Raw genomic sequence first — 230,686 nt, 5'->3', positions numbered from 1 at the left:
TCGATTTATTCATCAATTGAACATAGACAGGGTTAATTTCCTCCCCATCGGCCACCTGGCCATCCATTTTTATAACATTCGCCAACTCGATTGTTACCGATGTTTCCTTTAAGGCTTTACCATTCAACTCTAATTTCATGTTCGCAATATCTAATGCGTCTTTATCGGCCTTTAAACCTTCTTCATAAATTAACTTCGTCGTTTTTGTATATTCATTTATCCATTCTGTTGCAAACTCTTGCGCAACCTGAATGGCGATGTCTTTAGCCGTTTGCTTGTTTGAGCCATTCACATTAATTTCTACATTATTTTCTGTTGCATCTGATTGTATTGTAATTACCTGCATCAACTTCTCAGGAGAATATAATTTTTGATCCAACTCTAGATCCTTAATAATCTTGTTTAAGCTCTTATTCTTGTTCAATACTTTTCTATTAACAAGATTAAATCTCGTTTGAAATTGATTTGCTTCTGTTACCGGAGTCAGTTGTATACTTAAGTTCATATTATAATTTGTTTTCACCAATAATAGGTTTAATGCTGTACTTGTTATTATTGATACCAACATAATTATTAACAGCAATTTCTTATTCTGATGTACATATTTCAATACTTTTTTCAAACTTAATTCTGATTTCAATTTTATCTTCTCCTAGACTTTAATCGCCTTAAGTTTTATTGATATATAACATTATAATTATACTCTCGATAACTAACCGAAACAATTATTATTTAACTATGTAAAGGCATTGGCAACTGCCAAGGCTCTCTTCATCAAAAAGCGAGCGGTTTAGCACCGCTCGCTTCCGAATTACTTAGACTCTGGCTCAAGTGTTCTATTTACCATCCACGGTATCGTCTGTGTAGCAACCAATTTCTTGTATCCAGGTTGCACTTGGTGATAAACATTAAATGTGAAGTCTTTAAGCAATTGAATTTTGAGAACGAACCTTTCATCGGTCCATGAAGTCTCAAAAGAATTCTTTCCGATAAGAAGCATACTGTTTTCATCCTTACCCGTACTTTCGTCTGAAGGCAACGGCACTTCTTTAGTAAAGGTAGTTTTTCCATCTGCGTCGACAATTTCAAAGATCAGCTTTTGATCCTTGGCATTAGTTTTGGCTAATAAATTTTGCTCTAATGTGTAATCCATGTTCAATTTCATTAAACCTGGGACGAAACTAATATAAGTCGCTATAAAATTAATAGATAGCTCATAAGGGTCAAGATCAATCTTTTGAAGATTTTTCTTTTCAATTCTTTCCGCAGGTAGAGCAATTGATACTGGATCTACATACCCTACCAGTTCGCTTTGCTCTTGGCCCGTCTGACCAGTCGAGCTTTGCTTGGTTTCTGTTATGGCTCTACCTATGATCAACTTCATGTTTGATGTGTCCGAGCCCTTTGGCACAGATCCTACCGCATATATCAGTGCTTTACCACCTTGTGGAATCTTATCACTCACGTTAAGAAACTTAGCAGGATAAGTCGTACCATCCGCTTTTTCAAAATAACCTGCAAATTGCTGAATTTCAGCCATTCGTTTTTCTAAACTTGTTAAAGAAACAAGCGCAACAGCTAGATCTGCATTAGTTCCCTTATAGGTCATCATATGCTTTACATTTACATTAGCTCTGTACCCAATATCGTTAATCTCATAACCTTTGTTCCAATCTGCAGTCCGAATCTGTGCGAATTTACCTTGATTAGTAAATTCAATCAGGTCAACCAATTCTCCCTCGGATCCACTTGTGGACTCTTTTTGTTGTAAGGTAAATTTCATTTTAGCTATATCAAAGGTGTATGGAACTTTAGCAATAGCTTGCAGCTTGATCGAGGTTCCAGGTTGAATTGAGATTTGTTTTGTATTGTTACTAACTGTTATTGGCTTTTCAACCGAATCATTAAATAAAATTTTCCCCGTCATGCTAGGGATCACTAAAGACTCAGTACCTTTATTGAACAATGTCAAATTACTAATCACTAAATCATTATCTTCAAGAGGTAATCGATTCATTGAATCTAGACTGATGTAGTAAACTCCGTCTGTGTTTGCAAAGTTGTACACCTTTCCAATTTCATCTACGGATTCCACTGTTGCTTTTGGTAGATTAAACAGGGCTAACGGAATTTTATCTTTCCCTTCATTTACGGGAAGAATAACAACCATTTTCCATCCCGTTTGTTTTGCCTCTAAAGGAATGGACGTTGAAAGTTGAAACTCTTTTTCACTTAATGGACTTAGTGCAGTGCCTTTTAGATTTTTGGCTGTTAATGGATACAATAGTCCATCTGAAGTTTGAATCGCTATTTCATATTCCGGTAAAGTGAATAATCTTTTTCCTTCATTCTTAATCGCTATCTTAATATCCGGTCTATAATACTTCTCGCTCTTACCGATATTGGATTGTTTAACTAAAAACGAAATCTTCGTATCGTCTGCACTAACAACCTTACTATAGTTAGCTGGAGTTACATGTATATATTTCTGAGGAACTGTAAAATTCCCTAATACTCGGGTATATGAAGCAACTGAGAAGTCCCATTTAATGACTTTGATCAGTAAATCAGTCAGTTTAATATTCGAGCCGACTTGACCGAAGAACACGATATCTTTCGACGATTTGGCCGCGATCTTACCTATATCTTTAGATGATGTTGTTAGCGAATATTTAGTTCCTGATTTTGTATATAACTCTAGCCAGTAATCAATGAAATTCAACTCAGAGTTACTGTTATTTTTGACTGTCAAAGTCATACTTAACAATTGCCCATTATTTGAAGGTATCATAACTAGATTATTCACTTCTGCGGTTACGTTCGCCTTCAATGTTACTGTCCCAAGCTTTTGGGGCTGAAGTGTCTTCGTTTTCTGTACTGTTCCTGCACCGTATACAGGATTAACTATTGAGAATAACATTAATACACAGATCAAACTTAAAAAAACTTTTCTGGCTCGTAGGTTATTCATTGCGATATCCTCATCCTCCATTTTTAACCTTATATATAATAGACGTTTGAAGATACCAATAAGTTTCGATCATTCTACTCTTTATTACAATACACTATTGTAGTGTGTTCATCTTTAAATAAAAAAAAGAGAGACCATTTCTGGTCTCCCTTTTCTATACCTCTTGATTACTTAACAGTTACATAGCTGCTTGCGGAACCATCAGCAGTGTAAGCAGTCAATTCGAAGTATTTAGCGTTGCCACCAACAGTGATGACACCGTTTTGATCCACGGTTACAGTTCCACCTTCAGCACCACTTGCAAGTTTAACATTCGAAACAGAGAATGTTACACCGAACAGGTAGTTGTAAGATGCTGCAGTAGCTTTTTCGTAAGCAACGCCATAGTTATCAGTTACTTTGATTTCCATTGCTTCGAATGCATTGTCCAAGTTATCAATGGACGGAGCGGATTTACCAGCAGAGATTTTAGCTGCAGTAATCAGATCATCTTTAGTGTTAACAGTGATCGTTTTACGCTCTTGAAGACCTTTGCTAGTTGTGTAAGATACAGCGATAGTTGTCGTACCTTTGTTGTTACCAAGTACTTTAGCTTTACCACCAGTAACCGCTGTTGCAACTGCAACTACAGGGTTGTTAGAAGAAGCTTGAGTAATCGTGTTTGGAATTGCTACAGTGTTACCAGCTGCATCAGTTGCGGAAAGAGAAATCTCTCTAGCAAATGCGCTTGTAGTAACTTCTTTTTGAACTGAAGCAGGCAAAGCAGCATCTTTTACATTCTTAGAATCTTGTGCATTGAACAGATCGGATACAGCGGACACAGTGTAGTTCAACGTGTCGTTTGTAGCTTCGATTTTTCTGGTGACTTTAGCGATTTCAGTTGTATTAACTACGGAATCACCTTTGATTTTAATGATTTGAGCAGTGAATGCCGCAGAATCGTTAGCACTCAAAGCAGCAGAAGCATCGAATTTAAAGCCTTTGTTGTAGCTTTCTAATTGAGCACTGTTAGCGTAGTCCGCAGTAGCACCTACAGGGAATCCTGCATCGCGATCTTTAATTGCAATCGCAGTGCTATAAGTAGAAGTTGTAACAGATACTTTGTAAGTTGTAATTCCATTGCCTGCAGCTGGAGCAGTAGTTACAACATTACCTTGTTGATCAAGGTTGAAGATTTTATCAAGTTGTTTACCGTATTGGTCGTAAACAGCAAACTTGAATTCACTAACACCAAGAGCAACCGTTTTTTGTTTAGCTTCATCGATCACTTTAAGTGTTGTAGGAACACGAGCGTCGCCAATTTGAATTTGTTTCGAAGCTACGCTGCTAGCGTTAGAAGTTGCAATGATAGCAGTTGCTACGATTGTCGTTCTAGGTTTGCTTGGGATGTAGTCGATTTTCAGTTTACCTTTGTTTTCACCGTAGGTAACGAAAGAATATCCATCTACACCAGTAGGAACATTCTCAAGTCCAGACACTTGGAACTTGATTCTGCCAGCATTTTGCGCGTTAACAAGATCATCAACGGAGAGTTGATTTCCAGCAGCGTCATATGCAGTTACAGGCACGTATGCACTTGTATCACCAGCTGCCACTTGGTTGGAAACATCGCCGAACTCAATCTTGTTAGCTGTTTTAGCGGATTGCAGAGAGAGTTCTCCAGTCGCAGTACCCGCTTGGTTAAAGATGTTGAAAGTGTACTTTTGGGTCTTGTCAACGTTTTGCGCCAGAGCAATCTTAACGTCTGCAATGTCGTCGTTGTTGGAATCGCCAACAGTAGCTTTCAGATCTGGTTCGTATCCGTTAAGTTGGAAACGAATGTCAGTGTCATCTTTGGAAGAGTAAGCGATAATGTTACCGTATTGGTCGAATTGGTTAACGGAGATAACCGCATTCTCGCCTTTGCCGCCAAGGAAGTCTTTACCATTGCTGTACTTAACAGGGCTGATGTCCATTTTGCTTACGAATGGATCAGTACCCATTTTGTAGTTTTTCGAAGCAGTAATGTGCGTATCGTTGTTAAAGATGTTAACAGCGATAATGCTGTTACCTTGATATACGTCTTGTCCGCCAGATGTAAGAAGTTTTGTGTTCAAAGTCAACAACAATTCGCCTGTGATAGCGTCTTTACCCAACTTCACGTATACATCGTTGTTGTTGCCAGCGTATACCGTGTAAGAACCAGGGTTAGCTGCAGCATTTTCATCGTATTGGTTAGATGCTTTGATTTTAACGATGTTGTTGGTAGAACGAGCCAAGTATTCGTTTGTGTTAACAAACTCGATTTTTGTAACTCTTTCTTTCTCTGCAGTGAATTTAGCAGATGCTGTACCGATTTCAGTTGCTTCCAAACCGCTAAGCGTTACAGTGTACTCACCTTCGCCAACTACAACGTCAGTAAGTTCCAATGTAGCGGATTTCTTGTCATCGGACCACTTAGTTGTAGTCGCAACGTCAATTGTTCCTTTTTTCAGGGACAATTTTGCTTTAGCAGTATCAACAGCTTTATCCAAAGTTACGGATACTTTTTTAACGCCAGTTGCTTTAGCGGAAGCTACGGAAGCTTTCTCAGGAGCAACAGGGTTAGCTGTGATGTACGCTTGGTATCCAACTTCAATCGCTTGGCCACGAGTAGCAGCAGCTTTGTAGTCAGTACGAGCGGAGATCAGACCGGAATCGATAGCAGCTTGGATGTAACCAGCAGCCCAAGTAGAAGCGCCTTCTACTTTAGCGTCTTTAACTTCTTCAAGCTTAAGGATTCTCGAAGCGATTACGATAACTTGCTCAACAGTAACGTCGCCTTTAGGGTCGAATTTACCGTTGCTGCCTTCAACCAAACCTGCTTTAGCAGCAGCTTCGATTGCACCGTACCACCATTGTTTTGCAGTTACGTCAGTGAAAGTTTTGCCTGTTTTCTCTTCGGAAAGACCTGCAAGAGCGATAGCGATTGTAGCGAATTGAGCGCGGTTCAGTTTGTCACTCAAACCGTCGTCGCCAGTTGTAGTACCTTTAAGAATGCCTTTGTCTTTCAGAGCTTGATATTTCTGTGCAGTTGTAAGTGCATCAGCTGCGGATGCCAGGGATCCGAAAGAACCGAATACCAAGGCAGCAGATAATAAAAGGGATAAACTTTTCTTCATAACCTTTTTTTCTCCTCCTCGAGAATGTATCTGTTTTGTTTGTGTGTGAAAATTATAGCTCGAATCTCTCATCGGTGTTTCACCCCCTTCCTTGAGTAGAGCATTGTCTATAATTGATGTCTGTCGGCATGTCTATTAGTAGATACATGTCGCAGAAACTTGTAAACGGTAGAAATAGAACGAGAAAAAGACAGAAATCAGGCAGGGTAAAATATGCCACTTTCCTCATTATACATGAGACAAACACCTAGCGTAAAGAAGATTTTCATAGAGAGAGTAGATGTGTAGTTCTTGAGTCCCTCTCAAAAGACTCATCATGTTAAACGCATACCGCGGATAAAAGTTGCGGTTTAAATCAAATTGTTCTAACTTTTTTTTGTCCCTACGTCTTCAAACCGACACTCCGGCATTATGTAAGGGCTTATTGCTTCTCTAGTATAGCTTGACCTAAAGAGTACGTCATTGGTAAATCATTTCCTATAGAACCAAGAATGAGAAATACAGAAGGGAGACCCATTGGCCTCCCGTTCTGCGTACTAGGCAAGCTTAGCTTAAGTTTTTAGGGAATAAGCTATTATACTTCTTCAACAACTCCACGGCGATTTTACCCGCCTCGGCACGAGTCATATTTCCTCTCGGATTAAAGGCGTAAAGTTTTTTCTTCTGGCCTTCAACAGTAACAGGTGTTCCGGACATAATCTTCGCCTTGGTCACCGCTTCGATTGCCGGTCTGGAGTAATAATGAATAAGTCCAGAATCCGTGAACGATTTAGCGAGACTCGATTCCAACTTAGTATCGTTTACAGGCGTTTTCAGTTTCATGGCCCTTGCGATCATGACAGCCGCTTCCTGACGCGTAATCCGGATTTCCGGACCGAAGAAGCCTTCATCTAAACCTGTTACGATACCCGCTCTTGCTGCTGTCTCAATATATTCGTAACTCCATGTGTCAGTCTTCGTTCCCGGAGAAATATCGAAAAACGTCTGACTGCCAGCTGAGTTCAACGGAAGGTTGAGACCTTTGACAAGCAACGTAGCAAACTCGCCGCGCGTTGTAAGATCATTCGCGCCGAACTCGTCCGTACGCATATTCTTCATGATGCCCTTGGAATACAATGCATTCAGAATATTGCGAGCCCACGTATGATTCGTAATATCCGTAAAGCCTTTTCTCAACTTAACGACATTGTAATAGCCGAAATCGTCGAATGGAACCGTAATCGTATGTTTCTTAGCATCTACTTTTCCGCCCATGTTCTCCCAGCTGCCGTTATCCGTATAACGGAATACCGATAAGGTATACCCTGCTTCGTCTACTACATTCGTATCGTATTTAAGGGTTAACTGGCCTCGTTTGGAAGGAATAACTTTACGTTCCAAAGGATATTGAGTGAACAATCCTTCTGTTGAATATGGCGCGAGTCCATTTGTAGCAGGTTTATAATCAAGATCGCCCTTGTTGCCATATTCCCCTTCTCCACCGCTTATCCAATAAATCGGTGATATCGGAGTGAAGTTTAATGTGTTGCTGTTATTCTTAAATCGGATGGCCAGAAGTTCAGGGATCTGGATCTGGCTTTTGTCCGAGAAACGCTCATCAAAATCGATATTGATAATGTTCCCATAATCGTTTCTTCTCTCAACGACACCGTCAAGTGGATCGGCAATCCCGAATAATATCATCGTATTATTATAAAGCTTGGTAACATTGGATGCATTAGGTTTAGCGGATTGCAATACCGTACCTTTAGGGAATGTAAGCAACACGTTCTTATCGAATACTTCGAATTTCTTATCCAGCTTCTGCATGAATTGACTATCGATTTGCACCGAACTTGAATAATACACTTGAACGGTATTATTAAGCGTCGTATCGGCACGCTTAATTTGAATTTTAATGGCAGTCAGCTTGTCAGGTTTAAGACCGACATAATCATAGATAAAGCGATTGTCGCGATCCGACCGTTTCGTTGCTTTCTGACCGCCGATAAGCACTTCGGTTGCACCCTCGGCTTCAATATCGAAATGCACGAAATTTTTATTCACGAGAATCTGGTTACCCACAGTCGGTTGCGGTGCTAGAACCCTATACGGCGAAAGCTCCCGGGTAACATTCAATAATTGGCTAGTGCGCGCACCCGTATCGTTGATTAGCTCAAGGTTATAAATGTGCGAACCTGGATTTATGAATGGAATGTCGCGAATCCTGAGAATAAAATCGTTCTCGTCTCCAGCCAAATCATAATAGAATTGCTGATTATTACCTGTGTAGTATGCATTCTGCTTAAGACCGAGATTACCGTCACCCTTCACAGGAATCGCTGTGTTAAATATGAGCTCGGTTCCGAGCTTCAAATTCAATATCCTAGCACCTGTACCGCGAATGACAATATCATATTTCGTTTCACTGGTTGTATATTTTCCATTAATCAATAAGAATTCCGGTGTGACTGCGAAAATCTTATTCATCTTGTCATCTGTATATGGCGGATCCGTTAATTCGCCTTGGGTAAACTCTTCACGGCCAGCTACACTTAACGTAGGCATTAGCTTAGTAATCGTAGATACATTAGTATCGATTAAATAGATACGAACTTCCTTAACGATTTCTTGAGATATACCAGCGCCATTCTTATTTACAGCTTTGAACACAATCCGGTTCTCACCGAATACTAGCGGACCTGCTCCCCCGATGTTAAGAGTTACATTAATGTCCGGTACCGTTAGTTCGGTTAAAGGATCCGTAGGGGTCACATTATCATCCACGCTGTCAATCAATACGCCGTTTACAAAATATTGGGCAGCTTCAATATTCTCGAAGCCCATGAACTTACCCGTTATCTTTAACGTATTCGTACCATCACGAGAATCGAATTTATACGTTTGTCCATCGTACAGGTTTTCGATATAAATATAGCTCTTATTAACGTAAGAAATATTTGCGTTAAACGATGAGGTTGAGTTAGCGTACTTAAATTGTACCTTTTGTTGACCATTCGTAAAATTCTGAATCAGATATACCTTCTGAGTCGCACCCAAATCTGAAGGATCCGCAGCTGGAGTTATCGTTAACGGTGTCGTGCTAAGAGGTAAATAATAAGCTTCTAAGTCAGCCGTTGGTACAACATTAGCGTCAACCAAGATGTAGAAATTCTGACTTTGGACTTGTGCCCCATCCAATGGTTCTTTATCTGCGGTAGCAAGATCCGATCCCGCAGTGTAATTAGGCAAATATTGCATTTTTGTAATTACGGTATCTCCCGGTACGAACTTGAATGTTCCTTGGAAAGAAGTCGTAAACGTAGTAGTAGTAGATGAACTAGTTGTTGTATCGTAAGTTACAGTCAACTTTACATCTTGCGTTTTAGAATACGCTCCAGCAGTAACTTTAAAAGGGAACGTAGTGTGGGTCTTAAAGGTTACGAGCCTATACTGCGGAGTAATGCCATCTGCCCCAGGAATAATAATGTCCGGAGTGACTATGTCAGCAGTAGTAACCGTCTCGACAGGGGCGCCATTCATGACATACGTTGCAGCCCCTCCAAAATCAGCAGAGCCATAGGGTACAAGCATGGTCACTTTCAAACCCGCTTCCTCACCAGGCACAGCTGGAGGCAACGACGCTGCGGTTGTAACATTAGGAATATTATTCAATATTGGATATTCAGCCGAATGGTGCACGAGTTGTACGTCCGTGTATGGCTTCGTCGCATCGAAAAAGTATAATTCGCGCGTCGTATTGATCGTATTACTACCGTTGGTAATCGTCATTTTCAGCTTATTCAACCCCGGTTTCAACGTCATCGCCGGAGTAAATAACGTACCATCGTCATAGATATAAGCCAGAATCGGCGTGCTGCCGTTCATGCTAACCGTTGCCGATGTTGCATTCTTTACAATACCTTGCAGTGTAATCAACTGAGCAGGAACGACTGCTTGGGTTCCTTCATTCAGATTTACAGTAGTTGAACCACTGATTACTTTAAGGCTTTCGATAAAGGGAACTTGATCAAAGAGAACATAGAACACATCGGAACGTTGGATCGTTCCTTGCATGCCCGAGAACGTAATTCTGTTCATCCCGCTAAACAAGGTCAGATTATTTGCTGTAAATCGATTCGTTTGCCCCGCAACTTCTTGAATGGAGCCTGTTGTGAAATGGTTACTATCAGGCAACCAGGTTCCGCCTGTTTGCAGATTCAGTTGTTCGACCTTAACTCCCATGGATGTTGAGGAAACATACGAGAATGTACCGTTTACCGTTAACTTTCCATTACTCGTGATATACGCGTTATCTCTTGTCAATTTATTAGATATATCGTCGATAGAGCGTAATGCAGTATCACGTAGGACAGTATTATCCGGAATAAAATAAGTTGCAGCCGAACCAGCCGCGTTAGCCTGCTGAATTAAATTAGCAGGAATTAGTGTGATAACAAGTGCAAATGCCAGAAACGCCGATAATAGTTTTCTCACGAAAAATCCTCCTTATGTATGGCTAGAGCCCTACGACTCTCAACTCTCACTTAGTAAACAATAATCTAGACCCACCCTTTGATTAAGATGATTTTGTCCGATTGCTTCCCTCCTCTTAGCGATATTCGCCTAATTCGGCATGTTCTACCATTAGACGACATGATGCCGCAAAAGTTCCGTACATTAGTTATCGGGCATTGACCGCTAATTCTTTAGATGAATTGACGAAAAAAAGACCCGATTGCCTGTCCTTAATCTCTTAAGGAGGTACAATCGAGTCTTTTTTGAGTTCGGACCGCTTATTTACTTGCCCCGAGATTCCGTGTGCGGCTTCATTCGGAGTCTAGCCAGAAGATCAAGCACCGGCCGCCGGGTCTGATCGACGATTCCGATTAACTCGGCACCGATTTGCAACAAGAATACGAGAGCACAGATGACGATGAACGTGATCCAGTTCCCTAATCCTGTATTGGATACGGACGATTGGATAACCGCGCACGTGCCAAAGAAGGTAGCGATTCCGTAAATAATCAGCACCGTCTTGCGATGGCTGAATCCAAGCTGTTGAAGGCAGTGATGCAAATGTCCTTTGTCCGGCGCGAAGATAGGCTTCTTATGAATCCATCGGCGGACGATCGCAAAGAAAGTGTCGGACAGCGGAACACCGATGATAAGTAGCGGCGTTACGAAAGATACGATCGTAATTTGCTTGAACCCGAGCATGGACAACGTCGCCAAGGCAAAGCCAAGGAACAGTGAACCCGAGTCTCCCATGAATATTTTCGCGGGATGGAAGTTAAAGAACAGGAATCCTCCAATTGCGCCAAGCAATATCGCCGACAGCAAAATAACGGTAGAGTTGCCCATAATAATACCCATGACTAAAATGGTGGCAACTGCGATACCCGACACCCCTGCGGCAAGCCCGTCCAATCCGTCGATTAAGTTAATCGCGTTCGTTACGCCGACGATCCAGAAGATCGTAAGCGGAATACTAAGCCATTCCCCTAACGGCTGCATGGCCGATCCGAATGGAATGTTCAACAAATCAATCTTAACGTCAAATCCGAATACGACGATACAAGCCGCACCGATTTGCACGAGCAGTTTAAGCTTTGCGGACAAGTCGAACTTGTCATCAAGCGCGCCAAGTAGAACGATCAACGTGCCCCCTACTAAGAGTGCACCAATGAGATTACGGTCGTACGCGCTTAGCATGCCTTCCGGCAGCCACGGCAATATAAGTAATATGCCCACGGTAAACGCAGCATAGATCGCAACGCCGCCCAGACGAGGCATGATTCTTGTATGAACTTTACGATGATTAGGCACGTCGATCGCACCGATGCGAACGGCCAACTTCTTAACGAGCGGTGTTAATACAAGGGCTAACCCCATCGCTGCAATAAATGAAATGAGTCCAATACCTAGCATCCAACCAGACACCATCTACAACTCCCCTTTTTCTGTACCGGAATGAATTATACTCCCGTCACAAGGAATCCAACAAGGTGAACATTCAGTCGTTTTCAGCCGTTTTTCATGATTTTCATCATTTTCATGAAAGTTTTCATCACGGATTGCTATGTTTAAGGACTTTATCTCCATCTTTAATCACTTTGAGCGCAAATTTAGGGAGAACAAGCATCCTTTTAAACCGGGTAGGCTGTCGTAATAGCCTATAGAACCATTCCATACCTAACTTGCGAAATATTGCCGGAGCTCGTTTAAGCTTGCCGGATACCACGTCGAAACTTCCCCCAACGCCCATCACGACCGGAACCCCGAGAACAGACTGATATTTCTCGATCCACGGCTCTTGATTCATCGTAGCGCGGGCCACGAACAGCAAATCGGGATTCGCTTCCCTGATGGCTGCTACGACTTCTCCGTCTTCTTTATCCGTAAAATAACCGTCCCGACGACCGACGAAACGAATTCCCGGAAATTGTTTTTTTAATTTTTCATGGGCAGCCTCAATAATGTCCGCGGAAGCCCCGAGCAGATACGCACTCCACTGATGGCGTTCACCCTCCCGAAGCAACTCGTGCATGAGATCGAAGCCAGCTACGCGCTCTTGCACCGGCTCTTTTAAGCGACGAGCGGCCCATACGACACCCGATCCATCCGGCACGACCAAGTCGGCGGTAGCCAGAGTGCGATGAAAGGAAGGATTGTCCAGCCCGACCATAAGCATGATCGGATTCCCAGTGATGACGCGATGAGGGCGTCGGGTTTCAACGGCATGCGCCAAGTAATTTACGGTTTCCTTCATATTCATTTTCGAAAATGGGACGCCGTACAGGGAAACCGTCGGAAACGGTTTCGTTTTGGAGTTCAAATGAGGTCACTCTCCAGCTAGTGTGTTTTTCTCTCTTTGCCGCTATCCCCTTCGCTCAGGAATTTTATTTGTGCACTTGGCACAAACCGTTATCCCTTTCGCCCAGAGCACTCATAGCATAGGCTTTTTCATTAAACGACTGAATTATCTGCCATTATAACGCCAACTGCGATAGGTTAACACTTAAAAAATTCTTTTTTTCGACCTTAAGGTGTCGAAGGCTGAATTTAAATCGCCTACATTAAGTACGTATGTAACTCACGATTTGTTGCGCAGGCTTAGCTGCCTCCAGCTTAAGACGTTGTATCGCAGCGTCGCTTTCTTGGTGCCATTGGCCAGGATCCCGCAAAATATCGGCCGCCTGCAAAGCCATAATATCCGGATCAAGTGAGTCTGTCGTGCCAATGGCACGCTGCCCGATTCGCTGCAAAAACTGATCGATCTTAGGGTCGTATGACAAACCCATAAGCGGAACGTTCTGATTCGCCGCATAGATGAGCGAATGCAGGCGCATCCCGATGAGCAGCGCGCATCTGCCGACCTCCCGCAGCATCTGCTGCGGGTCATCGTGCGCCGGGGCCAGCTCCGCTGAAGCCCCGGCTCCCGCCAGCCGTTCCATCACGTAGCGCGACGCATCTTCGTCCGCACCGCGATAGAACGGCAGGAAGCGCAGCCGGACGCGATGCCGTCCTGCCAGCGCTTCAAGCGCGGCAGCCACGCGGTCTAAGTCCGTGCGGTCGCTGCGCCAGAACCTGACGGACACGCCCACCACCGGTGGCGATTCCACCTCTTGCGAGCCGACGATCGCGTGGCTCGCTGTTTCGCCGGCGCCGTCTCCGGCCGGCAACCCCATTACCGGATCCGGCACCACGTCAATGCTGGCCGGCGGCACTCCAAACCTACGCAGCAACGTTGCCGATTCTTCATCCCTCACGGAAACGTACCCCGCTCGCTTGAATGCCCGCGCGATAAAAGGTTGCATTATTTTCCGGTTTACCGGCCCGATTCCTTGCGCATATACGAAGGTTGGCTTACCGCACCAACGCGCGATTGCCATAATTCCTAGATAATATGGAATGGACCCCAGTCCCGTCGCATCCTGCAGCAAACTGCCACCGCCGCTAATTAAGCCATCGCTATTCTTAAGCGCCCGTCTGATCTCGCCTAATTTCATCCGATGGACGGATTCCACTCCGTATTGTTTCGCAGTCCACTCGGGATCACTCGATAAAACGATAGGCACAACTTCAACTCCGGCATTGTTAGCCTCCGCTTTTAGCGCCGTTAGAATGCTTTTAAGCACTGCCTCGTCCCCGCTATTGCGAAATCCGTAATACCCCGACAAAACCAAACGGAACGATGTACGACTATTCTTGTTCTTCATTTCTGCGCGCTGTCCGATTTTTCCTCGCCCCTATCGCACCATTTTCCATTATAGGATGCTCCATTTTTCCCGCTCCTACAATCGACTTCATTAGCTCACTATCAACACTTTCATGCTCGACTCGTTCCTACAATAAAAAAATTTCATAAATGAATGACGATTTTCTCGTCATCCCAGACATTCCTGAACGAACGGGATAACGAAAAAAGAGTATTCATCTACACCTCGAAGCCTACTTCCTGAGCCAAAGGGATAACGTCAAATTAGAACTACATCCCCCACGCTAACAAGAGCGAAGGGGATGCCTATTAATCATCATAACTAACAAACTGAGCGGACGGGATAACTTAAGCCGCAGGAGTCGTGTGCTTCATCCATTTCGCCCAAAGTTTCTCGCCAATCTGCCAAACGCCGATAACAACAAGGCCAATCAAGACGCCAATTCCTAAGCCAAGGAAAATCCTGATTACGGACAGCAGCAACGGCGTATGAATATGCGCAAAAGTATCTACTAGAGAAAGTTGCGCGATCGTACCCGCAACAAGCAGCACCATTGCCCAGCGATATCTAAGCGCTAGGAATATACCCGCGAAAAATATCGGATGGCCAAACATGAACTCTTTAATACGAGGACGAACGCCGAACGTGTTTTCCATTAGTGAACGGAACTGCATTTCGATCCCCGTAACTTGTCCGCCATTACCCGTTCTGGACAGATAGTAATAACCTACAGCGCCGAGAGCGCCAACGCCGACAATCCACAGCACGGTTAGCGGCATTGCCAATATTTTCTTGGCATTCCCCACAACAGTATCCTCATTGCCATATAAGAACACATATAGCGCGACCAATCCAATCGGCACCAAGTGCAACAAGCTAACGCCGCGGAATTGCTGTAGTACCAAGCTGTACGAGATGTGATTAAGAAGCGCTACGACAAAAGGAATCGCCGCAAGCGACAAAATCGTCGTCCGAGCCAAGAGCAGTACTGCCCCGCCCAATCGCCGTATGCCGGAGATTGGCTGCGTCTCCGCGCTTTCCCTAAGCACTCTAATACGTTTAACGAGTAGCACGACTGAAGCGGTAGGTGCGGCAATAGCTGCGAATAGCGCTAAAGCTTGCACCATTAAAGTAGAGCTCAGAACGTATAATCCCGCTCCGCCAATCGAACCAATTACGAGAGCAGGCAATAGCAGCGAAGGGATAAACAATCCGAAAACTAACGCGATCAGCGCTATCGCTCCAAGAGCGGCAATTCCGCGTAAAATCGTTTCGGAAGGAGCCTTCTCCACGACGAAAGCTTTAGGTTGTCCGACTTCGAATCCGAAATCGTGCAACTGCTTAACGACGCCTACTGAATCCTCATCGCCCTGCAACACGTCGACGATATTGCCAAGCGGATGCGATACTTGACCTTTGATCGAGTCTCTAACCGCTATCGCGTTCAAATAGAGCAAGCGAATATTGCGGTCTTTCACCGCCAGGACGAGTCGATCTTCCAATACCGGATTTTTGATCACGGTCATCTCGCCTTCCGAGACGGAGTGCGCTCGGATTGCATTATAGCCCAGAAGATTGGCCAGCTTGGACATCCCTTTTTGCGGCACTTTCAAGTTCTCGAAGATCCCTACTCCGATGTTATGCTTTTTAAGTTCGCTCGCGAATCGTTGAACCCCGCCGAACTTGATTCCTTTCCCGAATCCGGTTACGGCTTCCCCATCGAATATAACTCTTGTAACTCCGAGCTCTTGGAACGATTGTAGCCACTTGTCCACTTCAACCGGATCGAACGGCACAAACCGATCCGACAGACGGGGCACAATCATAAAACCTTCATCCTTAAGCATCTTCATAGCAATCGGATTCGGTTGCATCGCATGGATATATGCGTCGTCATACCCCATGTTCAACCGCAAACCCGAATGGTCTTTGATCGTCCAATTCGTTACATCAGCCCCATGATGGCGGAATGCCCATTCAATGATTGGACGCAACACTTGCTCGTGCTCCGGTTTATTGAAGATCACGTATGTGCCGTTATCTTCAGGAGGAGAAACACGGTCCTCAAGCAAAGCCGCCTGAGTGGCATTATATACGTTGATCTCGCCCGCCCAAGCGAGCTCCTCCAACGTACTTTCGAATACGGCCATTCCATTAACGCCAGCATCCTTCAAGAGCTTTAGTTGCTCCTGTACGAAAGCCTGCGGATTCGCTTGCGTATTCCCCACTTGTAACAAATCGCGATAATCCATCACGATAGCGACTTCGTTCGCTGAGGTTTCTGTCTGTACCCTAGCGTACATGACCGGCAATGCTGCCAACACTCCTAGCAATACAACCCACCATAGCCATTTCGCCAATCTTGAATTCCATGTATTCAACCACTGAGGCACAACGGTCACTCCTTTATTTCATCTATGCCAGAGAATCAACCCGGACCATGACTGCTTCAGCGAGCTGCTTTAAGGAAGCAGTCGCTCCATCTAACCCTGTACCACATACCGCAAAATAAACTTTAATCTTCGGTTCCGTGCCTGAAGGACGAAGGCAGAACCATGAGCCGTCCGCGAGCAGGAACTTAAGTACGTTTTCCACAGGCAGACCATCTAGCCCTTTACCATAATCCAACACCTTAGTCACGGCAACGCCTGCGATCTCCTCGGGCGGGTTCACGCGCCAATCGTTCATGATCGCGCCGATCTGCTCGACGCCGTTCTTTCCTTTAAGAGTACGAGACTCCAGCCTTTCCAAATAAGTGCCGTGTTTATCGTACAATTCAAGCAATGCTTCATATAAGGTTTTTCCTTGAGCCTTATAATACGCCGCCGCTTCACAGATCAACATCGAGGCGACGACCGCATCTTTATCGCGCGCATATGTACCGGTTAAGTAGCCGTAGCTTTCTTCGTATCCGAATAGGAACGTATGAGAGCCTGAAGCTTCGAATTGCGACATTAGTTCTCCGATATATTTGAAGCCCGTGAGCGTACTGAATACCTCGCAACCATAAGATGTGGCGATATCCGCTCCCATCTCGCTTGTTACGATCGTCTTGATGACTGCCCCATTCTTTGGTAGCTTGCCCTGAGTTTGTAGATTCGATAGTACGTAGTTGATCATCAAAGCGCCGGATTGGTTACCGGTCAAGACAACATACTCGCCATTGTCATTTTTCACGACAGCACCCATACGATCGCAATCGGGATCCGTGCCTACAATGATATCCGCTCCGACTTCGTTCGCTAGCTTGATCGCCAGCGTGAAAGCTTCCTGCTCTTCCGGATTAGGAGATTTGACGGTCGGGAACTGTCCGTTTGGCAATTCCTGCTCACGAACCACGCTTACGTTCGAGAAACCTGCCTGCTTAAGAACCTGCTGAATAGGCACATTGCCCGCCCCGTGGAGCGGAGTGAATACGACCTTCAAAGCGTCGCCCGCGCCATTCTTGATGAACTCTGGCTGAACGATCTGAGACGCGACGACATCGACGAAACGCTGATCATCCTCGTCCCCTAACCAGATAAGAAGACCCTTCTTTTCCGCTTCCGCCTGCGTCAGTCTTTTCACTTGATCGAAGGAATCGATAAGACGAATATGATTGATGACTTGTTCAGCCTGATGGGGAACCAATTGTCCGCCGTCAGCCCCATACACTTTATACCCATTATACTCCGGAGGGTTGTGACTAGCGGTCACGACGATTCCTCCCGTCGCTTTCTGATCGCGAACCGCGAACGAAAGCTGCGGCGTCGGCCGCAAGGAACGGAATAAGTATGTGCGTATGCCATTCGCCGCAAGTACGCATGCGGCCTCTAGCGAAAAGACATCCGAGTTGTTGCGCGAATCATGCGCGATGACAACGGACGGGGTAGAAGATTGCCCCAACAAGAAGTTAGCAAAGCCCTGAGTGGCTTTGCCGATGACATAACGGTTCATTCGATTGGTACCTGCGCCCATCACTCCGCGGAGCCCTCCGGTACCGAACTCAAGATCGCGATAGAAGCGATCCTCGATCTCTCCGGCTTGCCCTTCGATTGCACGCAATTCCTCTTTCGTCTGGGCATCTATGTTGGGATCCTTCAGCCAAGCCTCGTAAATATGCTGTGGGTTTGCGGACATGGTTTTTCTCTCCCTTTTCTTTCTTTCTTTATTTATTTGGATCCGACAGAGCAAACATGAGCTCGCCTTCCGCTACGATCACATCGCCCACGCGAGCCGTTCCCCGACCTTTGCCGATTGGACCTTTTAGACGGGTCACTTCCAACTCCAAAATGAGAGTATCTCCCGGCTTCACTTGACCGCGGAATCTGAATTCATCAATACCCGCGAAGAAACCGAGTTTACCTTTGTTTTCTTCTAGCGCCAACATGGCTACTGTTCCAACTTGAGCAAGCGCCTCAACGATCAGTACCCCGGGCATGACCGGGTATCCAGGAAAATGCCCAACAAAATAGGGCTCGTTCATTGTAACGTTCTTAAGGCCTACCGCCCGTTTACCCGGTTCCAGCTCTAAAATACGGTCGACCAGCAAAAATGGGGGGCGGTGCGGGATCAATTCCTGAATTTGTACGATATCCAACATAATTAATTCCTCCTGATCTTGTTCTCCGGTCGCGAATAAGCGACTCCGGAGCGGTAAATAATACAACCATCCCTGAGGCGAGCTGCAGTCGCGAAGGTTGATATAAGAGAGCTTGCCGCCGCCCGCCGTTCTCCAGCCGGCGGCGGGCTCTTTTGTGGAGCTTACCCGTTAGGATACCCTATTCAAACTCTTGAATTTCATGAAATAAATAATCGATGTCACAAAAGATAAAGCAATTCCACACCATAATACGGGCACTCCGCCTGGCAGTTCCAAGAACATTAACACAATTGCAGCATAATAGATGACAGTTGTCGCTTTCCCGAACATGTTGGCAGGTACCGTTTTTAAACCACGGAAATGATAAATCGCTGATCCTATTATCATAACCAGCTCTCGGAAAGCCATGACGACAAATGCAGCCAATGGGATTACGTTTTTAATTAGAAGCGCTAGAATGACGGATAACATCATGAGCTTATCCGCAAGCGGATCTAACATACTCCCCGTGACGGTGACTTGTCCGCTTCGACGAGCAATGTATCCGTCTAGAAAATCGGTGCATCCTGCCACCAATAAGATACAGAGCGCTGCAATAGATTGATCGTTAAAATATAAAATCAAAAATAAGGGGATCAGCACAAACCGGGACATCGTAAGCATATTGGGTATATTCATTCCCGCACTTCCCCCATCTCTCTAAAGTTCCCAATTATTATAACGCTCGCCTCTACAAATGAAAACTCCCCGAGCAGAAGCCGGGGAGTTGCCGTCCCGGTTGCAAGGCGCAGGCCAGGCTTCAGCCGCCCTCCGCGAACACGAGATCATACATATGCTTCCACGTGCTGGAATCGAACACGTCCGACAGGGGCTTGTCCCCTAATACGGTGTATCCCACCACCAGCCCAACGATTAAAGCCATAATGCATAGAATAGGAATAATCAACAATTTAATACTCATCCAAATTATCCGGGCAATAACCCTTCCTGAGGATCTTTTGCCTTGTTCATTTGAACGGGTTGGTGCAGCCATGAAGATTTCGTCTCCTTCAGCGCACAACGTCGCGGACTTGTTTTCGCCTTAGTCCGTTTAAGATTATCCACGCAAGTTATTCGCCATCCCCATCATTTGCTCACTGGAGGAAAGAGCTCTTGCGCTCAATTGATAAGCTCGTTGCACGATCATCAAATCGGTCATTTCATCCGCTATATTCACATTGGATTGCTCTACGAAGCCTTGGCGAACGGCAACGCTGGACTCACCGTTAGCAAGTAACGTAACATCACGAACAACCTCATCAGGGTTAATGTTCTCCGGAATTCCAAACAGATTATCCGCAACGGCTCGCAGCAGTTCTGGATTGGTCACTTGCACCAATTTCAGTCTCCCCAGATTTAGCGGAGGATTATCCCCGCTTCCTACTGCAGTCAATGTTCCATCCGCTCCGATGGAAAGCTCGTAACCCGCCGGCACATGAATGAAATCATCCCCGTTACCCGTATCCCCAATGACTTGTTGCCCCGAGTTCGTTACGAGAATTCGATCACCGTTTAATGTCGGAGTCAGTTGAAAGGGGCCTTGTCGAGTAAACGTGCGGGGCCCGTTCAGATTGCCATCCGTACGAACCTCGAACAATCCGTTTCCTTCGATCGCTACGTCAGTCATATTCCCGGTCTCTTGCAGCACGCCTTGCGACATATCCGTCTGAATGGAAGTTAGTCTCGTTCCCCAACCTTGAGTAAATCCTAGTGGAGTCCGTCTCCCCGGTTGGTTGAAGTCTTCCACATGGGGATTAAGGCTTGTCAATATATCTTCGAATACGGCAGATTTACGTTTATAACCAACCGTATTAGAGTTGGCAAAGTTATCAGCAAGGATATCCAACTTCTGCTGAAGGGCGCCCATGGAGACAGACGCGGTGATCATCGAGTTATTCACTTAGGAGTTCCTCCTTATGGCGTGTATTATACCCGTCCAATCTCGTTAACGGCCTTATCCAAGCTGCGATCATACGTTTGAATGACTTTTTGGTTGGCTTCATACGCACGAAGCGCCGCCATCAGGTCAATAGACGACTGGGCAGCATCGACATTGGAACGCTCAAGGTAACCTTGACGGACTTCTACGCGATCTCCCACTGCGACTTGGCGAATGCCTGCGGCATCTCCTTGATAACGAAACCTTCCATCCCCTTGGCGTAAGAGGAAGTTAGGATTGTCCACTCGCATAATCCGCAATTGCGGATCTCCGTTCAGCGGCAAGTGCGTTATGGCGTCTATAAGTCTGCCATCTGCACTTACAGTGATTTGCTCCCATGGCACATCCACAACGATCGGTTGCCCGTTCGCGCCAGTTACTTCTAACCCGTCAGAAGTTATTAACTTGCCGTCAGGCGCGGTTTTGAAACTTCCATCTCTCGTATAAAGCTCTTCGCCTTGAGCGGAAGTTACCGCGAAGTAGGCTTGAGGCTTATATGTCACATTACCGTTCTGGTCCACGTTTTTACCGGATTCATCGAAGGCGACGCCGTTTACGAGAATATCGGAGACTAACGCTAAGTCCTGAAAGCGATAGGTTTCTTTCAAATCTCCTTGGCCCATACTGAGAAGATTTTCTTCAGCGAATACACCTGTGCTGAGCTTACCTACGTTTCCTGAAGGCGGATTAGCCCCGCCCATGACTGAGATCAGCATGTCCGGAAACGAGCGGCTAACGGCATTACTCCCTTTGAAACCGGGCGTATTCAGATTCGCAATATTGTTCGTAATCGTATCGTGACGCCGCTGTTGGGCCAACATCCCCGATGCAGCTGTGTATAAACCTCTTAACATGGAGCCATCCTCCTAGTTTGCACTGGTTAACCCAGCTTACGGGTCATCTTGTCAAGATGGTCGAGCATGATTCCGGTCCCTTTAACAACGCAATGCATCGGATCCTCGGCGATCAACACCGGCACTTTGATCTCGTCGGCCAACAGCGCATCGAGCCCATCGAGCAGCGCCCCGCCTCCGGTCAGGATGACTCCGCGATCAATAATATCCGCGGACAATTCCGGAGGGGTGCGCTCTAACACGGACTTAGCGGAAGCGACGATAGACATTACCGGTTCCCACAACGCCTCGCGAACTTCGTCGGAGTGAATCGTTACCGTGAGAGGAAGACCGGTCACCATATCTCGGCCCCGAATATCCATTTCCTCTCTCCGCCCGCTTAGGTAAACGGTTCCGATTTTGATCTTGATGTCCTCGCTCGTACGCTCACCGATTAGAAGCTTATATTTGTTCTTTATGTATCTCATGATCGCGGCGTCGAACTTGTCCCCTGCGACTTTAAGAGAAGAGGCGGTTACGACGTCGCCCATGGAAAGAACGGCAACATCCGTCGTACCTCCGCCTATATCGACAACCATGTTTCCGCTCGGCTGGAAAATATCCATCCCTGCCCCGATTGCTGCCGCCTTCGCTTCTTCCTCTAGGAAGACTTCCTTGGCGCCGCTTCTCTCGGCTGCTTCGCGGATCGCTTTCTGTTCTACAGACGTAATGTTCGTTGGAGCGCAAATCAGAATACGTGGGCGGCTGTACCAATTCCGGCCTCCGACGCGTTGGATAAATGCCTTAAGCATCATATCCGTCACTTCAAAGTCGGCAATAACGCCGTCCCTTAACGGACGAATCGCAATAATATTGCCCGGTGTACGCCCGACCATCCGATGGGCTTCTTCCCCTACGGCTAGCACCTTGCGAGTGTCGCTTTCAATGGCGACAACGGAGGGTTCGTCAAGTACGACTCCCTTGCCTTTTACGTGAATAGATACGTTAGCCGTACCCAGATCGATTCCGATGTCTTTGCTAAACATGCGTCTATTATCCCTCACCAATATGAAGTGTCTGATATTGTAATAGTATAATATTCGCCGCTTAAGCGTAAAATCCTTCTTTTCCTTTCGACATCGCCAGTAAAAATTATGACTTTCCCGCTGTCATAACTTCCCGTTTTTTGATTGTCGTCTTCTTGTATTTGATTTTGGTCGCTTCTCCTCCCCTTAGGTGCCGGATCGACTTGTGATACTCAAGTATGTGCTTTACCTGATCAGCCAAGTCCGGATTAATCTCCGGCAGCCGCTCAGTTAAGTCTTTATGCACCGTGCTTTTGGAGACGCCGAATTCTTTGGCTATCGTACGCACCGTATTGCGCGTCTCCACTATGCTTCGGCCAATCTTAATCGTACGTTCCTTGATGTAATCGTGCACGCTCCCGCCTCCCTGCTGAAATAGATTGGTACAGTATATGAGGGGCGCGGTCACTTATTCTATGTAGCCAAGCCTGACAGGCTAGGAAAGTCCCTTTTTTGACTCCAAAAGTAGGTCCAACAGGCGCGGGAGTGCTTCTTAAGCCCTAAGAAAAAAGACGGAAGGGGGCTCCCCTTCCGTCTTCCGTCCGTTCAAGTTCCGTTCAATTGTCGGTCTTGCCAACGATTACGACGTTCGTATGACTCTGCAATTCAAGCGTATAAGGAATTTTTACCGGCGTTCCGTCATGTTCGGTTAAAACCTGTACAAGCGGGCGCTGAATCGGACGCCGTTCCGTCTCCATTACCGTTGCTGTCTGCCCGTTGCTTAGCCATACAATCGTATCTACCGGATAAATGATGACGTGATTCAGAAATGCTTTAATCAAATTCCACTCAAAATCATAATTGCCTGATGCCAGTAAGTACTCAATCGCCTCTGCCGGGCGGTATGCGTTCCGATGATGGCGAGGCGACCCTATAGCACTGTACACATCCGACAGCCCTACGATTTGCGCGAACTCCGGAATATTGTCTTTCGCCATGCCGAGCGGATATCCCGATCCCCGATATCTCTCATGGTGGAGCAAGGCACATTGGGCGGACAGCAGCGGAATTTCTTTGATCCCTTTCAGCACGCGATAGCCTTCGCTTGTATGCTGACGGAGTATGGCAAGCTCAGACTCTTTCAATTCGCGATTGACTTTAACCAATTCCAACGGCAACCGGGTCATGCCAATATCGCTGAATAATGCCCCTAGCGATAAGTCGTATATTTTGGAGCTGTCGAATTTCTGCGCGCTTCCGATTACGGTGGAGCACAGGGTCACATTTAATGCGTGCTCTAACAACATCCGATCGGTCTGAATCATGACGCCAAGTTCTTCCGCCAATGCAGGCTGGAGGGTTATCTCCATCAACATATCGCGAAATTGCTGGCGGAAGTTGCCTTCCGGAAAAGGCAGCACGATCTGCTCAAGCATCAAGTTTCTGTCTACGAACTCCGTCACTAGCTTGAGCGCTTCCTTACGCGCGTTCTCGTTGTTTTTCATCTCGTCGATGTCCGGCCGAACCCAAGAATCCGTCAAGGAAGATCGCGTTTCCATAACGCTTGGACCCTTATCCCGATCGGATGAATCGCTTATATGAATAAACTTTATTCTAAGCGATTTGAGCCTATCAATATACTTCTCCGTTAGCACTGTACCTGCCTCTAGCATAACCAAGCCGTTGGTGCCTTGTACCGATTTCTCTAGTACATCCCCGACCTCTAATTCCGATACCCCAACAATCCTCATGGTAATCTACCTTTCCATCGGAATCTGATGAGTATTCACTAGTTGTTGGTAAGAATTATGACACATGGATCGTTCCGTTGTCGAGATTTGTCTGGTAAAAAACAGAAATAGAGCGACCCTATCGCTGTAATTGCGATAAGGTCGCCCCATATTCTCTGAATCCCTTACTTCGCAGCTTTGATCAGGTTGTTCGGATTAACCGAAAGACCGTTATTGCGAACCTCGAAGTGCACGTGCGCGCCTTCAGTTGGCTCCAATTCGCTTTGGCCAGCAGATGCGATGACATCGCCTTGCTCAACTTGGTCGCCAACTTGAACTTTAACATCTGTCAAGCTTTGGTAAACAGTGACCAAACCGTCTGGGTGCTCGATTTGCACTTCGTAGCCGTTGGTCGGAGTTTGGCTAGCAATGGTTACCTTGCCACTTAATGCAGCCAAAACTTCAAACGGTTCGGCATCCTTACGCGCTAAGTCTGTAGCCATGTGGGGCGAGAACGTATTCTTGTACTCCACCGTAGCTGCTTCGCGCTCTTCCACGGACGCCGTCGCATCATAGAACGGAACGATCGTGTCCATGTCTTCAATCTTGTTTACCGGCCAACGGAGAGTTTCCCCGTTAGAGATTACCGCGGATGCCTCTGGACTAGATTGTCCATTGGCAGTCGCTTCGTTCTCGACACCTGTCAGACTGGGAACGGATTTGTGCGAATCTTTCGCACCCGTTCCCGAGTTCAGCCAGAGAATCGTAACGATGATTGCTGCCGCGGCCATGTAAGCTGCAGGGAATACCCAGCGCTTGGAAAGGAACTTTTTCCATCCGGTAGGCCTGACAGCGGGAGACGAACCCGCAACTGACTTGTGTGACTCTTCGATTTTTCTTGGTGTTTTGTTGTTTCCTTCATTCATTATTATCATCACCTCAGTAAGCCATTCTTACCAGGTGACGGGGTTTTATACCTGTTTGTATTGAAAGATTACAATTTTTATAGTGACAACCTATTTATGCTCCATAATTCCAACCATTCGCAAGCTTCGAAACTTCCTTCACGCCCGCTCCCGAATAGTAGTATTCGACAATCTCGCGCGCAGTCTTACCCGCTTTAGCCATGCCTTCCGCCCCCCACTGGCTCATGCCTACGCCATGGCCGCTCCCGTAAGTGGTTAGGATGATCTTGTTATGATCAAAGGTCCAATCGAAAGCCGCCGAACGCAACCCTAGCTTGTGGCGCACCTCCTCACCGGTTAATTTCTTAGCCCCGGCCAGCATTTCTTTAACTCTCTTCCCTGTCGTCCATTCAAGTATACGTAGAGACCGCTGCACCTTGTCGCTTGTACTGGCGGGGATCGCGCTCAGCCCTAATTTACTATAAAAGTCCGTCAGTTCCATCTCCACGCTTTCACTCGCTCTAGGTGACTCCTCTTTATCCCAAGGGCTGGCGACAGAGCGTAGATATGGAAGCTTGGTAGCGAATACCTCTTCCGAGTTTTCTGTATATCCATTACTCGTAGAGAAAAATAGCGCCTCGATCGGTTCACCATGATAGACAATAATTTCTCCCTCGGTTCTCTTTACCGCATTCACAACCTTTTGCCAGCCGACTGAATCCCTTTTTTCTAGTTGATTCATTTCCGCCAACGAACGATATACTTGATGAGTCTGCGTGTCCGTCACATCTGCTTCCGACGTCGTCATACCTGTGCGATCTTTGGTTATTAGCCTACGAACAATATAGGTGCGTGCCGCAAGCGCTTGCGCTTCGAGAGCAGCCTCTTGAAAATCGATCGGCATCTCCGCCGCCACTATGCCCCTGACATAAGTCTCCAGCGGAACGGTTTCTACTTTATGAGACTCAGACAAGAGCACCCGAACTAGGGGCTGATCTTGTCCGGCTTCCCTCTCCTCTGTTATCTGCGTTTCGGCAATGTCGTCAGGCGTACTCACTGCTTTTGTTTGCGTTTGAGGCGAAGGGTGTTCTCCCTCTAGTTGACTTGGATAAGAGGCTCCCTTATGCAGAGCTAGCCATATCAACAAGGATGCGATTATCCCACTAGCGAATGCAATCCATAGAGGAAGGCCCGTTGCTTGCTGTTCTTTTCCAACTCTCAATTTCACGGCTCTACCTCGTCTATCCGATTTCGGTGGCAGCATATTCTCTTTGCGGACTATGCGGGTCAGCCGATGCTTTCAAAATATGCGAGATTCAGATCAGGTAGAACCTTCTTCGCTAGGCTTTCTCCTTCTCTTACTCTCTATCCCCCTCGCTCAGGGATTCGCTCTGTCATTCTCTTGACGTTTAGAGCCTCTCAAATTTCTTTTCTCTTTCACGCTATCCCCTTTGCTCAGAAAAAGTTACTTTGTCAAAATCACACTATCCCTACCACTCAGGAAAAAAATAGAAAAATTCACTTTAAATAAGAACGTATGTTTGATAAAATAATAACAGGAACAAATGTTCTCTCCAGGTGGAAAGGGGGAATTTCGAGATATGAGCCTAAGACATGACACCGAAGCATTCGACGCTTTCTGTAAACGTTATGAATCGGAAGAAGACTGTATAGTTGCCTTATACAATGCCAAATGGCCGAATGGATTTCGCTGCCCGAATTGTCAGTGCCATCACGCTTATCTTATTTCTACCCGCAGGCTCCCCCTGTATGAGTGCTATTCCTGCAAGAAGCAAACCTCTTTAATAAAAGGAACTATCATGGAAGGCAGTCGCACTTCATTGCGTTTGTGGCTCAGAGCCATTCATCTCCATGCAAGATCTAATAGCATCAACGCACTCCAACTATCGAACCTACTCGAAGTCACATATAAAACCGCCTGGTTGATCTGCCATAAGATTCGCTATGCTATGCGACAAGCGGATTCTATGATTTTACTCGCCGGAATCGTCAGGGTCACTGACGCTATATGTTATAAGAGGTTAACTAGCACGTTTGAATTACACAAGCAAGAACAACCATTACTCATAGGAGCATCCGGCTCTGAAGACGGGAACATCGGTTACTTAAAAATAGAGCATCAATCTAAGATGTCGCTTCGAGACAAATATGATTGCCCGAATCCAAAACCTTTTATTTTGAAACATGTTGATCCTAGATTTTCAGAAAATGTTATCATCACGCGCCGATTCGGTAAAACGATGAACAAAGCTTTAGTTTGGGAAAGCCACTATCTATCTTCATGGATGGGACGAATGTTTCGAGGTATTGGCCCCAAGCATTTGCAGGCCTACATAAACCAATACTGCTATCACTCTAATCACCCTAGTGTCGGAAGGTTCGGCATTCTACTAATCGACAGTGCAATTGCACATACGATTACTTACCCAGCACTAACTGGACGCCCTATCACTCACCGTTCATTAAACCGTTCGCGGGTTGCTTGGAGATCGCAAAAAGCGATCTGATCGGTGTCGTACTTTTCCTGAGCTAGGGGGATAGCGTGAAAGAGGAAAATAAGGGAGGGAGCAAGCCAAGCCATGATAACGAAGTGCGTATAAAATAAAAAAATCCCCCAGCCGTTGATGGCCAGGGGATCGGTAATAGACAGTATTAGCTAAGTATAAGAACGAGCCAATCAACAAGATCAGTAGCTACGTATGTGTCGGATCCATAAAATTAAACAGATTGCTACTCCTTGCGGAGACTAAGCAAGCGTCGGTTGAATGTTGCGGATAACGACTTCGGACGTTGCCGCAGCGCGTTGTTCTAGCTGCTGCATAAGTTTCTCCGGTTGTAGCGATGCTTGCTCGGATTCCTGCAGTACATCTTCCGGGGATGGAGCACGATAAATGTCTGCTCCTAAAGCAGCTAACTTATTTACGATGTTCATGTAGCCGCGTTCAATGTGGTGAATACCGCTAACTTCCGTACTTCCATCCGCGACAAGCGCAGCGCAAATCAATGCCGCACCTGCTCTAAGATCGGTTGCACATACACTTGCTCCGGACAATTTGGTACCGCCCGTAACAATAGCCGTACGCCCATCCACCTTGATCTCGGCACCCATCTTGATCAGTTCATCAACATGCATGAACCGATTTTCAAACACGGTCTCGGTTACAATACTCGTACCGTCAGCGACTAACAGCAGCGTCATCATTTGAGCTTGCATGTCGGTCGGAAAGCCCGGATAAGGCAACGTCTTGACATCGACAGCACGAAGCGGATTCAAAGCTTGCACCCGAATGCCGTTCTCGTCGCATTCGACGGTAGCGCCCATCTCCTCTAGCTTAGCAACAATCGGTCCGAGATGATCGCGAATGGCTCCTTCAACATACACATCTCCGCCTGTAATCGCAGCTGCGATCATGTAGGTACCGGCTTCGACGCGATCGGGAATAACATAGTGCTCCGCTGCATGAAGCTTATCTACGCCTTCAATTCGTATGACTCCCGTGCCAGCACCACGTACCTTGGCGCCCATCGCATTAAGGAAATTAGCAAGGTCAACGATTTCCGGCTCTTTAGCCGCATTTTCAATAATTGTCGTTCCGATTGCGGTCGTGGCTGCCATCATAATGTTTTCCGTAGCGCCAACGCTCGCAATGTCCAAATAAATTCTCGCCCCGCGCAATTTACCATCGACGCTAGCTTCAATGGAGCCTTGACCGAATCCGATCTCCGCACCCATTGCTTCAAACCCTTTCAAATGCTGGTCAATAGGACGCGTTCCAATCGCGCAGCCGCCCGGAAGAGAAATTCTTACTTTTCCAAGACGAGCCAGCAATGGTCCCATCACCAAGAACGAAGCTCGCATTTTTCTAACCAATTCATAAGGTGCTTCATAAGAAGTTAACGATTCAGCATGTAGTCGGACAGTTCCGTCTTCTTGCTGCGCGTAAACCCCCAAAGCCGCGAGCACTTGAATAATGTTCTTAACATCGTCCAGGGCGGGAACGTCATGAATGACGCTGGATCCTTCTTCCGCCAGTAAAGCAGCGGCAAGGATCGGAAGGACGGAATTTTTAGCGCCGTGCACGCGGACTGTTCCAGATAAGGTACGTCCGCCGCGGACGATGATTTTGCTCATGGGTGGTTCCCTCCGCGCATTATAGATTCATTCCGAAGTCTATTGGCAAAAGCTGCCCGACCCCGAAAAACCCAAATTTTATCATACCACTACCTCCGCCAATGACACAAGCGGCATTTTTTGGGGTAAAACTGCTTTTTCCGACTCTATTCGACCATTAATTGATCAAATCCAGTGGTTTAAATATTATTACCCAATCTTAACTTTACGTCACATCGTTTTTTAAAATAGATCAGCCCGAACGGAAAAGCCATTTCAACGTGCCAACCCAAGACCAATAATCAAGAACGAAGCGAGCAACTAAATGGCCAAGTCCTACCGCAATAAGCAACTGCAGCACTCTTGCCCGGGGACTTCGTGGCTGGCGCAAAATTTTATCAAAGTTAATTTCTTGCAATAACATCCAAGCGACTAACACGCATCCTAAAGTAACGAAGATCGAGAAAAGACCATCCCATCCCGCTAAAGCAAATGCGCTCGCTTCGTCATCCATTTAACGAACCCCCTTCCATCGTTTTCTCCGCTACGATCTTGGCACGACATCATCTAATTATTCACAAGTTGCAACCGAAGCCCATAGTACTGATTGCGATTATAACCGTCAGCGGTGATTTTCACGTAGTAAGTGCCGGGCTCTAGCTCCCTTTCACCTAGCAATGATTTCTGACCTTTGTCACTTTTCCATTTTTCTAGCGTTTGCAGCTTCTTGTTGCGCAATTCAACGTGAATAGCCATTGCATTCGGAATATTACTGATCGTAAGCTTCACTTTCTGTTTCTTAGTTAGTGTAAATCGATACCAATCCTGATCTTTTGCCGTATGGATTAATGCGTTGTACACTTTATTGATGGAAAGCGGAGTGGACGTTAACGGGCTCTCATTCGGCTCGTAAGAATCCTCTTTCTCGGTAATATATTCCAAAGTGGCAGTATATGTCCCGATTACTGGCATTGGGTTAGAAGAAACCGCATTGGAAATGCGGATGAAGTATCTTCCCGCCTTCGCATCGCTCATAGTCCATTGTTCGACGCCTCCGTCTCCTCGATCATCAATGACGATCTCCGTACCGCCGGCAGGCTGAAACCCGATTTGCGGATCAATTCGCGTCGTATCGGGTGTAACCGTTAACCTGATCATTCCCGGCTTCGGTAGCTTCACGACAAACCAATCCACATCACCGCGCGTATGAAAAGTTCCCGTCCATGTCTGGCTACGTGGAGGAAGCGTGCTTGCGGCTGCTGCGCTATTGTTCGGCTCCTTGGCGTCCGGATTCATTGTAAATACGGATTCAAGCCGATAAAAGTTCGTTATCTGTTTCGCCGTCGATGAACTTTGTACTTGAAGCCAATATCGGCCTTTGGCCACAGGCCATTGCTTGACCGCTACTCCACCTTGAACTTCTGTAGCCGAACGAAGAGGTGCAATAGTGCCCTTCCCATCATATAGCGACAGGCGAACTTCATTTCCAGCAACTTCATATATGCCACTGTAAGGTGCTTCAAACGTATACCAATCGGTATCCGATGCATTTTTCCACCTTCCAGTCACTTCTTTCCCCAAGGGAAATACGCTTGCTGCAGCTTTTGTATGATTTGGCTCCCGCCAGTCGATGATTTCGTCTGCTTGAATAGCTCTACTAGCCGAAATCAGCCCATACCCCATACTCGGGTTCCATGATTCCTTACCGCTATGTTGCGCTGATCTGCGTAATGCCTCCCGTATATGAACAGGTTCCCAATCCGGGTGGATCGCCATCAGCATAGCTGCCGTTGCGGCAACCTGCGGCGCTGCCATCGATGTTCCTTCCATCTCGATGCTGCCGCCATTAATCGTTAAGGTCTGAACCTTCCACATGGCGCTGATGTCATTCTCCGAGCCGGATGTCGATTGTGCGATTGGCTCTAATCCATCGGACCCGGCAACTGCGACAACGGTTGGATATGCCGCAGGGTACTGAACGGCAGCCTTGGCACCAAATACGGCTGCATCGTTGCCGCTTGCCGCAATGAGTAATACCCCGGCTTCTTCCGCATAAGCTACAGCTTCCCGCAAACTAGGCGCGTCTCTTCTTAAGCCGAGTGAAAGAACGATTATATCCGCGCCTTGATCGACGGCATATCGAATTCCCTGGGTCAGCTTCTCCTCGTCACCCGAGCCGAATTGATCCAGTGCTTTTACCGGCAGTATGTACCCTTTCCACCTGCCATCGTTAGGAGACATTTCCCCCACAGTTGCAATGGCAGTAATGATTCCTGTTACGGCTGTACCGTGGCCGTTATCGTCCTGGGCGGTTTTCCGCTCGTCGACTAAATTTTTCCCCTCAAGGAGATAGGGCTTCAATTCCGGATTATTAAAATCAACCCCGGTGTCCACGATAGCAATGGTAGACGTAACATTCCTGCTTAAAGTCGCCCAAGCTTCCGGAATCCCGATCGCCTTCAAATAAGCGGGAACTGGAGGGGCTATGGGGACGACAAGCTTAGGCGAAGCTGGTTGTATCGCTTGAACCTTAACAATCCCCTTCTTCTCGTTAGAGATCGAGGATTGCGTCGTCGGCTTGCTATCGGCCGATACAAAAAGCATTGAACAACAAACGAGCGTAGAAGCAAGCGCAATAGAACACCTCAATGTGAACTTGCGTGAGATTTGAATGAATCCCTTCCTATTAGGCAGCTTAACCACACCTTTGTTCCATTCGTGTAAAACGGTTTCGTCGTTGTATATAATAAAGTTTCTATTTTCGACAGCGATTCCCTTCTTTCCCGTCGAAAATCGGGTCTTAGGTCACAATTTGTCGCCCACAGAAGCCTTACAAAAGGAAAAAAGGGCAATCCTCAAGCCATACGACTTGAGGATTACCCTTCTGTTGAGCTTTTAATTAACCTTGAATGACGAGTAGATCCGCTGGAATAGAGAAGATGTGGTCGATTCCTTCCAACAACGGTACGGGCATAAATCCTAAAACCAAAGTCACAATCGTGCAGACCCATATCGTAATCGTAGCTGGAACCGACATTTTAAGCTTGGCATCCACCGTTCCGCTTCTCATGAACATTTGACGAATGAAGGAAAAATATACGGCATATGAGATAACCGTAGTCACAAGTATAACGGCACCTAGCCAATACGTATGTGTCTGGAACGTTCCGAACAAAATCAACAACTTACCCATGAACCCTCCGGTAACTGGAAGGCCAGCCAACGAACAGAGGAGAATCGTCATAGCAACGGCTGTCCACGGCGCGCGGTGGTACAGGCCGGCGAATCCCGATATCGACTCATTGCCGGAATCTCTAGTCAAGATCGTCAGCACAGAGAATGCACCTATGTTCATGAATGAGTAAGCGATCAGAAAATAGATAAATTCGGAAAACAGCGAAGCATGCATCTCCGTCAAATTAATCGCTAGCGGAGTTAACAATATACCTGCATTCGCGACACCCGAAAGCGCGAGCAACCTTTTCACGTTTTTCTGCCTCAACGCCCCGACCGTTCCAACGATCATTGCGGCGGCCGCCAAAACGGATAAAGCTATGAACACGTCTTTCTGCAAGAAGCTGCCGTCTGCCGGTGTAAGAAAAGCCGAATTCATGAAGATTCGATATAGCATTGCGAATGCTGCACCCTTCGCGACGACCGCCAAAAATGCCGTTACCGGAGTCGGCGCACCTTGGTAGACATCCGCAGCCCAAACATGGAATGGAGCCAGCGCTAATTTGACGGCGAAACCGGCAATCATCAAGAAAAAGCAAATATACAATAAAGCCTCGAAGTTCTCGATAGCGGAACCAAGCCCTTGCGCGATGAACGCGAAGTTCGTTCCACCCGTTAAGCCGTACAGGAATGACATCCCATATAGTATGAAAGCGGACGCCACGCCTCCCATTACGACATACTTAAACGCAGCCTCGCTGGACAGCCTGTTTCTCTTGCGGGTAGCCACCAGAATGTAAGTCGTAATACTCAGTAGCTCCAAGCCTACGAACAATGTGATAAGGTCCCCGGATGAGGACATCACCATTGCCCCCAATGCTGCAGGGAGAACAAGATAGTAGAGTTCAGCTTTGACTGGCACGTCTGTATCCCGAACCGTCCCGAGCGACGAGAATACGATGAAGAACGAAGCACCTAAAAATACCAATTTCAATAAGTTTCCAAAATCGTCTATACGATAGCTTCCCCCTAGAAGGGAGTAAAACTCCGGAGTACTATCCGCCGGATCGGTACCGTCACCCAACGAGAGCATAAGCAATACGACGAATGTAGCGGACACGAGAAGTCCGACAAGCGTCAACCAACCTATTACATTCCGATTGATTCGCTTAGGAAGCAAGAGATCGAGGATGACTAAAAGGATAGCGAAACCCGATAACACAAGCTCGGGGGCTAAGTACCACGTATCGCTCCACGACAAAGTCTGTAAAGCCTCCATGTTATCCCCCCATCCTCGTCTGAATTTGTTCCAGTAAGCCATTAAATCCGTTCTGCATCAGGTCCGTTAATATGGATGGATATACCCCTAACAATACGATAAGCGCCGCTAACGTAATCATAGGCAACGCTTCGATGAAGCGTGCATCCTTCATCTCTGCGAATCGCTCAGGCAACGGACCGTACGTGATGCTTAGAATGCTGCGAAGCACGTAGACAGCCGCGAACAGAATACCGAGCACCCCGATAGCCGTTAATATTTTCATCGATCCGAACAAACCGAGGAAGGAGAGAAACTCGCCCACGAAACCGGATAACCCCGGCAGCCCTAATGAAGCTAGACCAGCGATTAGCAATATCCCCGACATGAACGGAACGGCTTTCGCCAATCCGCCCAAATCGCTCAAATTCGTTGAGTTCGTGCGCTCATAAATACTGCCTACAATTAGGAACAGAAGCGCTGAGATCAGTCCATGGGAGACGGATTGGTAGATCGCTCCCTGCAAGCCGACTTCCTCAAGCGACGCTATGCCGAGCAGCACGATCCCCATATGGCTTATGCTCGAATAAGCAAGCACCAGCTTGAACTCGCGCTGCACGCAAGCGAGGATCGCACCGTACAAAATATTAATGACTCCGAGCACCGCCAATACCGTCGTCCATGACTGCAATTGCTCTGGAAATAAGAACGCCGCAAAACGAATCAATCCATATACGCCCATCTTAAGCAGGATGCCGGAGTGAATCATGACGATCGCCGGCGGCGCCTCCGTATGTACCCGTAACATCCAGGTATGGAACGGGAAAATCGGCACCTTGATCCCGAAGGCGATGAGCAAGAGCACGAATGCTCCCCACCTCGCGTTGTCCGACAAGAAAAATCCGAAGTATCTCGAGTTTCCCGTATCGATGTTCGCCAGAGCATTAGGATCGGACAAGTTGCCGAGCAAGACATCATAATTCGCGCTATATAAGAAATTCGACCCTTCCGATACGCTGAACCCTAGCGTTACGATCAGAATAAGGAAGGATATCAGCATTGCTGCCGAACCCAAACCGTTATATAACAGAAAACGGGTTGCTGCTTTTTCCCGTCCGTAGTAACCCCAGATGCCAATAAGGAAGAACATTGGGATAAGCGTCACTTCGAAGAAGATGAAAAATAGAATCAAATCCCGCGCTAGGAATACGCCATAAATCCCCGTCAACAGCAGCAGAAACAAAACATAATACGTTTTCCACCGTTTACGGATATGGACCGAAGCTAACACGGACATCGTGGACACGATTCCCGTTAGTAGCAGCAGCGGCATCGATATTCCGTCGACAGCCAAATGATAGTCGAAAGCAAGGTTAAACGATGCAACTCCGCCTTGCAATTTCATATCCAACACTTCTTTATTGAGCGGAATCGTCAACCATGTCGAGTGTTCGGTATAAACCCCGCCCCCAGTGGCCGGTTCATATACGGCAAACAACAACAAGACCAATACGAGTGGGATTAATGTAAAAATAATAGCTGTAGCACGAAGCCAATTGCTACGGGCACCTGGCAGCAATAAGACGATTAAAGCGCCGATTAGTGGCGTAAAAGCAATGAGAGAAAGCACCGGCAAGTTATCCAACATTACCAGAACCTCCTTCCGGCGATCGCGACAATCAGAATTACGATTCCGATGATTGCCGTAAGGGCATACGTTTGAACCTGACCGTTCTGTAACCTTGAATTAAGCCGCCCTAAAGCGGATACGGAGTAGCCGGACAAGCGTACGATGCCATCGACCACATATTCGTCGAACAACTCAAGCGCTTTACCGAAGCCTTGCAGCGGTTTGACGAACAACCACTGATATAGCTCGTCAATGTAATACTTGCGTTCTAGAACAGTCACAAGTCCTGGCATACGCGAGGATACCGCGTCGCGACGGATCGTCCCTTTGACATACATCAACCAGCCGATATAGAGACCTAACAAACCGACGGCGGCGGATACGACCATGACTAAGCCGCTTGCATGATGCTCTGCGTCGCCTCCCGTCAGCCAATGGCCGAACCAACCGTTAAACGGTGTCTCGACGAATCCGGCTACAGTGGCGAGAATAGCCAGTACGATAAGAGGAATCGTCATAACGGACGGGGATTCCTTCGCATGCTGACCTTCCCGCTGCTTGCCGACGAAAACTAAGAAAAACAATCTAGCCATATACAAGGCAGTAAAGAACGCTGCGATGATTCCCACGACGAACAAAATTGGCTGTTTATCCAACGCTGCGGTCAGTATCGCGTCCTTGGACCAGAAGCCCGAAAACGGAGGTATACCGGACAGCGCCAAAGCACCGATTCCGAAAGTCCATGCGGTTATTTTCATCTTGCCGCCCAATCCGCCCATTTCGCGGATATCTTGCGTATGTACGCTATGGATAACGCTACCCGCCCCAAGGAACAGTAAAGCTTTGAAGAAAGCGTGCGTTAACAAATGAAACATAGCGCCCGTAACGGATCCTACCCCTAGGGCAAGCATCATGTAGCCCAGTTGACTAACGGTCGAATACGCCAGAATACGCTTGATATCGTTCTGCGCCAACCCGATCGTAGCCGCGAAGATCGCCGTGAACGCACCAACAATCGCGACCGTTGTCATCGCCACCTGCGAGGCGTCGAAAATATCGAACGTCCGGGCGACGAGGAACACGCCAGCCGCCACCATGGTCGCCGCATGGATCAAGGCACTGATAGGCGTAGGGCCTTCCATTGCGTCAGGCAACCAAACGTGCAACGGGAATTGACCGGATTTTCCGACGGCTCCGAGGAATATCAGCAAAGCGATCAATGTCGTGATTCCTGTCGAGATCGCTCCGCCGCCTTGGGAATCGAACACGTTATGGATGGTTGTGAAGTCAAGCGCGTGACCTGGCATATACCAGAACAGCAGCAGCAAAGCAATCAACAACCCCAAATCCCCGATCCGCGTTACGATAAAAGCTTTTTTAGCGGCAGCTCTCGCTTCCGGCTTCTGATACCAGAATCCAACGAGCAGGAACGAACAAACGCCGACCAATTCCCAGAAAATATAGAAAGTCAGCAAATTATCGGACAATACTAACGCAAGCATGGAGCTCGTAAACAGCGCCACATAAGCGAAGAAGGTCGATATCCTCTCGTCTTTCTTCATGTACCCTTGCGAGTACAGGTTCACGAGAAAACCAACCAAAGTGACGACGACTAACATCATCGTGGAAAGGTTCGTCACCTCGAAACCGGCATGAAGCTTCAAGTTGCCGATTTCTATCCAAGTAAATTGGTTGCTGTAATCCTCCGCATTCCCGGACAATCGTTCAGTCGCGATACACAGCGACAGAACTAAGGAAGCGAATGTGGCGATCGTCCCGATCCATGCTCCGGTTTTACTCATTCCTTTGCCCATTGCCGTCAAAATCGCGAAAGCGGCGAACGGAAACACCGGGACGAGCCAGGCGTATTGCGCAAAGAAGGTGCTCATGGAAGTTACCTCCTCAACTCGTCGAATTCGTCCACGTTCACCGTTGCTCGGCTACGGTAGAGTACGATTAATACCGCGATACCAACCGCGGCTTCGGCAGCTGCGACCGTAATAGTGAACAAGGAGAAAATATGACCCGCTATAGATGGGTTTACCCCGTACTTGGAGAAAGCGATCAGGTTAAGGTTAACCGCATTGAGCATAAGTTCGATCGACAACAGTACGATGATGGCATTTCGTTTGGTTAACACTCCGAATAATCCGATACAGAACAGAACGGCCGCAAGCGTTAAATAGGAGGATAGCATGCTCATTGCGAGCTCTCCTCCTCTCTCTTGGCGAGCGCGATAGCGCCGATAAAGGCGACCGTCAGCAGCACGGATACCAGTTCAAACGGAATCGCATATTGCGTAAATAGCGCTTTACCGATTTCACGCGTATTGTCTTCTACGAACGGGGCAGATTCCGTAGGGAAATTCGCATTGCGAATACCATAGAACAAAATCCCGAACAGGCAAATACAACCGATTGCGGCTAATGTATCATGTAGCGGACGCCCCGGCTCCTTGCCCTCCCCGTCGTGTTTGGTCATCATGATCCCGAATATCATCAGAATCGTAATGGCTCCCACATACAGCAACACTTGCACGAATGCGATAAATTCAGCCTCCAGAAGCACATACAAGCCTGCGATAGATACGAACGTAAAGGCTATCGAAAGCGCCGTATGTACGACCTTCGTAAAGTTGATCGCCAATACGGCTCCGACGATCGCGCAAACCGATAATACGAAAAAAGCGACAAACTCGCCCGTAATCTCGATATCGAAATTTAACACCGTTTATTTGGCGCCTCCCTTCGGAGACCCGATATTATTGTTATCTTCGCGGATGTTCTCATTGTTCTCGTACAGCCATTGTTTGTCCTTGTACAAATCATCGCGGCTGTACGTAGCCAGCTCGAAGTTGTTCGTCATAACGATCGCTTCCGTCGGACAAACCTCCGTGCATAGGTCGCATAGAATGCAAATTTCGAAGTTAACGTCGAACGTGTCGATCACTTTGCCCTTTTTCTCCGGATCCGGATTGGCTTTGCCCGTCAGCGTGATGCAATCCGTCGGGCAGATGCGCGCGCACTGATTACATACGATACATTTGTCCGGCTCAAAATACTGAATTCCGCGAAATCGGTCCGGCATCTCGATCGGAACGTCAGGATACGCTAACGTCACCTTCTTGGTACCCATCGTTTTTAATGTAACTCCGAGACCTTTGAGCATTCCCTTCATGACTTCAGCCTCCTTATCCCATCAATTCTATGCCTAGAGCCGTTAAGAAAATATTGAGTATTGCGAGCGGGAGCAGCACCTTCCACGCCATTCCCATCAACTGATCGACCCGTAGTCTCGGGAAGGTTGCTCGAATCCAGAACAGGGAGAAGACGATAACCGCGAACTTGAGGAAAAACCAGAGAATTCCCGGAATGAAATCTAGCTGCGGGATCGGCGGATTCCATCCTCCAAGAAACAGGATCGTCGTTAAGCTAGCAATTGCGTACACGTAGATGTACTCCGTTAACATGAAGAAGGCGAACCGGAATCCGCTATATTCCACATGATAACCCGCGACGAGCTCTGACTCCGCCTCCGGCAAATCGAACGGGGTACGGTTTAGCTCGGATACGGCCGCGATCAAGAATATCCCGAAGCCGAGAATTTGCGGCAAGAAGTTCCAATGCCAGAAGTATCCGCTCTGGGCAATGACGATTTCCCTTAGATTCAAGCTTCCGGACATCATGACAACGCCGACAACCGACATAACTAGCGGAACTTCGTAACTAATCATCTGTGCCGCGGAACGCATGCCACCTAGCAAAGAGTACTTATTGTTCGAAGCCCAGCCCGCCACGACGATCGCGATGGTCGTAATCCCGGAGAGCGCAATGTAGTATAGAAATCCAACATTCAGATCCGCGAACTGCAGTTCCATCGTATAAGGAATGAAGGCCAATACGACGAAGGAAGGTACAAATGCTAATACGGGCGCGAGTATGAACAACCCTCTGTCCGCTTTCTTAGGAATCGTGTCTTCCTTCAGCAGCAGCTTGGTTACGTCCGCTACCGTTTGCAATAAACCTAACGGTCCCGTACGGTTGGGGCCTTTGCGATATTGCATCCATCCGATGAATTTGCGTTCGAAATAAATCGCATAAGTAACGAAAAAGATAACAACGGCCAACACGCCAATTGCAGCGGCGACGAAAATCCCGGCATTGCCCCAGCTTAACGGCTTATCCCAGAAGTGCTGCATTAGCAGTCAACCTCCCCGAGAACGATATCGATACCTCCGAGAATCGTGACCAAATTCGTCATGCTTTCCCCGACGAGCAGCTTGGGCAAAATTTGAAGGTTAACAAACGACGGACGACGGAATTTCAAGCGGTATGGCTCGGCTTTCCCATTCGATACAATATGGCAGCCGATTTCGCCTCGAGGAGATTCTATTCGCACATAAATTTCGCCAGCAGGCGGTCTTATGACGCGTGGAACCTTACCCATTGTTTCGCCTTCGCCCGGGAATTGTTCTAACGCCTGCTCCAGAATGCGCAAGCTTTGGGTGATCTCCGCCATGCGGACTTCATATCGGTCGAAGCAGTCCCCGTTCTTGCCGACCGGCACGTCGAACTCGAAACGATCGTACAAGCTGTAGGGCTCAGCCTTGCGAAGATCCCATTGGACACCCGTGCAGCGAAGATTCGCTCCGGACAATCCATAATCGATCGCCGTTTGCGCATCGTATTTCCCAATACCTTTAATCCGGGATAAAAATATCTCATTGCCGCTGACCAGGTTATGATATTCATCTAAGCGATTGTACATATCCTTGACCAATGTTTTAACCTTGGCGATCCAGCCTTCCGGCGCATCCCACTTTACTCCGCCGACGCGCATATAATTGTACGTCAGCCTCGCGCCGCACAGTTCGTTGAACAAACCGAGAATGCGTTCACGGTCGCTGAAAGCGTACAAGAAAGGACTAAGCGCCCCAATATCGAGCAGATAAGTTCCCCACCATACGAGATGGCTCGCAACCCGTTGCATTTCCATAACAATAAGGCGCATGAATTCCGCTCGTTCCGGAATTTCCAGCCCCATCATTTTCTCCACCGCATGGCAGAGTACGTAGTTATTCGTCATCGCGGACACGTAGTCCATGCGATCGGTATAAGGAATGATCTGCGTGAAATTCAAGTTTTCCGCGAGCTTCTCCGTGCCTCTGTGCAAATACCCCATCACAGGCGTCGCTTCCGTTATCACTTCTCCGTCTAATTTGACGACAATCCGAAACACGCCATGCGTGCTTGGATGCTGTGGACCAACGTTGAGCAGCAGTTCTTCTGTACGAATCACGCGTGCTTACACCTCCGGGTCAAGCGGAACGTAGTCTTTGCGTAGCGGATGGCCGACCCAATCATCGGGCATCATAATGCGCCGCAGGTCTGGATGGCCAGGAAATTCGACGCCTAACAAGTCGTAGATTTCCCTTTCGTTCCAGTTCGCGGTTTCCCAAATAGGAGTTACGGATGGAACCGCTGGCTGCTCCCGGTCCGTGCGAATCTTAATGCAATAGCCTTCGCGATTATTCAGGTTAAGCGGATAGTAGACGACTTCCATGTGGGTCTCGTAATCTACTCCCGAGACATTACGTAGATAATTGCAATTCAATTGTTCGTGATTACGAAATAATGGCGCTGCTTTCAGCCAATGCTCGTTCTTCAACACTAGCGTAGGAAGATGATCATTGGCTTCGTTAATATAAGCTTCATCAACGGCATCTTCCGCGACCATCTCTCTTATTAAAGCGACTACGCGATCCAACCTCGGTTGGTTCGGAGACGGCGGCTTCGGCGGCGCTTCTTCCTCCGTCCCAGCCTTCTCCCCCTCATCGGAAGATTTTGCCGCGGCGCGCCCCTCAGTACCTGCTTGAGCGGCTTTGGCGGCCGCTTGGGCCGCAACTGCCTTCGCTGCTTCGCGAGCTTCTAACGCAGCTTTACGACGGGCAGCTTTCTCTTCGTCCGTCTCTACGCGACGCGCCGGAGGAGGTGGTGTCGCTTCTTCCGTTGTCGCTGGCGCAGGAGTTTCCTCCGAAGCCGGTTTGGCGTCCGCTACCGGCTCAGAAGAAGCTGAATCAGAGGTAGCAACAGTGGCCTCCTCCGGTTCGCGCTTGTTATCCTCGCTCATCGGCTAGTCACCTGCTTCCCGGTTTTCGCCTCGTATCTAATTTTCTCTTGCAGCTTATTGATGCCATAGATAAGCGCTGCAGGATTGGGCGGGCAGCCCGGTATGTACACGTCTACCGGAACAATCTGATCGACGCCCTTAATAACTGAATAAGATTTGACGTAGGGACCTCCCGCTGTCGCGCAAGACCCCATTGCAATGACCCACTTCGGTTCCGGCATTTGGTCGTATAAGCGCTTCAGCAACGGCCCCATTTTCTTGGTCACCGTTCCTGAGACGATCATGACATCCGCTTGACGCGGCGACGTACGGAATAGGACGCCGAAACGGTCAAGATCGTAGTGCGCTCCTCCTGCCGCCATCATTTCGATTGCGCAGCAAGCCAAGCCGAAGGTAAGCGGCCACAAGGAATTGCTCCGGGCCCAACCTTTGAGTTGTTCGACGGTGCCAAAGAATACGTTGCGTTCTACTTCTTTCCGGTCTTCCGGCGATACGTTCGCTAAATCGAATTCCATTTCAGCACCTTCTTCCTCCAAGCGTACACAAGCCCCACTAGCAACAATCCTGCAAAGATGAACATCTCGACCAAAGCAAAGAGACCAAGCTGTTTGTAAGCTACGGCCCAAGGGTAAAGAAATACGGTTTCCACATCAAAAATGACGAACATCAGCGCGTACAGGTAGTACCTTACGTTAAAGCGGATCTGGCTGTCTCCTACCGGTTCATTTCCGCTCTCGTAGGTGGTTTGTTTCTCTTCCGTCGGTTTTTTGGGCCGCAGTACGGAACCAAGCCACAACACGAAAATAGGGAATATGATACCCAGGATGAGGAAGACTGTAACAATGACGTATGAATTGATGTATTTCTCCACTTCAACGCCTCCGCAAACAGGTAAATTTACCCCATAATTATAACAAATGCTCCCATTCAAGTCCACGAAAATAGCGTTTTCATTGGAAGCTCATTAGTTTTGCTTATAAGTACTAATAAACGCGAACATGCATAAGAACCGCCACGCCATTCATTCGCGCGGCGGTTCTTATGCAAAACGGATTCGAAGCCTCTTTTATCCTAATGTCGATTTCAGCATCCACACTTGCTTCTGCAGCTCTTCCACCTGCCCGATAACTACGTCCGCAGTCGCCGTATCTTTAGCTGCCTCGGCTGTTGCCGCCGCCTTTTCCAACCCTTGAATAAGCTCCTGCAGATCGGCAATCGTCGCGGTCAACATATCGTTCTCTGTCTTCGTCTTATCCGCTTCTTTGATCGTAGCAAAGGACAGAAACTCCTTCATCGTGGACACGGGTTTACCTTCGATAGCGAGAATTCTTTCCGCCAACTCGTCCAGTTTGAGCGCCGCTAGTTCGTACAACTCCTCGAACTTGGCATGCAGCACCGGAAAATGCGGACCTTTCACGTACCAGTGGAAGTGATGAAGCTTAATATAAAGTACGGACCAGTTCGACACTTGGGCGTTCAACTCTTCATGTAATTTACTCATGTTAATCCCTCCTGTGCGATTCGTCTGATCCCTTATTCTTTACCCTTTCCATGGACGTAAGAAACAAAAAATCACCCACTTTCGGATCCTAAGATCCAATAGTGGGTGATCGTTCCGCGAATTATTTCTCGCCAGCCGTTTCTAGACGGCTAATGGCACGTTGTAATGCCATTTCCGCACGCTGCGCGCTAATATCCGCTTGTTTCTGCGCTAGACGGCGCTCTGCGCGTTCTTTTGCCAAGCGGGCACGGGACACATCGATGTCCTCTCCCAGCTCAGCTGCTTCCGCGAGAATAACCACTTTGTCTTTGCGCACTTCCATGAATCCGCCGTGAACGGCAATAAATTCATTGGAATTGCCGATCTTGGCTTTAACCGGAGCAACCTTCAATGGAGTTACCAATGGAATGTGATGAGGCAGGATACCCAGCTCACCGCCCACTCCTTTGACGACGACCATGTTCACGTCTTTCTCGTAAACCTTTCGCTCCGGAGTTACGATCTCCAACCGTAAGGTACTCATATCGTTCCCTCCAAACCGGCGGCTGATTAAACCGCAGCAGCGAGTTTCTTCGCTTTCTCGATCGCTTCCTCGATAATGCCGACATTATGGAAAGCCGGTTCCGGAAGATCGTCATGTTTGCCTTCGAGGATCTCCTTAAAGCTACGAATCGTTTCTTTAATCGGAGCGTAAACGCCCGGAATCCCGTTGAACGCCTCAGCTACGTGCAGCGGCTGAGATAGGAACAATTGCAGGCGACGCGCGCGGTGAACGACTTGTTTGTCTTCTTCCGACAGCTCATCCATACCTAGAATTGCGATGATATCTTGAAGTTCTTTATATTTCTGAAGAACTTTCTTAACGCCTTGAGCGACAGCGTAATGCTCTTCGCCGACAACTTCCGGAGCCAAAATCCGGGAAGAAGAAGCAAGAGGATCAACCGCTGGGAAAATCCCCATTGCCGCGATATTCCGGTCCAAGTTCGTCGTCGCGTCAAGATGCGCGAACGCCGTAGCAGGAGCTGGATCCGTGTAATCATCCGCTGGAACGTAGATCGCTTGGATCGACGTTACAGAACCTTTTTTCGTGGAAGTAATACGCTCTTGAAGTTGACCCATCTCGGTAGCCAGCGTAGGCTGGTAACCTACCGCGGATGGCATACGTCCGAGCAATGCGGAAACCTCGGAGCCCGCTTGCGTGAAGCGGAAGATGTTGTCGACGAACAAGAGAACGTCTTTACCTTCTTGATCGCGGAAATATTCCGCCATCGTCAGACCCGTCAAGGCAACGCGCATACGCGCGCCTGGTGGCTCGTTCATTTGACCGAATACCATCGCCAGCTTAGCGATAACGCCGGATTCCGTCATCTCATGATACAAGTCATTACCTTCACGAGTACGCTCGCCTACGCCGGCGAATACGGAAATACCGCCATGCTCGGATGCGATGTTGTGGATAAGCTCTTGCATAAGAACCGTCTTACCTACGCCCGCACCGCCGAACAGACCGATCTTACCGCCCTTGGTGTAAGGCGCTAGCAAGTCAACGACTTTAATTCCCGTCTCCAGCATTTCCGTCTGGGTCGTAAGTTCATCGAAAGTCGGAGCCGCGCGGTGAATCGGGTTCACGTACGTACGATCTACTTCGCCTTTACCATCGATCGAATCGCCCAATACGTTAAATACGCGGCCTAACGTTGCAGGTCCAACCGGAATCGTGATGGGAATACCAAGGTCGACCGCTACCGTGCCTCTTACAAGACCGTCAGTGGAGGACATCGCTACCGCGCGTACCAGGTTGTCGCCAAGATGCTGCGCGACTTCTACCGTAAGGCTGATATCGCGTGCTCCAGCGGTTTCCGCTTTTGCTTCAATTTTAATCGCATTGAGTATGTCAGGCAGATGGCCGTGGTCGAATTCGATATCGACAACCGGTCCCAGTACCTGAACAACGCGCCCTTTGCTCATGGTTTTACCTCCTGAAGTGCAATTAAACTCTCTCCCCGTCGGGGCTTGAGATCAACCGTCACAAATTTTATTGCTGTGCATTCGCTCCGCCGACGATTTCCGCGATTTCTTGGGTGATTGCCGCTTGCCGCGCACGGTTGTACGTGAGCGTCAAATCTGCGATCATCTTCGTCGCGTTTTTCGTTGCGTTGCCCATTGCCGTCATCCGTGCTCCGAATTCGCTGGCTTTGCCCTCGAGTAACGCGCTGAACACAAGTGTCTCCGCGTATTTCGGCAATAACACGTTAAGCACTTCTTCGGCAGAAGGCTCGTATTCGTAATCCGCTTTGTCGCTTCCCGCTTGCATTTCGCCTAACGGAAGTATCCGCTTAAGCGTTGGCTCTTGCGAGATCGCGTTATGGAATTTGTTGTACGCCAGGTAAAGCTCATCGTACTTGCCGGCTTCGAAGCCTTGTACCGCTTGAGCCGCGATTTCTTTAATATCCGAGAACTTAGGAGAATCGGATAATCCCGTCACTTCACCCGCAAGCGGAATGTCGCGGCGTGAGAAGAAGTCGCGTCCTTTACGTCCAATTACGAATACGGCGTACTCATCCGGCGATTGATGATTCTCTTTAATCGTCAGCAGCACTTTACGGAGGATATTAGCATTGTAACCACCGGCTAGCCCGCGATCAGAAGTAATGACCAAGTACGCCGTTCTTTTGATTGGGCGGGTAAGCAACATCGGATGCTTGCTGCTTCCGGCCGATGAAGCGATGCTGGATACGACTTCTTTCAACTTATCCGTATAAGGGCGAGCGGCGACAGCAGCTTCTTGTGCCCTTCTAAGCTTCGAAGCCGCGACCATTTCCATCGCTTTGGTGATTTGTTTCGTGCTTTGCTTGCTTCGAATCGAGCGCTTAATTTCGCGCATCCCTTTAGCCAATCGTTTCACCACCTTATTGCCAGGCTTGCCTTGGGCAAACCCGGCTCAAGCTTAATGTTACGTTTAACGCTGCTATCTGGCTTAAACCGTTACGGCAAAGCCTTTCTTGAACGCCGCGATCGCATCTACCAAAGCTTTATCCGTTTCCGGAGTCAGATCTTTCGTTTCGCGGATCGAGCTGAAAATTTCCGGACGGTTTGCATCAACGTAAGCCAAGAACTCCCCTTCGAAACGACGAACGTCCTGAACAGGAATCGTATCGACATGTCCTTTGGTTACGATGTACAAGGAAACGACTTGACGTTCAACCGAAAGCGGTTGGTTAACGCCTTGTTTAAGAATTTCAAGCGTACGGATACCGCGATCCAGACGCGATTTCGTTACTTTATCCAGATCCGAGCCGAATTGCGCGAACGCAGCGAGCTCACGATATTGAGCAAGGTCGGTTTTAAGAGTTCCCGCAACCTTCTTCATCGCTTTAATCTGAGCGGAGCTACCTACACGGGATACGGAAATACCGACGTTAACCGCCGGACGTTGTCCAGAGTAGAATAGGTCTGATTCAAGGAAGATTTGACCGTCCGTAATCGAGATAACGTTGGTCGGAATATAAGCAGAGACGTCACCGGCTTGCGTCTCGATGAACGGCAACGCGGTCATGGAACCTGCGCCCTTCTCATCACTCAGCTTAGCGGAACGCTCAAGCAGACGGGAGTGTAGATAGAATACATCGCCCGGATAAGCTTCGCGGCCCGGAGGACGACGGAGCAACAAGGAAAGCTCACGGTATGCAGCGGCTTGCTTTGTCAAATCATCATAGATGATTAGAACGTGCTTGCCGTTGTACATGAAGTGCTCACCCATCGAGCAGCCTGTATAAGGTGCAAGATACAAGAGTGGAGCTGGTTCAGATGCGCTCGCGGTTACAACGATCGTGTAATCGAGGGCACCGTGTTTGCGAAGGGTTTCGACAACGCCGCGAACGGTCGATTGTTTTTGTCCGATTGCAACGTAGATACAAATAACTCCGTTGCCTTTTTGGTTAACGATCGTATCGATAGCGATAGTCGTTTTACCTGTTTGGCGGTCACCGATGATCAATTCCCGTTGGCCGCGGCCTACCGGAATCATAGCATCGATTGCTTTAATGCCGGTTTGCATTGGCTCATGAACCGATTTACGATCCATAACGCCCGGAGCCGGAGATTCGACAGGACGAGTTTCCGTCGTGTTGATCGGGCCATTGCCGTCAACCGGTTGTCCGAGCGCGTTCACTACGCGTCCGAGCAACTGTTCGCCGACTGGAACTTCCATGATGCGGCCGGTTCTTTTCACTTGGTCGCCTTCGCGGATTCCTTTGAAAGGTCCCATGATGACGACACCGACATTGTCTTCCTCGAGGTTGAGGGCCATGCCCACTACTCCGTTGGAGAACTCGAGCAATTCCCCTGCCATACATTTTTCCAAGCCATGTACGAGTGCAATTCCGTCACCAACCTGGATGACGGTGCCTACGTCAACGACTTGAATATCGGATTGATATTGCTCAATCTGTTGCTTAATCAGCGTGCTGATTTCTTCGGGCTTAATACTCAATTCGTTCACCCCTGTCTCCATTGCTTACTAATGGTATTGTTAAAATTAAATCGCTACCGATTGCAGCGCCTTATCCAAACGTTCTAACTTGCCTTTGAGGCTACCGTCATACAGCGTATCGCCGATACGAACAGTCAGTCCTCCAAGCAATTCCGGGTCTACTGTGTTCGTAACCCGAATGGTTTTGCCTACTAAAGTTCCGAATTTCTGAGCCAGTTTCGTTTTCTCTTCTTCGTTAAGCGGTTGAGAAGAGATCACATGTGCATCCGTGCGTCCAAGAGCATCGCCCGCTACTTGCAAGTAAGCAGCGAATACGGAGGACAACTCGCCTTCGCGTCCGCGCTCGATCAGCAAACTGACGAGATTAAGGACAATCGGCGAAGCTTCCGCTCCGAAAGCTTGAAGGAGCGTTTTTCTCTTCGTATCAAGAGTAATGTTAGGTGCCGAGAGAAACGCGCGCACTTCCGCATTGCTCTCTACGACATTAACGATCAAGCTGAGCTGAGCTTCCGTCTCTGCTACTAACCCTTTTTGTTGGGCCAGTTGAAACAGAGCCTTAGCGTAACGTTTGGCAACTACCGTACCGCGGCTCATGATTTATTCCCTACGTTTTGCAGGTATTGATCAACGAGTTGCTTCTGGGATTGCTCATCAACTTGTTTCTCAATGATTTTGGAAGCGATCAGGACGGACAGGCCGCTAACCTGAGCTTTCAATGCTGCAACCGCTTTGTTCTTCTCGGCTTCGATCTCACGAACCGCTTCGTCTTTGATGCGATTCGATTCATTACGTGCAGCCTGAACGATTTCGTCCGCTTGTCTGGACCCCGTCGTTCTAGCTTGTTCGATAATATCATGAGCTTCTTTGCGAGCTTGTTGTAGCGCTTGTTTCTGCTCTTCGATCAATCGCTCCGCATCGGCGCGGTTAGTCTGAGCGTTATCCATTTGTTCTTGTACGAGCTGACGGCGCTTCTCCATAACCCCGAACAATGGTTTGAACGCGAAGCGTGACAAGAGCCAGAACAAGATGGCAAAAGATACTAATTGGATAAAAAAGTTGGACCAAGTAATTGACACCGATCTACACTCCTTTCACACGGCTTAATTCAAGCTTCGTGCATTAACTGCAAAAGGAAGGCGTGGAGGCAAATCCGACTCCGCGCCTTACATTACGATAAAGTTGATTATTTCGCCCACATGAACGCAAGAACGAGGGAGATGATCGGCATAGCCTCAACGAGACCTACCCCGATAAATGCAGTTGCCGTAAGCGTACCGCGAAGTTCCGGTTGACGGGAAATTCCTTCTACCGTTTTGCTGAAGATCAGACCGTTACCAATACCTGCGCCAAGCGCACCTAGACCAAACACGATACCTGCTGCTACATATCCGTAAGTATTCAAATCCATTTGTAAATCCTCCTCGAATAATTGGGTTTTGTTTATTAGTGATCTTCTTCATGAACGATGGACTGCGAAATATAAACCATAGTCAACATCGTGAATACAAACGCTTGAATCGAACCTACGAAAATACTGAAACCTTGCCACACGAGCATCGCCGGAATTCCGATCCAGCCCATCCCAAGAATTACGCCGATCATGACCTCGCCGGCAAAGATATTACCGAAGAGCCGCAAACCGAGCGTCAAAGGCTTGGACACGATCTCGATCAAGTGAATCGGTAGAAACACTAGATTCGGATTGTGCGTGTAGTGCTTCAAATAATGTTTCGTGTTCTGCCGCAAACCTTGAACATGGGACAGTACGATAACGATTAACGCCAACGCCATTGTCATAGCGGCATCGGCTGTTGGTGATTTCCACCAAGACCAAGCCAGATGTTCATGCTCGCCCTTCACGATCAACTCATGACCGAATACAGTCGGGATATGGTTGCCGTGAGCTTCCGTGATAATGCTGAATGGAAGACCTAGCATGTTGGAAACGAAAATATACAGAATGAGCGTCAAGCCAAGCGCGAGATACGGCTTGCCTTTCTTCCACTCCATGTTCTGTCCGATAATTCCTTGAACGAATTCAACGACCCATTCCATGAAGTTCTGCAGCTTACCGGGGTTCTCGACCGACAAGTTACGTACGGCTAATCGGGCTAGAATGAACACGACAAGACTCGAAATTACGACCATCATAATAGCGGCTAAGTCGAACTCTATTCCGCCAACTTCGATCTTCGGTACTAAATGTTCCATGTTATCATTTTTCACCCCTTTCGTCAGTGGACTGTCCGTTCTGAAGACGGCGAATGGCGAACAAACCCAGTAACAGTGTCACCAACGGCAAAGCTAATATTCCTGCCGCCGTAGCCGGGAGATTAAAATCCATCACCCTAACGGAAACGATGGCAGCAGCTACCCCAATGGCTGCGCGGGATATGAAACCGAATCCCCTGCTTTTGATACCGGCGGCAGCTTGATTGCCGATGCGCGTCGCTTTCCAAGCCAAGTGGTAAGAGCTTAGCAATCCGCCGATCACACCGATCATGAATCCGCCGAAGATTGGCTTGTAATCCGGCCAAACGGCCAAACCAATGCAGCCAATGGACAAAAAAAAGAAAGTAATGCGCGTAGTACGTCTAAGCAAAGCAGGCAAATCGTCCATCACGGTCTTCCAGCCCCCGTATATTTCCGGATCAGCGCCACGGCCGACCCAATACCGGCTACCAGTCCGATCACTACTCCGGTTAAATACCCATAGCTAGTGCCATTCCGGTCATCATACACCGTTCCCAGCCACCAGCCGAGTCCGATGCATACCGCAAGCTCCACTCCCAAACCCGCAACAAGGCCAGCAGCCTTCCAAGGATTCTCGTCTTGAGGCAAATCAGGTTTACGTGGAGTTTCCGTCATGGATTTGTCGCTCCTTTGACGCTGCATGGGCAGTGAAAATCAGGCATAAGTAAGCCCTTTCTTCCCATGTTCCCGTTATATTGTATCGTTCGGCGATAACCTTTGTCAATTGATCGAAATTCAAACTTTATGTGAACAACACATTGACGAATCCTTATTTATCAAGTGTTCTCGGGCTTTCAAACCATACAGTTCCGCTGTACGCTGTACGTTCAAGCATCCACATCGGAATCCGTTGTTCGACAGCCTGCAAACCGTCCCATTTCTTCCATTACTTTCACCGAATAATTTACCGAGCAAAAGGTTCCGGACGAGCCGTTTTCTTAAAACTATGAAGGATTGCTTCAACGATCCGTCTCGATGCTTGTCCATCGCCATATGGATTCGCAGCTTGGCTCATCTGAGCATACAATTCTTGATCGCCCAACAATGCTCTAGTACGGTTATAGACATCGTCCTCTTCCGTACCGACAAGCTCTAACGTCCCCGCTTCGATACCTTCCGGCCGTTCTGTCGTATCGCGTAGCACAAGAACCGGTACTCCGTAGGAAGGCGCCTCCTCCTGCAACCCGCCCGAATCGGTTAGAATCAGATGCGTGTGCGGATAGAAATTGTGCAATTCAACAACATCCAGCGGATCGATAAGCTTAATGCGCGGGTGGTTGCCCAATATCTCCTGAGCCGGTTCTCTTACGGCCGGGCTAGGATGTACCGGATAGACGATCGCGATATCCTCGAACTCGTCGGCGATTCGTTTCACCGCTCGGAAAATCTGACGATGCGGCTCTCCTTGAGACTCGCGGCGATGAGCCGTCATGAGCACCAATCGCTTGCCTGATGCCCAGTCCAGTACAGGATGGGTAAAGTCGGGCTTCACCGTGTATTGGAACACGTCCGTAACGGTGTTTCCCGTAATGTAGATCTGTTCCTCGCTCTTGTTCTCCTTGCGTAGATTCCCCGCCGACCAATCGGTCGGAGCGAAATGCAAATCCGCGAGAACTCCCGTCAGTTGGCGGTTCATCTCCTCAGGATAAGGCGAAAGCTTATTCCAAGTCCGTAAGCCAGCTTCCACGTGGCCGACTTTGATCTGTTGCATGAAGGAAGCATAGCTCGCGAGGAAAGTCGTCAGCGTATCCCCATGCACCAGCACAAGATCGGGCTTAGCTTCTTTTAATACCGGCTCAAGTCCTTGTAGGACGCGAATGGTAATGTCGTTGAGAGTTTGGCTCGCTTGCATCACGTCCAGATCGTAATCGGGCTTAATGTCGAACACCTCTAGCACCTGATCCAGCATCTGGCGATGCTGGGCGGTTACGCAGACGATCGGATCGATCTGATCGGGATACTTCTGCAACTCCAAAATTAACGGGGCCATCTTGATCGCTTCAGGACGAACCCCGAATATGGTCATGACTTTGATTTTATCGCTCACGTCGGTTTTCTCTCCTTAAAAAGGTAGTTCAAAAAGTCATAGTTTAGCTTCTGACTTTTTGAACCGTATCTTACTTCGTTCCGTACAGACGGTCTCCGGCGTCGCCGAGACCCGGAACGATATAACCATGCTCATTCAACTTCTCATCTAAAGCCGCTAGATAGATATCGATATCAGGGTGTTGTTCCTGTACCGCTTTAACGCCTTCCGGAGCCGCGATCAAACACATCAGCTTCGTCGGACGGCATCCTTTGTTCTTAAGCATCGTGATCGCCGCGTTCGCCGAACCGCCCGTTGCGAGCATCGGATCGATGACGATCAATTCCCGTTCGGCAACGTCCGAAGGCAAGCTGCAATAATATTCGACCGGTTGCAGCGTTTCGTGGTCGCGGTATAAACCGATATGTCCGACTTTAGCCGACGGAATGATTTTCAATACACCGTCCACCATACCAAGCCCTGCGCGAAGAATCGGGATCAGGCCCATCATTCTGCCCGCGATAACTTTCCCCTCCGCCACTTGAACAGGCGTCTCTACTCTCACCGTAGAAAGCGGAACATCCCTCGTTATTTCGTAAGCCATTAGCATAGCCACTTCATCGACTAGCTCGCGGAATTGCTTTGTATTGGTCATTTTGTCGCGAATGAACGTGACTTTGTGTTGGATCAACGGATGATCGCATATGACGAGACGTCCCATTAGTTTCTACCCTTTCTTCTACGAACCGACAAGGCGCTTGTAAGCGGGCTTTCGGCCGTTATCCTATGTAGCTTGCCCGTACATTATATCATTGTCTCCGAATGGGTGCATAACATCCGTTAACGATCCTCGATTTTCGTCGAATGTTTCCCACTCGATCTGGAAAGACACCCATTGCTAGGCATTCGCATAACATATAAGAGATCTCTTTAGGAGGAATGTCCATGCAGGCCCGAACTACCGAAAGCCCTGCCCCAATCTATAAAGCGGATAGCCATTGGGCGGAACAAATTCGCAAAACCCGCCAGAAGCTCGCCGGCGTTTGCGGACAATGCATGAACCGTTCCGTCCGCGTACAAACGATTGATGGCCGTACGTACGAAGGCGTCGTCGTCGGCTCCGACCAGACTTATTTGCACCTCATGACCGGAGATGCCCGTTTTTTCGGCCCTTATGCCTCTAACGCCATCCTCACTTTGGTTCTGTTTGAATTGCTTGTCATCACATTATTAATCTAAGTCAACTAAGTCGTCACAAAATAAACCGGAACCCCCACACGGGTTCCGGTTTATTCGTTTATTCTATTTTAGTACGCCAAGTTCGGGTATAGCGGATATTGCGCAGTCAATTCTGCTACCAGTCCACGTGCTTTCTCAAGCGTTGCTTCGTCTTTCGGGTTTTTCAACGTCAAGGCGATGACTTTAGCGATCGTCTTCATCGCTTCAGGTCCCATGCCGCGAGTCGTGATTGCAGGAGTACCTATGCGAATTCCGCTTGTGATGAACGGGCTTGTCGGGTCGAAAGGAATCGCGTTTTTGTTAACGGTGATCGCAACGGAATCCAGAACATGCTCCGCTTCTTTACCCGTGATGTTCAGGTTGCGCGTATCGATCAGCATCAGGTGGTTATCCGTGCCTCCGGAAACAAGGTTCAGACCTTCAGCAACAAGCGCTTCCGCCAACGCTTTGGCATTCACTACGACATTGCGTGCATATTCCTTGAACGATGGCTGAAGAGCTTCGCCAAGAGCTACCGCTTTTGCGGCGATAATGTGCATGAGCGGACCGCCTTGCGTTCCCGGGAAGACGGCTTTATCGATCGCCGCAGCCCATGGTTGACGGCAAAGGATCATACCGCCGCGAGGACCGCGAAGGGTTTTGTGCGTTGTTGTCGTTACGAAATGCGCGTGCGGTACAGGGCTCGGATGCTCTCCACCGGCAACAAGGCCGGCGATGTGCGCCATGTCGACCATGAAGAGCGCGCCAACGTCGTTCGCGATTTTACCCATTTTTTCGAAATCGATCGTGCGCGGGTAAGCCGAAGCACCTGCAACAATCAGGCGAGGACGATGTTTGAATGCCGCTTTGCGAACTTCATCGTAATCGATCGTGAAGGTTTGATCGTCTACGCCGTAAGCAACGAAGTTATATAACAAACCAGATGCGTTCGCAGGGTTACCGTGAGTCAGATGTCCGCCATGCGCGAGGTTCATGCCTAGCACGGTATCGCCCGGCTTTAGCACAGCCAAATATACGGCCAAGTTGGCTTGAGCTCCGGAGTGAGGCTGAACGTTCGCATGCTCGGCTCCGAACAATTCCTTGGCGCGGTCGCGTGCGATTTGCTCGGGGATATCCACGTACTCGCATCCACCGTAGTAGCGTTTGCCCGGATAACCTTCCGCATATTTATTGGTTAATACGGTTCCCATCGTTTCTAGAACCGCTTCGCTTACGATATTTTCCGAAGCAATCAACTCGATGTTGTCTTGTTGGCGTTTCAATTCCAAATTAAGGGATTTGACGATTTCCGGATCTTGTTTGCGCAAATTTTCTAACATAGTAGTAAATCCTCCTAAATGTATATGATGGATATTTCATTAATCACAGGACGTCGGCGGAGCTTTGACTCCGGCAGTTCCACTGTCTTCCGTCGCTGTATAGACGGCACGCGCGCCACCGATCAATCTCGGACGAGTCATCGCCATATTCACTCTGGCTTGCCCGATCGAACGAATCGTCGGCCTTAAGGGTACGGCAACGGGGCGAAGGTGCATCCCGATCATCGTCTCTCCGATGTCGATGCCGGCATGAACTTGCACGGCCTCAACTAGGCAAGGCTCATTTAATTGACGATAGGCGTAGGCGGCCATTGATCCCCCTGCTTTCGGAACGGGAACGGCCGACACTTCGGTCCAGCCTTGCGCTTCCGCAATCTCTCGCTCGACGACAAGGGCGCGATTCAGGTGCTCGCAACATTGCCAAACGGCATGAAACCCAAGACGGGCCTGAGCCTTGCGGACGCCTTCGTAAATCTGCTCAGCTACTTTCTCGGTTCCTGAAGTGCCGATGCGATGACCTTGCACTTCGCTCGTGCTTACGCCCATGACGATAATATTTCCGGCGCGAACACCGCCCGTTACCGCCAGTTCTTCCAGCAACAGCTCGACTTGATCGGCTATGGATTGAGCATCCTGAGCCATGACAAAACCTCCTTGCAGCAAGCTCGAATGTCCCTCTAAAAGAAGTTCATAACCTCTCTAAGACAATACAGGTATTATACCTGAATCGGCCAAGCTCAAACAGTTCAGCTTCCCCGTGTGGGTAAAGACTCCCGGATTATCGCCTCCCATGACGAAAAAAGACAAAAAAGAGCAGACGTGCTTCCGCACGTTGCTCTTTGCCCAGGCGACCGGCCGTCATTCCGATGCTCCACCGTGGTATGCTCCACTTGTCGTCGCCAGTTACATCGGAACCTTGAAGTTGTAAGTTAATCATACCTAACGAAGCGCCAAAAATCAATCCTGTTCTTTTACGCTCGAAGCCCCGATATTAGCTATCCCTATCGAGCTTCTCAACGAGCGTCATCAGAATGTCTTCCATCTCGTCGGCGCACTGCTCATATACGGATAATGGGCCTCCGAACGGATCGGCGATATCGAAGTCAGGAATTCTGCGTTGAAGTTCGAACAAGCGCGCGCGCTCTTCCGGAGTCAGGTTCTGGCCTAACGTCTGTCTGACTTGCCATTCCGAATACAGCCTCTCCGCTTCCGCCACATCATCCATGACGGGATCTCCGCGTAAAGCGTATTCTTTAAGCGTGTATGTTTTGGACAGCGCTTCTGGAAACCGTTCCAGGATCGCCCTCTTATGGCCGGAAGTCATCGTGAGAATTAGATTCGCCCAGACTACCTGGTCCGCGGACAACATGCTGGATCGGTCAGGTAACGCCAAGTTCCGTTTTCTAAGCGCGGCTGCTGCATTCGGGGAAATCGGAAGTCCTTCAGCGGTAGCAACTCCGGCCGAACGAATTTCTAGCGGTTTCCCGTTTCGAGCGGCTAAATCCCTAAGCATCGCTTCGGCCATCGGACTTCGGCAAGTATTTCCTGTGCATACGATCAGAACCCTGTTCATTTGCTCCCCCCGCATTTCTGGATGTAACCTTTATATTAGAAATAATAGACCAAACGCGAACAAAATAACACCGCCAAGCGCTTCTCCAAATTCTCCTAGGGATCTACTTGCATGCCGCCCTATCAGCAACCCCATTACGCTCATCAGACCCCCGAAAAACCCGAACATCAGAACGGTCAAAAGAACATTGGTAGAGAACATCCCTAAAGACACCCCTACGGAAAACGAATCGATACTCACGCTGAAAGAAAATACGAGCATTCCCAACGAGGTACGATGATCAATCGAGTCTACCGTTCCCCCGCGAAGAGAGCTATACACCATATGCCCTCCGAGCAGAAGAAGTAACGCTCCCGCAACGGATGTCGCGATTCCCCCCAGCAATCCGCTCACATATTGTCCCGTCATCATCCCGCCAAGCGGCATCAGCACGTGAAAGAGGGCAATAATCATGCTCAACTTCAAAATATCGTAAAGCCGGACCCCTTTCAAGCCAATCCCGACTCCCAAAGAAAAGGCGTCCATGCCCAAAGCGATCGCCATCACGAGTATGGTTAACAATTGTCCGTATGACGCGGACACATCGAACATTGCTTGTCCCCCCTAGTGCAACTTTCGAGGCCAATTTGCGCGCTCGAATAGCTGTTAACCTGCTCTCATCCTTGTCCTCTTCCAACATATGCGGACAAGTGGGGGAACATGCAAGTGGGGGAGGGTGACCCTTCGTTAGTCGACCGTTATTTCGTGGCCACCGGCTGCTTTGCGCAATCGATTCATTAGCGCCGCTCCAATTCCCTCTTCAGGGTATCCCTCGGCCACGATGTAATCTATGCCACGTTCGTCGCATTCGCGCAAGAGAGCATATAGGGAATGCGCAGCCGTCTCAGGAGCGTGATAAGGCCCGCTTACTAATATGGCTTCGGCATGATAGCTTGCAGAATGCTCCTCACAACAGATGATCGCTACGTGCCGACCGCTCGCGGCCGCTTGATCGCCTTTCCTCTGTACGGCGGCTGCCAGCTTCTCCATCGGGCCCGTAATGAGTATCATTTCTCCTTTAGGCGCGTAATGAGCATACTTAACCCCGGGAGAACGAGGAGCCAGCTCTACCGAAGCAGTTGACTCAGAACCGGACGATTCCCGATCGTTCGGCGGCGAGATCTCCACGGTCGAGCCGATGATAGACTGTATTTGTTCTCTCGTTACTCCTCCCGGCCGCAGAATGTGAACCTTTCTTCCAACGACTCGGATAACCGTCGATTCTAATCCGACGCCGGTTGCTCCGCCATCTAGCACTCCGTCAATTCTACCATTCAGGTCTTCCAGTACATGGCTCGCCTGCGTAGGACTAGGACGACCGGAGCGATTAGCGCTTGGCGCCGCGATCGGACACCCCGACTGCTCGATCAACAGCCTTGCAAGCTCATGCTCGGGTACTCTGACGGCTACCGTATCTAAACCAGCCGTAACCAGAGGCGAAACGGCACCCTCGCGTACCGGCAGCACCAAAGTCAGCGGTCCAGGCCAGAAAGCTTCCATTAGAGCTTCTTCGACTTCATTCACATGCTCCGCTAGGCTGTAGACTTCCTTTTTATTCGCGAGATGCACGATAAGAGGATTGTCCGATGGCCGCCCTTTGGCCGTGAAAATCCGTTCAACCGCAGCAGTACTTCGCGCATTCCCGCCAAGCCCATATACCGTCTCCGTCGGGAATGCAATAACGCCGCCAGCGGCAATTGCCGCGGCGGCCTCCATAACTCCGAGCTGCGCTTGCTGCGCAGGCCAATATTTCGTCAATACGTTCATGTTGTGTGCCATCCTCGCGATCCTTAACTTGCAGACAGCTGATCTGCCTCATTTCCGTTATTATACCACACCCTCAAGAGAACAAAGCCGCGATGAACGCAAACAGCTTCTGAAGCAGCTCCCAGAGGAAGAACTTCGCTTTCGGCTCCGCTCCTTCCGAGGAATCATTCGCCGCCTTGCCTGTTGCGGATAGCGATTTAATATCGCCTGCCGGAGTTAGATCCTCCTTGGCCGTAGCTGCCGTTAAGCATAATGGCGGGAATAACACGCACCACCAATTTTTACCGCTTCCTTGCCCGAGCGTAATGCGAAGTGCCTCGTAATCACCCGCAGCGTACTTCTCCCCGTCGAACACTTTCTCGGGAAAAGGTACTTTAGCGAGCTCAACCTTAGCTCCGTAGGGCACGCCTGCTTCAAGCAACAAGGCGTCTACCCGTTTCTGGATTTTCGGCAAACGCTTCTGAATCAAACGATACGCTTCATCATAGGTGTCAGGCATGCCGCCCCAAGTTTGAATGTATGCTGCGACATCGTCGCGCACATTATTTTTAAGGGATTGATCCGATTTTCCGTCAGAGTTGGCGATAATGCGAATACGAATAGCGTCTTCAGGAATCAGCTTGTCGGTGCTAGCGGAAGCATTCCGTCCGATAAGCGTGGAAATTCCGATCAGGAATATGAATCCGATAATAATCCATTTACTCGCTTGATAGAATAGGGATGACAGGGAATGATGGCTAATACGCATAGATTCTCGCTCCTTGATGCACCCGTCGGTGCAGCGCTATGCGTTCCGGAACGTCTTAGCCATCATTATGTCCGGATTTTGATTCTATAAACCTATCAAATCAAACTCTTCACGGATTCAAGAGAAAGTTGGGAGGATAGGATTCGATTATTAATGCCAGTGCGGCGTAACACATCGGTATCTTTCAATAAATTACCTGTAAGAATACATACGGCCGATTCCTCTGTTCCGATAATTCGCTCTGCCAGAAGCTTACGAAGTCCCGCAACCGTCGCGGCCGATGCCGGTTCGCAGCCGATGCCGCTCCGGTCGATTAACGATTTGGCTTCGAGGATCTCCTCGTCCGTTACGGAACAAGTAACGCCTGAGCTGCTTGCTAGAAATTGTCTCGCTTTTTTCCAACTGGGGGGATTCCCGATATTCATAGCCGATGCAATCGTCGATGGCCGTTTAACCGGCACAAGCTCTTGCTCTCCCTGCGATATCAGCTTGTGAAAAGGACTTGCGCCTTCCGCTTGAACGAGCGCTATCCGAGGCAGTCTCTTAATAAACCCTAGCTCCCGAAGATCATGCAATCCTTTGCCTAATGCAGTAACATTGCTGAGCGCTCCTCCGGGGATAACGATCCAATCGGGCATTTCCCAGCGCAAGCTCTGAGCGATCTCGAACACGATGCTCTTCTGTCCTTCGATCCGGAAGGGATTAATCGAATTGCAGATATACCATCCTAATTCCTCGCCATACCGCTCATAGAAGCGGATCCCGTCATCGTATGTTCCGTCGAACTCGATGACCTTTGCCCCGTATGCCAACGTTTGAAGTACCTTGTTCATCGAGATTTGATCGCTCGGAACCAGAGCGACAGATTCAGAGCCTGCCAATGCCGCATACATCGCCAACGAAGAGGAAGTATTCCCAGTCGACGTGCAAGTAAAGCGGCTAAACCCGAGCGAACGCCCATGGGAAACCGCGACGGTCATCCCGTTATCCTTGAACGAGCCGCTCGGATTCTCGCTTTGCGCTTTAAGCCATATCTCGCGAATGCCTAACGATTGCCGAATCTGCTCGGAGCGATATAATCCGGTATTCCCCTCGTATTTAGTTACGATATATTCATCCGGCAGCTCTGGATGGATCAGTTCCTTATAGCGCCACACCCCGCTCGCGTAGGGGCCGGTGCGTTCCGAAAGCCTTTGTTGGAATTCGCACTTAAGCTTATCCGCGTCTACATTCGCGAAATCATGAACAACCTCTAACAACCCCCCGCACGAACATTGATATTCTACGGTCGATTGCGACATTTCCTTACCGCAGCCATAACATACGATTCTCATGAGAAATCCCCGCCTATTCTAGAAATGAGTTGCCTGTATTTTTGTTGTAAGTTTAGAATAGGAGAGAGTCATTAATAGATCAAATATATTAAAATTTGATTATCATAAATTTATGTTATGAATTGGATCGGAGAGAGGAATATGTTGAACCTTCACGCCATGCGTCTATTCCATCATGTGGCGAAGCTGGGAAGCGTCACGAAGGCAGCAGATCAGCTAAGAATTAGTCAGCCCGCCGTCACTTCGCAGATCAAGAAATTAGAGCGCGAGCTGGGACTGAAGCTGCTATCTTCTCAAGGCAGGGGAATCCTTCTGACGGACGTCGGCTCCAAGCTCGCCGAGGAAACGGCGAGGCTGTTTGCTCTAGAGCGAAATATCGAGGAGACTCTCGAGGAATATAAGCTTGGAAACACGGGGCGGCTTCAAATCGCAGCCACTTATCTGCCGGCCAATTTCCTATTACCCCATTGGATCGCTAGCTACAAGCGCCAATACCCCGGCATCGACGTGCAATTCACGACCACCAGCTCGGTTAATGCCGTCCAATTACTTCTTCATTACGAAGCCGACATTGCCTTCATCGGGGGAGTTCAACAATCGCATCCCCATCTGGAAAAAACGTTATGGCGCGAAGACGAAATGTGGTTTGTGGCCCATAAGGATCATAGATTGGCAGCCCAGAAAACCGTTCTTGCGGAAGTGGTCAAAGAAGCGTTCGTTTATCGCGAGAAAGGTAGTTTCTCGCGAGAACAGCTGCTTTCCTTATGTCGAATCCATCAACTGGATGCGCCCGAAGTAGGACTGCAAATGAATGGCTTTAGCGAGTTAATTCGTGTCGTGTCGGATGGGTACGGCATCGCTTTTCTCTCCGCGGCCGAAGCCCGGGATGAAGTAGACAGGGGAACATTGCGTAGAATTTACGTCACCGACGTTAAACAGACTAATCCTGTCTGCCTCTATCACCGCAGGGAGCCCCTGCAGCCTTCCGCTCGTCGCTTTCTTGAGTTGCGGGAGGGGGATGGACGTTTAATTCCGCCCTATGCTACCATACAGTTAGATCCGGAAGCACCGGTCAATCCTGACTTTTGATACGGGCGAGGAGGCCAGAACGTGGAAGAACCGATTTTGCACAAGATTCTGGATGTTGTGACTGGGCTTCAGACAGACATGAGCGAGATGAAACAAGACATACGGGCATTGAAAGAAGATGTAAGCGAGCTGAAAGAAGATGTCAGTCAGATTAATGCCCGGACCGAGCGATTAGAACAACGCATGGACATGACGTTCGATACCGTTGGCAAGATCAAAGAAGATGTCACTGACCTCAAAACAGATGTTGCCGAGATCAAGGTAGAAGTTACCGATTCTAAGCATAAACAAGAAAGACACGAGCTTCTTTTAGGTGAAATTGCCAAATCTCTTCTGGAACAAACCGCAAGGAATCGGCTTCCCAAGCCGATTTAGCTCTCAAAATAAGAAGACCGCATTATCCGATAACGGATGCTGCGGTCTTCTATTTATTTTACGGCTATGACATGCCTGTCGATCCCCGCATAGTCTTTCACGTAACGGATCTCGTCCCAATCCGCTGCTAGGCGAAGAAACTCTGCCACATCCGCTGCTTGTCCGGCTCCGACTTCCCACGCCACGATCCGCGGGAGCTTCTTCAACCGCGCTAACTGAGTAGCCATGATTCGATAAGGATTCAAGCCATCCTCCCCGCCATCCAACGCGAGTCGAGGCTCATGGTCGCGAACCTCCCGCTGCAGCCCGGAAATATCCGAAGATGGGATATACGGGGGATTAGAAACGAAAATATCGATGCCGGGATGCCCGTTATCGTCCAAGAAAGGCGTTAGCAAGTCTCCTTGAACGAAGGTAATACGAGATGCGACTTCATGTTTGCCCGCATTACGCTTCGCCATTCTAAGCGCATCTTCCGAAAGATCGGATGCGAGCACCTGCCACTGCGGACGCTCCTTCGCCAACGTCACCGCGAGAATGCCACTCCCCGTCCCAACGTCCAGCACCACGGGAGCTATCGCGGATGGCGAAGCCCATAATCGATCGGCGATCTCAAGCACCGCTTCAGCTAGCAATTCCGTCTCCGGGCGCGGTATGAGCACCGCCTCAGACACCTTGAACGCTCTACCGTAAAAGTGTTGCTCCCCGATTAAATACTGAACGGGCACTCCCAGAGCCCTGCGCCCTAGAAGTTCGTTCCATGCCCCCATCTTCCCATCCGGAAAAGGGTCGCGCCAATCCCGCAACAACGCCGCCTTGCTTAGTCCGAGCAAATAAAGAAGAAGAAGCTCCGCATCAGCGTCCGCTTCTTCGACTCCGGCTTGCCGTAATTGTTCCGCTCCCTGGCGCCAAGCATCGCTTAACGTCAAAGGCTTCGGCTTGCTTTCCAAGCTCACGCCAAGCGCCCCCTTGCTTACTTCATCTGTTCGCGTTCCAGTATTTCCGCCTGCTCCGCAAGCGTCAATGCTTGAACGATCTCTTCCATATCGCCGTTAAGCACATACTCAAGACGGTGAATGGTTAAACCGATCCGATGATCCGTTACCCGGCTTTGAGGGAAGTTATACGTACGAATCCGCTCACTGCGGTCGCCCGTACCAATCTTCTCGCGACGCTCGCCGGAATATTTTTCTTCTTCCTCTTGGCGTCTAACATCCATGATCCGAGTGCGCAATACTTGCAACGCCTTATCCTTGTTATCGTTCTGCGATTTACCGTCTTGGCAAGTCGCTACGATCCCCGTCGGCACATGAGTTACGCGAACCGCCGATTTCGTCGTATTAACGGACTGTCCGCCCGCTCCGCTGGAACAGAACGTATCTACGCGGATGTCTTTGTCATGAATGACGATGTCTACTTCTTCCGCTTCGGGCATTACGACGACCGTAGAGGTGGAAGTATGAATACGTCCGCCGGATTCTGTCTCCGGAACCCGTTGAACGCGGTGCGCTCCGCTTTCATACTTCATTTTGCGATAAGCATCCGAACCGCTAACCGTGAAGATAACCTCTTTGAACCCGCCAAGATCGCTCACGCTGGATTCCAGCATCTCCGTGCGCCAGCCTTGGCTGTCCGCGAACTTGGCATACATGCGATAGAGTTCCGCCGCGAATAAGTTGGCTTCTTCTCCGCCGGCCGCTCCGCGGATTTCCACGATAATATCCTTGCCATCGTTCGGATCTTTAGGCAATAGGAGAAAACGAACCAGCTCTTCGAGCTCGGTACGTCGACCATCGAGTTCTTCGATCTCCAACTTCACCATCTCGCGCATCTCGTCGTCCAGTTTATCTTCTTGCATCGCTTTGGCATCCTGCAATTGCGTTAACACTTGCTTGTATTCTTCATAAGCGCGGTATGCTTCCTCAAGTCCGGACTGCTCCTTGGCATAAGTCCGTAACCGCGTCGAATCGCTTACCACGTCAGGATCGCTTAATAACTCGTTAAGCTTCTCATATCGATCCGCAAGGATTTGCAGACGGTCTAACACTGTTCCTCATCCTCCGTTGCCTGTATTGTGAATTATTATACCACAATCAAGCCGATCCGTGCGGGACAGGAATAATCAATGACCATCGCCTATTTCCGAATGAAAAACCCGACCAAAGCTTTCGATTCCGGATCGAATACGAGCTTCAATGGTCCTATTAACGTATCTTGATCGGTGTTGTACATCACTTCAACAAGCTTGCCGTTAGCGGCTTTGATCTCTTCCAGTTTGTTCTTCTGTTCATCCGGCGTATTCAACAGTCGAATGTCCTTGGAATCAATGACCGTCACTTGCGCCTCGTCCTTCTTGGTCGTCAAGTGAATCTTCTCGCCGTCGGGAACGCTCTTCCACGCTAACTCCCGGTATTCTTGGATTTCCACAGGAGCGAGTTGCCCGTTGTCCGACAACACGACAAGATAATGCAGCGGGCTTTGAGGAGGAATGCTCTTCGTCGTGAACGGTCCATAGTAAGCACGAACCTTGTCCCCTGTTTTGAGGCTTTCGAACGCTACCGATTCCCCTTGAGCCGTCATTACGCTTGTTTCTTTGCCCGCAGTCAACTTAAGCGTCGGAACGGCAACTCCACTTTTCGTCTCTCCGAAAATAATCTGCCAGCCATCTTTCGTCTTCTCGACCGATTGAATGACATCTTCCTTCACTAGTGATTCGCCGCTAACAACAATGCGATGAGCGTGCGATTGCCCGGGATAACTCATGGCAACAATCGGTCCGAATTCGGCAGTCAAGCGCATACCTGCCTTAAGGTCCCCTGCCGCCACGGGTTTGCCATCCTTATCCGTCAATTCCGTATCCTTGTCCGCGAACAGAATCATCCACCGGTCGTCGCCTTTTCCGAGCAATTCGATCCGATAGCTCCCATCTTGCGCCTTGCTTACGTCCACAATGACGCCCATCATTCTCATATACTGCACGGCTTGTTCATCCTTCGCCTTAAGCTCGATTTCTTTGCCTTTCGAGTTCCAGTTCAAGCTGTAACCGAGCGCTCCCGCGACATCGCGGGCCGGCAAATAAGCTTTACCGTCAATGTAGACCGGATGAAGATCTGTATCTTTTCCGTCTACGGAGACGGACACCTCTTTATTCAACACGCCAGCAACCTTGCTGACTAATCCGCTAGCGCCGACAGCCGCGCTCGTTCCAAGCAGACCCACTGCTGTAGCCAGGATAAATAGCTTTTTCTTATACATGTAAGTTACCCCTTTCCGAATTTTTGCCTGATCATGGCTGGAAATTATTACTTCTTGCTTATTCAGTGTCTCAGACGACTTGTGCCTCAGAAAGGTTACAGCAACGACAAAAAAAGCAACCCGGCAGGATCCTCTCTGCTAAGTTGCTTCCTTGGATCATTTTTATACGTTGAAAAGGAAATGCATCACGTCGCCGTCCGCAACCACGTACTCTTTGCCTTCCAGACGCGTAAGCCCTTTTTCTTTGGCTGCTTTCATCGAACCGCTGGTCGTCAGGTCCTCATAAGATACGACTTCAGCACGGATGAATCCCCGTTCGAAGTCGGTATGAATAACTGCCGCCGCTTGCGGCGCTTTCGTTCCTTTGCGGATGGTCCAAGCGCGAACCTCTTGCACGCCCGCCGTAAAATAGGTGTATAAGCCAAGCAGCTTATACGAAGCGCGGATCAAGCGATCCAGACCTGACTCGGTCAAGCCAAGCTCTTCGAAGAAAAGCTCCTTGTCCTCGCCTTCAAGCTCGGCGATCTCCGATTCCACTTTAGCGCTAATGAATACGACTTCGGAGCCTTCCGCTGCCGCGAACTCGCGAACCTTCTGTACGTAAGGGTTGCCGTCGGCATTCGCCGCTTCGCTCTCGCTTACGTTCGCCGCGTATAGCACCGGTTTAATCGTGAGCAAATGCAGATCGCGAATAAGCAGCTTCTCTTCATTGGATAGCTCCACGCTTCTAGCCGGCTTCTCGGCGGTTAACGCCTCATGCATGCGTTGGAGAACCTCAAGCTCTTCGGCTACTTTCTTGTCGCCGCCCTTAAGGCCTTTGCGCGTCCGTTCCATCCGCTTCTCTACCGAATCGATATCGGTAAGGATAAGTTCCAGATTAATGACTTCGATATCGTTGATCGGATCGATTTTACCGGAGACGTGCGTAATGTTCTCATCCTGAAAACAGCGAACGACATGAACGATCGCATCGACTTCGCGAATGTTAGCCAAAAATTTATTGCCAAGCCCTTCTCCGCGGCTTGCACCCTTAACTAATCCGGCAATGTCCACGAATTCGAACGCGGTAGGAACGATCCGGTTCGGATTCACGATATCTGCGAGCTTCTGTAGACGCGCATCCGGTACTTCAACGACTCCAACGTTCGGATCGATGGTGCAGAACGGATAGTTGGCCATCTCCGCTCCCGCTTGGGTAATTGCATTAAACAAGGTCGACTTGCCTACGTTGGGAAGTCCGACAATTCCGCACGATAATGCCATGATCTAACACTCCTGATTTCTTGCGATCGCCGCCTCAAGTTCATCTCCGGCCCGATCGTCAAGCTGTTCAATTCTCACGCCATTATAACGGATGTATAGGGGAACGTCCACCGCTAGTCGCCATAAGTCGCATATCCCTTCTTTTTTTGACGTTATCCCCTTCGCTCAGAAAAGCCTAAGGCTCTGCATCCTCTTTTACGTTATCCCCTTCGTTCAGGAACCCATCGAAATTTCCGCTCACCAATATGCCCAGTGATCAAAGACCCATTCCTGAGTGAAAGGGATAGCGTCAAAGCTGCTCCCAGCATCACTCCAACCCAAGCTCCTTGCCGAGCTCATCCGGATCCAAAGCCGCTTGCGCCTCTTTAGGTACCGTTATCGCGGCGGTAACATTGTGTTTGCTATAGGTGCCTGCTAACGTTTGGTTAACTGTCGATTTCACTCCCGGCTCCAGCTCGATGTTCATATCCGACTCGATCCGGTAAGACAAAGGCCAGTATTGCTCGGCATCCAGAGTTACGATTACTTTAAGCTTCAGAACCTCGATACTCTTAACGATTTCCGTCTGCTCGACGGAGATGCCCAGAGTACTCTTGGAAAGTTCGGTCAGGAAAGCCGATGCTTCCGGACCGACTCCTTCGTAACGCACGGTTACTACTTTGCCATCCCGTTCAGCCTTTAAGGACTCCCCTAATTTTTGGACGCTGGCCAATGCCTGTTCAGGGTTTACCTGATAATCGGATAGCGTCGCAACATTCTCCGCCGCTACGTCCTTGGACAGCTTGCTCCACTCCTCGTATTCCGGGAGATACATATAATAGGCATCCGGCACGACGACGGCGCGTAAGGTCGACTTTTCCCCGTCAATCACGCTTTTGATCGTTTGATCGAGCTTGAGCGGATTCCGTTCAGCTCGGCCCTGCATGTCGATCTCTACGCGAGTGCTCCCTCCTTTCTCTCCCCCGTCCAGTTCCTGTTTCATTTGTAGCTGAAAGCCGTACTTATTCATTTTCAACGCAGCTGCCCTTCCTTTAATTAACCATTCCTCCGCGGAATCCGGCGTGCCTTCAGATACGGATGGCGGGCTTGCCGATGGCGAAGGCACCGATTCGCTTCGCGAACATGCTACTAGGCTGAGCAGGCTGAGCAAGATCGTGAGCATCCATACGAATGCACGTTGATTGCGGTTTACCATAATGAAAGAACCTCCTTGCGGATAACGTTAAAGGCGATTGCGCACAATGACGACGTAGAGAGGAGGGAGACCCCATGGAAAACAAATCGCACAAAGGCAACTACAAAGGAACTACGAACATGAAAGCAAAAAACCAAGACATGGCGTTCGTCAACGACACGCTGGAGCCAACCAAATCCGTCGCTCCCGTGCCTTCCATAAGGAAGGAAACGGATTAATCGCCCCTACCCAAGCAGCCTCTCCCAAAAGCAGCCCGGATTCGCAGGCAACCACCCCATGAGGGCGGCCTGCAAATCCGGGCTGCTTTTTCTTATGAACCGTCCTCTTCCTTATGCTACCCATTCTTGGGCGAGTGAACCCGTTAACGCTAACCTTTCACCCACGCATCCGAATCGTTGGCCTGCTCCAATGTCAGGGTGTCCGTGTACCGCTTCCGACTCTACTTCATTGAACCTTAAGAATAAAAGTCAAATCTCATCATTTTCCACCGGAACATCTTCGCGACTTCTGCGTCTAACTAATTACATCACTGCAAGGAGGAATTTACGTGCGTAGAATGACCCCGCTATTGAGTGCGGCTATTCTCGCTCTCCTGTTGTCTGGCTGCGGATCCGCTTCCAATAAAAACGGAGCAACCGATGCTCCTAAAGCTTTTCCATCCGCCGGTTCATCCCTCGGGATTGAAACTACAGTCAATACGGGAAGCGAGTCACCTGCTCCAACTGAGCTCGTTCCATCCAATACTCAAACACCCGATTCATCCAACGTCCCGGATGCCAAGCTAGAAACGGTCGCCCGAGAGGTTGTAGAATATTTGCGGGAAAGAGACTTAACTTCTCTAACCCCACTAATCGATTCGGAGCTTGGCTTGCGATTTTCACCGTACCCCCATATCAATACCCAAACAGACCTCGTCTTCCAAGCCGATGCTCTCCCTGATTTTAAAGACACGACGAAACAACTCTGGGGGACTTATGATGGCAGAGGAGACCCGATCGAGCTCTCGTTCCGGGACTACTTCGAGCAATTCGTATATAACAAGGATTTCGGAAATGCCCCTAACGTAAGCTTCAATAAAATCATCAGCAAAGGGAATATCGTGTTTAATGGAACAGAGGCATATCCGGGAGCGTCTTTCGTGGAGTTCCATTATCCAGGCTTCGATAAAAGCTTAGAAGGAACGGATTGGCAGAGCTTGATTCTCGTCTTCGTATCCAAGAACGACGAATGGAAGCTTGCCGCGATCGCGCACGGGCAGTGGGCGGTCTAACAGCTGATTATAAAAAGGTTGAGCCGGAGGAATGATCCTCGGCTCAACCTTTTTTACTCTGTCTAGCGTTATGCGGTTAACGCATGATCTTGGTCACGCGATCCCGTATATTCTTTGCGATAGGCCATGACGAAATAAGTCAGAGTCATCGCCATGAACAAGCCCGCGAAGCCGAGCAAGACCCATACATTATCCCACACGTAGGAATACTCTCCGCTGGATACGACAGCCTTAAGACCGGATACCGAGTAAGTCATCGGGAACCATAGGCTCGCTTTCTGCAGCCAATTCGGAATTAATTCCAGCGGGAATGTTCCTGCCGAGCTCGTCAGTTGGAAAATGAGGATCACGATCGCGATAAATCTACCTGGATGCTGAAGCACAGTAACCAAGAACTGAATAAGCGCCATGAACGTAATACTCGTTACTATCGTAAATAAGAAGAATAGTGGTAAGCTCTGCACTTCTAATCCTAACCCGTATAGCAGGACCAGATCGGCGATTATTGCCTGCACCGCGCCTATGAACACCATAGTAAGAAGTTTCCCTACGAACCAGCTCCAACCGCTCGTCGGCTTAATCGCAGGTTCCTTTACCGTATAGACGATCGTCAAGAGCAAAGCTCCAACGAACAAGCCTAACGAGAGGAAGTAAGGGGCGAACCCCGTTCCGTAATTCGGTACTTCAGTGGATTTGACGACGTCAAGATCTACCGGACTGGCGAACATATCGACGAAGGAGTCCCCTGCATTGAGGCCTGCGGTTTTCTCGGCAGCCTCGCTCAACTTGCTGGACAATTCGCCCGTTCCGTCCGTCAGCTTCAATAACCCTGCCGTCATTTCCTGGGCACCTACATCCAACTTACCCGAACCATCGACTAATACGTTAACGCCTTGAGACAAACTGCCAAGCCCTTGATTCAACTCCGTCGTACCCTTGTGCAGTTGTCCGGCCCCCGCAGCCACTTTCACGCTTGCCGCGCTAGCCTTATCTAATTGATTGCCGAACTGTACCAATCCGTCAGCAAGCTGCTCCGCTCCACCGTTTAGTTTAGTCGCACCCGCCAACAGTTGCTCCTGACCGACCTTAGCCTCTCCGATTCCGCCGGCAACCTGCTTGCTTGCCATAATCAACTGTTGGAATGCGGCATCTTCTTTCAATTCGGGATGGGCATTCACATATTGCTCAAGTCCATCGGCAACGCTTTTCGCGCCGGCTTCCAGCTTCACCGCGCCCTCTGCCGACTGCGACAGCCCGGCTTTCAGTTGGGACGCTCCCTGCTTCGCTTGCAAGGCACCTTGCTCCAATTTGCCGCCGGCATCCGACAATTGCGACAATCCGTCCGCGAGCGACCCGCTGCCTTGCGCTAACTCGGAGGCGCCTTTGTCCAGCTTCGCGCTTCCGGCAATCAGCTTATCCACGCCGCCTTGCATCGTTAGAGAACCGGATGCCAGATTGCTCAGGTTTTCCGCGATTAACGTTGCTCCGTCCTTGGCTTTATCCGTACCCGACGCAATTTCGCTAGCGCCATTGCTCGCTTGATTCAATCCATCGGCAAGCGTTTGTACCTGATCCATTACCGTGTGAGTATAAGCTTTGGTTACTTCTTTATTAAGCTCCGATTTCATTTTCTCGATAGCCGTGTTTCCGATTTGAGCAGCAAGGAAATTGTAGCTCTCGTTCGGCATGAATACGATCTGCGCAGGCGTTGGTTGCTCCGATGTGAGCGTCGTCGTCTTCTCCGAGAAATCTTCAGGAATCTCGATGGCCATATAATACGTATTGTCTTTCAATCCCGCTTGCGCCGCCGCCTTATCTACGAAGCTGTAGTGAAAGTTATTACCTTCCTTAAGCTTCTCGACGAAATCGTCCCCAATATGCAGCGTTTCGCCTTCGAAAACCATCCCTTGATCCGAATTAACGACCGCAACCGGTAAATCATCCATTTTCCCATACGGGTCCCAGAAAGCTCCTAGGAACATTGCTGCGTACAATACCGGAACCGTCAATACCGCAATTACCGGAATTAACACCTTCTTATTGCGGCCAATGCCCGCCATTTCTTTCACGAATTGCTTAATTCCTTTCATCTCCTACACCCCTATACGTTATGACTACTTTGTTCATTTGGTCATTTTAGAGCAAAAAAAGCGGACTACCCTTAGACCTTAGCCAACTACCCCTCGGCCAATCCGCGCATTAAGTACAGTTGGAATAGCTCCGTAATTTTCTCCTTCTCCAGCGGAGAATGGGAATGCTGCCACTCCGACGCCAAAGCCAAGTAAAGCTTGAACATGACGAATGCCGTCACCTCAGGATCGCAAATCTTCAGTTCCCGCTTATCGATCGCCGTCTGAATCTTGACTTGAATGTAACTGAGAATCGCGCCTTCCAGCTTGTTCAAGCCTTCGAGAGCTTTAGGCGTTCCCATGTCCCTTACTTCGTGAGCCATCTTCATCGCGAGCTGGTGCTTCTCCCGAAAATCGAGAATTTTGTACAAAATCCGGTTAAGATTATCGAAGAAGGAACGATTCGCGTCATATTCCCCGTCAGCCACCAGTTTCATCTCTTGAATCAATCGATTCATGATCTCGTCGAACAGCTCTTCCTTGTTAGAGAAAAAAGTATAGATCGTCCCTTTGCCCACATTAGCAAGCTTAGCTACCTGATCCATCGTTGTTGCTTTATATCCGAACAAGGCGAACGATTTAGATGCCGCATCTACGATAAGTTTTCTCCGATCCACGGACAACTTCACCACTCCTTCCCTCTAAAACTGACTATATGACTATATTTCATTTTTGGTCACTCGGTCAATAAGAAGATTATCATGATTTCATTCCATTTGCAACAGGTTACCAACAGAAAACATAAAAAAAGCACCGCGAACGTCTCGAAAGACGGTTTACGGCGCTCTTCTCTTATGCTTACATGTGGTTCTGGATTTTCGCTTTCAGGGACTCTTTGCTTTGCAAGCCGACAAGCTTGTCAACCGGTTGGCCGTCCTTGAACAGGATCAGCGTCGGAATGCTCATAACGCCGAATTGGCTAGCGAGCTCAGGCTCTTCGTCAACGTTGACTTTCGCGATCGTCGCCGTGCCTTTCAATTCTTCGGAAAGCTCTTCCACGATCGGAAGCTGCATTTTGCAAGGTCCGCACCAAGGGGCCCAGAAATCAAGCAAGGATACGCCTTGCGCTACGTTCTCAGTGAAATTGTCTTTCGTAATTGCAACTGCCATAGAACATCTCTCCTATCGTAAGTGGAATAATGGATTAAACCTATGATGATCGGGCACATCAATACCCGCTCCACCCCATGCCATACTTGTCCTCTAAGCTCGAGCCTTAGCCGTAAGCCTAGATAACATCGATCCGATCGTAATCGATTCGAAATAAGACTCCAACTGCTGATCCGCTCCGCAGAACACGGCATTCATGACGTCCGCCATATTCGAACCCACCAAGCAATCCGACTCAGGATCCCCGCTGCACCAGCTTGGCGCTAATGAGCCTGAAGCCATAGCCCTATAGACATCGGCCAGAGTCACTTCGCTCGGTTCCTGGGATAAACGGTAACCGCCCCCGGAGCCTTCCCGCGTATCCACGAATCCGTTCTTACGCAGGCAACTCATTACCTTGCGGACGCGAACGGGGTTAGTACAAACGTTGGATGCGATCTCCTCGCTCGAAGCCATCCCATCGGGTCGATGTGCCAGAAGCACAAGGCTGTGTACAGCTATGACGAATTCACTGTTCATGCACTTAGCCTCCCTGATGATTACTGTAATAATATCAATTACAGTTGTTGTTGTCAAGGGGCAACACGTTATGTAGTATTTCAATTCCGGCGTGCTTTTATGCTAGAAATTGAAGTGGTCCGGATCCGCGCCGAAGCGATGATTCTCATTCAACGCATCGATACGCACCATATCTTCCGGCTCCAGCGCGAAATCGTACAACTGGGAGTTCTCGACGATCCGGCTTTCCCGTACCGACTTCGGAATCGTTACTACGCCTAGCTGCAAATGCCATCTGAGAACAATCTGCGCCGGGGTTTTACCATACTTTGTTGCTAATTCATCGATCAATGGCAGCTCTAGCCGCCCCTGCATAAGCGGACGCCACGATTCCAACTGGATGCCCTCCTTGCGGCAGAAGGCGAACAGCTTCTTCTGCGTGAGAAGCGGATGCATCTCCACTTGATTAACCATCGGTTTGATCCGGCAGCTTCCCATCAAGTCGTCGAGATGATGGATATGGAAATTGCTAACGCCGATCGCGCGGACGAGCCCTTGGTCGTACAACTCCTCCAGTGCGCGGTAAGTTTCTTTATATTTACCCGCAACCGGCCAATGAATCAAATATAAATCCGCATAATCCGTATCTAGCCGCTCAAGGCTGCTTCGGAATGCTTTAAGCGTAGTATCGTAGCCTTGCTCGGCGTTCCAAACCTTGGTCGTAACGAAAATTTGCTCTCGCGGAAGGCCGGAAGCTCGAATGGCGCGGCCTACCCCCTGCTCATTCTCATACATCGAAGCCGTATCAATGCTTCGGTAGCCCGACTTCAAAGCGGCAAGCACGGCACTCTCCGTTTCTTGCCCATCTTTGGCGCGCCACACGCCGAGTCCAAGGCGCGGCATTTCTATGCCGTTCAACAATTCCACCGTCGAGTCTATATTTAATGGCACTTTAGAACCTCCTCTATACGCCCGTTTATCTTTTTCACATTTTACCATGATCGCTAAGGTTCAAAAAGCCAGGCTTCCGTTCCTCTACAAACATTGAATGCCGCCACTCAGTCTGCCATACTAAGAACACAGATGATTGACAACGAAGGAGAGGGAACGACGAATGAAAATCGATGTCTATTCCGATATGGTGTGCCCTTGGTGCCGGATCGGCAAAAAAAATATGAGCGACGCGATCGAGACGTGGCTAGAACAAACCGGTCAAACGGTTGAAGTAAGTTATCACGCCTATCAACTGGATCCTACTTTGCCGCCGGATGGCCTGCCTTTCAACAGCGTAATGGAGAAAAAAATGGGAGGAGCCGAACGCTTCCGGCCGATGCTGCAGCGGGTTACCGAAGCGGGAGCCGCCGTAGACGTAACCTTCAACTTCGACAAAGTCGAACGCATGCCGAATACCGTGCTGGCGCATCGGATTACGGCAATGCTTCCCGAAGAGGACGAGGTTTACTGGATCGATGCGGTTATGAAAGCTTATTTCGAGGATGGAAAAGATATCGCGAAGCTTGACGTCCTTCTAGAGATTGCCGCGGAATTGGGCCTCGATGCCGAAGAAGCGAAACGACTGCTGGATGAAGGTCAAGGCCTCGATACCGTCGAGCAAGACATGGAATCGGCCAAAGCCATCGGCATTACCGGAGTTCCGTTCTTCATAATCAACAACAAATACGCGCTTTCCGGCGCTTACCCGTCCGCCCAATTTATCGAGGCGTTCAAGAAAATCTCTCAAGAAAGCTAATCCGACCAATGAAAATGATAAGGGCCTTTAAGCGAGCTTCTTCCTTCGCTTAAAGGCCCTTTTTCGTTAAACCACTTTTCTCACGCCAGGTATTCGCCTGATCGACCAAGCAATCGCGAAACAAAGCGGCACGACTATACAGGAGGCGAGAACGAACTTAAGCAGTGGATGCCAAACTAGATGCCGAAGACCATAGCTAACGAAGGTCAATACGATCGCGTGGATAATGTAGACAAGAAGAGCGTTGTTGGACAACCACAAGAACGACCCTGTAGGAGACTGATTCCAGCGTTTGTGAAACCATGCCAGCAACACGTACGACAACCCAATCCCCAATATCGGATCAACCGCCGAATAGAACGCCGATTGCCATGTGAGACCTCCCTCGAATGATGAGGTGCCTTCACTTAATGCCCCTCCTACAATAAAGCCGATCGGTAGGCTAATAATCAGAAGGATCGAAACGACTCTCCACCTCCGAAACAGGCTCTCGGATAAGCTCTCAAGCCATTTCCCGCGATAAGCGGCAATGCCTCCCATGAATAAACCAATGTAAGCAGGAAAATAGGCTAATTGTAAGGATAAAACCGTTTCCCCCACAGGGATAACCATACGAACGAGATAGTTGGCAATAATAACGGCCGCGAGATAACCCACGATGATTCTGGATGTCAGCGGAAACGGATGCCCTAGGCTTCTTCCTCTCGTTAACCCTCTGAAGCAGGCATAACCAGCGGAAAACAAAAGAAGCGTGACAAGATACCACAATGGCCCTGCATGGAATTCCGTCAGTCCAAGAAACGGATGAGCCATTACCTTTGTCGCGAAGTAGTCCCCTATCGATCCGTTATAACCCGTGGCAACATACCTCAGTAAAGGATCCGCAACTATCATAAATACAAGAATAGGAATACCTAACCGGATCAGCCTATCTCTCATAAACCGAATTCCCTTCTTGCGGTCATAAGAAGCTGGCGTCATATACCCGGAAATAAAGAAGAACAAGCCCATAAAAAAAGATTGGTTCACTATCGTAAAAAGGGACAGCAGCACATCGATCAGATCATTGTCGTGTTGTTCGTAATAATACCAGCTCCCAGCTCCCCCATATGTAATGGCCGCATGATGAAGGATAACCAATACGGTCATAAACAGCTTCAGCCGATCCAAGTAATAAATTCGCATGTCCGATCCCCGTCTCTCTAGCTTTTCTTTAACGGTAGCATGGCTCTATCTTCCCTTTCACCGAAAAGATCGGATGCGGTCGCGCAAAAATATTTCGGTTTCCACGCTCCCCTCTTTCGGTTCTATCCATGGAAAATTGCGGTGTTAGAAATCGGCGAATGTGATAGAGTTAATCTTAAAACCGCAACCGCTTCTGATAGGAGGCATCGGTCATGAAGCATATTTTATTAGTGGACGACCACAAGACTTTCCTGGCGGGAACCGCCATCATTCTAGAGAAACACGGCTTTCTAGCGACAACCGCAACGAGCGGAAAAGAAGCACTCGACCGCATGGAGAGCGCTTCTTTCGATTTGTTCGTTTTCGATTTGAAGCTGCCCGAGATGAACGGGTTCGAATTAACGGAAGAGACGATGCGCAGAAAACCGGAAGCCATCGTCGTTATCTTAACCGGAGAAGACATTACCGATCATTTCGATCGACTGATCGCCATCGGAGTCACGGGAATTCTGGAGAAGTCGCTAGGCGAGCAAGAGTTTATCGCCAGCCTTCGCTTGTCCATGCAGCAATTAACCGTGCTCCCCTTGCCCCTTGTCAGGCAATTAAGAACTAAGGAATCCAATTCCATCAAAGATTCGTCGCAGTCCGGAGAAAACAAAGTCTTATCGGACAAAGAAATGACAATCCTCAAGCTGATTGCCGGAGGATACAAAAATAAAGACATTGCGGATAGACTGTTCATGAGCCAGCGCAATGTCGAATACTTAATCTCGCATATGTTCGAGAAATTAAACGTTAGTTCACGCCAAGAAGCCGTCGTTAAAGGCCTCGAGCTGAAATGGCTGACCCTCGATCCCTCATCGCTTACCTAACGTTAGATGGGCAAAGCGCATACGGCCTTCATTCCGTGGCTTGGCCGGGAATCCAACGAAAGCGATCCATCGACCAGCCGCACCCTCTCCGCAATCCCTTTTAGTCCGAACCGGTCGGAGGTAGCAAAATCAAGCGCCGTGTCCATCCCTTTGCCATCGTCCGCATATCGAATATAGAAAACGCTATCGACCTGTTCCATTTCCAGCTTAACGACGCGGGCATTCGAATGCTTCAACGCATTGTTGATAAGCTCTTGGACGATTCGATAGATCGTCGTGTTCTGTTCATCGCTTAACGGCTTAGAGGGCGGCGCGCCATGAAACTCCAGTTGGAAGTCCGCTCTGAGCCTCATCTTCTCTACCAGCTTGGATATGGCATGAACCGCTCCATGCTCCGATATAAAAGAAGGCATAAGCTCCTGGCAGGTTTCCCGGATCATAAACTCGGCATTATCCAGACCGGTGCGTATTTTTTCCTTTTCCCCATCGCTTACGGTCCCGCCTATCGTCCGGTCCAGCGATCTGCGGATATTTAATATTTCTTGCAGCACATCATCGTGCAAATCCGACGCAAGCCTTCTCCTCTCCTTCTCCGCCATTTGCATGAATAGCTTGGATAACCAAGGTTGACGCCGAGTGCGGTTTTGTTCTATTTCGATTAGCCGCCCATCTATCATGCGGAGGTAGTCATGGAAAATCGCGACATACTTCGCCATCAACACCAAGGCGAAACGCTCTCGTTCCTCGAGAGAGGCAAGCGCGGCATTGTCCGTGGAAACCAATAGAAAGAGCTTAGCGCCATCGACTCCTCCGGCCGCACTTAAGTGAACGGACGAAGAAAACCTCGTGTCGCCAGGGACGAAATTTCCGCCGGCTTGAAGAAGAGAAAGGATTTCTCTTTCTTGAGAAGGCCTTATCCCTCCTCCTTCAACCCGAATCTCATCCTTAGCCTCATTGAACTTCACCAAATGAAAGGAATGCGGTTGAAAGTAATCATTTCCTTCGCGAAGCGCGCTCTGCTCTAAATCAGCGATACGGTATGCGCGTGTAAATACGGTCAGCATTTGATCCAAGCGTTGCCTGGCGCGCACCTCCTGCTCCAAGTGCACATTTTTCGCCGTCAACTGCTCGTTAATGCTCTTATTCTCTATTAACGTTCGAATAAACCGCCGGAGAAACAATATTCCGAACACCGCGACCAGCTCCAGGAAAGCCCAAGAAAACGTATCTTCCAAACACTGCTCCCAGTATTGCGGTTGATAGCCGATAGAGTGCCCGATTAGATACTCTAGCAAGTCTTTGCCAAGATCGGGCAGCAAAACGATCATAAACAAAACGACGCCTTTGCCGACCCATTGTAGTTCGTCTTGATGCGTTCGTTGCCTTAATAGGGTAAAGATTCGCGCTCCGTAGAAGGCCATTCCGCAGAAGGCTATCGCAAGGAACATAAAATTCAAGAGGATAAAGATAGCTTCCCTACCCTCCAAGACGACAGTCGCTATTATTACCCCGGCAAGCCCTCCGCTTGACCTCACGAATAAGCGGCTCCATTTATTGTCGGTCATGCCCAGCATATATGCCATAAAGGCAAATGCCAACCAAACGATTCCACTCTTGATCGCAAGCGAGGCATAGGAAATGTCCGGAAAATCCCCGAACAACAGGCTTTTCTCTTCCCAAGCGACGAAAAGTTGCAAGGAAACCAAGAATGAAAAAATGCCTAAGTAAAGATAGCCCTTCTCCTTCGGAAGGACGGCTAACATTCCCAAGAACACGATCCCGATAAAAAGAAACAAGATCGAAAATATCGGCTCTTCAAGATGAGAACGTAACGAATTGATCTCTCCGGGAACTTCGTTCAGAGAATGCATCAAACCATAGTTCACCCATCCGTTAAGAGCGAAAATAAGAGCGGCTGCGGCCAACACGATAACGGTTGATTTGAAAATCTTCATTCGATCCCTCTCCGTCCACTTATTCCTATAACCGCGAAGACAGCATCGTCCCCGTAACGGAACGTAACGTTTGTAGAAACACGTCCATCGTGCGGGTTCTTAGATCGCCGTTACGCATGAGAATATGGAAGCTGCGTTTGAAGGGGAGCCCTTTCACTTCCAATAGCTTCAGGGTGCCGAGTCCGAGCTCCTTACGAAGCGCCCAGCGAGATTGCAAGGTTACGCCTAGACCGGCTTCTACCGTTTCCTTAATCGATTGCGTGCTGCTCATTTCCATTAACCGCGCCGGACGCAAGCCAAGCTCAGCGAACATTTTATCGGCCGCCGCCCTTGTCCCTGAGCCCTGCTCCCTGACTAGCCATGTCTGTTCCTCCAGAGCCTCTATGGAAATCGGCGAGCGATCGACAAGAGAATGCTGCGCTCCGGACGCCACGTACATTTCATCCTCGGCCAGCTTCTCCACCACGAGCCCGTTACCGATTTCCTCCCCTTCCACGATTCCTACGTCCAACTCCCGGTTGCGAACCTTCTCCGCGACATCGGACGTATTCCCGATCATTACGGCAGGACGAATATCCGGAAACTCCGTATTCAATCGCGCCAACGTTAGAGGAAGCATATACTCGCCGAACGTATAGCTGGCACCTATGGAAAGCGGACCGCCCGTATAGTGCATCAGCTCGTCGACCATTTCCTCCATCCTGCGATACAACCCTCCGATTTCCTTCGCGTGATGAAGGACGATCTCTCCCGCTTTCGTCAGCGCCACGGATTTATTGTTGCGTTCCAGCAGCCTGACTTTAAGACGCTCCTCCAACACCTTGATATGTTGGCTAACCGCAGGTTGCGTCATATGCAGTCGCTCCGCGGCGCGAGAGAAGTTGCGCGTATCCGCGACCTCCGAGAACACGATAAGCGATTGATCCATTTAGGCTATTTCATCCATTCATTAGTTATTACTTACTATAGATATAATTATAATTAATTTTTCTTATTATACAATCCAAAGTAATCTATAAATAACAGACCTACTCACTCCCGTTACATCATTGGAGGATTCAGACATCATGTTAACCAAACTCACTACCGCATCTACCGCCGAGCTGCCGCTTGCGCCCGCTCGCTTATACGGTATCCTGTTCACAATCGCATTAGCCGCGGCCGGCTGGGGACTGTCCCTGCTACCCGGCCTCGACCGTCTAGGACCGCTCGCCTGCACCTTGCTGCTCGCGGCGGCTTATCGCCACCGATTCGGCTATCCCATGACGCTCGGGGTAGGCATTCGTTTTTCTTCCGGAACATTGCTTCGCCTAGCCATCGTTCTATTCGGACTGAAGCTTAACGTCGCCGAGCTATTGCAACAGGGATTGCCTTTGTTAGCGCGAAGCGGCGGCACGGTCGCCTTCTCCTTAGTCACGGTATTGGCCCTCGGCCATTGGCTTCGCGCCGACCGTAAGCTAACGCTGCTGCTCGCGATTGGAACCGCGATCTGCGGTGCCGCGGCCATTGCCGCCGTATCTCCTTTGCTTAAATCTAAGGAGGAGGATACAGCGATCAGCGCAGGTTTGATCGCCTTAATCGGAACGGTGTTCGCCGCGGCGTACACCCTAATTCAGCCTTGGTTACCGATGGATGCCGCCGCTTACGGGGTATGGTCAGGCCTCACCTTGCACGAGATTGCCCATGTCGCCATGGCTGCAGCGCCCGCCGGACAGGATGCCCTTGCCGATGGATTGCTTGCGAAGCTATGCAGAGTCGCACTCCTCGTGCCGTTGTGCCTTGGAATCGTCGGCTTCTCGAAGCTAAACGCTCGCCGGAAGACGAACGCTTCCCAGGGATCAGACGAGGCTGATGGAAACGCCCCTTTTCCTTTCCCCTGGTTCTTATTGGGTTTTGTCGCTATGAGCTTATTCGGAAGCTACGTCCTTCCCGATGTTCTGTCGGACTCTTCCGCTTTATTGGATGATGTCTCTCTGTTCACAACGCTACTCCTCGGTATGGCCATGGCCGGTCTCGGCCTTAACGTGAACCTGCGCGACTTCCGTACTCGCGCCTTGCGTCCGTTCATCGCCATGCTCATCGCATCGTTACTGCTAGCGGGATTGACCTACGCTTCGTTATAAACAAGAACAGCCCAGAACCTTGTTCCAGTTCTGGGTTGCCTTCACTTGTTACCGGTATTTACTTGCTCTTCCGTTCCGTTATGGCACGGGCAATCCAGACGCCGGCAGCGCCGGCTTGGGCCAAGCCGCGAGTGACTCCGGCTCCATCCCCGCCGCAGTAGAGGCCGGAAATTTCCGTTTCCAACGTCTCGCTTAGCTTAGGGCGGGCAGAGTAGAACTTCGCTTCAACGCCATAAAACAACGTATGCTCCGAAGCTATGCCCGGCGTCACTTTATCGAGCGCTTCGACCATCTCGATCAAGCTCTTCATCGTGTTGTACGGTAGCACTAAGCCGAGATCGCCCGGCACCGCCTCATGCAAGGTCGGCTCGATGAACCCTTCCTTGATCCTGCCTGCCGTAGAACGCCGACCTCTCAGAATATCTCCATACTTCTGCACGATCACGCCGCCGCTGGACAGATCGTTCGCCCGTTTGCAGATTTCGCGGGCATACTCGTTCGGCTTGTCGAACGGATCCGTGAATTTGTGGGAGACAAGCAATGCGAAGTTCGTATTGCTGGAGCCCAGCGCCGGATCTTTGAAAGCATGCCCGTTCGCCGCCATGACTCCGCTATGATTTTCCACGACAACGTGTCCCGACGGGTTGCTGCAGAAAGTTCTAACCCTTGTCCCTACCGACGTATTGTATATAAATTTCCCCTCGTACAGATGCTCGTTGATTTCCCGCATGACCACATCCGAGGTTTCCACTCTTACGCCCACGTCAACTTGGTTATTAACCATCGCTAACCGACGCTTCTTCAGAATGGCGGTCAACCAGCCTGAACCATCCCGTCCTGGCGACACCACGACCGTATCCGCCATGATCTCCTCGCCGTTCTTGAACGTGATTCCGCATACCCGATGGGTTCCGTTTTCCTTCACCGTCAACAGATCGGTGACCTCCGCCTTATACCTCATATCGATGCGGCTTTCTAAGTAAGAATGAATCGATTTCAGAATCTCTAAATTTTGCTCCGTACCGAGATGCCGAACTTGTGCCCGCAGCAGCTTCAATCCCGCCGCGTAACCTCTATGCTCGATCGATTTCACGAACTCGGTCGTCGGGTCGGTCAAATTCAAAGTCGCTCCATGTTCTAGGTTGATCTCATCTACGTAACGGATCAAACCAAGCACTTGCGATGGCGCCAAGTAATCCGTCAGCCAGCCGCCGAACTCCGTCGTAATGTTGAACTTTCCGTCGCTGTACGCTCCGGCTCCGCCAAACCCTGCCGTAATCGAACAGGCCGGCAAGCAGCCCGCGAAATCTTTTTTACCCGCGGGAGGAGGACATAACTCGATCTTATTATCCAGTATCGGACAATGGCGATGCTTGATATCATGCCCCTTGTCGACTAACAGCACCTTCAGGTGGGGAGAGGTTCTCGTTAATTCGTAACATGTGAAAATACCGGCAGGACCGGCGCCAACCACGATAACATCATAAACACTGCTCATCCGTAATTCTCCTCCTGTTATGCCCCCGTAGCCGGACAACAAAAAAAACTCCAGACTGCCGAAGGTGTGGGTGTCCCACATCCTTCGTAGTCAGGAATTTAAGGTTCCCGGTAGAGACCCCCAGCCCATATTGCCGAGGATATACGAATGGATGAATCGATTAAATCATGATTGTTTCCATTACGTAGAGTAACTGATTTATACGTACGAGTCAAGAGGGTATTGCCCATAATATTCGTATATATTCGACTAAAGTGATAAGTTAGTTATAAAAGATGATATTTTTTATCTGTAAAACCGAACATTATTCTTCTTACCCCGTCTCCGCCAACCGAACATCGACCGTCACCTGAAGCGTCTGTCCCGCTGTCCCTCGGTATATGCCTTTGACCGGAACGATATCCGTATAATCTCGTCCATGGCCTAACTTCACGTAACGCCAATCGATCAGATTATTGTTCGTCGGGTCTATTCCTTGCCAACCTACACCAGGGATATAGACTTCCACCCAAGCATGCGAGGCTTGCTCGAAATCCGCATCCCGGCCTTGAAGATCGCCCACGAAGTGATATCCGCTCACATATCGGGCCGGAACCCCGCGAAGCCTGCATATCGCGATCAGCAAATGCGCGAAATCTTGGCAAACGCCGCTGCCTATTCCGATCAATTCGTCTGCCGTCGTCTGCACCCCGGTAGACAGAGGCTTATATTCGAAATCTCCGTAGATCGCGCTAGCCGCATTACGAACAAAACCGAAAACTCCCTCTTCCTCCCCGCGAATGCCCGAAGCATACGACTCTACTCTCGGGAGTAAAGAGACGTAGTAGGAAGGGAGCAAATATTCCGCGTTCCCGTCTATGAAGTCCTCGCTGCTCAGTCGATTCCATGATTCCTCGGGCCCCCATGCCGCGTTCCACAATACATCCCTATCCCTTGTAACCACTGTCGAATGCGAGGTGATGACCAATTCCCGATGCGGGGCATGAGCCGTGAAGGAATGCACCCGGTTACCGAAATAATCCTCATAAGACAACAGTTGAACGTTCGGTTCGACCACGAGCCGATTGTGGTAGCAAGCCTGTCTTTCGTCCGTCCGGGGCGTTAACCGGATTTCATTGACACTGTCCGTCACCGACGAATCGTAACGGTATTTCGTGACGTGGCAAATATCTAACTTCAAGCGATGACCTCCCGCCCTGGGGAAAAAAAATACTTGGCAACCGCTTCGCCAAGCTGCTTATTCGTGTTAAGCAACTGCTGAAGCACCGTTGTCAAAGTATCCACCGTGATGTCGTTTCGATCCAACCACCCCAGCTCCGAGCGCGCTTTGCCCGCTAAGCGGATCATGCGCTCAAGCGTGGAGCTGATGTTATCCGATTGGTCGCGCACCGCCTTCAAATGCTGATCGAAGGTAGCCAAGGAAAAGTGAATCGAACGCGGAAACGTTTCTTGCAGCACTAGAAAACGCGCCACTTCCTCCAATGTAATATCCTCCAAGTCCAACCTCCGGAACGCCTCGTATCCGCCTACCGACTTCAGCACCGCCATCGTATACGAATAAGATCCCTTGCGTTGATCCGGTGCGATATTTCCTACCGATTGCAACAGCCTGACGACGTTCTCCGATCGTTCCAAATATCTGCCGCTCTCCAGCATATGCCAAGACGCGTCCCGGATGGCTAGAGACATCGCGGTCCCTTGGAAAGCCGCTAGCCCTTCTTTCACCCGCTGGAAGAATCGATGCGGAGATTGCCGAACAACCTCCTCCGGTTGCACTTCTTTTAACCATAAATAAAACCCGTTCAGCAAATTCCATAGCTCAGAGGGGAGCTGCTCGCGGATCTTCTTGAGATTATCCCGGGCTTGCGCCACGCAAGAGACAATCGAGTTGGCCTGCGACGCATCCAAGGTAAGGAAGAATAGCACTTCGCGCTCCCGATAGGCCTCGTATCTCTCCTCGTATAAGGAACAATCTCCTATCGCTTCTGCGATCCTTTTCCAGATTGCTTCCGTCTCCTCGCCGCCTTCTTCGCGAAGATGATAATACACGTCAAGCAGCCGGGCATGATTTTCCGCACGTTCGGTGTACCGCCCGATCCAGAACAACGATTCCGCTATCCGATCCAACATAGGGCCCACACTCCTTATAGGCACATTGCCATTTATTAAACCTTATCTTTGCAATACCCATGTGTCTTTGACACCGCCGCCTTGGGAGGAATTGACGACCAACGAGCCTTCCTTCATGGCCACCCTCGTCAACCCGCCCGGAATCACGTGTACGTTCCTTCCGTCAGCCATGGCGAATACCCGCAGATCGATATGCCGATGAGCCATATGACCATCTAGATTAATCGGAGACGTCGATAGTTTGATTGTCGGCTGGGCAATATAATTATCGGGATTTTCTCGGATTTTGGCCGCGAACCTTTCCCGTTCCCATTCGGTAGACGAAGGTCCGACGAGCATGCCGTAACCGCCGGACAGCGACGTCTCCTTAACAACCATTTCTTCAAGCCTTTCCAGAACGTGTTCCCGTTCGTCGGGTCGGCTCATTAAGTAAGTCGGCACATTGTTCAAGATCGGCCGTTCGTTCAAATAATAACGGATCATCTCCGGAACGAACGTATAGATCGCTTTGTCGTCCGCGACGCCAGTCCCCGGAGCGTTGGCGATTGTAATATTGCCGAAGCGATAAGCGTTCATTAGACCCGCAACGCCCAGCATGGAGTCCGGACGAAACGCCAGCGGGTCAAGATAATCATCGTCGATTCTACGGTATAGAACGTCGACTTTCTTTAAGCCCGACAGCTTGCGAATATAGATCTTGTTATCCCTGCAGACGAGGTCTCTGCCCTCGACGAGCTCCATCCCCATCTGCTGGGCGAGAAAGGTATGCTCGAAGTACGCCGAGTTGAAGCTTCCAGGAGTCAGTAGCGCGATGACCGGCTCCGCAATATCGGTTGGAGCCAGATTCCGTAACGAAGACCGGAAATCGTGCAACGACCGATCGATGCCCCGGACCGAGTAAGAGAAATATAGCTCAGGAAAATCATGGGTCATGATAGAGCGGCTCTTGTATACGTAAGAAAATCCTGAGGGCGACCGCAAATTATCTTCGAGAACGTAATAGTCCCCCTTCTCGTCGCGGATCAGATCGATACCGGACGCCGTCACGTAAGTGCCGCCAGGTACGGGAAGCCTCATCATCTCCGTGCGGAAGTACCGGTTCGCCATAATCATTCGTCGCGGAACAAGCCCGTCTTTCAGTATGCACTGTTCATGATAAATATCCGTCAAGAATGCATTTAGCGCACGCACGCGTTGACGCGTACCTTGTTCTATCATCTCCCACTCTTCCGCGGGAATGACCCGGGGAATCAAATCGAAGGGAATCGTCCGTTCCAGCGCATCCGGTTGATCCCCGCCGGACAGGGTGAATGTGATCCCTTCTTCCAATAAGCGCCCGTTCATCCTAGCCTGTCTCGCTACCCGATCCTCCACCGACATACGCGCAAGCACTTGATGCACTTTGCCGTAATGCTCACGAACCTTAGCCCCGCTATACATTTCATTGTAAAAACGGGAGGAAGGCGAAGTAACCGATACTTCGTTCATCATTTCCATGGAGAACGGCTCCTTCTCCCCCACTGGGTTTTATTGTAATCATATTCCCAGCCTATATTAATGTCAATAATTCTTACATTAAATCGCATTAGTTTTTGTATAAATAACACATATCTAACATTAACGGTTATATGGTGGTTATGTACAATACACCAATAGCAATAGCCTGAATCGAGGGAATATGATAAAATAAACAAGTTACGTGAGAACGCATCACTAGAGAGGGTGGTTGTCACCCATGAAACCGCATTGCAAATTAACCCACATACGGACGAATACAGGCTTTCAACCTCATGGTTGAAAGCCTGATTTATTTTTTGCGCGGGGCAAACTTTCTTAGAAGGGGTAATCATTGTGGCGGATAGGCATCATTCGGGAATATTAGCGATATGGATCAGCTTGATTAGCAACATCGTTCTTACTCTTATTAAAATAGGGGCCGGCCTAATACTGGCAAGCCCCGTGCTTCTCGCGGACGGAGTTCATAACGCAGGTGATATCATCGCAACAGTGGCCGCGTTAACCTCCTCCATGGTATCCAAGAAGCCGGCGGACGACGATCATCCCTATGGACACGGCAAAGCAGAGGTCGTGGCTTCCGCATTCGTAGCCGTCATCCTTGTTCTCGCCGCTTTCTGGATCGGCTTTCAATCGATAAGCGCTCTGTTCGAGCCCCCTGGGGAAGAAAGCTGGTTAGCGCTAAGCGCCGCCGCGCTCTCGCTCATCTGGAAACAGGCCCTCTACCTTTATACGATCAAAATCGGTAAAGCAACCAATAGCAAAAGCGTATTAGCTACCGCTTACGATCACCTAGCCGATGTGTATGCCTCGTTGGCCGCCGTCATCGGGATCGGAATCGGCCTGCTAGGCGACCATATGAACTGGGAATGGGCAGCCTATGGAGACCCGATAGCCGGAATTATCGTTTCATTGCTCGTCCTCAAGCTTGCTTACGGGATTGGAAGAGAGTCCGTCGATATTTTGATGGAGCACAATGTCGCCTCGGAGAAGCTCGCACACTACGAAGATTTGCTTCGCACCGATAAGAACGTAAAGAGAATCGATCGGGTACGAGCCCGCGAACACGGTCATTACATTATCGTAGATATCCGCGTGGGCGTCCGCAACGACTACACCATTCAGCAGGGACACGACATAAGCAAACATCTCAAAAAACTGATCATGGACTTCGACCCCGACGTTATAGAGGTCATGATCCATCTGAATCCGTGGGAAGCCGGGGAACCGGAACTCGCTTCGAGATAAAATGAAAGCACGCCAAAAAAAAGAAGAGCAGAAGGTCGCTTTAACCGACCTTCTGCTCTTTCTTCATCCATTCGTAACTTAAAGCATACGTTATGCCACCTGATTGTTCGCCATGATCCAGATCGATCCCCCGACGATAGTCAGCACGATAATCAATCCGAGTATGAGAACCATCAAATTGTAGCGCGGTTTGCCCTCTTCCTTCAGATGCATGAAGAAGAATAGCTGTACGACGAACTGAAGAATCGCCGAACCGAGCAATACGACCGTAGCCGCCGTCCCTTCGAGCATATCGTTCAGAACGACGATGAGCGGGATCGCGGTCAATACGAGCGAGAATACGAATCCGATGACATAAGACTTTAGCGAACCATGCGCTTCGTGAGAATCATGAGCCTCATGCGCGCCGTGCTCCGGATGCTGCGCCATCTTACATCACCTCCATCAAGTATACGATCGTAAAGACGAAGATCCATACGACATCGAGAAAGTGCCAGTAAAGGCTAATGATGTTCACTTTCCGACGCGTTACGGAATTAATACCGTGACGCTTTAACTGAAGCATGATCGAAATCATCCACACAAGGCCGATCGATACGTGCAAACCATGCGTACCTACCAACGTGTAGAAGGCAGACCAGAATGCGCTCGTGGAAATCGCCGCGCCTTCATGGACTAAGTTCACGAACTCCGTTATTTCTAAAGTGATAAAGGACGCCCCGAGCAGAACGGTTACCGCCAACCATCCGATGAGCCCTTTGCGGTCGCCGCGGTTCATCGAGAGAACGGCTAATCCGCTCGTAAAGCTACTCGTTAATAGGATGAACGTCTCGGCGATTACGCCAGGCATCTCGAACAAATCCGCCCCCGTAAGCCCGCCAGCCGTACTATCGCTTAACACGACGAAAGTCGCGAACAAGGTACCGAACAGGATACAGTCCGTGATCAAGAAGATCCAGAATCCCATCATCCGAAGCCCTTCTAGATCGTGATGCTCCTCATGCCCCTGCTCGACGCCATGGGACGGAGCGGAAATAATAGGTTTTCCCGAACTCGCCATTAGATAACCCTCCTTGCCGCTGCTTCCGTGCGTTTGATTTCATCCACCGGAATGTAATAGTCGGTTTTATAATTGAACGAATGGGCAAGCATGCACGCCACGACTCCGATAAGTCCCGGAATCGCCATCCACAGCCAATCGAACACGAACCCGAATCCCGCTACGAAGAAGCACGCCGACATAATGAATGGAATACCCGAGTTTTTCGGCATGTGGATCGGTTCTATCTTAGGCTGCGGTTTAGGAGCATGGCCCTGCGCAATGCGTTGCTTCTCTTCCCACCACGCGTCTTTATCGTCAGCTCTTGGCAATGTCGCAAAGTTATACATCGGTGCCGGCGAAGGAATGGACCATTCAAGCGTCCTTCCATCCCAAGGATCTCCCGTTGTATCGCGTTCCATGAATTTAATGCTGTGCAGAATTTGCCACACTTGGAACAGGAAGCCGATCCCCATCAGGAAACCGCCGATCGTCGAAGTTAAGTTAAGCTCGTACCAGCCTTTATCCCAGCCGTAGCTGCTTACGCGACGAGTCATCCCCATCAACCCTAGGACGTACTGCGGCATGAAGCAAACATAGAACCCGATATTCCAGAACCAGAATGCCCATTTGCCGATTTTCTCATTTAGCTTAAATCCGAACACTTTAGGCCACCAATAGTAAAGACCCGCAAAATATCCGAACGCAACCCCGCCGATCAACACCTGATGGAAATGGGCGATCAGGAAGTAGCTATTGTGGAACTGGAAGTCCGCAGGAGCGACGGACAACAGAACCCCCGTCATCCCCCCTACGACGAAACATGGAATGAACCCGATCATCCATAGCATCGGCGTCGGGAAGCTAAGCTTACCGCGGTACATCGTGAACAGCCAGTTGAAAACTTTTACTCCCGTCGGTATCGCGATAATCATCGTCGATATCGCGAAGAACGCATTTACGTTCGCTCCCGATCCCATCGTGAAGAAGTGATGGGCCCACGTAAAGAACGAGGTAACGCTAATGGCCATAAGAGCGAACACCATCGATTTATAACCAAACAATCTTTTCTTCGAGAATGTTGCCACGACTTCCGAGAAAATCCCGAAGGCCGGCAGGATGACGATATAAACCTCCGGATGTCCCCACATCCAGATCAAGTTGATATACATCATCGGATTTCCGCCCATATCCAGCGTGAAGAAATGCGCGCCAAGATAACGGTCTATAAACAGCAGAGCCAATGTAATAGTCAGAATCGGGAAAGCTAAGATGATCGTCAAGCAACTGGATAGTACCGACCAAGTAAACATCGGCATCTTCATCAGTTTCATGCCCGGAGCGCGCATTTTCAGGATCGTCACGATAAAGTTGATCCCCGTCATCAAGCTCCCGATCCCGGAAATTTGAATACCCCAAATATAGAAATCTTGACCTACGCCCGGACTATGAGAAAGCTCGGAGAGCGGCGGATAAGCCAACCACCCCGCATCTGGAGAACCTCCGATAACGAACGATACGTTAAACAGCATCGCTCCGAAGAAGAAGAGCCAGAAGCTAAGCGAGTTCAGGAACGGGAACGCAACGTCCCTTGCTCCGATTTGCAGCGGTATGACCAGATTGAACAATCCGAACATAAGCGGCATCGCCATGAACAGGATCATGATAACGCCATGCGTCGTGAAAATTTGGTTATAGTGTTCCGGCGCAAGGAATTCCATATTCGGAACCGCCAGCTGCGTCCGCATGAGGAGCGCATCGACCCCACCGCGGAAAAGCATAAGTAATGATGCGATTACATACATGATACCGATTTTTTTATGATCGACGGTCGTTAGCCAGTCTTTCCACAGCCACGTCCATTTTTTGAAATACGTTAACGCGGCAACGACCGCTATAAGAGTAAGCCCGATGGATACGTCGGCTCCATAGATGAGCGGATCGCCCGTTACGAAAAATTCCGAAGCGAAGTCCTTAATTTTGTCCCACATACCGGCACCATCCTTTCCTTTTATTCATGGCCCACATGGCCTTCATGATTCATTGTCGCTTCGGCATTCCCATGTTCATGCTCAGTCGCGCCTTCGTTAGTCGTCTCGCCAGAGTTATCGGTATGTTCGGCAGAACCCGATCCATGATTATGAGCGCCGTATTTATTTACAATCTTATTGAACAGCCCTTCCGGTATCGAAGAGAAGGTTTCCACTTCCGACACGCCCGGAATCGCAAGCTGCTCATACCCTTCCGTCGTTAAGGCAGGAGACGAGTCTTTAACTTGTTGTACCCAAGCATCGAATTCCGCTTGCGAGGTCGCCTTCGCGGTGAATTCCATTTTCCCGAAGTCGCGTCCGCTGAAGTTGGCTCCCATGCCCATATAGTCCCCCGGCTCTTCGGCGATAAGATGAAGCTTCATCGCCATCCCAGACATCGTATAAATCTGCCCGCCGAGCTGCGGAATCCAGAAGGAGTTCATCGGAGCATCCGAAGTAAGCTGGAATTCCACCGGCACGTTATCCGGGAATTGAATGTAATTCACCGTTGCGATGCCTTGGTCGGGATATTGGAACAGCCATTTCCAGTCTAGCGAGGTGACTTGGATCACAATCGGCTTAGCTTCGTGTTCCAGCGGTTTGGACGGCTCCAGCATATGCGTATATTTAATCGTTACGGCAGCAAGTATCGCGATAATGACGATAGGAATGCTCCACCAGATCGTCTCCAGCTTCGTGCTATGTTCCCATTCCGGCTCGTATTTTGTCGCCTTTTTCGAATTGTGGCGATATTTCCATACGATGTAGAAGGTAAGGATCAATACCGGCACGATGATAACTAAACAAAGAACCGTAGATATAATAATCAGATCCAATTGATGCTTGCCGATCTCACCTTTCGGATTCAGCACGACCACCTTATCGGAACAACCGGCCATGAGAATCGTCATTGCGAACAGTGATAGGACGGCCGTTAGGCGCCGCAGCCCTTTCATCATTTCCATCTCCCCCATCTTCTTGCTACTTACCATTACCCGCAAATCCCGGCCAATTACCTGCCGCCTGCGGTTAACGAACTACAGTATTCCTTCTTGATGCATTCAACATATCAGAAATCAAAGTGATGTTCCGCACAGTTAACAAAGGCGACAAATAAACGTTGAAATTTCGCAATACATTGTTCACCGTTTCGCCGCATTGTGAATTTTATTACATACTTGCCTATATAAACGCATGGAAAAAGAGAATCACCGAAGCGATCCTCTCCTTTTAACTACACTATATATTCCCATTCATCTGGGCGATTCCAGCTCACCCTGCTCTCCAGTCCGGTTTTACCGGACTACAGAGTGAGTTTGCTCGCTTCGGGGCTCTCCAGTCCGGTTTTACCGGACTACAGGCCAAAATTTTGTCCAACAACGAGAAAAAACCGCCCAACGGAACAAAACGTTCCGAGGGCGGTTTTCAACTTACATCCTTTAGGCCAGCTCTTCCGTAGTTGCCGGAGCCACCGGGGAGGAATCTTGATTCCTCTGCATAAGAGGTGCGATTACGCCGAATAGCATAATCTGGCTTCCCCCGATCAGAAAACCGATTCCAACCATCAATCCGAGGTTACGGTCATTAAATTGCGCGAGGTTCATAAGGCAGCATAGAACGCCGACACCAAGAACGATCATCGCAACCCACTTCAGCATCCGTGACATTTCTTTATTTTTCATGAGGCATTACCCCTTCCGTGAAAGCGCTATATGTGAACATTTTAGCACAGACCTGTGACAAATTAAAGTCACAATTCACATGTTCGACAAAAATAGGCGAATACATCACATCCGGTTCCGCCTCACGACAGAGAAATCACTGTTCCGCAGAGCTTTCGGATACTGACGCCCCATCGCTCGACGCGGATGACTCCGCAGACGGAGACGGAGAAGCTTCCCCAGAGCTTGCTTTGGCCTTAGCTTCTTTTTCGCTTTCTTCCGTGAGCATCTTTTGGCCTTTGGCTTGCAGATTATCGAGCGCTTCCGATATCGTCGCTTTTCCGTCCGTCACATTCTGGAACTCTTGCTGGGTCAATCCATCGAATTGCATATAGAATTGCTGCGGTAACTTATCGTAATCCTTGTACATATTGTTCTGGGCTGGCTTCAAACTGTAGAAGGCTTCCATATGAATCCCGTCGCCCTTATCGATATGCTGAGTCCTCGTCGAGAAACTGCCGTTCTGCAGCTTCGAAGTCACCCTTGCGAAATCATCGCCGTTAATATAGCTCACGAACTTCCAAGCCGCTTCGGCGTTTGCAGAATTCGCATCGATTGCGAAGATTTGATTGACCGACATGCTGGTACTCTCATCCGGGCTCTGAGGATTAACCGGCACCGTAACAACGTCCCAGTTTTGAATGCCTTTTCCTTTATCTTTCAGAATATTCTTAGCTTCCTTAAGCTGCGTCATAAGGTAAGTACCATCTATGACCATCGCGGTCCTACCGCCGATGAACGGATCTCTCAGAAGATAATCTTCGTAGGAGCTCGCTCCTCCGTTCATCTGATTTGGATCCTCACTGTATAAAGACCCGGATTTAAGCGCCATATTCGCCGTCTCGAAAGCCGCTTTCCAAGAATCCGAATTGATCATTAATGTCTTCGCCGTCGGGTTAACATACGTTAAACCCTGAGAAGAGCCTATCATCATTCCGAGCTGATAGAGATTGGATTGATAACCCGCTTTCAAACCGTATACGCGCTCGTCCTTCGAGCCCGTCGTCGGGAATCTGGCCGCGAGCTGCAGCACCTTCTCCCAGCTCATCCGATCTTCCGGAAACGTAACGCCATACTTGGTGAACAAATCCTTGTTGTAATAGATCGCTTGACTGTAAAAATCCGGCGACAATCCGTATAGGATTCCATCGCTTTGTTGCTTAATATAATCGATAATTCCCGGAGCGAAGCCCTCAAGATCATATTTGTCTTTCTTGATGAAGGATTCCAGGTTGTACAATTTACCTTCGCTCGCCATTGTCGCGTATTCGGTCGCGCTGAGCATGAGAACGTCCGGTTTCTCTTGGGCGATGAAATCCTTCATCGCTTTCTGCATGTCTTTGCCCTCTTCGTAGGTAACGCTCTGCGTGGAAACGACTTGAATTTCGATATTAGGATACAGCGCGGAGAATAGCATCCCATACTGCTGATAGAAACTTCTCTCGTCGTAGTGCATGACTTTAATAGAGGTTTTGGTATTTTCCTTCGTTTCATTACCCCCGCCGCTGCACCCGGCAAGCACGCCTGCAATCAGGATCACCGTTATGATAACGATAACGAACTTATTAGTAGTACGCATTTACACACATCCTCATACTCATAGAATTGTAATCATTGTTTTATGCCCTATGTACTCTCTTCAACCCCCTTTTTTCACGAGAGGCATTCCAAGGTTTTACATATTGTACCATATGAAGGGATTGCCGTTTCTTAAGATAACCTTAAACCGTTTAACAAGTTTGATAAAACAGGGCATTTGTCCTGCTTTTGCGATTGTTCGATTCGGTACCTTGCATTAATCAGTACTGCGTGTTAATGTATAGCCACACAGCTATTGTTCATTATTCAGTACTGAGTATAGATACGGAACAATCAGAGAACGGAGGAACGGATCGTGGACATTAACACCCAATTCAAAAAAGGCGTACTGGAGCTCTGCGTACTCGTGCTTATCGAGAAGAACGACCGTTACGGCTATGAGCTTGCCGAAGCGGTATCGCAACATATCGAAGTTGCCGAAGGAGCCCTCTACCCCCTTCTTCGCAGATTAGTTAAAGACGGGTATTGCACCACCTACCTGCAGGAATCTAGTGAAGGCCCTCCGAGGAAGTACTACAAGCTAACCGAGCAAGGAGCGTTATACTCCAAAGAATTAATCGTCGCCTGGAACGCCTTCGTGCAAAATGTATCCAACTTGATCGAGCAAGGCGAGTTTCAAAGCCACTCCTAGCCTCGTTCACACGAGCTTCCCCGTCTAAAGTCGGGGATAGAGGTTAACTCCCGTCGGTTACGGGGCAAACGGAAGCAAGGTTAAAATGAACGAAAGGAAAGGGAGAATATTCCATGAATAAACAAGAGTTTATCGCAACATTACATCATTACCTCGCTGCGTTGCCCGAGGAAGAGCGGAACGAATTGTTGCGAGATTATGAAGCGCATTTTATTTACGGCCAGCAACATGGCAAAACGGAGGTCGAAATCGCTAGAGAGCTCGGCGATCCGCTGGTGTTAGCCAGGGAAATCGTCGGACCTGATTTTCTGCCGCCCCCTCCTTGGGTTGCACCCCAGCATGATACTGCACGGACTATCGGTGTTTCGATTGTGCTTTTCTTCCTAAACCTGTTCGCACTTCCTGTTTTCCTTACATTGTGGGCTGCATTTGTCGCGGTATGCGCTAGTGCGATCGCAGGCGTGTTATCGCCGGTCATGCTGGTCTTGGAAGGAGTTCTGTACGGAGGCTACACGAACTTTAAGCTCTTTATTTCGATCGGTATGGTCGGAGCAGGCATGCTTCTAGCCGCATTGGCACAGTTGCTCTTCAAGGGACTCCTCCTAATGACAGTAAAATACTTCAAATGGAATAACAAAACATGGAAAGGAAGATCGTAAGCATGAGAAAATTGTGGTACTTAGCCGCGATCTGCTTAATCATAATCGGAGGCGTGGGCGCGCTTAGCAGCGACTGGAGCACGCAAGACAAGAACATGCTGGCGTTGCAGAAAAAATGGGATTTCTCCGCAACCGAACTACGCCAACTGCATATCGTAAGCGACTACGATGTGAAAGTTAAGTTCGCGAAAAGCAGTGATGGCCGGAATTCAATACAGCTTAATGGCCAGGGAACGGAAAAGATGATCGCCCACTTGGAATCATCCGAGATCGATAATCAGAGCCTCAACATCGATTTAAGACGCAAACCCCAAAAATACATTAGTTTTTTAGATTTCAGCTTCGATAACGTCAAGGAAGAGCTGACGATTTCCCTAACGGATGATGCCCTTCTCGAATCGTTGAAGATCGAGCTGGATTCCGGAAATATCGACGTTACGGACGCGGCATTGATCCGAATTTCCGAAGCGGATTTATCTGCGGACTCCGGTAATATTACCCTCAGCAACTTCAAGAGCGACAAGCTTGTTCTGGATATCGATTCGGGAAATATCAAAGGGAACGGCGTAACCGCCAATGTTACGGCTTCCGCCGACTCCGGCAACATCCGGCTGGAGAACATGACCGGGCCAAGCAACTTATCCGTAGATTCAGGCAGCATTAAATTGTATAAACTAGATTCGGCGAACACGGATATTTCCGCGGACTCGGGCAACGTCTATGTTCAGGTTCCTTCCAGCTTCGCAGGATACTATGACCTGAAAGTAGATTCCGGGAACATCAAAGCCCCTGAACCGAAGCGGCAAACGACCGATTACGTAAGGGTCAAAGCCGATAGCGGAAATATCAAAATCGAGCAACAACAATAAAGGATAGACTAGCCTTCACACCGTAAATCTCGTTCACTACGAGACTTGCGGTGTATTTCGTAGCGAATGGATCAAGCTTCGACCCGCTCGCCAAGCGAGGGTCTTCTCCAACTTTAGTCGGGGTTTATTTCCAAACCTGAGGCGGTTACCGGAATATGGTGAGGGAGGTAGGATAATAGGAGAACAAGATAAGTGGGTTACGGACATAACCAAGGAGGTTATCCCTTTGTTTGCAATCGTTACCGGCATCATCTACGCAAGCGTATTATTCTTGATTATTGTTTCCTGGATAGCAGGTAGTAAAGCTTCTCGGCTACTATACGGAGGTTCTGCGGAAAGACTGAACCGCAAAACCCGTAAGCTGATCGTTTGGGGATGTTACGTCACTCTCCCGGCTACGGCTATGATTGTCGCTTCGCTCAGTATGACGGTATCGATGGACCCCGTATTTTGGGAGGATCGCATTCTGCTTCATATTCCCTTAGCAGCCGTACCTTTACTAGCCATATGGCTTTTAACGATACCAAGGCTTCTGAAGCTATGGAAAAAAACGCGAGGGACGACTGGCGCACCTCTTCCTCCGGACATTCGCAAGCAAGCGGCGCACCCGATGATCATCGTTCCTTATCAGGCTTCGGCACTCGGGGCTGCGACGATTTTCTACTATTTGCTCGTAACGCCCGTTCCTCTCGAATTGACGAATGCGATCGTCCCTATTCTGATTTGGCTTGCCGCATCTGCAGGCGTCTGGTTCGTACATAACCGCCGTTATGTCCAAATAAACCTCGCGGATGCAACTTTCCCCCTCAATCCCCGAAGAAGATTCCTTAGAGGTTTGGGCATTTTCTTCGTCGCGGCAGGGGTAACATCGCTTTATCTCGTCGTCGAGTACCAGAGCAGCAAGCTTCCTAAACAAATCAGCATGACGGAGGGGCCGATGGATTTCGGCGGGGGAACGGAATTTATACACGACGACGCAAGGGCAAGCTTATCCGTCGCCGCGCTTACCGGACCGCGGGATAGAATGCCGGACCGTCAGTTCACGTTGTCCGCAGCGAAGATGACCGTTACGTTAAGTTCCGGCGAGAAAGTCGACGCCTGGACCTTCAACGAGCAAATTCCCGGACCCGAGCTGAGAATGAAAAAAGGGGAATTGGTCGAAGTAACGTTGATCAACAAAGATATCGATGATGGCGTTACAATCCATTGGCATGGTCTCGTCGTCCCCAATGCCGAGGACGGGGTCGCCGGAGCGACACAGGATGCAATCTTCCCGGGTGAACAGCACGTCTATCGGTTCGTTGCCGAGCAGACGGGAACGTTCTGGTATCATTCTCACCAAGTATCGCAAGAAGCGGTGGATAAGGGGTTATTCGGTACGTTGATTGTAGAGCCTGATTCGATAGCGGAGCAGTCTTCCGAGGAAGATATTACGGTCATTACGCACGTCTGGGATGGAGCAGGAATGTCCATCGGGGACCATAGCGGAGTCCAGCGTAAGCAAGTGATTCCCGGCACGCCCGTTCGCCTCCGGCTCATTAATACTCAAGATTGGGTGCGGCAAAAATATGTATTGGTCGATACGCCATTCCAAGTGACGGCCATTGACGGGACGGACTTACATGAATCTGATGAGCTACAGACCACCTCGATTACCTTAACGACCGGAGGCAGAGCCGATCTCACGTTCCTCATGCCCGATCATCCCGTCTTCCTTAGCGTAGGCGGCAGCAAGAAGCTTGGTATCCTCTTAAGCCGTGACGGATCGGGAAATATTCCCGACATCCCCGACAATGAAGATTTCGACCCTCTCGCGTACGGGACGCCAACCGCCACTCCCTTCGATATACACAGCGACTTCGACCGGGAATTCGAATTAATCCTAGATAACAAACTAAGCTTCTATAACGGCCAATTTGGATTCCTCTATACGATAAACGGCGAGGTGTTCCCCGAAACACCCATGTTCATGGTCCAAGAGGGCGATCTTGTAAAAACGACCATCTACAACCGCGGTACAGTCGATCATCCGATGCACCTCCATGGTCACCACATGCTCGTATTGTCCCGCAACGGCGAGCCTTCCACCGGCACCCCCTGGTACTCCGATACGCTCGACGTCCAGCCAGGAGAAACTTATGAAGTCGGCTTCATAGCCGATAACCCCGGAATATGGATGGACCATTGCCACAATCTGACGCATGCAGCCGTAGGAATGTCCATGCATCTGATGTATGAAGGGATCTTGACCCCTTACTCGGTTGGAGAGGAAACGCGCAACCACCCGGAATAAGCGATGTTCATCCCGTTATTACAAGCCCTGCTCGGCGGCATAGCGCCCCCAATGAGGACGACTGCCGTCCACATCGACGATTCCGTATTCGTCCGAGAGCCCCCAAGAAGTGAACGCTTTCCCGGATTTGCCCATCAGATCTGGATCCGAAGCCAGCGCAGCCAAGCCCCGTCCGAGATAGAACGGCGTCTCCGATTGCAGGAAGTGCGGCTCCTGCTTCGCGGCATCACGCCAATTACTCTCCGCAACTCCGAAGTAGTCCAGCATTTCCTCCGACCGCAGGAAACCCGGAGTTACGGATATTGCCGCAATACCGTGCGGTCGAAGCTCTGCCGCAAGCGCCTCCGCCAGATGAATGGCCGACACCTTCGTTAGGCTATACGGCAAGTTGCCACGGTAACGGTAGTCGTAGCCGTCCGTCACCTCTACAACTAGACCCTGCCCCCTCCCCAAGAGAAGCGGTATCGCGTAGTAACTCGTAATCATATGGGAGTGTACCGCCCGACGCTGCATGAGGAGCGCATTATCCAATGAGCCCCCCCAGAAGGGAGTCCCCCATTCCGTCAGCTTCTCCCCGCCCCAGATATCGTTAACGAGTATATCCAATCCCCCCTCCGGAGATTGCCGCACCGTCTCGAACAGCGCCTTAACCTGGGATACCTCGGTATGGTCGACTTGTACGGGAATTCCTCTTCCGCCTTGCTCCGTCACTAATTCCGCCGTGTCCTCGATCGTCTCCTTGCGGCCGATATCCGAGGGAGCGCCTCTTACGCTGCGCCCGGTCACGTACACCGTTGCGCCAGCTGCCCCAAGCATCATCGCGATCGCTCTTCCCGCGCCTCTAGTCGCCCCGGCAACAAGCGCTACTTTACCCTCTAATGGCTTCATTTCATCCCTCACTCCTTTTTGTCTATGAAACAGTAATCTTGTTATCCATTACTTCTCTATCTTAATCCCGATAGATGACAACTCCTGTCATATATAGATGATATACTGGATGAGAAGATTATTTCTAAGGGGTGGTGAGGAACATGAGAGCGGACCGTTTGCTTATGATCCTTTCCTTACTGCAAACTTACGGCCGATTATCTTCAAGAGAGCTCGCCAACCACCTTGAAGTATCGGAACGTACCATTCACCGCGATATGGAAGCATTAGGTACGGCCGGCATTCCCGTGTACGCAGAGCGCGGATCGAAAGGCGGATGGACGTTGTCCGAAGGCTACCGCAATCAAATTACGGGAATGACAATCGAAGAGATCCGCTCCCTTATGCTGCTGCATTCATCCAGCATCGTGCGGGATTTGGGGCTGAATGACCAAGCTCGGACGGCATTTCGCAAGCTCTTATCAGCGCTCCCAGCAACGGCCCGAATGGATGCGGAATATGTCCGCGAACGCATCCATATCGATGGCGCAGGCTGGCACCCTTCGGCACCTTCCGGCCTTTCGCAATTGCATACGGTCCAGGAATCCCTATGGGCGCAGCGGAAAATACGGATAACCTATCTCAGCTGGGATTCCGCAACGGCTACAGAGAGAGTTGTCTGCCCGCTTGGCCTTGTCGCCAAACAAAGCATTTGGTATATGATCGCCCAAACGGACGAGGAAATTCGCACCTACCGGATTTCCCGCTTACAACGCGTCGATAGGCTCGAGGAAGCGTTCGACCGCCCGGACAACTTCGATCTTGCCGACTTCTGGGAGCAATCGACCGCCCGATTCAGATCCGGCCTCCCCCGATATCCCGCACAAGTACGGATCGCATCTGTGAGCTGGAGCAAATTCGTTCAAACCAAATACGTAAAAATCGTAAACCAATCCGAGGAACAAGGCGCTTGGGTGAAAGCCGAGGTAGAATTCCAGACATTGGAGTCTGCGCGCGATATTATGCTAGGATTCGGCAGATTCGCTCAGGCCATTGCCCCCGACCAACTGCGGACGGCCATTTACGCGGAAAGCAAAGCGATAGCCTCACTATACGAGAGTGAACAAGACTGAAGTGTAAGCATTCGGAATCCCTCAGATGTTGAAGCATAGAAAAAGAGAAGTCTAATCGACTTCTCTTCAAGTGAAATACGCCTATTTCCCATTCAATCATCCATCCAACTCGAGATTTCCAAGAAGTAGGCAATGAATTGATCCGACGTCATCGGGCGACCCGTGAAGAAACCTTGAATCCGGTCGCACCGTAGCTGTTGCAGACGCTGAAGTTGCTCCTCCGTCTCTACCCCTTCCGCCGTAACGGATAGGCCTAGGCTATGAGACATTTCAATGACGGCCTTGGCAATCGCATCGTCATCGGAGTCTTCGATCATATTCAAGATGAAAGAGGGGTCGATCTTGACGATATGGACGGGCAGTTTCTTTAGCCATAGCAGCGAGGATTGACCGATGCCGAAATCGTCTATCGCGATTTTGACGCCGATATCCACAAGCTCTCCTAGCATACGGATGCTATGCTCCATATTCTGCACTGCCGTATGCTCCGTAATTTCCAAGCACAAGTTGTACGGCTCGATTCCCGTTTCATTAAGAACCCTGCGTACCAGCTCGGGGAAGTTATCCTGTTGGAATTGCAAAGCGGAAATATTCACCGAGATAACCAATGAGGGCATCCCAGCATGAATCCATCTCCTGCATTCCAAACAAGCCTGCTCTAGAACCCACTGTCCGATCGGGATAATGAGACCGGTTTCCTCCGCCAGCGGTATGAACTCATCCGGCTGAATCGTCTGGCCATCCGGAGTATTCCATCTGAGCAACGTCTCCGCTCCGTACACTTTCCCTGTAGAGAGAGAGACTTGCGGCTGAAAATTAAGCGTGAGCTCGTTCCGTTCCAATGCGTATCTCAATCCATTTTCCATATTAAATCGTTCCACCTGCTTCGAGCTTAGCGCCGGAGTATAAATTTCTAGGCGGTTGCCGCCGTTTTCCTTCGTGTGGTACATTGCGATATCCGCAAATCTAATCAAAGAATCAACGTCCGTTCCGTCACACGGATAGATGCACGCTCCGATGCTTGCGGACAAGTAAAATTCCCGATCTTCCAGGAGAAAAGGCTTCATCAGCAACCGAAGCATCCGATCGGCCACTCGCTTAACTTCTTCTACTCCTTCGATCGGAGATAACAAGACAATGAACTCATCTCCGCCTAGACGCGCAATGACCCCCTGCTCCCCAACGCATTCTTGCATCGCATGCGCCGCGTGCTGCAGCAGTAAATCTCCCGTCTGGTGGCCTAACGTATCGTTGACGATCTTGAAGCGATCCAGATCGATCATCATAACGGCAAGCTTCTTCCCGTCTCGTAAGCGTTCTTCCATCGCAGCCTGCAATCGCTCTTTGAATAAGAGACGGTTAGGCAGTCCGGTTAACGCATCCTGATACGCAAGCTGAGTAATTCTAGCCTCGTTCGCTTTCTTCTCCGTAATATCGGTCAACGACCCGATAATCCGAGTCGCCTCTCCTTCGCCATCCCATACGATATCCCCCGCCAGGAAAACCCAGATGAATTGGCCTTCGCGATCGCAGATCCGAAATTCCAATTGTATCGGTTGATCTTTCCGATAAGGAAGAGAGAACGCGGAGATGACTAGTCTCCGATCCTCCGGATGGACAAGGCGCAGGAATGATCTGGAATCTTTCGTTAATTCCGCGGTAGATCTGCTCAGTATTTTGTGGGCGCGAATATTCCATTCAATTTTATTCGTCTCTAGCTCCCAATCCCATATGCCGTCATTCGTAGTTCTGGAGACGATCTCCAGCTTCTCGGCAATCGAGCGCACCTGCTGGAACAGCAGTTGCCTCTCCAGCGCAACGGCCAGAATCGTAAAGCTATGGCGGGACAGGTCGTTCGCCACGAAATTATTCAAAGGATCAAGCGGCCCGGCAAGCGCAATGTATCCCCAATTTTGCAGCTCCGACTTAACGGGGTGCAGAATGACGATATCCTCTCCGCCAGGCCGGGTTCCAGGCGGGAGATATTCGATCGGCGGAAAGTTCTGAAGTTGATATTTTGCCCCTTCGGGGGGCACGGCGTCCCCGTTCTTACTGAACACTTGGCGTACGACAAGATGCCTCTGGCCGTCCGAAGTTTCTTCCCACAAAGCCAAGCAGCCCCAATGCAGCAGGTTCCAGAACAGATTGGAAATATGAATCTTCTCTTCTTTGGTAGCGATAATTAAGCCACGGGTCATTTTGTAATTATTTACGGTAACGTTATGTAAAGAAGCCCGCAATTCGGAAAGGCTTCGCAAATAATGATCGAAATCGTCGGCTGTCTTGAATTGCAATCTCTCGCTGCAGCCGCAGGAAGATCTGACGACAAACTCCGCGGTCACGAAAGGCTCGTCTTCCTCTAGCGTCTGCTTTTCCAACATATCGAACACCCTGCGAACGGCATCTCGGGCCATACCCTCGAAAGGCTGTCGAACCGTTGTCAACGATGGATAACTTACCGCAGCTTGATGAATATCGTCGTAGCCAACTACGGCATAATCCCGCGGGATAGAATATCCTTTGATTTGCAGATGGTCAATCGCCCCGAGAGCGTTCAAATCCGTTCCCGCAACTATGGCCGAGAAGATGATCTCGTTTTGCAGCAACTTCTTCGCAGCTTGAATGCCCCCATTTACCAAGTTATCATTCGTCTTGATAACTCTCCGCTCGTCGAAGGGCAATCCCCTTTGTTCTAGAGCATCGCGATAACCCAAATAACGTTCGTGCAAATCGTATTGATCCAAGTTACCGATGAAAGCAATTTCCTTATGGCCGTGATCGGCAAGATGCTCGACTGCGGACTTCATGCTTTCGCGATTGTTAACGAGAACTGATTGCCCGTGCGCATGAGGAGACTGAAACCCTACGCATACGAAGGGTTTCTCGCTTCTACCTAGCAGTTCCAGAAAAGAAGCGCTTGCAGAAGGCAATATTAATATCCACGCATCGACGAGTTCGAAAGCTATCGGTTCTTCCAAGGATGTAATCCCTAGGTATTCATCCGCTACCTGTATGGCGACTAACTCCGCCTGCCTCTCCCTAACCGCGTCGAAAATATGAGGCAAAATCCGTCCGTAATACTCCCCGTCCAAGTGAGGTGCGATCACGCCTATACGCTTACCTTGAACCATGATGCCCCCCCGCCTTCTGTAAGAAGGTATAAGAAATTATGCGTATTGACAAGTTTCAACATTTTTCCTCGAATTCCTCTTTTCCATATGGATTTGTAGAACGAAAGCTGGCTCGAAGGCGAGGCTGATGGCGCGAGTGGCATGTGTCGTATTCCACATATTTGTTGGTCTCGATTCCCTCAAACGTACAGAACAAAAAAAACATGAAACCCTCGACGGAAGGCTTCATGTATCGATATGAAAGAGGGTCCTGTTATGGGCTCTTATTTCGAGGTAAGATTCATTCCACCCGATCCGCTTAAATATAACTTGCGAAACTTAAGATAAGATACGACTCTCCACGGAACGACATAACCGACTAATAACGTCATGAACAATGCAGCCATTGTTTCTTGATCCAGTCCGCTCAAATAATCTCGAAGCAGAAAGCGGATAACAAGCACTGCTAGGAATGAAACAAAGAACCCCATATTTTTCACTGCGTATATTTGCTGGTCGTCGCGACGCTCAAAATTGGTCGTGATAATAAGAGGCAAGGATAGGAGGCATCCGATCGCAAGCGCCGAACCCCACTCCCACGCAGGAGCATGCGCCTTCGCTCCGAAGATTAAGAGCAGGCTGGGAGCCAGGAACAGCATCGGCAGGATCAGGCGGGTTCCGTTCCCGCGAATAGGCCGGTACATTCCGCGAGCTCTACGCCATATAACCAATGCCGCCACCAATATTGCTATCGAATATACTGAATAATCCATTATGGTTCACCTCGTGTTTGGGATATATTTAGCATAAGGGAAATAGTGAACTTCCGTTAGTGACTATCGTCATATTCCGGCATGGCCAAAAGTAATGATCGTGCGATACGTCCGCTCTTATCCTAAAAACCGGATTTGCTTGACCTGAGTCACCCAACGGTCAACTGCCTTCCTCGCCTTGCCTCTATTATCCGGCAGCAGCTCGATACCGCATAAAGATGCGATAAGCTCAACATTATCCGAAACCGTTTTGTTTTCCGTATCGACATGATGCTTGAACGCTTCTGCCGACAACCCTTCGTTGCATCTGTCTACTTGCCGGAAAGCCCACGAACCGCGCCCTTCCCCCCGGCTTCTCAAGCGTTTTCTTATCGTTTCCTTGGATGCGCATAAAGCAAAATGATGAATCGTCACTCCTTCTGCGCGAAGCCTCCCTACAATCTCTTCGAAGTAGAGAGGATTGACCACCGTCATAGGTACAATAGTCACCCCTTCATACTCGCGATCAAGACGTCTAATCATCGAATAGTTAAACTCGCGCCATAAGGGATCATCTTGAAAATCATCATGGCGGATGGGCGAAGGGATGTTTTTCCGAATAAAAAAACCCGCGTTCTCCGGATCATAGACGAAAGAGTTAACCACCCTTCTATGTAGCTCAGCCGCCGTCTGGGTTTTGCCAGAGCCGAATGCGCCGTTAATCCAAATGATCACCTAATCCGCCTCATTTCCCGTTTTTCTCTTCTACCTGATTATACGATCGTTCCATAAGAAAGGTTGTCGCTGAAGAGACAATCGGACGGCTACTAATTGCGCCTCCTAATGTTATGATGGAGGATAACCACATAGTCGAGAGAACAGGAGCGAATGGGTCATGAAAGTAGTTATCGTTGGGGCGGGAGCAATCGGTGGATTCATAGCCGCACGAATGTTAGAGGCGGGGATCGATGTCACTTTAATGGTACGCGAGGGGAGAAAACGTTGGTTAGAAGAAAACGGACTCTGCGTGAAGAGCCCCATCGGCGATTATCGGGGTCATCCTCCGTTGCTAACGAGCGGACAATCCGGAGGACCGTTTGATCTCGCCATACTAGCCTCCAAAGCCTACGGGCTAACCGAAGCGCTCGCTCAGCTTCGGCCTTATTTGCACCCGCGTTCCGTCATCTTGCCTTACTTGAACGGAATAAAGCACATGGAACAAATACTGGACTCTTACCCCGGACAACCTCTTCTTGGCGGCGTCGCACGGATCGAAGCCACATTAGGAGATGACGGCGCCATTCGCCATCTGGCTCCTTATCATTCTTTTACATACGGGAATTATCGCAATTTCACATACAATGAATACGAGAACGTGCGAGCCGTCTTGTCCACCGCTCCGCTGTTTACCGAGAAATCGGATATCGAGCGCGATTTGTGGGAAAAATACGCGTTTATTAACGTGTTATCGGGCTTAACGACGTTGTTCCAAGCCCCCGTCGGGGACATCCGCGAGGCTCCCGGGGGAATGGACACCTTCCGTCGCGTTTTCAACGAAACGGCAGAAGTCATCAGACAGGCCGGCGGATCGCTGAATGACGATTATGTCGAGAAACAGCTGTTAATGGTTAGCAAAATGTCCGCCGGGAGCACATCGTCCATGTTAAGGGATCTTACGCAGGGTCTCCCAACGGAATCCGCGCACATCCAAGGGTATCTCGTGGAATTAGCCCGTCGTTACCAATGCTCCGTTCCTTTGCTCGAAGCGATTTACCAACGGTTGGCTATTTATGAGAAGTCTCGTTCATTAGCCTCGCATTAAGGAGCGGTAGCCCGCTCCTTCTTTTTATTTCATGCCGTGTTCCGAGCTGTCTACCGTAAATCCGATGCGCTCGGACGCTTCTATTGTAAGCTTGGCAGCATTCGGCTCATAGGAGATAACCGGGCAATCCAAGTCGCTTATCCACCATTTCCGGTGATACTGCTCCTCTTCGTTATCCTCGTAATAGAAGAAGTGAACTTCTTGGGCCAAGCTTACTATTTGTTCGGCCAACCGCGCGTCGACATTCCCGATATCCATTTTCCAACCGCGCTCCGACGGATCTAACGTGAATTCGCATCCCAGCTTAGCCGTATCCAGCAAAGCTCTTCCGACCCCGCCTTTAACGACTAGCTTTTTCGTCAACGCCATGATCGATCCTCCCCTTCTTCGTAGCCGGGAACCCCGACTTGAAGTCCCCCGTATTTCAACAACTAAATCTTAACACATCCAACAGCAGCTAACGAAACGTTCCCCATCACCACTCGTTACCCCGCCATCAAACCCAAATCGTCTAGCATCACCTTGCCCGGCCCATCGTTGAAGTAGAACGTAATTTGCGTCCATTCGTCAGGATCGAAATCCGGATTCTCTTTAAGGAAAGCTTCGACCGGAAGCTCGTAGGTTTGGTATACCGGCTCCCCGGCATCTTTAAACTTCCCATCGCTTATAACGGATTCCATTCCCGGCAGCCACGTAAACGCCGTAGCGACTTGGGGCTCCGTCTCCATAAAATCGTCCAGCGGCAATCTCGCTGCTTCACCTGCACGATCCGCCAGCTCTATGTCGATCGATAGATTGGATTCTACCGCTTCCGCCAACGCCTCCAATTGCTCTGGCCCCTCATACTTCTCGTCCTTTTCCAAATCTAACCCCATATTAGCCAGAGAGAACATTAGAATATCCTCTTCTCTCATTCCGCTAGCGGCAGTTGGACTCAAATGGATCGTGTATGAACCCTCATCCTCCCAGGCAAGCTCGACCCCGCGATCCCCTTTGCCCTGCCCTTGACGATTCAAAGCATCGGTTTGCTTCCAATCGGCCAGATCCGTCGCTTCCGCGCTTAAGCCGGGAGAAAGATTCGAACGGTTATCGCCCTTGAAATCGGCAATCCGTCGGAAGCTGCCGCTCTCGAATTGATTGAAATACCGCGTATCGGGAAGGAAGCTCAATCCGTTACGATAATCGCGGAACAAGGCTAGATAACGATCATCATCGTGTAATGCCGCCTCCAAAAACGCCGATACGTATACCTTGGCAATTTGACGTTGGTCATCCGGCTCGAGCAGTTCCTTCGGACGGATGAACAGGCCTGCCGGCCATGCGTTATCCGATTCGCCCCACTCCGTATTAAATTGGCTGTGGTTAGCATCTTCTATATAGAGGGATGCTTTGAACACTTCCGAATCCGCATCCTCCGAATAAGCAATTCGTCCATACTGCCTATCGCCGTAGAAATTAACCAAATCGGAATCTTTTGCGCCTTGAAGGGTCAAATAAGAAATATCTTCAAGCTCCGTCCATCTGTCCTCTACAACCGTATCCGTCGGCGCAAGCGCAACGATCGCCTGAACCGAGTAGCTGCTTGCTTCCGGTAAGCTAAGATCGTCCGCGAACCATGTGTTTCTCGCTGCCGCCATAGCCGCCGCTTGGCCTCCGCGGGAGTGCCCGAGTAAAGCAATCCGTCCAAAATCGACCTTACCGTAAAATTGCGATTCCGCCTGCTCGCTAAACTGCTGGATTTGCCCAATATGCTTCAACAGCATCCATGCGCGCAGCTTCATATCTTGCTCGGGAATGCCCGACCATACGGAATAATTCAAGAAATTTTCGTCGACCGATACGGCAATGATCCCTCTGCTCGCAAGTAATTTGCCCAAATATTCGTAACCGCCATCGGAAAACTTCTCCATGAGATGATTACCATGAACCATGAGCACGAGAGGAAATGGCCCTTCCCCGTCCGGCATCCACACTCTTCCGTTTAACGGTAGCTGCGCCTCGTCGAAGCCCCAGAATTTATCGCGCAACCACGGCCAGTCTTCAATATACGCCGATGCATCCACGGACGCGGATAACTCTCCGGCTTGTTCTCCATATTCGGCACGATGCCGATCATTCCCGCTGGCATAAGTGAAGTCACGAATAGCATAATCTCCGGTCGCAGAAGGATCCGGAACGATCGCAGCCAATGAGTGTACTTCGCTGCCTTTGGCATAGCCTACTCTATCGGCGCTATCCGCATCCGCTTTAGCGTCCGACATCGTCGGAAGCAGGCGAGGAAAGCCCGCCAGGGCGTACACGCCCCCAATGACAATCGCTGCAGTCACGCCTAGCGCGATTCTTCTGCGTTTTGGCCGAAGACGTACGATCGCTCCCGTTAGAAGCCCTAAACCCGCAGAGATCAGAGTGCTGGTAGCCGAGAAGAAAACAGCGGCTTTCCATCCAAATTCGGAAAAGTACAAGACGAAATAGACGACTACCCCGACATAGAGTATGCTCCCGGCCGTAAATCCGGGTATTCTTATTCCGGCAAGAGCTAGGATTGCCCCGATTCCGGCAGCCGCTAGGACGATTGCGATCGTATTCAAAGCAATGCCCGATACGACGTCGAAGATCACTCCAAAGCCGGTAGGCATACCCACTGCGGATACCCCAACGGCCAAACAGCTCAGCAACCACACGCAAACGATAGCATATTTGCTTATTCCCGTATCCCTAGCGTATGCACCCGACAAACGCCTTCTAAGCTCTATTGCAATCTTTTTACTCTTTTTGATTTCGATATATTCAACGTTCATAGATTCCGCCTCGATTAGATTTAGACCCTTTTCTCTAAATTAATTATAAACCTAATCGTCGGCGTTCACGTACTCCAAAGTCTAACAATCACTTATCAACAGAATTTTTAGACGCGGCATCAAGCTTAAACAGCAGTTTATTCATTTCATGGCGGCTCAAAGTTGCGGGGTCCGCGCCCGTCCCTACGCTTCCGCCAAGCTTCTCGAACAATTTCAGTTGCGTCTTGGTCGGGCGCTGCGCGTCTATGATTCGCTGGAAGTTGCCGCTTGCGACTTTCTTTCTCGTCTCCGGCTTTAATAGCTCGATAGTCTCGTACATAGCCGGAATCGCTTCATCGTAGGTCATATCGTAGGCACCGTCGGTGCTTAAGAAGAAGCGATCCGGGTACTGCTCGATAAGGTCGATATAAGATTCCGTCTTATAGGGGCTGGCCGGATTATAGGACGTAAAGCCAGCGAAAAAATCGATATAAAGGTTAGAATAACTTTCTAGCAACTTACCGATGGAATCCGCATCTTGATAAACGTTGGCATGCGCGAAAATAAAGAGGGTATCCGGGTATTGTTTCAACGCCTCCTCCAGCTTCTCGATTTGCATGCCGCTCGGCGGGTCGATATGGAGCAGGATCGGCGCGTCGTACTCGGCGCAAAGCTCATAAACCTTCGGAAGATTACCGTCCATCGAGTCCGAAGCTTTCCAGATAACATTAGCGAGTACGGGCGAGTTACTTGAAGCGGCGACTGTTTCCCCTACTCCGAGAAATCCTTTCTCCAATTGGTTACGTACCGTTTGCAACCCTTCCTCCTCGAACATATTAAAGCCGGAAAAGAACGGGTAAATCCGATCCGGATATTGATTATACGCTCCCCAGGCTAGCGCATCCGTAATCATCGCCGAAGGCTCCGATATGTTACCGAACAGTACGATTTTCCCGACATGGTATCGATTCCACGTCGGAAAGGATAATAAATATTTATAGGCGTCATGATTATGTACGTCGATGAGTCCAAGATCGGCATATTTGTCCGCCAATGATTCTGGACGAGATGCGGTCGGCCGCTCGTTCTCCGCGATAACCTGCGTGACGGCGGGGTCTAGCTTCTCCTCCCGATCGTATAAACGAATACCGAATACCAATAAACCCGCAGCAATAACTAGGATTACGAGGGCAAGCACTTTTCCCCGCCAATTCATATGCTCCGACATCTCATGACTCCCCAATCCATTCTTCATATCCACACTAGCTCAATTATAACTTTTAATGGAAAATTAAACGACCGCAAAAAAAAATGAAAAGACTATCCCCTTAGCCTTCGCGGCCTCGCGAGATAGTCCCTTCCGAGTTTAATCCAATGCCGGCGCTTCGCCGCTCGCACGCCTGCGAACGCCGCTGCCGAGACGCCGCAATACCTCCTGCATCTCTTCCGGATGCAGCAGCTCGATCGGCGATACTCCCTTATCGAATTGAAAGTTATCCCCTTCGATCAGGACGATATATCGCCCATTCATACGCGCAATATGAATATTGTTGCCGTAATCGTCCATATGTCCTTTAATCGAGACGTCATCCAGCTTGAACTTAAGCTCGAGATCGGGCTGCAGCTCGACAATCTGCTTTGTCGCTTCCACGACGCGATCATGGGTCCATTTTTCTTGCAGCTCTCGCTTTTCCCCTGCCGCCCACACGTCGAATTGCTGCTTCTCTTGCCTCATCGCGACGACTTCTTCCGTCTCCGCGACTTCCGCCGCGTCTTCGGCATTATAATACGGAATATCCGCGCCTTGCCATTTGGTCTCCATGTATTGGTTAACCATCTCCATCACCTGATCGGCGACGATCTCCGGCTTAGACTTCTCATAGCTGACGTATTTCAGAAAATCCTCGAAGTACCTCGCATGGGAGGCTTGGTGAATTTTCAGTTCCCACTCTTCGAGCATTCCCTCTTCCGGCATGTGCGGATACTGGATCGACTTGATATTCTTGGCGTTAATCGCCATCTCCACTTGAGAGATCAAGCTCTTCTCGTCGGACACCCGCGCGATCTTCGTCTCGAAATCGCACTTAAACAGGAAGAGAAACGGATCATCGTACAGATCGTTTAGCTTGGCCGTCGCCAAGACGAATGCCCCTCCCCTAACCGAGTTCGTATCCATATAGATGCGAAGCAGGTCGTCTCCGCAGTTGTGGAATTCCGCCTTGTCCGCAGCCGTTCTCAGACGTTGGAACAGGTTGTAGTTGGGGTTACTCGTCAAGTCGTGTCCCGGCTCCACTATGAACCGCCCGATCTTCGTCGGCACTTGTTCGGAGACGGCGTTGATCTCGGCTTTTCTTTTGGCGATCCGCTTGAACTCTCCGTCCAAGAAAGCTTTCAGCTCGCTATCCTGGTATTCCTCGTGCGTGAGCGTCTGATAATGCTTGTATTTCTTAGGGCCATCCGGGTCGGAGCCCTCATTCTGAATAACGAAGAACGATAAATATTGAACGGCAAATTTCATAATAAGCTCCCATTCGACGAGTCGGTTATCGTAAATCTATCGTAAATCCTAACCGAATATTATCAGGTTAGCTCATGCGCGACAACCCTTGAAACCGTCATCCCTATCCTCCGGCTGCTACGAATAGAAGATGTGATATACTCTTTTTGAAAATAGTTATTGGAGTTGAGCCCGTGCCGGATTGGTCTTACCAGACGTTGTTCCGCCCCCTATTGTTTCGATTACCTTCGAGAGTAGCGAGAAGCCTGACTCTTCACGCCATGCGTAGGGTCAGTCGACTTCCCGGCGGAACTTTGCTTATTAAAACTTTAGGACATATGGAACCCTCTCCGATATTGGAGGGCCATATTGCCGGAATTCCCGTTCCTACGCCCGTCGGATTGTCCGGAGATGTCGACCCGCAAGCAATCGCCCACAAAGCCGTTTCCCAATTCGGATTCGGGTTTATTGAAATCGGACCGGTTACCGTTCAACCGATACAGAGTACCGATCCCATTAGCAACGAGTGGCGGCAAGAAACGATTTGTTACCCCAGCGAGTACGAAAACGACGAATTAGAGAAAATGCAATCGTTAATCGATAACCCCGCCCATGCTCTGCCCCAATTTGTCAGGATCGCGCCGATGCCCGGATGTTCGGTCGAACAAGCCATCACCCAGCTCGGACAGCTCTTACATACTTTGTCTTCGGCGCAAGTCGCGGGTTTCTATATCGACGTCCTATCGAATTCAAGAACTCTCGAACACAATATCTACCTGCTGCAACAAATTACGAATAGGGCAAGAGCCTATTACGAACTCCATCGGAAGCCCTTATTTCTTCACATTCCTTTGGACTATCCAGAGACATGGCTGGAACAAGCGCTGATCGCGAGCGATCCATCGATTTGGTCCGGTTATATCATCGGAAAGGCTTTGCATGACAGCAACGGCGTAAAGGTAGGTCGAACAGGGACCATCTCCGCCTTAGCCGTATCCAAAGTCAGGTTACTGAGAGCTTCAATCTCTAAAAGCAGCGTTATTAAAGTATCCGCCGGTATCCATGAACCGCAAGACGCATTGCATATGATTCATGCCGGAGCCGACAACGTCCTCTTGAACAGCGGTCTCATCTTCTCCGGCCCCGGATTACCCAAGCGAATCAATGAAGCCATTATTTACGACAAGATTAAACAAGAGCCGTTACCGAAAGAGCCGAGTTTCTGGAAGCATTGGGGATGGATGGCCTTGCTCGGGATAGGCATGATGATCGGCGGAGCCATCGCTTGGTTAATCGCGGAATCTTCGGTTGTATTGCCTTACGACGAAGCTTACCTTGGCATGTCGCGACTGGAGCTCCAACAGATTAACGAGCATCTTCTGCACTTCATGTCCCATGACAGAATCACGTTAGCGGGAACGATGCTTTCCATCGGCATCCTCTACTATCAATTAGCTAAGAACGGATTAAAAAACGGACTGCACTGGACGAGAACCGCATTAATGGCATCGGGAATCGTTGGGTTTCCCAGCTTCTTCCTCTATTTGGGATACGGCTTCTTCGATCCGATTCATGCAACGGCGGTCGCCATCCTGTTTCCGATGTTTCTTCTCGCGATGCGCAGGAATCCTGATCAACCTTCTCGTTCCCCCGTTAACCTGCGCAATAGCCGCGAGTGGAGACTCGCGATGTGGGGGCAGCTTTGCTTCGTAGCCCTGGGTATTTCGCTTAGCATAGGCGGGATCGTCATCGCCTGCGTCGGGGTGACCAACGTGTTCGTCCCTCAGGATTTGGCTTTCATGGGGGTAACCCCGCAACAATTGGACATTGCCAATCCTAGGCTGATCTCGCTAATCGCTCACGATCGCGCCGGATTTGGCGGGGCCTTGTTCTCCAACGCCGTCATGCTCCTTATTGTTGCGCTGTGGGGCCTTCAACAATATCAGCGCTGGCTTTGGTGGACATTGCTGGCAGGCGGATCCCCTGCCTTTATCGCGGGACTCAGCGTGCATTATCATATCCGCTATACGGACTTCCTGCATTTGTTACCGGCCTATTTTGCCTTCGCCCTCTTCATTGCGGGGTTAATCTTACTGTTCCCGTATTTAATGAAGAAGGACATTCAATCCTCCGACGTCAAGCGCAATTATAATTCATCCGTTTGGGAATAGTATGAAGGTGAACTCAACTTTAGGAGGGACCTTCTTTCAGATGGACGATACCCATGAATTCGTAGAAAAATTGCACGACACTCAACAAAAGGATAAGCAAAACCGACGCCGCCAAGGCCGAGGCAAAGATAGCGAGAAATCCGGACAGAAGCTTCCGGGCAAGCAGCACAGCACCAATAAGTAGGCCGGCGAGAATGGGGGAGGATCGAGCCTCGATAAGCCCTCTTGTCCCGAAAGCGGTAATTTCACATTAGGAACTTAAACGAAAAAATGTTGGTACAGGGATTAGTTCTGTACCAACATTTTCGTTTTTGGTCAACTGCAGCTTTCTTGAGCAGGTTGTGTGCAAGTGAAAGCCACTTGGCAGCTTTAGTTTTACACAGTCAGTAGGCTTCTCCTCCGGTACGCCCAATGGTTCGTAGGGCCCCGCCCATTGCCGATGCCGATTCCGTCCTCGATCGCCGCTTGGATGAACGCTTTGGCTTGATTCATAGCTGCCTCTATATCCATTCCCTGTGCCAGTCCAGCGGTCAAAGCGGCGGAAAAGGTGCAGCCGGTGCCATGCGTATGTTCCGTCTCCACTCTCCTGCCGGCAATCTCGGTAAAACCCGTTCCATCGAACAACAAATCCACGGCTTCCGTTCCCGAATCGTGACCGCCTTTAATAATGACGTATTTGGCACCGAATCCCGCAAGCCGCTTGGCCGCTTCCCTCTTATCCGATACATTGGCGATCGGGATACCGGTCAGCTTCTCCGCCTCGGGTATATTCGGCGTAACGACTTCGGTTAACGGCAACAGCGATCTTGTCAGCGCTTGAATGGCTTCTTCCAACAGAAGCACGGAGCCGCCCTTGGCGATCATCACCGGATCAACGACTACTTTCGTCCATCCGAACTCCCGTATCGCTTCCGCCACCGCCGTAATAATTTCTCCGCTAAACAACATCCCCGTCTTGAGCGCATCGACCCTGATATCGCTACCTACAGAACGGATTTGCTGGATAACCGCTTCCGGGCTTAACGGATAGACGGCTTGTACGCCATTCGTATTCTGCGCCGTCACCGCAGTAAGGGCGGACATTCCGTAAACGCCAAGCTCTTGAAAAGTTTTTAAATCCGCTTGGATGCCCGCCCCCCCGCTGCTATCGGAACCCGCAATCGTTAATGCCCGGCTCACTTTACGCTCAAGTTCTTTGTCCATGTCTGCCTTCAACTCCTCTCCCTTATCCTCTATCCGAACCTTTCTGGATCAAAAGCCCGATTATAGTCCGGAACCCGCTTTTCCTCGACGTAGTCGGCGACAAGCTTAGCCGTTGCCGGACTTAGCAGAATGCCATTGCGATAATGCCCGACCGCCAGCACGACGCGATTCGAACCGCTTAACGGGCCAATCAACGGTAACCCGTCTTGAGTGGAGGGGCGCAATCCCGCCCAGCGATGAAAAGGGGGTCTATGCTCAAGGAAAGGAAAAGCTTGTTTATTCCATCTCCTCAACCTGTCGATACCTTTGTCCGTTACGGATGTATCGAAGCCGGCAACGTCTTCGGAAGCCCCGCACACCAACGTAGAGTTTTCTTTCCCCACCAAATAGCCCTGATTGCTAAACACCATATGCCGAACGGGTTTATCTTCCGTTTCGTAAGCGCATATTTGTCCGCGAATCGGATATACGGGGATTTGAATGCCGAACGTATCTCCATGCTCGCGAGCCCATGCCCCGGAACAAACGATCAATCGATCTCCGCCGAACGCGCGTTGGTCCGCCGATTGGACGACAATTTCGCGCTGCCACTCGACAATCGCCAGACTCTCCAGTTGGTCGAAAATGCGTACGCCGATGAATCGGCAGGCTTGTTCAAGAGCACGCACGTATTCCGGAGCGTAGAGATGGCATTCCTCCGGAGTATGCAATGCCGCCCTTACGTTACGCGACAGCATCGGTTCGATCCGAAATAAAGCGTCTCCCTCTAGGAGGGTACCGGTAGAACCGAATTCCTTCTGCCAGAGAAGCCTTCCTTCGAGTGCCAACCGATCTGCTTCATGATAAGCGATATAGAGGCTGCCCGAAGGGGTATATTCGAAAGCCATGCCCGAAACCCGTTTGACCTGAGACTGCCACTCGGGATACAGGCGAAGACTTTCGACGCCTAATCGAAAAAACTCGTCCGGCCCCTCCAGATTTTCCGAGTAAGGCGCCAGCATTCCGGCTGCCGCTCCCGATGCCTGTCCCCCGCAGCGGTTAATTTCCAGAACGGTGACCTCATGCCCCCGACTCCGTAATTCGAACGCGCAGGACAAGCCGATTACCCCTCCGCCCATGATTACAATTGTTTCCGTCATCCCAGGACCATCTCTATCTCTCCTATTGGTAGCCTTATTTCGTTACTACTTAGGACATCACCACTTACAAGCCCCATTCACTTACAGAAAAACAGTGCCTTCATTGCGCCGCAACAGCCTCGCTTGAAGCACGAAGGCCAAAAATGTGCCTTCATTGCGCCAAAACAGCCTCGCCTGAAGCACGAAGGCCAAAAATGTGCCTTCATTGCGGCAAAACAGCCTCGCTTGGAGCACGAAGGCCAAAAATGTGCCTTCATTGCGCCAAAACAGCCTCCCTTGAAGCACTAAGGCCATAAAAGTGCCTTCATTGCGCCTCAACAGCCTCGCTTGTAGCACGAAGGCCATAAATGTGCCTTCATTGCGGCAAAACAGCCTCGCCTGAAGCACGAAGGCCATAAAAGTGCCTTCATTTCGGCAAAACAGCCTCGCTTGTAGCACTAAGGCCATAAAAGTGCCTTCATTGCGCCTCAACAGCCTCGCTTGGAGCACGAAGGCCAAAAAAGTGCCTTCATTGCGCCAAAACAGCCTCGCCTGAAGCACGAAGGCCATAAAAGTGCCTTCATTACGCCAAAACAGCCTCACTTGAAGCACTAAGGCCATAAAAGTGCCTTCATTGCGCCTCAACAGCCTCGCTTGAAGCACGAAGGCCAAAAATGTGCCTTCATTTCGCTTACACTAGGGAAACCTAAGTAATAACCCTTATTTCAGCTTAAACTCATCGAAACCGCTGCTCGCCGATGCATATCGTTTCTTCGAGATTCGTCCTGACAAATACGCGAGCCTGCCCGCCTCGATTCCCAGTCGCATCGCTTGCGCCATTCCGACGGGGTCCCTCGCCTTGGCTACCGGAGTGTTCATCAGCACGCCCGATACGCCAAGCTCCATCGCTTGAGTCACGTCGCTCACGGAACCAAGGCCGGCATCTATGATTACGGGAACTTTCGCCTCTTCGACGATCAAGCCAATATTGTAGGGATTCAGAATCCCCAGCCCGGTGCCGATAGGCGCTCCTCCCGGCATGACCGCCGCAGCGCCCGCCTCTTCGAGACGTTTGCACATGACAGGATCATCCGGCAAATAAGGCAGAACCGTAAAGCCTTCCTTAACGAGAATTTCCGTCGCTTTTAACGTCTCGATCGGATCCGGCAGCAATGTACGCTCATTCGCGCTGATCTCCACCTTAATCCAATCGCTCAAGCCGGAGGCGCGCGCCAGCCTGGCAATCCGTACGGCTTCGTCTGCCGTACTCGCGCCGGAAGTATTCGGAAGATACCGATAGGACTCCCCCTGAAGATGCTGCAGGATAGAGTCGTCCTCGGTCGCTTCCAAGTTGATTCGTCGGATGGCAAAGGTCAGCACCTCTGCTCCCGACGCTTTGATCGCTTCCATTTGAACATAGGGATTGGGGAAAAGTCCTGTCCCGATAAAAAACCGGGAAGACAGCTCATGGTTACCAATACGCCAAACATCCTTCTTCATCTGCTCATCCCCCTCCCACGAAATGCACCAGCTCGATTTGCATTTGGGTCCGCACCTCCGCGGTCGCCCATTGCTCCTTAGTCAGCACCGCTCCGTCCGCCTCCACGACGACCGGCTTGCCCTCCAATCCGAAATGCGCGATAACATCTTGGATCGTACGAACGTCCAACTCTTGCCTAAATCCATTGATGACAAGCTCCATACTCTCACCCCTGCCTATTCAACTTGCTTAAGAAAGCTTCACAGGTCCCTTTCACATCCGTACTGCCTACAATTTCGCTCACCGCGCATATTCGCGTCGCCCCGGCTTGAAGGACTTCGTCCACATTGTGCAGCTTAATGCCCCCAATGGCCACAAAAGGAATCTTGATCGTTCGAGCGACCTCCCGCACGTACGATACGGTCACCGGAGCGACGACATCCGCTTTGGTTGCGGTTGGAAAGACGGGACCTACTCCGATGTAATCCGCGCCTTGCTGCTCCGCGAGCAATGCCTCTTGAAGAGCGTGCGTGGAAATTCCGATGATTTTGTTGCCGACGATCTTCCTAGCTTCGAGCAACGATAGATCTTCTTGACCCAGATGAATACCGTCCGCGTCGACCTCCAGCGCGACATCGATATGATCGTTGACGATAAACGTTACATCATGCTTAAGCGTCAGTTCCCTTAACGCTTTCGCTTTCCGCAGCAGTTCCCGCTTCTCGCTTGTTTTATCCCGAAGCTGAATGATATCTACGCCTCCGAGAATCGCCTCCTCCATGACCTCGATCAAATCCCGACCGGGATGAAATTGTTCACCCGTTATCGCATATAAGCGGAAATTCCTCATCCTTTCCTTCCTCCTCCCATTCAATTCCCGATATAACGGGCATATAAGATTTTGGCCCTGACCAAATCATCCGTACCTTGCACTAGCACGCGTCCATCGGGAAACAACACAAGCCGTTCTCCCTCGGGAAGCTGTGCCCTTAGCAAGTAGGCATTCAAGATAACCTTCTCCGCTGCGGGCTCCAGTCTTTCGCGCCACTGCTCTAAATCCAGCTGACCTTTACCCGCAATCTGAACCGTCCCCCGCCCGCACAAGGAGACCATCTCCTCCTGCTCGGCATAATCAAGCGCGGGATATTGCTTCAGCTGACAGCAAGGACAATCCCTCAAGGGCTCTCCCAACTTCATTTCGTAATAGCGGTTTTCCCACAAATCAAACGTGAGCAGGCTGTCCCTTCTTTTTCCCCCGGCATCCACCAAAAATTTCAACGCTTCGACTGCCTGATAAGAAGCGACGATATCGACAACCGGAGCGATTACGCCGATCGTATCGCAGGTTTGGCCGCCGGCATCCGCCGATTGAATGAAACAGCGCAAGCACGGCGTTACACCAGGCACAAGAATTGCGCTCATTCCCCTAGAGCTGACGGCTCCGCCATAAGTAAAGGGGAGCCCCTTGCGGAAGCAAGCGTCATTAAGCAGAAATCTCGTTTGAAAATTGTCCGTGCCATCTAGAACAAGATCTATGCCCTCCAGCAGCGATTCGATATTATGAACGGTGACATCGGCAACGACCGGCTCCAGCCGAACGTCCGAATTGATGATGCTAAGCTTCTTCTCGGCGGCAATCGCCTTCGGATATCCATTCCGTACATCCTCTTCGTCATACAGCATTTGCCGCTGCAAATTGCTTTTCTCTACGTAATCCCGATCGACCAAACGCACCAAACCGACTCCGGCCCGCACCATATGATTAGCCAGTACGGTTCCCAGAGCTCCCATGCCCACAATGCACACCGCGCTATCCTTCAGCTTCCGCTGACCCGCTTCGCCGATCGGCGCGAACAGCATCTGCCTGGAATATCGTTCATCCATATAGAGGTCCCCCTTCCGCTACAAATTCACGAATGCTTGCTCCGCTTTGACCTCTTTCGTCAGTTGGCCGTGCTCCGCCAGCCACTCGATGACCGAGTTCCACGACTGTACGGACTGGCTGCCGAAGGGCTCCGATCCTGCATCCATCAGGGGAAGCAAAATGTCTAAGCTCATCTTCTCGATATCCGCATCCAACGGAAATTCCTCGCTTTGCTTGTCCAGCAGGAGCTGCAAAGACTGCTCCGGGTGACTTACGGTATATTCCTGTCCTTTGGCGGCGGCAGCCATGAATTTCTTGAACGCTTCTCTATTGTTCTTAAGGCCCTCTTCGCTAGCCGTCAGCACAAGCTCATAATAATCCGGAACCCCGTAATTCGAAGGGTCGAACGTAATCAGCTTCTCGCCTTCCTTCTCCAGCAGCAGTTTCTCGTGATTTACGTAGCCTCCGATAATGGCGTCTACTTTCTTGGTCGTCATCGCAGGAATCAGATCCCATCCGACATCTATGTAATTTAGCTTGGAAGGATCGCCGCCGTCCGATTTCACCATCGTATTCACCATGGACTCGTCGAGAGGCACGGAAGGATACCCGATCTTCTTGCCGACCAAATCTTTCGGACTACGAATCCCCGCCGATTCCAGCGCGAACAATTGATTAAGCGGATGCCTGACAATCGCGGCCACGGATACGATCGGAATGTCTTCTGAGCGAGATACCGCTACTTGCATTTGATAACTAAGCGCCAGATCCGCCTTCCCCGTCGCTACCAGCTTGAGAGCATCATTTGTATCTGCGGGCGTCTGAAGCTTGACCTTCAACCCCGCCTCCTTAAAATATCCCTGCTCCTCAGCGGCATATAGAAAGGTATGCACCGCGTTCGGATACCAGTCCATCAGCACGGTAAGCTCCGTCAGCCCGGGCTCCTTCTGCTTATTCGAGGCACATCCCGTAACCCCGACCCATGCTAGAATAAGTGCTATAGCTAACCAACCGCTCTTCTTCCCATTACGAAAAATCACAGTAACTTTCCCCTCTCGCATTGCGAATCTTTATTTTTAAGCGACCGGCGCGGGGCAAGTATCGCTCGTTCCGCCCATTGAACGGACAAGAACAAGACGATCCCCATGAGCGACAGCAACAGAACCCCCGAGAATACCGCCTCTCCGCGCAACAAATTCGATGATCGCTTCGTATACATGCCCAAGCCCGATTCCCCGCCCAACCATTCCCCTAGCGTTGCCCCTCCGACGCTGATCGCGGCGGCCATCTTCAATCCGGTAAAAAAACCAGGGAGTGCGGACGGAATCTTCCATTTGAGAAAAAGCTGGCGTTTGCCTGCCCCCATCGTTCGCATCAGTTCTCCGATATCCGGATCGGCAGCGCGGAACCCGTCCGCCGTATTCACGGCTATGGGAAAGAAGGTGAACAGAATCACGACGGCCACCTTGCTCCCTATTTCATACCCGAACCACATGACCATAATCGGAGACAAGGCGATAATCGGAATGGTCTGGGACGCGACGATCAACGGATAAATCGTCTTCTTGGCTAGTCCCGAACTTTCAATCCATACCGCGGCTAACGTACCGAATACGGCGGAAATCCCCAGTCCGAGCAACGCTTCCCCCAGAGTTACGGCAAAATGCTTGCCGAGCAGCCGTCCGTTATCCCAGATCGAGAGCAATACGTCGGAAAGCTTAGGGATGATGTAATGCGGGATATCGAAGAATGTCGTTCCGGCTTCCCAAATAGCCGCCAAAAGCAGTACAAATACGAGCACAGGTGTACTTTTCGCAAGGCTACTTTTCATAGGCTTCTTCCTTTCGAGTTGCCGCCGTCCCATTCGAAATGTCCGAGTAACTCGCGTTTCAGCCCTATGAAATTCTCGTTCATCACCGTTTCATAGGTACGAGGTCGGGGCAAAGTTACCTCTATCTCCTTAAGAATGGAAACGGGGGACTTCGCAGCCACAAGCACCCGGTCGGATAGGAGCAATGCTTCATCCGCGTCATGGGTAATGAACAGAATGGTTTTGCGGTGTTGCTCCCAAACCTGAAGCAGCCATTCCTGCATGCTCACGCGCGTCATAGCATCCAAGGCACTAAAGGGCTCGTCGAGGAGAAGCAGTTCGCCTCCCCCCAGAAGAGAGCGCAGGAACGATACTCTCTGACGCATTCCGCCGGACAGTTCGTCGGGGTACTTATATTCCGTCCCCGCCAACCCCATCTCCGGAAGGAGTTCCAGCACCCGGCGGCGCGCTTCCCGCCTCGTCGTCCCTCCAATCTCCAGGCCGAGCGCGGCGTTATCCAGCACGGTTCTCCATGGCATGAGCGCATCTCTCTGGGGCATATAGCCGACCTTACCCAGCTTAGAAGCCGCGGCGGCGGAGTCTTGCGACTCGCCGACCGCGATCGTTCCTGACTGGGGAAACAGAAGACCCGCCACTAGGCGGAACAAAGTCGTTTTCCCCATGCCGCTTGCCGCAAGAACGCTAACAAACTCTCCTTGCTTAATATCGAAATCCAGCGCCTCGAACAAGGTCGGTTCTCCGGGGAAGGAATAGGTTAGCCCGCGAACCGACAGCGCATTGTGCCGCTCATTCTCATTCGCTTCGCTCAAATCGGCCACTCCTCTTGCCTGTAAGCCATATCCCAGAACATATATTCCAGCTTCGAGGCCTTGACGAAGTGTTCCTCTAACCGGGCTAGCTCTCGCTCCGGCAACCCTTCCGCCAAGCGGTCCATCAAGCCGATACTCCAATTGGTTAATGCCCCGAACTCCTCGGAGCTGTACATCAGAATCCACTCTCGGAACAGCGGATGGTCCAACGCTCCCGGAAATTTTGCGAATGCGATGCCGATCTCGCGGTAACTCCACATGCAAGGGAGCAAGGCGGCCACCACCTCGGCCAGCGAGCCTTGCATCGCGGCGTCCAGCATATACTTCGTATACGCAACGGTTGTTGGCGAAGGCTGGGTTTGTTCCAGTTGTTCCCGCGTCACGCCGAAACGCTCGGCATACTGTCTGTGAAGCTCCATCTCCACGGTCAGCGTGGAATGGAACAACTCCGCGAATCGGGACATCGTCTCTAGGTCAGGGGACTTTAGGCTGCCGATAGCGAACATCTTGGCATAATCGATCAGATACACATAGTCCTGCTTGAGATAATAGATGAACCGCCCAGTATCCAGCGTCCCTTCTTTCATCTCGACCAAGAACGGGTGACGATGGCTCATTTCCCATACTCCATGGGCTGAACGGTACAATCTTTTGCTAAACCGACTCATGGATACAGCCACCCCCTATCCACTTGATCTTGGTTAATGAATGATTCAATCATCTCTTTCGCTTCCTCCTTCGATCAGGAAACAGGCGAGGACAATACAAAAAAACCATTCGAGAATACACGAATGGTTACAATTCGACATGTTCTCTACGCCAGCATTACCTGGATCAGATTAACGGTCAGGGAAATAAGTTCCCTATCTCAGCCAGACTTCATCCAGCACCCGTGCATCACTATTTAATTAACCCCACTATAGCTTACATGGATATTTTAGGCAAGAACAACTTCACCGGCTTTGTTACCTACGCTCATCATGGCTTTTCGCGTTCGTGCAATTACTTACTTAAATAGAATCCGTCAAAGTAAGGAGCCATATCTTCCCGATCGCATCCCGACAGCACATATTTCGCGCCCTTTTTCTCGATACCTTGACAGAAAGCTGTCGTTTTCCGAATGGAATTACCTCCATATGAATCCCATGCACGATCATAAGTAAACTCAATCGCCTGTCCATCATAGACGAAATCCCGAAATAACGGGGCTCCCTCAAGCGTATAGAAAGTCAGATGCACTTCATCCGGAGTTCCCTTGTTCACATGATCAACGAACTTAACCCACTTGTCCTCATTCCTATATTTCCCGTACATTTCAACGATTTCGCCATTTTTAGCCGCCTGCTCCGGAGTGTAAGGTAATGCATAGATACGATCTCGGAGTTCGTTCGCAGCTTCCTCAGACAAAGTATAGCCTGTTCCGGTATCCGAGGCGAGGGTGTACATGGCCTTGCTCTCCGGGTTGGGCTGTAACCACAAATGAAAAGCTTGCCGCTCTCCCTCGCCTAAGAAGACCAGGTCCAAATCAGCCTTCCCGATATCTAGTTTGCCTTCCATTTTAGTAGCGGAACGAAAGCCTTCGGCTAATAGCGCCACTTCATCCGGCTGATCCACCACGCCAAATAAAGCAGGATTAATACTCCCCAACCGATGGGAACGACTGATCTCGACTTTCGTCACCGCAAACTCTTCCCAGTTCACCTCGGCACTGACGACGGAGTTCGTACTCCCCGATTCGCAACCAGCAGTAAATACGACCAGCGCAACTAGCCCTATTAATTTTATCAACGCAATCCACTCCTCTGTGGAAATAGACGCATTTAATGGAAAATCGTTGCAGATATCACCCCTATTAATTAATGCCCGTAGAACAAAGAAAAGAAGCCCCTTCATCATCGAAGGTGGCTTCTCTCAAAAACGGCTTAATGCTTAATCTGCGACTGCGCAAGCCGTACTAACAGATGCGCAAGATTGTGTTGTTCCTCTTTCGAGCCGACTTTCCACAGTTCCTGAAGCAGATGCTCCTCGCTATTGCGCGGCTCTTCATGGCTCGCCAAATAGTCGGCGACTTTCTGAGCGACAGTAGCCATCTGTTCTTCTCCCATGCCAAGGCTCTCTGCCATTTTGATTCGCTTGCCTAAGTAACCTTTGAACTCGTCGAAGTTCTTGAGAATACGGTCCCTCTCCGAAGGATCGATCCTCGAGATCGCATTGTCCACCTTGCTTGGATTAATATCGCCGTCTTTGCCGACGACATGGTTATGCTCGGTCATCTGATTGCCTCCCAGCGTGGAATGATTGTGCACTAACCAGTTTGCCCAATCGAACGCCGGTTGACTCTCTATAACCCCTGATTCGTTAGATTCACAACCTCGAACAGGCTTATTCTCTGCTGCGTCTTATCCTCGTATAACCACGGACCTTCTACGCGATCCACGAATAACACTCCGTTAAGATGATCGATTTCATGCTGGATGCAGCGAGCCAAAAATCCTTCGCCCTCCAACTCGATGCGCTCCCCTTGCCGGGTTAATGTCGTAATCTTCACATAGTTGGCGCGCTTAACGAATCCATGATAATTAGGAAAGGACAAACAGGCTTCAGCCCCGTCTTGCTCTCCGCTTAATTCCACGATTTCCGGATTTATGAGTTCGATCAAGCCCTCGCCGCAATCCATTACGATGATCCGCCTAATAATTCCGACTTGAGGAGCGGCAAGACCTGCGCGTCCTTCGGACGCGTAGAGCGTCTCCGCCATATCGTCCAGCAGCTTGATGATTTTCGGCGTCATTTCTTCAACGGGTTTAGCCTTCTTGCGTAAGATGGATTCCCCAAAAGGTACGATATTCAATACGGACATTTGCGTAGATGCCCCTTTCGTTTGTAGCATGCCCTAAATCGCAATTCCGCGCCTACTATACCATATATTCGAATTCCCTCTCAACGGCTAAATTCTTTTTATTCCATGCCCCTGGAGTCGACTATGGACAGCCTCTAATAGATCATGTCTCTCGACCATTCCCCTGACAAGGGCGAATCGGGAAGGATAGGAAGCTTCAGCGCTTGAACCGCGGCTTGCAAATAATGTGTACCGTAAGGAAATTCCTCTCCGTTCCGTCCCGGCTTAACCGCCAGAGGCAACTGCCCGGCTTGGTCTTCACCCAAGCGTTGCAGCGTCTCCAAGTCCCGTTCATACAAGGAAGCATCCCATCGAATCTGCGACAAGACCCCAGCCACGATAGCTGCCGGAAAACCGCTCGCTTCGGAGATGATGGCGGCAGCCCGGGCAGGTTCGCCGCGAATAAAATCATGCGCTCGAAGATGGGCTTTCAAGTAGGCGATCACGACCTCTTCGTTTCCTTGCACCCAATTTCCATCAGCCATCAAGCCGGTCAAATAATCTCCGCCCACCCCTTCGGAGAAAACGGGAACACCCGCCCCGATCGACTGTACCCAACTCAAATAAGGCTCCCACAGAACGCTCGCGGCAACATTTCCTTGCATAATGCCTTGCAAGCAATCTCCCATCGTACGATGAACGACCGGCGCCGACTCCAGTCCATAGGCGCTCGACCATTCCTGCAGCCGGTAAGACGCGCTAGAATTGCCCACTGTGGCAATCGATGCTCCGCTTAGCTCCTCCGTCCGTTGAATCGCGCTCCCGGCAGGAACGACTAGCGAGATGCCTCCCCCATTCCGCGTCTTACCGTCGAAAGCCAAGAACAACGGCTTGAATCGCGGCAAAATTCGGCTTAATGCCCGGCTCGCGATCATGGGGTAATCTCCAATGGAAGCGAAATGAATATTTCCGCCGATCAGTTCCTCCACCAGCTCCATTCCGTTCGGAGCGTCGACCCAATTCACCTTAAAGTTTACCGACGGCGCCATTCGACCTAGCTCGTCTTCGAATAAACCCAGCTTCTTAATGACAAGGGTGCTCCATACTAATGCCGCGCCGCTTTGATAGCCGACCGTAATGATTCGTACGGATGGGGCTTTCTTAGGAACCCTCTCTTGTTCTTGCGCATGGGAATGAAGATGAACCCAGGCTTGCAGCTTATGCTTGTCGACCCATATTTCCTTGCCGATCTTAATGTGCGGAAGCTTCTTATCTTTGCGCCAACGGTCGATGGTCGCCCGGCTAACGCCCAGAATATCCATAGCCTCTTGGAGGCTCAATAAATCGAAACGTTCGTTAAGCACCTTTACACCTCCGTGGCTTATTTTAATTCTTACTATTTTTATGGGAATTATAAGTAATTCTTATCTTATACGAATCCTTAGCAAACATCAATAAACATGGGAAAATATGGTCAAACTCCTCATTGTTCCTCATACTTCCTCATCTCTCCTCCATGTATTGACAGGGACAATTCAGGGTGATAATTTCTTGTTAATAAATTCAAAGTAAGTTTATTGGAATTGTTAGTTTTAATAAAAATAAGCTAGGTGAGGGGTAGTGAGGAAAATGAAGAGCAACAATCGGAAACGCAACAAAGCGATAAACGGGGTAATCGCCCTAGGACTGGTATTTGCACTGACGCTGCTGTCGGCATGCGGCTCCAACAATTCGAATAACAAAGCAAGCTCGGCTAGCCCAAGCAAGGAAGCAAGTCCAAGCGCAGTGGCGGCTAGTCCGTCCGCGGCAGTTAGCCCATCCGTGGCCGTGAACAAAACCATTCGCATCGGTTATCAGAAGTACGCCTCCATCAATATTTTGAAAGAAAAAGGGGGGCTGGAAGAGAAGCTGAAGGAAGTCGGCTACAAGGTAGAGTGGACGCAGTTCCCGGGAGGCCCTCAACTGTTGGAAGCCGTCAATGTCGGCAGCATCGATATCGGCAACGTTGGCGAAGCGCCCCCGATCTTCGCGCAAGCAGCAGGCACGCCGCTCGTCTATGTAGGGCACTCTCCCGCAAGTCCGAAAGCCGAAGCCATTCTTGTTCCCGAGAACTCCCCGATCAAGACGGGAGCCGATCTGAAAGGCAAGAAAGTCGCGCTAAACAAAGGCTCTAACGTTCATTACTTGCTCGTGAAATATTTGGAGAAAGTAGGCTTAAAATATTCCGACATCAATGTCGTGTTCCTTCCTCCCGCAGACGCTAGAGCCGCATTCGAGAGCGGCAACGTAGATGCCTGGGTCATATGGGAGCCGTTCTACTCCGCAGCTCAGTTGGCAACGAAAGCGCGCGTATTGGCGGATGGCGAAGGGCTTGTCGACAACTACGAATTTTACCTCACGACCCGCAAGTTCGCGGAAAACGATAAAGCGGCCATCGACGTTCTATTCGAGCAATTGAAGGAATCCGATCAATGGGCCAAAGATAATCTAAACGACGTAGCCAAACTGCTCGCCCCCGCGCTCAATTTGGATGTCCCGTCCTTGGAGCAAGCTCTCTCCCACCGTAATTTCGGCATTGAACCGATTACCGACGACATCATTGCCGCGCAACAGAAAATCGCCGATGCGTTCTTCGAGCTCAAGCTGATCCCAACGGCAATCGATATTAACGACGCCATCCTGAAATAACGATTTTACCCTACCCCACCCGGGATTGAGGAGACACGCATATGGAACTTTTTTGGTTCATTCCTTTGCACGGCGATGGTAGATATTTAGCAACCGCTAAAGGAGCTAGAGCCGTCGATTACGACTACATCCGGCAAATCGCGCAAGCCGCGGATCGGCTAGGCTATCATGGCGTACTGTTACCGACAGGCAAAGCCTGCGAGGATGCTTGGATCGCAGCCTCCTCCCTTATCCCGGCGACTAGCAAGCTGAAATTTCTAGTCGCCGTGCGTCCGGGGTTAATGTCCCCTTCCACCGCGGCGCGAATGGCTTCTTCGCTCGACCGGTTCTCTAACGGCCGGTTGCTCGTTAACATCGTCACGGGCGGAGATCCCCATGAGCTCGCCGGGGACGGAATGTTCCTCTCGCACAAGGAAAGGTACGAACAGACCGACGAGTTCATGACGATCTGGCGTCGCCTCATGCAGGGGGAGCAAGTGACCTATAACGGTAAATACTTGCGGTCGGAGGAGGGACAATTGTTATTTCCTCCTCTGCAAAAGCCATATCCTCCGGTCTATTTCGGCGGTTCATCTCCCGCGGCGCAACAGATCGCGGCAAACCATGTGGATTTCTATCTCACTTGGGGCGAGCCTCCGGAAGAAGTCGCCAAGAAGATCGCCGAGGTTAGGCGGTTGGCGGAAGCCAGCGGAAGAACAGTTCGCTTCGGCATCCGGCTTCACGTGATCGTCCGGGAGACGGACGAAGAAGCTTGGGCGGCGGCCGACCAACTCATTCGTTACGTGGATGAGCAGACGATCGCCGAAGCGCAGGGCATTCTGGCCCGGTACGATTCCGTAGGTCAGAAACGGATGGCAGACCTGCACAAGGGCGACAGATCCTCGCTCGTCATCGGGCCTAACCTGTGGGCGGGAATCGGACTCGTAAGAGGCGGTGCCGGAACCGCGCTTGTCGGCGATCCGCAGTCGGTTGCGGCTCGGATCAAGGAGTATTACGAGCTTGGCATCGAGACGTTCATCTTCTCCGGATATCCCCATCTGGAGGAATCCTATCGGGCGGCAGAGCTGTTGTTCCCTCTGCTTCCCTTGAAGGTTCGAGAATCACAATCGCAAACCTCGGCTATCGAAGCTTTCGGCGAACTTGTGGCTTACAACAGACGCCCGGGTAAAGTTACGGGCCCGCAGGGTGGAGGATCAACGCATGAACTTGTTCAGCAAACTCATCCATAACCGATTCGCGCCTGCTTACGTGCCCGTTCTCGTCATTGTCGTCTGGCAGTTGTTAGGCCAGCTCGGATATATTTCCACGCGCACGTTGCCGACTCCGCTCAAAGTAGCGGAAGCCGGCGTTGCTCTGGTAAAATCGGGCGAAATCTTCCATTACATCTGGGATAGCACGCGCAGGGCGCTTATCGGTCTAGGCATCGGCGGCGGGATCGGGTTTCTGCTGGGGCTGCTTAACGGGATGTCCTCCACGGCTAACCGACTATTGGACAGTACGCTTCAGATGGTGCGCAACGTCCCCCACCTCGCCCTTATTCCCTTAGTCATTATTTGGTTCGGAATAGACGAGAAGGCTAAAATTTTCTTGGTCGTTCTCGGCGTATTCTTCCCGATCTACATGAACACGTTGCACGGGATACGTTCGATCGACCCCGGCCTGATCGAGATGGCTAAAGTATACGGTCTTAGAGGCTTCGCGCTGTATCGCGAAGTCGTATTGCCCGGGGCCTTGTCGTCCATTCTAGTCGGGCTGAGGTATGCTTTGGGTTTCATGTGGTTGACGCTTATCGTCGCCGAGACGATCTCCGCCAATTCCGGCATCGGCTACATGGCTATGAACGCCCGGGAATTCATGCGAATAGATATCGTCGTCTTCGCCATCATCATCTATGCCATTCTGGGAAAATTGTCGGACTCCGCGGCCAAATGGCTGGAGCATACGTTGCTGCAATGGAATCCGAACTACGCCAAGCGTTAACGGAAGGAGAGGAGCCTATCCATGAGTAGAACATTTTCTAAGGGCGCCCGACTTCTCGTTCGCGGTGCATCTAAGAGATTCGGAGAGAAACCGGTGCTGCAAGGCATTGATCTGGATATCCCCGCCGGCCAATTCGTCGCTATCGTCGGGCGAAGCGGCTGCGGCAAAAGCACGTTGCTGCGATTGATTGCCGGATTGGACAGTCCGAGCGAGGGTGAGCTCTCCGTTGACGGAGAGGGCATCAAGGGCATTCATCCCGATACGAGAATGCTGTTTCAAGACGCGAGGTTGTTGCCTTGGAAAAAAGCGGTAGCGAACGTGCAAGTGGGCGTTAAATCGAGGAACAAGGAGCTAGCCTTGGAGGCGCTCGCGCAAGTCGGGCTAGCCGATCGCGCCAATGAATGGCCCGGCGTACTATCCGGCGGACAGAGGCAACGCGTCGCCTTGGCCCGGGCGCTCGCCGGTTCGCCGAGGCTTCTGTTGCTCGATGAGCCGCTAGGCGCGCTCGATGCCCTTACCCGTATCGACATGCAAGAGTTAATCGAAAGCTTGTGGGAGGAGCAGCAATTCACTGCCGTGCTCGTCACCCACGACGTCAGCGAAGCGGTAGCCTTGGCCGATCGGGTAATTCTGATCGAGAGAGGGCGCATCGCGCTGGACGTGAAGGTCACGCTTGATCGGCCGCGCGAGCGGGACAGCGGCTTCGCCCACTTCGAGAAGCTGATCCTCGACCGGATTCTTGAGCGCAGCGAGAACGACTACACTCGGAATAAGAAGCTGTCCTATTCGATATAGTCGCTTTTTGCGACGATGGGAGCAAGTCCGGCGGGTCGGCGCTCGGTATAGTCGCTTTTTGCGACGATGGGAGCGAGTCCGGCGGGACCGCGCTCGGTATAGTCGCTTTTTGCGACGATGGGAGCTAGTCCGGCGGGTCGGCGCTCGGTATAGTCGCTTTTTGCGACGATGGGAGCTAGTCCGGCGGGTCGGCGCTCGGTATAGTCGCTTTTTGCGACGATGGGAGCGAGTCCGGCGGGTCGACGCTCGGTATAGTCGCTTTTTGCGACGATGGGAGCGAGTCCGGCGGGTCGACGCTCGGCTATAAAATCAGCCCCGCCACTCCTCCGGCAGCAAGCGGGCATAATGCGGTTGCAGGTAGCGGTCGTCTATGAGCATGAGCGCTCCCCTGTCCTTTTCCGAACGGATTAAGCGGCCTCCGGCTTGCAGCACTTTGTTAATGCCGGGGTAGACGTAAGCGTAATCGAAGCCGTTGAGCCCCTCGTCATCGAAATATTTTTTGATCAGATTTCGTTCCAAGCCGATCTGCGGCATGCCCACTCCAACAACCGCGACTCCGCGCAGGCGGTCGCCCACCAGGTCGATGCCCTCTGAGAAAATGCCGCCCATGACCGCAAACCCTACGAGTGTCTGACGATTGCCCGCATCGAATGCCGCCAGAAAGCTTTCCCGTTCCGCTTCCGGCATATCGGATGTTTGCAGTAAGGCACGTATATCTCCTCCGACCGCAGCAAACTCCTCATAGACTCCGTTCATGTATTCGTAGGACGGGAAAAAGATCAGATAGTTACCCGTACGCACCCGCACCAGTTCCAGAAGCGCGCTTACGAGCCGAGTCTTCGTCCGTTCCCGGTCCGCATATCGGGTAGAGAGAGGAACGATAGCAACCTCCCATTGCTCCTTCGCAAAAGGGGAACCCAACGTAACCGAATAATCCTCAGCATCCGCCCCTAGCATCTCCATGAAATAGTTAAGCGGAGATAACGTGGCTGAGAAGAATACATGCGCCCGGTACCCTTTCCCCATCTGCCGAAGCAAATGCGAAGGATTCAAGCAGAACATTTTCAACCGCACGTCGTTCCTAACGACTTCCGAATAGGTGACGTATCTCTCGTCATATAGCTTACCGATTCTCATGAAGCTAAGCGCGCCGAAGTAAACCTCCAACAGCTTCGTGCTTTCCGCGCCGGAGCCGCCTCCGGCAAGCTCCCGTTCCGCTAGGGCAACGAAAACTTCTACTAATTCCATAAGCTCAGCAGGCGCTTCCTTCGACACCGTTACTTGGCCATCCGATCTCTTCTTGTGCTCGATAAACCACTTATTGATTGTTTTGGCTGCGGAATGGATATCCGCGCGAACCCCTTTGAATGCCCGCTCCAACTCGAGAAAATCCCTTTTCTCCAACGCCGCCGAATACATCTCCCGAGCACGGTCGATCAAGTTATGGGCCTCGTCCATCAACAAGACGGTTTGATGTCTATGCTCCCCGGACAACCGCTTCAAGGAAACCCGCGGATCGAAAATATAATTATAGTCGCACACAACCGCATCCGCCCCGTACGCCGCATCTAGGGAAAGCTCGAAGGGGCAAACCGTGTGCTTGCGGGCATATCTCTCGATGACCTCGCGGTTCATCAAGGTTTCGTTGCCGAGCATGTCGAGAATCGCGCCATTAATCCGATCGTAGTATCCATCCGCATAGGGGCATTTGTCTACCCGGCAATCGACTTCGTCCTGGAAACAAATTTTCTCTTTAGCCGTTACCGTGACTGAACGCAGGCTAAGTCCCTTGGTCTTCATCAGCGACAAGGCATCCTCCGCCGCAGTTCTCGTAATCGTTCGGGCCGTCAGGTAGAACAGGTGCTGAACCTTCCCTAAGCCAATCGCCTTAATGGCCGGGAATAACGTCGATATCGTCTTCCCGATGCCCGTAGGGGCTTTGGCGAACAGCTTCCGGCCTTCGTCGATCGACTTATAGACGGAACCGACCAGCTTCCTCTGCCCTTCGCGGTATTCCGCGAAGGGAAAAGCCAATCCCGATATGCTCTCGTCCCGGGCGCGCTTGTTCCGCTGGAGCAGACGCGCGTAAGGAGCATAACGCTCTACGATCTCATTCACGTAAAGCTCCAATTCCTCTAAGGTGGCTTCCTGCTCGAACCGCTTCTGCTCCTCCGTGTCCACTTGAACATAAGTTAAGCGAACGCGCATGTTCCGCAGGCCGCTTTCCACGGCGTACATATAGGCATAGAACTTAGCCTGCGCCCAATGAACGGGTCGCGAATCCTCAGCCGTCATCGCACCGATGTCCTTCGACGTCGATTTGATCTCGTCCACGGTTACGCAGCCATCCTCACCGATCAGTAGCCCGTCGCATCGCCCGTCCACGACGAAAAGGAGATCTCCGCAAGGAATCTCCGCCTTCACATACACTTCCTTGCGATCCAGTTCGCCGTATTGCTTCTGTATTTTCTGATGGGCTTTCGTACCCTCCGCAAGCGAACTCGCCGCTTGGAATCCGGAGTCGAGGCTGCCGCTCCGAAAAACGTACTCGACCAACCCCCTGACGGAAAGCGCCACCCAATTGGATAAATCAGACATCCGCACGATCCCCCAACGAATAGAACATTTGTTCTACCATTGTATCACAACTCCCCGGGAACGTCGTAAAGCCAGTCGTTACTACTTAGATCATCTACTGTAGGGGAACAAAGGTACTTTTTTGGCCTCAAGCGAGCCACACGAAAAAAGAGCCACGCTAGGCTCTTTTTCCAAGCTATCAATTATTTGAAAAAGGCAGGCAAGTAAGGCTTGTTTTGCTCCAGCATCTCGTCCAGCATCGCTTTGGCGACTTTCACCGAAGGCACTAGAGGATGCGAAGCCATCGCTTGGAGAGCAATCCCTCTGTCGCCCGTAATCGCCGCTTCGATGGTCAGTCTCTCGTACGTTTTGACGGCGTGAATTAACCCTTTCGCTTGCTCGGGCACTTTCGATACCGGGAGCGCAATCGGCCCCTTGCCGGTGACCACGCAATTCACTTCGATAGCGGCGTCCTCAGGCAGAAAATCGAGAATGTTGCCGTTCGTCACGTTTAAAGTCTGAATATCGCGCCTGTCGTTGTACAACGACACCATCAGGTTAACCGCTGCCTCGGAATAGTAAGCCCCGCCCCGCTGCTCCAACTGCTTCGGCTTCTCCTGCAGATCCGGATTCTTGTACAACTCGAACAATTCTTCTTCCACGCGCTTCACGACTTCCGCACGCGTCCCGTTCGCCTTCAGCGACTCCAACTGCTCTTCCAGCATTACGTCGGTCAGGTAGAAGTATTTCAAGTAGTAGGAAGGGAACCCTCCCAAGCCACGCAGGAAATCGAGATCCCACTCCGTCGCGGGTACGTTCTTGCCGGAATACTCTTCCCTTTTATCGAGCAGCTCGGTCAATTTGTCCTCGCCCTCTACTTCGATGCGCGTTACCCAGTGCAAGTGGTTCAATCCGACAAACTCTGTATAGATCTGGTCAACTGTCGTGTCGTATTTCTTAATTAGCCATTTGTGCAGACCGATCGGAGCGTTGCACAGACCAATGCTCTTCACCTTGGAATGGCGCGCGATCGCTTCCGTTACCATCCCCGCCGGATTCGTGAAGTTAAGCAACCACGCGTCGGGCGCCAGCTCCTCGATATCCTTGCAGATGTCCAGAAGCACCGGAATCGTCCGCAGCGCTTTCATCATGCCTCCCGGTCCCGTCGTTTCCTGTCCGATAACGCCGTATTTGTTCGGGATGTGCTCATCGTATTTGCGCGCTTCCAGCAATCCGACCCGCATTTGAGTCGAGATGAAATCCGCGCCTTCGATAGCTTGCCGACGATCAAAAGTCAGATGTACTTCGATCGGAATCCCCGACTTCGCCACCATTCTCTTGGCAAGCTCTCCGACAATCTCAAGCTTATGTCTACCCGCTTCTATATCAACAAGCCATAGCTCCCTAATCGGCAATTGCTCATAATGATTAATAAAACCTTCCACGATTTCCGGCGTATAAGACGAACCCCCGCCAATGACCGCGATTTTCAAGCCTCGTGCTTTTGCCATCTTACCCAGCTCCTTGTAGGTGTTGCTATATTTGTTCAATCTGATAAGGATCCAATAAAGAGTTAAGCCAAGCTGTATTCGGATATCATCCGCAGCCGATTATAGATGGGTTCCGGCAATGCGATGCCGCTCGCCTCCACCGCTAGCCATAAAGCCCCGATCACCGGCTCCATTTTCAGCTTCGCGATACTCGCGCCCGGTGCGACTTTCTTCACGGCTTGCTCGATGTAACGAGTGATGAAGTCCCCTTCCCCACGGGTTACGATGCTCCCCGCAAGAACGACGTCGAACGCCTCGCCCTCCATGCCCAGACGCTTGATAACCGCTTGCGCGGAAGTACCAAGCTCTTCGCCTTGATGGCGCAAAATACTCTTGGCAACCTCGTCGCCTTGGCTGGCCGCTTGAAACAAAAGCTTGGCCACGCGGATCGGAGGCACCTTGTTATGATCCAAATAATCGTCGAACATCGCTTTCACGTTGTCGTATCCGAGATCGTCAAGCAACAATTGCGTTAAGAGCGTCGGTTGCTCTCGGCCATCCCATGCGCGAATAACGGAACGGAAAACCTCTACGCACAACGAGCCCCCGCCGCCGAAGTCTCCGAATTGATAAGTGAACCCGCCGCATTGATAGAACTTCCCTTCCGGGTTAACTCCCGCGCTGTTCGTCCCGGTCCCGCAGATCAGCACGACCCCGTAAGGCCGATTCGTCCCCGCTCTTAGCGCAATCATCGTGTCGCAATTAATCTCGTATCTAGGAAATGCTAGCTCCGCGATCATGGGCCGCAAAATCTCGTAATCGATTTCCCGGTCCGCCCCGGCTAAGCCGAAGTATGCGAATTCGATATCCGTTCGGGATAATTCAGCTTGCGCTAAAGCCATTTCCACCGATTCTCGAATATTCCTTCTGGCGATCTCATAGCCGACTTGATGGTTCCCTTGGCCGCTATTCCCTTTACCCACAATCGTACCCTGTTCATCAACGATGAGCGTATACGTTTTGCTTCCGCCTGCATCGACGCCCAAATAGTACTTCAATTCGCTCACTCCTGCCGTCTAGAGGCCGGTTCCGGAGGGTTGCCGCAGTTGCTCTTCGGAACCTCCTCTGATGCCTAGCCTTATGTTTTACGTGCTGTCGTTTCTCTAATGATGAGTTCCGGTTCAATCTGTATCGTTACATTTCGTTTAGTCGAGTCGTTAATCGCCGCTAATAGCAATTCCACGCCTGCAGCTCCGATTTTGTCCGCGGGTTGCCTGACCGTCGTAAGCATCGGACGGAATTCCGAAGCGAAGATTTGATCGTCGAAGCCGACGAGAGAGAGATCTCGGGGAATTCTGACCCCTTTGTTCAAACAAGCATTAATGACGCCTAGAGCGATATAATCATCCGCGGCGAACACCGCAGGAGGCAGATTGCCGGACTCGATCCACTTCATCGCAATGTCATAGCCCGAGGACATAGCGAACGTTCCCCGTTCGATGCGGAACGGTTCTAATCCGGCATCCTTCAAAGCGGTCAAATAGCCTCGTTCTCTCTCCCTGCTGCTTAGATACGGATCGGGTCCGGCAATGTGCGCGATTTCCGTATGGCCTAGATCGATCAGATGTTTCGTCGCCTCGTATCCGCCCTTGTAATTGTCCACGATAATGGAAGTGACGGAAGGATTTTTACGCGAGTTGTCGATCATAATAAACGGAATTTTCTTTTTCTTAAGCTCCATAACATATTCGTCTTCATCTACCGGAGACAATAAAATGACGCCGTCGACGCGATCCTCCTGAAACAAAGAGCGATGAAACGCATCCTCGTAGCTCTTCGAAATTGACAACGCCAGAAAATAACCGTGCTCCGCGAGCTTATCGTTAACCTCTTTCACGACCGCATCGAAGAAGGAGTCGTGCAGGGTCGTCAAGGTGAGCCCGATGATCCCCGTTTTCCCGCGCGCTAAGCTCCGTGCCGAAGCATTCGGGTGATAATCGAGCTCCTTCATCGCCTGCAGTACTTTTTCCCTATTTTTAGGCCGTACCGAATCTGATTGATTGAGCACGCGCGATACCGTAACCACGGATAATCCTGATTTCTTTGCCACATCGAAGATACTGACTTTCATCGCCTTACGCTCCTGTACGAAATAATAATTTGTAATTAACGTACCATAGTTGGAGCAAATTTTACATGAGCCTGGCGTCGGTAATGTCGCTTGTTAAGCTTCTACTTATTCACGCGGGCAAGCAAGTCCTTGAGCTTCCCTTCGATAACGGGGAGCGCATCCTCTACTTTCTTGTCGCCGTTCTCGACGCTGGCCAATTCGTTAATGAACAACTCGTTGATCTGCGAGTAATTCGAAATGAGATGGTTGTAAGACTCGAAACCGTATTTGTAAGCTCCTTCGAATACTTGCTTGATTTGCTCGGGATCGATGCCCTCGAAGTTATTGTAATATTTCTCCGCGGCCTTCTGGTTAACCGGCGGATTGCCTCCGCTCAGTTCGATCGATTTCTCTTGCACCTCTGCCGTGATCAAATATTTAATCCATTCGAGCGCTTCCTTCGGATGCTTGGAGTCTTTCAGCACGAAGAGCGGATCGACGTATAGGACGCTTCTGACCTTCTCGTTCGGGCCTTGCGGAACCGCGGCTACGCCTACGTTAAAGCTGAAATCGCTCGATGCCGCCAAGCTCCAAGAACCGACGACGGACATCGCGATCTTGCCGGATAGGAACGGATCTCCGAACTGTCCCGATACGGACTTGGAGAAAGCCGGCGTCGGTGATACCTTCTGATCGTAGATTAAGCCATAGATCTTCTTGTACGCTTCGACGACTTCCGGCTTAGTTAACCTAATTTCGGATGGTTTGCCGCCGTTCGTCCATGTATCGTCGGAATAGACGTTCGCGCCGAAATATTGCGGCCTTTGGTCCCTCTCGCCGAAGCCGAAGTCGACGCCGTACTGCGCATCAGCCAAATTTTTGGAGTCCACCGTCATCTTCTTCGCGTAATCGACCATTTTATCGAACGTCCAGCTCTTGTCTTCGTAATCCGTCGGCGGATACTTCAACCCGGCTTTATCGAACAAGTCTTTGTTGTACAGCATGACCGTAACATAGCTGTTAAGCGGAATTCCGTACGTTTTGCCGTCTACCTTGTAGATGTTCATGACATCTTCCGGAATGTCGTAATCGGCTCCGCTAAACCCAGTGAGATAAGGAGTTAGATCCATCAGCATGCCTTTGTTGTAATATTCCATAAAACCGCCATAACCCCAGTGGGAAGTCACGTCCGGAGAGTTCTTCGCGGCGATGGAAGACTGGAGCTTGGAATCGAACTGCTCGTAAGGAGCCTTGGTTACTTTGATCTTGATATTCGGATGTTTGGCTTCGAAATCGGGAATGAGCTTCTCGACGAAAGTCCGGTCCGGCGAATCGATCGTGTAGTGGGTGATCGTAACCGTTTCCCCTTCTTTGCTCTCTTTGCCTTCTTTGCCGCCCCCGCTCGAACACCCCGTTGCGATTAATCCGAACGTCAGCGTCAAGCTTAATGCCAGCTTCCCCTTTTTCATCCTCATGTTATCCCCCTCATTAATGTTGGTACGGAATATGTGAGTGATTACTTGATGCCGGTAAGAACGATACCTTGGACAAAACGCCTCTGCGCAATCGAGAAAAGAACGATGATCGGAAGCACGGACAATAGCGAAGCCGCCATCATTAAGTTCCAAGGCGCTATCCGGAACTTGGAGCTCAGCATCGCCGCCATTCCGATCGGCAAAGTGAAATTTTCTTGCGAATCCAAATAAAGCACGGGCGCAAGCAGATCGTTCCAACTCCAGATGAAGGAGAAGATCGCCACGGTAGCGATTACCGGACCGGACAAGGGAAGCGTCAGGTTCCAGTAAAGCCGGATTTCCTTGCAGCCATCGATTCTTCCGGCGTCATACAACTCGTTCGGAATCGACGTGAAAAACTGCTTCAATAGGAAGATCATATAAGCCGACGCGAAAAAGGAAGGCAAGATAAGCGGTAGTAGAGAATCATGCAAACCGAGCTTCGTGAAGAGCAGAAACTGCGGAATCATGATCGCCGGATAAGGCAGCATCAACGTACTCAGCACGAGTACGAACAGGAACTGACTGCCTTTGGCCTTATAACGGGCAAATCCGAAGGCGACGAACGATGAAGAGAACACCGTGCCGATGACCGTCGCGATCGCCACAATAATGCTGTTCAAGTACTGCCTGCCGAATTTGATTTCCTCGTTAACGAACAATTCCTTGAAATTGTCCCAGGCAAAATGCTTCGGAATGACCGTCGGCGGAAATACGAGCATCTCTTTGGTCGTCTTGAGAGAAGTCGACAACATGAATCCAAGGGGCATAATCATCGCTATCGTAACGATCAACAGAATCAGAAAACCGACGATCGAAGCAAACTCTATTTTCGTCTTTTTCCGTCTGACGGGTTGTTGCTTCGCAAGCGCGACTTCGCTCATCGTTCACGCCCCCCTTCGTAGTAAACGTAACGATTCGACAGCTTCATAATGACGAAGGTGATGACCGTAACCGCGATCAGGAGGATCCACGACATGGCGGAAGCATAACCGTAACGGAAGTTCTTAAACGCGTTGATATAGATGTTGTACACGTAGAACCAAGTCGAATAGTTCGGACCGCCTTGCGTAATCGTATAGGCTTGCGTGAACACTTGGAACGATTCGATCAAACCGATGATCAATTGGAACAGGAACACCGGGGAGATGAGCGGGAACGTCACGTTCCAGAAAGTGCGAAGGCGGCCCGCGCCGTCCAGCTTCGCGGCTTCCAGCAAATGCGCAGGGACCCCCTGCAGCCCCGCCAAGAAAATCAACATTCCGCCTCCCAGACCCCAGAAGGACATGATGATGAGAGCCCACATCGCGTATTTCTCGTCCAGGAACCAATGGATCGGATCGATTCCGAACAGCGATAGTCCATAGTTGAACAGTCCTGCCTGAGGATTGAATACCCAGAACCATAGCAGTGCCATCGATACGCCGGAGATCATGCTCGGAAAATACATCGCCGTCCGGAATATGCCCCGGAACGGAATTTTCTGATTGATCAGCATCGCGAAGACCAAAGATAGGAACAGCGTTAACGGAACGCTAATGAACGTGTACTTCAAAGTGACTTTGACGGAATTCCAAAACTGCTCGTCGTGGAACAACTCGTTGTAGTTGCCGAATCCGATAAATTCGGGCGCATGGATGATGTCATATTCCGTAAAACTGTAGTACAGGGAAGCAAGCACCGGAAATAATGCGAATACAATAAATCCAATCAGCCACGGAGAAATGAAAAAATAGAACCATCTGCCCTCACGGCGGCTTTCCCTCGTTGACTTCACTCCATGATCCCCCTTCATTGACGGGTTGGCGTATAGCGTTGTCACATTTCGAATAAAGTTAAAGCGGTTAAACTTTTGAATTAAAAAAAAGGATTCCTAATCGTCTTCAATAATTATATACAAGCTCACTCCTTAGATATTTTTATTATTCAAAAGTTAAAGCGGTTAAACTTTTGATTTTATTATATTACGAACTGAAAACGCTGACAAGAAGAAATTATGATGTACTTCCGGAGATGCCTATCCTATCTTCCATTGTTGATTAGACCACACCCCTCTGGCGTTCATTGTCGTTTGCCATCGCTTACACTAAAATGATAACAAACGAATGGGAGGGCTTAATCATGTTCGCATCGCATAGGAGAGATCAAATCATAGAGTTGTTGCACCGGGATAAGCAAGTGTTGGTGAAGGATCTGGCGCGGATGTTCAACGTTTCCGAAGGAACGCTGCGAATCGACCTGAGAATACTCGAAGACGAAGGCTTGCTCGAGAGAACTCACGGCGGCGCGGTACCCTTGAGAAACCCGTCTTCCGTCCGGGATTTGCGCGACTACTCTCGGAGCGATCTCAATCATGTAGAAAAGCGGGCGATCGGACAGAAAGCCGCCAATCTCGTCACAACGGGGCAATGCGTAATCTTGGACGCCAGTTCTACCGCGCTGGAGCTTGCTAAAGCGTTGGCCGATCATCATTATTTGACGGTCGTAACGAATGGCTTGGAAGCGGCGATGACCCTGAATCAGAATCCGCGCAACAACGTTATTCTCATCGGAGGCGTGCTGCGGGCGGGCTCGAAGACCGTCGAAGGCGTACTTGGCAAAGACATCCTGGCAGGGATCCATGCGGATCTGTTCTTCACTTCCGCGGAAGGGGTCAGCTTTCAGGAAGGGATGACGGATTTCAGCTTGTACGAGGCGGAATTGAAGAAGCTGATGGCGGGAAACGCCCGCAGAACGGTCGCATTAGCCGATCACACCAAGCTCGGACGAAGATCGATTGCGACTTCCGTACCGTTTAACGATATCCATACGTTGATCACCGACAACCAAGCGGATAAGGATTTCCTTAAGCAGATCAAAGGCACGGAAGTGCTGATCGCCGATTGAATAACGCAACAAACGAACGTTCATTCGTAAACGAATATAAACGCAAGCATACGCATTCAATTATTGACAAACACTCGCATCCGAATGGACAATTAATAGCAAGGATTGTGAGTTCAGGAGGAATGCATCCATGCAACCAGACACCATTGACGGCTTCATTATTGATTTGGATGGTACGATATACCGGGGAGCAACGGCGATTGAAGGCGCTCGCGAGGCACTTGAATATATCCGCGCTCGCGGCCACAGGGTCGTATTCCTAACGAATCGGGGAAACTACTCCCGAAGAATGTGTAAAGATAAGCTTAACGCCATGGGCATCGCCGCTTCCGAGGAGGAAATCATTCTTACTTCCACCGTCACGGCCGCTTATTTGCTGAACGCCGCGCCGGACTGTAAATGTTGGTTGCTCGGGGATGAAGGCCTGCGCGAGGAGTTGTCCACCTGCGGCGTTGGGCTTGCGGCCAAACCCGAAGAGGCGGATTGGCTAGTCATCACGCTGCACGAGAAGCTGACTTACGCGGATTTGAATTCGGCTTTCCGCGCCGTTCGCCATGGCGCGAAGATCATCGCCACGAATGAGGACAAAACGTTCCCGGGAGACGACGGAGACGCGATCGACGTGGCCGGAATGATCGGAGCCATCGTGCATGCAACGGGACAGGAAGTGTCCGTCGTCATTGGCAAACCATCCGCATACATGTCGGATGCGGCCTTACGGGCTTTGCAACTCCCTCCCGAGCGCTGTCTTGTCATCGGGGACAGCCTGAACTCCGACATCCGGCTTGGCAAGCAAGCCGGCATTCGTACCGCGCTCGTGCTGAGCGGTTCGACCACGCGCGCGGTAGCGGAAGCTTCCGAGATCCAGCCGGATTATATTTGGGAATCGATAGCGGATCTTCAACAATCAAACGCAATCAGGGAGGCATGAAAGATGTCATTCAACGGACCTGTCCGGATTGAACCGGGGGCCATCCAAGCCGTCGTTCCTTATCTGAAGGAAAACGGTTATCGCCATATAGCCATCGTAGCGGATGACCGCACTTATGAAATAGCAGGCCGAACGATCGAAAACGCCGCCACGTCAGCCGAAATAAGCGTTCGAACCACTCTTATCCAGCCGGATCGGCAAGGTGACGTTATCGCGGACGAGGCCTCCCTCATTCAGTTGATTCTCGATCTTCGCCAGGCAGCCTCGGAGATCGTCATCGCCGTAGGTTCCGGTACGCTCCACGATATCGCCAGATTTTCGGCCTACGCGGTCGGCATCCCATTCGTATCGGTTCCTACTGCGCCTTCCGTAGACGGATTCAACTCCGTTGGCGCTCCGTTAATTATCCGGGGAGAGAAGAAGACGATAGGCGCGATAGGCCCTTCCGCGATCTTCGCGGATTTGGACATCCTCACGAAGGCTCCAAGCGAGATGATCGCGGCCGGATTTGGCGATATGCTAGGCAAATACACTTCCTTGTTCGACTGGAAGTTTGGCAGTCTTGCAGGCGGGGAACCTTATTCCGAGGAAGTCGCGGATCGCACGAAGCGCGCCTTGCAACTATGCGTCGACCACTGCGACGAAATCGGCAGCAGAAGCGAGCGCGGCATCGAAATTTTGACTCGCGCGTTGATCGAATCGGGATTCGCTATGCTGCAATTCGGCCAATCGCATCCCGCTTCCGGCGCGGAGCACCACCTGTCCCACTATTGGGAGATGGAGCTGCTGCGTTCCGGACGGAGACAGGTGCTGCACGGAGCCAAAGTCGGCATCGCTTGCGGAGTCATATCCGACCTCTATCATCGTTTGGCTGCAGACGAGCCTTCTTTGTTCCCCGACGAACACCGAGACTCTATCTTGGAAGCGATCCGGGACATTCCGAGCGGCAATCAGCTTCGCGAGCTGCTGACGAAGGTTGGAGGCCCGACCGAGCCCGATCAGTTAGGCATCGATTCGGAACTTCTGAAGAGCAGCCTGCGGGAAGCCCACCACATCCGTCCGAATCGATTTACCTTGCTCAAAGCTTATAACGAACGGAAATAGCAGCGCCCCATCGAATTAAAAAAAGCCGTCCCGCAAGCCAACAACTCGACTTGGCTTAGGGGACGGCATTTTATTCGAATTAGCTTGCCTGCAAACGGCGGATTCTCTCTTCTAAATCCGGATGAGTCGAGAACAACGCGCTGCGTTTCTTGCCGCTGATCTGCAACGTAGAGATAGCGGTTTGTTGGCTGTCTCTCATTCTGTCTTGGTAAGCTTGCAGCCCGCGCAAAGCGTGGATCATCTTGTCTTTACCCGCCAAGTGAGCTCCGCCGGCATCCGCATGGAACTCACGATATCTCGAGTAGGCCAGGACGACCATGCTGCCGAGAATGGAGAATACGATCTGGAAAATGATAACGGCGATAAAATGGACGATCGGCGCAAGCTCGTCTTTAACGAATCGGGATACTGCCCAAGCAGCGATACGGGACAGGAATACGACGAATGTATTCACTACGCCTTGCAGCAGCGTCATCGTCACCATGTCTCCGTTCACGACGTGCGCGACTTCATGGGCGATAATCGCTTCGACCGCGTCTACATCCAACTCGTTCAGCAATCCGGTAGATACGGCGACGAGCGAACGTTTCTTCGAAGGTCCCGTAGCGAAAGCATTTACTTCGTGGGAATCGTAAATCCCGACTTCCGGCATGTGCATTAAGCCTGCCGCGCGGGACAGGCGGTGAACCATCTCAACAACCTGACGCTCGCCCTGCGAGAGATGGTCGTTCGGATTCAGGACGCGGACGCCCATCATCCACTTGGCCATCATACGGGACATGGCAAGCGAGATGAATGCCCCCGTAAAACCAACGATCGCGCTGAAAATGAGCAACGAGCCCATATCGATACCGCCGGACTCATTGAGATACGAGCCTACTCCGAAGACGGAAAGGATAATGCCGATGGTCAGCATGACCAATAAGTTCGTTAAGATAAACAATAAAATACGTTTCATTGTTTCCTCCTAAATTTCAGTAGAGTAGAATACTTTTTCTTCCTGATACTAGTTTAACTTGATTTCTCTATAGAATCTACGGTGAGGATGGCCTTTACGTTTCAGTAAATTTACGGAAACCGTAAAAAAAGGACAAGCGCGAGTGCCTGTCCTTCCCCTTGCTTCACATATTCACCGTGTTCTACAGCCGATTGAACCCTTCTTCGCTCAAGTACTCCCGGGCTTCCTCATAGGACTCGAAAGCCATTTCGAGATTGAGGCCCGAGAAGATGTACCACATATCGTCCTCGAATTTGAGAACCAGAATATTCCGATCCGAATCGAACCACTTCTCCTCTTGCCCTTCCTCCCATGAAGAATCCCCGGTTAAGGATTGAATCGACTGTTCGACGAGGGAACGAAGCTCCTCCGCGCTATAGTCGCGTACGTTTACGAAGCCTTTATCATCCGTATCGACCCCTTCAATCTCCCCCGCGAAAATATACCCGTTGCCGTTCGGGTGAAAATGGAAGCCGACGTTCTTCTTCTCGATCACGCTTCGCTCATAATGAAAATTCACGCGACCTAGGGATACGTCTCTCCGCTCCAATTGAGGAAAAGATTCCATAATCGCGAGCTTTTCTTGAAAACTTAACATAAGTTCATCCGCCTCGCTGTCTATTGTTTATTCCGCTTTATGTCCGGCTGTCGTGCCGTTATCCATGCCTAGTTGTTCCCCCATGTCGGGATGCGGTTGCGGCAAACTTCTCGTGTCACGCGTAAAGCGCGATTCGATCTTCTTGCTTACCCACAGCGATGCGCCTACGAACAACACCACGTAGATGAGCTCGAACGGACGCTCGATAAAACGGCCGAAATCATGTCCGATAATCGATACGGACATGACCATGATCGCTTTCCCGAACACGATCGCGATGAAGAACGATCGCAGCCGCATCTGCGCGATGGCCGCAGCCATGTTAATGACTACGAAGGGCCCGACCGGGAAGAGGCTGAGCAGGAACACATAACTGAATGCATTGCGCCGAACCCATACTAGGCTTTTCTGCACCTTCGGTTTCTTCGCCCAACGCAAAAAGTAGGGATGCCCGGCTACTTTCCGGACAACGATGAACGTAACAAGGCAACCGCTCACGATTCCTAACCAGGAATAGAGGAAGCCGAGCCATAAGCCATATACCGCCGCGTTCACACCAACGATAAGTATCGTCGGCAACGGGGGCACGAATGACTTCATGAACGTCAAGGCAATGCCGGGGAAAGGGCCGAAAGCCCGATATTGTTCCAATAGACTTTTCAGATTGTCCTCTGTCACGTTGGACAGAATGTCCGATATACTCATCTTTTACGCATGCACCTATTCCTGCTTATTGGGAGACTTTCTTTTATGTAACTCATTATAGCATTTGTTCGGGCTCAGTTCTCACGTATGTCTAATTTCAATGAGCAATAAGGATTTATCGTTATTACTTAGGTTTCCCTATTGTAAGGGAAATGAAGGCACTTTTTTGGCCTTCGTGCTTCAAGCGAGGCGGTTGCGGCAGCAGTAACGATTTACAGAATTAAAAAAAGCGGCTGGCAAAAGAGAAAAACGCTCTCTTCCGCCACCGCTTTATCTTCGCTATCTCATTAACGAATCCTTCGCTAACTGTCCCTGCAACTCCTCCAGATAACTTCTGGAGCTCAGGATATCGCTTTCGTTTACCGCCTCCATAATAAGCGGCGCGCCCGGATTAACCTGTTCTAATCTTTGCAGGTATAATTCATAATTCATTTGCCCCGCGCCGGGAGCCACCGTAACAATCTGTCCATTCGACATGAGGATGCGGTCTTTTGCGTGACAAGCTACGATCCGATCGCCCAGCAACCGGAACGCTTCTTCAATCACTTCATTCTGAGCCCCCATATTAGCCGAAGTAAGCAAATTCCCGGGATCTAATACAACGCCGAAACTGGAGGAAGTAACCTCATCCAGCATCCGCTTCAGAACAACCGGCGTATCGATGAGATGTCCGTTAGCGGGTTCCAATCCGATGCGAACTCCCCATTTGTCCGCCTCTTCGGCCAATTGTTCAAGCGTGCTCCGCAATATTTTCCACTCTTCCTCGCTTGGCGTCCCGTTCCATGGCCCCCCTGTTTCCGCCGCCACGATGGTGCAGCCGAAATGCCGGGCATGACGCAGCAGCTCTTTGAACCGTTCCCTATTCAAGCGCAACTGCTCTTCGTCCCGATCGAACAGGTGCAAGTAACATCCCAATACCGACACCGTCGCTCCGCGCTTATCGAACGCTTCGCCTATAGATTGAGCTAAGCCAGGGCTTAGCTGCCCCGGCTTGCTGAAATCGAAATCGCTGATCGCCTTCCACAAGGCGAGCTGCACATGACGAAACCCGTTCGCCGCTACTTTGGCCGCCAGCTGCTCATAGGGCAAATAGCCAAGCAGATGAGCCAGAATGCCGATGTTCATCCGATCAACGCCCCGTTTCTAACGAGTCCAGATCATTCATTGCTACGCACGCCATGACGAAAGCGCCTACCCCGTGAAGATCGTTACTGCTGGTCGGCCGCGTCACATAATTCTCGTAATCCCCGGCGGACGTTCCGATGCAAATGTCCGGAACAATAATGCCGTCCTTATCGTCGAACTTCAGCCTGCCGATCAAGCCTCTGTATCCTCTATTCGCCGCATCAAGGCAATCCTGTTCCACGACGCCTTGTTTGATTGCCTTCGCTATCGTATACACGAACAAACTCGTACAAGAAGTTTCTAGCCAATTATCCGCAAGATGCCCCTTATCGACCACTTGGTACCATAGTCCGCTTTCTTGATCCTGATAACGGATAAGCGCATGGACGAACTCCCTTTGCACTTCCACCAACTCGGAGCGTTCGGCACTTTCAGGCGGCAACAAGTCCAGAAACTCCGCCAAGGCAAGCCCGTACCAACCGAGCGATCTGCCCCACAATTCCGGCGAACAGCCCGTCTCGGCATCCGCCCAAGGCATTCTCCGCATCTCGTCCCACGCATGATATAACAGTCCCGTACGCTCATCCTTCATATATTTACGCATCAACCGCTCCTGTTGCAGCGCTAGGTCGATTAAGCTGTTGTCACCATACGCGGCTGCATATTTCAAAGCGAAGACGCCGCCCATGTATAGCCCATCTAGCCACATTTGTCCGGGATACTTGTCTTTATGCCAGAAACCGCCCTCGGAAGTTCGATTTAACGTGTTAAACAGCGATCTTAATTTGTCGGCCGCTATCCGGTACTTGCTCTTCCCCGTGAGCTTGTCGAGTCGAAACAACAGCAACCCCGCTTGTACCGCATCCAATTCATCCCGCGCAAAATAAAAGTTGCCGTACTCATCCACCAAGTCATCCACGTAATCTTGAATATATCGCACGTAGCGTGAATCGCCCCCCGCTTCCGACAACAGTTCCATTCCGCACAGGAACACGCCCTGATGATAATGCCACCTATGGGCAGGAGGAAGCTCCCCCGCTGCGTAATTATCCATCAGAGTGTCGCAAGCTGCCGCTGCCCACTCTAGAGGCGTTCGCGAGATTTTATGCGCGTTTTGCATGTTTTCCTCTCCCCTCTCTGTACTTACCCCTTGATTGAACCTAACAATGCCCCTTTAGCAAAATGCTTCTGCAAGAACGGATAAACGATCATAATCGGAATCGTCGCGACCACGATAACGGCCATCTTCACCGTCTGATCCGGTGGCGGGACTTCCCCGTCTAGACTGGCACCGTGATCAATGCCGCTGGCCAACACGACGATCTGCCTCAACAACACTTGAATAGGCCACTTGTAGCTGCTGTCCAGGTAAAGAATAGCATTCAAGTACGTATTCCAGTAAGTTACGGCGTAGAACAGGGAGATCGTTGCAAGCACGGGCATGGAGAGCGGAAGCACGATCCGGAAGAAAATCCCGAAGTCGTTACACCCGTCGATTTTGGCCGACTCTTCCAGCCCCTCCGGTATGTTCTGAAAGAAGTTCTTAAGAATGATCAAATTAAATGCACTGATCGCGATAGGTAGGATTAGAGCCGCATAACTATCGATCAGATTTAATTCTTTAACGACTAGGAAGGTCGGAATAAGACCTCCGTTGAACAGCATCGTAAAGACGACGCCGAACATCACAACCTTCCTTCCGTCCAAATCCTTGCGAGACAAGCCGTAGGCCATCATCGAGGAGATGAAAATACTGAACAACGTTCCGACCAACGTAACAATAACAGAGACCAACATCGCCCTGAATATGGTGTTGGTGGAGAAGATAAACCGATAAGCATCCAAACTCCAGATCTTCGGTATGATGACGAACTTATTGACTGCCAACTCGGCGCTCGTGGTGAACGAGCCTCCAAGCACGTGAATGAAAGGCAGGAACGATACCAGAGCAAAAATGAGCAGTATCGAATAGATGAAAAAAGAGAATATTCTCCCGCCTAACGTACGATCCTCTACCATCTCTTGTCCTCCTCCTGCCTATTAATAAACGCCGTCTTCTCCCATTTTACGAGCAAGCCGATTGGCGCCCATGACCAGAACGAGTCCGATGAAGGATTTGAAAAATCCGATCGCCGCGCTATAGCTAAATTGACCTTGCCTTAAACCTGCCGTGAACACATAAGTGTCGATAATTTCGGCCACTTCGCGGTTCATCGAATTGAGAAGCAAATATACATGCTCGAATCCCAGCTCCAACACGTCGCCGATTTTCAGGATTAATAGCACGATAATAACGCTTCGGATAGCCGGCAGCGTAATATTCCAGATTTGTCGAAAGCGACCTGCGCCGTCCATACGGGCAGCTTCATACTGTTCAACGTCTATAGAGGCAATTGCCGCCAAATAAATAATCGTACCCCATCCTGCTTCGCGCCAGATGACCTGAATAATGTACGTCGGCCTGAACCAATCGATGTTGAGCAGGAAATTGATTTTCTCAAACCCTAAATAAGCGATTATCTCGTTAATGATCCCGCCATCCTCCGTCAACATAACGAAGCTAATGGATGCGATGATGACCCACGACATGAAATGGGGAATGTAGATTAGAGTTTGCACTGTTTTCTTAAATATCGATATCCGAACTTCATTGAGCAGTAGAGCCAGAATGATTGGAACCGGGAAGAAAAAGAGCAAGTTCATACCGAACAAAATCAACGTATTGCTTAAAATTTGGAAGAAATCAGGTTCCGTGAACAAACGCTCGAAGTGTTTAAATCCTACCCATTCACTGCCGGCGATGCCTTTGAAAGGTTTGAAATCCTGAAACGAAATGATCAGTCCATACATGGGCGCATATTTGAAGATCAAGAAATACAATAAACCAGGAAAAATCATGACATATAGCCACTTATTCCTCTTCAAACGCCTGCTTAATTCACTGCCTTGCGACTTGCGAACCGGAGACGGCAACGATACTTCCCCTTGTCGAACGCCCACTTCCTGCATAACATGCATCCTTTCTCGCAATAGTCGAAGTTGGAAGATGGAAGGGCTCCCCCGTCCCTATGGACGGGGACGAGCCGCTAGTACAACCCAATCAGTTCATCGGGTCAGTCCGTCACTTCTTAGCTGCTGCATTAATTTCATCGATGATTTTTTGTCCGCCACGCGACTTCCAGTTGTCGACCATCTTCTTAAAGCCTGCCACGTCGATACTGCCGTAAATGTACTTGTATGTCGCATCTTTAATGATATCTTGCAATTGAACGCCTTGAGCCGTATAGGTCGGGGAATCCAATGCCGCAGCCGGATCGGCGATGGCGATCTTCGCATTCTCGATAGTGAATTCCTCTGCGTGAATTCTAGCTTCCAACGTATGGTAAGGCTCCAACTGGCCGTTCGTTTCCGGCTCTCCGATCAAGCTATCTTTGAAACCTTTGACTTCACGCTCGATTTTATCCTTGTTGTCCGTCTCTTTCGCTTTGCCGTCTACTACCTCATAGTGGACACCTTCAATGCCCCAGAAAAGCGTGTTCGCTACTTCAGGAGTCATCACTTTGTCGTAGAAAGCCAAAATTTTCTTCAGTTCCGCTTCATCTTTGACCGCCGATTTCGGGAATACCAAGACGTTGTTATAACCAGGGATCGACCATGAAGTCGCTTGACCGCTCGGTCCTTTGATAAGGGCAAGCGTATCTACTACCGCATCGGGTACGTTCTTGACCAGGTCTTTTTGCAACGCATTCACGTCTGACATGGCGCCGATATACATCCCAGCATTACCACTCGTGAATAGGCTTACTTGATCGGTTTTGCTCGTTGCCGCGAAGTCTTTGTTCATGAAGCCGCCGTCGCGGAATTTTTTCAAATAGTCCATGGAATCGATATATTCCTGGAACATGAATTCCGGTAGCAGTTGGCCGTCTTGTTCGCCCCAGTTGTTCGGAGTGCCGAACCAGGAAGCGACCGTCTTGAAGGCTCCATAGACAAGATCGTTGCGATCCGCGAGTCCGACCGTGTTCGCTTTTTTGTCTCCGTCCGGATCATTCAATGTAAACTGCTTAGCCATTTCCAGTAGCTCATCTACGGTTTCAGGAGCTTTTAAGCCAAGCTTATCCGCCCAGTCTTTCCGGTAGATGATCCCTTGGCGGGCGAGCGGTCGTCCAATGTACAGCGTGTACAGCTTGCCGTCTACTTTTGTATTGTTAAGCGTAAATTCTTTCAGCTTGCTTAGGTTTTTAAATTCACTTAGGTAAGGTCCGATTTCCCAGAACTGACCGTCCCTGATTGCATCCTTCAAGAGCAGGAACGTAGCTTGGTTTTTCAAGTACGTGACTTGCGGCAATGAACCTGTGGCGAACGAAGCGTTTAACTTCTCTTCATAAGTATCCGCAGGGAAGAATTGATAAGTCAGCTCTGTATTCGTTAATCTTTCGATTTCCTTCTTCACCGTATCCGGTGGGGTTTCAGCAATGTTAAGAGGAAGCATGATCGTAATTTTCGTCGGTCCTTCCGACTCCGGCGCTTTCGATTCCGCAGCCTTGGATTCGCTTGGGCTGCTACTCGAGGATGCCGCTGGCTTTTCCTTATCCTTGCTTGCGCATCCCGCAAGCACTGAGCTAATTACCAATACCAAGCTAAGCAGGACCGATACGCTTTTTCTCTTCATACCGCTATGACCTCCAAAAGGGATTGTGTGATACAACTTCGACTTTAGAGGCCGCCCGAAATTACGTATACAATCATTTGCTCACTTTGCCCTACTCCGATCAGGTATCTAACATAATGATTACTTTGCGAGAAGATGACACTGCGGTCCAAAATAAAGAAGGCCCATGCGCATTTCGCATGGACCTTCTCTATTTCTATGACGTTATCATTGACGACTACTCGGAAACGGTTATCCGCAATTCCTCTTCCTTGTCGGACTTATAGTCGTGTTTCGTATAGACAAGTTCGGAATCGCTCGACCATTTCTCTGGATAATAATCCGAGTGATCGTCGGCTGGAATCAACACACGTTCCGTGAAATCGGACAAATCCATTACCCATAGCTCCACCGTTTCACCGACTTCGTAGCCGCTCTTCTCCTCCGAACTTATTCCGCTCGTTCGCGCGTACACGGCCCGCTTTGAATTCGGTGAAATCAAAGCCTCGTTCACATAGCTGAAATATTGGCTCAACGTCCCCGAGGCTACTTGATAGAGTTGTCCGCCCCTTAAGACGCTTGTACCCGAATCGAGCAACAAAAACTTCGAATCGGAAGACCATTCGAAATAATAAGTGTCCGGTTCTCCGGGAATTTCGACCGCGGATTCGTCGCCTACTTTCCAAACGTAAGCTTTGGATTCATATTCGTTTCCTTGGCAGTACGCAACGGTTCGATAGTCCGGCGACCACTCGATGTTATAAACATTCTCTTGGGCATACAACTTGAGTTCCAACCCATTCATTTGCTTTAGTTGCGCCGGATCGACGGGATTGCCAAGCGGCGCCTCCTTAGCTGCAGGATAGGTCGCGGAATCAAACGCGTTGTAATAGACGACCTGACCGTCCTCTCCGTTCACGTATACGTCCCCGGTTGCGTAATCGTAATAACGATAGTCGCGGGCATAATTATCCGAAGGCCACGGCGTATAATAAATGAACCGCTTGCTATCCGACAACTCCCCGTCGTACGCACCCCTGGTAAAACCCTCGACCTGGCGAATGAGTGCCAGAACCGGATAAGGCGTCGGCTTGTCGCCTTTTTTCAACTCTCCCAATGCCTTTTCCTTGCTCTCCTCGCTCGAAGCTGCATTCTCCGACGGGGAGGGTCCTTTGCTTGTCTCAACCGCGGCCGCCAAGGAGGATGGTGGCGTTGACGCCAAGCTTGACGAGGACGCCGAGACTTCCATATCGGTCTTATCCGATCCTCCGCACCCTATTAATGTAAATAACAAAGTTACAATGATGCATAAATAAATCGCGCGTTTCAACTCCATTCACTCCCAGCCCAAAATATCCTATATTCTTACAATCATACCATATGAGTTTTTTAAACCTAACTCCCTTATTCAATATCCCACCCCACAAATAAGTGGAAATATACAGTTAAATGCAATGAAATCATCAATTTATTTAATATAGATGGAAATGTACAGTTAATTCCCTCCGCCAATCCAGAATAAAGCCTACTTAGTCCGAAATAGATGAACTTTTCCCGTTATTCCTTTGAATTCGTTGCGGAGGATGTAGGTAACTGTAGAAATCCATTTATTTCGTATAGGGTCAGAATTGAAGATGTGAAAACGAGCGATTCTAACCTTTCTGTCCGATTTCACAAAATAAAACGGCAAAGCAGGAGTTACCCTGCATTGCCGTTGCCGAAATAATCTTGCGTATACTCCTGAACGACATTGCTGCCGCCGCTTCTTTTCCAACGCTCTATCTCCTGCCGGTAACCGGCCTCGTCCAGATGCCCTAGAATATAGTTGTATGTGGCGTCGGATATGATCTTATATAGCTCGACGTTTTTCTCGTCATAGGTTTTCGATTTCAAACCTACCGTCGGGTCGCGCACGATAAACTTCTCGTTGTCCTCGCTCAGTCGCTCGGCCATTTCGGTCAGACTGTCTTGCTTAGCCACCTTCATAATATTCGGATTGCTCAAATCGGCGATCATCAGCGTATAGAGAACGCTTAACTCGTTCGACCTGAGCTCTTGGCTTTCGAGCGGCAGCTCGACCTGGTTTCCTTCGACCTTATAATGGCGTCCTTCGAAGCCGTATTTCATTAGGTTGGCGACGTCTTTCTCCATCGACCGATCGAAGAAACTTAAGATCTGCAGCAGTTCCTCCTCCGTTTTAATAGCTTTCTTGGAGAAGAGGTATAACCCATTGAAATTCGGGATCGACCATATTTTGTACCCATGCGGTCCCTCTATTCGATTGACCAGCGTAAAGCGAGCCGCCGGATTCACGACCTTGGCCGCGTCTGCAAGCCTTTGGGCATCCAGCATACTTCCGATATAGACGCCTACTTTTCCGCGAATGAACAGGTTGCGCTGAACCTCCTTGCTCGTGACCGCGAACTCTTGGTTGATAATGCGCTCGTCATACAATTTCCGCATGAAATTCATCGTGTCCATGTAAGGCTCCGTCTCGAATTCGGGAATTAACTCATGGCCGGATACCGTCCAGTTATTCGGGGTTCCGAAATACGAGCTTAATGTTTTGAATACCCCGAAGATCAAGTCGTTGCGGTCTGCAATCCCGAACGTATCCGCCTTACCGTTCCCATCCGGATCCTCATAAGTGAACGCTTTCATGACTTCGTACAGCTCGTCGATCGTCCGCGGTTTGTCCATCTTCAGCCGTTCAAGCCAATCTTCCCGGATAATAACCCCTTGCCTGGACGAAAGCCTTTCCGTATATAATCCGTAAACTTTGTCATCCAAGGCAGATTGATTTAGAATATCCTCATTCAGTTGCCTCAGATTAGCGAACTGGTCCAAATACGGTCCGATCTCCCAGAAGGCTCCTGAACGCACCGAATTTTTCACCAAATTATAATCCGTATATTTAACGAAGGTCGCTTTCTTTAAAGAATTGGTCATGAGAGACGTATTCATCTTGTCCGAATAGATGCCGTCAGGTACCCATTCAATGTCCAAGTTCGTATTCGTCAGTTTCTCTATTTCATCAATAATGGCAGGATCCGGCGCGTGAGGAAAATGTAACGGAGCCATAATACTGACGACAGGACGGTCATCGATGCTCGCTTGATTATCCTTCCGGCCCATGCAGGAAGATAACAAAAGACTCACTAAAGACAATAAGATAAGCAGCGCGCAACCTTTACTACGGAAGCCGTTCGGTTTGCCTGACACCATGGTAAACCCCCTTCAACAAGCATGAATACGCGATAATCTAAGAAGATGATTATAGACTAACGAGATGATTATTGTCCCAACCGGGTCGGATGATTACAATAATACTATCTTCGAAGATAAGGTGTTGGCTCCTATGCGCTCTTTCAGTTTCCTGACCAAAATGACTATCTTCGGATTCCTGTTAAGCACGCTTCCGGTTCTTCTCATCGGTATTTTTTCGTACGCGACTTCTTCCAGCGAAATTCAGAACCATGTCAACAAGGGGAAATTGCAACTTCTCGTTCAAATCAATGCCAATGTAGAACAAATTCTGACGACTGTCAACCACACGCTAAACCAGACGATTAACTCGACCGTGCTCAAAAAAGCGATGGGCAACCCATTAACTGTAAACGATTTCATGGTCTACGATAACATCCGCAGCGAGCTTCGCCATATGCAATCCTTCGATACGAAGGTCGAGGACGTGATCCTCGTCAATCAGCGCCAGAACTGGATGATTAAGAACTCCGGGCTCTATACGTTCGACCAATACGAGCATTATGACGCCTTGAACGAGCTGGCGAAAGCGAACGACCTGAGCAATTGGACGCTAAATCCGACAAGCTGGTTCTACAGTGAAGAGAACTCATCCAACGTCATCTGCGAATATAGCATCAGCTTGATCAAGAAGCTTCCGTTAACGGGCTTGGAGAAATCCGGACTTGCGATAGCGAACATTCCGACCTGTAGCCTGCAAGCTCTGCTGAACAACGATCCGGAGCAGCAGGACCGGATGATGATCGCGGACGAAAATTACCGCGTTCTTATTCACCCGGATCAATCCCTGATCGGCAAGCCGCTCTCCGAGACTGGCTTCGATGCCTTGGACGAATTAGATAGCCCTTCCGGGCAATTCAAGACGAAGTTGAACCAAAGCTCTTATTCCGTCGCCTATTACCGCTCTCCGTTTAACGGCTGGATCTACTTGTCGTTTACTTCGATCGCTAGCCTCACGCAGGAATCGAACAAGATCGGCATGTATACGTTAATCGTCTGCCTAATCATGTTGGTCATCACCATGGGATTGGCGTGGGTCGGCTCGCGCCGGATGTATTCTCCGATTCAAGTTCTGCTCAAGCAGATCGATAACGGACTTCCGGGTATACGCAAGCGCCGATCGAATGAATTCCAAGTGATCGGCGAGCAGCTGCAGCATTTATTCCAATCCAAGTCCCGTCTGGAGAAGGAAGTCCATCAGCATTTCGGCCAAGTCCGAACGTTCTTCCTGATCAAAGCGTTCCAAGACAACGTCAAGCTCAGCGAATTGCCGGAGCAGCTTCAGCGATTCGGATATGACAATCAGCTTCGGGAGTGGCGCACGATGGCCGCGCTTACGCTGCAGATCGATACGCTTGAAGGAACCCGATACGAGAAAAGGGACATGGAGCTTCTCCTGTTCGCCATCCATAACATAATCGAGGAAATGATCCCGGCCGCCGGGAGGTTATCGTCCGTCACGATCGATTACACGGTAGTGACCTTACTAGGCAGTACGTCCGACGATTCCGCGGAATTCAATAACACGTTATATTCGATCACCGAACAACTGCAGCAAAATATCCAAAGCTATCTCGCTCTGCAAGTCAGCATCGGGATGAGCCTTACATTTGACTCCTTCTCCAGCCTCGCCATCGCCTATCGCGAAGGCTTGGAGGCTTTGAAGCACCGGCTTAAGCTGGGCAAAGGAATCATTATTCAATACGAGAACATCAATTCCGGCAATCATTATTTGAACATGAACTACCCTAACCATGTCGAAAATGAATTAATAGACGCGATCAAGCTCGCCGAGAAGGATAAAGCCAAAGAGCTGCTAGGGCAGCTTCTGCTACCCGTATTCTCGGCGGAAATGTCCCCGCAGGAATATCAACTTCCTCTGGCGCGGCTGCTTAACAACCTGCTGATCGTCATGCAAGAGTCGGGAATCAGCTTGAATCAAATTCATCCGGCTAACGGCTCCTTATTCGAGGAACTGTTGGATTTGAACACGGTGCCCGAGATCGAGGACTGGTTCTGGACGATCGTCATCTACCCGATGGTTCGGGTTTTCCGTGATAGACAGGAAGCGCAATACCATAATATATCCGAGAAAATTATCGATCTCGTCCAGCATTATTACGATACCGATTTGACGTTGGAGGATTGCGCTTCTAGGCTTCACTATAACGCTAATTATTTAAGCAGCGTATTCCGTAAAGAAACCCAGATTTCTTTTACCGAATACTTAACCTCCTATCGGTTCAATATGGCTAAGAAATGGCTAGCGGAAACCGACATGCCGATTAAAGATATCGCGTCCCGGCTACGTTACAATAACCCGCAGAACTTCATTCGCTCCTTCCGCAAGCAGGAGGGAATGACTCCCGGGCAATATCGGGATCGGAAGCTCAATAACTGATCGGCGCGGACATCGGAAAATAGAGACAACCAACAAAGGCTATCCAGCGGTCTAACAGACCGGTTGGATAGCCTTTCGTACATGAAAGCTGCAATTATTGTTTATCTTCTAGTTGCTTAACATAGCTGTCGGACAGATTAAGCAGCTCAAGAGCGTGCTCGTACTGCTCTTGCGCCGCTCCGCCTTCTGCGTCATTCCGGGGACTCAGCGGATAGTTCGTTCCATCCTCGTACGATATTCCCGGCACGAACACATCGTTATCCGTAATAATCGAACCCGAAGGAAGGAAATGCCTCATCGGCAATACGTTCGCGCTTTGATTCAACAAGTCCTGTCCGAAATGAATCTGATTCGAGAGCGATACGCCCGTTAAGTTAGCGACCGTCGGCAGAATATCGATCTGCCCTCCCGTGTGCTCGATAACGGCCGGATACGTAACTCCCGGAGCATGCATGACGAGAGGAATATTGAACATATCGGCATAGCCGTATTTGTGGCCCAGCAGCTCTTCCATCGCTTCATTTTCATCATTATCAAGCGAATATACGGGCAGTCCTTGATGGTCGCCATATAGGAGAACGATGCTATCGTCCCACAATCCGCTTTGTTTCAAGTTATCGATGAATGCCCCCAGCGCCTTGTCGGAATAATTCTGGGATTGGATATACCGACCGATCAATGTATCTTCCAGCTTCTCAGGAAGCTTCAACGTGACCTTCTCTTCGGGAATATTATAAGGATGGTGCGAGCTCATGCTGATGATCTGCGCGTAGAATGGCTTGCCGCTTTCGCTGATCTTCTTCAGCTCATCGAACGTTTTCGTATAGAGGACCTCATCCGACGCCCCGAAAGCAACGTGATCTCCGTCCCCGAAGAAACTTTTGTCGTAATACTTTTGCCATCCGATCGCATCGTACAGCTCGCGACGGTTCCAGAACTCCACGTCGTTCGTATGGAAGGTTGCCGTCGTATACCCTGCCGCTTCAAGCAACTTCGGCAAGCTCGGCAACTCCTTCTTCACGTTGTCCGCCGTGGCCGCTTGGTGCTTCGGCACGTAAAGAGACGTATTCACGACATACTCGGCATCGGACGTCGTTCCTTGGCCGACCATCGTATAGAAGTTATCGTAATGGAAGTTTTCCTTAGCCAGCTTGTTCAAGTTCGGAGTCACTTCTTGTCCGTCTATGTTTAGTCCGATAAGGAAGTTCTGGAACGACTCCATTTGAATGATAATGACGTTTTTCCCTTTGTCCGCTCCAAAGTATTGCGGACTAGACTCGTTCTTAACGCCTTTCAAGTCATCGATGACGGGCTGAGTGATGTCCTCCATCTCCACCAGCTCCGCATCCTCCGTACTATCGGCGAATATCGTGTATATCTCATAGTTCAGTATGCCCATTTCCTCGGCCTGCTTGTTCTCGTTCATGCTAGCCCGGTTAGGCCAAATGCTGAAGAAACACAGGACGATCGATACGAGGAACAGTGCGGACAGAGCCGTTCTGCTGATCGGCTTCAGGCTTAGTTGAATCTTCTTGGACTTCTTGTTCAACCATAACGGAATGGCGATGAGTACGATGACATCTACGAAAATAAGCAAATAATAGGGGTCCATGAGCGAGTAGGTGCTGTTGCCGACCTTGGTCACTTTATCCGCTTGACTCAGTGCGTGGTACGTTACGATGATCCCGTAATATTTGTAATACATGAGTACCGTGAAATAGAGTAGCGTAAACAATAGATTGGCTATCGTATAGTAGAGAAGCTTCCTCTTGCTTGCGAACCATTCAATCAGACAGAATACGAGCCAGAAGAACGGAATTTCCGTCAGCATCGTTCCCCAGGAAGGCCCGTCTTCGAATACAACGAACCAAGCCAAACTACATTTGAACAACAGAAGCAAAGTAAACAGCGTAAACCGTCGGTTACCCAACTTAATCAGCAAGCCCATTCGTTTCATCCCTTTCCGCAAACCGCCACGCTACTTAATAATCTACTAAAAAATTGCACCAAAGTTCCTGAAGATTTTCTTAAAAACGACAAACAATCCGCGATTCGTTCGCGGAAAGGACAAAAAAAGAGCTTTACTCATTCGCTCCATTCGATATATTAGTTATATAATCATAACAATTATAAGTCAATATCTATTTTGCACGGCAACCATGCTATACTTAATTTAATCCATACCTACATATCAGGGGGTGAGCTTAATGAGAGCGGAATTATTGGACACGGTATCTGAGTGCTTCTTGACTTCGCTTCCTTTAATCAAGAAGAAACTGTTCCGTTCTATCTCTCTTGACAATATCCCTTTTCAATTGTCCCGATCGAATCTGGAAGTGCTATTAACCTTGTTCGAATTACGAAGTGCGAGCGTATCCGAACTATGTAACCAACTGCGTATTTCGCGGCCTAACATGACCCCTCTAATCGATAAGTTGGTACGTCATGAGCTGGCGGAGAGAACTACGAGCACGGAAGACCGCAGAGTCGTCCGAATCGCGCTCACGGCTAACGGAGAGCGGTTATGTCAGGAGTTGCGGAAAAGTCTGACTGAACGAATTCGGATAAAACTCGGTTCATTGGAAGACGAAGATCTGCTTGAATTGAAAAAATGCATGGGCACCTTGCAGTCCATCGCTTCGAAAATACAAGAGTGATTGTCCCGAACGACAAAGAAGCGAAGAGCCGGTAATCCCGACTCTTCGCTTCTTGTCATTCCCGCTTGGCCAACTTCTCCTGCGCCAACCGGATCATCTCCCGGACCATCGCGCCTCCGATTGTGCCGCCTACTTGCCCGGCTTCCTCCGTCGTCAACTGGCCGTTGCGTCCTGGTTGCAGCGGGATGCCGAGTTCCTCCGCCACTTCGTATTTCACGTCGTCGGGCCTTGCCGGATTAACGGCATAGCCTTCCCGACTCATGACCTCCGCCTTGAAGGCATTCACTCCTTCTTCGGCACCCGGCACGACCAACTTCCTTCTTCTTGCCATCATCCATGCACCCGCTTCCGGTCGAATCTTCGCGAATGTACCTTCTCGCTTCGCTCCTATCGTACCCGGTTAAAGCAGAAATATTCGAAAGGCGGGAACGTCATATTTCAACTCCCTATTCGAACATTTTATGCACTAATCATTAGCCAAGTGGATATCTTCTTCGTCTGACTCGACGTACCGTTTGAGAGCGTCCAGCTTATTTTCCCAGAACCGCTCGTAGAACGACAACCAACGTTTGAGCTCCTGCAGAGGATCCGTGTCCAGTCGATATCTCGTTTCCCTACCGACTTTCCTTTCCTTAACAAGGCCGGCATCTGACAAAATACGCAGGTGCTTAGAGACAGCCGTGCGCGTCATTGGAAAATGGCTGCTAATCGCGGTCACAGGCATCTCCTGATCAACGAGCAATCTAAGAAGCCCTCGCCGGGTCGGATCCGCGATCGCTTGAAAGACATCATGCTTCTGAGGGGCAACCGAAGCGTTAAGCTTGGACATAAGTCCCCAACTTCTGCACCATTCCGACCCAGCCTTGGCTCATGCGATCGCGAACGACTTCATGCGGCTCCCCGAATTCCGTTGCCCCTTCCGCGGACCAACCACCGTGGATCAGGGTGAATTCCGTCTGGTCTCCCCGCTCGGCCAGCTCGAACGTGAGCGTCCAATCCTTGCCCCAATTGAAGGAAAGGCGGTTGGGTGGATCAATAATCGTCACTTTGCACGGCGACTTCCCGAAGGGCCCTGCATCCAGATGAAATTCGTGGCCTACAACCGGCTCGAAATCATTCTGCATAAACCAGGCAGCAATCCCCTGGGAAGAAGCGACGGCGGCCCACACCTTCTGGATCGGGGCATTGAACAGCTGTGTCTGACGGATGTCGGGCAATTGGTGTGGCAGTGTATTGGACATGAGATTACCTCCTAATATAGGAAACCTTTTGGTTTCACATTAAGTATACGAAACCTTTTGGTTTCATGTCAACTTCCGCCTCTGACCGCCCCACGTCAGCACACGCCGCATGAACATCCAACTTAACAGCGGAGAACAGCCGATGAACAGCAACAGAACGTTCAAGACGAGAGGCTCTCGGCTTACGTAGACCGTGCCCATGAAAATCGCCATACCCACGATCCTTCCCACATTCAGCGCCAATTCCCTGGCCACGACATACTCCACTCGCTGCCGAACGCTATCCTCGTCTTGTCCGATCAGATCGAACACCGCCGAGGTCATCGGGAGCATATAGAGAGGCAAGAACAAAGCGGCACCTACGCCAAAAATAAGCAATGTCGTAAAGCTGATCCCGAAGAAGAGCGGAACGATTACCGCGATCAGCGCGATCGCACCGATCATCATGGCATGATTTCGCCATGCGGGCTTAAGCCATTTTCCTATGGAGAAGAAGCTGATGAACCCTACTACCGACGTAATCAGCGCAAAGTTGCCGAGCTTCAGCTCGCTTCCCGTCTGAACATAGACGAGAACCCCGATCATGACGCCGAAGACGCTTTCTCTAATTCCCTGGCTGGCAAGCGCCCCCAACGCAGGACGCCAGGCCGTATTTAGATTGAGCAAAATGCGGTAGGGCCATCTCCAATCGTACTGCCCTTCCGTATTCCTGTTACGAAGAAAAAAGCTCACAGCGATGCCGACCACGAAGATACAGAAAGAGAGGATGAATATCGCCCTATATCCGCTTGTTCCCCCCATGCGCGAGATCAGATAGCCGGAGCACCAAGGAACGATCATGCCTACGACGGAACCGACCACGCCCGCCCAACCATTAAAGCGGTCCCGATTGTCTGCATCCGTAATTTCGAAGTATACGACATTGAAGGCCAGCCAAAATAACCCGTTGGCTACGCCTTGCAGCACTCCAAGCAAACCTATGTAGGATAAAGCATGTCCCCCCAGCAGAAGCACCGAAGCATAGAAAGCCGCGGAGAAACCGATCCCAAGCCTCAACACAACCATTTTGTTCCCTTCCTTCACGCCGTTGCCCGCGATCCAGAACGTAAGGGCCATGGAAAGGTGACTGAGCAATGTAAACCAACCGATATTCAGAAAGTTGTTGCCGGCTTTCCATATATAAACGCCGAAATAAGTGCCGGATAACGCGCTTGCCGTAATGAAAAGGCCGTTCACTGTAAGTAATAGCAGCGTCTGTCGATCGAATTTGCCGGAACGGCTCCGCGAATGTCGTTTGGCGACAACCATCTTTGTCCCCTCCGTGGCGAAATGTTTTTTTACACCGTAATAAACTACCCAGAATAGGCGCAAAAAAACAACCCGAAAGGATTCTGCCACGCGTTCATGGGCGAAATCCTTTCGGGTTGTTTTATTCAGGCCGCTCTATGGCGAACAGTTCACCCAGCTTAGCATAAGAGTTTCCCGCAAGCCGGCTGACCGGCGCGAGCTTAACGGGGTCTATATGGCCGTTCTCGTACAACGTCTCATCCATATGAAAGCATACGATTCGCCCGATCAGCAGATCGCAGGCCGGCGACTGCGCATCGCCGCCAAGCGGGATCACTTGTTCCAGTACACATTCCATGCGAATCTTCGCTTCCGCGACTCCCGGAACGGCAATCTTCTCGCTAGATATCGGAGTTAAGCCAGCCAAGGCAATTTCGCTTTCTTCCGGCGGGAGATTGGCAGCCGTTTCATTGATTTGCCCGATGTAAGACTCATCCGAAATATGAACGACGAAAGCGCCTGTCTCGATAGCGTTCCTGGAAGTGTCCTTGCGTTCCCCGTTCTTCCTCTGTACGGATATCGAGATCATCGGAGGATTCGCGGTTACGATATTGAAATAACTGTACGGGGCCGCATTCAACACCCCCTTAGACGATAATGTGGTAACGAAGGCGATCGGTCTCGGGATAATGCTCCCTATTAGCAGCTTATAATTATCCCGCTCGCTCTGGCTTGCAGGATCGATGTTCATCATGATTGAACCTCGAACTTCGTCCCGAACCATACCGCCGCCGAATCTACTTCGGAAGCGGTTAGACGGTGGCCGAATCTCTCCCAATGAACGGTAACGTCGGCTCCGGCCTCGGACAACAACCCGTTCAGCTCCTCCGTCTCTTCCGGCGAGCAGATCGGATCGTTCGCTCCCGCGCCGATGAAGATGGGAACCCCCGTCAGATCGGGCAGCTTCATATCACGGATAGGAACCATAGGATGATGGAGGACGGCTCCTTTCAAGGAGCCTTCATAGTGAAACAATAGGCTTCCCGCGATGTTAGCGCCGTTAGAGTAACCGACCGCCACTAGGTTATGACGGTCAAACCCGTATTCCGCCGAAGCTTGATTCAAGAAGTCGTATAGCTCCTTTGTCCGAAACTTAAGATCCTCGATATCGAACACCCCCTCGGCCAATCTTCGGAAATAACGCGGCATTCCATTTTCCAGCACATTGCCTCTTACGCTTAGAACCGACGATTTGGGTGATATGACCTCGGCCAATTGGAGCAAATCATGTTCCGTTCCGCCCGTCCCATGCAGTAGAACGAGCAGCGGCGCTTTGGGATCTATCCCTTGCTTATAGATATGCTTCATTGTTGATCGGCCTCCAATACTCGCACTTGAATAGGCGGCAGCCCCTCTTCGATCTCCGCACGATGCGCTTCCAACCATTCCGGCAACATCAGCTTGTTACCCATCGTCTCCGCAGGCTCATCCCGAGAGAATCCCGGAGGATCTGTCGCAATCTCGAACAATATTCCGCCTTCTTCCCGGAAGTAGATCGCATTGAAATATTGCCGATCGATGAATGGCGTTGGACGAAAGCCGCTCTCGTCTACTAGACTTCTCCAACGAGCATGATCCTCGTCGTCTTGCGCCCGCCATGCAATATGGTGAACTGTACCGGCTCCGCCTGTTCCCGGCGACATCGGCGCCACGTTCACGTCGATTAGATTGCCCAAATCTCCCGCCGCTTGGAACCGGACAAAGTCGCCTTCCTCGGAAATTTTCACTAGACCCATCACCTGCTCCAACACGGCAGCGGTACGCGCCGGGGCCGTACTGAACAACACTGCGCCGCCGAAGCCTTTGATCGCTTTGTCCGCCGGCACCCCACCGAACGCCCACTTGCTCGCGGCTCCTTGTTCGCGTTCCACGATCTCGATCCTTAGGCCGTCCGGGTCTTCGATCTGTACAAGCTCTTCCCCGAATCTGCGCGTCAACGTCATCGCGATTCCGAATTTCTCAAACCGCGATTTCCAGAAATCAAGACTCCCCATAGGAACGACATAGCTCGTGATTCCCACTTGTCCGCCCCCGATTCTACCTTGGCGCGATGTCGGCCACGGGAAAAAAGTAATGGCCGTTCCCGGGCTCCCCGCTTCATTGCCGAAATAGAGATGGTACACTTCCGGAGCGTCGAAATTGATCGTCTTTTTCACTAACCGTAAGCCCAATACACCCGAATAGAAATCTACGGTAGCCTGCGCATGCCTTACGAAAGCTGTAACATGGTGAATTCCCGTTGTTTGTTGTCTCATTTTGATCTTCTCCTTGCCGCTAAGGCTCTATTTTAATTGCTAAAAATTAAGAATCTTTAATTTGAGATATATGGGATAAAAGGAGCGGTTGCAACCGGGCCATAGATCCATGCTGTCGCAACTCGCTACTTGAAATCTTCTTCCGCATATTTACCTAGCTTCTTGAGAAGCTCGTGCGCGACTTTCTTCTCCTCGTCGGTCAAACCGTTCACCGCTTTATGGATGATCTCGGTATGGAGGGGGAACACTTCGTCGAGCAACCCTTTGCCTGACTCGGTGATTTCCGCGTAGACCGTTCGCCGATCCTCCGTGCAAGCTCTGCGTTGTACGAAGCCTTTCTGTTCGAGCTTATCCACGACGTACGTAATGTTGCCGCTACTCATAAGCACCTTGCCGCCGATCTGCTGCAACGGTTGAGACCCCTTATGGTATAACAGCTCGAGAACGCCAAATTCGGTGCGGTTTAGACCATAGCTCTTAATATCCCGATCCGCGTGCGCATTCACCCATTGGCTTGCCCGGCTTAAAGCGATGAAGAGATCCAGCGAGGCATCGCGTTTGTCCGCCATCTCGTTCTTCCTCCTTTCGCATCTGCTTTCCTTCAAATTCATTTATCTTAAATTTAAGATAATACAATTTTAATGAATTGTCAATCCCCGACTATAAGAAAAAAGCGGATAGAGCCCTCATTCATCGAGGCACCCTATCCGCTTCAAACATCATTAACCGAGGTTATCTACCGGCAAACGCGTTGAGCATCCAAACCTGTTTCTCCAAACCCGTCTTAATGCCCAGAAGCAAATCCGCCGTATCCTCATCGTCGCAGGAGTCCGCGATCTTAATTCCTTGACGCAGCTCCCCGACTAATAACGAGAAGTCCTCCGCGAGAGCGGTCACCATCTGTTCCGGAGTTTCTTCTCCAGTCGCCTCCTTGACGGTCGCCAAGCGAAGGCTGTCCGCGTGCGTAGCCACCGGATGGCCCCCGACGGCCAGAAGTCTCTCGGCTAATACATCGATGTGCGTAGCCGCTTCAGTATATAGCTCTTCGAACTTCGCATGCAGCGTGAAAAATTGCGGCCCCTTCACATACCAGTGATAGTTATGCAGCTTCATATGCAGAACGTTCCAATTGGCAATCTGCTGATTGAGAACAGCGCTTATCGTAAGCGTGTTTGCATTTGCGATCATGTGAATTCCTCCATTATTTTAATTTATATTTAATCTAAATATAAATTAATAGTAACACGGGAATGGTCGTCTTTCATGAACATGGCATGAAGGTTCGATGAAGATTAGATGAAGCTGCCTTTCCGGATAACCAATCAGACGGTTAACGCCGCTGTCTCCTTTGGAAGAGAGGGCGTCGTTTCTCCTTTGCGCAAGTACTTCTGCCCTCTCCATCTGTGAAGGACAAGAATGCCGCGTACTAATTCATCCGTTATCATGCAGCAGTAAATGCCGATAAGACCCCACCCCGCATGAATTCCCAGCCAATAAGAGCAGCCAGTCGCGATAATCGACATAGAGACGAGCGACGTTACCATCGTATAGCGAGTGTCTCCAACCGCATTAAGCGCATTATTCAGGGACATGTTAAGCACCTTGGCCGGCTGCAGGATCAAATTAAGCACAAGCAATGACTGTCCTAGAGAAAGGATGACCGGATCATTCGTAAATATCCCCAGCAGGTACTTCCCTAATAGAAGCAACAACAAGGCATTCGCGGTAACGACGGCAAGGCTAATATAAAGCGCCCTGTAGGCACCTTTGTAGGCTTCCCGGGTTTTCGCCGCCCCATACAAATGGGCTATCTGTATTTGAACCGCAAGAGCAAAAGCATAGCCGAGCATAAAACAAAACGATTCCAGCGTATTCATGTATGTCCTTGCCGCGAGCTCCTGGGCACCTAAAATGGCGAGAAAAGTATAAATCGCAAGCTGCGAGAATACCCAACCGGACATATTGACCCCGAGCGGCCAACCGATGCGGATGATTTCCTTGAATAACTTGGAATTGAATATACGCCACTCGGCAAGCTGAATCTTACGCTCGAAAGAATGAATGAACACGTAGAACAATAGAATTACCGCGAATAAACGGCTGACGTTACCGGATACCGTTACACCGAAGAGACCCCATTCCGGGAAACCGAACATTCCGAAGATCAGCACGTAGTTCATGGCGATATGGATAACGTTCATGGCGATCCCGATGAACATCGGCGCTTTCGTATTACCGGTATTCCGAATGGCCGTGCTGAGCGCTGCGATCATAGCCGATAGAAACATTCCCCCGCCGAAGTAGGCAACATAGTCCTTCCATAGCGGAAGCAGATCATCGGATAGATGGAGCATCCTCGCCAAAGCATGAGGCTGGGTATATAACAAAACGCTTATCGCTATTCCAATCAGGGTGCTTACCGTGACTCCCATAATCGCGATCGTCCGGGCATCTTCACCGCGTCTGGCCCCGATTTTCTGAGCGATCAGAATTCCGGCTCCTCCGGCGATCGTCATGAACAAGGTCGTCAAGGCGCCGAACAATTGTCCCGCCAACCCGACGACCGCCACGGCGTCATCCGATATCCGGCTAACCATGACCGTATCTACCGTTCCGAGCAGCGTCTGCAAAAATACTTCGATGAATATCGGCCAAGCTAAAGTCCACAGACCGAATGGGTTGCTCGTTGATTTCACTATTCCAACTCCTATGACATTCAGGTCGTTATCGAAAATTTCGGTTCGACTTCTGATATAAAACACATTATAGTGTGAATACAGAAGATCATGTGTTAGTTTTCAAACCGAAACTTTCATTTTACAAACCTGTATTTAGGAGGGGTTGCGCTTGAAACTGTTAGAGTTCACCCTGCCGCCTCTGCTCCATTACATCGCAAGTGGCTTTGCGGAGTTTACGGTCGGAGATCGGCATATGAACAGACGCAACATCCAATTATTCGATCTGTTGGTGGTCAAAAAAGGATGTCTCTATATCGGGGAAGAAGAGAGGAAATACGAAGTGGGTGCGGGGAACGCGCTTATTCTTCGTCCGGATTGCTATCATTACTCTACCGATGGATGTAAAGAACAGACGGATTATTACTGGTTGCACTTTCAGACGACCGGAGCCTGGCAAGCTACCGATACGATTCCGCTTCTTCCATCTCCGGAACCGGTTGACGAATCAAGTGACTCCTATAAATTTGATACTTTAGCATTCCCGCTAGCGCTGCCCCAATTCGCCAAGCTGGCTCAACCGGGCAAACTCGAAGAGATTCTCGAACAGATGATCGCGATCGGCCCGGAAGCTCATCTTCGTTCCTCCCGCTTCAAGGAACAGCTTCTGTTCCAAGAAGCGCTACAGTTGCTAGCCGCCAGCATCGAGTCGCAGCTCGCCACGCCCGCTACGGCCTGCGCCGAACAAGCCGCCGCCTATCTGCGAAGCCATTACCGGGAGGAAATTACCGCTCAGGCGCTCGGCGAAAGCTTAAATTTCCACCCCGTATACATCGCCCGCTGCATGAAAAAAGAATATGGCCAATCCCCGATGGATTATTTGCTTCGGTACCGGATCGAACAGAGCAAGCTGATGCTCATGCAAACCGACCATCCGATTGCTAGGATTGCCGAAGAAGTCGGCTTCAACCAAGCGCCCTACTTCAGCTCATGCTTCCTGAAGGCGGAAGGGTTATCCCCTCGACAATACCGCCAACGTTTCTCATAAGAGGAAGCCTGTCTCTTAATTGAAGTAGTTGAGCTCGCAACGATAACCAAGCGGAATAATCTCGGATACGTACCTGCGAATAATCTCTTTCTCGATCTCCGTAACGATGGTCATCGTATGCACGTTGAAATGCAAATACCCCGTATTGAAATCATACCTGCTGAATGCCATCCCGCCGCTCGCCAGCATCGTGTTAATGATAGCCACGATTCCGTATTGGTCTAGATCCCGGGTCATCGCCGTCTTCACGATGCTTTCCGGCAAGTCGTACACCTGCGGAACCCGATCCTCCTGAATCTTGGAGTATTCCTTGACCTGATAACAGACATAGGATGGCAAGTAGCCGGAAGCAAACCGTTTCAGCGTGGCAGAGTCCTGCTCGGACAACTTCAAGTCATCGTTCCATGCATATAAGGTGGCCATGTTTTTCCCGCTCGTATAGGCTCTTACATATCTCAACTGCGGATTGTGCTTCTTAATCAAATACTCGGACAACAAACGCGTTCCCATCGCCATCTCTCCTTATTGTTCCTAATTAGGAGCTGTCACGCTATGATTGCGCTTTCATTAATACTGTCGTCTTCTAGTCTATTCGCGTCCTTTAACTTTCAGACAACGATATCCATACCGGAATCGGGCTTTTTTTGTTATCATCGAGTAAACGTTCTCATTTCCGTTCGATCAACTAGTTTAGACATCAAGGAGAGGTTAACATGCCCAAGGACGGCCGCGGAAGCATTAAAGTTTGGATTCATTTTTTCGTCCCCTACGCGATATTGCTAGCGGGATTTCTGGCCGTTGGATTATATGCTTACGAGAAAACCTCTTCCCTGGTCGAGAACCATTCCAAGGAGACGGCTTATGCGGTTATGGAACAGACCAAGGAAATTATGGACCGCCGCTTCGAGGAACTCGAGACGATTACGGAGCAGGTAGCCAGCAGCACGAAGGCGCAGTCTTTTCAATATGTGAACAAGCCCTTCTTCGGGACTAACCCCGTACGCATCCTGGAATTGAAGAAGGATCTGTTCGACTATTCCCTATTCAACCATTTTATTTTGGACTATTACGTCGTTTATCCGCATAGCGAGGTTGTCGTTTCTCCTCGCAACTCCTACTCTCTCCGCCAATTTTACGATCTGGAATTCCATTACGATGACCAAACCTACGAGGAATGGCTCGGAGATCTTAGAAATCGGGGCAGCTCGAAAACTTTCTACCCTGGCCGACTCGCTGTGTATAAAGGCAAAAGCCATTCCGTTGTATCCTATATGCAATCTATCGGTTCGCAGACGAGCTCGGGAATCGTTCTTATGCTCATCGACAACAACCAGATTCACAGCTTGCTTCACAAGCTTGATTCCAGCAACGGCGGCTTCGCCTTCATTACGGACGGCAAGGGCGAGATCATCAGCCGGACCGGCACTCAAACCGATATCGGCTGGACAACGGACCTGAGGGACGGATTCACTCCTCTCGATATTGACGGCCATCGCATGCTCGTCACGAAAACAACGTCAAGCTACAACGGCTGGACCTATTTATCCGCGCAGCCGGAAGCTTACGTGCTCGAGAAGGTGCAATACTTCAAGCAGCTTATTCTAACCATTATCCTAATCAGCTTGGTTATCGGCCTGCTGGCAGCCTTGCTATTCTCTTATCGCAACAGCCGTCCGCTATGGATGCTTCTGCGAGTGCTCCCCTCCCAACGCGCCAATGCGGGAGTCGCCCCGAACCGTATGGTGTGGGACTATGTGCGCTCTTCCGTGACTAACTTAATTCATAGCAACGATTTTCTGTCGGAAAAAATGGATCAACAGGTTCCCCTCATCCGAAGCGGATTCTATGACCGTCTGCTCAGAGGCCATTACTTGTCCAATAAGGACATCGCGGTCGCCATGGAACATTCCCGCCAAGCGTGGGAAGGCGATTATTACGCTGTAGGTATACTCGTTATCGCCGGTTATGACGGAACTTACAACGAAGAGATGCTGACCGAGCTCGATTTCCGCAAAATCGCCATTCGGGACGTTATTTCCAAAGCTTACGGCAAAATGATCTCGTCGCACGATCTCGGAGAGAATCAGATCGGCCTGCTTATTAACGGAGATTCGGAATCCGCCTCTACCTTCTTGGAGGAGATTCGCCATACGCTGAAGGATCTTCATGGCCGACTTGCCCATTCGCTTAACGTACTCACGTACATGCCTGTCGGCGGCTGTTACCTTCAGATGACGGAGATCAGCCGATCTTATGAAGAAGCTCGGCTGCTGTTGCATAGAGAAAGCTGGTCCGAGGAACGGTCCATTATTTTCCATGACGACGAAAGCTCCGCGCTTCCCGCGTATTATTATCCGCCGGACGTCGAGCTTCGGCTAATCAATCTAGTTAAGTCTGGGAGCTTACCGGAAACCGAGGCCTTACTGGAGCAAATCCGGGACAATAATCTCCATCAGAACAACTTGCCTACCGCCGTGTATAAGATTCTCGTTAACGAAATAACGGGGACGCTGCTGAAGTGCTGCGAGCAATCCGGCGGCGAATCCGACCGCCAAAGCGATGAAGTCGAAGCGGCCTTGCTTGCCTCCGAATCCGGACGCTCCCCGAAAGCGGCTTTCGAACAGCTAACCGCCGCTTTCCTGCAGTTGTGCCGCAAGCAGCATGACCGCAAGAAAAGCCATAATAAACAATTAAAGGACGATCTTATTCGTCATCTGGAAGAACAATACATGCAAACCGACTTGAGCCTAACGACGCTTGCCGACCGTTTCAACACATCGGAAGCGTATATTTCCTATTTTTTCAAAGAACAGACCGGCGTCAATTTCTCTGACTACCTGGAAACGGTCAGAATGACGCATGCCAAACGAATGCTGAGCGAGAGCGAAATGCCGGTTAACGAAATATCCGCGTGGGTCGGATATTATTCCTTAAACTCGTTCAGCCGTGCTTTCAAAAGAGCCAACGGCCTTAGTGCCACGGAGTTTCGCAGAAATTCGCGTAATGGAATCTAAACAATTGAATAACGTCTGAATACGGAATAAAAGCGCTTTCATGACTTTCTAAAATCGTGCATAGTCCTTGAATCTGTCTGATTTACGCAAACGCTTACATCCCCTATACTTCGAATCACCGGCCGGATACACCAAGTCATACGCCGAGGGGGGATCGCAGCTGAAAACTTTATACGATGTACGGAAAGGTTGGCAGTTGTATGCGCTGTTCGCGTTGCCGCTTCTGTATATCATCGTGTTCAAGTACGTGCCGATGTTCGGAAGCGTTATCGCGTTCAAGCAATTCACTGTTACGAAAGGCATGTTCGGAAGCCCGTGGGTAGGATTCGCGCACTTCGAGCGTTTCTTCCATTCCTACGAATTCTGGCGGTTGCTGAAGAATACGTTGTCCATCAGCTTCTATACATTGGCCGCAAGCTTCCCGTTTCCGATCCTGCTAGCTCTGGGATTGAATTACGTGAAGAACGAGCGATTCAAGAAAACGGTGCAGATGGTCACCTACGCGCCTTACTTCATCTCTCTTGTCGTCGTGGTCGGGTTGCTGTTCCAGTTCCTTGACCCTCGGACAGGCATCGTGAACACGGTGCTCGGATGGTTCGGAGTAGACGCGATCAATTTCATGGGCGAAGCGTCGATGTTTCAATCCATCTACGTCTGGTCCCACGTCTGGCAGAATGTCGGCTTTGCCTGCATCATCTACTTGGCGGCGCTTGCCGGAATAGATCCATCGCTTCACGAAGCGGCCGTCATGGACGGCGCGAACAAAATCCAGAGAATGCGGCACATCGACATCCCTGGCATCCTGCCTATCGCCGTTATTCTATTGATCCTGAATACGGGTCAAATTATGGAGACGGGATTCGAGAAAATCTTAATTATGCAGAACGCCCTCAATCTGCGGGCATCCGAAGTTATCGACACCTACGTCTACAAAGTCGGCATGGTTTCCCAAGCCCTTAACTTCTCTTATGCGACTGCCATCGGTCTGTTCAAAGCCGCCATCGGATTCATCTTGCTTATCATCGTGAACCAAACGGCTAAGAAAGTCGGGCAGGAAAGCTTATGGTAAGGGGGACGAAACCGTGAACAAGTCCAGTATTCGGGAATCGGGCAGCGACCGCGCATTCACGATCGTGAATTACATCGTACTTTCGATCGTGCTAATCGCCGTACTGTATCCGCTCATCTATGTCGTTAGCGCTTCGTTTAGCTCCAGCTATGCCGTGCTTTCGGGAAAAGTATGGTTATGGCCGGTAGATCCATCGCTAGATGGTTATAAAGCCGTATTTAAGAACAAAAATATTCTTACCGGTTTTCAGAATACCGTCTTCTATACGGTGGCGGGTACGCTCATTAACATTATCATGACGATAATGGCCGCCTACCCGATGTCGCGGAGAGATTTCCGCGGACGAAATATATTCATGCTGCTCTTCGTCTTCACGATGATGTTCAGCGGAGGCCTCATTCCGACTTATTTCGTCGTGAAAGACCTGCATATGATCAATACCGTCTGGGCGATGCTCATCCCGACCGCGCTCTCCGTATGGAATGTCATTATTATGAGGACTTATTTTCAGACGACCATTCCTCACGAGCTACTGGAAGCTTCGCAGCTCGACGGTTGCAACGACTTCCGCTTCCTGCTCCGAATCGTCATCCCTTTATCGGGACCTATCATCGCCGTCATCGCGCTATTCTACGCGGTCGGCCATTGGAATCAGTATTTTAATGCGATGATTTACTTGAAAGACCCGCACTTATATCCATTGCAGCTGATACTAAGGGACATTCTTGTCCAGAACGAAGTGAAAATCGACATGCTGGGCGATGTCAAATCGGCCGCGGCCCGCCAAGGGCTTCGCGAGCTGTTGAAATATTCCCTCATCGTCGTATCCTCCGTGCCTTTGCTTCTGATCTATCCGTTCGTTCAGAAGTTTTTCGTGAAAGGCGTCATGATTGGATCCATTAAAGGTTAAAGCGTAACAACCACTTCGCAACCACTATTGGAGGGTCTATATGAAGAAGTCATTGTTCACCCTAATCGCGGCAATCTTGATGCTCTCGACGGTTTTATCCGCTTGCTCGAGCTCCAACAACGAGAATAACGCCGCATCCAGCGCTCCGGCGGGAAGCGCCAGCGCCGAGAACAGCCTGCTGACCGAGCCTGGAACTTATCCGATTACGAAGGAAAAAGTAACGCTTAAAGTGATGGTTCGCGGCAATCCGCTCGTCGAAGATTTCTCTACGAACGAATTTACCAAATGGTATGAAGAGAAAACGAACGTGCATATCGATTGGGAAGTCGTTCCCGAGCAAAGCATGCAGGAGAAGCTGAACCTTGTGCTCGCGAGCGAAGATTATCCGGACGTGATTTTCGGGATGAACGTGTCCCCCGCGCAAGAGATGATCTACGGTTCCCAAGGCGTATTCCTTCCGCTGAATGACCTGATCGAGAAACAAGGCACGCAAACGAAGAAGCTGTTCGCCGATCGCCCGGACATCCAAGAAGCGATTACGGCACCGGGCGGCAACATTTACTCCCTGCCCGAAGTCAACGAATGTTACCACTGCTCGCAGAGCCAGAAAATGTGGATCTATAAGCCATGGCTCGAAAAGCTGAACCTGAAAATGCCTACGACGACGGAAGAACTGTACAACGTGCTGAAAGCCTTCAAGACCCAAGATCCTAACGGCAACGGCAAAGCGGACGAAATCCCGTTGTCCATCGCTCCTAAATCCTGGAGATCTTCCATTGATGCTTTCTTAATGAACTCCTTCGTGTATAACCCGATGTACGGCACGACTAAGCATCTGTACGTCCAAGACGGCAAGCTTGACGTCTCCTTCACGAAGCCGGAGTGGAAAGAAGGCTTGAAGTACTTGAACAAAATGTACTCCGAAGGCCTTATCGCTCCTGAATCGTTCACGCAAGACGACAACCAACTCATTCAGATCGGAGAAAATCCGAAAACCGTCATTCTCGGCGCATCCACCGGCGGACACCAAGGCGTATTTACGCAATTGTTAGGAGAAAGCGGCCGTTGGAGCGAGTACGTGACCGTCCCTGTCTTAAAAGGCCCTGCCGGCGTGCAATACGCGCCGACCGACGCGACAAGCTTGACGACAGGTTCTTTCCTCATCACGAACAAAGCCAAAAATCCGGAAGTCGCTCTCCGTTGGGCGGACGGATTATATGAATACGAACACACCTTGCGCAGCAACTATGGCCGTCCGGACCAAGAATGGCGCAATGCGACCGACGGCGAAGTCGGCATTAACGGACAGCCGGCCAAATGGTCCGAGCTCAAATCCTTCGGAGAAGTACAGAACGTGAACTGGGCGCAAACAGGTCCTGCCCTTCGCTCCAACGAATTCCGCCTAAGCGCGGTCAGCAAAGGCGAAGAAGATCTCGAAGTCATTCTGTACAACGAAACGAAAAACAACTACGAGCCTTACAAACCGACGAACATCGCAACCGTTCCTCCGTTGTTCATGACGAACGAACAAGCGACTGAGGTCGCCGATCTTTCGAAAACCGTCAACGACTACGTGGACGAGATGCTTGCTCGCTTCGTTATTGGAGATGCGAATATCGACAAGGAATGGGATACCTACGTGAAGACGCTTGATAGCATGAACCTCAAGCATCTGCTCGAAGTTTACCAAGAAGCTTACGACGCGCAAACCAAATAAGAAAGTCGCGGGGGACTCGTTCCATGGAAGTTCCATGGGCGGGTCCCTCCGATTCACATGAGCATATTCACTTGGGAGGCTACTAGTTATGAGTACAAGAGAAGAGAGAACGCGGTTATTCCTGCAAGATCGATTCGGAATGTTCATTCACTGGGGGTTGTATTCGATTCCGGCCAGGGGAGAATGGCTTAGGGGCAACGAGAAAATGACCTTCGAGCAATATAAGGTCTACTTCGACGAATTCGACGCCGCCCGGTACGACCCTAAGGCTTGGGCTCGGGCAGCCAAGGCGGCCGGGCAGAAATACGCCGTCTTAACGACGAAACACCACGACGGCTTCTGCTTGTTCGACAGTCAGCTCACCGACTTTAAAGCAACGAACACGCCTGCCGGACGCGATCTTATTCGCGAGTACGTCGATGCTTTCCGCGAAGAAGGCATCAGCGTCGGACTCTACTATTCGATTATCGATTGGAATCACCCCGATTATCCGGGTTACGGCGACCGTATTCACCCAGATCGCCACAACGAAGCCGCCAAGGACAAGCCGATCGACTTCGATCGTTACCTGGAATACATGCACGGCCAAGTAAGGGAACTGCTCACGAATTACGGCAAAATCGATATTATGTGGTTCGACTTCTCATACGACAACATGACCGGAGAGAAATGGAAAGCGACCGAGCTCATTCGCATGATCCGCTCCATTCAACCGGATATCATCATCGACAATCGTCTCGGTGGAGACATCCGCGCAGCGGAACCTGAGGAATACGCCGGAGACTTCTACTCGCCGGAACAGATCATCCCGCCGGGCGGCATCGTGGACGTGAACGGCGTTTCCATACCGTGGGAAGCTTGCATTACATTAAACGATAACTGGGGTTACCATTCCGGGGATCGCGAATATAAATCTCCATCGCAAGTCATTCGCACGCTGGTCGAGTGCGTCAGCAAGAACGGCAACCTGTTGCTTAACGTCGGACCGGACGCCAAAGGCGAGATCACCCGCGAGTCCTTGGACGTATTGGCCGAAGTCGGCGAATGGCTGCGCCTGAACGGCGACAGCATTTACGGATGCGGGGCTTCCGAGCTGGCGAAGCCGGAATGGGGCCGCTACACGCAGAGAGGCAACAAGCTGTACGCGCACGTCTTCGATCGCGGCATCGGGCCGACTTATTTCGCCGGCTTGAAAGGCAAGATCAAACGGGCTCGCTTGCTTAAGGACGGCACGGAGCTTAAAGTCGAACTTCCGTGGATGGCGGAGCAGTATTCGGACATCGATAGCGGAGCGTTCATTAACTTGAAGGGCGCGATGCTTCCCGACGAAAGGGATACCGTTATTGAATTGGAGCTGCTTCCATGACGAGCGGGGCCGAGCCTTTAGTTCTGGAATATCGGGGAGGTCACTTGGAGAATGTTCACTACGGCCATGTTTGCGGCGTAGAGGAAACCGGGCGGATCGCCTATCATGCCGGCGATCCGGAATGGGTCACGTTCATGCGCTCCGCGGCAAAGCCGATTCAGGCGATTCCTTTCTTCCTCGAAGGGTTCGACGACCGATTCGGCTTTACCTCCGAGGAGCAAGCGATCATGATGGCTTCGCACCGGGCTCTCCCCTATCACGTGGAAGCTCTCGAAGGGATGATGAACAAGTTAGGCTTGGACGAGCAATCGCTCGTCTGCAAGCCTACTTATCCTTTGGACGCGGATGCCAGAGATGCGTTGGTCGCGGAACGCAAGCCGCAGCGACGGATCTATCACAATTGCTCGGGCAAACATCTCGGCGTTCTCTCTTATTGCATCGGAATGGGTTATCCGCTGGAAGATTACTATACCGCGGATCACCCGGCGCAGAAACGAATTACCAGCATCGCGGCCGAGCTCTCGGAATGTCCCGTCGAGGACATTCGAATCGGCACGGACGGCTGCGGCTTCCCTGTATTCGGCATGCCCCTTCGGAATATGGCGTTAGCTTTCCTCAAGCTCGCTTGCCCCGATCTCATTGAAGACGAACGGCTGCGGCAAGCGGTTGTGAAAGTAACGTCTCTCATGAATAAGTATCCGACGATGATCTCCGCGGATTATCTCATCTGCCCTAACTTGCTTATGGACGACAATATCGTCGCCAAGGGCGGCGCCAAAGGCATTTACTGCTTTGCGCTCAAGAAGGAACGATTGGCGTTCGCATTGAAAGTAACGGATGGCTCCGAGGATGAATGGCCGATTGCCGTTGCCTCGATCTTAGAGCAGATCGGCTACGGCAACAAGGATACGATCTCCCGAATGTACAAGATCGGTTCTCCCGACATACGCAATGATAACGGCCTTGTCATCGGTGAAAACCGCAGCGTATTTACGCTGCGTTAGGAGTGAGAACTATGACGGACATCGATTGGAATGACGAAACTACGCGACGGCAGGACGCGCTATTGCGCGACTTGTCGTCGCTGCTTGCTATCCCGAGCGTGAAAGACGAACAGTCGGCAACTCCCGGAATGCCGCTCGGAATCGAATCGGCTAAAGCGCTGGCTTTTATCCTGGACTTAGCCGGACGGGAAGGGCTTCGAACCGCGAGTATTGACGGGATTGTCGGATATGCCGAATATGATGCAACCGATGAGGAGACGGGCGCGGATTACATTGCGGTTCTGTGCCACGTTGACGTAGTACCCGCAAGCGGAGAGTGGACCTCCCCGCCCTTCGAACCAACTCTTCGGGACGGCAGACTCTACGCGCGCGGCGCTCTTGACGACAAAGGACCGGCTATTGCCGCGTTATACGGGCTTCTCATCGTGAAAGAGCTTGGGTTGCCGCTCCGCCATCGGGTTCGCCTCATTGTGGGGACGGACGAAGAAACTGGTATGAATTGCATGGACGTCTATAATCGCCATGAGCTGCCGCCCGTAGCCGGATTCACGCCCGATGCGGACTTCCCGATCGTCCATGCGGAGAAGGGACAAGTGAATTCCCGGATGACTTTGCGCTTCTCGGAAGGCAGCGCTCGGCAGAACGAATCTGGGCTAGTCGGCTATAGACTCCGCTCTTTCCAAGCAGGGACGGCCGCCAATATGGTTCCCGATCGCGCGGAAGCCGTCGTTCAAGGATCGCCCGCTCAGTTGGAACGGTTAATCACGGCTTTCTGGTCGTATTGCGCCAACAAACAGATCGTAGGCTCAATGGCCTCGGATTTAACTGAGCAGAATGCCGCCGCGATTCTCCGCATGGAAGGCAAGTCCGCTCACGGCATGGCTCCGGAAACGGGCGACAACGCGGGCATTCGCTTGTTGGAATTTCTATACGAACAACCGTTTACCGGTGATGACCGCCGATTTATACATGCAGCGGTCGAGTTGCTAGCGGGAGACACTTCGGGGACAGCCCTTGGGATTGCATGCTGCGACGAGGTGATGGGACCGCTTACCGTCAATATCGGATTGCTCCGATACGAACCTCATAATAGGGATGCTTATTTCCATTTGAATATTCGCTTCCCGGTATGTACGGAAGGAGAAGCGATCGTCGCGAATATCGCTTCCCGGATTGAAGGATATGGCTTCGAATTGACGCCCCCGATCCTCAAGCCACCGCACGTAGTCCCGTCCGACCATCCCATGATTCCTACGCTGCAGAAGATATATTCGGAGCATATCGGCATGGAAGCGACGCTCTTATCGACCGGAGGCGGAACCTACGCTTGTAAGCTGGCGAGTTGCGTTGCGTTCGGTCCGCTATTCCCGGGCGAGCCGGATACCGCCCATCAGCAAGACGAATCGATAGCGATCGACAGCTTGATGCAAGCAACGGCCCTCTACGCCAGGGCGATCTACGAACTAGCTAATTTGGATTATTCGCAGCGGAAAGAAGGTTAATCGCGTCTATGAATATTACGGTCGTTAACCGAGAAGATCGCGTTGCAGATGAAGTCGAGATCATTCTCTATCTGGTCATGGAGGGAGACGCTACGCCGTCCGGGCTCGACTTCGAGCTTAGGCCCGCAATGGTCTCTGCAGGCAAGATCACCGTTGTATACGGCGCAAGGGGCAAGCAGCATCGAATGCTCGTCGGACTTGGCTCAGTTGCCGGTTTCGATGCCGAACGGTTACGTCGAGCAGCCGGATGCGCCGCCCGGGCGATCGGGACGGAAGGCTATCGTTCCGTTGCCGTTGCCCTGGAAGTCTCGGCGGATAATCTTAATGAAGAATCGTTCATGGAGGCTTGGGTGGAAGGCTGGCTATTAGGCCGTTATACATTTGATAAATACAAACAAACTCCACAGCAGCAGTCCATCGAGCGGATGTTTCTCATTAGCGAGAATAAAGAACCCCAATCCCTTAACCGTATGATCGCAAGGACGGTTCATCGCGCGGAAAGCATCATGCTCGCAAGAGATTGGTGCAACGAGCCTGCGAACGTGATGACACCCGGGTACTTGGTCGAACAAGTCGAGCGGCTGTTCGCGGGACGGAATGTAGGGACGAGAATTTACCGGGGCGAGGAGCTCGAGCAATTCGGCATGAACGGCCTTCTGGCCGTGGGACAAGGCAGTCGGCACCAGCCGGCTCTTATCGAGCTTACCTACTCGCCCAATCCCTCCCTTCCGCTGCTTGCCTTAGTCGGCAAAGGGATGACGTTCGACATGGGCGGCATGAACGTTAAGACCGGACGGGATCTAAGCGAGGCCCGTTTCGATATGGGCGGGGCATGCGCGGTCGTCGGGGCGCTGGATTTCTTACTCCGTAACGAGTCCCCCGCCAATGTCGTCGCCCTTATCGCGATTGCCGATAATGTTCCGGGAGCCGGAGCACTGCTGCCCTCTTCGATCATTCGTTATCCGAACGGATTAACCGTGCAGGTCGGCAACACCGATGCGGAAGGTCGGCTAATCCTTGCCGATGCGTTGCTCCATGCTCAACGGCTAGGCGCCGAAGAGATCATCGACATCGCAACGTTAACCGGAAGTATCGGCCATGCGCTCGGACTTCGGGTAGCAGGGGTATGGGGACACCGGAGCTGCACGGAGAAACTGCAGGGCATTGGCGAACGCAACGGCGATCGCGTATGGCCGATGCCGCTCGTGGACGATGACGAGAGCCTGCTGCGAAGCGAATATGCCGATCTAAACAACATTAGCTCAAGCGCTTACGGAGGAGCGGTTGCCGCCGCCCTATTCCTACGAAAATTTATCGGCGGCTCCGTCCGTTGGGCGCATATCGACATGGCCAATACCGTTCAGGCTTCAGCCCACCGGGGATATGAAACGGCGGGCGCAACGGGATTCGGAGTCCGCTTGCTAGCCGATTACGTAATGCACAATAGTAGCCTGCACGGGGAGGGAACCGATCTATGATTCTCGAAGTTATTGCCATTAGCGTCTCCGATGTGAGAGATGCCGTCCGTCTCGGAGCCGACCGGATCGAGCTGGTGACGGGCATCGCCGAAGGCGGGCTAACGCCGAGTCTCGGTTTGATCGAAGCTGCCGTTACGGCCGCGGCTTCGATCCCGGTTAACGTGATGGTTCGTCCTCATAGCCAATCGTTCTGCTATAAGGAAGACGACCTGGGCGTGATGGTACGAGACATCGAGACGATTCGGCAGACCGGCGCAGCCGGTATCGTGCTCGGCACGCTCACCTCCTCCGGAGGCATTCATATTCCCGCTCTGGAGAAGCTGCTAGTCGCCGCCGAGCGTCTGGACGTTACGTTCCATCGTGCGTTCGACGAGATACAGGATCAGCTTAGCGCATTGCAATCCATAGCCGCTTATCCGCAAATCAGCCGAATCCTCACCTCTGGCGGACAAGCTCCCGTTCCGCGGGCGATTCCTCGCCTTCGCGAATTAAATGAAGCGGCACGGCATACGAACCTGCGCATTCTCGCCGGGCATGGTCTGACTCCGGATGCATTGGATGAAGTACTAAAGGAAACCGGCGTAACGGAAGTTCACTTCGGCTCCGCCATCCGCGAGGACAATACGTTCGCAAGTCCGATCTCCGCGGTAAAGATGCAGCATGTCCGGAAGATTATCGACTCTCGCTCCCTCATCTGAGGCGATTTTTGACGTTATCCCGTTCGCTCAGGCGGGTATGCCCGACGTTTTCTGAGCGAATGGGATAACGCGGACAGCCGAAGTTTCATACTCGCTCCGAACTTTGGTAAAATAAAAGCAAGGAGTTGAGCCAAACGTGAAAAACGAATTGATAACTAGATTTAAGACCTATGTGCAAGTAGATACGCAGTCCAACGAGAGCAGCCAAAGTTGCCCGACAACGGAAGGCCAATTAACGCTTGGCCGGATGCTGGTCGAGGAGCTGAAGCAGATCGGCATGCAAGAAGTGACGATGGACGACAACGGTTATGTTATGGCGACTTTGCCTGCGAATACGGAGAAGAAAGTCCCGACGATCGGCTTTCTCGCCCACATCGATACGGCAACCGACTTTACCGGCAAAGGGGTTAACCCTCAGATCGTCGAGAACTATGACGGCAACGACATCGTACTGAATGAAGCTCAGCAGATCGTATTATCCCCTCGGGATTTCCCGGAGTTGTCCGGTTATAAAGGGCAAACGTTGATTACGACGGACGGTACGACGTTGCTTGGCGCAGATGACAAGGCCGGCATGACGGAGATTATGACCGCGATGGCTTACCTGATTGAGCACCCGGAAATCAAGCACGGACGCATTAGAGTCGCCTTTACGCCGGACGAGGAAATCGGAAGAGGGCCTCACCGTTTTGACGTCGCCGCATTCGACGCAAGCTACGCTTACACGATGGATGGCGGCCCCCTAGGCGAGCTGCAATACGAGAGCTTTAACGCCGCAGTGGCACGGATTACATGCACGGGGAAAATCGTTCATCCCGGTACGGCCAAAGGTAAAATGGTGCATTCCGCGAAGATCGCGATGGAGATTAACAGCCGGCTCCCTGCGGAAGAGGCCCCTGAGTACACGGAAGACTACGAAGGCTTCTTCCACCTGATCTCCATTCAAGGCGACGTGGAAGAAACCAAGCTTCATTACATTATTAGAGATTTCGATAAGGAACGGTTCAACGGGAGAAAAGCGCAATTGACCAGCATTGTGGAAGATCTGAAGGCCGCTTACGGAGAAGAGCGTATCGTGCTGGAGATCAAAGACCAATATTTCAATATGCGCGAGAAGATCGAGCCGGTTAAAGAAATCGTAGATATCGCCCACCAAGCGATGGTCAGCCTCGGCATCGAGCCGATCGTGCGCCCGATTCGCGGCGGGACCGACGGCTCCCAGCTTTCCTATATGGGCTTGCCGACTCCGAATATTTTTACAGGTGGCGAGAACTACCATGGACGGTTCGAATACGTTTCGGTAGATACGATGATCAAAGCCACTAACGTGATTATCGAGATCGCTAAACTTTTCGAGCAGAGGGCGTAACGTCTGCTGGCTCGAACCGGTATACGTCAAGGTCGATGCAATCGTTCAAGCCGAACTCGACGCCTTCGTTAGCCAGATAGTGCTTCTGCATATACTTTCCTTCTCCCTCTTGAATCGCGATTTCCCCTTTCGCGTTCACGACTCTATGCCAAGGCAGGTCATGCTTCGCGCTTAGCGAATGCAGAATTCTAACGACCTGTCTGGCCCCTCTCGGGCTTCCGGCGCATGCCGCGATCTGTCCATAAGTCATGACATATCCTTCTGGAATGCTTTTAATCATTTCAACTACCCGTTCCGTAAAAGGCTGCATGCTTCCACACCTTTCCTACCTAGAGATAAGTAAGCCCATTTTAGCATATCCGCATGCATTGGGACGACCCGCCCATCACCCTCACCTTTCATAACGTTCAAGCATTCTCACGGCTTCTTCCTGAACTTTGCGTTGAAGGCTCTCTGGCTCTAGCACCTTAGCTTCCGCTCCCCAACCTAGCACCCAATGCAGCACATCCTCGGGAGCTCTGACGCGAAGAGTAACCAGCACCCCTTCAGGAACGTCTTCCGTTGACGCCAGATAGAAATTTTTGGACTCTTTTACCCGATCCGCGATTTCCAGGCTCGCCAGAACGCGCACTTCCATCGAACGATCGTTCGCAGGAACGTAATTGCTCATACGAAAATCCGGAGGTAACGCGAACGTTTCCTCCAGATCCTGTAGTTCCGTCATGCGAGATAGCCGAAAATGCCGAATTTCTTGGCGAAGCTCACAGTACCCTACCAGCAACCATGAACCCAGCACGAACGATAGCCCGTAAGGACGAACGGTACGAACGCTTCTCCGGCCGTCCTTCTCATCCGAAGTTACTTTGAGATATCCAAAGCCGACTTTCCGCCTCGCCAGTATCGCCCGGCGAAGCTGGGCAATGCTTTCTCTTTCCGCCTCGTCGACGACTTCCTCGCGAGCCACGACGGGAAGTTTCATCGTTTCCCTCAAGGCCTCCGCTTCCAATCGCACGTTTACGGGAAGAACGCCTTCTATTTTGCTGCGTGCCGTCCGCGCCCGCTCCCCGTATTCCCTATCGAATCTCTTCTCGATGAAATCCGCGCCGATCATCAAAGCCACGGCCTCGTCCGCCGAGAAGCTTACGGGAGGCAGGAAGTACCCCTCCATCAACGAATAGCCCGTGCCCGGGGCACCGAAGATCGGTACACCCGCTTCGCTAAGCGCTTGGACGTCCCGGTAAATTGTCCGCACGCTCGTCTCGAACGTGTTCGCCAAATCCTCCGCCCGTTGCATCCCCTTGCGCTGAATTTCCAGAATGATCGCTAACATCCTGTCCGTTTTGTTCATGATGCCCTTATGCCCACGAACGACTGCAAGCGGTGCAGTTGTTTGACATGATGGCGGAAATGCATTTCGACCATATTGAACCACTCCTTGGCATTAAGTGCACCCAAGCGGGGATGGGCCGCCGTAACATCCGGCGGTATTTCCTGCAGCATCGGCTCGATTTCTTGCATCTGTTGGAGGATATTCGACAAACCGCTGGTCAATTGTTCTTTGCCATTCGGTTGGAGAGGCGTGTATTGCGGCGAAGGAGGTACCGAGATTTTCGCATCGGGAAAACCGCCGTTCCGAAACACCGCTTCGCCCGCATCCGTCTTGACTCCGACGACGGCAGTCGCATCCAAGGCCTCTTCGCGACAGAGCTTAATATTGCGTAAGCTCATAAACTGGGTCGCGTTAATCAGATGGATATATACTTGCCCCAGAGACCATTCTTCATCGCTAGGCTTGCGGCATAGCTGTTCCTCGCTTACTCCTTCGAGTTGCTCCAAATAATAAGAGACCGTTTCTTCCAATGCATGCAAGCTTTCCTTAGTGTTCATTAACCGTACACCTAACCTTCCGTTGATTTATTTTAATAATAAACAACCGCTACTGACAACAGTATGTCAGTAGCGGTTGAGCTTTTTTTATGCTATTCGTCGCTTCCATCAAGTATAATCCAACTATTAAAGAAATCGTGAGGTGCTCATGATGCTTACACAAGATGTCGTAATCGGAATCGACGGCGGAGGAACCCATAGCCGGGCAATGGTCGCCGACCTTTCGGGAAGAGTGCTCGCTTATGTAGAAAAAGGGCCCGCCTCCCTCTACAAGGATTCATCCGCTGCTCGCAACGTCCATGACGCGATTACGGAAGCGTTAGAGAAAGCGGGCAGAGGCAAACAACATGTTCGAGGAATCGCTGCGGGAATTGCAGGGTACGATTCGCCGGCCGACCTCATCTGGGTCGAATCTCTCACCGAAGTTCCTGGAATCACTTGTCCGAAGTGGCATGTTAATGATGCCATTGTCGCTCACTATGGCGCATTGATGGCAAAACCCGGTATCGTGGTCATCTCCGGGACGGGCTCTAATATCGTAGCGGTCACGGAAAGCGGCCAACAACTGAGCAATTACGCCTTCCATCATTATGCGGCAAGCGCTGCTCGTTTTATTGCTTATAATACCGTTCACGAGATTCTTGCCGGGAATACGGACGCCTCCGACGAGGGGCTCATCCAAGCGATGCTGGAGCATTGGAATGTCCTATCGCTGCCGGAGTTTTACAAGTTGGCGCAGCAAGGGTTCGATGATGACCGGCAGCAACGGGACAAAACATTCGGCCAATTCGCTCCGATGGTTACGCATGCCGCGAATCAGCGCAGCTCGGTAGCCGTTAACGTGTGCGATCGGGCTATTCATCAAATCAAAGTCGGAATCGAACTGCTATCCCGCGCCTTTGCCGGAAATACGGTCGAGGTCGCGTTTATCGGGAGCGTCATTAACAGCCCTTATTTCTCCAATCGGTTAAGCGAATTGCTCCTCGCTGGCAATCATAAGCGGTTTACCGTCGCGAAACCGATTTTGTCGCCCGTCGCCGGGGCAGTTCTGCTCGCCATGAGCAAATTAGAGCAACCGATCAAGGAAGAGATGATCCGTCATTTGCGGGAATTCGCGTGAGGCTCATGCCTATCCTCCCGGACGATAGTAAGGGTAATCCATCTTCTTCTGCACTTCCCTGGCAACGTCCGCATTCGTCAGGGATTCGATCAGAAATAAGCCCAAATCGATTGAGGCCGATACGCCCCCGCCGGTAAACACGTTGCCGTCGCGTACATCACTCCGAGAATCCCCATCCATGTCACCGCTTCACAGAACCCTGAAAAATCCAGCGTCGTCATCCCGTCAAACAAAACAAATGCCATTTTCATCGCCTAACACCCGCCCTTTCCTGGATCATGAGGATAAAGAAAAAAGCACTCGATCCAAAGATCAAGCACTTTGCCCAGGCGTACGGCCGATATCTGCGCGCTCCCTCATGGTTATCCATGTTTACGCCAGTTACACGCAGCTTATTGATTTATAATATTTTACATCCTATTTCTAGAAATGGTCAACACATGGTTTACTCATGTCTCCACCAAGCGTCTGTCGGATATCCTTCGGCTCTAATGTAGACGACCTCTCCGATTCTAGGTGTCGCAAGGGCGACATCACGTGCTCTCGCCGTCTCAGATGCATGTTCAACGGGGTCCGTCCAACCGTGCAGCGCAAGCGTGAAGGCTCCCCAATGAATCGGAACCATGACCTTTCCTTTCACATCGATGTGCGCTTGGACGGTTTCCTCCGGCATCATGTGGATCGCGGACCATCGCTCGTCGTATTGCCCACACTCCATGAAAGTCATATCGAATGGTCCGTATTTATCGCCGATTTGTTCGAAATGCGGGCCATAACCGCTATCTCCGCTAAAAAAGACTTTAGCCTGCTCGCCGATAATGACCCAGGAGCACCACAAAGTGGTGTTTCGATCCCCGATGCTTCTGCCCGAGAAATGGCGGGCCGGAGCGGTTACCAGCTTAAGCCCGTCGAACTCTAACTCTTCCCACCAATCATGCTCGGAAATGTTCGCACGGTTCACACCCCATCTCTCCAGATGTGGAGCAACTCCGAGCGGAACGAAAAATCGCTTCGTTTTATGTTTCAATTTGAGAATAGTGCCGTAATCCAGATGGTCGTAATGATCATGAGAGAGGATTACAGCATCTAGCTCAGGCAGGTCCTCAATCTCGATCGGCAATTGACGACTGTAACGTTTGCCTCCGAATAGTGCGAATGGAGATGGAGTTCGTCCCAACATCGGGTCTATGAAGATGGTTTTTCCATCTATATGCAATAGCACGGCCGAGTGACCAAACCATATCGCCTTGGCATGCTCCTCATTGGATTGAATTTGTCGGGCCGTTAGCGGAACAGTGGGTACGGGTAATTTCGGCTTCCCGTTGGGATTGCCTTTTATGAAATCAATCATAACCTTGGTCGTTTCTCCTATACTCATGCCCATATCCGTTGGAATAGGATACTCGAATCTCCCATTGATACGATTAGGGGATTCCTCCATCCTCCGTTTGCTTTCCCGTGACGGTCGTCCTCCAAGAGGAGGATAAAACCTCAGTACCAAATATACGATTACGGCGATTACGACGATTCCAGCGACAAATCCGATTGCCAGCTCCATGACGACTTCCCTCTTCTCCAGGTGATCAGCGACTTCTTAGACCGCCTTACTTTGATATAGCTAATCGTATACTGATTGAGAGAAGAAATCCATTGGCTAAAACGGCGTGGAAGAAGTGGGCGGGGCTCGGCGGGCTTGGCAGGCGGAGCGCTATCGTCGCTTTTTGCGACAATGAGCCGGGCGGGCTTGGCAGGCAGAGCGCTATCGTCGCTTTTTGCGACTATGAGCCGGGCGGGCTTGGCGGCCGGGCGCTATCGTCGCTTTTTGCGACTATGAGTCGGGTACGCTTCGCGGGCGGGGCGCTATCGTCGCTTTTTGCGACTATGAGCCGGGCAGGCTTGACGAGCCGGGCGCTATCGTCGCTTTTTGCGACAATGAGCCGGGTGCGCTTCGCGGGCGGGGCGTTATCGTCGCTTTTTGCGACAATGAGCCGCGGGGGCTTGGCTCGCGGGGCGCGTTCGATCGGAATATAGAACTAAAAAACGCCTCGCCCCCGAAGGGACGAAGCGTTCATATTACCTACAGTTCCTTTAATCGGAGTCCTTACCTTGATTACCGTAGCCATTCCCATTGGAGTTTTCTGGCGTTGTTTGCGGCTGTTGGCCACTTCCATAACCTTGGTTGCCTCCATTGCCCTGGTTGCCCCCATACCCCTTATTGCCTCCATTGCCTTGGCCGCCTCCATACCCTTGGTTGCTTCCATTGCCTTGGTTCCCACCATACCCCTTGTTGCCTCCGTACCCCTTCTCCTCCTTGGTCTTACCTTGCTCCTCTTCCTTAATCTTGCCTTTCTCCTCTTCCTTAGTCTTACCTTGCTCTTCTTCCTTAGTCTTACCTTGCTCTTCCTCTTTGATCTTGCCTTTTTCCTCTTCCTTAGCCTTGCCGTGATGTTCTTCCTGCTCTTCCTCTATTCCCTGGCCTTGACCGCCGCCTTGGCCTTGTCCACCACCGATGCCATGACCGCCTCCTGCTCCGCCGCCATGACCGCCTCCTGCTCCGCCGCCTTGGCCGCCTCCTGCTCCGCCGCCTTGACCGCCTCCTGCTCCGCCGCCTTGGCCGCCTCCTGCTCCGCCACCTTGACCGCCTCCTGCTCCGCCGCCTTGGCCGCCTCCTGCTCCGCCACCTTGACCGCCTCCTGCTCCGCCGCCTTGGCCGCCTCCTGCTCCGCCACCTTGGCCGCCTCCTGCTCCGCCGCCTTGGCCGCCTCCTGCTCCGCCGCCATAACCGCCTCCTGCTCCGCCGCCTTGACCACGTATTCCTTGACTGCGTATACCTTGGCCGCCACTACTCCCGACAACCTTCTTGCTGGAGTAAGCATACACTAGCGAAGTGAATGTCGCTTTATCCACGTTGCCCGTAACGGGCATGCCATGCTTCTTCTGAAAGTACTTTACCCCCCGAACAGTAGCCGTGTTATAGTATCCGGTAATCGGGCCCGAATAACTGCCGAGCGATTTCAGCATCCCTTGAATAACGAATACGTCGGGACCGTGCGCGCCCTTGCCCACCGCAGAGCTTACGTCGGGCATGCTTACCATCAGCGTAAGGACAAGCGCAACCAATCCCAACCATTTTCCAAATAACGACAGTTTTCTTACTCTAGAGCTATATGATCTGATGCTTCCATTTTCATGTTCCATCTTCGTTAATGCCCTCCTAATAATCCATTAATTTTGCTACCGCACTTACTATTCCCAAAATGTATTTTTCATCCCTCTGTTCTGTTATAAAAGCTGAGCACTTCGCTCCATCTCCACTGCTCGTAGAAATCCGCCCCCGCGTCGATGTTCTTAATCCACACTTGAGGCTGCTTGCCTCCTCGGCCCGAGATGAGCACATTGGATTGGCTTCGGTCTGATCTCACCCACCCGAGCTCGTTCACATACGGAAGATATTGCGGATTGAAATCCCCGTACTTAGCGGGAGGCTGACTTATGGGCTTGTTACGCGGACCTTGCAGCTTGATCTCGACCAGATTAGGAAGCGGTTTGGTTGCCGGGCTGCCGGTACTCTTCAGCTCCTTAGCTCTGGATACGACAATGTGCTGCAGCCCTTCCCAAGTAAAGCCCTGATCGACGTAACCCGACGGCGTATAGGAAATCGGCTTGCCAGTGGGCGCCTCTAACACTTTAAGCTGCTTATTGCTCGTAGCCTCTCTCCCGATGCCTCCAATGTACGCGAGCTTGTCCCCTCGATCCGCCCATTTAAACCATTCGTTATTGTTAACCATTTGATCGACCTTCCGGAATCCCTGGCCATCCGAGGCTAACAAGCATAACGTGTTGCTATCGGCAGACAGCGATGCGGTAGGCGTTGCGAGAAATGCGATCCATTTCCCCGATGTCGAGTATTTGAACCCGCTCGTTCCTACGGCAAAGAAGTCATCCGATTGCTTCGGCAGGACAAATAAGGTTCTACCTAAGCTTGCTGGCTTTCCCTCCGACGCAGGCTGTCCCTTCGGTGCTGCAACCCCATTACCCGTTAAAGGAATCTCGACAATTCGGACGGGCGTCCAACCGTCGGGAAGCAGTTCGGTTACGGTAGAAGCGATAAATCCATTGCCCTCCGGCAGCCAAGAATAGTTGCCTATTCCTTCTGCGATTTCGGCTTGCCGATCTGGCATATTCGGAGAGACCCATACCAACTTCTGCTCCAGCAGGAACGCGAGGCGATTATGGTCGGGGGACCACTGATAATTGCTTCCTCCCGTGCGAGAGACAAGCTGGCTTCTGCCAGTAGACGCCTGCAAGAGCTTAAGCTCTTGCTGGTTTTCACCGGTCGAATACGCGATCCACTCTCCGTCGAACGACCATTTCGGATTCCGAACGACTTCCCCTTTAGTCAATTGTCGCTCGGCGTCTCCCGTTTTTACCCATAGATCGCCGCCTCTTACGAACGCCGCTTTAAGGGAATCTTTCGTCTTCGCTGCGACGATGGCCGGATTCACTAGCCCTACTATTAGGGCAACGGCAAACAATGCCCAACCTAAACCGCGAATTACGCGCATGATCCGTCACCTCCGGAATTTCAATTCGTGATGCTGCATGACTAACCGTTCTACGTTGTCCCTAAGCTGGAAAATGTATTCGATAATCGCGCCTGAACGCAAAAAATCCCCCGAGGGAATGCCGATCGTCGGCATTCCCCTGAGGAATTGATGTTTCGATCATGTATCGTTATCGTTCGGACTTCTAACTCAAATCACGATCTCTTGAATATGAATATGTCGCTCTTGGCTAAGATCTAGGAAAGCCCCCTCAATTCTGATCAAGGGATTCGTATCGTCGTGAGGGTTAATGTAGACCACTTCTCCCCACCGACCATCGGTCAGCTTCACCCGGCTTCCGACAAGATGCCTGACCATCATTTTCAGAAATACGGACACGACCTCCGGGTCTAGTTCGCCAAAAGAGCCTTTGCGCATCTCGTTGATCACTTCATGAAATGGCAGCGGTTCGTGATACGGACGTTTCGACGACATGGCATGGAACACATCTGCGACGGCAACGATTCTGCTGAAAGGATCTACCTGGTGCTCCTGCAGCTTAAGAGGATATCCCCTCGCATCCGATCTTTCATGGTGCTGAAGGGCAACAAGAGAAACACGAGGATTTAACTCCGGCGTGTTCTTAAGAATTTCGTAGCCATAAGTCGTATGCCGTTTGATTTCTTCGAACTCTTCCGCGGTCAGCTTACCCGGCTTGAGCAGAATGTCGTCCGAAATATGGACTTTCCCGATATCGTGCAGCGTTGCGGCCATTGTCAGAATAGACAATTCCGATTCGCTCAACCCCATCCATCTGCCGATCAACGTAGATAATACGCCGACCCCGATATTATGCTGGTGGGTATACTCGTCCTTGGCTTTCACGGACTCGAAGAGCTGGAACACATCCGAATGCGAGGACATCTGCTCTACAATGGGAAGCAGCTCATTGTTGATTTCGGACATCGGTAGCTTCTTCGTCGCTTTAACCTCGTCGAATAAATCTTGAGAGAATCGAGAAGCTTGCTTTACTAAATCCGTCGGATTAAACACGAAGCGTTCCGTATTCTCGTCCAGCAGCATAATCTCCGATTGATGGATATGATGTTGCTCGAGCAGACGGATATACCCTTCGTCAATCGTTGTTCTGGCAGGAACGAGCAACAACCCTACTGCATTCAAGACGTCGTTTTTGGATTTTTTGCCTAGCAGCATATCTAAATTCAATTATCGTCATCCCCGCTCAGTCAGACATTCGGAATAAACCTTCATTTACAAAATATACCTTAATATTCGAGATTATTCTACATAATATTCCATTATACACGACTCGCTGATCATTTTCTTAACAATTCCCTCGCTAACGTAAATGCAGAGCTTACTTTCGATGCTTTGCCGTACTTGCGAATATATTCGTAGTCCGTCAGTACAACCCCGGCATCCTGAATCGCATAGGCGAAATCGGCGTCCAGCATGAGTTTGTATTCCCATACCCGCTTCTCCCAATCCGGAATATCGGCTAGCATACGAGAATGATCCACAGCAGGATGAATATAGGTTTCACTAATTCCTTCCGGTAGGTCGTACATCTTCGCGATCATCGACTGCTTGAAGCTTTCGTATGTCTCGCCTTCCTGAATGTGAAAAGGATGAGAAAGAAGATAATCCGGAATCGCCACCCCAAGCACGCCCGCAAGCGCGGAGGCTTTAATAGCGGCCTTCTCTACCCCTGGAATCGAAGATAACAACGGATCTGCTGGATGGACTTTACGGAAGAGCCGGAACGGCAGCTTCCACTTGGCGCATTGTTTCAGTACTTGGAGGATATGGCTCCGGCCCGTAGCCGTACCATATAAGCTGCCCATATGATTATCTGCATGCGTGGGCAGTATATTGAATCGACGTACCGCCTCATACTGAGCGGCCAGTTCTTTCATGACCGCCCCGGTATCGGCATGGCGTTCGAATTGTTCGACCGTCTTATGCATATTACCGCTCTCGTCGTGAAGCGAAGAATGTCCCGTTAGGCTCTTCCAACGGATCGCATCGAACTCGCTCGTAAGCGTAAGATGCAACCCAACGTTGGCCTGCCCTCTGCGCCTGCACCAATCCGCCGCTTCTTCGAACCCGGGAGCCGGAACCATCAATGTCGCAGATGAAACTTTGCGTTCTTCCAGCAAGTGCATGATCGCTTCGTTCATCGGCGGGCTCTGGCCGAAATCGTCGCAATTAATAATAAGGCGCTTAGGACTCATCGGCAGGCTTCCTCTCTATTCTCACGAAGAACGAAATGATAATAGAAATAACAAGCAAGCCAAACGGAACTACACTAATCAAATATCGGAATGTCGCTTCCGGGTTCGGTCCGGGATTGTCCCCGCTCTTATATCCGAAGAAAATGCCTACAATAAGAAAAGCCAGAGCGGAGATCAGTCCGCTGGAGCGAATGATAAAACCGCTGACCGCCGTATAGATTCCTTCGCGCCTACTGCCCGTCTTGGCGAAATCCTGATCGATAATCGAGCTATTGACCATCGGCGGCGACACAAGGAAACCCGCCAAGCCGAATCCGACCAGCACCCCCGCGATAATCCCGGTTGCGAGATTCGTTCCGAACCATAACGGAATAACAGATAGCGCATAGGTGAAGAACGACAACCTCCAGCCTTTGACCGGGTCCATTTTACGAAGCAACCAGTACCATGCGCCTACGAGCGGGATGACCGAGACGAACACGGAAGCGAGTAAAATCGTATGTTGATTATCGGGAATTCCAAGCACGTATTTCGCGTAGAAAGGTAGAGTCGCGCTGAGCAAGCCGTTCACGGTCTGCGCGAATGAATTGGCGAAGTTGACCAGCCAGAACGTTTTGTTCTTCAAAGTTTGCTTGAATGCCTCTTTGAATCCGAACTGCGGCGTTCGGCTCGCTTCCTCGTCTTCCTTAATAAACCGCAAACACAAGAGCATGAATATTGCGAAAACGAGAGCGTATATGATCGACATATTGCTAAAGCCCATGGAATCGAACAGCAGCGGCGTAAGCGCCGTACCGATGAGCAGGGCGACAATCTGAAAGCCTTGTTGGACGGCGGATGCTTTCGTGCGGAGACGATCTCCCTTGAATAGCTCCGGGAATAACGCGCCGTAGTTCACCCAGATGACGGTGGCGACCGCTTCGTACAATACGAGAGCGATGAGAAACCAAGTAAACAGTCCCATCTCCGATAAATCCTTCGGAGGAGAGAACACCATGATGAACGTGAGCATGAAGAGCGGAATCGCGCCGAATAACCATGGACGCCTACGTCCGTATTTGGTCTTCGTCCTATCGGACCAGTAACCGAATAAAGGCTGGTTAACCGCGTCCCAAATGAGGAAAATCGTTCGTGCTAGAGTTGCTAACCCCAGACCCAATCCCAGCTTATCTACGTAATAATAGCTGTAAAAAGTGCTGAATGCTTGACTGGGAATCATCATCGCCAGCATTCCGAAGGCATACATCATCGGGGAATTCATGTACCGTTGTCTCATGGAACACCCTCCGCCATTCGATTATATTGTAAACGCATTCATAAAAGGATTGCTCTAAACCTTCTCCTCCGAATTCCGCTTTCCTTCCCTATATATTCATCTCCTTCTAGCATATGCACGTCTTTCTCTTTTTGCCGACACGATTCATTTTGACGATTTTATCGATATAGTCAGATGCCAACGGCACTTTACAGGCCGTCTGCCCCACATTCACGTGAACTTTGCCGATCTGGTTCGCCACCCTGACCGCTTCTTCGTGAAGCTGCGTTACATAGGTTCCGACGACAATGACAAATGTGTTCATGTTGTAACGGACTCTGTTCCGCTCTTCATGAATGCCTGCCTCAATGTGCCGCAGCAACGTTGCGATCTCTTCCCTATCTAATTGTTCATCTGGCGTGATGGAAATATAATTCGCGTAAGTGCTCCAACCGCACGTCGCAATCTGTTCATCAGACGATTGGATCCACTCTCTGGCGAGTTCGACCGCATAAGGGCTTTCCGCCGCGACTCCCGCGACCGTATACTCTGCGATCATGTACCAATAGGCCTGCCTTGCCCACTCCTGCAACATTTGTTTCGTTGCCGTCTTCGGATTAACGGTCAAGCCTGCCAAATACATCGCATCGCTATTGCCGGTCGCGTATAAAGCGCGTGCAACCTCTTGATCTTTCTTAACTTCCTTGACCAGCTTCTTCAGATCTCCCACCCGAACGCCGAATAACGGCTCCTTCGCTCCATGACGAATGAAGGTGCTTTTCGTCTGTTCCGTGCCTAGCTGCCCTAATTTCTCCATAATTTCATTAACCGTTACCGTCATCTTGCTCCCCCGTTCCTGCTGCGCTTATTCCCTCGATGCTTATTTATTCTTCTCGGGGCAGAGGATCTCCTTCCGATCATTGCGTGATTCCCGTGTTCACGATTTGCAAGGATACACGAATATCGAACGGAATTTGAGGATACTCTTTGATCCAATCGAGCTGCTTCCATAGCTTAGGATGATACGACATAAGCCTGCGTGCAATGCCGAAACCGTCGTGTTCCGCCTTTTGCATCTTGTGAACGATCATCTTAGAGTCGTCCGTCAGTTGTTCCGATAGGATCCGCTCCAAGTTGTTCATGACCGTGATGTCATAAAGGTGATTACTCGGATCCTCCACGACGGTGACCCTCAGCTTCAAATGAAGCTTCACGCTGATATCTTGTTTGTTCGAGACCTTTACTTTGAGCTTACGTTGTATTTTTTTAACGTCTATGGTGACATAATCATAGCTATTCGACGCGTTTATTTTTTTTGACTTCAGCGTCATCCTTAGATCTCTTCCCATGGAGTCGGACAATAGAAGATACAATCGCGATTCGTCCGTGTTTAATATTTCCGTCATTTTGGTTCCGCTGAACAAAGCGATGCCGTTCAAACTCGGCATTCCGCCTTTGTTTACTAAATAAGGGAGCGCGAAATCATATCCCCGATCTAACGGATGGAGCGTTTGGATATTGATCCGGGGAATGGCGGTCGTCTGCTCCATGCCTTTGAGAAGGTCGTCGATATGCAGGCCGATCGTCTTATTGCCGATCTTCCTGATACGAATTAAATCCTCCGCTTTCCCTTTCGTTACCGCTACTTTGGCATTTAAGGGGCTCTTAGGATCGCGATAATACACGTCGAAGTAAGGCAAGAAATCATGGTTTCTTACGAACTCCTCTCCCAATAAAAGCACACGTATCTTGACCGGGGAATAGCCGCCGGATACTTCTTGATTCAGCAGTTCCCTTGCATGTTGCGTGCTTCGCGCCAATACCGAATGAACCTCACTGGAATCATTGGCTCCCGATTCCGAGACCTGGATATCCCGAATAGATACCGTTGCCCGAAGCAATCCGTCAATCCCTTGATCAAACCCGCCTATACTTACGTTTCGCTCGTTCTTTAACAATTGCTGATCCCAGCATCCGCATAGGATAAGGATGGCGGATCCGATCACTATCCACGCTAAACGCCGTCTCATCCTTCCGCCCCCTCCTTCCCCTTGATTCTAAACAAGTAAGAGATGCAGAGCAGAAGGAATGGGAGAACGACGAGAGCGATGGCCGCTATGATCCCTACGATAATCTGCATTTTATTGATCAGCTCCTGATCATGAGGGTAAAGCGAAATACATAAGATCAAGAGGGCAACGTAAGGAACTGCCCCGGCATGCTTTTTCTTGCCGAAAATAGATGCAACCGCTTTAGCTCCCATGTACAAATAGGCCATGACCGTCGTGATAACCACAACTGTCCAAATCGTCAAGAAGTAGAGATCGGCACGCTCGATTACCGTGAACGACAAAGCCTTCACCATATACAATACGGGCTGCGGGATAATTTTAAGCTCCTCGGGACTGAACACGATCAGGCACATAAATACCATAAAACTGTATACAAGGGTTGAGAAAACACAAGCAAAAAGGGTTGCCTTCAGAATCCCCTTGCTCCCCCCCTTCACGTAGGGATAACAGAGCAAAATCATTTCAAAGCCGTACAACGAATTCATAGATCGCAGCATCCCCTTGAGGACGTTAGATATCCCGGACTCGTTGATCGGCAAGATATACAGGATGTTAGCGTCCTTGTACGCGTATGCGGCAATCAGGATTAAGACAAAGATCAATCCGAAGGTAAGCACGAAAAACCGCGCGATCAATCTTATATTTTCCCGGGCCATATAGAGTGCCGTCGCGAGCATCAGCCCCAATATGACCCAACGCGGTGTGATCGGGAAAATCCAATCCCTAACGACATCGGTGAATAGTACCAAAACCATGCTGCATTCCAAAATAAACGCCAACCCATAAAAGATTTGCACGATTTTACCCGCGAACTTCCCAAGCAGCTTCGGCAGAAATTCGAATAAGGTCATGGTAGGAAATCTTCGGTTCAATCCCCACATGACCACGCTAAGCAATAATGCCGCCATCCCGGCCAGAAGGATCGAAATCCAAGCATCATTGCGGGCAACGGATTCCACGGATGAGGGCAGGAATAAGATGCCCACGCCGATCTGCGCTTGAATAACGACGATCATAAACTGTCCCGCAGTAATCTTTTCTTTAGCCGCGATCATCGCCCGTCCCCCCCTTCGAGCGTTTCTCTTGAACCAATTGCTGAGGGTTCGGGTCAATTGGGCGTTCATTCAGCTTCCAGAATGGAAGGCGAACGAATGAATCCTTCCAATCCCTCAGACGCATGGGAGAAGCCGGCGCAAAATAAGGGGAACCAAAAGACTCAAGCTTGCAGAGATGTATCAAGATTAACGCGAAGCCGATACAGATGCCTAGAAAACCGAGCAGAGACGCGGCGATCATGACCGGAAACCGTAACAATCGAACGGAATAACTCATTTCGTGGGAAGGAACGACGAAGGAGGCGATCGCCGTTAAGGCCACGACGGTGATCATCGGATACGATACGAGCCCGACCCGGACGACCGCATCCCCGATGACCAAGCCGCCTACGATGCCGATCGATTGGCCGATTGGGGCAGGTAAGCGCATCCCCGCCTCTCTCAGCAACTCAATCGTCAGTTCCATGAACAAAGCTTCTAGAATAGGAGGGTAAGGAATTTTCTCGACGCTGCCTTTGATTTGGTAGAACAGTTCCATCGGGATCACTTCGTAATGGAAGGACACGACCGCGATATAGTAAGAGGGTAGAGCAATCGCTATGAAGAAGCTGAACAATCGCAATAACCTTATGAATGAACCCGCCAAGGAGCGGCTGTTATAATCATCAGGCGATTGATAAAACGTGAAGAAGGACACGGGCATGATCAAGGCTGCCGGAGTTCCCTCCATGAGAAGAGCAACGCGTCCCTCCAACAGATTGGCCGCTACCCGGTCCGGCCGCTCCGACTGCAAAATTTGCGGAAATGGAGAAAAGGATTGATTCTCTATGTATTCAAGTACCAGAAGTCCATTCATAACATTATCCGCGTCGATCGCCGTTATTTTACGATCGATCTCCTCGACCAGCTCCGGATTAGCTAGATCGTTCAGGTAAACGATGGTTGCGTCGGTCTTGGTCATCTTGCCTAACGAGTATTTGCGTACGACCAAGTTCCGACTATTAATCTGCTTGCGAACGAGTTGAAGATTAACTTGCATGCTTTCAATAAAACCGTCGTGAGCCCCTTGAATCGCTTTTTCGTTCGCAGGCTCGTTTACGGCTCTGTTATTGATCTGATTCACTTGGACGGCATAGCAATCTTCGCTTCCCTCCAAGAAGAGGACGGCATATCCTCGAATCATGAGATCGATAGCCTTCTCCAAATCCGTATGCTTCTCCACGGAGGCGGCCGTCAGGTCCCGATCCGGATTCGCATCTTGCGCCTGAAGCAATGGCTTAAGGATCAATTGATGGATTTTGTCCGAATCGCAGACGGAATTAAGGTAGAGAAGGTACGCTTGCTTCTCAAAACAAGGGATTGAACGATTAACGAGATCCTCCGTATGGAAAAGGGCTTGGTGCACGTATGAAATGTTTTCTTGAAGCGTGGCTGCAACTTTCTCTTCAGTCGGCGGGGTCCGTCTGACATTTGCTGCGCGAGCACTCTTATGCCGATTGTTAGAAAATACTTTACTGAAAAAGCCCATACTTGCACCCCATGTCTCTAATTCAATTCAGGATATTGTTTCCAGACAGGAGTACTCTTATTCTTGAATGAATAGCGCTTCATTAGCTAGGAATTCCGCACATTAAAAAGGCCGCCACGATTGTGGCGGCCTTCCGTCATTAAATTATAAGCTGGCCGTCAGGATTTGGACCACGTCGTCCTTCGACAGTTGCTTGAACGTGCCGATCGGGCCGAATTGCGTGGCTTCTTCGGCCATCCGGTCAATATTCTCGTCGTTAATACCGAGTTCACCGAGCGTCGTAGGAGCTCCGATGCGCGTGAAGTACGCCCGGGTCGCCGCAATGCCTGCAAGCGCGATTTCATTGTCGGTCTTACCCGTAGGATCAACGTTCCACACCCGCACCGCGTACTGCACGAACTTGCTCACTCGCTCTTTGTACACGTGCTTCATCCAGTTCGGGAAAATGATCGCCAATCCCGCGCCATGCGCGATGTCATAGATCGCGCTCACCTCGTGCTCGATTCCGTGCGACGCCCAGTCAGTCGTGACGCCGTTCGGCAAGGTGCCGTTCAATGCAAAGGTGCCTGCAAGCAGCAGATTTGCCCTTGCATCGTAATCGGAACCGTCGGCGATTGCTTTCTCCCCGTTCTCGATAACGGTAAGGAGAATGGATTCCGCGAATCTTTCTTGCAGCGGGATATCCGTTGTCAGGCTGAAATATTGTTCGAACACGTGCGACATGATATCTACGATACCGTTAACCGTCTGATTCGCGGGCACGGTATATGTAAGCTTAGGATCTAGTATAGAAAATTTAGGATAGACGAATTTGCTGCCCAAACCGCGTTTCTGCTTCGTCTCCCAATTGGAGATAACGGCATTGCCGTTCATTTCCGATCCGGTAGCTGCAAGAGTCAATACAGTGCCAATCGGCAATGCTTCTTGAATAACCGCCTTATGAATCGTGAAATCCCAGACATCCCCGCTATATAGGGCTCCCGCCGCAATCGCTTTAGCCGCATCGAGTACGCTTCCGCCTCCGACCGCGAGCACAAATTCGATTTTCTCCTTCCGGCAAATCTCGATCCCCTTATTCACGGTAGATAAACGCGGATTCGGTTCAATACCGGACAACTCGTGCACGGTCGCGTCAATCGCGTTCAACTGGAATAGAACGTCTTCGTAGAGCCCGGATGTCTTAATGCTCCCGCCGCCGTATACGAGCAAGATCCGCTTGCCATAAGGTTTAACTAACTCGCCTAACTGTTTAACCTTATCCGCTCCGAAGACCAGCTTCGTCGGATTGTACAATTCAAATGCGTTCATGCTCAGTATTCCCTCCCAGGCTCATTAGTTTAGAGTTCCAATCCTTAGTGTACCATTATCTCCGGCGACAAGCACATCTTACCGGGTATATCGTTGAATTTGCACCTATGTATTCCACAGCTCATATTCCATGTACAATAAATCCTATACTCAAATAAATAGGGAGTTATCGTATGGTTGCGGCGCTGGCTTTTTTCGAAGGGTTTTTGTTTTCCTTGTCTTTATGTTTCGACCTGGGAATGGTGAACGTCGCGATTATGAAAACCGGAATGGAGAGAGGTTTCAAGCCCAGCTTCATGATCGGATTCGGTTCCTGCTTCGGGGATTTGTTTTACCTCACTCTAGCCCTTCTCGGTGTGAGCGTTATTTTCGAATATCAAGCAGTAAAGTGGGGGCTCTGGATAGTCGGATCCGGCGTCCTATTCTATCTCACTTATAAAATGCTACGAGAAACGTGGAAAGCCAAAACGCTCGATGCCAATCAGACCGTTGTCGTGGAACGTTCCCTCTTCCGAGATTGGATTGCCGGAGCAGGGCTGGCCATGGCGTCGCCTACCGTTATCGCATGGTTTGCTTTCGTTGCGGGTCCTATCATCGCAGGCTCGAAGTTCAAACAAGAAGGCGGACTTCCTTACTTCATCCTAGGCTTCTTCGCTGCCGGATTGCTCTGGTCGCTTGCCGTTGCCTGGATGAGCAGCCTCTCCGGCACCTTATTCAAGAAGTCAATCGTCAGGGTGCTAACGTTCCTTTCCGCGCTTCTGTTCTTATACTTTGCGATTAAAGTTTTCTACACCGGGCTGATGGACGTATTAGGATAAGGCTTGCCGGAGGGCGTATCGTTAGTGAATGATCGAACGGTAAACCGTTTGCTTGTGTCTAAGCAGCAGAAAGGGGAACAACCATCAGGTTGTTCCCCTTTCTTCATGCAGTTGCGATTGTGCGTAACTCCTATCGAACAATTAAAGCTCCCAACGTGACGGCACCTGCTAATCTACTCTACATCGCGAAGAAGTTTCTCTACCGCCGTCAATCTCCCGCGAATTTCCGCGAGCTCTTGAATGACCTTGTCTTGCCCTTCCTTAGCTTGCTGCTGGGCATGGAGCGAGGACTCCGCAAGCTTGCGGTAATGCTCTTCTCTAGCAATATCCCCGCTATTCGCGAGTTGCAGGTGCTTGGCCTTATACTTCTGTTGGATCGTAACAATGTAAACCGTCATCCCGATTAACATGAACATGAAAAACAATCCCATTCCAAGATATCCATACATATTATCGCCCATTTAATTTTCCTCCTTAGTATGGGGGGCCTCAGTGCCCTCCGCAGCTTTATCGTGGAGTGTTCTGACCGCTTCGGTGATGAATTCCGGCGTTATTCGATAATCAAACTCGGCTAGCTCGAAATACTTCATCGCTTTACCGTCATCGGACAGTTCCAATTTTCCGATAACGAGCCCTGCCGTTTCCAGTCGTTGCAAATGCATATAGAGTAACGGTCGGCTCATCTTAATCTCTCTTGCAAGCTCGCTTACGTATTTGCGCTTTTCCCTTAAGGAAGCTACGATTCGTAAACGATGAGGGTTAGCCAAAGCTTCGAACACCTGCAGCAGCTCGTTCCCTGTTACATCCATCGTGATTACTCCAATTCGTAAATCGTATTTACTGATGGCCCAATGCGCGAACGATAATCTCCCATCGCCGCATTCCACCTTTCCGAATACACGTCAATTTATTTATAACACCTGTAATAATATTATTACAGGTGTATTGTTTTTGTAAAGCCCATAACTAAATGAATATGAAAAATATTACAAAAAACCGATCAGCCTCCTCGTAAGGAGTGCCGACCGGTTATGCTAGGGATTATGAATTTTAGTGGGCGGAGCCCGATTGGTCGATATGCCGCAGATGCCTGCGATTAATGAGAATAAAACCAACCGAAGCAAGGACGAAGCCGCCGCCTACGTAGAACGGAACGTGCGGATTGTACCATTCCGCCAATTTGCCCGCGAAGAACGGTGCCGCCGCTCCTCCGAGAAACCGCAAGAAGCTGTAAGATGCGGAAGCGGTCGCTCGTTCAACCGGGGCTGCCTGCATGACCGCCGTCGTGATCAGCGTATTGTTATTGCCTAAGAATGCACCGGCAAGTATGACTGCCACGATAACGACTTCTCGGGTCGAGGTCCAAATCCCCATAGCGACAAGAGTAAGCGCGAATAGGGTTAGCATCAGGCACATCGACTTGATCGTCCCGAGCTTCTTCTCCAGTTTCGGAGCCATGAACACGGAGGTCAGAGCCAACAAGACCCCCCATCCTAAGAAGACGTAACCTAAGCCGCGTTCTTCTAGATGCATGACGAACGGCGAGTAAGCAAGCAAAGTGAAAAATCCGAAATTGTATAACAGCGCCGTAATTCCGAGAACCAGGAGCGCTGGGTACTTCATTGCGCGAAAAGGATCCAATATAGAGGTTTTCTGTTTCTTGGCCGACGTCGGTGCTGCTGCCTTCGGTGATATGTTGTTCGACGTGCCCGGCATCATAAGCAGCAGCATGAAGAACGCGAATACCATTAGACCCGCAACGCCATAAAAAGGTCCTCTCCACGAGATCGATCCCAATTCTCCGCCAAGCAGCGGCCCTACCGAAATGCCGAGCCCAATTGCGGCTTCATATAAAATGATGGCTTTAGCTACGCCGGATCGGGAGAAGGATACGATCGCCGATAACGCGGTGGCGACGAACAACGCGTTACCTAACCCCCATCCCCCGCGGAGCCAGACAAGCTCCCAGATCCCATTGGAGTTTCCGCCGAGCGCGGAGAACAATGCAATGATAATAATGCCGCACAGCAGCGTCCATTTGATCCCAAGCCGTGAAGATACGACGCCGGTAATCAGCATGGCAACCGCCATAACAAGGTTATAGCTCGTAAATAGCAACGTAACGTCGCTTGCCGAAGCATTTAGCTTATGGGCGATAGCGGGTAAGATCGGATCGACTAGACCTAAGCCCATGAAGGCGATAATACATGCGAAACCGACAGCCCAAACTGCTTTAGGCTGGTTGAGTATACTCTCATTACCGATTTGTTTATCCATAATGGCTGCTTCTCTCCTCCGTTTTTCTCTACGCTTAATTATAGAAACAGCTAATCATAATGTATAATACATAAATATATATAAAATCATTTATTTAAAGCTATTAATGTGCGTATGAGGAGGTCATTTACAGTGGAAATGCTGCAGCTCAAATACTTTCAAACCGTCGCCCGCCTTGAACACATGACCAAAGCGGCGGAGCAGCTTCAGATCGCGCAGCCTTCATTAAGCAAGACAATAGCTCGGCTGGAAGAAACCGTCGGCGTCCCCTTGTTCGACCGCCAAGGACGTCAGATCCGGCTCAATCAATTCGGTAAAACGTTCCTTGAACGCGTCGATCGAGCCTTTCGGGAGTTGGAAGAAGGCGGGCGGGAAATCCGGGATATGGCGGGGTTGCACAAGGGAAGTATAAATCTTGGAGTGTCTATTACGAGTGTTCTTCCCGAATTGATCGGAGCGTTCATGAAGCAGTACCCCCAAGTTCATTTTCGCCAGACGCTAGGGACGACGGCTGCAATGAAACGACAACTGGAAGACGGCGAAATCGACTTATGCATTTCCTCGATTGCGATCAGCGGCCCCGATCTGGAATGGAAAGCGCTAATGACGGAGGAAATTTTCATTGCCGTTGCTCCCGAGCATGCCCTCGCCGAGCGGGAAAGCATTCACCTGCATGAACTCGCGCAAGAGTCTTTCATCAGCATGAATATCGGATTTTCGTTCCGGGATTTGACGGACGACCTCTGCTCTCAAGCCGGATTTACGCCCACCATCACCTTCGAGGTCGACGAACCGGAAGGAATCGTCCGCCTCGTAAGCCAAGGGCTTGGCATCGCCTTCCTTCCCGCGCTTGGAATCAAGGCTCGTGCCCGCCACTCCCTGAGAAAGATTCGGATCCTGGATCCGAATTTCTATCGAACGACCGGACTCGCTTGGTCCAAGAAGCATTACTTATCCCTCGCCACGCAGCGCTTCCGCGACTATATCGTCGAAAGTTATGAACAGATACAGAAGGAGATTTAAACTGGCCTTCGGGCACGATGAGTGCCTAGCCACTGCCCGATGAAGGCACTTTTTTGGCCTTGGGCACCATGAGTGCCTAGCTACCGCCCGATGAAGGTACTTTTTTGGCCTTGAGCATCATGAGTGCCTAGCTACCGCCCGATGAAGGCACTTTTTTGGCCTTGAGCATCATGTGTATCTAGTATTCGTTCGGTATAGGCACTTTTTTGGCCTTGGGCATCATGTGTATCTAGCATTCGTTCGGTATAGGCACTTTTTTGGCCTTCGGGCACGATGTGGTCGCACATCATAAATCTCGCAAAAAAAAGGCAGTACAGGCACGATGTTAATCGTTAGCCTGTACCGCCTCATTTTCGGCTTCGCGGAGCTTGCAATGGTTAATCTTAAGCAGATACGGAAGCTTTCTCTCCCTTTTGCAGCTGGTACATTTTATAGTAACGTCCCTCAAGCGCCATAAGCTGATCGTGGGTTCCGCGCTCGACGATCTCGCCGCGATGCAGCACGAGAATCTGGTTGGCATCGCGAATCGTGGATAGCCTATGAGCGATGACCAGCGTTGTTCGGCCTTCGCTAACGACTTTGAGCGCGCGTTGGATCAAGCCTTCGGTCTCGCTGTCGATGCTGGCCGTCGCTTCATCCAGGATGAGAATCGATGGATCGAACGCGAGGGCGCGTGCGAAGGAGATAAGTTGCCGCTGACCGGAAGATAGCGTGCTGCCCCGCTCCACCACTTGCTCGTCATAGCCTTTCGGAAGCTGCTCCACGAACGATGCCGCCCCTACGTCTGCCAACGCTTTTTTGACCCGGTCCAATGAAATGTCCTCATTGTACAAGCTCACGTTGAATTTAATATCCCCGGCGAAGAGGTAGGGGTCTTGAAGTACGATGCCCATATGCTTGCGCAAGGCTTGCTTGGATAAGGACGAGATGTCGGTTCCGTCTATGGTGATCTTACCCTCGCCCGGCTCATAAAATCCTAACAAAAGATTGATGATCGAGCTTTTGCCCGAGCCCGTGTGGCCGACTAGCGCAACTGTCTCGCCTTTGCTCGCCTCGAAGGTAATCCCCTTCAGCACGTTATCTTCGCCATTATAAGCGAACGTGACGTTCTCGAACTTCACCGCGCCTTCCGGGCGTGTGGCCTGATCGGCATCTTCGACATCCTTGCCTTCCATATCCATGATCGCGAACACTTTATCTGCGGATACGAACGCTCTCTGAGCATTGGTCAGCTGGTCGAATATTCCGATGATCGGGTTAAAGACGCGTCCCAGATAGTCGATGAACGCATAGAACACCCCGAACGTGATCGCCGCGTTCTCGATCGAAGCGCGTCCGAAATAATAGATGACGAAAGCCGTGACAAGGCCGCCTATCGTGCCGACGATATTCCGCGACGATAACGAGAACACGCGGAATTGCTTCACTTGGTTCACGTAACGGTCCTCGTTCAACTGAGTGAACTCCGCAAGCGTCACCTTTTCCCGGCGGAAAGCCTGGATAATCGGCATGACGGCGATCGATTCGTTGATCATCGCGTTCATATCGCTAAGCCGAGCACGCATGATGGTAATGTACTTCTGCGAGTATTTCAGATGAACGTACATGATTAAGGCAAACAGCGGCGGAAGTACCAACGTGTACAGGGCTAGCCGCGCATCCAAAATAAAGAGCGCCACGAAAATACCCGCCAATTGGATTAAGCTAACGACGAATGTCGCCATGAAGCTCATGAACAAATCGCGGATGGCCTCGGTGTCGTTGGCAACGCGCGATACGACCTGCCCTACCGGAGTATTATCGAAGTAACGGAGCGGAATGCGCTGGATATGCCGCATAATGTCCATCCGCATGTTCTTGATAATACGCAACGCGGTAGATTGTAAAATGTAAGATTGCGTAAAATTGCTAAAGCCGGCAAGGATCAGAAGTCCGATATACAGGGCCAATAGCGTAAGGACGGGGGCCATATCATCCGTCCGTACGGATAAATGCTTGTCGATGATCGTCTTGATAATATAAGGCCCGCCAAGCTCTGCGCCTACCGCGCAGCAAAGAACGATCATCGCTCCCAATATTCGATACTTATAGACGAGAGCATAGGCGAGAAGCCTTCTCGCGGTGGAACGTTTTGGATTCATTAGGGCCTCCTTCTATAGGGTGGGCGTTCGTGCGCATATCGTTGTTACTCTTCCAAGCTTGCTTCCATCTGCTGACGCTCCCACTGCTCCTTGTACCAGCCGCCGTGCAGCATCAGTTGCTCGTGGGTACCCTCTTCCCGAATCAGGCCTTCATCGAGCACGAGTATCCAATTCGCATGGCTGACGGCGGATAAGCGGTGCGTCGTGATCAGGGTCGTTTTGCCGGCGCGCTCTTTACGAATTTGCCCTACGATCCGGCTTTCCGTTCGGGCGTCCACCGCGGATAACGAATCGTCTAATAGCAATATCTCCGAATCGATCAATAACGCGCGCGCGATGGCGAGCCGCTGCTTCTGTCCGCCCGACAGCATCACGCCGTTCTCCCCGACGATCGTCTCCAGCCCCTCGGGCATCTGTGCAATGTCCTGAGTGAAGGAGGCCATCTCGATAGCCCGAGCGATTTCCTCCGGCGTTGCATTAGGCTTACCGAGCGCGATGTTGTCTCGTATCGACTTAGACAACAATAAGTGTTCCTGCGGAACGTAAGCTATCCAGCGCTTCATCTGGTCTAGCGCTATGTGCTCGACAGGAACATTGGACACGAAGAGCATTTCCGGCCCAAGAGAATATTGCCTTAACAGTTGTTTCAATAGCGTGCTTTTCCCGCTTCCGGTTTTGCCGACGACGCCTAACGTCTCGCCCCGTTCTAACCGGAATGAAACGTTGTCTAAGCTCGGTTGCGACGCGGTCGGATAGGTGAAGGTAAGAGACCTCATCTCGATGGACGATGGGAGTTCTAATGGAATCGGTTCTTGCGCATCCCGCAAATCCGCTTCCTCCGTCAACACTTTCTGGAGTCGGTCCGCCGATGCGCTTCCCCGTTGCAGCACGTTAATGAATTCGCCGAAAGCGATCATAGGCCATATTAGCATCCCTAAATAAATGTTAAAGGAGACGAGCTGCCCTAGCGTAATTTCATCATGAAATACCAAGTAGGAACCATAGCCGATTCCGATACAGTAGCTCACGCCGACGATAAGCGAAATCGAAGGTTGGAACAGCGCATTCAGAATGGACACCCGTCTGTTCTTATCCATCACTTCCGTCGTCATCCGATCGAACGCGCTCAGATCTCGTTCCTCTTGCACGTAGGAACGAATAACCCGAATACCGGATATCGATTCCAGCACATGCTCATTCATCCGACCGAAGGATTCCTGCGCTGCGAGGAACTTGACGCGAACTTTGGCTCCCAGCTTGCTAATGACAAGCACGAGGAGCGGCAGAGGGAGAAGCGCTGCAATCATAAGCTTAGCGCTGATAAAAGAAAGCATCATCACGATGACGACCGAAGCTCCCACGAGCGTATTGACGAGCGTCATCACTCCGTACCCCGCCGTCTGCCCGATCGCCATAATATCGTTGGTCGCCAGCGCCATCAATTGACCCGTGCTGTTCCGTTGGAAGAAGGCCGGCGTCATTTTCGTGAGGTGCTTGAGCAATCGCGCCCTGAGCAATTTCTCGATTAACACGGAATTACCGAATAAGGTCGTAATCCATATGTATACCAACACGTATAAGAGCAAACAGAGACAGACAAGCCATAACACCGTTCGATTTAATTCCCCGGATGTCAGCGTCCCTTGCTTCATGACGTCGATCATATTCCCTATTAATCTGGGCGGGATCATAGATAAAAGGCTAACCGTCGTCATTAACCCGATCGCAATCGCGTAGCTCCCCCATCTTTCCTTGAAAAACCATTTAAGACGAATAACGAAAGACAAATCTTCCCCTCCCATTTCCATTTTTTGCACATGCTTCGATATTACCGTTTCGTCCTGATGAAGTCTACGCGAACACTTAAATTTCGCTTGAAGATTTATCCCCCGTTCTCCAACCGCGTGTCGCCTTTTCCGTACCCTCGACATACTTTATACTTACCGATTCGCCCACAAGAAAACGTTCAACAAAGTTAGGGGTATGGAGCCCATGAACGACCTAAGAGCGCCAATCTCCATTCCGGAAGATGCCGCGCCCCATCCCGATTCTAATCTGGAATGGTGGTACTGTTATGCCTTTATTAACGGAGAAGGCGGCAGGCGTTACGCCCTGATGATCACCTTCTTCCGCGTCGGGGAGCTCCCTCGGCTTAAAGGCCACTATTTGATCTACTCCCTCATCCGTCTGGATCGTCCCGGCCATATCGCCCGCTCCTTCTTGGATCGCACATTGTTCTTTCAAATGACCGGGCTGTATCTTCCTTCGTATTTTCTGATCAAGCCGAACGATAAGATCACTTGGGGGCAATACGGCACGCTGTTCAAAGGGAAACTCCCCTCTCCCCATTCGTGGATTAAAGACGTATCGGTCGGCTCCCGTCCGACTCAACTTCAATGCGACCGGGCGGATTTAATCTTCAAGGACGACACGAGCCAAAATTTTACGCTCCGGATTCACGACCAAGAAGCCCGAATAGAACTCGAGTTCACGCCTAGCAAACGGCTGACGGCCATAGACGAGAAAGGCACGCTTAACGGCCTCTATTACTATTCCTCTACCCGTAATTCCGTTAAAGGACGAATCCATCATGAAGAAGGGACCGAGAGGCTGTCCGGGGAAGGCTGGTTCGACCATCAGTGGGGACGTAATTACGAGCTCCTGAAAGGCGAGGGTTGGAATTGGTTCGGACTTCAATTAGACGATGGCCGGGAGCTGCTCATCAGCCAACTGCACGCGGCCAAATCCGCGGTTCCTCCTGCTCCTCCGACCGCCATAATCATTCTGAAAGATCGTGCATCGATCTCCGTGAACGACACTAAGTTACAGCCGCTGAGAGTGTGGAGAAGCGCCAAATCCGGCATGTCCTATCCGATAGAGTGGCATATCTCCATTCCCGACTACCGTCTCGAGCTGCATGTCGCTCCCGTTCTCGACAATCAAGAAATGCCGATTATCGGCCCTATCCGCGCCATCTGGGAAGGCGCCTGCGTCGTAACCGGCATGGACCATAATAGCCATAAGCCGATCAGCGGCAAAGGATTCGTGGAGCTGGCCGGCTACGCCAAATACGCTAAACCGTAATCGTCTATCCGATAAACAATAGACTGTCCAGCGGTCACCCGTATTCAACAAAACCCTCCTAAGTCGCCATAGTAGCGTCTTGGAGGGTTTTGTTTCCCTTCTATTCTTCGCCTTCGACGTAATGCTCCTTGCAGAAGGCCGCTAGTTCCGCTTCTTCTTCGGTCTCCAAGTCGAGATCCAGATGGCGATCCGTCGACTTCTCGATCAGGTCGTAGTTCACGATGCTCCCCTGTTCCCCGTCGACCTTGTATACGACCTTAATGTATATCCCTTTATCGGAATAAATCTCGTCGTCTTCCTCGATCTCTAGATCGATCAGGAACTCGTACCGTTTGCCCGCCAAGATTTGAAAAGGGTCCTTCACCAGTTCCACGCTGTATTCGTTGACCGTAAGCATTACCTCATCCTTCCATGTTCCAATGCCTCCATTATACACTGAACCAAGCGGACGGACGAGCACCCTGCCTACCGATCCTGCTTGAACAGACGAGACAACTCCTTCTCCGCCCGATAGATCGACCCGTTGAAGGACGGCCACTTACGATCCTCATTCGCCATCAAGGCCACCCATCGCTTTTCTAATAGAGGTTTCATGCCAGGGTCCTCCTGCTTGCTTAACTTCACCAGCGCCGGAATCGCATCCATCGACAGATTGCTTATGTACTCCCGGTCGATGATTCCGCTATCCCTGAAACGCTCTATATTTTTCTCGGCGATGATCCTGTCCATTCCTACATAATTGACGAGTACGTATGCCGCCAAGCTAATAACGATGTAACACTTGGCCAACGGAACGATCGACGTTCTAATCCGGAGTGCGGCGATAATCAGCAATAGGGCTAAGTAGATCATGAACGCATGCACCAGAAAACGAATATAGGTATACCCGTAGACCTCTTCATAGAGAACGAGCCGCATGTAGGCCGAATACAGCATGACCCCTGAACAACCGATCATGATATAGAGCAGAAGCGCGTTCGTCCTCTTCAGTACGCCGTTACCCTGTCCGCCCCCATAAACTAACGACACCATCAATATGGCAAAATTAATGACCGTTACGGTCACGAGCTCAACGAAACCGCTTCTCGCATATTCCGCGTAAGTTTTCCCGTCCGGCAATGCGCCGTCCCATGCACCGAATAGATAAGAAAACTGAACCGCAACGAATAAGACGTACACCGCGTTTACCGAGATAAGCAGGGTAACCAAGATAACGGGATCGATCTTGAAGCGAGCGCCCTCGGCTATTCCTTCTTCCGCACCCGACTTCACTTGGCGCTTTGCGCTCCGTTTCGGCTTCACGAATCCCCAGAAGTAACCGAAGAACAAGAAGCCGAACACGATGATCCATACCCCTCGCATAATGCTCTCGCCGAGTGAAAGCCTGTTCCACCATTCCGGAACGCCCGTGAGCACTCGGTTGAACACGCCGTCCGCGTTAGCTAACAGGTTAACGACGATGATCAATAGCGGCAGAGCGATAACGAGCCCGATGAGCACCTTTCTCATTACGCTTTTGTGCTCCGCGTCCACCTTCCTTACGGTTGAAACCTTTATAATCCGGAACACCGTCGGGATATGGCGCAAGCTCTGTGGAATGAGATGGTCGAGCGCTGCTCCCACGATTCGAATGTCCCACCAGAAGATGTTTTTCGCACCACGCGTATAGGCGAGATGGATGAAAATAAGCGACGGGACCGCCACCATGTTCAACAGGTAGAAAATCAAACTATCGAACAGCGCATACGTCATGGAGAGCAACAGGATGACCACGAACAAAAACCAACCGAAACCGGTGATCTCCCGCAGCTTGTCTTTCCGGTCATGGAACAAATAAACATACAGCAGGATAACGAACAAAGGATAGGATACCCCAGGAATGTTGCCATAGAACAAATATTGATGGACAAAGGCGAGGGCGAAAGCCCCGATCAAGTCCACCATGGATCGTCCTAACCAAGCTTTTCGATTCGTACTCACGACGATACCTCCGCTTCCTGACTTTCTAATGCCTATTGTAGATGCTAAAATAGGAAAATAAATAGAAATAACAGGTCTGGAAATTTCCTATTTTAAAATAGAGCGGGGTACCGTATGAAAATTCATCAACAGTTCCTTCAGCTTCATTCTCGGTTCGGAAGCGCGGCCTCCGTCGATACCACGTTGGACGAGATTGGCCGAATGCTTGATTGCACCCCTCGCAATGCGACGAATATCCTCCGTTCGATGAGCGATAACGGCTGGATCGCATGGCATTCCTCGCGCGGCCGCGGTCGCCGATCGACGCTGCAGTTCCTCGTGCAGCCCGAAGAAATCGCGGTTCAGTCCATGCTTCAAGCCATTAACCGCAAAGACATTACGCGCGCGATCGATCAGGTCAGAATCCATCGGCAGTCTTCCACGCTGCAGGAGCATTTGCAAGGCTGGCTGCTCACTTATTTCGGCCACCATACCGAGATGAGAAGCGATCGGCAAATCGACACGTTGCGCATTCCCATTCGTCAACCGCTGCATACGGTCGATCCTCTGTATATGAATCTACTAGCCGAATCTTTCGTTTCCAGCCATATATTCGACGGTCTCGTCCGTCGAAACGAACGTCACGGCGAAATACTGCCGAGCATTGCTCATGCATGGGAAGTGGATTCCGGCCGCACGGAATGGACCTTCTTCCTGCGCAAGGAGGTTCTGTTCCATCATGGTAAAGTGATGACCGCCGAGGATGTCGTGTACTCGTTCGAGCGGTTGATTCGGTCGTCCCGCAGGACGCTGTATAGCTTTATTTTCAAGCAGATCAAGGCCGTGCGAGCCCTTACCCCGACAACCGTAACCTTCCAGCTCGAAGAGCCTAACGAGCTTTTTCTCCCGTTCTTATGCACCAGCCGGGCGGCTATCGTTCCGAAAGATCTCAACCAGTTGGGTAGCCTGCGATTCGGCACCGCCCCGCTAGGTACTGGTCCCTTCAAAATTACCGAGATGAACGAGGGGCAATGCGTGCTCGAGGTGTTCGCTCCGTATTTCCAAGGGAGAGCCCATCTGGACCGGGTCGAGATCGTTCACGTTCCATGGGCTACGGAGGATGCGGGAGCGTTCGGGCATTCGGACAGCCTATCTCTTTTTCATGTTATCCCGAACGCCTCGGCCGCCGAACATAACTGGAGCCACATCCACTCGGATACGACCGTCAGAAAATTTATCACCTGCAACACGCAAAAAGCCGGACCGTTAACCGATCCGACCGTTCGCGCTCATCTATTCGGTTCTCTTGCCGGGGATTTGCCGCCGATAGACGGCCAAGCCCCCTCGCCAACCGTTATTCAAATCGCGACGATCCCGCCCTATAAGCCGGATGCCGAAGTCTTGGCCGAACGGCTTGATAAATCCGGTTACGCCTGCAAAGTCGTATCCGTCTCGCCGGAGGAATTCAAAGGGGCAATTCGGCTGGAGTCCGATTTGATCTTGTTCTCCTTGTTCCGCGATCAGGACGAGCAGCTCCGGCTCGTCGATCTGTATCTCACCATCGCCGAACACGTCGATTCCCATACCCGAATCGATATCGAGACAGCCCTTCATCGCGTGATCAGACAACCCGATCCTCTCGTTCGCTCGGGCGAATTGGACAAAATCGAGCAGCTTCTGATGAAGGAGCATCAGCTGTACATTTTATCGGAGAAACCATTGCCGACTACTTTCCTCCCCTCCGTACGGGGAGTCACCTTCAACTCTCAAGGCTGGGTCAATCTTCGCACGATCTGGTTTCCTCCCGTGATGCCCGAATAACTCAGTTCTCCGCATCTCCTGAATTCCTTCGGGAGGCCGAACAATGGTTAACGGCACGGGGTGCCGTTATTTCAGTGCCCCGTCTTCCGGTGCTCGTTCTCGTAGACGTCCGGACGGCGGTCATAGAAAGGCGCGACCGCGCCGTGAGCGCGGTTGTCGCGCAGTTGGCGGAAATCGGCTTCCGCCAATACCGTCATGTCCAGATTCAGCTCGCCGACCTGAATGATACCATCCGGCGAGAACGGCAAGTCGCATGGCGTGAACAATCCTGCCTGGCAGTAACCGGCATCCACCTGCGGACGATCCTCCGACAAGGCTCCCACTAGCCCGCTAAGCACGACGAACACCTGGTTCTCGACCGCTCTCGCCTGACAGCACAGCCGCACCCGATGGTACCCGAACGCGCTATCGGTATAGGAAGGACAGAGAATCATCTCCACGCCCCGAAGAGCCGCAGCCCGGGCCAGCTCGGGAAACTCGATATCGTAACAGGTCAAGATCGCCATCTTGCCCCACTCCGTCTCGAAGACGTTCAAGTCATTGCCAGCCGTCAGAGGCCAACGAATCTGTTCCTCCGGGGTCAAATGCACCTTACTCTGAGTCTCGACCCTACCGTCCGGGAAGAAGAGAAACGCTTTGTTCACGTATTCTTCTTCGTCTGTTCCCGTCGTCTCTTCATCCGCCTTGCAAATGTGAGTCCCGGCAAGGATCGCTATCCCCTCCGCCTCGCTTAACTGCCGAAAAAACCTCCTGTACTCCTCGGTTTTCAGGTCCAGAAAGTAGCACGCCTCATCATGAAGCATCGCTGGCTGAAGGCTCAGCAAATGCGCGGTTAAATATTCCGGAAATACGATCATTGCAGCGCCTTGCTCGGCTGCGTCGCGAACCTTCTCCGCGATTCCCGTCCAAAACTGTTCTTCCGTACGGATATCCGTAAGACCATACTGTGTCGTAGCGATCGTTAGCTTTTTCATAAGCACCTCTATCAGATTAGGAACGAATTTGCAAAGAATAAATATCCGTCCGGCGATCCCGAAACGATAATGCATCCTTGGATTTACGATACCGCTCCAGCGTTTCCATGTCTACCTCGGCCATGATGACCGTTTCGGTGTTCTCGCTGCATTCGCCCGCGATCCCGTCGCGAGGGAACGAGAAATCCGCCGGCGTATAAATCCCCGATTGCGCGTACTGTACGTCGACATTGTCTACGTGGGTTAAGTTCCCTACCGTCCCTGACGTAACGATATAGACTTGATTCTCGATGGCGCGAGCCTGAGCGCAATATTTAACCCGCAGGAACGTCTGCCGATCCTCCGCGCAGAAAGGCACGAAAATAATCTGGGCCCCTTCCTCCGCCACGATCCGCGACACTTCGGGATACTCGATATCGCTGCTGAGTTGAATCGATATTTTGCCGCAATCCGTATCGAACACTCCCAGCTCAGAGCCGCCGTTAATGCCCCACCACTTGCGCTCGTTCGGAGAGATATGAAGCTTGTATTGCTGCTCGATCGTCCCATCCCGCCGGAAGAGATGAGCCACATTGTATATGCGGTTGTTGTTCTCTATGAAATGGGAGCCGCCTACGATATTCACGTTATATTTGACCGCCAGCTCGGAGAATAGTTCCACGTACTGACTCGTATATGTGCTTAATTTTCGTACCGCCAAGCTAGGCGAGCGCTCATCCAGGAAGGAGAGTAGCTGCATCGTGAAATTTTCCGGGAAAACGGCGAAATCCGATTTGTAGTCCGAAGCTACGTCCACGTAATGCTCGCATTGGGTGGCGAATTCGTCGAAGGAATCGATTTTTTTCATCATATACTGAATGACGCAAATGCGGACTGGAAAAGACATTTTATAATGAGTTTTGTTGATGCTAGGCTTGTATTCGATATTATTCCATTCTAGCAAAGCCGCATAATTCTTGGAATCCGCGTCGTCGGACAAATAATTCGTAATGATCCGCTTCAGCGTAAAGCCGTTCATCATCTGGAAGGTCAGCACAGGATCGTAAATGTTCTGCTGCAGCACTTCCTCCGCATACTCTCTTGGCGACATTTTATCGCTATAGTGGTGGTACCCCGGAATACGGCCGCCTACGATGATGCTTTTCAGATTCATCTGCTCCGCTAGTCGCTTCCGCGCTTCATAAAGCCTTCTGCCGATCTTCATGCGCCGAAAGTCAGGATGTACCATCACTTCCATTCCGTATAAATTCCCGCCTCTTGGATTATGGTTGCGAATATAACCTTTGTCCGTAATTTCCGAATACGTATGCTGCTCCAAATAGTCGTCGAAATTCACGATCAGGCTGGAGCATGAGCCGATAATCTCGCCGTCCAGCTCCACGCAGATTTGCCCCTCGGGGAAAATGCGGATATGGCTCTCCAATTGATCTATCTTCCACGGTCCCATGTTCGGGAAACAAATATTTTGCAGCTCGATGAGCTTATCGAAATCCTTGCGTTCAATATTCCGGATAATGATCTTCTTCTCGAACTGGGATATTTGATCGGTTGTCATAAGAATAGACTCCTTTATAAGTACATTTAACTTTATTGTACCCATAAGTTTCATCCTCCTATTATCCCGTTGTAGTAAATATGTAATTTTTTCACTTTGTTTGGCGAACCGGCACTACCTTTGTCACCCGCACAGGGAGTAGTCCAACAATCTCGAATAAGGTAAAAAAGGCATACGAATGGAGTGATAGCCATGAATACGATGAAAACAAAAGATGCGGCAGTGCTGCTGGATATCAGCCAAACAACCGTCAAACGGTGGGCTTCGCAATTCCCCTCCGATTTTCACAAAGATCATCTGGGCCACTATGTGTTTACCGGCCCGCAGATCAATTTGCTTCTCTATATCAAGGATCGCATCGAACAGGGGACGACCTTGGATCAAATAAAGCTGCCCGTTAGCCCGAAAGTCGATTTGCTAGGTAAAACGGATATTCTCCCGATGCCCAGGGACGAGAAGGAATGGATGGTCAGAATAAATGAGGTCGAGCGCTCGTTGCAGCAGAAAGCCGATGAAGTCGTATCGGCGCAGGTGCTTCAACATCGAGCGGAGCTGGACGAGCTTCGCCAGATGGTCGCTCAGCTCGCTGCCAGCGTAGAGACGCTCCAAGAAAAAGGCGTCAAATCGGTCACCCCACGCGAAGAGTTTTGGTCTACAATGCCCACTATAGCCGCCGCTACTCCCCCGAAAAAGAGGGGGTTTTTCCGAACCTTTTTCTGAACGTGTCGATCTGACAAAAATATTTCAAATTCGACCGTTTTTTCGCTAACTTTTTCTCATCTGTTTCGTCTAATTCTATAACCAAAAAGAACAGATAGCGAAGTCGGTCCGCGCAGGCGGGGATGGGGATCTCTCCCGCGCGGACCATCCCCAAGCGCCTCTCGGTTTCTGGCTGGAAAGAGAAGCGGTGGAGGAACGGTTATGCGAAGACAACATGCAATCAAAAGGCGTGCCCTACTGGGCATGCTACTTATCATTCTTACTGTAGGATTATGCGGTTGCTCCAGCCTACAGCAGTGGGAAAGCAGCGAATTAATGGGACATGGGGTAGCGAATGCCGCTACGCCGACGGAAACAGCCTCGCCCGAAGCGACGGCTCCTTCTACGGAATCCCTAACACCTACGGAAACGGTCAAACAACCTCCGAAGACAGAGATTCCCCCGGAAGTAAACAAAACCGAAATCTATAAAAATCGCAAGCTTGTCGCCCTGACGTTCGATGACGGCCCCGACGGCAAGTATACGACGCAAATACTGGATATTCTGCACGAACGCAATGTGAAAGCGACTTTCTTCCTCGTCGGCCAGCAGGTCAACAAATATCCGGAAGTCGCCAAGCGTATCGTAGAGGATGGCCATTCCGTCGGCAATCACTCTTGGTCTCATCTGGATCTGACTAAGCAATCCTCGAAATCTCGCGACCAGGAAATCGACAAAACCCAGAAGGCCATCCTCGATGCCACCGGAGTGACTCCCGTACTCATGCGAGCCCCTTACGGCGCGATTTCGAAATCCGTGCTGGATTCCGTTCGGGGTCGCGATATGAAGCACGTCTACTGGACAGTCGACACCAAGGACTGGGCCGGAACTTCCGTCCAGACCATGTACAAGAACGTGATGGCCAATACCAATAAAGGTGGAGTCGTGCTCATGCATAGCTTCGGCGGACGCAAGCATGCGATCGAGCATACGATCAAGCTTCTCCCCCTCATCATCGATGACTTGCAAGCTAAAGGCTACGAGTTCGTAACGGTTGATGAGCTCATTGCATCGGGTCAGTCTCGCGCTTCCGTCATTAAGTAACAATGAAAATAGCTAGTCACTCCCTTAGATAGACAAGGGCCGTGACTAGCTATTCTTTTTTGTACACATAGACTCGGGTGCGGTACAGATCGCCGCAAGTGATCACCTTTGCCGGTTGCCACCCGGGGAGCGCGAAGCATACGCTGATTACGCTCGCTCCGGGTGCCAATTGTTCGCGGAAGATCGGACCTAACCGTTGCATGGCACCAGGATAGAGGTAACAGATGACTAAATCTGCCCGAGCGTAGGAATAGGAATAGATGTTGCCTTTACGGAAAGTAACCGCAACGCCGGAAGAGGCAGACCGTACTGATCGAGGCTTCGGATGAACGCCGAACGCCAGCCACGCCATAGCTTTCGACACCCACAGAGGAATCGGGGAATTCTCGATCCCGACTAGCCGAATTCCCTTGCACGAGCGCGCCACTTGAATTCCGAGCGTTCCCCACCCCGATCCGGCTTCCACGATCAATCCCAACCCGGCGAGTCTCTTTACCTCGGACACCACGACACGACTAACCCTCTTTGAGGTAGGCATCGGCGAAATCCCGTTCCGCCAGCTTACTATTACGATAGAGATCAAGACGCTCAGAACGATTAGGATCAACAAAAGCGTCATGGTTTCGTAGATTCCGAGATTCATGCTTGCCTCCAACTCATTCGCGAAAATACGGTAAACGCGTTAACAGCCGTTGTGCTGGAATTATAGCCTAAGAGGAGGAAGGAAGCCAGCTCGAAATTCAGTTCATCCCATCTACCTCATAAAAATACAAATTGACCCCTTTACATTAACGCAACGACAACGTTTACAATGGGAATACGGGGTGATTGACGTGCAAATCAAAGAAGTCGCCAATAAGCTGAACATTACGCCAAGAGCGGTACGTTTCTATGAACTTAAGGGTCTCCTATCACCCTCCAAGCAACCGGACAACCGTTACCGCACCTTCACCGAGCAGGACGTGTGGAGATTACAGACGATCGTCTCCCTCCGGGAAGCCGGGATGTCCTTGGCGGATATCAAGCAGGCTTTGGAAAAATGGGACGAGAACGATAGGGAAGAGCTGCAATACTACCTGGAGCTCCAAAGATCGGTCATGATGTCCGAGTGGCTGCAGATCAAACAAGTAATAGAGACGACCGACCATATGATCGATCTGCTCAAAGCCGAGCAATCATTGCCGCTAGACCATATTTTCTTGCTAGCCCAAGAGTCTCGTAAACTCAGGGAGCAACGAAGCAGCTGGAAGGATACGTGGGGATTCAACCAACTCGCTCCGACCCACGACGAACGGGTAGCTACCAATGCGGGCAACTATGCGGATTACGATCAAGCATTGGATCTCATCGTGCAGCGGGTTCAACCCGCTCGTAATGAACGGGGATTAGACATCGGGACTGGGACAGGTAATCTTGCGTCTCGATTAATGGAACGAGGAGCCGCCATGTCGGGTGTCGATCAGTCCAAAGAAATGCTGCGCTTGTGCCAGAAGAAACATCCCGCGCTGGAGACAAGAATCGGAAACTTCCTAGCGCTTCCCTACCTGGGAGAGCAGTTTGATTTCGTCGTATCCAGCTTTGCATTCCACCATCTCGCAGATGAACAGCAATGGCTCGCTTTGGATGAGATGCGCAGGGTGCTTAAACCCGGAGGACGCATCTGCATCGCCGATCTCATGGAATCGAATGAGAAACCTAGCGGTAAACAGGAGTACCCCTCCGTCCTAACGCTGACGGACTGGTTCGAGAAGCACGGTTACCGTACGACCATTCAACCTATGAACGAATGGCTTCATATTATTTACGCCTATAAGGAGGATCGCCATCATGCCTGATCACGATAGTATCTATAAGCAGGAAGCGTTGCAATATCACGAATTAATCGCTTGCCAACCGAACTTAAAAGAGGTTATCGAGGGAATCAGACCCAACGGAGGACTGGACATCGTTGACATGGGGGCAGGCACGGGAAGGCTTACGGCCTTACTCGCGCCTGAGGCCGGAACCATCGTCGCGCTTGATGCCTCCGAGGCTATGCTTCATGTGACGGCTAACCGACTGCGCGAAGCAGGTCTGACCAACTGGACGATTCAAGTAGCCGATCATCGCCAGCTCCCGCTTCCCGATCAAAGCGCAGACCTTATCGTCTCGGGATGGAGTATCAGTTACTTAACCAATACGGACGTCACGGATTGGGCAAACAACTTAGACAAGATCATCTCCGAGATCAAACGCGTGCTTCGCCCCGGGGGAACGGTCATTATTTTCGAAACGTTGGGCACGGGCCATGAATCTCCATCCGCTCCCGATTTCCTGCGGCCTTATTATGCCAAGCTAGTCGAAACCTACGGCTTCTCCCACCGCTGGATCCGAACGGACTACTCCTTCGACGATGTGCAACAGGCCGAGCGGTTGGCCCGCTTCTTCTTCGGCGATGAACTCGCCGCAAGAGTCGTCGAGCAACAGCTTGTCCGTTTACCCGAATGCGCTGGCGTTTGGTGGCTTCAGTTGTAATACGAATGAGAAAAAGGAGCCTCCCCATATCGAGATAGGGGAAGCTCCTTATTGATCTTGTATAACGGAACAATCAATAACTGTAAAAATACAGTTAATATCTTAAGCAGTTAGCCACGCCAAATTCGAACAACCGCGCCGTCTTCGCGGACGGCAGTCGAACCGTCAACGCCCCGCTCTCGTCGTTCCAGCTCCAGTCGGTATTTACGCCCTGCGGATAAGCGCAGCGAACGTTCGTCTGCAGACCGGCAAGCTGCGCGAGCGGCAGTCGCACCTCCGCTTCGTCTCCGCCGATTCTCCATACCGCCAAGTAAACGCGATCCTGATGGCGGAGGCCAAAGCTCACCCAATCGTCCTGTTGCGTAGGTAACCCAAGCGGCCAGAAAGGAAGCGCCTCGCGAATATCCTGCCGGATCGTCTTGTAATAATCGAGCGCTTCCTTGACCAATTCTCTGCGCCGCGGACTTAATTCCGCCAAGTGGCCGCTCTGATGCACGCGAAGAAGCAACGCGTTCACCATGTTGAAGATAACTTCCTCGTCATCGCCCTCCCGCAGAGGGTACGACCATATCGCGGATTGTTCAGGCGTCAGCGCCGCCGGAGAGCTTGCCGCGATGGCTGCGTAGTTAACATAATCCTCTTGGTCGCTCGTAGACTGTATGCTATGACGGCTCAGCATGGCGTAATCCATCCTCATGCCGCCGCTCGAACAATTCTCGATGACCAAATCCGGATAACGCTGGAAGATTCCGTCGAGCCAAGCCAAGTAGGCCCGATTATGCTGAAGCAATCCATCCCCAACGCTATCGGAGGCAGCTTCGGTTCCGATGCCGGCATTGATGTTGTAATCCATCTTAATATAGCCGACTCCGTAATCTTCGACCAGCCGGCGGATGACTTCGTTCGAATGGGCGATGACCGCTGGATTGCGGTAATCGAGCTGATAGCGACTGCGATCCTTCACCCGTACGCCATGCCTCATGAAGAACCAGCTATCATCCGCATCCGCCAGCTTCGGACTGTTAATGCCCATGACTTCAAGCTCCAGCCATAAGCCCGGAATCATCCCCTTGCCGCGAATATAGTCGAGCACGTATTTAATCCCTTCCGGGAATCTCTCCGCCGATGGCAGCCATTCCCCGACTCCGTCCCACCATTCGCCCGGCGCATACCAGCCTGCATCGATGCAGAAATACTCGCAGCCCACCTCTGCCGCGGCATCGATCAACGGCAGAAGCTTAGCCGTCGTCGGCGATCCCCACAAGCAATTCATGTAATCGTTGAAAATAACCCGAAGCTCGCGATTGTCGGCGTTGTCCCTGCGGATTCGGCGTCTGTAGGTCGTCAACTGCGCGATAGCTTGTTCGAATCCGCCGCTTACTGCGCCGACGGCCACCGGGACGGAGACGAATTCCTCTCCGGGCTGAAGCTTTTTCCACCAATGGTTATCATGTTCGGTCGGACCGCTGATCAGCAATGTCAGCAGATCGACTTGATCGATGATTTCCCAATGCCAAGAACCGTTATGTTCGATTTGCCAGAAAAGGCTCGAGCCCGCTTCCTTATTCTCCAGCACCGCCATCGGAATATGCTCCGATGCGGACCAAGAGCCGGTATTGCTGCAGGACACTCGCTTCGATCCCCTATCAATGACATGTGACAACCCAAGCTCGGGAAGCTTGTACGTTCTCCATTGCAGCTCGCTTTGCCAGCCGTTATGGGCGAGGGAAATTTCCATCTTCTCATCGCGATCCTCGATGCCTTCCTTGTCCAAACCGGTTAAGGCAAACGAAGAAACATACTCCACTCCTACCGGCTCCGCGCCCGAGTTCTTAAGCACGGTCCAGCAACGAACCGTTTGAACGCCGTCATAGAACTGAAAGTGTTGTGCCGCCTGCAGCCCGGTCACCGGATCGTTCAGGAACAGTTCGAACTTGCGTCCCGTCTCGTTACGGGTATCGATATGCCATTCATAGACCATCCGTAAGCCCGGGTAGGTTGCCCGATGCGTCCGACCATGATATTCCGCGCGATCTTCCCCGGTTAATTGCAGCTCCATTAGGCGGAATCCCGCCTTTTGATCTTCTTTGACGACGTCCGGTGCCATCGGCTCCGCTCCAAAATGAAGCAATCTGACGTCTCCCGCATCCGTAATCTCAAACCGCAAATGAAGCCCGTTTTCCGATATTTCAATAGCTTTGCTCAACTCGGTCACTTCCTTCCTGTCTCATCCATCCTAACAAACAAAGCCTCCAACCCCACGGTTAGGTGGTATTGGAGGCTGGGTTGGGTTTCTTATTCAGCAGAACCGAATTGGATCCATGCTTTCTGAATTTCATCGACCGCTTGGTCTTTTGTTTTGCTGCCGCCAATGTAGGCCTGCATCAATTCGCCGAACTTCTGGTGGAAAGTATCGAGCGAGTAGTTTACGGACAGGTCTCCGGATTTCTCCGTTTTCAAGATTTCTTCCATTTGCTTAGGCATATCCAGATCCGGCATTGGAGCATCTTTGATCGGAGGAATAACTTTCGCTACCGTAGAGAACCACGATTTGCCGTAGTCCGAAGTATACAGCCAGTTAAAGAACTCGATCGTTTCTTTAGCTACTTTGGAATCTTTGTTGATGCGCAAAGCTTGATCCGCACCCGTGATAATTTGGGATTGCTCGGCTTTATCGCTAACCGGATATCCTGCGATGCCCAGTTGGAAATCAGGGTTGATTTTCTTGATCGCTTCTTCGTCCCATGCGCCTTTACCGGTCATGAATGCCGCTTTGCCGGAAGCAAAGTCGCTTACTTCAGCATTGCTATCGCGCTCAAGCGGTTTGTCTGTTCCGTGTTTAACCGTTTGGTCGATAAAGCTGAAGAAGTTATTGTACAGAACCGGGTGGTCTTTGAAAGTTGTTTCGCCTGCGATGAATTGATCGACAAGCTCTTTCGGAGTGATGTTCGCATCTTGTGCAGCAGCGTCAACGAAGTGTTGCGCGATATGTTTCCATACCCACCACTCTTTGTACGCGTTAGCGAATGGCGTAATGCCTTTGGCTTCCAGCTTAGTGATCGCGTCAGCAAGCTCAGCAGTTGTCTTAGGCGGGTTCGCGATCCCTGCATCGGCTAGCAATTTCTTGTTGTACATGAGCACGAACAGGTTTCCTTTGATCGGAAGTCCGAGAACCTTGCCGTCAGTGGAGCTCATGTTCGAACGAACCGCATCCGTCATAGCCGCAGCAAGCGGCTCATTCGTTAAGTCCGCGCTGTATTCAGCGAAAGTATCGATATCTCCGCCAGCCGTCGTCTGGAATACATCCGGCGTAGTGCCGGCTGCGATTCTCGATTTCAGAACCGTATTGTAGTCGGCTTGCATGATCTCTAAGTTAATCGTTACGTTAGGCTTAACTTTCTTATATTCGGCGATATAAGCATTGAAAGCGTCCGTGTATTCAGGAGAGGCAGTGAACATGTTAATCGTGACCGCTTTAGAGGAATCGCCACCTTCCGGCGTCCCGGTTGCACCGCCATTGTTGGCAGCGTTATTGTTGTTGCCGCATGCAGCAAGTATTCCCACCATTAGCACCAAACTAATGGACACAGCGCTAAATCTTTTTAACATTGTATTGCCCCCGTTTCATTTGTTGAAATTCGACTACGATGCCTATTCTAAATAAAAACCCGGAGGATAAGAATGTACATTAGTGAAGAGTTAAGGGTAAAAAAGTGGTCGAATGCGGCTTGTTCACTTTTTATCCATTCGTCTGCGTATCCCGATACTCCGTCGGCGACACGGAATAGTAATTGCGGAAAGCTTTGCTAAAGTAGTTCTTATCTTTATAGCCGAGCATCGCGGAGATGTCTTGTATTTTCAAGGTCGGATCGTCTAGCAGCAGCTTGGCCTTGTCCATTCTCACCTTCTGTACATACTCGTGAATGCCGACTCCGAACTGCAGCTTGAAGAGCTTCATCAAGTATTCCCTGCTTAAATAGTATTTCTCCGTGAAGAGAGAAATTTTGATGTCCTCGAAGTAATGGTTGTCGATATACGCCTTAATATCCCCGACATCGAACGGTCGGTTGGCCGTTAACGAACCGCGTATTTCATTCCCGTAGTAATCCAACAGGCGAAGGAGCAACTTCTCGTACTGATCGAAATTCGCGAAATCCGCTCCGATCCCGATATCCCGCAGGGAGTTTTGACCGCTGATCGGCAATCTTTCGGGCGCCACCTTCAGATCTATAGCCATATCGTTCATCAGAATGACGAATTCCTGCAAAGCCCGGTCCGCTTCGCCGATGCTGAACATTTCTCCCGTTCTCCACTTCATGACGTAATCGTCTAGAATGCTCTTGGCATGCGACAAATTCCCATTCTCCAAGGCGCCCCGAATAAGCGGGATTCGGCCAATAAGCGAATGGTTATCCGAACTCAGGTTTATTTCCGGGACGTTATTCACGACGACTGCCTTATTCAATTTGAGCAAATCGATTCCGTTAATGGCCGTCTTAGCGGATTCATAAGAGAAAGAGAGCTTCATTACATCGTCGCAAATTTCGCCTATCCCGACGGCTACGAGCGTACCGAACAGCTCGTCCAACGTTACGACGACCCTCTTCATCTGATGAACGGAACGGAAAACCATGTCCTCCCGATAACCGCCTTTCATCGTAAAGACGGTTATCATCTCTCGCTCCAGCTTCGGATTGGCGAAGCTGAAGATTTGATAATCATCTCCCGTGATCTCGTTGATAACATTCGAGATCGCGAAATGCAGCAGGTCCACATCTTTGTTAAACCGGGTATCGCTAATCTCCTCTAAGTTAAGCACCCGAATGACGACCACGGAAAAGCGGTTCGCTGGATTGTCCGCACCGATTAAGGGGAGCATCGCATCGCTTAATGGATTTTTGTTGCTTCGTTCGATAATCGAGAGATAAATTTTTTCTTTCAGCTTGGGCAAAGACATATTCAGCGTAATGTTCTTGCTGATGGATTCACTCTCCATCTTCCGCTTGGCCTGTAACACATTAATTGCCTTCAATAGCGCTTGGTTCAGATCCGTCCGATTGACCGGCTTCAGCAAGTAATCCACCACTTTGGAACGTATAGCCTGTCTCGTATATTCGAAATCGTTGTATCCGCTGATGACGATCGTCAATAAATCGGGATAGTCCCGCTCGATAATCTGCAGCAGCTCCATTCCGTTGAGCTCCGGCATCTTCATATCGACGATGGCCAGATCGATTCGGTGCTCCGCCAGCATCGCCAATCCCATTTGCCCGTTCGTCGCTTCGAGGACCTGCCCGACTCCTAATCCATCCCAATCGCCCAATATGCGGATGGCTTCACGCAAAGGTTCTTCGTCATCAATAATTAGAACGTTAACCATCATAGCCACTCCCCCGCGGTAACCGCATTTCCATTTGCGTCCCCGATTGATCCGTCCGTATGCGCAACTCGGCGCCTTCTCCGTAAAGCAGCTTCAAGCGAGTGTTCAAGTTAACCAATCCAATGCTTTCGTTATCTTGATTCCGCTCTTCCCAGTCGCTTCGGAAAGATTGCAATACGGCTTCGAGCTTGCCTTTCTCGAATCCGGGCCCATCGTCATGGACGATAATGACGTATTGGCTTAACTCCATACGCGCCGATATCGTGATCGTTACCGGACTCGATACGATCTCCAGAGCGTGCTTGATCGAATTCTCGACGAGCGTCTGAATAGACAGCTTCGGAAGCTTTACATCCATAAGCGTTTCGTCCCAATCATACTGAATCTGCAACCGATCGCCAAACCGGGCCTTCTGCAATGCCAAATAGCGTTCGATATGCTTCAGCTCTTCCCTGGCGAATACGACATCTTTGCCGCTGATGCAATATCGGAGCGTCAACGCAAGCGCATCAATCATCTCCGCGATGTCGTAACGGTCATTCTTCAACGCTTTGGTAGAAATCGCCTGCAGCGCATTGTAAAGAAAGTGCGGATTGATCTCGGCTTCCAAAGCTTTAAGGATCGCGTTTTTCTCGACTAGCTTCATTTTGTACCGTTCATTGATCAAATCATTCGTTCTCTTTACCATTTGGTTAAAATGCCGGGAAAGATACGCGATCTCGTCCCGCCCCTTTACCTGCGCCACCGCCTCGAAATCCCCGGAGCTGAAGCGGCTCATCTGATGGGATAGCTTCTTGAGCGGCCTTGTGATGGCGTTCGAAGTAAAAGTGACGAGCACGACGGATATCAGAAGGAATATAAAGCCGATCATGAAGCTTAAATTCCGGGTCGTCGTCGCCGCTTCGTATATTTGCTTGTAAGGAATCGGCTTGATCAGCTTCCAGCCCATCGTTTTCCCTACGTCATAGACGACAAGGTCCTTGCGGTCGCCTTGCACCCATGTTACTCGACCCGCAGGGTTGATCTTGAGCTGTTCAATGAATCCGGCTTTTTTCGTAGCATCGTAGTAATCCAGATCATCGGTATAGAAAACCTCGTCGTCCGGGTCTAGAAACAACAGATGCTGTCCCTCGTTGAACGGGACGTCCTTGAGTATATCGTTGACCGCCGACTTATCGAAGTAGAACGAAAGCACCGCTTGCGGTTTGCGGGTTACGATCGTTCGCAGAACCCTGTGATACGCAATGAAGCTGCCACTCGTATCGATGGCATAACCGGTCGCTGGCGCCGCACCGATTAAAGATTGAAACAGGCTGCTCGTGGGACTTTCTAATACATCCTTGTACCACGGCAAACTCCCCATATCCGGAATAGAACCCGTGCGTACCGTGATGTTATAATTCTCCTTCGAAATGGAATAATACTTCTGCCTATCGACCAGATAGAGGCAGATCGTGTTCAGATCCTTGCGGGAAAAATACAAATTACGCAAATAATCCTCCAAATACATTCTGGAAGAATAATCGTTTTTCTCGTGAACAAGAGCATAATTCAACTCATCATACTTGATTTGCGGCAATGATAATTGCTCGATGCCTTCCAAGTACCCTTCCAAGTTCTGATTGACCAAGAGTAAGTTATTCGTCGTGCTGGAGATGCTATTATCGACCGATTCCTTCTGTAAAATCTGATACGAAATAATGGTCAGAGACGCCACGACAAGAATAATGATCGAGGTAAACAACAGAATAAGCTTGTTCACCAATCTCCTCGAAATTCGTTCGTACAGGGAAGCCGCCGATCTGACTAACCTTCTGATTAATTGCTTTAAGTTGTGCATCTGTCTCCGAGCCACCTCATTCCGTTCACCTTTTTACCCTTAAATGATTTCTTAAATCCATTTTTTGCGGCAAAAAGACTGTTTTATAATACTCAGTATAGTAGATACCCTACCGTCATGTCCTATCGGGGCAACTAAATGGGACTAAGAGAGGTGCTTATATGTTTAAAAAGTTAGGAAGAAAATGGAGCGAAAAGCTTGAGTTCGGCGTCTTCACTTTGCCGGTGCTTATCTGTATCGCCATTGCCTTCTATATTCCCTTTGCCATGACCATTCGATACTCGTTGTTGAAATGGAACGGGATATCCAAACATCCGAAGTTCATCGGGCTGGACAACTTCAAGCAAATTTTCATGGGTGATGCCAACTTTACGAGTGCGGCATGGTTCACCGTGAAATATGCGATTCTGTACATCGTTCTCGTCAACGTGCTCGCGATCGGGCTGGCCGTCATTCTAGACATGAAGCTCAAGAGCTCCACGTGGCTGAGAACCGCTTTTTTCATTCCATACATCTTAAGTCTCGTTATTGTCGGATTCATCTGGAAGTTCATCTTCATGCAAGGCTTCGAATCGCTCGGGGCTAGCACGGGGTGGGGAATATTCAAGCTGAGTTGGCTAGGGGAACCCGGGCTCGCGTTCATATCCATCGTGCTCGTCTCCATCTGGCAATCCATCGGGTTCTACATGGTTATCTACATTGCCGGCTTGCAGTCGGTGCCCGAAGATTTGAAGGAAGCGGCAACCGTCGACGGAGCAGGCCCGTTCCGCCGGTTTATCAGCATCACGCTGCCGCTGCTTGCGCCATCGATTACGATATCCGTATTCATGGCTTTAACCAACTCCATCAAAGTTTTCGACGTGATCCTCTCCTTGACGGGCGGCGGTCCCGGCGGAACAACCTATAGCGTCGCTTACGATATCTACAGAGATACGTTCCAGAACAATATGTTCGGATACGGTACGGCCAAAGCGCTTATCCTGTTCGTAGCCGTATTGATCGTAACTCTAATTCAACTGACGCTCTTCAAAAGAAGGGAGGTCGAAGCCTAATGAAAAGCAGCAGAGCAGGGCGCATCGCACTCGAAATCGTCATGGTGCTTCTCTCGATCCTCTTCCTGTATCCGCTGTTCTTGGCGATTAACAACTCGCTCAAGAGTTTCAGCGAAGTGATGAGCGATGTTGTCGCTCTTCCGAAGCAGTTGGCTTTCGAGAACTATTCCTATGTATGGTCGTTCATTAACTATCCGCGGCTGTTCCTGAACAATACGATTATTACGGTAGTCGGGCTAGCGGGTATTATCCTCGTCTCTTCGATTGCTGCCTATAAGCTATCTAGGACGAAAAGCCGGTTTAGCGCCGTCTTGTACGTGATCTGCATAATGCCGATGTTGATCCCTTTCCAGTCGATCATGTTGACCGTGCTTCGTCTGGCTCAGGACATCCATCTCAACAACAGCACATGGGGACTCGGTTTGCTTTACTGGGGCTTCGGCGCTCCCCTCGCGGTATTCATCTATCACGGCTTCGTGAAGGGAATACCTAAGGAAATCGACGAGAGCGCGACGATCGACGGAGCATCCGGATTCCGCTTGTTCTTCAGCGTCATCTTCCCGCTCCTTAAGTCGGTTACGACTACGATCATCATTATCGACGTCATGTGGATTTGGAATGACTTCCTGCTCCCGCTCTTGATGGTCAACGGCTCGCCGTCCACGAAGACGCTGACGCTCGCTGCCTACACGTTCGTAGGCCAATACACGTCGGACTGGCAATATGCGATGACTGCCATGGTCATGGCCGTGCTGCCATCCATCATCGTGTTCATCTTCTTGCAGAAGTTCATCGTGAAAGGCGTCGTCGCCGGCGCTGTAAAAGGTTAAAAAAACAAAAACAGGTCGCATCCAAGGGAAACCCTCTCCTGATGCGACCTGTTTTTGCATTTGCGCTTAAGCTACTCGGAAACAATTTTGTCCAGCGTAATATCCCGACGTTTGCTCAGATCGATGTATTCTCCCTCGACCTCCACGATCGGCCGGATGGGGTCCTGAGCGCTCACCATGACGATTTTCCCCTCTCTTCCATCCGACAACACCACCTCGTTGCCGATCAGAATATCCATGATTCTCTTGAGAAAACTTAGCGTAATGGCCGGCTCCAGCGTTCCGTAAACATTGTCCGACAACTCCTTCAGAACCTGATAGAGCGGCAGCGCGCTTTTATATACCCTCTTGGACACCATCGCGTGAAACACGTCGGCTACAGCGACAATCTTGCTGTATACGTCGATTTGGTTCGCCTTCAGGCCGAACGGATAACCGCTCCCGTCTTCGCGCTCATGGTGCTGAAGCGCCACGTAAGCATGGCGCTCGGGCAAGCCAACCGAGTTTCTCAAGATCTCGAAGCCGTGTAGCGTATGCTCCTTCACGATGGCGAACTCTTCTTCCGTCAACTTGCCCGGTTTGTTCAGAATCGCGCTAGGAACGCGGGATTTCCCGATATCGTGGAGGAAACCCGCCGTCATCAGCTCCAGCGTTTGCTGATCGTCGAAGCCCCGCGCCTTGCCGATCAGCTTAGACAGCAGAGCCACGGCAATGCTATGCCGATAGACGTACTCGTCATGAACTTCAAGGTAAAATAGAATTTGATTCAGATTCGGGTGAGTGCTCATGGCAAGGATCATAGGTATGATCTTGCTCTGCACGTCCTTATAGGGAATCCGATCCGTCTGCTTGGCAAAAGCGAACAACTCGCGAACTTCCCGGATCGTTGATTCAATGAGATGGGTTAGCTGAACCGGCTCGACATCCTGATCGGACAACGTCACTCCCTGCCGATTAAGTAATTGAACTTCCCTGTCCGTCAGCACGCGCATATTCGGGACGATTAGAGTACCCTGGTCGTTATAAATATTTTTGTTAACCCGCATTCCTATGTATACTTTCTGTCGCGAAAGCGGCATATTCACCCCACCAAGCATTTTTCTTTATATGAATTTTGTTCTCGAAATGAACCTTTATCCGTTTCTCTTCAGTATTTGAATGTCGAAAGTAACCTGATCAATGGGCTCGAAAAAATCCTTGCAGTATTTCCCGATACACACTCTGCCCGAATACATTTTATGCACTTGGACTTTACGTTTGGCTTTCAGGACGGAGATAGCCCCTGTCTGCCCGCCGATGATTTTCGCCAGAATACTGTCGCCAGCTTCGAGCCGGGAGCCTCTGCAGATCGAATGGCTGGAATGAAAAACGATGTTTCTGGCCGAGAATAGCTCACAAAGCAACACGCCATCGCGATGGACCACAATATCCCCGTTCGATTTCAATTCGCTGTTCTGGCTCTGGCTTATACTGATCTCCACGTTCTCTTCCTGCATCCTGGCCACTTCTTTGTGGGTATCCTGCAACAAGGCGAGAAAGCTCTGAACATATTCGTAAGTCGCCGACTCGATTAGCTTGGTAGGCTTCGAGAAAATATTCGACAGATCCTTCAGCTTCTCGTATTCCGATTGCTTAATATGCTGAATATTGGAGATGACCACGTGAAGCTCTTTAATAGTCGGTACGATCTCTTTCATCTTCGTTTCCAAGAGAAGCTGGACGATCTGCCCGTAGCGCACGCTTTGCCTCTTAGCCTCCAAAGCTTGCTCCAGCATTCTGGAAGCCGCCAGCAGCTTCTCGATATAGTCGCAAAGCAGCTTCGAAGTATGATAGAGACGGTTGAACAACACGCCAAAATAACCCGAATATAGCTTGCTGGCAACAACATTGCCCCTCACGTTGATGCTTCCCGTAGCCGTAATCGTTGAATTAAACACATTGCCGTATATGTAAACGTTGCCCAACGACTCGATAATCATATTGTCCGTCACATCGCCGTAGACGACAACGTCGCCCGAGAAGACGATGTTCCCGGTAGCGATTTCCACGTTGCCGGAGACGACATACGCGGTAGACACGTCGAACGTTTTAATTTTGCCGCCAGTAACTCTTGGTCTTCCTTGCGCTTTGGCGATGACGACTCCGTCGGACGTCAATTCCACGGTTGGCTTTCCCATGATGAAGATATCCTTCGGCGGAGTGGGCAACGTTAGATTCCCGAGGACGTCGTAGCCGGCCACCCCCTCCTGCATCGGAATTTTCCGTGCCATGACCTCGTCCTTCTGCACGGTGGGAATCCGCAGGTGATTGCGATAATCGATCGAGCCCTCTACTTCGAAAAATTCGCTCGTTACCTGCTGAGGGAAGTAGATTTCGAGCTTGGCATCCTGTCCGTCCACTGGCTCTTTGCCACTCGCTACGACAATCGGCTTATACGTCGGTTCCAGCAGTTCTCGCTGAATGGCCGCGAATTCGATTCTCGCTTTGACCGACTTTGCTTCAAGCTCGGAAATAACGTCCGCAAGTTGTACCGTCTTCAGTACAAGTTTCTCGTCATCCTGCGCCCTTACGATAACACGCTGAGCGGGACCCGCATCGACGAGCGTGGTCGCATAGCGCTCTATCGCATGTACAAGCAAGTATGCGAACATCTTGTCTTCGCTTATCGTGATCTCAAACAAGGGCAGCTCTTCAACCTTCCAAGTAACCCGATCCGCAGCCTTGACCGGAGACTCGCAAAGCACCTCCTCATCGTTGACGTACAGCTTGACTGGGCTCATCGGATAGATGACGGCGCGCTCCCCGCCTCCCGTCGGGTCCTGGACGGAAATCTGCTGATTGCGAATACGAATCGTTCCGGCCTGCTTACTCGGCGGGTCGTCGAGCTCCCCTTCCGCCAACTCGTTGTCGCGATCGATGTTCAATTGATGAATCAGCGTTCGTAACTCTGACTCGGTGATCTGTTTCTTCAAAATCTACACCTCTCGAGGAGAAATTCTGCAAACAATAAAAAAGACACCTTCCGAATGGAAGATGCCTAACGCCCCATTCGGCAGCTTGGCGACCATAGAACTTCAGTTCCTTAGGCCCATAGCTTTGCGTCCCTTTTTTTCAAAAGGTTTGCCTTTTCGTGCATGCGTGTCGTTGATGTATGAAAAATGCTGTTATTTATGTGAAAAAATGTGCCTTTATACACAAACGATTCAAATTTATTATAAGACTATAGTCTCACTTTTTACAAGAAGTTTATCGACAACCGCCATTTTCTCTACAATAAGCCCGATTTAATGGGGCTACAGCTTCACGATCCAGCCGAACGGATCGTCGATGATGCCGCGCTGCATGCCGGTCATGAAATCGTACACTCTCGAGGAGAGGGGACCGGTTTGACCGCCGTTCAGCGTCAGCTTGTCGCCTTGCCAGTTCAACTCTCCGATCGGAGATATGACGGCTGCCGTACCCGTTCCGAACGCTTCCTCCAACGTGCCGTTCTGGTAAGCTTCCACCAACTCGTCTATGGAGATCGTTTTCTCCTCGACTTCAATGTTCCAGTGCTTGAGCACCCGGATGACCGAATCCCGGGTTACGCCGTCCAATATGCTCCCGTTGAGCGCAGGCGTGATGACCTTGCCCCCGACCTTGAAGAACACGTTCATGCTGCCGACTTCCTCGATGTATTTCCGATGAACGCCGTCCAACCACAGCACTTGCGAATACCCTTTTTCGGTAGCTTCTTGCTGCGCTTTAAGTCCTGCCGCATAATTCCCACCGGTCTTGGCATTGCCAACCCCGCCGGTAACGGCTCGGACATATTCCGACTCCACGTATATGCTGACCGGATTAATTCCTTCTTCGTAGTAAGAACCGACCGG

Annotated in this window: 210 protein-coding genes and 5 riboswitches (2 of these 215 cut by a window edge); of the genes, 50 read left to right on the top strand and 160 right to left on the bottom strand. The window is 50.4% G+C overall.

Features of this window, described 5'->3' with window-relative positions:
* The 19 genes from L3D05_RS09710 to spoIID all read right to left on the bottom strand — a co-directional run.
* Positions 1-640, bottom strand: partial view of a YveK family protein gene (locus tag L3D05_RS09710; protein ID WP_239615830.1) — the 5' portion only. It extends 311 nt beyond the left edge of the window; 640 of the gene's 951 nt are visible here — the first part of the coding sequence; the start codon lies at positions 638-640; its stop codon lies off the left edge, out of view.
* A gap of 171 nt (positions 641-811) precedes the next feature.
* On the bottom strand, positions 812-2,971 hold the full coding sequence (locus L3D05_RS09705) for a hypothetical protein (RefSeq protein WP_239615829.1): 2,160 nt from the start codon (positions 2,969-2,971) through the stop codon (positions 812-814).
* A gap of 167 nt (positions 2,972-3,138) precedes the next feature.
* Positions 3,139-6,111: an S-layer homology domain-containing protein gene (locus tag L3D05_RS09700; protein ID WP_239615828.1), complete on the bottom strand. Its 2,973-nt coding sequence runs from the start codon at positions 6,109-6,111 to the stop codon at positions 3,139-3,141.
* Between the two features lie 546 nt (positions 6,112-6,657).
* The gene (locus L3D05_RS26705) at positions 6,658-10,587 is read right to left on the bottom strand and encodes an S-layer homology domain-containing protein (RefSeq protein WP_239615827.1); all 3,930 of its coding nucleotides are present in this window, start codon (positions 10,585-10,587) and stop codon (positions 6,658-6,660) included.
* Positions 10,588-10,890: 303 nt separating this feature from the next.
* Positions 10,891-12,021 carry a glycosyltransferase family 4 protein gene (locus tag L3D05_RS09690; protein ID WP_239615953.1) on the bottom strand — a complete coding sequence of 377 codons (1,131 nt, stop codon included), beginning with the start codon at positions 12,019-12,021 and terminating at the stop codon, positions 10,891-10,893.
* A 139-nt stretch (positions 12,022-12,160) separates the two neighbouring features.
* Positions 12,161-12,928 carry a WecB/TagA/CpsF family glycosyltransferase gene (locus tag L3D05_RS09685; RefSeq protein WP_500786039.1) on the bottom strand — a complete coding sequence of 256 codons (768 nt, stop codon included), beginning with the start codon at positions 12,926-12,928 and terminating at the stop codon, positions 12,161-12,163.
* 241 nt (positions 12,929-13,169) lie between these two features.
* Entirely contained in the window at positions 13,170-14,312 is a 1,143-nt protein-coding gene (gene csaB / locus L3D05_RS09680) for a polysaccharide pyruvyl transferase CsaB (protein ID WP_239615826.1), read from the bottom strand.
* A 347-nt stretch (positions 14,313-14,659) separates the two neighbouring features.
* Positions 14,660-16,705 (bottom strand): DUF5693 family protein, encoded by a 2,046-nt coding sequence (locus tag L3D05_RS09675; RefSeq protein WP_239615825.1) that lies wholly within the window; start codon positions 16,703-16,705, stop codon positions 14,660-14,662.
* Between the two features lie 22 nt (positions 16,706-16,727).
* Entirely contained in the window at positions 16,728-18,431 is a 1,704-nt protein-coding gene (locus L3D05_RS09670; RefSeq protein WP_239615824.1) for a phospho-sugar mutase, read from the bottom strand.
* 28 nt (positions 18,432-18,459) lie between these two features.
* Entirely contained in the window at positions 18,460-18,894 is a 435-nt protein-coding gene (gene fabZ / locus L3D05_RS09665; RefSeq protein WP_239615823.1) for a 3-hydroxyacyl-ACP dehydratase FabZ, read from the bottom strand.
* A gap of 168 nt (positions 18,895-19,062) precedes the next feature.
* Entirely contained in the window at positions 19,063-19,572 is a 510-nt protein-coding gene (locus tag L3D05_RS09660; RefSeq protein ID WP_239615822.1) for a CDP-alcohol phosphatidyltransferase family protein, read from the bottom strand.
* Between the two features lie 121 nt (positions 19,573-19,693).
* Positions 19,694-19,855, bottom strand: a complete 162-nt coding sequence (locus tag L3D05_RS09655; protein WP_239615821.1) for a DNA-directed RNA polymerase subunit beta — start codon at positions 19,853-19,855, stop codon at positions 19,694-19,696.
* Positions 19,856-19,990: 135 nt separating this feature from the next.
* Entirely contained in the window at positions 19,991-20,833 is an 843-nt protein-coding gene (locus tag L3D05_RS09650; RefSeq protein ID WP_239615820.1) for a flagellar hook-basal body protein, read from the bottom strand.
* A 26-nt stretch (positions 20,834-20,859) separates the two neighbouring features.
* The gene (locus L3D05_RS09645; RefSeq protein WP_239615819.1) at positions 20,860-21,726 is read right to left on the bottom strand and encodes a flagellar hook-basal body protein; all 867 of its coding nucleotides are present in this window, start codon (positions 21,724-21,726) and stop codon (positions 20,860-20,862) included.
* A 26-nt stretch (positions 21,727-21,752) separates the two neighbouring features.
* Entirely contained in the window at positions 21,753-22,751 is a 999-nt protein-coding gene (gene mreB / locus L3D05_RS09640; RefSeq protein WP_305037429.1) for a rod shape-determining protein MreB, read from the bottom strand.
* Between the two features lie 106 nt (positions 22,752-22,857).
* Positions 22,858-23,145, bottom strand: a complete 288-nt coding sequence (gene spoIIID / locus L3D05_RS09635) for a sporulation transcriptional regulator SpoIIID (protein WP_239615817.1) — start codon at positions 23,143-23,145, stop codon at positions 22,858-22,860.
* A 202-nt stretch (positions 23,146-23,347) separates the two neighbouring features.
* Complete coding sequence (locus L3D05_RS09630; protein ID WP_239615816.1) at positions 23,348-24,481, bottom strand: HD-GYP domain-containing protein; 1,134 nt, start codon at positions 24,479-24,481, stop codon at positions 23,348-23,350.
* Between the two features lie 164 nt (positions 24,482-24,645).
* Entirely contained in the window at positions 24,646-25,386 is a 741-nt protein-coding gene (locus L3D05_RS09625) for a M23 family metallopeptidase (protein ID WP_239615815.1), read from the bottom strand.
* Between the two features lie 94 nt (positions 25,387-25,480).
* Entirely contained in the window at positions 25,481-26,593 is a 1,113-nt protein-coding gene (spoIID, locus tag L3D05_RS09620) for a stage II sporulation protein D (RefSeq protein WP_239615814.1), read from the bottom strand.
* A 373-nt stretch (positions 26,594-26,966) separates the two neighbouring features.
* Here spoIID and L3D05_RS09615 point away from each other — a divergent pair, with 373 nt between their 5' ends.
* On the top strand, positions 26,967-27,893 hold the full coding sequence (locus L3D05_RS09615) for a transposase (RefSeq protein WP_239615813.1): 927 nt from the start codon (positions 26,967-26,969) through the stop codon (positions 27,891-27,893).
* A 239-nt stretch (positions 27,894-28,132) separates the two neighbouring features.
* Here L3D05_RS09615 and murA read toward each other — a convergent pair whose 3' ends face one another.
* The 27 genes from murA to upp all read right to left on the bottom strand — a co-directional run bounded on the left by murA (position 28,133) and on the right by upp (position 52,681).
* The gene (gene murA, locus L3D05_RS09610) at positions 28,133-29,518 is read right to left on the bottom strand and encodes a UDP-N-acetylglucosamine 1-carboxyvinyltransferase (protein ID WP_239615812.1); all 1,386 of its coding nucleotides are present in this window, start codon (positions 29,516-29,518) and stop codon (positions 28,133-28,135) included.
* A gap of 232 nt (positions 29,519-29,750) precedes the next feature.
* A complete protein-coding gene (locus L3D05_RS09605) occupies positions 29,751-30,011 on the bottom strand; it encodes a DUF1146 domain-containing protein (protein ID WP_239615811.1) in 261 nt (86 codons plus the stop codon).
* Between the two features lie 53 nt (positions 30,012-30,064).
* Complete coding sequence (locus L3D05_RS09600; protein ID WP_239615810.1) at positions 30,065-32,101, bottom strand: S8 family serine peptidase; 2,037 nt, start codon at positions 32,099-32,101, stop codon at positions 30,065-30,067.
* 295 nt (positions 32,102-32,396) lie between these two features.
* The gene (locus L3D05_RS09595) at positions 32,397-33,950 is read right to left on the bottom strand and encodes an NADH-quinone oxidoreductase subunit N (protein WP_239615809.1); all 1,554 of its coding nucleotides are present in this window, start codon (positions 33,948-33,950) and stop codon (positions 32,397-32,399) included.
* Position 33,951: 1 nt separating this feature from the next.
* Complete coding sequence (locus L3D05_RS09590; protein WP_239615808.1) at positions 33,952-35,577, bottom strand: complex I subunit 4 family protein; 1,626 nt, start codon at positions 35,575-35,577, stop codon at positions 33,952-33,954.
* A complete protein-coding gene (gene nuoL / locus L3D05_RS09585; RefSeq protein WP_239615807.1) occupies positions 35,577-37,448 on the bottom strand; it encodes an NADH-quinone oxidoreductase subunit L in 1,872 nt (623 codons plus the stop codon). The genes L3D05_RS09590 and nuoL overlap by 1 nt, the downstream gene beginning before the upstream one ends.
* Before the next feature lie 5 nt (positions 37,449-37,453).
* A complete protein-coding gene (gene nuoK, locus L3D05_RS09580; RefSeq protein WP_439647937.1) occupies positions 37,454-37,756 on the bottom strand; it encodes an NADH-quinone oxidoreductase subunit NuoK in 303 nt (100 codons plus the stop codon).
* A gap of 2 nt (positions 37,757-37,758) precedes the next feature.
* Complete coding sequence (locus tag L3D05_RS09575; protein WP_239615805.1) at positions 37,759-38,286, bottom strand: NADH-quinone oxidoreductase subunit J; 528 nt, start codon at positions 38,284-38,286, stop codon at positions 37,759-37,761.
* A 3-nt stretch (positions 38,287-38,289) separates the two neighbouring features.
* Complete coding sequence (gene nuoI, locus L3D05_RS09570; RefSeq protein WP_239615804.1) at positions 38,290-38,736, bottom strand: NADH-quinone oxidoreductase subunit NuoI; 447 nt, start codon at positions 38,734-38,736, stop codon at positions 38,290-38,292.
* Between the two features lie 13 nt (positions 38,737-38,749).
* Entirely contained in the window at positions 38,750-39,757 is a 1,008-nt protein-coding gene (nuoH, locus tag L3D05_RS09565; RefSeq protein ID WP_239615803.1) for an NADH-quinone oxidoreductase subunit NuoH, read from the bottom strand.
* Positions 39,757-40,857, bottom strand: coding sequence for an NADH-quinone oxidoreductase subunit D (locus L3D05_RS09560; protein ID WP_239615802.1), 1,101 nt, complete (start codon positions 40,855-40,857; stop codon positions 39,757-39,759). The genes nuoH and L3D05_RS09560 overlap by 1 nt, the downstream gene beginning before the upstream one ends.
* A gap of 6 nt (positions 40,858-40,863) precedes the next feature.
* Positions 40,864-41,688 (bottom strand): NADH-quinone oxidoreductase subunit C, encoded by an 825-nt coding sequence (locus tag L3D05_RS09555; protein WP_239615801.1) that lies wholly within the window; start codon positions 41,686-41,688, stop codon positions 40,864-40,866.
* Positions 41,685-42,203: a NuoB/complex I 20 kDa subunit family protein gene (locus tag L3D05_RS09550; protein WP_182303091.1), complete on the bottom strand. Its 519-nt coding sequence runs from the start codon at positions 42,201-42,203 to the stop codon at positions 41,685-41,687. The genes L3D05_RS09555 and L3D05_RS09550 overlap by 4 nt, the downstream gene beginning before the upstream one ends.
* On the bottom strand, positions 42,188-42,559 hold the full coding sequence (locus L3D05_RS09545) for an NADH-quinone oxidoreductase subunit A (RefSeq protein WP_239615800.1): 372 nt from the start codon (positions 42,557-42,559) through the stop codon (positions 42,188-42,190). The genes L3D05_RS09550 and L3D05_RS09545 overlap by 16 nt, the downstream gene beginning before the upstream one ends.
* Positions 42,560-42,754: 195 nt before the next feature.
* Positions 42,755-43,189: a Dps family protein gene (locus L3D05_RS09540; protein WP_239615799.1), complete on the bottom strand. Its 435-nt coding sequence runs from the start codon at positions 43,187-43,189 to the stop codon at positions 42,755-42,757.
* 121 nt (positions 43,190-43,310) lie between these two features.
* Complete coding sequence (locus L3D05_RS09535; protein ID WP_239615798.1) at positions 43,311-43,712, bottom strand: F0F1 ATP synthase subunit epsilon; 402 nt, start codon at positions 43,710-43,712, stop codon at positions 43,311-43,313.
* A gap of 26 nt (positions 43,713-43,738) precedes the next feature.
* Positions 43,739-45,157 (bottom strand): F0F1 ATP synthase subunit beta, encoded by a 1,419-nt coding sequence (gene atpD, locus L3D05_RS09530; protein WP_239615797.1) that lies wholly within the window; start codon positions 45,155-45,157, stop codon positions 43,739-43,741.
* A gap of 67 nt (positions 45,158-45,224) precedes the next feature.
* Positions 45,225-46,085 (bottom strand): ATP synthase F1 subunit gamma, encoded by an 861-nt coding sequence (atpG, locus tag L3D05_RS09525; protein WP_305037428.1) that lies wholly within the window; start codon positions 46,083-46,085, stop codon positions 45,225-45,227.
* A gap of 81 nt (positions 46,086-46,166) precedes the next feature.
* Positions 46,167-47,681 carry a F0F1 ATP synthase subunit alpha gene (gene atpA / locus L3D05_RS09520; RefSeq protein ID WP_239615796.1) on the bottom strand — a complete coding sequence of 505 codons (1,515 nt, stop codon included), beginning with the start codon at positions 47,679-47,681 and terminating at the stop codon, positions 46,167-46,169.
* 45 nt (positions 47,682-47,726) lie between these two features.
* Positions 47,727-48,275 (bottom strand): F0F1 ATP synthase subunit delta, encoded by a 549-nt coding sequence (locus tag L3D05_RS09515; protein ID WP_239615795.1) that lies wholly within the window; start codon positions 48,273-48,275, stop codon positions 47,727-47,729.
* Positions 48,272-48,757, bottom strand: a complete 486-nt coding sequence (gene atpF / locus L3D05_RS09510; RefSeq protein ID WP_239615794.1) for a F0F1 ATP synthase subunit B — start codon at positions 48,755-48,757, stop codon at positions 48,272-48,274. Before atpF ends, L3D05_RS09515 begins: the two co-directional genes overlap by 4 nt.
* Positions 48,758-48,864: 107 nt before the next feature.
* Positions 48,865-49,089 (bottom strand): F0F1 ATP synthase subunit C, encoded by a 225-nt coding sequence (gene atpE, locus L3D05_RS09505; RefSeq protein ID WP_232185251.1) that lies wholly within the window; start codon positions 49,087-49,089, stop codon positions 48,865-48,867.
* Positions 49,090-49,124: 35 nt separating this feature from the next.
* Entirely contained in the window at positions 49,125-49,892 is a 768-nt protein-coding gene (gene atpB / locus L3D05_RS09500; RefSeq protein WP_239615793.1) for a F0F1 ATP synthase subunit A, read from the bottom strand.
* Between the two features lie 4 nt (positions 49,893-49,896).
* Positions 49,897-50,301 (bottom strand): ATP synthase subunit I, encoded by a 405-nt coding sequence (locus L3D05_RS09495; protein ID WP_239615950.1) that lies wholly within the window; start codon positions 50,299-50,301, stop codon positions 49,897-49,899.
* A complete protein-coding gene (locus L3D05_RS09490) occupies positions 50,301-50,549 on the bottom strand; it encodes an AtpZ/AtpI family protein (protein WP_239615792.1) in 249 nt (82 codons plus the stop codon). Before L3D05_RS09490 ends, L3D05_RS09495 begins: the two co-directional genes overlap by 1 nt.
* 289 nt (positions 50,550-50,838) lie before the next feature.
* Positions 50,839-51,960 (bottom strand): non-hydrolyzing UDP-N-acetylglucosamine 2-epimerase, encoded by a 1,122-nt coding sequence (gene wecB / locus L3D05_RS09485; RefSeq protein ID WP_239615949.1) that lies wholly within the window; start codon positions 51,958-51,960, stop codon positions 50,839-50,841.
* Positions 51,961-52,051: 91 nt separating this feature from the next.
* Entirely contained in the window at positions 52,052-52,681 is a 630-nt protein-coding gene (gene upp / locus L3D05_RS09480; RefSeq protein ID WP_239615791.1) for a uracil phosphoribosyltransferase, read from the bottom strand.
* A gap of 224 nt (positions 52,682-52,905) precedes the next feature.
* Between upp and L3D05_RS09475 the strand changes: the two genes are divergently transcribed.
* On the top strand, positions 52,906-53,199 hold the full coding sequence (locus L3D05_RS09475; RefSeq protein ID WP_239615790.1) for an LSm family protein: 294 nt from the start codon (positions 52,906-52,908) through the stop codon (positions 53,197-53,199).
* Between the two features lie 68 nt (positions 53,200-53,267).
* Here the strand turns inward: L3D05_RS09475 and glyA are convergent, their stop codons facing one another.
* From glyA to thrC, 7 genes are all read right to left on the bottom strand, one after another.
* Positions 53,268-54,518: a serine hydroxymethyltransferase gene (glyA, locus tag L3D05_RS09470; protein WP_239615789.1), complete on the bottom strand. Its 1,251-nt coding sequence runs from the start codon at positions 54,516-54,518 to the stop codon at positions 53,268-53,270.
* A gap of 39 nt (positions 54,519-54,557) precedes the next feature.
* A complete protein-coding gene (locus tag L3D05_RS09465; protein ID WP_239615788.1) occupies positions 54,558-55,160 on the bottom strand; it encodes a TIGR01440 family protein in 603 nt (200 codons plus the stop codon).
* 192 nt (positions 55,161-55,352) lie between these two features.
* A riboswitch (ZMP/ZTP riboswitch) is annotated at positions 55,353-55,435 on the bottom strand.
* Positions 55,436-55,509: 74 nt separating this feature from the next.
* Positions 55,510-56,091: a low molecular weight protein arginine phosphatase gene (locus L3D05_RS09460; RefSeq protein WP_239615787.1), complete on the bottom strand. Its 582-nt coding sequence runs from the start codon at positions 56,089-56,091 to the stop codon at positions 55,510-55,512.
* Positions 56,092-56,121: 30 nt separating this feature from the next.
* The gene (locus L3D05_RS09455) at positions 56,122-56,682 is read right to left on the bottom strand and encodes a manganese efflux pump MntP (protein ID WP_239615786.1); all 561 of its coding nucleotides are present in this window, start codon (positions 56,680-56,682) and stop codon (positions 56,122-56,124) included.
* Positions 56,683-56,817: 135 nt separating this feature from the next.
* Positions 56,818-57,897, bottom strand: coding sequence for an L-threonylcarbamoyladenylate synthase (locus tag L3D05_RS09450; RefSeq protein ID WP_239615785.1), 1,080 nt, complete (start codon positions 57,895-57,897; stop codon positions 56,818-56,820).
* A gap of 73 nt (positions 57,898-57,970) precedes the next feature.
* A complete protein-coding gene (locus tag L3D05_RS09445) occupies positions 57,971-58,645 on the bottom strand; it encodes a stage II sporulation protein R (RefSeq protein WP_239615784.1) in 675 nt (224 codons plus the stop codon).
* Positions 58,646-58,740: 95 nt separating this feature from the next.
* A complete protein-coding gene (thrC, locus tag L3D05_RS09440) occupies positions 58,741-59,979 on the bottom strand; it encodes a threonine synthase (RefSeq protein WP_239615783.1) in 1,239 nt (412 codons plus the stop codon).
* 141 nt (positions 59,980-60,120) lie between these two features.
* Between thrC and L3D05_RS09435 the strand changes: the two genes are divergently transcribed.
* Both L3D05_RS09435 and L3D05_RS09430 read left to right on the top strand, forming a co-directional pair.
* Positions 60,121-61,068, top strand: a complete 948-nt coding sequence (locus tag L3D05_RS09435) for a LysR family transcriptional regulator (protein ID WP_239615782.1) — start codon at positions 60,121-60,123, stop codon at positions 61,066-61,068.
* Between the two features lie 21 nt (positions 61,069-61,089).
* Positions 61,090-61,443 carry a hypothetical protein gene (locus L3D05_RS09430; RefSeq protein WP_239615781.1) on the top strand — a complete coding sequence of 118 codons (354 nt, stop codon included), beginning with the start codon at positions 61,090-61,092 and terminating at the stop codon, positions 61,441-61,443.
* A 53-nt stretch (positions 61,444-61,496) separates the two neighbouring features.
* On the opposite strand, the gene prmC is transcribed toward L3D05_RS09430, so the two are convergent.
* From prmC to L3D05_RS09405, 5 genes are all read right to left on the bottom strand, one after another.
* Complete coding sequence (gene prmC / locus L3D05_RS09425; RefSeq protein WP_239615780.1) at positions 61,497-62,399, bottom strand: peptide chain release factor N(5)-glutamine methyltransferase; 903 nt, start codon at positions 62,397-62,399, stop codon at positions 61,497-61,499.
* Between the two features lie 17 nt (positions 62,400-62,416).
* Positions 62,417-63,490 (bottom strand): peptide chain release factor 1, encoded by a 1,074-nt coding sequence (prfA, locus tag L3D05_RS09420; RefSeq protein WP_239615779.1) that lies wholly within the window; start codon positions 63,488-63,490, stop codon positions 62,417-62,419.
* An 89-nt stretch (positions 63,491-63,579) separates the two neighbouring features.
* Positions 63,580-64,698: a stalk domain-containing protein gene (locus L3D05_RS09415; RefSeq protein WP_239615778.1), complete on the bottom strand. Its 1,119-nt coding sequence runs from the start codon at positions 64,696-64,698 to the stop codon at positions 63,580-63,582.
* Positions 64,699-64,860: 162 nt separating this feature from the next.
* Positions 64,861-65,961 carry a redox-regulated ATPase YchF gene (gene ychF, locus L3D05_RS09410; protein ID WP_239615777.1) on the bottom strand — a complete coding sequence of 367 codons (1,101 nt, stop codon included), beginning with the start codon at positions 65,959-65,961 and terminating at the stop codon, positions 64,861-64,863.
* Between the two features lie 307 nt (positions 65,962-66,268).
* Complete coding sequence (locus tag L3D05_RS09405) at positions 66,269-67,156, bottom strand: DUF6612 family protein (protein WP_239615776.1); 888 nt, start codon at positions 67,154-67,156, stop codon at positions 66,269-66,271.
* A gap of 74 nt (positions 67,157-67,230) precedes the next feature.
* Between L3D05_RS09405 and L3D05_RS09400 the strand changes: the two genes are divergently transcribed.
* Together L3D05_RS09400 and L3D05_RS09395 are read left to right on the top strand one after the other, a co-directional pair.
* Entirely contained in the window at positions 67,231-67,374 is a 144-nt protein-coding gene (locus L3D05_RS09400) for a hypothetical protein (RefSeq protein ID WP_239615775.1), read from the top strand.
* A gap of 329 nt (positions 67,375-67,703) precedes the next feature.
* On the top strand, positions 67,704-68,426 hold the full coding sequence (locus L3D05_RS09395; protein WP_239615774.1) for a hypothetical protein: 723 nt from the start codon (positions 67,704-67,706) through the stop codon (positions 68,424-68,426).
* 68 nt (positions 68,427-68,494) lie between these two features.
* On the opposite strand, the gene L3D05_RS09390 is transcribed toward L3D05_RS09395, so the two are convergent.
* The 5 genes from L3D05_RS09390 to L3D05_RS09370 form a co-directional block, all read right to left on the bottom strand.
* Positions 68,495-70,516, bottom strand: coding sequence for a YhgE/Pip domain-containing protein (locus L3D05_RS09390; RefSeq protein WP_239615773.1), 2,022 nt, complete (start codon positions 70,514-70,516; stop codon positions 68,495-68,497).
* An 86-nt stretch (positions 70,517-70,602) separates the two neighbouring features.
* Complete coding sequence (locus L3D05_RS09385; protein WP_239615772.1) at positions 70,603-71,178, bottom strand: TetR/AcrR family transcriptional regulator; 576 nt, start codon at positions 71,176-71,178, stop codon at positions 70,603-70,605.
* Between the two features lie 175 nt (positions 71,179-71,353).
* Positions 71,354-71,665 (bottom strand): thioredoxin, encoded by a 312-nt coding sequence (trxA, locus tag L3D05_RS09380; protein ID WP_239615771.1) that lies wholly within the window; start codon positions 71,663-71,665, stop codon positions 71,354-71,356.
* Between the two features lie 93 nt (positions 71,666-71,758).
* A complete protein-coding gene (locus L3D05_RS09375; protein ID WP_239615770.1) occupies positions 71,759-72,184 on the bottom strand; it encodes an RrF2 family transcriptional regulator in 426 nt (141 codons plus the stop codon).
* A 102-nt stretch (positions 72,185-72,286) separates the two neighbouring features.
* On the bottom strand, positions 72,287-73,066 hold the full coding sequence (locus L3D05_RS09370) for an aldo/keto reductase (RefSeq protein WP_255807459.1): 780 nt from the start codon (positions 73,064-73,066) through the stop codon (positions 72,287-72,289).
* A gap of 211 nt (positions 73,067-73,277) precedes the next feature.
* Here L3D05_RS09370 and L3D05_RS09365 point away from each other — a divergent pair, with 211 nt between their 5' ends.
* Positions 73,278-73,913: a DsbA family oxidoreductase gene (locus L3D05_RS09365; RefSeq protein ID WP_239615768.1), complete on the top strand. Its 636-nt coding sequence runs from the start codon at positions 73,278-73,280 to the stop codon at positions 73,911-73,913.
* A gap of 66 nt (positions 73,914-73,979) precedes the next feature.
* On the opposite strand, the gene L3D05_RS09360 is transcribed toward L3D05_RS09365, so the two are convergent.
* The gene (locus tag L3D05_RS09360) at positions 73,980-75,098 is read right to left on the bottom strand and encodes an acyltransferase family protein (protein WP_239615767.1); all 1,119 of its coding nucleotides are present in this window, start codon (positions 75,096-75,098) and stop codon (positions 73,980-73,982) included.
* Between the two features lie 212 nt (positions 75,099-75,310).
* On the opposite strand from L3D05_RS09360, the gene L3D05_RS09355 reads away from it, so the two are divergent.
* Positions 75,311-75,970: a response regulator transcription factor gene (locus L3D05_RS09355; RefSeq protein WP_239615766.1), complete on the top strand. Its 660-nt coding sequence runs from the start codon at positions 75,311-75,313 to the stop codon at positions 75,968-75,970.
* 2 nt (positions 75,971-75,972) lie between these two features.
* Here the strand turns inward: L3D05_RS09355 and L3D05_RS09350 are convergent, their stop codons facing one another.
* Both L3D05_RS09350 and L3D05_RS09345 read right to left on the bottom strand, forming a co-directional pair.
* Positions 75,973-77,925, bottom strand: coding sequence for a sensor histidine kinase (locus tag L3D05_RS09350; protein ID WP_239615765.1), 1,953 nt, complete (start codon positions 77,923-77,925; stop codon positions 75,973-75,975).
* A gap of 25 nt (positions 77,926-77,950) precedes the next feature.
* Positions 77,951-78,853 (bottom strand): LysR family transcriptional regulator, encoded by a 903-nt coding sequence (locus tag L3D05_RS09345; RefSeq protein ID WP_239615764.1) that lies wholly within the window; start codon positions 78,851-78,853, stop codon positions 77,951-77,953.
* Positions 78,854-78,992: 139 nt separating this feature from the next.
* On the opposite strand from L3D05_RS09345, the gene L3D05_RS09340 reads away from it, so the two are divergent.
* Positions 78,993-80,048 carry a YeiH family protein gene (locus tag L3D05_RS09340; RefSeq protein WP_239615763.1) on the top strand — a complete coding sequence of 352 codons (1,056 nt, stop codon included), beginning with the start codon at positions 78,993-78,995 and terminating at the stop codon, positions 80,046-80,048.
* A gap of 58 nt (positions 80,049-80,106) precedes the next feature.
* Here L3D05_RS09340 and L3D05_RS09335 read toward each other — a convergent pair whose 3' ends face one another.
* The 4 genes from L3D05_RS09335 to L3D05_RS09320 form a co-directional block, all read right to left on the bottom strand.
* Positions 80,107-81,546: an NAD(P)/FAD-dependent oxidoreductase gene (locus L3D05_RS09335; protein WP_239615762.1), complete on the bottom strand. Its 1,440-nt coding sequence runs from the start codon at positions 81,544-81,546 to the stop codon at positions 80,107-80,109.
* Positions 81,547-81,613: 67 nt separating this feature from the next.
* Positions 81,614-81,713: riboswitch (purine riboswitch) on the bottom strand.
* Between the two features lie 146 nt (positions 81,714-81,859).
* Complete coding sequence (locus tag L3D05_RS09330; protein WP_239615761.1) at positions 81,860-82,726, bottom strand: transglutaminase family protein; 867 nt, start codon at positions 82,724-82,726, stop codon at positions 81,860-81,862.
* Entirely contained in the window at positions 82,723-83,676 is a 954-nt protein-coding gene (locus L3D05_RS09325; protein WP_239615760.1) for an alpha-E domain-containing protein, read from the bottom strand. Before L3D05_RS09325 ends, L3D05_RS09330 begins: the two co-directional genes overlap by 4 nt.
* A 42-nt stretch (positions 83,677-83,718) precedes the next feature.
* A complete protein-coding gene (locus L3D05_RS09320; protein ID WP_239615759.1) occupies positions 83,719-85,173 on the bottom strand; it encodes a circularly permuted type 2 ATP-grasp protein in 1,455 nt (484 codons plus the stop codon).
* A gap of 354 nt (positions 85,174-85,527) precedes the next feature.
* Between L3D05_RS09320 and L3D05_RS09315 the strand changes: the two genes are divergently transcribed.
* Entirely contained in the window at positions 85,528-86,439 is a 912-nt protein-coding gene (locus L3D05_RS09315; RefSeq protein ID WP_239615758.1) for a cation diffusion facilitator family transporter, read from the top strand.
* Between the two features lie 90 nt (positions 86,440-86,529).
* Here the strand turns inward: L3D05_RS09315 and cyoD are convergent, their stop codons facing one another.
* The 6 genes from cyoD to L3D05_RS09285 form a co-directional block, all read right to left on the bottom strand.
* A complete protein-coding gene (cyoD, locus tag L3D05_RS09310; RefSeq protein ID WP_239615757.1) occupies positions 86,530-86,868 on the bottom strand; it encodes a cytochrome o ubiquinol oxidase subunit IV in 339 nt (112 codons plus the stop codon).
* A 1-nt stretch (position 86,869) separates the two neighbouring features.
* Entirely contained in the window at positions 86,870-87,499 is a 630-nt protein-coding gene (gene cyoC / locus L3D05_RS09305; protein ID WP_239615756.1) for a cytochrome o ubiquinol oxidase subunit III, read from the bottom strand.
* Positions 87,499-89,469: a cbb3-type cytochrome c oxidase subunit I gene (locus tag L3D05_RS09300; protein WP_239615755.1), complete on the bottom strand. Its 1,971-nt coding sequence runs from the start codon at positions 89,467-89,469 to the stop codon at positions 87,499-87,501. Before L3D05_RS09300 ends, cyoC begins: the two co-directional genes overlap by 1 nt.
* 20 nt (positions 89,470-89,489) lie before the next feature.
* Positions 89,490-90,467, bottom strand: a complete 978-nt coding sequence (gene cyoA / locus L3D05_RS09295) for a ubiquinol oxidase subunit II (RefSeq protein ID WP_239615754.1) — start codon at positions 90,465-90,467, stop codon at positions 89,490-89,492.
* A 480-nt stretch (positions 90,468-90,947) separates the two neighbouring features.
* Complete coding sequence (locus L3D05_RS09290) at positions 90,948-91,190, bottom strand: hypothetical protein (RefSeq protein WP_239615753.1); 243 nt, start codon at positions 91,188-91,190, stop codon at positions 90,948-90,950.
* 136 nt (positions 91,191-91,326) lie between these two features.
* Positions 91,327-92,808 carry an ABC transporter substrate-binding protein gene (locus L3D05_RS09285; protein ID WP_239615752.1) on the bottom strand — a complete coding sequence of 494 codons (1,482 nt, stop codon included), beginning with the start codon at positions 92,806-92,808 and terminating at the stop codon, positions 91,327-91,329.
* A 315-nt stretch (positions 92,809-93,123) separates the two neighbouring features.
* On the opposite strand from L3D05_RS09285, the gene L3D05_RS09280 reads away from it, so the two are divergent.
* From L3D05_RS09280 to L3D05_RS09265, 4 genes are all read left to right on the top strand, one after another.
* Entirely contained in the window at positions 93,124-93,459 is a 336-nt protein-coding gene (locus L3D05_RS09280; RefSeq protein WP_239615751.1) for a PadR family transcriptional regulator, read from the top strand.
* A 113-nt stretch (positions 93,460-93,572) separates the two neighbouring features.
* Positions 93,573-94,118: an HAAS signaling domain-containing protein gene (locus tag L3D05_RS09275; protein WP_239615750.1), complete on the top strand. Its 546-nt coding sequence runs from the start codon at positions 93,573-93,575 to the stop codon at positions 94,116-94,118.
* 2 nt (positions 94,119-94,120) lie between these two features.
* Positions 94,121-94,987 carry a DUF4097 family beta strand repeat-containing protein gene (locus L3D05_RS09270; RefSeq protein WP_239615749.1) on the top strand — a complete coding sequence of 289 codons (867 nt, stop codon included), beginning with the start codon at positions 94,121-94,123 and terminating at the stop codon, positions 94,985-94,987.
* Positions 94,988-95,213: 226 nt separating this feature from the next.
* Entirely contained in the window at positions 95,214-97,280 is a 2,067-nt protein-coding gene (locus tag L3D05_RS09265; protein WP_239615748.1) for a multicopper oxidase family protein, read from the top strand.
* 18 nt (positions 97,281-97,298) lie between these two features.
* On the opposite strand, the gene L3D05_RS09260 is transcribed toward L3D05_RS09265, so the two are convergent.
* Positions 97,299-98,168, bottom strand: a complete 870-nt coding sequence (locus tag L3D05_RS09260) for an SDR family oxidoreductase (RefSeq protein WP_239615747.1) — start codon at positions 98,166-98,168, stop codon at positions 97,299-97,301.
* Positions 98,169-98,311: 143 nt separating this feature from the next.
* Between L3D05_RS09260 and L3D05_RS09255 the strand changes: the two genes are divergently transcribed.
* Positions 98,312-99,280 carry a helix-turn-helix transcriptional regulator gene (locus L3D05_RS09255; protein WP_239615746.1) on the top strand — a complete coding sequence of 323 codons (969 nt, stop codon included), beginning with the start codon at positions 98,312-98,314 and terminating at the stop codon, positions 99,278-99,280.
* 92 nt (positions 99,281-99,372) lie between these two features.
* Here L3D05_RS09255 and L3D05_RS09250 read toward each other — a convergent pair whose 3' ends face one another.
* The 3 genes from L3D05_RS09250 to L3D05_RS09240 form a co-directional block, all read right to left on the bottom strand.
* Positions 99,373-102,411, bottom strand: coding sequence for an EAL domain-containing protein (locus L3D05_RS09250; protein WP_239615745.1), 3,039 nt, complete (start codon positions 102,409-102,411; stop codon positions 99,373-99,375).
* A 263-nt stretch (positions 102,412-102,674) separates the two neighbouring features.
* On the bottom strand, positions 102,675-103,163 hold the full coding sequence (locus L3D05_RS09245) for a cytochrome c biogenesis protein CcdC (RefSeq protein WP_239615744.1): 489 nt from the start codon (positions 103,161-103,163) through the stop codon (positions 102,675-102,677).
* A gap of 117 nt (positions 103,164-103,280) precedes the next feature.
* Complete coding sequence (locus L3D05_RS09240; protein WP_239615743.1) at positions 103,281-103,877, bottom strand: AAA family ATPase; 597 nt, start codon at positions 103,875-103,877, stop codon at positions 103,281-103,283.
* A gap of 160 nt (positions 103,878-104,037) precedes the next feature.
* Between L3D05_RS09240 and L3D05_RS09235 the strand changes: the two genes are divergently transcribed.
* A complete protein-coding gene (locus tag L3D05_RS09235) occupies positions 104,038-104,964 on the top strand; it encodes a ketopantoate reductase family protein (protein ID WP_239615742.1) in 927 nt (308 codons plus the stop codon).
* Between the two features lie 24 nt (positions 104,965-104,988).
* Here L3D05_RS09235 and L3D05_RS09230 read toward each other — a convergent pair whose 3' ends face one another.
* The 4 genes from L3D05_RS09230 to L3D05_RS09215 form a co-directional block, all read right to left on the bottom strand.
* Positions 104,989-105,333, bottom strand: a complete 345-nt coding sequence (locus L3D05_RS09230; RefSeq protein ID WP_239615741.1) for a hypothetical protein — start codon at positions 105,331-105,333, stop codon at positions 104,989-104,991.
* A gap of 116 nt (positions 105,334-105,449) precedes the next feature.
* Positions 105,450-107,762: an alpha/beta hydrolase gene (locus L3D05_RS09225; RefSeq protein ID WP_239615740.1), complete on the bottom strand. Its 2,313-nt coding sequence runs from the start codon at positions 107,760-107,762 to the stop codon at positions 105,450-105,452.
* Between the two features lie 88 nt (positions 107,763-107,850).
* Positions 107,851-108,969: an amidohydrolase family protein gene (locus tag L3D05_RS09220; protein WP_239615739.1), complete on the bottom strand. Its 1,119-nt coding sequence runs from the start codon at positions 108,967-108,969 to the stop codon at positions 107,851-107,853.
* A 138-nt stretch (positions 108,970-109,107) separates the two neighbouring features.
* A complete protein-coding gene (locus tag L3D05_RS09215; RefSeq protein WP_239615738.1) occupies positions 109,108-110,259 on the bottom strand; it encodes a DUF3900 domain-containing protein in 1,152 nt (383 codons plus the stop codon).
* A gap of 173 nt (positions 110,260-110,432) precedes the next feature.
* On the opposite strand from L3D05_RS09215, the gene L3D05_RS09210 reads away from it, so the two are divergent.
* Entirely contained in the window at positions 110,433-112,409 is a 1,977-nt protein-coding gene (locus L3D05_RS09210; RefSeq protein WP_239615737.1) for a dihydroorotate dehydrogenase, read from the top strand.
* Between the two features lie 40 nt (positions 112,410-112,449).
* Positions 112,450-112,593 (top strand): DUF4023 family protein, encoded by a 144-nt coding sequence (locus L3D05_RS09205; protein WP_239615736.1) that lies wholly within the window; start codon positions 112,450-112,452, stop codon positions 112,591-112,593.
* Positions 112,594-112,784: 191 nt separating this feature from the next.
* Here the strand turns inward: L3D05_RS09205 and thiD are convergent, their stop codons facing one another.
* The 15 genes from thiD to L3D05_RS09130 form a co-directional block, all read right to left on the bottom strand.
* Positions 112,785-113,612: a bifunctional hydroxymethylpyrimidine kinase/phosphomethylpyrimidine kinase gene (gene thiD / locus L3D05_RS09200; protein WP_239615735.1), complete on the bottom strand. Its 828-nt coding sequence runs from the start codon at positions 113,610-113,612 to the stop codon at positions 112,785-112,787.
* 29 nt (positions 113,613-113,641) lie between these two features.
* Positions 113,642-114,751, bottom strand: a complete 1,110-nt coding sequence (gene thiO, locus L3D05_RS09195) for a glycine oxidase ThiO (protein ID WP_239615734.1) — start codon at positions 114,749-114,751, stop codon at positions 113,642-113,644.
* A gap of 81 nt (positions 114,752-114,832) precedes the next feature.
* A complete protein-coding gene (locus L3D05_RS09190; RefSeq protein ID WP_239615733.1) occupies positions 114,833-115,402 on the bottom strand; it encodes a hypothetical protein in 570 nt (189 codons plus the stop codon).
* Between the two features lie 48 nt (positions 115,403-115,450).
* The gene (locus L3D05_RS09185; protein ID WP_239615732.1) at positions 115,451-116,230 is read right to left on the bottom strand and encodes a thiazole synthase; all 780 of its coding nucleotides are present in this window, start codon (positions 116,228-116,230) and stop codon (positions 115,451-115,453) included.
* Positions 116,231-116,234: 4 nt separating this feature from the next.
* Positions 116,235-116,432, bottom strand: a complete 198-nt coding sequence (gene thiS / locus L3D05_RS09180) for a sulfur carrier protein ThiS (protein ID WP_239615731.1) — start codon at positions 116,430-116,432, stop codon at positions 116,235-116,237.
* 4 nt (positions 116,433-116,436) lie between these two features.
* Positions 116,437-117,060 carry a thiamine phosphate synthase gene (gene thiE / locus L3D05_RS09175; RefSeq protein ID WP_239615730.1) on the bottom strand — a complete coding sequence of 208 codons (624 nt, stop codon included), beginning with the start codon at positions 117,058-117,060 and terminating at the stop codon, positions 116,437-116,439.
* A 20-nt stretch (positions 117,061-117,080) separates the two neighbouring features.
* Positions 117,081-118,094 carry a ThiF family adenylyltransferase gene (locus L3D05_RS09170; RefSeq protein WP_239615729.1) on the bottom strand — a complete coding sequence of 338 codons (1,014 nt, stop codon included), beginning with the start codon at positions 118,092-118,094 and terminating at the stop codon, positions 117,081-117,083.
* A gap of 18 nt (positions 118,095-118,112) precedes the next feature.
* Positions 118,113-119,114: an ABC transporter substrate-binding protein gene (locus L3D05_RS09165; RefSeq protein WP_239615728.1), complete on the bottom strand. Its 1,002-nt coding sequence runs from the start codon at positions 119,112-119,114 to the stop codon at positions 118,113-118,115.
* Positions 119,111-119,905 (bottom strand): ABC transporter permease, encoded by a 795-nt coding sequence (locus L3D05_RS09160; RefSeq protein WP_239615727.1) that lies wholly within the window; start codon positions 119,903-119,905, stop codon positions 119,111-119,113. The genes L3D05_RS09165 and L3D05_RS09160 overlap by 4 nt, the downstream gene beginning before the upstream one ends.
* Positions 119,902-120,714: an ABC transporter ATP-binding protein gene (locus L3D05_RS09155; RefSeq protein WP_239615726.1), complete on the bottom strand. Its 813-nt coding sequence runs from the start codon at positions 120,712-120,714 to the stop codon at positions 119,902-119,904. The genes L3D05_RS09160 and L3D05_RS09155 overlap by 4 nt, the downstream gene beginning before the upstream one ends.
* Entirely contained in the window at positions 120,711-121,382 is a 672-nt protein-coding gene (gene tenA, locus L3D05_RS09150) for a thiaminase II (protein ID WP_239615725.1), read from the bottom strand. The genes L3D05_RS09155 and tenA overlap by 4 nt, the downstream gene beginning before the upstream one ends.
* 126 nt (positions 121,383-121,508) lie before the next feature.
* A riboswitch (TPP riboswitch) is annotated at positions 121,509-121,618 on the bottom strand.
* A gap of 98 nt (positions 121,619-121,716) precedes the next feature.
* Positions 121,717-122,502, bottom strand: coding sequence for a DUF4362 domain-containing protein (locus L3D05_RS09145; protein WP_239615724.1), 786 nt, complete (start codon positions 122,500-122,502; stop codon positions 121,717-121,719).
* Between the two features lie 134 nt (positions 122,503-122,636).
* Complete coding sequence (locus L3D05_RS09140) at positions 122,637-122,987, bottom strand: DUF3243 domain-containing protein (protein WP_239615723.1); 351 nt, start codon at positions 122,985-122,987, stop codon at positions 122,637-122,639.
* A gap of 68 nt (positions 122,988-123,055) precedes the next feature.
* A complete protein-coding gene (def, locus tag L3D05_RS09135) occupies positions 123,056-123,574 on the bottom strand; it encodes a peptide deformylase (protein ID WP_239615722.1) in 519 nt (172 codons plus the stop codon).
* A 134-nt stretch (positions 123,575-123,708) separates the two neighbouring features.
* Positions 123,709-124,917 carry a helix-turn-helix domain-containing protein gene (locus L3D05_RS09130; RefSeq protein WP_239615721.1) on the bottom strand — a complete coding sequence of 403 codons (1,209 nt, stop codon included), beginning with the start codon at positions 124,915-124,917 and terminating at the stop codon, positions 123,709-123,711.
* 265 nt (positions 124,918-125,182) lie between these two features.
* Here L3D05_RS09130 and L3D05_RS09125 point away from each other — a divergent pair, with 265 nt between their 5' ends.
* The 4 genes from L3D05_RS09125 to L3D05_RS09110 are packed head-to-tail and all read left to right on the top strand — an operon-like array spanning position 125,183 to position 129,016.
* Positions 125,183-126,241 carry a sulfonate ABC transporter substrate-binding protein gene (locus L3D05_RS09125; RefSeq protein WP_239615720.1) on the top strand — a complete coding sequence of 353 codons (1,059 nt, stop codon included), beginning with the start codon at positions 125,183-125,185 and terminating at the stop codon, positions 126,239-126,241.
* Positions 126,242-126,282: 41 nt separating this feature from the next.
* On the top strand, positions 126,283-127,470 hold the full coding sequence (ssuD, locus tag L3D05_RS09120; RefSeq protein WP_239615719.1) for an FMNH2-dependent alkanesulfonate monooxygenase: 1,188 nt from the start codon (positions 126,283-126,285) through the stop codon (positions 127,468-127,470).
* The gene (gene ssuC / locus L3D05_RS09115) at positions 127,442-128,221 is read left to right on the top strand and encodes an aliphatic sulfonate ABC transporter permease SsuC (RefSeq protein WP_239615718.1); all 780 of its coding nucleotides are present in this window, start codon (positions 127,442-127,444) and stop codon (positions 128,219-128,221) included. Before ssuD ends, ssuC begins: the two co-directional genes overlap by 29 nt.
* A 21-nt stretch (positions 128,222-128,242) precedes the next feature.
* Positions 128,243-129,016 carry an ATP-binding cassette domain-containing protein gene (locus tag L3D05_RS09110; RefSeq protein ID WP_239615717.1) on the top strand — a complete coding sequence of 258 codons (774 nt, stop codon included), beginning with the start codon at positions 128,243-128,245 and terminating at the stop codon, positions 129,014-129,016.
* Positions 129,017-129,325: 309 nt separating this feature from the next.
* Here the strand turns inward: L3D05_RS09110 and L3D05_RS09105 are convergent, their stop codons facing one another.
* The 7 genes from L3D05_RS09105 to L3D05_RS09075 form a co-directional block, all read right to left on the bottom strand.
* The gene (locus tag L3D05_RS09105) at positions 129,326-131,614 is read right to left on the bottom strand and encodes an ATP-dependent DNA helicase (RefSeq protein ID WP_239615716.1); all 2,289 of its coding nucleotides are present in this window, start codon (positions 131,612-131,614) and stop codon (positions 129,326-129,328) included.
* Between the two features lie 182 nt (positions 131,615-131,796).
* Complete coding sequence (locus L3D05_RS09100) at positions 131,797-133,104, bottom strand: 6-phospho-beta-glucosidase (protein WP_239615715.1); 1,308 nt, start codon at positions 133,102-133,104, stop codon at positions 131,797-131,799.
* A 62-nt stretch (positions 133,105-133,166) separates the two neighbouring features.
* Positions 133,167-134,141, bottom strand: a complete 975-nt coding sequence (locus L3D05_RS09095) for an N-acetylglucosamine kinase (protein ID WP_239615714.1) — start codon at positions 134,139-134,141, stop codon at positions 133,167-133,169.
* 80 nt (positions 134,142-134,221) lie between these two features.
* Complete coding sequence (locus L3D05_RS09090) at positions 134,222-135,214, bottom strand: LacI family DNA-binding transcriptional regulator (RefSeq protein ID WP_239615713.1); 993 nt, start codon at positions 135,212-135,214, stop codon at positions 134,222-134,224.
* 101 nt (positions 135,215-135,315) lie between these two features.
* Positions 135,316-136,668, bottom strand: a complete 1,353-nt coding sequence (locus tag L3D05_RS09085) for an ABC transporter substrate-binding protein (RefSeq protein ID WP_239615712.1) — start codon at positions 136,666-136,668, stop codon at positions 135,316-135,318.
* 41 nt (positions 136,669-136,709) lie between these two features.
* On the bottom strand, positions 136,710-137,591 hold the full coding sequence (locus tag L3D05_RS09080) for a carbohydrate ABC transporter permease (protein ID WP_239615711.1): 882 nt from the start codon (positions 137,589-137,591) through the stop codon (positions 136,710-136,712).
* Positions 137,588-138,484, bottom strand: a complete 897-nt coding sequence (locus L3D05_RS09075) for a carbohydrate ABC transporter permease (protein ID WP_239615710.1) — start codon at positions 138,482-138,484, stop codon at positions 137,588-137,590. The genes L3D05_RS09080 and L3D05_RS09075 overlap by 4 nt, the downstream gene beginning before the upstream one ends.
* Before the next feature lie 344 nt (positions 138,485-138,828).
* Here L3D05_RS09075 and L3D05_RS09070 point away from each other — a divergent pair, with 344 nt between their 5' ends.
* From L3D05_RS09070 to L3D05_RS09060, 3 genes are all read left to right on the top strand, one after another.
* Positions 138,829-139,593, top strand: coding sequence for a DeoR/GlpR family DNA-binding transcription regulator (locus L3D05_RS09070; protein WP_239615709.1), 765 nt, complete (start codon positions 138,829-138,831; stop codon positions 139,591-139,593).
* A 130-nt stretch (positions 139,594-139,723) separates the two neighbouring features.
* Positions 139,724-140,524: an HAD-IIA family hydrolase gene (locus L3D05_RS09065; protein ID WP_239615708.1), complete on the top strand. Its 801-nt coding sequence runs from the start codon at positions 139,724-139,726 to the stop codon at positions 140,522-140,524.
* Positions 140,525-140,527: 3 nt separating this feature from the next.
* The gene (locus L3D05_RS09060; RefSeq protein WP_239615707.1) at positions 140,528-141,628 is read left to right on the top strand and encodes a sn-glycerol-1-phosphate dehydrogenase; all 1,101 of its coding nucleotides are present in this window, start codon (positions 140,528-140,530) and stop codon (positions 141,626-141,628) included.
* Positions 141,629-141,707: 79 nt separating this feature from the next.
* Here L3D05_RS09060 and htpX read toward each other — a convergent pair whose 3' ends face one another.
* The 10 genes from htpX to L3D05_RS09010 form a co-directional block, all read right to left on the bottom strand.
* Positions 141,708-142,586 (bottom strand): protease HtpX, encoded by an 879-nt coding sequence (gene htpX / locus L3D05_RS09055; RefSeq protein WP_239615706.1) that lies wholly within the window; start codon positions 142,584-142,586, stop codon positions 141,708-141,710.
* 181 nt (positions 142,587-142,767) lie between these two features.
* Positions 142,768-143,223 (bottom strand): hypothetical protein, encoded by a 456-nt coding sequence (locus L3D05_RS09050; protein WP_239615705.1) that lies wholly within the window; start codon positions 143,221-143,223, stop codon positions 142,768-142,770.
* Positions 143,224-143,250: 27 nt separating this feature from the next.
* Complete coding sequence (locus L3D05_RS09045; RefSeq protein WP_239615704.1) at positions 143,251-143,928, bottom strand: TVP38/TMEM64 family protein; 678 nt, start codon at positions 143,926-143,928, stop codon at positions 143,251-143,253.
* A 279-nt stretch (positions 143,929-144,207) separates the two neighbouring features.
* The gene (locus tag L3D05_RS09040; protein WP_239615703.1) at positions 144,208-145,053 is read right to left on the bottom strand and encodes a sugar phosphate isomerase/epimerase family protein; all 846 of its coding nucleotides are present in this window, start codon (positions 145,051-145,053) and stop codon (positions 144,208-144,210) included.
* A 4-nt stretch (positions 145,054-145,057) separates the two neighbouring features.
* Positions 145,058-146,173: a glycoside hydrolase family 88/105 protein gene (locus tag L3D05_RS09035; RefSeq protein WP_239615702.1), complete on the bottom strand. Its 1,116-nt coding sequence runs from the start codon at positions 146,171-146,173 to the stop codon at positions 145,058-145,060.
* A gap of 23 nt (positions 146,174-146,196) precedes the next feature.
* The gene (locus L3D05_RS09030; RefSeq protein ID WP_239615701.1) at positions 146,197-147,072 is read right to left on the bottom strand and encodes a carbohydrate ABC transporter permease; all 876 of its coding nucleotides are present in this window, start codon (positions 147,070-147,072) and stop codon (positions 146,197-146,199) included.
* 21 nt (positions 147,073-147,093) lie between these two features.
* The gene (locus tag L3D05_RS09025) at positions 147,094-148,062 is read right to left on the bottom strand and encodes an ABC transporter permease (protein ID WP_239615700.1); all 969 of its coding nucleotides are present in this window, start codon (positions 148,060-148,062) and stop codon (positions 147,094-147,096) included.
* A 112-nt stretch (positions 148,063-148,174) separates the two neighbouring features.
* Positions 148,175-149,725, bottom strand: a complete 1,551-nt coding sequence (locus L3D05_RS09020) for an extracellular solute-binding protein (protein WP_239615699.1) — start codon at positions 149,723-149,725, stop codon at positions 148,175-148,177.
* Between the two features lie 217 nt (positions 149,726-149,942).
* Positions 149,943-151,034, bottom strand: a complete 1,092-nt coding sequence (locus L3D05_RS09015; RefSeq protein ID WP_239615698.1) for a TolB-like translocation protein — start codon at positions 151,032-151,034, stop codon at positions 149,943-149,945.
* Positions 151,035-151,402: 368 nt separating this feature from the next.
* Complete coding sequence (locus L3D05_RS09010; RefSeq protein WP_239615697.1) at positions 151,403-152,929, bottom strand: extracellular solute-binding protein; 1,527 nt, start codon at positions 152,927-152,929, stop codon at positions 151,403-151,405.
* Positions 152,930-153,062: 133 nt separating this feature from the next.
* Between L3D05_RS09010 and L3D05_RS09005 the strand changes: the two genes are divergently transcribed.
* Positions 153,063-155,369 carry a helix-turn-helix domain-containing protein gene (locus tag L3D05_RS09005; RefSeq protein ID WP_239615696.1) on the top strand — a complete coding sequence of 769 codons (2,307 nt, stop codon included), beginning with the start codon at positions 153,063-153,065 and terminating at the stop codon, positions 155,367-155,369.
* A gap of 94 nt (positions 155,370-155,463) precedes the next feature.
* Here the strand turns inward: L3D05_RS09005 and L3D05_RS09000 are convergent, their stop codons facing one another.
* Positions 155,464-157,317 (bottom strand): LTA synthase family protein, encoded by a 1,854-nt coding sequence (locus L3D05_RS09000; RefSeq protein WP_239615695.1) that lies wholly within the window; start codon positions 157,315-157,317, stop codon positions 155,464-155,466.
* Between the two features lie 259 nt (positions 157,318-157,576).
* On the opposite strand from L3D05_RS09000, the gene L3D05_RS08995 reads away from it, so the two are divergent.
* Positions 157,577-158,026 carry a MarR family winged helix-turn-helix transcriptional regulator gene (locus tag L3D05_RS08995; protein ID WP_239615694.1) on the top strand — a complete coding sequence of 150 codons (450 nt, stop codon included), beginning with the start codon at positions 157,577-157,579 and terminating at the stop codon, positions 158,024-158,026.
* A gap of 55 nt (positions 158,027-158,081) precedes the next feature.
* Here L3D05_RS08995 and L3D05_RS08990 read toward each other — a convergent pair whose 3' ends face one another.
* From L3D05_RS08990 to L3D05_RS08945, 10 genes are all read right to left on the bottom strand, one after another.
* A complete protein-coding gene (locus L3D05_RS08990; protein ID WP_239615948.1) occupies positions 158,082-158,357 on the bottom strand; it encodes an alpha/beta-type small acid-soluble spore protein in 276 nt (91 codons plus the stop codon).
* A gap of 135 nt (positions 158,358-158,492) precedes the next feature.
* Positions 158,493-158,855 (bottom strand): ArsR/SmtB family transcription factor, encoded by a 363-nt coding sequence (locus tag L3D05_RS08985; RefSeq protein ID WP_239615693.1) that lies wholly within the window; start codon positions 158,853-158,855, stop codon positions 158,493-158,495.
* Entirely contained in the window at positions 158,842-159,267 is a 426-nt protein-coding gene (locus tag L3D05_RS08980; RefSeq protein WP_239615692.1) for an SRPBCC family protein, read from the bottom strand. Before L3D05_RS08980 ends, L3D05_RS08985 begins: the two co-directional genes overlap by 14 nt.
* Positions 159,268-159,330: 63 nt before the next feature.
* On the bottom strand, positions 159,331-160,575 hold the full coding sequence (locus L3D05_RS08975; protein ID WP_239615691.1) for an MFS transporter: 1,245 nt from the start codon (positions 160,573-160,575) through the stop codon (positions 159,331-159,333).
* Between the two features lie 121 nt (positions 160,576-160,696).
* Complete coding sequence (locus tag L3D05_RS08970; protein WP_239615690.1) at positions 160,697-161,308, bottom strand: flavin reductase family protein; 612 nt, start codon at positions 161,306-161,308, stop codon at positions 160,697-160,699.
* Complete coding sequence (locus L3D05_RS08965; protein WP_239615689.1) at positions 161,305-161,922, bottom strand: alpha/beta hydrolase; 618 nt, start codon at positions 161,920-161,922, stop codon at positions 161,305-161,307. Before L3D05_RS08965 ends, L3D05_RS08970 begins: the two co-directional genes overlap by 4 nt.
* Positions 161,919-162,869, bottom strand: a complete 951-nt coding sequence (locus L3D05_RS08960) for a ring-cleaving dioxygenase (RefSeq protein WP_239615688.1) — start codon at positions 162,867-162,869, stop codon at positions 161,919-161,921. Before L3D05_RS08960 ends, L3D05_RS08965 begins: the two co-directional genes overlap by 4 nt.
* 125 nt (positions 162,870-162,994) lie before the next feature.
* Positions 162,995-163,438 carry a MarR family winged helix-turn-helix transcriptional regulator gene (locus L3D05_RS08955; protein ID WP_239615687.1) on the bottom strand — a complete coding sequence of 148 codons (444 nt, stop codon included), beginning with the start codon at positions 163,436-163,438 and terminating at the stop codon, positions 162,995-162,997.
* A 163-nt stretch (positions 163,439-163,601) separates the two neighbouring features.
* Entirely contained in the window at positions 163,602-164,057 is a 456-nt protein-coding gene (locus L3D05_RS08950; RefSeq protein ID WP_239615686.1) for a Dps family protein, read from the bottom strand.
* 134 nt (positions 164,058-164,191) lie between these two features.
* Positions 164,192-165,568: an MATE family efflux transporter gene (locus L3D05_RS08945; RefSeq protein ID WP_239615947.1), complete on the bottom strand. Its 1,377-nt coding sequence runs from the start codon at positions 165,566-165,568 to the stop codon at positions 164,192-164,194.
* 148 nt (positions 165,569-165,716) lie between these two features.
* Here L3D05_RS08945 and L3D05_RS08940 point away from each other — a divergent pair, with 148 nt between their 5' ends.
* A complete protein-coding gene (locus L3D05_RS08940; RefSeq protein ID WP_239615685.1) occupies positions 165,717-166,592 on the top strand; it encodes an AraC family transcriptional regulator in 876 nt (291 codons plus the stop codon).
* Between the two features lie 15 nt (positions 166,593-166,607).
* Here the strand turns inward: L3D05_RS08940 and L3D05_RS08935 are convergent, their stop codons facing one another.
* Complete coding sequence (locus L3D05_RS08935; protein ID WP_239615684.1) at positions 166,608-167,102, bottom strand: hypothetical protein; 495 nt, start codon at positions 167,100-167,102, stop codon at positions 166,608-166,610.
* 203 nt (positions 167,103-167,305) lie between these two features.
* Between L3D05_RS08935 and L3D05_RS08930 the strand changes: the two genes are divergently transcribed.
* From L3D05_RS08930 to pepT, 10 genes are all read left to right on the top strand, one after another.
* Complete coding sequence (locus tag L3D05_RS08930; RefSeq protein WP_239615683.1) at positions 167,306-169,606, top strand: helix-turn-helix domain-containing protein; 2,301 nt, start codon at positions 167,306-167,308, stop codon at positions 169,604-169,606.
* Between the two features lie 196 nt (positions 169,607-169,802).
* Positions 169,803-170,675 carry an ABC transporter permease gene (locus L3D05_RS08925; protein ID WP_239615682.1) on the top strand — a complete coding sequence of 291 codons (873 nt, stop codon included), beginning with the start codon at positions 169,803-169,805 and terminating at the stop codon, positions 170,673-170,675.
* Positions 170,676-170,688: 13 nt separating this feature from the next.
* On the top strand, positions 170,689-171,585 hold the full coding sequence (locus tag L3D05_RS08920) for a carbohydrate ABC transporter permease (RefSeq protein WP_239615681.1): 897 nt from the start codon (positions 170,689-170,691) through the stop codon (positions 171,583-171,585).
* A 40-nt stretch (positions 171,586-171,625) separates the two neighbouring features.
* Positions 171,626-173,302 (top strand): ABC transporter substrate-binding protein, encoded by a 1,677-nt coding sequence (locus L3D05_RS08915; RefSeq protein WP_239615680.1) that lies wholly within the window; start codon positions 171,626-171,628, stop codon positions 173,300-173,302.
* A gap of 88 nt (positions 173,303-173,390) precedes the next feature.
* Positions 173,391-174,668, top strand: a complete 1,278-nt coding sequence (locus tag L3D05_RS08910) for an alpha-L-fucosidase (RefSeq protein ID WP_239615679.1) — start codon at positions 173,391-173,393, stop codon at positions 174,666-174,668.
* Entirely contained in the window at positions 174,665-175,672 is a 1,008-nt protein-coding gene (locus L3D05_RS08905; protein WP_239615678.1) for an asparaginase, read from the top strand. Before L3D05_RS08910 ends, L3D05_RS08905 begins: the two co-directional genes overlap by 4 nt.
* Positions 175,673-175,683: 11 nt before the next feature.
* Complete coding sequence (gene pepV / locus L3D05_RS08900) at positions 175,684-177,174, top strand: dipeptidase PepV (RefSeq protein WP_239615677.1); 1,491 nt, start codon at positions 175,684-175,686, stop codon at positions 177,172-177,174.
* Positions 177,175-177,182: 8 nt separating this feature from the next.
* The gene (locus tag L3D05_RS08895) at positions 177,183-178,652 is read left to right on the top strand and encodes a leucyl aminopeptidase family protein (RefSeq protein WP_239615676.1); all 1,470 of its coding nucleotides are present in this window, start codon (positions 177,183-177,185) and stop codon (positions 178,650-178,652) included.
* Positions 178,649-179,350: a copper homeostasis protein CutC gene (locus tag L3D05_RS08890; protein WP_239615675.1), complete on the top strand. Its 702-nt coding sequence runs from the start codon at positions 178,649-178,651 to the stop codon at positions 179,348-179,350. The genes L3D05_RS08895 and L3D05_RS08890 overlap by 4 nt, the downstream gene beginning before the upstream one ends.
* Before the next feature lie 136 nt (positions 179,351-179,486).
* Positions 179,487-180,719 (top strand): peptidase T, encoded by a 1,233-nt coding sequence (gene pepT, locus L3D05_RS08885; protein ID WP_239615674.1) that lies wholly within the window; start codon positions 179,487-179,489, stop codon positions 180,717-180,719.
* Here the strand turns inward: pepT and L3D05_RS08880 are convergent.
* The 3 genes from L3D05_RS08880 to L3D05_RS08870 form a co-directional block, all read right to left on the bottom strand.
* A complete protein-coding gene (locus L3D05_RS08880; protein WP_239615673.1) occupies positions 180,694-181,029 on the bottom strand; it encodes an MGMT family protein in 336 nt (111 codons plus the stop codon). The two genes, pepT and L3D05_RS08880, sit on opposite strands and share 26 nt — an antisense overlap.
* Positions 181,030-181,110: 81 nt before the next feature.
* Positions 181,111-182,067: a helix-turn-helix transcriptional regulator gene (locus tag L3D05_RS08875; protein WP_239615672.1), complete on the bottom strand. Its 957-nt coding sequence runs from the start codon at positions 182,065-182,067 to the stop codon at positions 181,111-181,113.
* Entirely contained in the window at positions 182,064-182,606 is a 543-nt protein-coding gene (locus tag L3D05_RS08870; protein WP_239615671.1) for a DinB family protein, read from the bottom strand. The genes L3D05_RS08875 and L3D05_RS08870 overlap by 4 nt, the downstream gene beginning before the upstream one ends.
* A gap of 148 nt (positions 182,607-182,754) precedes the next feature.
* Here L3D05_RS08870 and L3D05_RS08865 point away from each other — a divergent pair, with 148 nt between their 5' ends.
* A complete protein-coding gene (locus L3D05_RS08865; RefSeq protein WP_239615670.1) occupies positions 182,755-183,726 on the top strand; it encodes a BadF/BadG/BcrA/BcrD ATPase family protein in 972 nt (323 codons plus the stop codon).
* 9 nt (positions 183,727-183,735) lie between these two features.
* On the opposite strand, the gene L3D05_RS08860 is transcribed toward L3D05_RS08865, so the two are convergent.
* Both L3D05_RS08860 and L3D05_RS08855 read right to left on the bottom strand, forming a co-directional pair.
* A complete protein-coding gene (locus tag L3D05_RS08860; protein WP_239615669.1) occupies positions 183,736-183,906 on the bottom strand; it encodes a type 1 glutamine amidotransferase family protein in 171 nt (56 codons plus the stop codon).
* 136 nt (positions 183,907-184,042) lie between these two features.
* Positions 184,043-184,121: riboswitch (ZMP/ZTP riboswitch) on the bottom strand.
* A 50-nt stretch (positions 184,122-184,171) separates the two neighbouring features.
* Positions 184,172-185,284: an MBL fold metallo-hydrolase gene (locus tag L3D05_RS08855; protein ID WP_239615668.1), complete on the bottom strand. Its 1,113-nt coding sequence runs from the start codon at positions 185,282-185,284 to the stop codon at positions 184,172-184,174.
* A 92-nt stretch (positions 185,285-185,376) separates the two neighbouring features.
* Between L3D05_RS08855 and L3D05_RS08850 the strand changes: the two genes are divergently transcribed.
* On the top strand, positions 185,377-185,757 hold the full coding sequence (locus L3D05_RS08850; protein WP_239615667.1) for a hypothetical protein: 381 nt from the start codon (positions 185,377-185,379) through the stop codon (positions 185,755-185,757).
* A 57-nt stretch (positions 185,758-185,814) separates the two neighbouring features.
* Here L3D05_RS08850 and L3D05_RS08845 read toward each other — a convergent pair whose 3' ends face one another.
* From L3D05_RS08845 to L3D05_RS08800, 10 genes are all read right to left on the bottom strand, one after another.
* Positions 185,815-186,924 carry a peptidoglycan-binding domain-containing protein gene (locus L3D05_RS08845; protein ID WP_239615666.1) on the bottom strand — a complete coding sequence of 370 codons (1,110 nt, stop codon included), beginning with the start codon at positions 186,922-186,924 and terminating at the stop codon, positions 185,815-185,817.
* A 68-nt stretch (positions 186,925-186,992) separates the two neighbouring features.
* Complete coding sequence (locus L3D05_RS08840) at positions 186,993-188,291, bottom strand: translocation protein TolB (protein WP_239615665.1); 1,299 nt, start codon at positions 188,289-188,291, stop codon at positions 186,993-186,995.
* A 189-nt stretch (positions 188,292-188,480) separates the two neighbouring features.
* The gene (locus L3D05_RS08835; RefSeq protein ID WP_239615664.1) at positions 188,481-189,497 is read right to left on the bottom strand and encodes an HD-GYP domain-containing protein; all 1,017 of its coding nucleotides are present in this window, start codon (positions 189,495-189,497) and stop codon (positions 188,481-188,483) included.
* A gap of 110 nt (positions 189,498-189,607) precedes the next feature.
* Entirely contained in the window at positions 189,608-190,525 is a 918-nt protein-coding gene (locus L3D05_RS08830) for a polysaccharide deacetylase family protein (RefSeq protein ID WP_239615663.1), read from the bottom strand.
* Positions 190,515-191,801, bottom strand: a complete 1,287-nt coding sequence (locus L3D05_RS08825; RefSeq protein ID WP_239615662.1) for an MFS transporter — start codon at positions 191,799-191,801, stop codon at positions 190,515-190,517. Before L3D05_RS08825 ends, L3D05_RS08830 begins: the two co-directional genes overlap by 11 nt.
* 106 nt (positions 191,802-191,907) lie before the next feature.
* Positions 191,908-192,621, bottom strand: a complete 714-nt coding sequence (locus L3D05_RS08820) for a DNA alkylation repair protein (protein ID WP_239615661.1) — start codon at positions 192,619-192,621, stop codon at positions 191,908-191,910.
* Positions 192,622-192,697: 76 nt separating this feature from the next.
* Positions 192,698-193,810, bottom strand: a complete 1,113-nt coding sequence (locus L3D05_RS08815; RefSeq protein ID WP_239615660.1) for a Ger(x)C family spore germination protein — start codon at positions 193,808-193,810, stop codon at positions 192,698-192,700.
* Positions 193,807-194,907, bottom strand: coding sequence for a GerAB/ArcD/ProY family transporter (locus L3D05_RS08810; protein ID WP_239615659.1), 1,101 nt, complete (start codon positions 194,905-194,907; stop codon positions 193,807-193,809). The genes L3D05_RS08815 and L3D05_RS08810 overlap by 4 nt, the downstream gene beginning before the upstream one ends.
* Positions 194,894-196,435, bottom strand: coding sequence for a spore germination protein (locus tag L3D05_RS08805; protein ID WP_239615658.1), 1,542 nt, complete (start codon positions 196,433-196,435; stop codon positions 194,894-194,896). Before L3D05_RS08805 ends, L3D05_RS08810 begins: the two co-directional genes overlap by 14 nt.
* Positions 196,436-196,579: 144 nt before the next feature.
* The gene (locus tag L3D05_RS08800; protein ID WP_239615657.1) at positions 196,580-197,743 is read right to left on the bottom strand and encodes an iron-containing alcohol dehydrogenase; all 1,164 of its coding nucleotides are present in this window, start codon (positions 197,741-197,743) and stop codon (positions 196,580-196,582) included.
* Between the two features lie 173 nt (positions 197,744-197,916).
* On the opposite strand from L3D05_RS08800, the gene L3D05_RS08795 reads away from it, so the two are divergent.
* Complete coding sequence (locus tag L3D05_RS08795) at positions 197,917-198,561, top strand: LysE family translocator (RefSeq protein ID WP_239615656.1); 645 nt, start codon at positions 197,917-197,919, stop codon at positions 198,559-198,561.
* Between the two features lie 173 nt (positions 198,562-198,734).
* On the opposite strand, the gene L3D05_RS08790 is transcribed toward L3D05_RS08795, so the two are convergent.
* The 3 genes from L3D05_RS08790 to L3D05_RS08780 all read right to left on the bottom strand — a co-directional run bounded on the left by L3D05_RS08790 (position 198,735) and on the right by L3D05_RS08780 (position 200,838).
* A complete protein-coding gene (locus L3D05_RS08790) occupies positions 198,735-199,022 on the bottom strand; it encodes a hypothetical protein (RefSeq protein ID WP_239615655.1) in 288 nt (95 codons plus the stop codon).
* On the bottom strand, positions 199,023-199,370 hold the full coding sequence (locus tag L3D05_RS08785; RefSeq protein ID WP_239615654.1) for an ArsR/SmtB family transcription factor: 348 nt from the start codon (positions 199,368-199,370) through the stop codon (positions 199,023-199,025).
* A 241-nt stretch (positions 199,371-199,611) separates the two neighbouring features.
* Positions 199,612-200,838 (bottom strand): MFS transporter, encoded by a 1,227-nt coding sequence (locus L3D05_RS08780; RefSeq protein ID WP_239615653.1) that lies wholly within the window; start codon positions 200,836-200,838, stop codon positions 199,612-199,614.
* Positions 200,839-200,970: 132 nt separating this feature from the next.
* Between L3D05_RS08780 and L3D05_RS08775 the strand changes: the two genes are divergently transcribed.
* Entirely contained in the window at positions 200,971-201,861 is an 891-nt protein-coding gene (locus tag L3D05_RS08775) for a LysR family transcriptional regulator (protein WP_239615652.1), read from the top strand.
* Between the two features lie 383 nt (positions 201,862-202,244).
* On the opposite strand, the gene L3D05_RS08770 is transcribed toward L3D05_RS08775, so the two are convergent.
* Together L3D05_RS08770 and L3D05_RS08765 are read right to left on the bottom strand one after the other, a co-directional pair.
* Positions 202,245-204,002 (bottom strand): ABC transporter ATP-binding protein, encoded by a 1,758-nt coding sequence (locus L3D05_RS08770; protein ID WP_239615651.1) that lies wholly within the window; start codon positions 204,000-204,002, stop codon positions 202,245-202,247.
* A 44-nt stretch (positions 204,003-204,046) separates the two neighbouring features.
* Positions 204,047-205,789, bottom strand: coding sequence for an ABC transporter ATP-binding protein (locus L3D05_RS08765; RefSeq protein WP_239615650.1), 1,743 nt, complete (start codon positions 205,787-205,789; stop codon positions 204,047-204,049).
* A 205-nt stretch (positions 205,790-205,994) separates the two neighbouring features.
* On the opposite strand from L3D05_RS08765, the gene L3D05_RS08760 reads away from it, so the two are divergent.
* Positions 205,995-207,086 carry a lipocalin-like domain-containing protein gene (locus tag L3D05_RS08760; RefSeq protein ID WP_239615649.1) on the top strand — a complete coding sequence of 364 codons (1,092 nt, stop codon included), beginning with the start codon at positions 205,995-205,997 and terminating at the stop codon, positions 207,084-207,086.
* A 100-nt stretch (positions 207,087-207,186) separates the two neighbouring features.
* Here the strand turns inward: L3D05_RS08760 and L3D05_RS08755 are convergent, their stop codons facing one another.
* Positions 207,187-207,624 carry a DUF6509 family protein gene (locus L3D05_RS08755; RefSeq protein ID WP_369417961.1) on the bottom strand — a complete coding sequence of 146 codons (438 nt, stop codon included), beginning with the start codon at positions 207,622-207,624 and terminating at the stop codon, positions 207,187-207,189.
* A complete protein-coding gene (locus tag L3D05_RS08750) occupies positions 207,552-209,066 on the bottom strand; it encodes a DUF4153 domain-containing protein (RefSeq protein ID WP_239615648.1) in 1,515 nt (504 codons plus the stop codon). The genes L3D05_RS08755 and L3D05_RS08750 overlap by 73 nt, the downstream gene beginning before the upstream one ends.
* A gap of 114 nt (positions 209,067-209,180) precedes the next feature.
* Here L3D05_RS08750 and L3D05_RS08745 point away from each other — a divergent pair, with 114 nt between their 5' ends.
* On the top strand, positions 209,181-210,866 hold the full coding sequence (locus L3D05_RS08745) for an ABC transporter substrate-binding protein (RefSeq protein ID WP_239615647.1): 1,686 nt from the start codon (positions 209,181-209,183) through the stop codon (positions 210,864-210,866).
* A 71-nt stretch (positions 210,867-210,937) separates the two neighbouring features.
* Here L3D05_RS08745 and L3D05_RS08740 read toward each other — a convergent pair whose 3' ends face one another.
* Together L3D05_RS08740 and L3D05_RS08735 are read right to left on the bottom strand one after the other, a co-directional pair.
* Positions 210,938-211,840: a nitrilase-related carbon-nitrogen hydrolase gene (locus tag L3D05_RS08740; RefSeq protein ID WP_239615646.1), complete on the bottom strand. Its 903-nt coding sequence runs from the start codon at positions 211,838-211,840 to the stop codon at positions 210,938-210,940.
* Between the two features lie 16 nt (positions 211,841-211,856).
* Entirely contained in the window at positions 211,857-213,395 is a 1,539-nt protein-coding gene (locus L3D05_RS08735; protein ID WP_239615645.1) for a bifunctional GNAT family N-acetyltransferase/carbon-nitrogen hydrolase family protein, read from the bottom strand.
* A gap of 192 nt (positions 213,396-213,587) precedes the next feature.
* Between L3D05_RS08735 and L3D05_RS08730 the strand changes: the two genes are divergently transcribed.
* Positions 213,588-214,115 (top strand): MerR family transcriptional regulator, encoded by a 528-nt coding sequence (locus L3D05_RS08730; protein ID WP_239615644.1) that lies wholly within the window; start codon positions 213,588-213,590, stop codon positions 214,113-214,115.
* A 201-nt stretch (positions 214,116-214,316) separates the two neighbouring features.
* A complete protein-coding gene (locus tag L3D05_RS08725) occupies positions 214,317-215,198 on the top strand; it encodes a polysaccharide deacetylase family protein (protein WP_239615643.1) in 882 nt (293 codons plus the stop codon).
* Positions 215,199-215,247: 49 nt separating this feature from the next.
* Here the strand turns inward: L3D05_RS08725 and L3D05_RS08720 are convergent, their stop codons facing one another.
* Positions 215,248-215,841 carry a class I SAM-dependent methyltransferase gene (locus L3D05_RS08720; protein WP_239615642.1) on the bottom strand — a complete coding sequence of 198 codons (594 nt, stop codon included), beginning with the start codon at positions 215,839-215,841 and terminating at the stop codon, positions 215,248-215,250.
* Positions 215,842-216,031: 190 nt separating this feature from the next.
* Here L3D05_RS08720 and L3D05_RS08715 point away from each other — a divergent pair, with 190 nt between their 5' ends.
* Positions 216,032-217,033: a MerR family transcriptional regulator gene (locus tag L3D05_RS08715; RefSeq protein ID WP_239615641.1), complete on the top strand. Its 1,002-nt coding sequence runs from the start codon at positions 216,032-216,034 to the stop codon at positions 217,031-217,033.
* Complete coding sequence (locus tag L3D05_RS08710) at positions 217,026-217,712, top strand: class I SAM-dependent methyltransferase (protein WP_239615640.1); 687 nt, start codon at positions 217,026-217,028, stop codon at positions 217,710-217,712. The genes L3D05_RS08715 and L3D05_RS08710 overlap by 8 nt, the downstream gene beginning before the upstream one ends.
* Positions 217,713-217,806: 94 nt before the next feature.
* Here L3D05_RS08710 and L3D05_RS08705 read toward each other — a convergent pair whose 3' ends face one another.
* The 4 genes from L3D05_RS08705 to L3D05_RS08690 form a co-directional block, all read right to left on the bottom strand.
* Positions 217,807-219,918, bottom strand: coding sequence for a glycoside hydrolase family 36 protein (locus L3D05_RS08705; protein ID WP_239615639.1), 2,112 nt, complete (start codon positions 219,916-219,918; stop codon positions 217,807-217,809).
* A gap of 89 nt (positions 219,919-220,007) precedes the next feature.
* Complete coding sequence (locus L3D05_RS08700; protein WP_239615638.1) at positions 220,008-221,321, bottom strand: ABC transporter substrate-binding protein; 1,314 nt, start codon at positions 221,319-221,321, stop codon at positions 220,008-220,010.
* 130 nt (positions 221,322-221,451) lie between these two features.
* On the bottom strand, positions 221,452-223,092 hold the full coding sequence (locus L3D05_RS08695; RefSeq protein ID WP_239615945.1) for a response regulator transcription factor: 1,641 nt from the start codon (positions 223,090-223,092) through the stop codon (positions 221,452-221,454).
* Positions 223,085-224,932, bottom strand: coding sequence for a sensor histidine kinase (locus tag L3D05_RS08690; RefSeq protein WP_239615637.1), 1,848 nt, complete (start codon positions 224,930-224,932; stop codon positions 223,085-223,087). The genes L3D05_RS08695 and L3D05_RS08690 overlap by 8 nt, the downstream gene beginning before the upstream one ends.
* 161 nt (positions 224,933-225,093) lie before the next feature.
* Here L3D05_RS08690 and L3D05_RS08685 point away from each other — a divergent pair, with 161 nt between their 5' ends.
* Both L3D05_RS08685 and L3D05_RS08680 read left to right on the top strand, forming a co-directional pair.
* Positions 225,094-225,984 (top strand): carbohydrate ABC transporter permease, encoded by an 891-nt coding sequence (locus tag L3D05_RS08685; RefSeq protein ID WP_239615636.1) that lies wholly within the window; start codon positions 225,094-225,096, stop codon positions 225,982-225,984.
* Entirely contained in the window at positions 225,984-226,814 is an 831-nt protein-coding gene (locus tag L3D05_RS08680; RefSeq protein WP_239615635.1) for a carbohydrate ABC transporter permease, read from the top strand. Before L3D05_RS08685 ends, L3D05_RS08680 begins: the two co-directional genes overlap by 1 nt.
* Before the next feature lie 71 nt (positions 226,815-226,885).
* Here L3D05_RS08680 and L3D05_RS08675 read toward each other — a convergent pair whose 3' ends face one another.
* The 3 genes from L3D05_RS08675 to L3D05_RS08665 form a co-directional block, all read right to left on the bottom strand.
* Complete coding sequence (locus L3D05_RS08675; RefSeq protein ID WP_239615634.1) at positions 226,886-227,893, bottom strand: HD-GYP domain-containing protein; 1,008 nt, start codon at positions 227,891-227,893, stop codon at positions 226,886-226,888.
* 54 nt (positions 227,894-227,947) lie between these two features.
* Positions 227,948-229,786, bottom strand: a complete 1,839-nt coding sequence (locus tag L3D05_RS08670; RefSeq protein ID WP_239615633.1) for a FapA family protein — start codon at positions 229,784-229,786, stop codon at positions 227,948-227,950.
* Positions 229,787-229,862: 76 nt separating this feature from the next.
* Positions 229,863-229,949: riboswitch (cyclic di-GMP riboswitch) on the bottom strand.
* Between the two features lie 158 nt (positions 229,950-230,107).
* On the bottom strand, positions 230,108-230,686 hold the 3' portion of the coding sequence (locus L3D05_RS08665) for a branched-chain amino acid aminotransferase (protein WP_239615632.1). Its footprint extends 489 nt past the window's final position; the window shows 579 of its 1,068 coding nt (coding positions 490-1,068); the start codon falls outside the window, past its right edge; it ends in the stop codon at positions 230,108-230,110.

The sequence above is a fragment of the Cohnella mopanensis genome, assembly GCF_022352055.1.
GTDB lineage: Bacteria > Bacillota > Bacilli > Paenibacillales > Paenibacillaceae > Cohnella > Cohnella mopanensis.
The sequence above is the reverse complement of the archived record's forward strand: the minus strand, read 5'-3'. Positions and strand labels throughout refer to the sequence as shown.

Bases quoted from the DNA above. Each gene is read 5' to 3' on its own strand.
- L3D05_RS09705 (WP_239615829.1), bottom strand. From the start codon at position 2,971: ATGAATAACCTACGAGCCAGAAAAGTTTTTTTAAGTTTGATCTGTGTA.
- L3D05_RS09700 (WP_239615828.1), bottom strand. From the start codon at position 6,111: ATGAAGAAAAGTTTATCCCTTTTATTATCTGCTGCCTTGGTATTCGGT.
- L3D05_RS09690 (WP_239615953.1), bottom strand. From the start codon at position 12,021: ATGCTAGGTATTGGACTCATTTCATTTATTGCAGCGATGGGGTTAGCC.
- csaB (WP_239615826.1), bottom strand. From the start codon at position 14,312: ATGAAGAACAAGAATAGTCGTACATCGTTCCGTTTGGTTTTGTCGGGG.
- L3D05_RS09670 (WP_239615824.1), bottom strand. From the start codon at position 18,431: ATGTCCGCAAACCCACAGCATATTTACGAGGCTTGGCTGAAGGATCCC.
- fabZ (WP_239615823.1), bottom strand. From the start codon at position 18,894: ATGTTGGATATCGTACAAATTCAGGAATTGATCCCGCACCGCCCCCCA.
- L3D05_RS09660 (WP_239615822.1), bottom strand. From the start codon at position 19,572: ATGAATATACCCAATATGCTTACGATGTCCCGGTTTGTGCTGATCCCC.
- L3D05_RS09655 (WP_239615821.1), bottom strand. From the start codon at position 19,855: ATGAGTATTAAATTGTTGATTATTCCTATTCTATGCATTATGGCTTTA.
- L3D05_RS09645 (WP_239615819.1), bottom strand. From the start codon at position 21,726: ATGTTAAGAGGTTTATACACAGCTGCATCGGGGATGTTGGCCCAACAG.
- mreB (WP_305037429.1), bottom strand. From the start codon at position 22,751: ATGTTTAGCAAAGACATCGGAATCGATCTGGGTACGGCTAACGTATCT.
- L3D05_RS09630 (WP_239615816.1), bottom strand. From the start codon at position 24,481: ATGAGGATTGTTGGGGTATCGGAATTAGAGGTCGGGGATGTACTAGAG.
- L3D05_RS09625 (WP_239615815.1), bottom strand. From the start codon at position 25,386: ATGAATGAAGGAAACAACAAAACACCAAGAAAAATCGAAGAGTCACAC.
- L3D05_RS09615 (WP_239615813.1), top strand. From the start codon at position 26,967: ATGAGCCTAAGACATGACACCGAAGCATTCGACGCTTTCTGTAAACGT.
- murA (WP_239615812.1), bottom strand. From the start codon at position 29,518: ATGAGCAAAATCATCGTCCGCGGCGGACGTACCTTATCTGGAACAGTC.
- L3D05_RS09605 (WP_239615811.1), bottom strand. From the start codon at position 30,011: ATGGATGACGAAGCGAGCGCATTTGCTTTAGCGGGATGGGATGGTCTT.
- L3D05_RS09600 (WP_239615810.1), bottom strand. From the start codon at position 32,101: ATGCTTTTTGTATCGGCCGATAGCAAGCCGACGACGCAATCCTCGATC.
- L3D05_RS09595 (WP_239615809.1), bottom strand. From the start codon at position 33,950: ATGGAGGCTTTACAGACTTTGTCGTGGAGCGATACGTGGTACTTAGCC.
- L3D05_RS09590 (WP_239615808.1), bottom strand. From the start codon at position 35,577: ATGTTGGATAACTTGCCGGTGCTTTCTCTCATTGCTTTTACGCCACTA.
- nuoL (WP_239615807.1), bottom strand. From the start codon at position 37,448: ATGAGCACCTTCTTTGCGCAATACGCCTGGCTCGTCCCGGTGTTTCCG.
- nuoK (WP_439647937.1), bottom strand. From the start codon at position 37,756: ATGCTATCCTCCTATTTAACGCTTGCGGCCGTTCTGTTCTGTATCGGA.
- nuoI (WP_239615804.1), bottom strand. From the start codon at position 38,736: ATGAAGGGAATGCTCAAAGGTCTCGGAGTTACATTAAAAACGATGGGT.
- nuoH (WP_239615803.1), bottom strand. From the start codon at position 39,757: ATGCAGCACTTCTGGGATAAGCCGTTAAGCTGGGGCAATGCCGGGATT.
- L3D05_RS09555 (WP_239615801.1), bottom strand. From the start codon at position 41,688: ATGAGCGAGGATAACAAGCGCGAACCGGAGGAGGCCACTGTTGCTACC.
- L3D05_RS09550 (WP_182303091.1), bottom strand. From the start codon at position 42,203: ATGGAATTCGATTTAGCGAACGTATCGCCGGAAGACCGGAAAGAAGTA.
- L3D05_RS09540 (WP_239615799.1), bottom strand. From the start codon at position 43,189: ATGAGTAAATTACATGAAGAGTTGAACGCCCAAGTGTCGAACTGGTCC.
- L3D05_RS09535 (WP_239615798.1), bottom strand. From the start codon at position 43,712: ATGAGTACCTTACGGTTGGAGATCGTAACTCCGGAGCGAAAGGTTTAC.
- atpD (WP_239615797.1), bottom strand. From the start codon at position 45,157: ATGAGCAAAGGGCGCGTTGTTCAGGTACTGGGACCGGTTGTCGATATC.
- L3D05_RS09515 (WP_239615795.1), bottom strand. From the start codon at position 48,275: ATGAGCCGCGGTACGGTAGTTGCCAAACGTTACGCTAAGGCTCTGTTT.
- atpE (WP_232185251.1), bottom strand. From the start codon at position 49,089: ATGGATTTGAATACTTACGGATATGTAGCAGCAGGTATCGTGTTTGGT.
- atpB (WP_239615793.1), bottom strand. From the start codon at position 49,892: ATGGAACATTTAGTACCGAAGATCGAAGTTGGCGGAATAGAGTTCGAC.
- L3D05_RS09495 (WP_239615950.1), bottom strand. From the start codon at position 50,301: ATGGACGATTTGCCTGCTTTGCTTAGACGTACTACGCGCATTACTTTC.
- L3D05_RS09490 (WP_239615792.1), bottom strand. From the start codon at position 50,549: ATGACGGAAACTCCACGTAAACCTGATTTGCCTCAAGACGAGAATCCT.
- wecB (WP_239615949.1), bottom strand. From the start codon at position 51,960: ATGACCATATTCGGGGTTCGTCCTGAAGCGATCAAGATGGCCCCGTTA.
- upp (WP_239615791.1), bottom strand. From the start codon at position 52,681: ATGGGACGTCTCGTCATATGCGATCATCCGTTGATCCAACACAAAGTC.
- L3D05_RS09475 (WP_239615790.1), top strand. From the start codon at position 52,906: ATGCAGGCCCGAACTACCGAAAGCCCTGCCCCAATCTATAAAGCGGAT.
- glyA (WP_239615789.1), bottom strand. From the start codon at position 54,518: ATGTTAGAAAATTTGCGCAAACAAGATCCGGAAATCGTCAAATCCCTT.
- L3D05_RS09465 (WP_239615788.1), bottom strand. From the start codon at position 55,160: ATGGCTCAGGATGCTCAATCCATAGCCGATCAAGTCGAGCTGTTGCTG.
- L3D05_RS09460 (WP_239615787.1), bottom strand. From the start codon at position 56,091: ATGAACAGGGTTCTGATCGTATGCACAGGAAATACTTGCCGAAGTCCG.
- L3D05_RS09455 (WP_239615786.1), bottom strand. From the start codon at position 56,682: ATGTTCGATGTGTCCGCGTCATACGGACAATTGTTAACCATACTCGTG.
- L3D05_RS09450 (WP_239615785.1), bottom strand. From the start codon at position 57,897: ATGAACGTATTGACGAAATATTGGCCTGCGCAGCAAGCGCAGCTCGGA.
- L3D05_RS09445 (WP_239615784.1), bottom strand. From the start codon at position 58,645: ATGCGTATTAGCCATCATTCCCTGTCATCCCTATTCTATCAAGCGAGT.
- thrC (WP_239615783.1), bottom strand. From the start codon at position 59,979: ATGAGAATCGTATGTTATGGCTGCGGTAAGGAAATGTCGCAATCGACC.
- L3D05_RS09435 (WP_239615782.1), top strand. From the start codon at position 60,121: ATGTTGAACCTTCACGCCATGCGTCTATTCCATCATGTGGCGAAGCTG.
- L3D05_RS09415 (WP_239615778.1), bottom strand. From the start codon at position 64,698: ATGTATAAGAAAAAGCTATTTATCCTGGCTACAGCAGTGGGTCTGCTT.
- ychF (WP_239615777.1), bottom strand. From the start codon at position 65,961: ATGGCATTATCGTGCGGAATTGTCGGACTTCCCAACGTAGGCAAGTCG.
- L3D05_RS09405 (WP_239615776.1), bottom strand. From the start codon at position 67,156: ATGGTAAACCGCAATCAACGTGCATTCGTATGGATGCTCACGATCTTG.
- L3D05_RS09400 (WP_239615775.1), top strand. From the start codon at position 67,231: ATGGAAAACAAATCGCACAAAGGCAACTACAAAGGAACTACGAACATG.
- L3D05_RS09390 (WP_239615773.1), bottom strand. From the start codon at position 70,516: ATGAAAGGAATTAAGCAATTCGTGAAAGAAATGGCGGGCATTGGCCGC.
- trxA (WP_239615771.1), bottom strand. From the start codon at position 71,665: ATGGCAGTTGCAATTACGAAAGACAATTTCACTGAGAACGTAGCGCAA.
- L3D05_RS09375 (WP_239615770.1), bottom strand. From the start codon at position 72,184: ATGAACAGTGAATTCGTCATAGCTGTACACAGCCTTGTGCTTCTGGCA.
- L3D05_RS09370 (WP_255807459.1), bottom strand. From the start codon at position 73,066: ATGCCGCGCCTTGGACTCGGCGTGTGGCGCGCCAAAGATGGGCAAGAA.
- L3D05_RS09365 (WP_239615768.1), top strand. From the start codon at position 73,278: ATGAAAATCGATGTCTATTCCGATATGGTGTGCCCTTGGTGCCGGATC.
- L3D05_RS09360 (WP_239615767.1), bottom strand. From the start codon at position 75,098: ATGCGAATTTATTACTTGGATCGGCTGAAGCTGTTTATGACCGTATTG.
- L3D05_RS09355 (WP_239615766.1), top strand. From the start codon at position 75,311: ATGAAGCATATTTTATTAGTGGACGACCACAAGACTTTCCTGGCGGGA.
- L3D05_RS09350 (WP_239615765.1), bottom strand. From the start codon at position 77,925: ATGAAGATTTTCAAATCAACCGTTATCGTGTTGGCCGCAGCCGCTCTT.
- L3D05_RS09345 (WP_239615764.1), bottom strand. From the start codon at position 78,853: ATGGATCAATCGCTTATCGTGTTCTCGGAGGTCGCGGATACGCGCAAC.
- L3D05_RS09340 (WP_239615763.1), top strand. From the start codon at position 78,993: ATGTTAACCAAACTCACTACCGCATCTACCGCCGAGCTGCCGCTTGCG.
- L3D05_RS09335 (WP_239615762.1), bottom strand. From the start codon at position 81,546: ATGAGCAGTGTTTATGATGTTATCGTGGTTGGCGCCGGTCCTGCCGGT.
- L3D05_RS09325 (WP_239615760.1), bottom strand. From the start codon at position 83,676: ATGTTGGATCGGATAGCGGAATCGTTGTTCTGGATCGGGCGGTACACC.
- L3D05_RS09320 (WP_239615759.1), bottom strand. From the start codon at position 85,173: ATGGAAATGATGAACGAAGTATCGGTTACTTCGCCTTCCTCCCGTTTT.
- cyoD (WP_239615757.1), bottom strand. From the start codon at position 86,868: ATGGCGCAGCATCCGGAGCACGGCGCGCATGAGGCTCATGATTCTCAC.
- cyoC (WP_239615756.1), bottom strand. From the start codon at position 87,499: ATGGCGAGTTCGGGAAAACCTATTATTTCCGCTCCGTCCCATGGCGTC.
- L3D05_RS09300 (WP_239615755.1), bottom strand. From the start codon at position 89,469: ATGTGGGACAAAATTAAGGACTTCGCTTCGGAATTTTTCGTAACGGGC.
- cyoA (WP_239615754.1), bottom strand. From the start codon at position 90,467: ATGATGAAAGGGCTGCGGCGCCTAACGGCCGTCCTATCACTGTTCGCA.
- L3D05_RS09290 (WP_239615753.1), bottom strand. From the start codon at position 91,190: ATGAAAAATAAAGAAATGTCACGGATGCTGAAGTGGGTTGCGATGATC.
- L3D05_RS09285 (WP_239615752.1), bottom strand. From the start codon at position 92,808: ATGCGTACTACTAATAAGTTCGTTATCGTTATCATAACGGTGATCCTG.
- L3D05_RS09275 (WP_239615750.1), top strand. From the start codon at position 93,573: ATGAATAAACAAGAGTTTATCGCAACATTACATCATTACCTCGCTGCG.
- L3D05_RS09270 (WP_239615749.1), top strand. From the start codon at position 94,121: ATGAGAAAATTGTGGTACTTAGCCGCGATCTGCTTAATCATAATCGGA.
- L3D05_RS09260 (WP_239615747.1), bottom strand. From the start codon at position 98,168: ATGAAGCCATTAGAGGGTAAAGTAGCGCTTGTTGCCGGGGCGACTAGA.
- L3D05_RS09255 (WP_239615746.1), top strand. From the start codon at position 98,312: ATGAGAGCGGACCGTTTGCTTATGATCCTTTCCTTACTGCAAACTTAC.
- L3D05_RS09250 (WP_239615745.1), bottom strand. From the start codon at position 102,411: ATGGTTCAAGGTAAGCGTATAGGCGTGATCGCACCTCACTTGGACGGG.
- L3D05_RS09245 (WP_239615744.1), bottom strand. From the start codon at position 103,163: ATGGATTATTCAGTATATTCGATAGCAATATTGGTGGCGGCATTGGTT.
- L3D05_RS09235 (WP_239615742.1), top strand. From the start codon at position 104,038: ATGAAAGTAGTTATCGTTGGGGCGGGAGCAATCGGTGGATTCATAGCC.
- L3D05_RS09230 (WP_239615741.1), bottom strand. From the start codon at position 105,333: ATGGCGTTGACGAAAAAGCTAGTCGTTAAAGGCGGGGTCGGAAGAGCT.
- L3D05_RS09225 (WP_239615740.1), bottom strand. From the start codon at position 107,762: ATGAACGTTGAATATATCGAAATCAAAAAGAGTAAAAAGATTGCAATA.
- L3D05_RS09220 (WP_239615739.1), bottom strand. From the start codon at position 108,969: ATGTCGGAGCATATGAATTGGCGGGGAAAAGTGCTTGCCCTCGTAATC.
- L3D05_RS09215 (WP_239615738.1), bottom strand. From the start codon at position 110,259: ATGAAATTTGCCGTTCAATATTTATCGTTCTTCGTTATTCAGAATGAG.
- L3D05_RS09205 (WP_239615736.1), top strand. From the start codon at position 112,450: ATGGACGATACCCATGAATTCGTAGAAAAATTGCACGACACTCAACAA.
- thiD (WP_239615735.1), bottom strand. From the start codon at position 113,612: ATGGACAAAGAACTTGAGCGTAAAGTGAGCCGGGCATTAACGATTGCG.
- thiO (WP_239615734.1), bottom strand. From the start codon at position 114,751: ATGACGGAAACAATTGTAATCATGGGCGGAGGGGTAATCGGCTTGTCC.
- L3D05_RS09185 (WP_239615732.1), bottom strand. From the start codon at position 116,230: ATGAAGAAGGATGTTTGGCGTATTGGTAACCATGAGCTGTCTTCCCGG.
- thiS (WP_239615731.1), bottom strand. From the start codon at position 116,432: ATGGAGCTTGTCATCAATGGATTTAGGCAAGAGTTGGACGTTCGTACG.
- thiE (WP_239615730.1), bottom strand. From the start codon at position 117,060: ATGAGGAATTTCCGCTTATATGCGATAACGGGTGAACAATTTCATCCC.
- L3D05_RS09170 (WP_239615729.1), bottom strand. From the start codon at position 118,094: ATGGATGAACGATATTCCAGGCAGATGCTGTTCGCGCCGATCGGCGAA.
- L3D05_RS09160 (WP_239615727.1), bottom strand. From the start codon at position 119,905: ATGAAAAGTAGCCTTGCGAAAAGTACACCTGTGCTCGTATTTGTACTG.
- tenA (WP_239615725.1), bottom strand. From the start codon at position 121,382: ATGAGTCGGTTTAGCAAAAGATTGTACCGTTCAGCCCATGGAGTATGG.
- L3D05_RS09140 (WP_239615723.1), bottom strand. From the start codon at position 122,987: ATGACCGAGCATAACCATGTCGTCGGCAAAGACGGCGATATTAATCCA.
- def (WP_239615722.1), bottom strand. From the start codon at position 123,574: ATGTCCGTATTGAATATCGTACCTTTTGGGGAATCCATCTTACGCAAG.
- L3D05_RS09125 (WP_239615720.1), top strand. From the start codon at position 125,183: ATGAAGAGCAACAATCGGAAACGCAACAAAGCGATAAACGGGGTAATC.
- ssuD (WP_239615719.1), top strand. From the start codon at position 126,283: ATGGAACTTTTTTGGTTCATTCCTTTGCACGGCGATGGTAGATATTTA.
- ssuC (WP_239615718.1), top strand. From the start codon at position 127,442: ATGAACTTGTTCAGCAAACTCATCCATAACCGATTCGCGCCTGCTTAC.
- L3D05_RS09110 (WP_239615717.1), top strand. From the start codon at position 128,243: ATGAGTAGAACATTTTCTAAGGGCGCCCGACTTCTCGTTCGCGGTGCA.
- L3D05_RS09105 (WP_239615716.1), bottom strand. From the start codon at position 131,614: ATGTCTGATTTATCCAATTGGGTGGCGCTTTCCGTCAGGGGGTTGGTC.
- L3D05_RS09100 (WP_239615715.1), bottom strand. From the start codon at position 133,104: ATGGCAAAAGCACGAGGCTTGAAAATCGCGGTCATTGGCGGGGGTTCG.
- L3D05_RS09090 (WP_239615713.1), bottom strand. From the start codon at position 135,214: ATGAAAGTCAGTATCTTCGATGTGGCAAAGAAATCAGGATTATCCGTG.
- L3D05_RS09085 (WP_239615712.1), bottom strand. From the start codon at position 136,668: ATGAGGATGAAAAAGGGGAAGCTGGCATTAAGCTTGACGCTGACGTTC.
- L3D05_RS09080 (WP_239615711.1), bottom strand. From the start codon at position 137,591: ATGAGCGAAGTCGCGCTTGCGAAGCAACAACCCGTCAGACGGAAAAAG.
- L3D05_RS09070 (WP_239615709.1), top strand. From the start codon at position 138,829: ATGTTCGCATCGCATAGGAGAGATCAAATCATAGAGTTGTTGCACCGG.
- L3D05_RS09065 (WP_239615708.1), top strand. From the start codon at position 139,724: ATGCAACCAGACACCATTGACGGCTTCATTATTGATTTGGATGGTACG.
- L3D05_RS09060 (WP_239615707.1), top strand. From the start codon at position 140,528: ATGTCATTCAACGGACCTGTCCGGATTGAACCGGGGGCCATCCAAGCC.
- htpX (WP_239615706.1), bottom strand. From the start codon at position 142,586: ATGAAACGTATTTTATTGTTTATCTTAACGAACTTATTGGTCATGCTG.
- L3D05_RS09050 (WP_239615705.1), bottom strand. From the start codon at position 143,223: ATGTTAAGTTTTCAAGAAAAGCTCGCGATTATGGAATCTTTTCCTCAA.
- L3D05_RS09045 (WP_239615704.1), bottom strand. From the start codon at position 143,928: ATGAGTATATCGGACATTCTGTCCAACGTGACAGAGGACAATCTGAAA.
- L3D05_RS09040 (WP_239615703.1), bottom strand. From the start codon at position 145,053: ATGAACATCGGCATTCTGGCTCATCTGCTTGGCTATTTGCCCTATGAG.
- L3D05_RS09035 (WP_239615702.1), bottom strand. From the start codon at position 146,173: ATGCAAAACGCGCATAAAATCTCGCGAACGCCTCTAGAGTGGGCAGCG.
- L3D05_RS09030 (WP_239615701.1), bottom strand. From the start codon at position 147,072: ATGGTAGAGGATCGTACGTTAGGCGGGAGAATATTCTCTTTTTTCATC.
- L3D05_RS09025 (WP_239615700.1), bottom strand. From the start codon at position 148,062: ATGCAGGAAGTGGGCGTTCGACAAGGGGAAGTATCGTTGCCGTCTCCG.
- L3D05_RS09020 (WP_239615699.1), bottom strand. From the start codon at position 149,725: ATGAAGAGAAAAAGCGTATCGGTCCTGCTTAGCTTGGTATTGGTAATT.
- L3D05_RS09010 (WP_239615697.1), bottom strand. From the start codon at position 152,929: ATGGTGTCAGGCAAACCGAACGGCTTCCGTAGTAAAGGTTGCGCGCTG.
- L3D05_RS09005 (WP_239615696.1), top strand. From the start codon at position 153,063: ATGCGCTCTTTCAGTTTCCTGACCAAAATGACTATCTTCGGATTCCTG.
- L3D05_RS09000 (WP_239615695.1), bottom strand. From the start codon at position 157,317: ATGGGCTTGCTGATTAAGTTGGGTAACCGACGGTTTACGCTGTTTACT.
- L3D05_RS08995 (WP_239615694.1), top strand. From the start codon at position 157,577: ATGAGAGCGGAATTATTGGACACGGTATCTGAGTGCTTCTTGACTTCG.
- L3D05_RS08990 (WP_239615948.1), bottom strand. From the start codon at position 158,357: ATGGCAAGAAGAAGGAAGTTGGTCGTGCCGGGTGCCGAAGAAGGAGTG.
- L3D05_RS08985 (WP_239615693.1), bottom strand. From the start codon at position 158,855: ATGTCCAAGCTTAACGCTTCGGTTGCCCCTCAGAAGCATGATGTCTTT.
- L3D05_RS08980 (WP_239615692.1), bottom strand. From the start codon at position 159,267: ATGTCCAATACACTGCCACACCAATTGCCCGACATCCGTCAGACACAG.
- L3D05_RS08975 (WP_239615691.1), bottom strand. From the start codon at position 160,575: ATGGTTGTCGCCAAACGACATTCGCGGAGCCGTTCCGGCAAATTCGAT.
- L3D05_RS08970 (WP_239615690.1), bottom strand. From the start codon at position 161,308: ATGATGAACATCGATCCTGCAAGCCAGAGCGAGCGGGATAATTATAAG.
- L3D05_RS08965 (WP_239615689.1), bottom strand. From the start codon at position 161,922: ATGAAGCATATCTATAAGCAAGGGATAGATCCCAAAGCGCCGCTGCTC.
- L3D05_RS08960 (WP_239615688.1), bottom strand. From the start codon at position 162,869: ATGAGACAACAAACAACGGGAATTCACCATGTTACAGCTTTCGTAAGG.
- L3D05_RS08955 (WP_239615687.1), bottom strand. From the start codon at position 163,438: ATGGCGGACAAACGCGATGCCTCGCTGGATCTCTTCATCGCTTTAAGC.
- L3D05_RS08950 (WP_239615686.1), bottom strand. From the start codon at position 164,057: ATGATCGCAAATGCAAACACGCTTACGATAAGCGCTGTTCTCAATCAG.
- L3D05_RS08935 (WP_239615684.1), bottom strand. From the start codon at position 167,102: ATGGGAACGCGTTTGTTGTCCGAGTATTTGATTAAGAAGCACAATCCG.
- L3D05_RS08930 (WP_239615683.1), top strand. From the start codon at position 167,306: ATGCCCAAGGACGGCCGCGGAAGCATTAAAGTTTGGATTCATTTTTTC.
- L3D05_RS08915 (WP_239615680.1), top strand. From the start codon at position 171,626: ATGAAGAAGTCATTGTTCACCCTAATCGCGGCAATCTTGATGCTCTCG.
- L3D05_RS08910 (WP_239615679.1), top strand. From the start codon at position 173,391: ATGAGTACAAGAGAAGAGAGAACGCGGTTATTCCTGCAAGATCGATTC.
- L3D05_RS08905 (WP_239615678.1), top strand. From the start codon at position 174,665: ATGACGAGCGGGGCCGAGCCTTTAGTTCTGGAATATCGGGGAGGTCAC.
- pepV (WP_239615677.1), top strand. From the start codon at position 175,684: ATGACGGACATCGATTGGAATGACGAAACTACGCGACGGCAGGACGCG.
- L3D05_RS08895 (WP_239615676.1), top strand. From the start codon at position 177,183: ATGAATATTACGGTCGTTAACCGAGAAGATCGCGTTGCAGATGAAGTC.
- L3D05_RS08890 (WP_239615675.1), top strand. From the start codon at position 178,649: ATGATTCTCGAAGTTATTGCCATTAGCGTCTCCGATGTGAGAGATGCC.
- L3D05_RS08880 (WP_239615673.1), bottom strand. From the start codon at position 181,029: ATGCAGCCTTTTACGGAACGGGTAGTTGAAATGATTAAAAGCATTCCA.
- L3D05_RS08875 (WP_239615672.1), bottom strand. From the start codon at position 182,067: ATGAACAAAACGGACAGGATGTTAGCGATCATTCTGGAAATTCAGCGC.
- L3D05_RS08870 (WP_239615671.1), bottom strand. From the start codon at position 182,606: ATGAACACTAAGGAAAGCTTGCATGCATTGGAAGAAACGGTCTCTTAT.
- L3D05_RS08865 (WP_239615670.1), top strand. From the start codon at position 182,755: ATGATGCTTACACAAGATGTCGTAATCGGAATCGACGGCGGAGGAACC.
- L3D05_RS08860 (WP_239615669.1), bottom strand. From the start codon at position 183,906: ATGGATGGGGATTCTCGGAGTGATGTACGCGACGGCAACGTGTTTACC.
- L3D05_RS08855 (WP_239615668.1), bottom strand. From the start codon at position 185,284: ATGGAGCTGGCAATCGGATTTGTCGCTGGAATCGTCGTAATCGCCGTA.
- L3D05_RS08845 (WP_239615666.1), bottom strand. From the start codon at position 186,924: ATGGAACATGAAAATGGAAGCATCAGATCATATAGCTCTAGAGTAAGA.
- L3D05_RS08840 (WP_239615665.1), bottom strand. From the start codon at position 188,291: ATGCGCGTAATTCGCGGTTTAGGTTGGGCATTGTTTGCCGTTGCCCTA.
- L3D05_RS08830 (WP_239615663.1), bottom strand. From the start codon at position 190,525: ATGAGTCCTAAGCGCCTTATTATTAATTGCGACGATTTCGGCCAGAGC.
- L3D05_RS08825 (WP_239615662.1), bottom strand. From the start codon at position 191,801: ATGAGACAACGGTACATGAATTCCCCGATGATGTATGCCTTCGGAATG.
- L3D05_RS08820 (WP_239615661.1), bottom strand. From the start codon at position 192,621: ATGACGGTAACGGTTAATGAAATTATGGAGAAATTAGGGCAGCTAGGC.
- L3D05_RS08815 (WP_239615660.1), bottom strand. From the start codon at position 193,810: ATGAGACGGCGTTTAGCGTGGATAGTGATCGGATCCGCCATCCTTATC.
- L3D05_RS08810 (WP_239615659.1), bottom strand. From the start codon at position 194,907: ATGATCGCGGCTAAAGAAAAGATTACTGCGGGACAGTTTATGATCGTC.
- L3D05_RS08805 (WP_239615658.1), bottom strand. From the start codon at position 196,435: ATGGGCTTTTTCAGTAAAGTATTTTCTAACAATCGGCATAAGAGTGCT.
- L3D05_RS08800 (WP_239615657.1), bottom strand. From the start codon at position 197,743: ATGAACGCATTTGAATTGTACAATCCGACGAAGCTGGTCTTCGGAGCG.
- L3D05_RS08795 (WP_239615656.1), top strand. From the start codon at position 197,917: ATGGTTGCGGCGCTGGCTTTTTTCGAAGGGTTTTTGTTTTCCTTGTCT.
- L3D05_RS08790 (WP_239615655.1), bottom strand. From the start codon at position 199,022: ATGGGCGATAATATGTATGGATATCTTGGAATGGGATTGTTTTTCATG.
- L3D05_RS08785 (WP_239615654.1), bottom strand. From the start codon at position 199,370: ATGGATGTAACAGGGAACGAGCTGCTGCAGGTGTTCGAAGCTTTGGCT.
- L3D05_RS08780 (WP_239615653.1), bottom strand. From the start codon at position 200,838: ATGGATAAACAAATCGGTAATGAGAGTATACTCAACCAGCCTAAAGCA.
- L3D05_RS08770 (WP_239615651.1), bottom strand. From the start codon at position 204,002: ATGAATCCAAAACGTTCCACCGCGAGAAGGCTTCTCGCCTATGCTCTC.
- L3D05_RS08760 (WP_239615649.1), top strand. From the start codon at position 205,995: ATGAACGACCTAAGAGCGCCAATCTCCATTCCGGAAGATGCCGCGCCC.
- L3D05_RS08745 (WP_239615647.1), top strand. From the start codon at position 209,181: ATGAAAATTCATCAACAGTTCCTTCAGCTTCATTCTCGGTTCGGAAGC.
- L3D05_RS08740 (WP_239615646.1), bottom strand. From the start codon at position 211,840: ATGAAAAAGCTAACGATCGCTACGACACAGTATGGTCTTACGGATATC.
- L3D05_RS08735 (WP_239615645.1), bottom strand. From the start codon at position 213,395: ATGACAACCGATCAAATATCCCAGTTCGAGAAGAAGATCATTATCCGG.
- L3D05_RS08730 (WP_239615644.1), top strand. From the start codon at position 213,588: ATGAATACGATGAAAACAAAAGATGCGGCAGTGCTGCTGGATATCAGC.
- L3D05_RS08725 (WP_239615643.1), top strand. From the start codon at position 214,317: ATGCGAAGACAACATGCAATCAAAAGGCGTGCCCTACTGGGCATGCTA.
- L3D05_RS08720 (WP_239615642.1), bottom strand. From the start codon at position 215,841: ATGAATCTCGGAATCTACGAAACCATGACGCTTTTGTTGATCCTAATC.
- L3D05_RS08710 (WP_239615640.1), top strand. From the start codon at position 217,026: ATGCCTGATCACGATAGTATCTATAAGCAGGAAGCGTTGCAATATCAC.
- L3D05_RS08700 (WP_239615638.1), bottom strand. From the start codon at position 221,321: ATGTTAAAAAGATTTAGCGCTGTGTCCATTAGTTTGGTGCTAATGGTG.
- L3D05_RS08695 (WP_239615945.1), bottom strand. From the start codon at position 223,092: ATGGTTAACGTTCTAATTATTGATGACGAAGAACCTTTGCGTGAAGCC.
- L3D05_RS08690 (WP_239615637.1), bottom strand. From the start codon at position 224,932: ATGCACAACTTAAAGCAATTAATCAGAAGGTTAGTCAGATCGGCGGCT.
- L3D05_RS08685 (WP_239615636.1), top strand. From the start codon at position 225,094: ATGTTTAAAAAGTTAGGAAGAAAATGGAGCGAAAAGCTTGAGTTCGGC.
- L3D05_RS08680 (WP_239615635.1), top strand. From the start codon at position 225,984: ATGAAAAGCAGCAGAGCAGGGCGCATCGCACTCGAAATCGTCATGGTG.
- L3D05_RS08675 (WP_239615634.1), bottom strand. From the start codon at position 227,893: ATGCCGCTTTCGCGACAGAAAGTATACATAGGAATGCGGGTTAACAAA.